At 69.8% G+C, this 227,881-nt stretch carries 206 protein-coding genes, 1 tRNA gene, 4 pseudogenes and 1 riboswitch (2 of these 212 only partly in view); of the genes and pseudogenes, 59 read left to right on the forward strand and 152 right to left on the reverse strand.

Going from position 1 to position 227,881, the window contains the following annotated elements:
• On the forward strand, positions 1-1,147 hold the 3' portion of the coding sequence (locus tag ACQHIV_RS13450) for a polysaccharide biosynthesis protein (RefSeq protein ID WP_427894189.1). It extends 62 nt beyond the left edge of the window; only the last 1,147 of its 1,209 coding nucleotides appear in the window; its start codon lies beyond the left edge, outside the window; its stop codon occupies positions 1,145-1,147.
• A gap of 1 nt (position 1,148) precedes the next feature.
• On the opposite strand, the gene ACQHIV_RS13455 is transcribed toward ACQHIV_RS13450, so the two are convergent.
• Genes ACQHIV_RS13455 through ACQHIV_RS13465 form a run of 3 tightly spaced genes read right to left on the reverse strand, consistent with a single transcriptional unit; the run spans position 1,149 to position 4,775 of the window.
• Positions 1,149-2,123, reverse strand: coding sequence for an ABC transporter permease (locus ACQHIV_RS13455; RefSeq protein WP_427894191.1), 975 nt, complete (start codon positions 2,121-2,123; stop codon positions 1,149-1,151).
• A 4-nt stretch (positions 2,124-2,127) separates the two neighbouring features.
• Positions 2,128-3,024 carry a carbohydrate ABC transporter permease gene (locus ACQHIV_RS13460; RefSeq protein ID WP_427894193.1) on the reverse strand — a complete coding sequence of 299 codons (897 nt, stop codon included), beginning with the start codon at positions 3,022-3,024 and terminating at the stop codon, positions 2,128-2,130.
• The gene (locus ACQHIV_RS13465) at positions 3,021-4,775 is read right to left on the reverse strand and encodes an extracellular solute-binding protein (RefSeq protein ID WP_427894195.1); all 1,755 of its coding nucleotides are present in this window, start codon (positions 4,773-4,775) and stop codon (positions 3,021-3,023) included. The genes ACQHIV_RS13460 and ACQHIV_RS13465 overlap by 4 nt, the downstream gene beginning before the upstream one ends.
• Positions 4,776-4,995: 220 nt before the next feature.
• On the opposite strand from ACQHIV_RS13465, the gene ACQHIV_RS13470 reads away from it, so the two are divergent.
• Positions 4,996-5,472 carry an NUDIX hydrolase gene (locus ACQHIV_RS13470; protein WP_427894197.1) on the forward strand — a complete coding sequence of 159 codons (477 nt, stop codon included), beginning with the start codon at positions 4,996-4,998 and terminating at the stop codon, positions 5,470-5,472.
• On the opposite strand, the gene polA is transcribed toward ACQHIV_RS13470, so the two are convergent.
• Positions 5,469-8,171, reverse strand: a complete 2,703-nt coding sequence (gene polA / locus ACQHIV_RS13475; protein ID WP_427896478.1) for a DNA polymerase I — start codon at positions 8,169-8,171, stop codon at positions 5,469-5,471. The two genes, ACQHIV_RS13470 and polA, sit on opposite strands and share 4 nt — an antisense overlap.
• Before the next feature lie 68 nt (positions 8,172-8,239).
• Between polA and ACQHIV_RS13480 the strand changes: the two genes are divergently transcribed.
• Entirely contained in the window at positions 8,240-8,659 is a 420-nt protein-coding gene (locus ACQHIV_RS13480; protein ID WP_427894199.1) for a hotdog fold thioesterase, read from the forward strand.
• Here ACQHIV_RS13480 and ACQHIV_RS13485 read toward each other — a convergent pair.
• Positions 8,622-9,212, reverse strand: a complete 591-nt coding sequence (locus tag ACQHIV_RS13485; RefSeq protein ID WP_427894200.1) for an N-acetyltransferase family protein — start codon at positions 9,210-9,212, stop codon at positions 8,622-8,624. The genes ACQHIV_RS13480 and ACQHIV_RS13485 overlap by 38 nt on opposite strands.
• 115 nt (positions 9,213-9,327) lie before the next feature.
• Here ACQHIV_RS13485 and ACQHIV_RS13490 point away from each other — a divergent pair, with 115 nt between their 5' ends.
• Positions 9,328-10,068, forward strand: coding sequence for a DUF554 domain-containing protein (locus ACQHIV_RS13490; RefSeq protein ID WP_427894202.1), 741 nt, complete (start codon positions 9,328-9,330; stop codon positions 10,066-10,068).
• A gap of 16 nt (positions 10,069-10,084) precedes the next feature.
• Here the strand turns inward: ACQHIV_RS13490 and ACQHIV_RS13495 are convergent, their stop codons facing one another.
• The 7 genes from ACQHIV_RS13495 to ACQHIV_RS13525 form a co-directional block, all read right to left on the reverse strand.
• Complete coding sequence (locus ACQHIV_RS13495; protein WP_427894204.1) at positions 10,085-10,801, reverse strand: ABC transporter ATP-binding protein; 717 nt, start codon at positions 10,799-10,801, stop codon at positions 10,085-10,087.
• Entirely contained in the window at positions 10,798-11,772 is a 975-nt protein-coding gene (locus tag ACQHIV_RS13500; protein WP_427894205.1) for an ABC transporter ATP-binding protein, read from the reverse strand. The genes ACQHIV_RS13495 and ACQHIV_RS13500 overlap by 4 nt, the downstream gene beginning before the upstream one ends.
• On the reverse strand, positions 11,769-13,484 hold the full coding sequence (locus ACQHIV_RS13505) for a branched-chain amino acid ABC transporter permease (protein ID WP_427894207.1): 1,716 nt from the start codon (positions 13,482-13,484) through the stop codon (positions 11,769-11,771). The genes ACQHIV_RS13500 and ACQHIV_RS13505 overlap by 4 nt, the downstream gene beginning before the upstream one ends.
• Positions 13,481-14,797, reverse strand: a complete 1,317-nt coding sequence (locus ACQHIV_RS13510) for a branched-chain amino acid ABC transporter permease (RefSeq protein WP_427894209.1) — start codon at positions 14,795-14,797, stop codon at positions 13,481-13,483. Before ACQHIV_RS13510 ends, ACQHIV_RS13505 begins: the two co-directional genes overlap by 4 nt.
• Positions 14,798-14,881: 84 nt before the next feature.
• Positions 14,882-16,111 (reverse strand): branched-chain amino acid ABC transporter substrate-binding protein, encoded by a 1,230-nt coding sequence (locus tag ACQHIV_RS13515; RefSeq protein WP_427894211.1) that lies wholly within the window; start codon positions 16,109-16,111, stop codon positions 14,882-14,884.
• A 349-nt stretch (positions 16,112-16,460) separates the two neighbouring features.
• Positions 16,461-17,063: an ANTAR domain-containing response regulator gene (locus tag ACQHIV_RS13520; RefSeq protein WP_427894212.1), complete on the reverse strand. Its 603-nt coding sequence runs from the start codon at positions 17,061-17,063 to the stop codon at positions 16,461-16,463.
• Positions 17,063-17,824, reverse strand: coding sequence for a helix-turn-helix domain-containing protein (locus ACQHIV_RS13525; RefSeq protein ID WP_427894214.1), 762 nt, complete (start codon positions 17,822-17,824; stop codon positions 17,063-17,065). The genes ACQHIV_RS13520 and ACQHIV_RS13525 overlap by 1 nt, the downstream gene beginning before the upstream one ends.
• Before the next feature lie 85 nt (positions 17,825-17,909).
• On the opposite strand from ACQHIV_RS13525, the gene ACQHIV_RS13530 reads away from it, so the two are divergent.
• Together ACQHIV_RS13530 and ACQHIV_RS13535 are read left to right on the forward strand one after the other, a co-directional pair.
• A tRNA-Leu gene (locus tag ACQHIV_RS13530) sits at positions 17,910-17,983 on the forward strand.
• A 36-nt stretch (positions 17,984-18,019) separates the two neighbouring features.
• Positions 18,020-18,769 (forward strand): transcriptional regulator, encoded by a 750-nt coding sequence (locus ACQHIV_RS13535; protein WP_427894216.1) that lies wholly within the window; start codon positions 18,020-18,022, stop codon positions 18,767-18,769.
• Positions 18,770-18,928: 159 nt separating this feature from the next.
• Here the strand turns inward: ACQHIV_RS13535 and pyk are convergent, their stop codons facing one another.
• The 4 genes from pyk to gltB form a co-directional block, all read right to left on the reverse strand.
• Positions 18,929-20,380 carry a pyruvate kinase gene (pyk, locus tag ACQHIV_RS13540; RefSeq protein ID WP_427894218.1) on the reverse strand — a complete coding sequence of 484 codons (1,452 nt, stop codon included), beginning with the start codon at positions 20,378-20,380 and terminating at the stop codon, positions 18,929-18,931.
• A 99-nt stretch (positions 20,381-20,479) separates the two neighbouring features.
• The gene (locus tag ACQHIV_RS13545; RefSeq protein WP_427894220.1) at positions 20,480-22,030 is read right to left on the reverse strand and encodes a metallophosphoesterase family protein; all 1,551 of its coding nucleotides are present in this window, start codon (positions 22,028-22,030) and stop codon (positions 20,480-20,482) included.
• A 74-nt stretch (positions 22,031-22,104) separates the two neighbouring features.
• Entirely contained in the window at positions 22,105-23,571 is a 1,467-nt protein-coding gene (locus ACQHIV_RS13550; protein WP_427894222.1) for a glutamate synthase subunit beta, read from the reverse strand.
• Positions 23,571-28,094, reverse strand: coding sequence for a glutamate synthase large subunit (gene gltB, locus ACQHIV_RS13555; RefSeq protein WP_427894224.1), 4,524 nt, complete (start codon positions 28,092-28,094; stop codon positions 23,571-23,573). Before gltB ends, ACQHIV_RS13550 begins: the two co-directional genes overlap by 1 nt.
• Before the next feature lie 241 nt (positions 28,095-28,335).
• On the opposite strand from gltB, the gene ACQHIV_RS13560 reads away from it, so the two are divergent.
• Positions 28,336-29,136 (forward strand): phosphotransferase family protein, encoded by an 801-nt coding sequence (locus ACQHIV_RS13560; protein WP_427894225.1) that lies wholly within the window; start codon positions 28,336-28,338, stop codon positions 29,134-29,136.
• Here the strand turns inward: ACQHIV_RS13560 and ACQHIV_RS13565 are convergent.
• Positions 29,073-29,570 carry a hypothetical protein gene (locus tag ACQHIV_RS13565; protein WP_427894226.1) on the reverse strand — a complete coding sequence of 166 codons (498 nt, stop codon included), beginning with the start codon at positions 29,568-29,570 and terminating at the stop codon, positions 29,073-29,075. The genes ACQHIV_RS13560 and ACQHIV_RS13565 overlap by 64 nt on opposite strands.
• A 208-nt stretch (positions 29,571-29,778) precedes the next feature.
• Here ACQHIV_RS13565 and ACQHIV_RS13570 point away from each other — a divergent pair, with 208 nt between their 5' ends.
• On the forward strand, positions 29,779-30,807 hold the full coding sequence (locus ACQHIV_RS13570; protein WP_427894228.1) for a 1-aminocyclopropane-1-carboxylate deaminase: 1,029 nt from the start codon (positions 29,779-29,781) through the stop codon (positions 30,805-30,807).
• Here ACQHIV_RS13570 and ACQHIV_RS13575 read toward each other — a convergent pair whose 3' ends face one another.
• The 13 genes from ACQHIV_RS13575 to hisI form a co-directional block, all read right to left on the reverse strand.
• On the reverse strand, positions 30,808-31,569 hold the full coding sequence (locus ACQHIV_RS13575) for a hypothetical protein (protein ID WP_427894229.1): 762 nt from the start codon (positions 31,567-31,569) through the stop codon (positions 30,808-30,810). It lies immediately after the preceding gene.
• A gap of 88 nt (positions 31,570-31,657) precedes the next feature.
• The gene (locus ACQHIV_RS13580) at positions 31,658-32,869 is read right to left on the reverse strand and encodes a hypothetical protein (RefSeq protein WP_427894230.1); all 1,212 of its coding nucleotides are present in this window, start codon (positions 32,867-32,869) and stop codon (positions 31,658-31,660) included.
• 72 nt (positions 32,870-32,941) lie between these two features.
• Positions 32,942-33,943: a prolipoprotein diacylglyceryl transferase gene (gene lgt, locus ACQHIV_RS13585; RefSeq protein ID WP_427894232.1), complete on the reverse strand. Its 1,002-nt coding sequence runs from the start codon at positions 33,941-33,943 to the stop codon at positions 32,942-32,944.
• A 51-nt stretch (positions 33,944-33,994) separates the two neighbouring features.
• Positions 33,995-34,693 carry a DsbA family protein gene (locus tag ACQHIV_RS13590; RefSeq protein ID WP_427894234.1) on the reverse strand — a complete coding sequence of 233 codons (699 nt, stop codon included), beginning with the start codon at positions 34,691-34,693 and terminating at the stop codon, positions 33,995-33,997.
• The gene (locus tag ACQHIV_RS13595; RefSeq protein WP_427894235.1) at positions 34,690-35,169 is read right to left on the reverse strand and encodes a MauE/DoxX family redox-associated membrane protein; all 480 of its coding nucleotides are present in this window, start codon (positions 35,167-35,169) and stop codon (positions 34,690-34,692) included. The genes ACQHIV_RS13590 and ACQHIV_RS13595 overlap by 4 nt, the downstream gene beginning before the upstream one ends.
• Positions 35,166-35,822 carry an SCO family protein gene (locus ACQHIV_RS13600; protein ID WP_427894237.1) on the reverse strand — a complete coding sequence of 219 codons (657 nt, stop codon included), beginning with the start codon at positions 35,820-35,822 and terminating at the stop codon, positions 35,166-35,168. The genes ACQHIV_RS13595 and ACQHIV_RS13600 overlap by 4 nt, the downstream gene beginning before the upstream one ends.
• A 7-nt stretch (positions 35,823-35,829) precedes the next feature.
• Complete coding sequence (gene trpA, locus ACQHIV_RS13605; protein WP_427894239.1) at positions 35,830-36,651, reverse strand: tryptophan synthase subunit alpha; 822 nt, start codon at positions 36,649-36,651, stop codon at positions 35,830-35,832.
• Entirely contained in the window at positions 36,648-37,856 is a 1,209-nt protein-coding gene (gene trpB, locus ACQHIV_RS13610) for a tryptophan synthase subunit beta (protein ID WP_427894241.1), read from the reverse strand. Before trpB ends, trpA begins: the two co-directional genes overlap by 4 nt.
• A 79-nt stretch (positions 37,857-37,935) precedes the next feature.
• A complete protein-coding gene (gene trpC, locus ACQHIV_RS13615) occupies positions 37,936-38,742 on the reverse strand; it encodes an indole-3-glycerol phosphate synthase TrpC (protein WP_427894243.1) in 807 nt (268 codons plus the stop codon).
• Positions 38,743-38,755: 13 nt separating this feature from the next.
• Positions 38,756-39,001, reverse strand: a complete 246-nt coding sequence (locus ACQHIV_RS13620) for an HGxxPAAW family protein (RefSeq protein WP_427894245.1) — start codon at positions 38,999-39,001, stop codon at positions 38,756-38,758.
• 68 nt (positions 39,002-39,069) lie between these two features.
• The gene (locus ACQHIV_RS13625) at positions 39,070-39,600 is read right to left on the reverse strand and encodes a Trp biosynthesis-associated membrane protein (RefSeq protein ID WP_427894247.1); all 531 of its coding nucleotides are present in this window, start codon (positions 39,598-39,600) and stop codon (positions 39,070-39,072) included.
• Positions 39,597-41,087 (reverse strand): anthranilate synthase component I, encoded by a 1,491-nt coding sequence (locus ACQHIV_RS13630; RefSeq protein WP_427894249.1) that lies wholly within the window; start codon positions 41,085-41,087, stop codon positions 39,597-39,599. The genes ACQHIV_RS13625 and ACQHIV_RS13630 overlap by 4 nt, the downstream gene beginning before the upstream one ends.
• Positions 41,084-41,413, reverse strand: coding sequence for a phosphoribosyl-AMP cyclohydrolase (gene hisI, locus ACQHIV_RS13635; protein WP_427894251.1), 330 nt, complete (start codon positions 41,411-41,413; stop codon positions 41,084-41,086). Before hisI ends, ACQHIV_RS13630 begins: the two co-directional genes overlap by 4 nt.
• 89 nt (positions 41,414-41,502) lie before the next feature.
• Here hisI and ACQHIV_RS13640 point away from each other — a divergent pair, with 89 nt between their 5' ends.
• Positions 41,503-42,618: a dipeptidase gene (locus ACQHIV_RS13640; RefSeq protein ID WP_427894252.1), complete on the forward strand. Its 1,116-nt coding sequence runs from the start codon at positions 41,503-41,505 to the stop codon at positions 42,616-42,618.
• Here ACQHIV_RS13640 and ACQHIV_RS13645 read toward each other — a convergent pair.
• Complete coding sequence (locus ACQHIV_RS13645; RefSeq protein WP_427894254.1) at positions 42,615-43,469, reverse strand: GNAT family N-acetyltransferase; 855 nt, start codon at positions 43,467-43,469, stop codon at positions 42,615-42,617. The two genes, ACQHIV_RS13640 and ACQHIV_RS13645, sit on opposite strands and share 4 nt — an antisense overlap.
• Before the next feature lie 90 nt (positions 43,470-43,559).
• Between ACQHIV_RS13645 and ACQHIV_RS13650 the strand changes: the two genes are divergently transcribed.
• Positions 43,560-43,868 (forward strand): Fe-S cluster assembly protein HesB, encoded by a 309-nt coding sequence (locus ACQHIV_RS13650; RefSeq protein WP_427894256.1) that lies wholly within the window; start codon positions 43,560-43,562, stop codon positions 43,866-43,868.
• An 87-nt stretch (positions 43,869-43,955) separates the two neighbouring features.
• Here ACQHIV_RS13650 and ACQHIV_RS13655 read toward each other — a convergent pair whose 3' ends face one another.
• Together ACQHIV_RS13655 and ACQHIV_RS13660 are read right to left on the reverse strand one after the other, a co-directional pair.
• Positions 43,956-45,764: an ABC transporter ATP-binding protein gene (locus ACQHIV_RS13655; protein ID WP_427894258.1), complete on the reverse strand. Its 1,809-nt coding sequence runs from the start codon at positions 45,762-45,764 to the stop codon at positions 43,956-43,958.
• Complete coding sequence (locus ACQHIV_RS13660; protein WP_427894260.1) at positions 45,761-47,590, reverse strand: ABC transporter ATP-binding protein; 1,830 nt, start codon at positions 47,588-47,590, stop codon at positions 45,761-45,763. The genes ACQHIV_RS13655 and ACQHIV_RS13660 overlap by 4 nt, the downstream gene beginning before the upstream one ends.
• A gap of 94 nt (positions 47,591-47,684) precedes the next feature.
• Between ACQHIV_RS13660 and ACQHIV_RS13665 the strand changes: the two genes are divergently transcribed.
• The gene (locus ACQHIV_RS13665; RefSeq protein WP_427894261.1) at positions 47,685-48,326 is read left to right on the forward strand and encodes a TIGR03085 family metal-binding protein; all 642 of its coding nucleotides are present in this window, start codon (positions 47,685-47,687) and stop codon (positions 48,324-48,326) included.
• Here the strand turns inward: ACQHIV_RS13665 and ACQHIV_RS13670 are convergent.
• The 4 genes from ACQHIV_RS13670 to ACQHIV_RS13685 are packed head-to-tail and all read right to left on the reverse strand — an operon-like array spanning position 48,312 to position 53,122.
• On the reverse strand, positions 48,312-48,905 hold the full coding sequence (locus tag ACQHIV_RS13670; protein ID WP_427894262.1) for a DedA family protein: 594 nt from the start codon (positions 48,903-48,905) through the stop codon (positions 48,312-48,314). The two genes, ACQHIV_RS13665 and ACQHIV_RS13670, sit on opposite strands and share 15 nt — an antisense overlap.
• On the reverse strand, positions 48,902-49,666 hold the full coding sequence (locus tag ACQHIV_RS13675; RefSeq protein WP_427894264.1) for an MBL fold metallo-hydrolase: 765 nt from the start codon (positions 49,664-49,666) through the stop codon (positions 48,902-48,904). The genes ACQHIV_RS13670 and ACQHIV_RS13675 overlap by 4 nt, the downstream gene beginning before the upstream one ends.
• Positions 49,667-51,766, reverse strand: a complete 2,100-nt coding sequence (locus ACQHIV_RS13680) for an alkaline phosphatase family protein (protein ID WP_427894266.1) — start codon at positions 51,764-51,766, stop codon at positions 49,667-49,669. It lies immediately after the preceding gene.
• A gap of 60 nt (positions 51,767-51,826) precedes the next feature.
• The gene (locus tag ACQHIV_RS13685) at positions 51,827-53,122 is read right to left on the reverse strand and encodes a family 43 glycosylhydrolase (protein ID WP_427894268.1); all 1,296 of its coding nucleotides are present in this window, start codon (positions 53,120-53,122) and stop codon (positions 51,827-51,829) included.
• Positions 53,123-53,301: 179 nt separating this feature from the next.
• Here ACQHIV_RS13685 and dacB point away from each other — a divergent pair, with 179 nt between their 5' ends.
• Genes dacB through ACQHIV_RS13710 form a run of 5 tightly spaced genes read left to right on the forward strand, consistent with a single transcriptional unit; the run spans position 53,302 to position 58,943 of the window.
• Complete coding sequence (gene dacB / locus ACQHIV_RS13690; RefSeq protein WP_427894270.1) at positions 53,302-54,837, forward strand: D-alanyl-D-alanine carboxypeptidase/D-alanyl-D-alanine endopeptidase; 1,536 nt, start codon at positions 53,302-53,304, stop codon at positions 54,835-54,837.
• A 41-nt stretch (positions 54,838-54,878) separates the two neighbouring features.
• Positions 54,879-55,829: a GNAT family N-acetyltransferase gene (locus ACQHIV_RS13695; RefSeq protein ID WP_427894272.1), complete on the forward strand. Its 951-nt coding sequence runs from the start codon at positions 54,879-54,881 to the stop codon at positions 55,827-55,829.
• The gene (locus ACQHIV_RS13700; RefSeq protein WP_427894274.1) at positions 55,826-57,082 is read left to right on the forward strand and encodes a GNAT family N-acetyltransferase; all 1,257 of its coding nucleotides are present in this window, start codon (positions 55,826-55,828) and stop codon (positions 57,080-57,082) included. The genes ACQHIV_RS13695 and ACQHIV_RS13700 overlap by 4 nt, the downstream gene beginning before the upstream one ends.
• Positions 57,083-57,099: 17 nt before the next feature.
• Positions 57,100-57,690 carry an ArsR/SmtB family transcription factor gene (locus tag ACQHIV_RS13705; RefSeq protein ID WP_427894276.1) on the forward strand — a complete coding sequence of 197 codons (591 nt, stop codon included), beginning with the start codon at positions 57,100-57,102 and terminating at the stop codon, positions 57,688-57,690.
• The gene (locus ACQHIV_RS13710; protein WP_427894278.1) at positions 57,690-58,943 is read left to right on the forward strand and encodes an MFS transporter; all 1,254 of its coding nucleotides are present in this window, start codon (positions 57,690-57,692) and stop codon (positions 58,941-58,943) included. The genes ACQHIV_RS13705 and ACQHIV_RS13710 overlap by 1 nt, the downstream gene beginning before the upstream one ends.
• On the opposite strand, the gene ACQHIV_RS13715 is transcribed toward ACQHIV_RS13710, so the two are convergent.
• The 12 genes from ACQHIV_RS13715 to priA all read right to left on the reverse strand — a co-directional run bounded on the left by ACQHIV_RS13715 (position 58,940) and on the right by priA (position 71,856).
• Positions 58,940-60,532, reverse strand: coding sequence for an MDR family MFS transporter (locus ACQHIV_RS13715; RefSeq protein ID WP_427894280.1), 1,593 nt, complete (start codon positions 60,530-60,532; stop codon positions 58,940-58,942). The two genes, ACQHIV_RS13710 and ACQHIV_RS13715, sit on opposite strands and share 4 nt — an antisense overlap.
• Complete coding sequence (locus ACQHIV_RS13720; protein ID WP_380195837.1) at positions 60,532-61,038, reverse strand: MarR family winged helix-turn-helix transcriptional regulator; 507 nt, start codon at positions 61,036-61,038, stop codon at positions 60,532-60,534. Before ACQHIV_RS13720 ends, ACQHIV_RS13715 begins: the two co-directional genes overlap by 1 nt.
• Positions 61,039-61,124: 86 nt before the next feature.
• A complete protein-coding gene (locus ACQHIV_RS13725; protein ID WP_427894281.1) occupies positions 61,125-61,580 on the reverse strand; it encodes a MarR family winged helix-turn-helix transcriptional regulator in 456 nt (151 codons plus the stop codon).
• Positions 61,577-62,338, reverse strand: a complete 762-nt coding sequence (hisF, locus tag ACQHIV_RS13730; protein WP_325037157.1) for an imidazole glycerol phosphate synthase subunit HisF — start codon at positions 62,336-62,338, stop codon at positions 61,577-61,579. The genes ACQHIV_RS13725 and hisF overlap by 4 nt, the downstream gene beginning before the upstream one ends.
• A 182-nt stretch (positions 62,339-62,520) precedes the next feature.
• Complete coding sequence (locus ACQHIV_RS13735; RefSeq protein ID WP_427894283.1) at positions 62,521-63,090, reverse strand: hypothetical protein; 570 nt, start codon at positions 63,088-63,090, stop codon at positions 62,521-62,523.
• Positions 63,091-63,144: 54 nt separating this feature from the next.
• Positions 63,145-63,681: a hypothetical protein gene (locus ACQHIV_RS13740; protein WP_427894285.1), complete on the reverse strand. Its 537-nt coding sequence runs from the start codon at positions 63,679-63,681 to the stop codon at positions 63,145-63,147.
• A gap of 626 nt (positions 63,682-64,307) precedes the next feature.
• On the reverse strand, positions 64,308-64,622 hold the full coding sequence (locus ACQHIV_RS13745; protein ID WP_427894287.1) for a hypothetical protein: 315 nt from the start codon (positions 64,620-64,622) through the stop codon (positions 64,308-64,310).
• Positions 64,623-65,091: 469 nt separating this feature from the next.
• Positions 65,092-66,024, reverse strand: a complete 933-nt coding sequence (locus ACQHIV_RS13750; protein WP_427894289.1) for a lysophospholipid acyltransferase family protein — start codon at positions 66,022-66,024, stop codon at positions 65,092-65,094.
• Entirely contained in the window at positions 66,024-67,586 is a 1,563-nt protein-coding gene (locus ACQHIV_RS13755; protein ID WP_427894290.1) for a lactate racemase domain-containing protein, read from the reverse strand. Before ACQHIV_RS13755 ends, ACQHIV_RS13750 begins: the two co-directional genes overlap by 1 nt.
• A 51-nt stretch (positions 67,587-67,637) precedes the next feature.
• Positions 67,638-68,837, reverse strand: coding sequence for a zinc-dependent alcohol dehydrogenase (locus ACQHIV_RS13760; RefSeq protein WP_427894292.1), 1,200 nt, complete (start codon positions 68,835-68,837; stop codon positions 67,638-67,640).
• Entirely contained in the window at positions 68,834-71,122 is a 2,289-nt protein-coding gene (locus ACQHIV_RS13765) for an HAD-IB family hydrolase (RefSeq protein ID WP_427894293.1), read from the reverse strand. The genes ACQHIV_RS13760 and ACQHIV_RS13765 overlap by 4 nt, the downstream gene beginning before the upstream one ends.
• Positions 71,119-71,856, reverse strand: coding sequence for a bifunctional 1-(5-phosphoribosyl)-5-((5-phosphoribosylamino)methylideneamino)imidazole-4-carboxamide isomerase/phosphoribosylanthranilate isomerase PriA (gene priA / locus ACQHIV_RS13770; protein ID WP_427894295.1), 738 nt, complete (start codon positions 71,854-71,856; stop codon positions 71,119-71,121). The genes ACQHIV_RS13765 and priA overlap by 4 nt, the downstream gene beginning before the upstream one ends.
• A 121-nt stretch (positions 71,857-71,977) precedes the next feature.
• Here priA and ACQHIV_RS13775 point away from each other — a divergent pair, with 121 nt between their 5' ends.
• Positions 71,978-73,156 (forward strand): cytochrome P450, encoded by a 1,179-nt coding sequence (locus tag ACQHIV_RS13775; RefSeq protein ID WP_427894297.1) that lies wholly within the window; start codon positions 71,978-71,980, stop codon positions 73,154-73,156.
• On the opposite strand, the gene ACQHIV_RS13780 is transcribed toward ACQHIV_RS13775, so the two are convergent.
• A complete protein-coding gene (locus tag ACQHIV_RS13780; protein WP_427894299.1) occupies positions 73,140-73,892 on the reverse strand; it encodes a class I SAM-dependent methyltransferase in 753 nt (250 codons plus the stop codon). The genes ACQHIV_RS13775 and ACQHIV_RS13780 overlap by 17 nt on opposite strands.
• Positions 73,893-73,912: 20 nt before the next feature.
• Positions 73,913-74,689 (reverse strand): sulfite exporter TauE/SafE family protein, encoded by a 777-nt coding sequence (locus ACQHIV_RS13785; RefSeq protein ID WP_427894301.1) that lies wholly within the window; start codon positions 74,687-74,689, stop codon positions 73,913-73,915.
• Positions 74,690-74,779: 90 nt separating this feature from the next.
• Here ACQHIV_RS13785 and ACQHIV_RS13790 point away from each other — a divergent pair, with 90 nt between their 5' ends.
• Together ACQHIV_RS13790 and ACQHIV_RS13795 are read left to right on the forward strand one after the other, a co-directional pair.
• A complete protein-coding gene (locus ACQHIV_RS13790; RefSeq protein WP_427894303.1) occupies positions 74,780-75,172 on the forward strand; it encodes a YciI family protein in 393 nt (130 codons plus the stop codon).
• Positions 75,169-76,380, forward strand: a complete 1,212-nt coding sequence (locus ACQHIV_RS13795; protein WP_427894305.1) for an RNA polymerase sigma factor — start codon at positions 75,169-75,171, stop codon at positions 76,378-76,380. The genes ACQHIV_RS13790 and ACQHIV_RS13795 overlap by 4 nt, the downstream gene beginning before the upstream one ends.
• Here the strand turns inward: ACQHIV_RS13795 and ACQHIV_RS13800 are convergent.
• The 8 genes from ACQHIV_RS13800 to ACQHIV_RS13835 form a co-directional block, all read right to left on the reverse strand.
• Entirely contained in the window at positions 76,344-77,726 is a 1,383-nt protein-coding gene (locus ACQHIV_RS13800; protein ID WP_427894307.1) for an FAD-binding oxidoreductase, read from the reverse strand. The two genes, ACQHIV_RS13795 and ACQHIV_RS13800, sit on opposite strands and share 37 nt — an antisense overlap.
• A 1,020-nt stretch (positions 77,727-78,746) precedes the next feature.
• On the reverse strand, positions 78,747-80,510 hold the full coding sequence (locus ACQHIV_RS13805; RefSeq protein WP_427894309.1) for a proline--tRNA ligase: 1,764 nt from the start codon (positions 80,508-80,510) through the stop codon (positions 78,747-78,749).
• Between the two features lie 89 nt (positions 80,511-80,599).
• Entirely contained in the window at positions 80,600-80,956 is a 357-nt protein-coding gene (locus ACQHIV_RS13810; RefSeq protein ID WP_427894311.1) for a DoxX family protein, read from the reverse strand.
• Positions 80,957-80,966: 10 nt separating this feature from the next.
• A complete protein-coding gene (locus ACQHIV_RS13815; RefSeq protein ID WP_427894313.1) occupies positions 80,967-81,791 on the reverse strand; it encodes a GNAT family N-acetyltransferase in 825 nt (274 codons plus the stop codon).
• A 49-nt stretch (positions 81,792-81,840) separates the two neighbouring features.
• Positions 81,841-83,100, reverse strand: a complete 1,260-nt coding sequence (locus ACQHIV_RS13820) for an MFS transporter (protein WP_427894315.1) — start codon at positions 83,098-83,100, stop codon at positions 81,841-81,843.
• An 18-nt stretch (positions 83,101-83,118) separates the two neighbouring features.
• Positions 83,119-83,595 carry an N-acetyltransferase family protein gene (locus tag ACQHIV_RS13825; protein ID WP_427894317.1) on the reverse strand — a complete coding sequence of 159 codons (477 nt, stop codon included), beginning with the start codon at positions 83,593-83,595 and terminating at the stop codon, positions 83,119-83,121.
• Positions 83,592-84,224 carry a VOC family protein gene (locus ACQHIV_RS13830; RefSeq protein ID WP_427894319.1) on the reverse strand — a complete coding sequence of 211 codons (633 nt, stop codon included), beginning with the start codon at positions 84,222-84,224 and terminating at the stop codon, positions 83,592-83,594. The genes ACQHIV_RS13825 and ACQHIV_RS13830 overlap by 4 nt, the downstream gene beginning before the upstream one ends.
• Positions 84,221-84,385 carry a CopG family transcriptional regulator gene (locus ACQHIV_RS13835; protein WP_380195802.1) on the reverse strand — a complete coding sequence of 55 codons (165 nt, stop codon included), beginning with the start codon at positions 84,383-84,385 and terminating at the stop codon, positions 84,221-84,223. Before ACQHIV_RS13835 ends, ACQHIV_RS13830 begins: the two co-directional genes overlap by 4 nt.
• Positions 84,386-84,437: 52 nt before the next feature.
• Here ACQHIV_RS13835 and ACQHIV_RS13840 point away from each other — a divergent pair, with 52 nt between their 5' ends.
• On the forward strand, positions 84,438-84,800 hold the full coding sequence (locus ACQHIV_RS13840) for a VOC family protein (protein ID WP_427894321.1): 363 nt from the start codon (positions 84,438-84,440) through the stop codon (positions 84,798-84,800).
• Between the two features lie 37 nt (positions 84,801-84,837).
• Positions 84,838-85,215 carry a nuclear transport factor 2 family protein gene (locus ACQHIV_RS13845; RefSeq protein ID WP_427894323.1) on the forward strand — a complete coding sequence of 126 codons (378 nt, stop codon included), beginning with the start codon at positions 84,838-84,840 and terminating at the stop codon, positions 85,213-85,215.
• Here the strand turns inward: ACQHIV_RS13845 and trxA are convergent.
• Both trxA and ACQHIV_RS13855 read right to left on the reverse strand, forming a co-directional pair.
• Positions 85,198-85,533 (reverse strand): thioredoxin, encoded by a 336-nt coding sequence (gene trxA / locus ACQHIV_RS13850; protein WP_427894325.1) that lies wholly within the window; start codon positions 85,531-85,533, stop codon positions 85,198-85,200. The genes ACQHIV_RS13845 and trxA overlap by 18 nt on opposite strands.
• Positions 85,530-85,895, reverse strand: coding sequence for a MerR family transcriptional regulator (locus ACQHIV_RS13855; RefSeq protein WP_427894327.1), 366 nt, complete (start codon positions 85,893-85,895; stop codon positions 85,530-85,532). Before ACQHIV_RS13855 ends, trxA begins: the two co-directional genes overlap by 4 nt.
• 77 nt (positions 85,896-85,972) lie before the next feature.
• Between ACQHIV_RS13855 and ACQHIV_RS13860 the strand changes: the two are divergent.
• Positions 85,973-86,320: pseudogene (locus tag ACQHIV_RS13860) on the forward strand (NUDIX domain-containing protein); the annotation flags it as partial.
• On the opposite strand, the gene ACQHIV_RS13865 reads toward ACQHIV_RS13860, so the two are convergent.
• The 6 genes from ACQHIV_RS13865 to ACQHIV_RS13890 form a co-directional block, all read right to left on the reverse strand.
• Positions 86,301-86,849, reverse strand: coding sequence for a nucleosidase (locus ACQHIV_RS13865; RefSeq protein WP_427894329.1), 549 nt, complete (start codon positions 86,847-86,849; stop codon positions 86,301-86,303). The pseudogene ACQHIV_RS13860 and the gene ACQHIV_RS13865 overlap by 20 nt on opposite strands.
• A gap of 148 nt (positions 86,850-86,997) precedes the next feature.
• Complete coding sequence (locus ACQHIV_RS13870) at positions 86,998-87,192, reverse strand: hypothetical protein (RefSeq protein WP_427894330.1); 195 nt, start codon at positions 87,190-87,192, stop codon at positions 86,998-87,000.
• An 18-nt stretch (positions 87,193-87,210) separates the two neighbouring features.
• On the reverse strand, positions 87,211-88,362 hold the full coding sequence (gene ispG, locus ACQHIV_RS13875) for a flavodoxin-dependent (E)-4-hydroxy-3-methylbut-2-enyl-diphosphate synthase (RefSeq protein WP_427894332.1): 1,152 nt from the start codon (positions 88,360-88,362) through the stop codon (positions 87,211-87,213).
• A 6-nt stretch (positions 88,363-88,368) separates the two neighbouring features.
• On the reverse strand, positions 88,369-89,676 hold the full coding sequence (locus tag ACQHIV_RS13880; protein ID WP_427894334.1) for a M50 family metallopeptidase: 1,308 nt from the start codon (positions 89,674-89,676) through the stop codon (positions 88,369-88,371).
• A complete protein-coding gene (gene dxr / locus ACQHIV_RS13885; RefSeq protein ID WP_427894336.1) occupies positions 89,673-90,884 on the reverse strand; it encodes a 1-deoxy-D-xylulose-5-phosphate reductoisomerase in 1,212 nt (403 codons plus the stop codon). The genes ACQHIV_RS13880 and dxr overlap by 4 nt, the downstream gene beginning before the upstream one ends.
• A 17-nt stretch (positions 90,885-90,901) precedes the next feature.
• Positions 90,902-91,735, reverse strand: coding sequence for an FHA domain-containing protein (locus ACQHIV_RS13890; RefSeq protein ID WP_427894338.1), 834 nt, complete (start codon positions 91,733-91,735; stop codon positions 90,902-90,904).
• 89 nt (positions 91,736-91,824) lie between these two features.
• On the opposite strand from ACQHIV_RS13890, the gene ACQHIV_RS13895 reads away from it, so the two are divergent.
• The 4 genes from ACQHIV_RS13895 to ACQHIV_RS13910 are packed head-to-tail and all read left to right on the forward strand — an operon-like array spanning position 91,825 to position 94,805.
• A complete protein-coding gene (locus tag ACQHIV_RS13895) occupies positions 91,825-92,517 on the forward strand; it encodes a type 1 glutamine amidotransferase (RefSeq protein ID WP_427894339.1) in 693 nt (230 codons plus the stop codon).
• A 21-nt stretch (positions 92,518-92,538) separates the two neighbouring features.
• Positions 92,539-93,114: a DUF1707 SHOCT-like domain-containing protein gene (locus ACQHIV_RS13900; protein ID WP_427894341.1), complete on the forward strand. Its 576-nt coding sequence runs from the start codon at positions 92,539-92,541 to the stop codon at positions 93,112-93,114.
• On the forward strand, positions 93,111-93,587 hold the full coding sequence (locus tag ACQHIV_RS13905) for an NUDIX domain-containing protein (protein ID WP_427894343.1): 477 nt from the start codon (positions 93,111-93,113) through the stop codon (positions 93,585-93,587). Before ACQHIV_RS13900 ends, ACQHIV_RS13905 begins: the two co-directional genes overlap by 4 nt.
• Positions 93,588-93,641: 54 nt before the next feature.
• On the forward strand, positions 93,642-94,805 hold the full coding sequence (locus tag ACQHIV_RS13910; RefSeq protein ID WP_427894345.1) for an acyl-CoA dehydrogenase family protein: 1,164 nt from the start codon (positions 93,642-93,644) through the stop codon (positions 94,803-94,805).
• A 3-nt stretch (positions 94,806-94,808) separates the two neighbouring features.
• Here ACQHIV_RS13910 and rny read toward each other — a convergent pair whose 3' ends face one another.
• The 6 genes from rny to recA all read right to left on the reverse strand — a co-directional run bounded on the left by rny (position 94,809) and on the right by recA (position 103,389).
• On the reverse strand, positions 94,809-96,449 hold the full coding sequence (gene rny, locus ACQHIV_RS13915) for a ribonuclease Y (protein WP_427894347.1): 1,641 nt from the start codon (positions 96,447-96,449) through the stop codon (positions 94,809-94,811).
• 877 nt (positions 96,450-97,326) lie between these two features.
• Positions 97,327-97,716 (reverse strand): antitoxin, encoded by a 390-nt coding sequence (locus ACQHIV_RS13920; protein ID WP_427894348.1) that lies wholly within the window; start codon positions 97,714-97,716, stop codon positions 97,327-97,329.
• Between the two features lie 682 nt (positions 97,717-98,398).
• A complete protein-coding gene (locus ACQHIV_RS13925) occupies positions 98,399-98,752 on the reverse strand; it encodes an MmcQ/YjbR family DNA-binding protein (RefSeq protein WP_427894350.1) in 354 nt (117 codons plus the stop codon).
• A 48-nt stretch (positions 98,753-98,800) separates the two neighbouring features.
• Positions 98,801-99,241, reverse strand: coding sequence for a GNAT family N-acetyltransferase (locus tag ACQHIV_RS13930; protein WP_427896480.1), 441 nt, complete (start codon positions 99,239-99,241; stop codon positions 98,801-98,803).
• A 943-nt stretch (positions 99,242-100,184) separates the two neighbouring features.
• Positions 100,185-100,706, reverse strand: a complete 522-nt coding sequence (locus ACQHIV_RS13935) for a regulatory protein RecX (protein WP_427894352.1) — start codon at positions 100,704-100,706, stop codon at positions 100,185-100,187.
• Between the two features lie 1,603 nt (positions 100,707-102,309).
• Positions 102,310-103,389 (reverse strand): recombinase RecA, encoded by a 1,080-nt coding sequence (recA, locus tag ACQHIV_RS13940; protein ID WP_427894354.1) that lies wholly within the window; start codon positions 103,387-103,389, stop codon positions 102,310-102,312.
• A gap of 252 nt (positions 103,390-103,641) precedes the next feature.
• Here recA and ACQHIV_RS13945 point away from each other — a divergent pair, with 252 nt between their 5' ends.
• The gene (locus tag ACQHIV_RS13945; protein ID WP_427894356.1) at positions 103,642-104,433 is read left to right on the forward strand and encodes a hypothetical protein; all 792 of its coding nucleotides are present in this window, start codon (positions 103,642-103,644) and stop codon (positions 104,431-104,433) included.
• Positions 104,434-104,472: 39 nt separating this feature from the next.
• Positions 104,473-105,033 (forward strand): GrpB family protein, encoded by a 561-nt coding sequence (locus ACQHIV_RS13950; RefSeq protein WP_427894358.1) that lies wholly within the window; start codon positions 104,473-104,475, stop codon positions 105,031-105,033.
• Positions 105,034-105,043: 10 nt separating this feature from the next.
• On the opposite strand, the gene ACQHIV_RS13955 is transcribed toward ACQHIV_RS13950, so the two are convergent.
• Complete coding sequence (locus tag ACQHIV_RS13955; protein ID WP_427894360.1) at positions 105,044-105,238, reverse strand: DUF3046 domain-containing protein; 195 nt, start codon at positions 105,236-105,238, stop codon at positions 105,044-105,046.
• Positions 105,235-106,374, reverse strand: a complete 1,140-nt coding sequence (locus ACQHIV_RS13960) for an LppM family (lipo)protein (RefSeq protein ID WP_427894364.1) — start codon at positions 106,372-106,374, stop codon at positions 105,235-105,237. The genes ACQHIV_RS13955 and ACQHIV_RS13960 overlap by 4 nt, the downstream gene beginning before the upstream one ends.
• A 121-nt stretch (positions 106,375-106,495) precedes the next feature.
• Here ACQHIV_RS13960 and ACQHIV_RS13965 point away from each other — a divergent pair, with 121 nt between their 5' ends.
• The 3 genes from ACQHIV_RS13965 (at position 106,496) to ACQHIV_RS13975 (ending at position 112,473) form a co-directional block, all read left to right on the forward strand.
• Positions 106,496-111,115, forward strand: coding sequence for an ATP-dependent helicase (locus ACQHIV_RS13965; RefSeq protein WP_427894366.1), 4,620 nt, complete (start codon positions 106,496-106,498; stop codon positions 111,113-111,115).
• Between the two features lie 4 nt (positions 111,116-111,119).
• Positions 111,120-111,905: an Fpg/Nei family DNA glycosylase gene (locus ACQHIV_RS13970; RefSeq protein WP_427894368.1), complete on the forward strand. Its 786-nt coding sequence runs from the start codon at positions 111,120-111,122 to the stop codon at positions 111,903-111,905.
• Positions 111,906-112,011: 106 nt separating this feature from the next.
• Entirely contained in the window at positions 112,012-112,473 is a 462-nt protein-coding gene (locus ACQHIV_RS13975) for a DUF4262 domain-containing protein (RefSeq protein ID WP_427894370.1), read from the forward strand.
• 8 nt (positions 112,474-112,481) lie between these two features.
• On the opposite strand, the gene ACQHIV_RS13980 is transcribed toward ACQHIV_RS13975, so the two are convergent.
• The gene (locus ACQHIV_RS13980; RefSeq protein ID WP_325042108.1) at positions 112,482-112,772 is read right to left on the reverse strand and encodes a helix-turn-helix transcriptional regulator; all 291 of its coding nucleotides are present in this window, start codon (positions 112,770-112,772) and stop codon (positions 112,482-112,484) included.
• Between the two features lie 163 nt (positions 112,773-112,935).
• Complete coding sequence (locus tag ACQHIV_RS13985; RefSeq protein ID WP_427894372.1) at positions 112,936-113,430, reverse strand: CinA family protein; 495 nt, start codon at positions 113,428-113,430, stop codon at positions 112,936-112,938.
• 157 nt (positions 113,431-113,587) lie between these two features.
• Between ACQHIV_RS13985 and ACQHIV_RS13990 the strand changes: the two genes are divergently transcribed.
• Positions 113,588-114,682 (forward strand): DUF2332 domain-containing protein, encoded by a 1,095-nt coding sequence (locus tag ACQHIV_RS13990; protein ID WP_427894374.1) that lies wholly within the window; start codon positions 113,588-113,590, stop codon positions 114,680-114,682.
• A 482-nt stretch (positions 114,683-115,164) separates the two neighbouring features.
• Here ACQHIV_RS13990 and pgsA read toward each other — a convergent pair whose 3' ends face one another.
• The 8 genes and pseudogenes from pgsA to ACQHIV_RS14030 form a co-directional block, all read right to left on the reverse strand.
• Positions 115,165-115,788: a CDP-diacylglycerol--glycerol-3-phosphate 3-phosphatidyltransferase gene (gene pgsA / locus ACQHIV_RS13995; RefSeq protein WP_427894376.1), complete on the reverse strand. Its 624-nt coding sequence runs from the start codon at positions 115,786-115,788 to the stop codon at positions 115,165-115,167.
• A complete protein-coding gene (locus tag ACQHIV_RS14000) occupies positions 115,785-117,638 on the reverse strand; it encodes a MiaB/RimO family radical SAM methylthiotransferase (protein WP_427894378.1) in 1,854 nt (617 codons plus the stop codon). The genes pgsA and ACQHIV_RS14000 overlap by 4 nt, the downstream gene beginning before the upstream one ends.
• A gap of 374 nt (positions 117,639-118,012) precedes the next feature.
• Entirely contained in the window at positions 118,013-118,768 is a 756-nt protein-coding gene (locus ACQHIV_RS14005; protein WP_427894380.1) for a helix-turn-helix domain-containing protein, read from the reverse strand.
• 109 nt (positions 118,769-118,877) lie between these two features.
• Positions 118,878-119,444, reverse strand: a complete 567-nt coding sequence (locus ACQHIV_RS14010; RefSeq protein WP_427894381.1) for a hypothetical protein — start codon at positions 119,442-119,444, stop codon at positions 118,878-118,880.
• A gap of 4 nt (positions 119,445-119,448) precedes the next feature.
• Complete coding sequence (locus ACQHIV_RS14015; RefSeq protein ID WP_427896482.1) at positions 119,449-121,869, reverse strand: DNA translocase FtsK 4TM domain-containing protein; 2,421 nt, start codon at positions 121,867-121,869, stop codon at positions 119,449-119,451.
• A gap of 271 nt (positions 121,870-122,140) precedes the next feature.
• Positions 122,141-122,922 (reverse strand): annotated as a pseudogene (locus ACQHIV_RS14020) (DUF4184 family protein).
• A gap of 9 nt (positions 122,923-122,931) precedes the next feature.
• A complete protein-coding gene (locus ACQHIV_RS14025) occupies positions 122,932-125,025 on the reverse strand; it encodes a DUF6351 family protein (RefSeq protein WP_427894383.1) in 2,094 nt (697 codons plus the stop codon).
• A 64-nt stretch (positions 125,026-125,089) separates the two neighbouring features.
• Positions 125,090-125,605, reverse strand: a complete 516-nt coding sequence (locus ACQHIV_RS14030; RefSeq protein WP_427894385.1) for a DinB family protein — start codon at positions 125,603-125,605, stop codon at positions 125,090-125,092.
• A gap of 96 nt (positions 125,606-125,701) precedes the next feature.
• Positions 125,702-125,815: riboswitch (SAM riboswitch) on the forward strand.
• 16 nt (positions 125,816-125,831) lie between these two features.
• On the opposite strand from ACQHIV_RS14030, the gene ACQHIV_RS14035 reads away from it, so the two are divergent.
• Complete coding sequence (locus ACQHIV_RS14035) at positions 125,832-127,196, forward strand: aminotransferase class V-fold PLP-dependent enzyme (protein ID WP_427894387.1); 1,365 nt, start codon at positions 125,832-125,834, stop codon at positions 127,194-127,196.
• A 10-nt stretch (positions 127,197-127,206) separates the two neighbouring features.
• On the opposite strand, the gene ACQHIV_RS14040 is transcribed toward ACQHIV_RS14035, so the two are convergent.
• The gene (locus ACQHIV_RS14040; protein ID WP_427894389.1) at positions 127,207-129,255 is read right to left on the reverse strand and encodes a prolyl oligopeptidase family serine peptidase; all 2,049 of its coding nucleotides are present in this window, start codon (positions 129,253-129,255) and stop codon (positions 127,207-127,209) included.
• Between the two features lie 37 nt (positions 129,256-129,292).
• Here ACQHIV_RS14040 and ACQHIV_RS14045 point away from each other — a divergent pair, with 37 nt between their 5' ends.
• Positions 129,293-131,080 (forward strand): LuxR C-terminal-related transcriptional regulator, encoded by a 1,788-nt coding sequence (locus tag ACQHIV_RS14045; protein ID WP_427894391.1) that lies wholly within the window; start codon positions 129,293-129,295, stop codon positions 131,078-131,080.
• Positions 131,081-131,143: 63 nt separating this feature from the next.
• Positions 131,144-131,755, forward strand: a complete 612-nt coding sequence (locus ACQHIV_RS14050; RefSeq protein ID WP_427894393.1) for a maleylpyruvate isomerase family mycothiol-dependent enzyme — start codon at positions 131,144-131,146, stop codon at positions 131,753-131,755.
• A gap of 75 nt (positions 131,756-131,830) precedes the next feature.
• Here ACQHIV_RS14050 and ACQHIV_RS14055 read toward each other — a convergent pair whose 3' ends face one another.
• Positions 131,831-133,351: an alkaline phosphatase D family protein gene (locus ACQHIV_RS14055; RefSeq protein WP_427894395.1), complete on the reverse strand. Its 1,521-nt coding sequence runs from the start codon at positions 133,349-133,351 to the stop codon at positions 131,831-131,833.
• A gap of 109 nt (positions 133,352-133,460) precedes the next feature.
• On the opposite strand from ACQHIV_RS14055, the gene ACQHIV_RS14060 reads away from it, so the two are divergent.
• Positions 133,461-134,504, forward strand: coding sequence for a fatty acid desaturase family protein (locus ACQHIV_RS14060; RefSeq protein WP_427894397.1), 1,044 nt, complete (start codon positions 133,461-133,463; stop codon positions 134,502-134,504).
• Between the two features lie 21 nt (positions 134,505-134,525).
• Positions 134,526-135,377 carry a hypothetical protein gene (locus ACQHIV_RS14065; RefSeq protein ID WP_427894399.1) on the forward strand — a complete coding sequence of 284 codons (852 nt, stop codon included), beginning with the start codon at positions 134,526-134,528 and terminating at the stop codon, positions 135,375-135,377.
• Here ACQHIV_RS14065 and ACQHIV_RS14070 read toward each other — a convergent pair.
• From ACQHIV_RS14070 to dapA, 3 genes are read right to left on the reverse strand one after another with little or no spacing between them, the layout of a single operon-like run.
• Positions 135,331-136,362, reverse strand: a complete 1,032-nt coding sequence (locus ACQHIV_RS14070; RefSeq protein WP_427894401.1) for a LacI family DNA-binding transcriptional regulator — start codon at positions 136,360-136,362, stop codon at positions 135,331-135,333. The two genes, ACQHIV_RS14065 and ACQHIV_RS14070, sit on opposite strands and share 47 nt — an antisense overlap.
• 35 nt (positions 136,363-136,397) lie before the next feature.
• The gene (locus ACQHIV_RS14075; protein ID WP_427894403.1) at positions 136,398-138,092 is read right to left on the reverse strand and encodes a ribonuclease J; all 1,695 of its coding nucleotides are present in this window, start codon (positions 138,090-138,092) and stop codon (positions 136,398-136,400) included.
• Entirely contained in the window at positions 138,089-139,003 is a 915-nt protein-coding gene (gene dapA / locus ACQHIV_RS14080) for a 4-hydroxy-tetrahydrodipicolinate synthase (RefSeq protein WP_427894405.1), read from the reverse strand. Before dapA ends, ACQHIV_RS14075 begins: the two co-directional genes overlap by 4 nt.
• A 229-nt stretch (positions 139,004-139,232) precedes the next feature.
• Here dapA and ACQHIV_RS14085 point away from each other — a divergent pair, with 229 nt between their 5' ends.
• Positions 139,233-139,739, forward strand: coding sequence for a hypothetical protein (locus ACQHIV_RS14085; RefSeq protein ID WP_427894407.1), 507 nt, complete (start codon positions 139,233-139,235; stop codon positions 139,737-139,739).
• On the opposite strand, the gene ACQHIV_RS14090 is transcribed toward ACQHIV_RS14085, so the two are convergent.
• Positions 139,730-140,533, reverse strand: coding sequence for a metal-dependent hydrolase (locus ACQHIV_RS14090; protein ID WP_427894409.1), 804 nt, complete (start codon positions 140,531-140,533; stop codon positions 139,730-139,732). The two genes, ACQHIV_RS14085 and ACQHIV_RS14090, sit on opposite strands and share 10 nt — an antisense overlap.
• 99 nt (positions 140,534-140,632) lie before the next feature.
• Between ACQHIV_RS14090 and argG the strand changes: the two genes are divergently transcribed.
• Together argG and ACQHIV_RS14100 are read left to right on the forward strand one after the other, a co-directional pair.
• Positions 140,633-142,066, forward strand: coding sequence for an argininosuccinate synthase (argG, locus tag ACQHIV_RS14095; protein ID WP_427894411.1), 1,434 nt, complete (start codon positions 140,633-140,635; stop codon positions 142,064-142,066).
• A gap of 69 nt (positions 142,067-142,135) precedes the next feature.
• A pseudogene (locus tag ACQHIV_RS14100) lies at positions 142,136-142,453 on the forward strand (DUF899 family protein); the annotation flags it as partial.
• Here ACQHIV_RS14100 and paaE read toward each other — a convergent pair.
• The 5 genes from paaE to paaA are packed head-to-tail and all read right to left on the reverse strand — an operon-like array spanning position 142,441 to position 145,922.
• Complete coding sequence (gene paaE, locus ACQHIV_RS14105; RefSeq protein ID WP_427894413.1) at positions 142,441-143,526, reverse strand: 1,2-phenylacetyl-CoA epoxidase subunit PaaE; 1,086 nt, start codon at positions 143,524-143,526, stop codon at positions 142,441-142,443. The pseudogene ACQHIV_RS14100 and the gene paaE sit on opposite strands and share 13 nt — an antisense overlap.
• Positions 143,526-144,011 (reverse strand): 1,2-phenylacetyl-CoA epoxidase subunit PaaD, encoded by a 486-nt coding sequence (gene paaD, locus ACQHIV_RS14110; RefSeq protein WP_427894415.1) that lies wholly within the window; start codon positions 144,009-144,011, stop codon positions 143,526-143,528. Before paaD ends, paaE begins: the two co-directional genes overlap by 1 nt.
• Positions 144,005-144,739, reverse strand: coding sequence for a 1,2-phenylacetyl-CoA epoxidase subunit PaaC (gene paaC, locus ACQHIV_RS14115; protein WP_427894417.1), 735 nt, complete (start codon positions 144,737-144,739; stop codon positions 144,005-144,007). The genes paaD and paaC overlap by 7 nt, the downstream gene beginning before the upstream one ends.
• Positions 144,736-145,014 (reverse strand): 1,2-phenylacetyl-CoA epoxidase subunit PaaB, encoded by a 279-nt coding sequence (paaB, locus tag ACQHIV_RS14120; protein WP_167213524.1) that lies wholly within the window; start codon positions 145,012-145,014, stop codon positions 144,736-144,738. The genes paaC and paaB overlap by 4 nt, the downstream gene beginning before the upstream one ends.
• A complete protein-coding gene (gene paaA, locus ACQHIV_RS14125) occupies positions 145,011-145,922 on the reverse strand; it encodes a 1,2-phenylacetyl-CoA epoxidase subunit PaaA (protein WP_427894419.1) in 912 nt (303 codons plus the stop codon). The genes paaB and paaA overlap by 4 nt, the downstream gene beginning before the upstream one ends.
• A gap of 165 nt (positions 145,923-146,087) precedes the next feature.
• Here paaA and ACQHIV_RS14130 point away from each other — a divergent pair, with 165 nt between their 5' ends.
• From ACQHIV_RS14130 to ACQHIV_RS14140, 3 genes are all read left to right on the forward strand, one after another.
• On the forward strand, positions 146,088-147,275 hold the full coding sequence (locus ACQHIV_RS14130) for a DUF418 domain-containing protein (protein ID WP_427894421.1): 1,188 nt from the start codon (positions 146,088-146,090) through the stop codon (positions 147,273-147,275).
• 18 nt (positions 147,276-147,293) lie between these two features.
• Entirely contained in the window at positions 147,294-147,896 is a 603-nt protein-coding gene (locus tag ACQHIV_RS14135) for an N-acetyltransferase family protein (protein ID WP_427894423.1), read from the forward strand.
• 61 nt (positions 147,897-147,957) lie between these two features.
• Positions 147,958-149,655, forward strand: a complete 1,698-nt coding sequence (locus tag ACQHIV_RS14140; RefSeq protein ID WP_427894425.1) for an alpha/beta hydrolase — start codon at positions 147,958-147,960, stop codon at positions 149,653-149,655.
• 354 nt (positions 149,656-150,009) lie between these two features.
• On the opposite strand, the gene ACQHIV_RS14145 is transcribed toward ACQHIV_RS14140, so the two are convergent.
• The 13 genes from ACQHIV_RS14145 to ACQHIV_RS14205 all read right to left on the reverse strand — a co-directional run bounded on the left by ACQHIV_RS14145 (position 150,010) and on the right by ACQHIV_RS14205 (position 167,320).
• Complete coding sequence (locus ACQHIV_RS14145) at positions 150,010-152,475, reverse strand: ATP-binding protein (RefSeq protein ID WP_427894427.1); 2,466 nt, start codon at positions 152,473-152,475, stop codon at positions 150,010-150,012.
• Between the two features lie 93 nt (positions 152,476-152,568).
• Entirely contained in the window at positions 152,569-153,012 is a 444-nt protein-coding gene (locus tag ACQHIV_RS14150; protein ID WP_427894429.1) for a hypothetical protein, read from the reverse strand.
• Between the two features lies 1 nt (position 153,013).
• Complete coding sequence (gene dapB, locus ACQHIV_RS14155; protein ID WP_427896484.1) at positions 153,014-153,760, reverse strand: 4-hydroxy-tetrahydrodipicolinate reductase; 747 nt, start codon at positions 153,758-153,760, stop codon at positions 153,014-153,016.
• Between the two features lie 39 nt (positions 153,761-153,799).
• Entirely contained in the window at positions 153,800-155,596 is a 1,797-nt protein-coding gene (locus ACQHIV_RS14160) for a hypothetical protein (RefSeq protein WP_427894431.1), read from the reverse strand.
• Between the two features lie 29 nt (positions 155,597-155,625).
• Complete coding sequence (locus tag ACQHIV_RS14165) at positions 155,626-156,630, reverse strand: ABC transporter ATP-binding protein (RefSeq protein WP_427894433.1); 1,005 nt, start codon at positions 156,628-156,630, stop codon at positions 155,626-155,628.
• Positions 156,627-157,628, reverse strand: a complete 1,002-nt coding sequence (locus tag ACQHIV_RS14170; RefSeq protein ID WP_427894435.1) for an ABC transporter ATP-binding protein — start codon at positions 157,626-157,628, stop codon at positions 156,627-156,629. Before ACQHIV_RS14170 ends, ACQHIV_RS14165 begins: the two co-directional genes overlap by 4 nt.
• A complete protein-coding gene (locus ACQHIV_RS14175; protein ID WP_427894437.1) occupies positions 157,625-158,524 on the reverse strand; it encodes an ABC transporter permease in 900 nt (299 codons plus the stop codon). Before ACQHIV_RS14175 ends, ACQHIV_RS14170 begins: the two co-directional genes overlap by 4 nt.
• Complete coding sequence (locus ACQHIV_RS14180; RefSeq protein ID WP_427894439.1) at positions 158,517-159,443, reverse strand: ABC transporter permease; 927 nt, start codon at positions 159,441-159,443, stop codon at positions 158,517-158,519. The genes ACQHIV_RS14175 and ACQHIV_RS14180 overlap by 8 nt, the downstream gene beginning before the upstream one ends.
• Positions 159,440-161,020, reverse strand: a complete 1,581-nt coding sequence (locus ACQHIV_RS14185; protein WP_427894441.1) for a peptide ABC transporter substrate-binding protein — start codon at positions 161,018-161,020, stop codon at positions 159,440-159,442. The genes ACQHIV_RS14180 and ACQHIV_RS14185 overlap by 4 nt, the downstream gene beginning before the upstream one ends.
• A gap of 283 nt (positions 161,021-161,303) precedes the next feature.
• The gene (locus ACQHIV_RS14190; protein WP_427894443.1) at positions 161,304-163,067 is read right to left on the reverse strand and encodes an ABC transporter ATP-binding protein; all 1,764 of its coding nucleotides are present in this window, start codon (positions 163,065-163,067) and stop codon (positions 161,304-161,306) included.
• Entirely contained in the window at positions 163,064-164,833 is a 1,770-nt protein-coding gene (locus tag ACQHIV_RS14195; RefSeq protein WP_427894445.1) for an ABC transporter ATP-binding protein, read from the reverse strand. The genes ACQHIV_RS14190 and ACQHIV_RS14195 overlap by 4 nt, the downstream gene beginning before the upstream one ends.
• 31 nt (positions 164,834-164,864) lie before the next feature.
• Entirely contained in the window at positions 164,865-166,553 is a 1,689-nt protein-coding gene (locus ACQHIV_RS14200; protein ID WP_427894447.1) for an ATP-binding cassette domain-containing protein, read from the reverse strand.
• A 149-nt stretch (positions 166,554-166,702) separates the two neighbouring features.
• Positions 166,703-167,320 (reverse strand): TetR/AcrR family transcriptional regulator, encoded by a 618-nt coding sequence (locus tag ACQHIV_RS14205; RefSeq protein ID WP_427894449.1) that lies wholly within the window; start codon positions 167,318-167,320, stop codon positions 166,703-166,705.
• A gap of 78 nt (positions 167,321-167,398) precedes the next feature.
• On the opposite strand from ACQHIV_RS14205, the gene ACQHIV_RS14210 reads away from it, so the two are divergent.
• Together ACQHIV_RS14210 and ACQHIV_RS14215 are read left to right on the forward strand one after the other, a co-directional pair.
• Positions 167,399-168,025: a hypothetical protein gene (locus ACQHIV_RS14210; protein WP_427894451.1), complete on the forward strand. Its 627-nt coding sequence runs from the start codon at positions 167,399-167,401 to the stop codon at positions 168,023-168,025.
• Positions 168,022-169,152: a cytochrome P450 gene (locus ACQHIV_RS14215; RefSeq protein WP_427894453.1), complete on the forward strand. Its 1,131-nt coding sequence runs from the start codon at positions 168,022-168,024 to the stop codon at positions 169,150-169,152. Before ACQHIV_RS14210 ends, ACQHIV_RS14215 begins: the two co-directional genes overlap by 4 nt.
• Here ACQHIV_RS14215 and ACQHIV_RS14220 read toward each other — a convergent pair.
• The 4 genes from ACQHIV_RS14220 to ACQHIV_RS14235 all read right to left on the reverse strand — a co-directional run bounded on the left by ACQHIV_RS14220 (position 169,142) and on the right by ACQHIV_RS14235 (position 174,293).
• The gene (locus ACQHIV_RS14220) at positions 169,142-170,455 is read right to left on the reverse strand and encodes a M16 family metallopeptidase (protein ID WP_427894454.1); all 1,314 of its coding nucleotides are present in this window, start codon (positions 170,453-170,455) and stop codon (positions 169,142-169,144) included. The genes ACQHIV_RS14215 and ACQHIV_RS14220 overlap by 11 nt on opposite strands.
• Positions 170,452-172,662 carry a polyribonucleotide nucleotidyltransferase gene (locus ACQHIV_RS14225; protein ID WP_427894456.1) on the reverse strand — a complete coding sequence of 737 codons (2,211 nt, stop codon included), beginning with the start codon at positions 172,660-172,662 and terminating at the stop codon, positions 170,452-170,454. The genes ACQHIV_RS14220 and ACQHIV_RS14225 overlap by 4 nt, the downstream gene beginning before the upstream one ends.
• Before the next feature lie 259 nt (positions 172,663-172,921).
• On the reverse strand, positions 172,922-173,194 hold the full coding sequence (gene rpsO / locus ACQHIV_RS14230) for a 30S ribosomal protein S15 (RefSeq protein WP_184833659.1): 273 nt from the start codon (positions 173,192-173,194) through the stop codon (positions 172,922-172,924).
• A gap of 130 nt (positions 173,195-173,324) precedes the next feature.
• The gene (locus ACQHIV_RS14235) at positions 173,325-174,293 is read right to left on the reverse strand and encodes a bifunctional riboflavin kinase/FAD synthetase (protein ID WP_427894457.1); all 969 of its coding nucleotides are present in this window, start codon (positions 174,291-174,293) and stop codon (positions 173,325-173,327) included.
• A gap of 117 nt (positions 174,294-174,410) precedes the next feature.
• Here ACQHIV_RS14235 and ACQHIV_RS14240 point away from each other — a divergent pair, with 117 nt between their 5' ends.
• Positions 174,411-175,418 (forward strand): SGNH/GDSL hydrolase family protein, encoded by a 1,008-nt coding sequence (locus ACQHIV_RS14240; RefSeq protein ID WP_427894459.1) that lies wholly within the window; start codon positions 174,411-174,413, stop codon positions 175,416-175,418.
• Between the two features lie 40 nt (positions 175,419-175,458).
• On the opposite strand, the gene ACQHIV_RS14245 is transcribed toward ACQHIV_RS14240, so the two are convergent.
• The 13 genes from ACQHIV_RS14245 to rimP all read right to left on the reverse strand — a co-directional run bounded on the left by ACQHIV_RS14245 (position 175,459) and on the right by rimP (position 188,601).
• On the reverse strand, positions 175,459-176,355 hold the full coding sequence (locus tag ACQHIV_RS14245; protein WP_427894461.1) for an NAD-dependent protein deacetylase: 897 nt from the start codon (positions 176,353-176,355) through the stop codon (positions 175,459-175,461).
• Between the two features lie 22 nt (positions 176,356-176,377).
• Positions 176,378-177,178, reverse strand: coding sequence for a carbohydrate ABC transporter permease (locus tag ACQHIV_RS14250; RefSeq protein WP_427894463.1), 801 nt, complete (start codon positions 177,176-177,178; stop codon positions 176,378-176,380).
• 10 nt (positions 177,179-177,188) lie between these two features.
• Positions 177,189-178,082 (reverse strand): carbohydrate ABC transporter permease, encoded by an 894-nt coding sequence (locus tag ACQHIV_RS14255; RefSeq protein ID WP_427894464.1) that lies wholly within the window; start codon positions 178,080-178,082, stop codon positions 177,189-177,191.
• Positions 178,082-179,425 (reverse strand): ABC transporter substrate-binding protein, encoded by a 1,344-nt coding sequence (locus ACQHIV_RS14260; protein ID WP_427894466.1) that lies wholly within the window; start codon positions 179,423-179,425, stop codon positions 178,082-178,084. The genes ACQHIV_RS14255 and ACQHIV_RS14260 overlap by 1 nt, the downstream gene beginning before the upstream one ends.
• Positions 179,426-179,461: 36 nt before the next feature.
• Positions 179,462-180,463, reverse strand: coding sequence for an acyltransferase domain-containing protein (locus ACQHIV_RS14265; RefSeq protein ID WP_427894468.1), 1,002 nt, complete (start codon positions 180,461-180,463; stop codon positions 179,462-179,464).
• A 117-nt stretch (positions 180,464-180,580) separates the two neighbouring features.
• Positions 180,581-180,946 (reverse strand): hypothetical protein, encoded by a 366-nt coding sequence (locus ACQHIV_RS14270; RefSeq protein ID WP_427894470.1) that lies wholly within the window; start codon positions 180,944-180,946, stop codon positions 180,581-180,583.
• 21 nt (positions 180,947-180,967) lie between these two features.
• Positions 180,968-181,831, reverse strand: a complete 864-nt coding sequence (locus ACQHIV_RS14275) for an LLM class flavin-dependent oxidoreductase (RefSeq protein WP_427894472.1) — start codon at positions 181,829-181,831, stop codon at positions 180,968-180,970.
• A gap of 34 nt (positions 181,832-181,865) precedes the next feature.
• A complete protein-coding gene (gene truB / locus ACQHIV_RS14280; RefSeq protein ID WP_427894473.1) occupies positions 181,866-182,756 on the reverse strand; it encodes a tRNA pseudouridine(55) synthase TruB in 891 nt (296 codons plus the stop codon).
• Positions 182,757-182,764: 8 nt separating this feature from the next.
• The gene (rbfA, locus tag ACQHIV_RS14285) at positions 182,765-183,202 is read right to left on the reverse strand and encodes a 30S ribosome-binding factor RbfA (RefSeq protein ID WP_380195692.1); all 438 of its coding nucleotides are present in this window, start codon (positions 183,200-183,202) and stop codon (positions 182,765-182,767) included.
• Between the two features lie 70 nt (positions 183,203-183,272).
• Complete coding sequence (gene infB, locus ACQHIV_RS14290) at positions 183,273-186,545, reverse strand: translation initiation factor IF-2 (RefSeq protein ID WP_427894475.1); 3,273 nt, start codon at positions 186,543-186,545, stop codon at positions 183,273-183,275.
• 201 nt (positions 186,546-186,746) lie between these two features.
• Entirely contained in the window at positions 186,747-187,031 is a 285-nt protein-coding gene (locus tag ACQHIV_RS14295) for a YlxR family protein (protein ID WP_427894477.1), read from the reverse strand.
• Positions 187,032-187,076: 45 nt separating this feature from the next.
• Positions 187,077-188,069: a transcription termination factor NusA gene (nusA, locus tag ACQHIV_RS14300; RefSeq protein WP_427894479.1), complete on the reverse strand. Its 993-nt coding sequence runs from the start codon at positions 188,067-188,069 to the stop codon at positions 187,077-187,079.
• A gap of 1 nt (position 188,070) precedes the next feature.
• Positions 188,071-188,601, reverse strand: coding sequence for a ribosome maturation factor RimP (gene rimP, locus ACQHIV_RS14305; protein ID WP_427894481.1), 531 nt, complete (start codon positions 188,599-188,601; stop codon positions 188,071-188,073).
• Positions 188,602-188,754: 153 nt separating this feature from the next.
• Between rimP and ACQHIV_RS14310 the strand changes: the two genes are divergently transcribed.
• A complete protein-coding gene (locus ACQHIV_RS14310; protein ID WP_427894483.1) occupies positions 188,755-189,312 on the forward strand; it encodes a cell division protein FtsK in 558 nt (185 codons plus the stop codon).
• On the forward strand, positions 189,309-189,722 hold the full coding sequence (locus tag ACQHIV_RS14315) for a ferritin-like domain-containing protein (RefSeq protein ID WP_427894485.1): 414 nt from the start codon (positions 189,309-189,311) through the stop codon (positions 189,720-189,722). The genes ACQHIV_RS14310 and ACQHIV_RS14315 overlap by 4 nt, the downstream gene beginning before the upstream one ends.
• Here ACQHIV_RS14315 and hisH read toward each other — a convergent pair.
• Genes hisH through hisD form a run of 4 tightly spaced genes read right to left on the reverse strand, consistent with a single transcriptional unit; the run spans position 189,719 to position 193,396 of the window.
• The gene (gene hisH / locus ACQHIV_RS14320) at positions 189,719-190,360 is read right to left on the reverse strand and encodes an imidazole glycerol phosphate synthase subunit HisH (protein ID WP_427894487.1); all 642 of its coding nucleotides are present in this window, start codon (positions 190,358-190,360) and stop codon (positions 189,719-189,721) included. The genes ACQHIV_RS14315 and hisH overlap by 4 nt on opposite strands.
• A complete protein-coding gene (gene hisB, locus ACQHIV_RS14325; RefSeq protein WP_427894488.1) occupies positions 190,357-190,956 on the reverse strand; it encodes an imidazoleglycerol-phosphate dehydratase HisB in 600 nt (199 codons plus the stop codon). The genes hisH and hisB overlap by 4 nt, the downstream gene beginning before the upstream one ends.
• A complete protein-coding gene (locus tag ACQHIV_RS14330; RefSeq protein ID WP_427894489.1) occupies positions 190,953-192,071 on the reverse strand; it encodes a histidinol-phosphate transaminase in 1,119 nt (372 codons plus the stop codon). Before ACQHIV_RS14330 ends, hisB begins: the two co-directional genes overlap by 4 nt.
• Complete coding sequence (gene hisD / locus ACQHIV_RS14335; protein WP_427894491.1) at positions 192,071-193,396, reverse strand: histidinol dehydrogenase; 1,326 nt, start codon at positions 193,394-193,396, stop codon at positions 192,071-192,073. Before hisD ends, ACQHIV_RS14330 begins: the two co-directional genes overlap by 1 nt.
• A 101-nt stretch (positions 193,397-193,497) precedes the next feature.
• Between hisD and ACQHIV_RS14340 the strand changes: the two genes are divergently transcribed.
• Entirely contained in the window at positions 193,498-194,169 is a 672-nt protein-coding gene (locus ACQHIV_RS14340) for an LON peptidase substrate-binding domain-containing protein (RefSeq protein ID WP_427894493.1), read from the forward strand.
• On the opposite strand, the gene ACQHIV_RS14345 is transcribed toward ACQHIV_RS14340, so the two are convergent.
• Positions 194,166-194,537, reverse strand: a complete 372-nt coding sequence (locus tag ACQHIV_RS14345) for a hypothetical protein (protein ID WP_427894495.1) — start codon at positions 194,535-194,537, stop codon at positions 194,166-194,168. The two genes, ACQHIV_RS14340 and ACQHIV_RS14345, sit on opposite strands and share 4 nt — an antisense overlap.
• Positions 194,538-194,640: 103 nt before the next feature.
• Here ACQHIV_RS14345 and ACQHIV_RS14350 point away from each other — a divergent pair, with 103 nt between their 5' ends.
• The 3 genes from ACQHIV_RS14350 to ACQHIV_RS14360 are packed head-to-tail and all read left to right on the forward strand — an operon-like array spanning position 194,641 to position 196,028.
• Positions 194,641-195,468, forward strand: a complete 828-nt coding sequence (locus ACQHIV_RS14350; protein ID WP_427894497.1) for an SDR family NAD(P)-dependent oxidoreductase — start codon at positions 194,641-194,643, stop codon at positions 195,466-195,468.
• Between the two features lie 24 nt (positions 195,469-195,492).
• A complete protein-coding gene (locus ACQHIV_RS14355; protein ID WP_427894499.1) occupies positions 195,493-195,726 on the forward strand; it encodes a ribbon-helix-helix domain-containing protein in 234 nt (77 codons plus the stop codon).
• Positions 195,726-196,028: a type II toxin-antitoxin system PemK/MazF family toxin gene (locus tag ACQHIV_RS14360; RefSeq protein ID WP_380195664.1), complete on the forward strand. Its 303-nt coding sequence runs from the start codon at positions 195,726-195,728 to the stop codon at positions 196,026-196,028. Before ACQHIV_RS14355 ends, ACQHIV_RS14360 begins: the two co-directional genes overlap by 1 nt.
• Here ACQHIV_RS14360 and ilvD read toward each other — a convergent pair.
• Positions 196,025-197,875: a dihydroxy-acid dehydratase gene (gene ilvD, locus ACQHIV_RS14365; RefSeq protein WP_427894501.1), complete on the reverse strand. Its 1,851-nt coding sequence runs from the start codon at positions 197,873-197,875 to the stop codon at positions 196,025-196,027. The two genes, ACQHIV_RS14360 and ilvD, sit on opposite strands and share 4 nt — an antisense overlap.
• Before the next feature lie 120 nt (positions 197,876-197,995).
• On the opposite strand from ilvD, the gene ACQHIV_RS14370 reads away from it, so the two are divergent.
• The 3 genes from ACQHIV_RS14370 (at position 197,996) to ACQHIV_RS14380 (ending at position 201,326) form a co-directional block, all read left to right on the forward strand.
• Positions 197,996-198,844: a helix-turn-helix domain-containing protein gene (locus ACQHIV_RS14370; protein WP_427894503.1), complete on the forward strand. Its 849-nt coding sequence runs from the start codon at positions 197,996-197,998 to the stop codon at positions 198,842-198,844.
• Positions 198,845-198,854: 10 nt separating this feature from the next.
• Complete coding sequence (gene recQ / locus ACQHIV_RS14375; RefSeq protein WP_427894505.1) at positions 198,855-200,690, forward strand: DNA helicase RecQ; 1,836 nt, start codon at positions 198,855-198,857, stop codon at positions 200,688-200,690.
• A 69-nt stretch (positions 200,691-200,759) separates the two neighbouring features.
• A complete protein-coding gene (locus ACQHIV_RS14380; RefSeq protein ID WP_427894507.1) occupies positions 200,760-201,326 on the forward strand; it encodes a dihydrofolate reductase family protein in 567 nt (188 codons plus the stop codon).
• Here the strand turns inward: ACQHIV_RS14380 and ACQHIV_RS14385 are convergent.
• From ACQHIV_RS14385 to dnaE, 5 genes are all read right to left on the reverse strand, one after another.
• Entirely contained in the window at positions 201,319-202,461 is a 1,143-nt protein-coding gene (locus ACQHIV_RS14385; RefSeq protein WP_427894509.1) for a serine hydrolase domain-containing protein, read from the reverse strand. The two genes, ACQHIV_RS14380 and ACQHIV_RS14385, sit on opposite strands and share 8 nt — an antisense overlap.
• Before the next feature lie 19 nt (positions 202,462-202,480).
• Positions 202,481-202,852: a VOC family protein gene (locus ACQHIV_RS14390; RefSeq protein ID WP_427894511.1), complete on the reverse strand. Its 372-nt coding sequence runs from the start codon at positions 202,850-202,852 to the stop codon at positions 202,481-202,483.
• Between the two features lie 120 nt (positions 202,853-202,972).
• Entirely contained in the window at positions 202,973-204,844 is a 1,872-nt protein-coding gene (locus ACQHIV_RS14395) for a DUF3352 domain-containing protein (protein WP_427894513.1), read from the reverse strand.
• 47 nt (positions 204,845-204,891) lie between these two features.
• Entirely contained in the window at positions 204,892-205,512 is a 621-nt protein-coding gene (locus ACQHIV_RS14400) for a hypothetical protein (RefSeq protein WP_427894515.1), read from the reverse strand.
• A 23-nt stretch (positions 205,513-205,535) separates the two neighbouring features.
• Positions 205,536-209,084, reverse strand: coding sequence for a DNA polymerase III subunit alpha (gene dnaE, locus ACQHIV_RS14405; protein ID WP_427894517.1), 3,549 nt, complete (start codon positions 209,082-209,084; stop codon positions 205,536-205,538).
• Positions 209,085-209,241: 157 nt separating this feature from the next.
• On the opposite strand from dnaE, the gene ACQHIV_RS14410 reads away from it, so the two are divergent.
• On the forward strand, positions 209,242-210,819 hold the full coding sequence (locus ACQHIV_RS14410; RefSeq protein WP_427894518.1) for an HD domain-containing phosphohydrolase: 1,578 nt from the start codon (positions 209,242-209,244) through the stop codon (positions 210,817-210,819).
• Here ACQHIV_RS14410 and ACQHIV_RS14415 read toward each other — a convergent pair.
• Positions 210,816-211,505, reverse strand: coding sequence for a DUF998 domain-containing protein (locus ACQHIV_RS14415; protein WP_427894520.1), 690 nt, complete (start codon positions 211,503-211,505; stop codon positions 210,816-210,818). The genes ACQHIV_RS14410 and ACQHIV_RS14415 overlap by 4 nt on opposite strands.
• 111 nt (positions 211,506-211,616) lie before the next feature.
• Here ACQHIV_RS14415 and ACQHIV_RS14420 point away from each other — a divergent pair, with 111 nt between their 5' ends.
• Positions 211,617-212,426: a class I SAM-dependent methyltransferase gene (locus ACQHIV_RS14420; RefSeq protein WP_427894522.1), complete on the forward strand. Its 810-nt coding sequence runs from the start codon at positions 211,617-211,619 to the stop codon at positions 212,424-212,426.
• On the opposite strand, the gene ACQHIV_RS14425 is transcribed toward ACQHIV_RS14420, so the two are convergent.
• The 4 genes from ACQHIV_RS14425 to ACQHIV_RS14440 all read right to left on the reverse strand — a co-directional run bounded on the left by ACQHIV_RS14425 (position 212,423) and on the right by ACQHIV_RS14440 (position 215,082).
• Positions 212,423-213,346 carry an RluA family pseudouridine synthase gene (locus ACQHIV_RS14425; protein WP_427894523.1) on the reverse strand — a complete coding sequence of 308 codons (924 nt, stop codon included), beginning with the start codon at positions 213,344-213,346 and terminating at the stop codon, positions 212,423-212,425. The genes ACQHIV_RS14420 and ACQHIV_RS14425 overlap by 4 nt on opposite strands.
• On the reverse strand, positions 213,343-213,912 hold the full coding sequence (gene lspA / locus ACQHIV_RS14430; RefSeq protein ID WP_427896486.1) for a signal peptidase II: 570 nt from the start codon (positions 213,910-213,912) through the stop codon (positions 213,343-213,345). Before lspA ends, ACQHIV_RS14425 begins: the two co-directional genes overlap by 4 nt.
• A gap of 23 nt (positions 213,913-213,935) precedes the next feature.
• Positions 213,936-214,391, reverse strand: coding sequence for a TraR/DksA family transcriptional regulator (locus ACQHIV_RS14435; protein WP_427894525.1), 456 nt, complete (start codon positions 214,389-214,391; stop codon positions 213,936-213,938).
• Between the two features lie 415 nt (positions 214,392-214,806).
• A complete protein-coding gene (locus ACQHIV_RS14440; protein WP_427894526.1) occupies positions 214,807-215,082 on the reverse strand; it encodes a DUF167 domain-containing protein in 276 nt (91 codons plus the stop codon).
• Between the two features lie 278 nt (positions 215,083-215,360).
• Between ACQHIV_RS14440 and ileS the strand changes: the two genes are divergently transcribed.
• Complete coding sequence (gene ileS, locus ACQHIV_RS14445) at positions 215,361-218,513, forward strand: isoleucine--tRNA ligase (protein WP_427894528.1); 3,153 nt, start codon at positions 215,361-215,363, stop codon at positions 218,511-218,513.
• 95 nt (positions 218,514-218,608) lie between these two features.
• Here the strand turns inward: ileS and ACQHIV_RS14450 are convergent, their stop codons facing one another.
• The 6 genes from ACQHIV_RS14450 to ACQHIV_RS14475 all read right to left on the reverse strand — a co-directional run bounded on the left by ACQHIV_RS14450 (position 218,609) and on the right by ACQHIV_RS14475 (position 222,844).
• A complete protein-coding gene (locus ACQHIV_RS14450; protein ID WP_209699510.1) occupies positions 218,609-219,364 on the reverse strand; it encodes a DivIVA domain-containing protein in 756 nt (251 codons plus the stop codon).
• Between the two features lie 133 nt (positions 219,365-219,497).
• Positions 219,498-219,803 carry a YggT family protein gene (locus tag ACQHIV_RS14455; protein ID WP_427894530.1) on the reverse strand — a complete coding sequence of 102 codons (306 nt, stop codon included), beginning with the start codon at positions 219,801-219,803 and terminating at the stop codon, positions 219,498-219,500.
• A gap of 50 nt (positions 219,804-219,853) precedes the next feature.
• Positions 219,854-220,408 (reverse strand): cell division protein SepF, encoded by a 555-nt coding sequence (locus ACQHIV_RS14460; protein WP_427894532.1) that lies wholly within the window; start codon positions 220,406-220,408, stop codon positions 219,854-219,856.
• Between the two features lie 70 nt (positions 220,409-220,478).
• The gene (locus ACQHIV_RS14465; RefSeq protein WP_427894534.1) at positions 220,479-221,189 is read right to left on the reverse strand and encodes a YggS family pyridoxal phosphate-dependent enzyme; all 711 of its coding nucleotides are present in this window, start codon (positions 221,187-221,189) and stop codon (positions 220,479-220,481) included.
• Positions 221,186-221,914 carry a peptidoglycan editing factor PgeF gene (pgeF, locus tag ACQHIV_RS14470; protein WP_427894536.1) on the reverse strand — a complete coding sequence of 243 codons (729 nt, stop codon included), beginning with the start codon at positions 221,912-221,914 and terminating at the stop codon, positions 221,186-221,188. The genes ACQHIV_RS14465 and pgeF overlap by 4 nt, the downstream gene beginning before the upstream one ends.
• 9 nt (positions 221,915-221,923) lie before the next feature.
• On the reverse strand, positions 221,924-222,844 hold the full coding sequence (locus ACQHIV_RS14475) for a S41 family peptidase (RefSeq protein ID WP_427894538.1): 921 nt from the start codon (positions 222,842-222,844) through the stop codon (positions 221,924-221,926).
• Between the two features lie 56 nt (positions 222,845-222,900).
• Here ACQHIV_RS14475 and ACQHIV_RS14480 point away from each other — a divergent pair, with 56 nt between their 5' ends.
• Positions 222,901-223,404: an ArsR/SmtB family transcription factor gene (locus ACQHIV_RS14480; protein ID WP_427894540.1), complete on the forward strand. Its 504-nt coding sequence runs from the start codon at positions 222,901-222,903 to the stop codon at positions 223,402-223,404.
• Between the two features lie 537 nt (positions 223,405-223,941).
• Here ACQHIV_RS14480 and ftsZ read toward each other — a convergent pair.
• From ftsZ to murG, 4 genes and pseudogenes are all read right to left on the reverse strand, one after another.
• Positions 223,942-224,961, reverse strand: a pseudogene (ftsZ, locus tag ACQHIV_RS14485) (cell division protein FtsZ); the annotation flags it as partial.
• Between the two features lie 149 nt (positions 224,962-225,110).
• The gene (locus ACQHIV_RS14490; protein ID WP_427894542.1) at positions 225,111-225,851 is read right to left on the reverse strand and encodes a cell division protein FtsQ/DivIB; all 741 of its coding nucleotides are present in this window, start codon (positions 225,849-225,851) and stop codon (positions 225,111-225,113) included.
• 18 nt (positions 225,852-225,869) lie between these two features.
• A complete protein-coding gene (murC, locus tag ACQHIV_RS14495) occupies positions 225,870-227,330 on the reverse strand; it encodes a UDP-N-acetylmuramate--L-alanine ligase (protein WP_427894544.1) in 1,461 nt (486 codons plus the stop codon).
• Positions 227,327-227,881: the 3' portion of an undecaprenyldiphospho-muramoylpentapeptide beta-N-acetylglucosaminyltransferase gene (gene murG / locus ACQHIV_RS14500; protein ID WP_427894546.1), read on the reverse strand. Its footprint extends 534 nt past the window's final position; only the last 555 of its 1,089 coding nucleotides appear in the window; its start codon lies beyond the right edge, outside the window; it ends in the stop codon at positions 227,327-227,329. The genes murC and murG overlap by 4 nt, the downstream gene beginning before the upstream one ends.

A 227,881-nucleotide genomic window follows, 5' to 3' on the forward strand; every position in this document is an offset into this window, starting at 1 on the left:
TGCGACGGTCGTCGCGGTCGCCATGGCGATCATGAACGTGGCGGCGTACGGCTTCACGCTGATCGGGTCCCGGCGGCTCGAGCAGGACCAGTTCGCGCTCGGCCTGCAGGCGACCGCCGCCCGGCAGCTCGCGACCCACTCCGGTGACGGCGCGGCGACGCTGGCCGACGCGATCCTGCGGGCGGGTCGCCGGTCGGCCGCCGGCCTGACCGTGCTCTGCCTGGTGCTGACGCCGGTGTTCATGTGGCTGCTGCACGTCGACTCGGTCGTCGCGATCCTGCTGCTCGCACCGACGCTCGGCGGCCTCACGCTGATGGGTTCGCAGCTCGGCATCCTCCAGGGCAGCCACCGCTGGACCGAGCTCGCCGCCGTCTACACCTCGGCGGGCATCGGCCGGCTGGTGCTCGGCGGCGGCGCGCTGTTCGTGCACCCGTCGCTCGACTGGGCGATGGCCGGTCTCGCCATCGGTGCCGCCGTACCCGCGGTCCTCGGGCAGTTCTTCCTGCGCCGGTCGACCGGCGCGACCGGCGAGCAGGTCAAGGAGGTACTGCGGGAGACCGTCCACGGCACCCACACCCTGCTCGCGTTCTTCGCGCTCGCGAACGCCGACATCCTGTTCGCCCGCGGACTGCTCGACACGAAGGACAGCGGGTACTACGCGGCCGGGCTGATCATCGCGAAGGCCTGCCTGTTCCTCCCGCAGTTCGTGATCGTGCTGGTGTTCCCGTCGCTCGCGAACTCCCCCGGCGACACGGTCCGGCTCCGGCGGGCGATCTTCGCGGTCGCCGGCCTCGGCGCGTGCGCGGTCGCCGGCACGCTGATCCTGCCCGGGATCGTGGTCGAGGTGATCGGCGGCAAGGAGAAGTACGCCCCGCTCGGCCCGTACACCTGGCTGTTCGCCGTCGCCGGTTCCGCGTACGCCGTACTCCAGCTCGTCGTGTACGCCGCGATCGCGCAGCAGGAGAAGCGCGCCGCGCTGGCGATCTGGCTCGGGCTCGTCGTCCTCGCGGTGGCCGCCGGCACCGTGCTCGGCACCGGCACCGCCACCGGCCTGACCGGGGTGAAGGTGCTGGCCGGCATGACCAGCACCTGCGCGCTCCTCCTGTCCGGCGCACTCGCCACCGGACTGCACCGGCAATCCAGCTAGCTCACCAAAGGCTGCTCCGCGCGAACCGGCGGGCGAAGGTGTTCGCCAGCACCAGCAGCACGAGACCGATCACCGACCGGAACAGCCCGATCGCGGTCGCGTAGCTGAACTGCGGCACCGCCGACGCCAGACCGATCTTGTAGACGTAGGTGTCGATCACCTCGGCCACGTCCAGGTTCAGGTTGTTCTGCATCAGCAGCACCTTCTCGAACCCGACCGACAGGATCCGGCCGATGTCGAGGATCAGCAGGATCACCGCGACCGGCACGATCGCCGGCAGGTCGATGTGCCACATCCGCCGCAGCCGGGACGCGCCGTCCACGATCGCCGCCTCGTGCAGCTCCGGCGGAACGCTGGTCAGCGCCGCGAGGTAGATGATCGCCGAGAAGCCCATCGTCTGCCACGCCCCGGACCACACGTACAGGTGCCGGAACAGCCCCGAATCGCCCATCAGGTCGACCGGTCCGAACCCGAACAGCCCGAGCAGCTGGTTCGTCACGCCGGTGTTCGGGTTGGTCAGCACGACCAGCAGACCGACCACGACCACGGTCGAGATGAAGTGCGGCGCGTACGTGATCAGCTGCGCCGCCCGGCTGAACCATTTCCTCCGGACCGCGTTCAGGCAGAGCGCGAGGACGATCGGCAACGGGAACGTCGCGACCAGCTCGTACACGTGCAGGAACACCGTGTTCCGGATCAGCCGCCAGAACTGGTACGACTCCACGAACCGCTCGAAGTACTTGAGCCCGACCCACGGGCTGCCCCAGATCCCGGACACCACGTTGTATTCCTTGAACGCGATGATCACGCCGTACATCGGCCAGTAGGCGAAGACCGCGAGCCAGATCAGCGGTACGGCGAGCATCGCGTACAGCTGCCAGTTCCGCCGGATCCGCAGCCCAAGTCCGACCGACGACTTCGCGGCCCGTTCCCGCTTGTGGGTGGCCGCCGCTCGTTCGGCATTCAGCGTCGTCATGCGCTCATCCCTTCAGGGAGCCGATCATGGCCCCCTTGACGAAATGCTTCTGGACGAACGGGTAGACCAGCAGCGGCGGGATCATCCCGATCACGATCAGCGAGTACTTCAGCTGCTGCTGCAGTTCCTTCAGCTGGATCAGCTTGCTGGTGTCCGGCATCTGCGACGGGTCGATCTTCGACTGGATCAGGATCTGCCGGAGGATCACCTGCAGCGGGAACAGGTGCTCGTTGGTGAGGTAGATCAGCGCGTTGAAGAACGAGTTCCACTGTCCGACCGCGTAGAACAGCAGGTTCACCGCGATGATCGGCTTGCTCAGCGGCAGCACGATCCGCCAGAAGAACCCGAAGTCGCTGCAGCCGTCGACCTTGCCGGCCTCCACCAGCTCCTCGGGGATCGTCACCATGAAGTACGTCCGGGTGATGATCACGTTCCAGACCGCGAGCGCGGCCGGCAGGATCATCGCCCACCGGGTGTTCAGCAGCCCGAGCTTGTCGACCACCAGGTACGTCGGGATCAGCCCGCCGCTGAACATCATCGTGAACACGAACGCCGCCATGATCAGGCCCTTGCCCGGCAGGCCCTTCCTGGACAGCGGGTACGCCGCGAGCAGCGTGAGGACCGTCGCCACCACGGCCCCGACGACCGCGTAGTACACGGAGTTGCCGAAGCCGCTGACGATGGACTTGTAGTCGAAGACCGCCTTGTACGCGTCCAGCGTGAAGCCGACCGGCCACAGCCACACCTCGCCCGCGGCGACCCTCTTGGTGTTGCTGACCGACGCGCTGACGACGTAGACGAGCGGGTAGAGGACGGCGACACAGAACAGCCCCAGCGCCGTGTAGATGCAGGCCGAGACGATCTTGTCCGAACGGGTGTCCTGGGTAGCGGTAGCGCTCATGAGTTGTACGTCTCGTAGGCGGCCTGCTGCAGGTCGAGGTACGGCTTCACGCCGATCTTCGCGACCCGGTCCTTGTAGTCGTTCCACGCACCGTCGTCGTTCGGGTCGAGCTGGCCGGTGACGAACCGGGCCATCGACTGCGACACCTCGTTCTTCAGGTTGGTCTTCAGCTCGGCCTCCTGCGCGGCCTGGTCCTGGTCGAGCGTCACCGGCGGGAACTGCATCTCCTGCGGCTGCTTGTACGGGAAGTAGCTCTCGACGGTCTGCTGGTACAGCGGCTGCTCGAACGTCAGGTCCTTCGGGTTCACCTTCTCGCCGAGCCGGAAGTCCTGGGACCGGTACATCGCGTTGTCCTGGCTCCAGCTCAGGTTCTTGCCGGTGTTCCAGGTCGCGTCGAACCCGTAGATCGCCTGCTTGCCGTTGATCCCCAGCTCGCCCTTCTTCGCCCACGCGAACTTCGGGCCGCCGTAGCCGCGCAGGATCGCCTCCAGCTCCATCTGGGCGTCCGCCCACATCACCATCAGCTCGGGCTTCGGGCACTTCTTCGTGATCACGAGCTTGGCCACGTCGACGCCGACACCCAGGTAGTTCCAGGCGGCGTACCGGACCTTGTTCGGGCCCTCGAGCGGCGGGATCGCCTGGTACTTGCGCCAGCGCGCGTTCGGGTCCTTCTGGTCGATGTCGACGAAGCCGCCCCAGTAGTACGACCGCGCGCCGCCGATGATCGGTTTGCCCGGGGAGTTCCCGTAGCGGTCCATCTGGTCCTGGTCGGCGGTGAACACGTCCTTGTTGATCAGGCCCTCGGCGTACAGGCCGTGCAGGTACTTGAGGCCCTCGCGCCACTCGTCCTTGTCGAACGTGACGTCGGCCTTGCCGTCGTTGACGACCAGCCACGGGTCACCGGGGTTGTAGAGGAACGCGTTCATGAAGTACGAGTCGAGCGCCGCGTCCTTGTACCCGGCGAACGGGATCGTCTTGCCGTTGCCGCCGAGGTCGGCCTTCTTGAACGCGCGCAGGACCTCGCGGAACTCGTCGGTGGTCTTCGGGACGTCCAGGCCGACCTGCTGCAGCCAGTCGGTGTTCAGGAACGTCCGGCCGTTGCTGGCCCGGCAGTGGTAGCAGTCGTTGATGCTCGGGAACGAGTAGATCTTCTTGTCCGGCGCCTGCACCAGCTTGCGGGTGTCCGGGTAGTCCTTCATCGCCTGCTGCAGGTTCAGCGCGTACGCGCCGATGTGCTGGCCGACGTCGGTGAACAGGCCCTGCTGGCCGTACAGGAACAGCTGCGAGCGGGTGAACTTCACGCCCATGAACGCGTCCGGGATGTCGCCGGCCGCGATCATCGCGTTCACCTTGGTCATGATGTCGTCGTCGGTCCCGCCGATCTGGTTCCACTCGATGTGGACGTTCGTCTTCTGCTCGAGCCACTTGGTGAAGGCGTTGGTCTTCCAGTCCCCGATCGTCACGTCCTGCGGTACGACGATCTTGAACGTCACCTTCTCGCTGGTCAGCGGCTTCAGCGCGCGGGCCACCGGGCCGACGTACCCCTCCGGGTACTGCACCGTGGCGAGCTTCGGGCCGAGCGTGACGCTCGGGACGACGTCACCCGCGCCGCCCGCGGCCGCGCTGCCGGCGGTGCCACCGCCGCTGCAGGCGCTGAGCAGGCCGCCGGCGGCCGTCGCCGCGGTGAGTCCGAGGGCGCCGGACAGCAGGGACCGGCGGCTGACTCCCGGGCGGGCGTGATCGTTCGACATGGTTCCTCCAAGGCGGCTGGGTCGGAACAAAAGACGAAATATCCAATAGGATCTCGGATCTTGCCCGGGAGAATGACATAGAAAGTGAGTTGACGGAAGAGGTCGCCGAGCACTGCCCGGGATCAGCCGGTCACTGTCAGCATCTTGCGGGTAAGCGTTTACTGCTTACCGTCCGGCACCCATATTTCTTGCGTCAATGAACCGGTTTAGGGTCGGGGCCATGCCGACACCGAAGTTCATCCTCGACCTGCGCGAGAAGATCGGGCACGACCTGCTCTGGCTGACCGGGCTGAGCGCGGTGGTGCTCAACGACGACCGCGAGGTGCTGCTGGTCCAGCGCGCCGACAACGGCCGCTGGAGCCTGATCGGCGGAATCCTGGAGCCGGGCGAGGAGCCCGCGGTCGCGGTCGTCCGCGAGATCCAGGAGGAGACCGCGGTCGAGGCGAAGGTCGACCGCCTGCTCAGCATCGAGGCCACTCCCCCGGCCGCCTACCCGAACGGCGACCGGGTCCAGTTCCTCGACCTCTGCTTCAGCTGCCGCCCGCTGGGCGGCCAGGCGCGGGTCAACGACGACGAGTCCACCGCCGTCGCCTGGTGGCCGCTCGACGCTCTCCCCGCCGAGCTCACCACCCGCGAACACCTCTGCATCCAGCGAGCCCTCTCCCCTACGGACCAGCCGGTGTACTTCACCTCTTAGTGGGCGGCCTCGTGCCAGGTGCGGCCGATGCCCACTGAGACGTCGAGAGGGACGGCCATGTCGACGGCGTGGCCCATGTCGTGGCGGACCAGTTCTTCGAGCGCGTCGCGTTCGCCGGGGGCGATCTCGAAGACCAGTTCGTCGTGGACCTGGAGGAGCATCCGGGACTTGAGGCCCGAGGAGCGCAGGGACGCGTCGACCTTGAGCATCGCCATCTTGATGACGTCCGCGGCCGAGCCCTGGATCGGGGCGTTCAGCGCCATCCGCTCGGCCATCTCGCGGCGCTGGCGGTTGTCGCTGGTCAGGTCCGGCAGGTAGCGCCGGCGGCCCAGGATGGTCTCGGTGTATCCGGTCTTGCCGGCGTCGATCACGATCGAGCGCAGGTAGTCCCGGACGCCGCCGAAGCCCTCGAAGTACTCGTCCATCAGGCCCTTGGCCTCGTCCACGCCGATCTTCAGCTGCTGACTCAGTCCGTACGCCGACAACCCGTACGCGAGGCCGTAGTTCATCGCCTTGATCTTCGCCCGCTGCTCCTGGGTGACGTCACCGGGCTCGACCGAGAACACCCGGGACGCGGTCACCGAGTGGAAGTCCATCCCGGAGTTGAACGCGTCGATCAGGCCCTGGTCTTGCGACACGTGCGCCATGATCCGCATCTCGATCTGGCTGTAGTCCGCCGACATCAGCGACTCGTTGCCCTCGCCGACCACGAACGCCTGCCGGATCCGGCGGCCCTCCTCGGTCCGGATCGGGATGTTCTGCAGGTTCGGCTCGGTGGAGCTCAGCCGGCCGGTCGCCGCGATGGTCTGGTTGAACGTCGTGTGGATCCGGCCGTCGCGCGGGCTGATCGTCTTCAGCAGGCCCTCGACCGTCTGCCGCAGCCGGGTCGCGTCCCGGTGCGCCAGCAGGTACGCCAGGAACGGGTGCTCGGTCTTCTCGAACAGCGCCTGCAACGAGTCCGCGTCCGTGGTGTACCCGGTCTTGGTGCGCTTGGTCTTCGGCATCTGCAGCTCGTCGAACAGCACCACCTGCAGCTGCTTCGGCGACCCGAGGTTGATCTCCTTGCCGATCACCTCGTACGCCGACGTCGCCGCCTCCCGCACTCCGGTCGCGAACCGCTCCTCGAGCTGCTCCAGGTACGGCCGGTCGACCGCGATCCCGTCCCGCTCCATCGCCGCGATCACCTGGATCAGCGGCAGCTCGACGTCCGCGAGCAGCGCCGTACCGGCCTGCTTCTCGAGCTCGGCGTCCAGCGTGTCGGCGAGGTCCGCGATCGCCCGGGCACGCAGCATCGTGTGGTCCGCGGCCGGGCCGCCCTCGACGTCGTCGAAGCTCAGCTGCCCGTTGTCGGCCTCCTCGTTGCGCAGCTCGCGCTTCAGGTACCGCACGGTCAGGTCGGCGAGGTCGTACGCGCGCTGGTCCGGGCGGACGAGGTACGCGCTCAGCTGGGTGTCGGAGCTCAGCCCGCCGAGCGTCCAGCCCCGCTCGAGGAACCCGAGCAGCGGTCCGTTCACGTCGTGCAGCGCCTTCGGCAGCGCCGGGTCCGCGAGCCAGGCCTTCCAGGCCTCCTCGTCGTCCGCGGTCAGCGCCTCCGGGTCGAACCAGGCCGCCGCGCCGGTGGTGTTCGCCAGCGCGAGCCCGGTGATCTGCCCGGTCCCGCCGCCCCAGCTGCCCTGCACCGCGACGCCGACCCGGTCGCCGCCGCTGACGTGCTCCTTCAGCCAGGCCGCCAGCTCGCCCGGCTTCAGCTGCACACCGTCCAGGTCGAAACCGTGGTCGACGGTCGCGTCGACCTCCTCGTGCTCGGCCACCAGCCGCTCGCGCAGCACCCGGAACTCCAGGCTGTCGAACAGCGTGTGCACCTTGTCCCGGTCCCAGGCGACCCGGGCCAGGTCGTCGACCGACACGTCGAGGGTCAGGTCGCGGACCAGCTCGTTGATCTGCCGGTTCCGGATCACGTCGGCGAGGTGCTCGCGCAGCGACTCGCCGGCCTTGCCCTTGATCTCGTTCACCCGGTCGATCAGGTCGTTCAGCGAGCCGAACTGGTTCAGCCACTTCGCGGCCGTCTTCGGGCCGACGCCCGGCACGCCGGGCAGGTTGTCGCTCTGCTCGCCCACCAGCGCCGCGAGGTCGGAGTACATCCGGGGGCCGACGCCGTACTTCTCCTCGATCGCGGCCGGGTCCATCCGGGCGATCTCGGAGACGCCGCGCTTCGGGTACAGCACGGTGATGTTCTCGTTGATCAGCTGGAACGCGTCCCGGTCGCCGCTGCTGATCAGCACCTCGAAACCCTGCTCGTCGGCCTGGGTCGCGAGCGTGGCGAGGATGTCGTCGGCCTCCCAGCCGTCGACCTCGGTGGTCGGGATCCGGAGCGCCTCCAGCACCTCCTTGACCAGCGAGATCTGGCCGCTGAACTCGTCCGGCGACTTCGACCGGCCGGCCTTGTACTCCGCGTACTGCTCGGTGCGGAAGGTCTTCCGGGACACGTCGAACGCGACGCAGATGTGGGTGGGCTGCTCGTCGCGGAGCATGTTGATCAGCATCGAGGTGAACCCGTACACCGCGTTGGTGTGCTGACCGGTGGTGGTGGAGAAGTTCTCCACCGGGAGCGCGTAGAACGCCCGGTACGCCAGCGAGTGCCCGTCCAGCAGCAAGATCCGCGGTCGCCCGGTGCCCGGGGTCGCGGGGTCCTTGGTCATGGTGTTCGTTTCTGGAGCCACACACCGACTCTAGTGGGTCCCACGGACAGTTCTGACACACTGCTGCAGTGACAGATGAATCGAACCTCGGACCGGGCATGAGCATGGAGGGCACGCTCCTCCAGACGATGGGAATCGTTGTCAGCGAGGCGACGCCCGACCGGGTGGTCGCCACGATGCCGGTCAAGGGCAACACGCAGCCGTACGGCCTGCTGCACGGCGGCGCGTCCTGCGTGCTCGCCGAGAGCCTCGGCTCGATCGGCTCGGCGCTGCACGCGGCGACGTACGGGAAGGTCGCGGTCGGCGTCGACATCAACGCCACCCACCACCGCGCGGTCCGCGACGGTGTCGTCACCGGCGTGGCGACGCCCGTCTACCTCGGCCGTACGACGACGTCGTACGAGGTGGTCATCACCGACGACCGGGACAAGCGGGTGTGTACGGCGCGGATCACTTGCCAGCTGATTCAGGCTCCACCCGGGAGCTGACCGCGCGGCGGGCGAACGCCGACCGCCGGGAGGAGAGCAGGGCGAGCAGGTTCGGGGCGTGCTCGGCGGCGAGCCGGCGGCGGACGGTCAAGGTGTTCGCGAACCGCAGTACGCCGGCCTGACCGAGACCGAGGCGGGCCAGGAACCGGTTCGCCTCGCGGGCGATCGCGGGCGCGACCACGGCCAGGTGCGCGCAGCTCTCGTACTCCGCCCACGCGACCGCCTCGGCGATCAGCGCCTTGCCGAGGCCGTGCCGGCGGGCCGCGTCGGTGACGTGCAGGTACTCGACGGTGACCGTGGTGTCGTCGTGCAGCGGGCTGATCGCGGTCCGGCGCAGGTACGCCATCCCGTGCACCTCGCCGTCCAGCTCGACCACCAGCAGCCGGCCGTCCGGGTCGTCGAGATGTTTGCCGACAGCAACCTCCGCGGCGGCGACCGACGGCGGCGCGGGCAACCGGGACGGCAGCCCGGCGGCGGTGCTGAGCTCGCGCCACAGCGTGACCAGGGCGTCCGCGTCCCCCGGCTGCGCGTCCCTCACCTCGACGGCTGCCACCACAGCGACCTCCCGGTCCGGTCCACCCCCGAGGTGAACAGACGGGCCGATACGCTCGTCTTCGCGCAACAGTAGGCCCTCGGGGGTCACCTGCAAAGTCGAGTTGGAGACCAGTTTGTTCATCGGAATCGGGACCGCCGTGAACGTCGCGACGGTGCTCGTCGGTTCGGTACTCGGCGTGCTCGTCGGCCACCGGCTCAGTCACCGGACCAGGGAACTGGTCACCGACGCGATCGGCCTGGTCACGCTGCTGATCGCGATCTCCTCGGCACTCACCGTCGGCGACAAGGCACTCAGCGACGCGGTCGGCAGCAGCGCCCCGGTGCTGATCGTGCTCGGCGCGATGCTGATCGGCGGCATCGCCGGCTCGCTGCTGCGGATCGAGCAGCGGCTGGAGGGCTTCGGCGCCTGGATGCAGCACCGGTTCGACCGCGGCGAGGGCGAGGGCAAGTTCGTCGAAGGGTTCGTGTCCGCGTCGATGGTGTTCTGCGTCGGCCCGCTGACGTTCCTCGGCGCGCTGTCCGACGGCCTCGGCCGTGGCGCGGACCAGCTGTTCCTGAAGGCGGTCCTCGACGGCTTCACCAGCATCGCCTTCGCGGCGTCCTTCGGCTGGGGCGTCGCTGCCTCCGCACTCGTCGTACTCGTGGTGCAGGGATCGATGACGGCAGTGGGAGCGGTACTGGGCGACGTACTGCCTGACGCACATGTCACCGCGCTCGGCGCCACCGGCGGCGTGATGCTCATCGGGGTGGCGCTCAGACTCCTGAAACTCAAGCAGGTAGCTGTCGCAGACCTGCTGCCCGCTCTGATCGTCGCGCCGCTGCTGGTCCAGTTGCTCGTCGTGATCCGCAACTGAACCAGCAGCGACAGCGTCAGTCCTCGCCCAGATAGGCCTTCCGGACCGAGTCGTTCACCAGCAGGTCGCGACCGGTGCCGGACAGCACGATCTTCCCGACCTCGAGCACGTACCCGAAGTCGGCGCGCTTCAGCGCCGCCTGGGCGTTCTGCTCGACCAGCAGGATCGTCGTACCCTGCTTCTGCAGCTCCGTCACGGTGGACATGATCCGCTTCATCATCAGCGGCGACAGGCCCATCGACGGCTCGTCCAGCATCAGCAGCTTCGGCCGGCTCATCATCGCCCGGCCCATCGCCAGCATCTGCTGCTCACCGCCCGAGAACGTCCCGGCCGGCTGCTTGCGCCGCTCCCCCAGGATCGGGAACAGGTCGTACGCCGCCTGCAGATCGGTGCGCACCCCCGCCGGATCCTTGCGGGAGAACGCGCCCAGCATCAGGTTCTCCTCGACCGAGAGCCGCGGGAAGATCCGCCGCCCCTCGGGCGAGTGCGCCAGACCGCGGGTGACGATGTCGTGCGCCGCCACGTGGTCGATCCGCTCGCCCTGGAACCAGACCTCGCCGGACGTCGGCCGGAGCAGGCCCGAGATCGTCTTCAGCGTGGTGGTCTTGCCGGCGCCGTTGGTGCCGATCAGCGACACCACCTGCCCCTGCTCCACGCTGAAGCTGATCTTCTTCACCGCGACGATCTTGCCGTAGGCAACTTCCAGGTCCTTGACCTCGAGCATGGCGGTCATGCCTGCTCCTTCCCTGGTACGTCGTCCTGCGGCCGGTCGTCCTCGTCGTCCTCGCCGGTGCCGATGTAGGCCTCGATCACCCGCGGGTCGGACTGCACCTCGTCGGGCGAGCCCTCGATCAGGGCCTGGCCCTGGACCAGACAGAGCACCCGGTCGCAGAGGTTGAAGATGAACCGCATGTCGTGCTCGATCACCACCACCGCGAGGCCGGCGTCCCGGATCTTGAAGATCAGGTCGCTGGCCTGCCGGGTCTCCTGCGGGTTCATACCGGCCGTCGGCTCGTCCAGCAGGATGAGCTTCGGGTCGGTGGCCAGCGCCCGGGCGATCTCGAGCCGGCGCTGGTCGCCGTACGGCATGTTCCGGGCCAGGTGCTCGGAAGACTTGCCCAGACCGACGAAGTCCAGCAGCTCCTGGGCCCGCAGCCGGGTGGCCGCCTCCTCGTGCCGGAACTTCGGCCCGTGGATCACCGACGTGAACGCGCCCGCGCTGGTCCGGCAGTACCGGCCGACCATCACGTTCTCCAGCGCGGTCATGTTCGCGAACAGCCGGATGTTCTGGAACGTCCGCGCCATCCCGGCCCGGACCACGGCCCGCGGCTTCGGTGGCAACGGCGCCAGTTCGCCCGGCTCGGGCGGCGTCAGCCCCGGGTTCTCCTGCAGCAGCGGCGTGTCCTTCATCCCGCCGCCGCGCCTCCGCTGCGGCAGGAAGAACATCGGCGCCCGCTTCCGCGCCGGCGAGCCGGCGAACCGGACCTGGCCGCTGGTCGGCTTGTAGAGGCCGGTCAGGCAGTTGAAGAACGTCGTCTTGCCGGCACCGTTCGGGCCGATCAGACCGACGATCTCGCCCTGCCGGACGCTCAGGCTGACGTCGTTCACGGCCAGCAGACCGCCGAACCGCATCGTCACACCGGTTGCCTCGAGCACCGTTTCGCCGGTCGCCGCCGGCCGGTCCACGTCCTGCACGGTGGTCATTTCGCCTCCCCGGTGACGAGTTGTTCTTCTTCGACCACGTCGGCCAGTTCCTCGTCCTCCTCGTGGAACTCCAACTGCCTTCGTCTGCTCGCGACCAGCCCCTCGGGCCGGAACCGCATCATCAGCACCAGCAGCGCACCGAACATCAGCAGCCGGTACTCGGAGAAGAACCGCAGCTTCTCCGGCAGCAGCTTCAGGATCGTCGCACCCAGCAACACGCCGGCGATCGTGCCCATACCGCCCAGCACGATCGCGGCCAGCAGGAACGCCGACTCGATGAACTGGTACTGGTCCGGGCTGACCGCGGCGTCCTGGTGGGCCTTGATGGTGCCGGCCAGACCGGCCAGGAAGGCCCCGACCGCGAACGCGAGCAGCTTCAGCCCGAAGACGTTCACGCCCATCGCCTCGGCGGCCTTCTCGTCCTCCCGGATCGCCACCCAGCCGCGGCCGATCCGGCTGTTGTTCAACCGGGCGAAGACCAGGATCACGAACCCGATCAGCACCAGCAACAGGAAGTAGTAGTTCGAGAACCGGCCCAGGTCGATCGGGCCCAAGGTGTGGCTGTCGCCGAAGTTGAAGCCGCCGATCTTCAGGTCCGGGATACCTGGTACGCCGTTCGGGCCGTTGGTCAGGTTCGGGCCGTTGTTGCCGTCCAGGTTGCCCATCGTGAACCGGAAGATCTCACCGAAGCCGAGCGTGACGATCGCCAGGTAGTCGCCGGAGACCCGCAGCGTCGGCGTACCGATGATGAGTCCCAGGATCATCGAGACACAGGCACCGAGCAGCACCACGACCAGGAACGGCGGCTTCCAGTGCACCGTCGCGAACGCCGACTGCGACAGCACCGCCGCCGTGTACGAACCGGCGCCGAGGAACGCGATGTACCCGAGGTCCAGCAGGCCGGCCAGGCCGACCACGATGTTCAGGCCCATCGCGGTGGCGCTGAAGATCAGCACCTGGTTCGCGATCGACATGTTCGCGTCCGACCCGTTCTGGGTGAACGGGAACAGGAACGCGACCACGAACGCGGCCAGCGTCAGCACCCGCTTGCGGCGCTGGGCGACGTGACCGATCCACGACAGCGCACCGCTGCGGAACAACGCCGTGGCGACCACGGCGATGAACACCAGGCAGAGGATGAACGACCAGGCGTCCTGCAGGCCGAGCGCGTACGCCGCGGCGTACAGGATCGAGCCCATCAGCACCGCGATCGCCAGGATCTCGAACCAGCCCGGCAGCCGGGCCTCGCTCATGTCCCGGAGTTGCCGCAACGGCAGCATCCAGGCCGCGGCCGCGAGCAGCAGCGCGCCGAGGAGCGACACGTACCCGCCCGGGTTCACGTTGATGAAACCGGCCGACTCGGTACCGATCGCGATCACGATCAGCACCATGTACAGAGCCAGACCGGTGCCGAGCATCCGCAACCCGAGGGTCGCGTCCAGCCAGGTGCCCAGCTTGGTCAGCGGGCCCTTCTCGGCCAGCAGCAGGACGAGCGACAGCACCGCGCCCAGGATCGCGAGGATCTGCAGGCCGCCCGGATTGAAGTTGAGCGACAGGTCGTTCAGGATCTGGCTGTCGTAGCTCCAGGACAGGAACGACCCGACAACCAGCAGCGCCACGCCGGCGATGCCCAGCGGCCACGCGATCGGCTTGCCCGGCTTCGAGACCGCGGCCCCGATCTCCTTGTCCTCAGGTGTCTTCACGTCGGTCATGCCCGGTCCACCACCCTCGCGCCGAGCAGGCCCTGCGGCCTGAACACCAGAACCAGAATCAGGATCACGAACGCCCAGACGTCCTTCCAGGTGCTACCGCCGAACTGGCCCGGGATGTACTGCGTGGCCATCGCCTCGACCACACCGAGTACGAGACCGCCGACAACCGCGCCGTACACGTTGCCGATACCGCCCAGAACCGCGGCGGTGAACGCCTTCAGGCCGGCCAGGAAGCCCATCCGGAAGTCGATGTTGTTGTTCTGCAGACCCTGCGAGACACCCGCGATCGCGGCGAGCACCGCGCCGAGGGCGAACGCGACCACGATGATCCGGTCCACGTTGATACCCATCAGCCGGGCCGTGTCCGGGTCCTGCGACACGGCCTGCATACCGCGGCCGAGCCGGGTCCGGTTGATGAAGAACCACAGCAGTACGGCGCAGACCGCGAGCGCCGCGACCGTGAAGATCGCCGACCGCTGGATCGTCACACCGCCGACCTGCAGCGCCTTGCCGGTCACCACGTCGAGCTGCGGGAACGGGATCCGCGCCTTCGCACTCGGCCACTCGACCTTCCGGAGCACCGTCTTGAACAGCACCCAGCCGGCCTCCGCGACGACCGCTGCCGCGGCGGCGCTCGCGGCCAGCGTCCGAACGTCGATGTGCACCTGCGCACGCTGCTTCGTGGCCAGGCCGAGGAGCACACCCACGCCGGTACCGACGATCGCACCGCCGACAATCGCCACCACGACATACAGCGCCGAGAGGTCCGTGCTGATCAGCAGGACTACGCCCCACAGCAGCACCGCACCGGCGCCCGCACCGATCAGCGGGGCCCGGTCGTACCACTTGGTGACCGGGTGGTTCAGATTCGCTCCGCTCTGCCGGACGCCGACGACATAGCCGACCCCGATCGCGAGCCCGGCGAACACCACCACGGTCCAGGCCGGGAGTTCGTAGAACAGCCGGATGAACTCCTGCAGGAACACGGAGATGCCGATCGCCGTGATCAGCGGTGCCAGACGTGGCGCGTTCCGCAGGGGACGGTACGCGATACGTTCCATCAGCACCGCGGTACTGACCGACGCGATCATCGCGCCGACGATCATCACCGGCAGGATCCACACGCTGGTCTGACCGTTGAAGAACAACAGGTACGTCGTCAGCGCGCCGAACGCGCCGATCATGAACACCTCGCCGTGAGCGAAGTTGATGAGCTGCACGATGCCGTACACGACGGTGTATCCGACCGCGATCAAGGCGTACAGCGAGCCCAAGGTCAACCCGTTGACGAGCTGCTGGAAGAACTGGTCCACGTCGACCTCCCATCTGCCTCGGTTGTGACATGCCAGGGGGGTGGGAGGATCACTCCCACCCCCGAGACATGAGGTCGACCCTGCTTACTTGTCCTCGAACGCCTTGGTCTCGACGGTGGCCCACTTGCCACCGGCAACCTTGTAGACGGTCAGCACCTTCGAGGTGGTGTCGCCGTACTGGTCGAAGGCCACCTTCCCGGTCACGCCGTCGAAGGAGACCTTGCTCATGGCATCGACCGTCGCCTGGCGCGCGGACTCGACGTCCTTGGCGTCCTTCAGCGACACCTTCAGGGCGTCGATGATCGCGTTCGCCGCGTCGTAGGAGTAGCCGCCGTACGCCGCGTACGGCTCCTTGAAGCCGGCCGCGTTGTAGTCCGAGACGAACTTCTTCGCCGAGTCCAGCGAGTCCACCGGCGCGCCGACCGAGGTGGCCAGGTCGTTGTCGCTGGTCTTACCGGCCAGGGTGATGTACTTCGGGTCGTAGATACCGTCGCCGCCCATCAGCGGGACGTTCAGGCCGGCGGCCTTCGCCTGCTGCGACAGCGGGCCGGCCTGCGGGTACTCGCCGCCGTAGTAGATCGCCTGCGGGTTCGACGGCTTGATCGCCGTCAGCGCCGCCTGGTAGTTCGAGTCGTCCGGGTTGATCGTCTGGGCCGCGGTGATCGTGCCGCCCAGCTTCTTGAACTCCTCGGTGAAGGTGCCGACCAGGCCCTGGCCGTACGCCTTCTTGTCGTGGATCGTGGCGACCTTGGTGATCTTCGCGGTCTCGTACAGGTACCGCGCCGCGAACGGGCCCTGGACCGCGTCCGTGGTGCAGGTCCGGAAGTACGTCGGGTACGGCCGCTTCGGGTCGGTCTGCCAGTTGGCGCCCTGGGTCAGGCCCGGGCCGGTGTTGGCCGGCGAGACCTGGACGATCTTCGCCGCGGCGAGAACCGGCTGGACCTGCTGGCTGACGCTGGTGTTCAGCGTGCCGACGACGCCGATCACGTCCTTGTCGCTGGAGAGCGCGGTAGCCGCGTTCTTACCGGGGTCCGGCTTGGCCTCGTCGTCCTTCGGCACGACCTCGAGCTTCCAGCCCGGGATCGCGTTGGAGTCGTTGGCCTGCTTCACAGCGAGTTCGACGGAGTGCTGGATACCCAGACCCAGGGCCGACAAGTCTCCGGACAGCGGCGCGATGACGCCGATCTTCGCGGTCTTGGTCGAGCCCCCGGAGCCCCCGCCAGAGTTGTTGCCACTGCGTGAACCGCAGGCAGTCAGGGCCAACGACGCAACGATCAGCGTCGCGCCGACCCGTACTACGGAACGCTGCTGCACTGTTCCTCCAATGTCTGGATAGTCCCAGCGAGACCGGGACTCTCGCGCATTTGCCGCGAGCATCCGCAGGTTAGACCCGGCGATGGTCCCAAGCGAACAGCGCACTGCCTGTGTTGTGAGGTCGTTACCCCGGTAAGCATCGTCTTATCACCTGGATACTGACCCCGCAGGTGTGGCAGTGACGTAGGGTCAGCAGGCGAACTACCTCGGTGAGATTCGGTACCCGTCAATCGGCCGGACCGCCACGGTTCGTCACGATTGCGCCGCCGGGTTCACCTCACGGTCACGACACGCCGGTATTGCAGGCGGATCACGGCCCGGTCATGCTCGCGCCGTCCACAGGTTGTCCTCAGGAGTCGCCGGCCTCGTTGACGACAAGTTCCGCGACCTGACGCATCGAGACCCGCTTGTCCATCGCTGTCTTCTGGATCCACCGGAACGAGTCCGGCTCCGACAGCCCGAACTTGGTCTGCAGGATCGACTTCGCCCGGTCCACCAGCTTCCGCGTCTCCAGCCGCTCGGCCAGGTCCGCGACCTCCCGCTCCAGCTCGGCGAGCTCGACGTACCGGGAGGCGGCGATCTCGATCGCGGGCAACAGGTCCGCCTTCGAGAACGGCTTCACCAGGTACGCCATCGCGCCCGCGTCCCGGGCCCGCTCGACCAGTTCCCGCTGCGAGAACGCGGTCAGCATCAGCACCGGCGCGATCCGCTCCCCCGCGATCTTCTCCGCCGCACTCAACCCGTCCAGCTTCGGCATCTTCACATCGAGGATCACCAGATCCGGCCGCTGCTCGATCGCCAGCCGGATCGCCTCCTCCCCGTCCCCCGCCTGCCCGACGACGTCATACCCCTCTTCCGCGAGCATCTCAGCCAGATCCATCCGAATCAGAGCCTCGTCCTCAGCGATCACCACACGCTTAGCAGTCACACCCGACACCTTATCGACCACCATCAGGACTTCGCCCCGACAAACCCGTCCAACACCGCCACACCTTCCTTCCGACTGACCGCCACCACGTTGGGCCGAGGCCGCCGCCACTTGATACCCAGCCGATCCAGCGCATCCGTCAGTATGTTGCGGATGTCCTCCGACTCGTTGGAGAACATGTAGTAGTACCGCTTCCCGTCCGGCTTACTCGCCCAGTTCATGAACCGGCACCCGTCGGACTGGAAGAGCCCGCGCAACAGCTGTTCGGGGTACTTGGCAACAATCTCCCGCTGCCAGTCCGCCAACTCGATCTTCCGCCGATGTTTCAGCCCCGGCCCATGCTGCGGGAACAGGCACGGCCAGTGCTTCCACCGAGCCTCCGTCCGCACGTAGCCGACGCCGCGACGCGGACACGGACTCGCGGTCGGCTTGACCAGCTTCATGGTCTCGAAGATCTCGCGATTGAGATCCGGGTACTTCTCGTCGTTGGCTATCTGCAGCGTGAACACGCCCCGCCGCGCCTTCGCGATGTGCCCGTCGCCGAGATACCACCCCAGCAACAACGCGTACGCCACCTCATCCAACTCGGCACCGTCACACCGCGGACACGGCGACAGCGGGTAACCGCCACCACGAACACGGCCTTCCTTCTGGTAGCGACGCCGCCACGTCCGAATCGTCCGCAGCGCCACCCCGTGGATCTCCGCGTTCACCCGATCAGGCACACCCTCGTCGGACATCCTCAGTGCGGACTCCACCGTCTCCCGCGACCTGAAGTGAGCCATGAGACATGATCACGCCGACCGCCGACAGTTTTCAGGTTGAGCAACCCGATGGGCTAGGATCGTCGAGCGCGCATCGAGCGCGAATGCCCTGGTAGCCCAATCGGCAGAGGCCGCGCTCTCAAACAGCGTCCAGTGTGGGTTCGAGTCCCACCCAGGGCACAGAAATCTGTCGGTGCCGCCCGCGAAACTCGGCTCATGTACGACGAGCGGACGCGGGCGGTCGCACTCGAAGCGATCGGCTCCGGCGAGAGTCTGAACTCGATCAGCAAGCGGCTCGGGATCAGCCGGGCGGCGCTGCGGGACTGGCGCGATCGCTCGGCTCGTCCGGAGCGGGTGAGCGAATGTCCGCGATGCGGCACAGGCTCGCTCGACGAACCGTCGTACGTGCATCTGCTGGGGCTGTATCTCGGGGATGGTTGCCTGTCGCGGCACCGCCGGGACGTGTACGCGCTGCGGGTCGCGTGCGATGACGTCTGCCCGCGGTTGATCGACGAGGCGGAGTACGTCATACGCGCCGTCCATCCGAGCCGCCCTGTGCACCGCGTGCAGGCGGTTGGCTGTACGTCGGTTGCCTCGTACTGGAAGCACTGGCCGTGCCTGTTCCCGCAGCACGCACCCGGCCGGAAACATCTGCGGAAGATCGAACTGGAGGGGTGGCAGCGGCAGATTGTTGCCCAGTACCCCGAGCTGTTCCTCCGCGGCCTCTTCAACTCCGACGGCTGCCGCGTCGCGAACTGGACGACGCGCACAGTCGCCGGCCACACCAAGCGCTACGACTACGCGCGCTACATGTTCTCGCACGAGTCCCCCGACATCATGCACCTCTGCCAACAGGCCCTCGACCTACTCCACATCCCCTGGCGAATGCCCCGCCCCAACGCCCTCTCCGTAGCCCGCCGTGAAGCCGTCGCCCGCCTGGACACCTTCATCGGCCCGAAGAACTAGACAAACCAAGGCGGCATTCAGCAAGCGTCCAGCAACGCACCGCCCCAGCCCATGTACGAGTCCCGGTTCTACGTGTGCCCCGGGGCTGTCGTGGAAGTGGTTGAGGCGGGCGGTCAGGTGACCGTCCGCCTCGAGTAGCACTTCTGTTGTCAGCTGTTCTTACGGGTTGGGGCTGCGGTAGGCCGGGGCGATTCCCTCGATGGCGTCGCCCATGCGGTGGACTCGGAGGGCGTTGGTGGAGCCGGGGATGCTGGGTGGGGAGCCGGCGACGATGACCACCAGGTCGCCCTTTTGGAGGATGCCGAGTTCGAGGAGGCGCTGGTCTACCTGGCGGACCATTTCGTCGGTGTGTTCGACGGTGGGGACGATGTGGGTGGTGATGCCCCAGACGACGCTCAGCCAGGAGCTGACCGACGGGACCGGGGTGAAGGCCAGCAGGGGGACCTCGGTGCGGTAGCGCGCGAGGCGGAGGGCCGTGTCACCGGACTGGGTGAACGCGATCAGGTACTTCGCGTCCAGCCGCTCGGCCACGTCGGCGGCCGCGCGGGCGATCACGCCGCCCTTGGTCTTCGGCTCCCACTCGATCTCCTGGACCCGGCCGAGGCCGTGTTCCTCGGTGGACTCCACGATCCGGGCCATCGTCTTCACGGTCTCGATCGGGAACCGGCCGACGCTGGTCTCGCCGGACAGCATCACCGCGTCGGCGCCGTCGAGTACGGCGTTGGCGACGTCGGAGGCCTCCGCCCGGGTCGGCCGCGGCGCGGAGATCATCGACTCGAGCATCTGCGTGGCGACGATGACCGGCTTCGCGTTCAGCCGGGCCTGGTCGATGATCAGCTTCTGGACCAGCGGGACCTCCTCGAGCGGGAGCTCCACGCCGAGGTCGCCGCGGGCGACCATGAACCCGTCGAAGGCCTCGACGATCTCGTCCAGGTTGGCGACCGCCTGCGGCTTCTCGATCTTGGCGACGACCGGGAGCCGCAGCCCCTCCTCGTCCATGATCTTGTGCACGAGCTGGATGTCGGCGGCGTCGCGCACGAACGACAGCGCGATCATGTCGGCCGGCAGGTGCAGCGCCCAGCGCAGGTCCTCGGCGTCCTTCTCGGACAGCGCGGGCACGCTCACCGACACGCCCGGCAGGTTGATGCCCTTGTGGTTGGAGACCGGTCCGCCGACGGTGACCCGGCAGATGACGTCGGTCTCGGTGACCTCCTCGGCGACCAGCGCGATCCGGCCGTCGTCGATCAGCAGCTGGTCACCGGGGTTCACGTCGCCCGGCAGGCCGTCGTACGTCGTCCCGCAGATGGTCTGGTCGCCCGGCACCTCCCGGGTGGTGATCGTGAAGCGCTCGCCGTAGGTCAGGGTGGCCTTGCCCTCGGCGAACTCGGCCAGCCGGATCTTCGGGCCCTGGAGGTCGACGAGGATGCCGACGTTGTTCCCGGTCTCCGCGGCGGCGGTGCGGATCCGTTGGTAGATCCGCTCGTGCTCGGCATGGGCACCGTGGCTCAGGTTGAGCCTGGCGACGTCCATACCGGCTTGGACGAGTTCCGTGATGCGCTCCGGGGCGGCCGTAGCCGGGCCGAGCGTACAAACGATCTTTGCGCGACGCACGTCACAAAACCCTACTCCTGCAAACCACTGCCCCCGCTGGTCCGCCCCCCTTACTGGACAGTTAACAACCGGGGAACTCCTCGCCGGATCGCTGAATCGTCAAGAGGACAAGGGGGTGTAGGCCCCGACGGTGATGTCGCCGGTGAGTTCGGCGGTGACCGTCTGGAGGCCGACCGGATTGCCCTTCAGGTACGTGATCAGGGTGACCTCACCCGGCCGCCGCAGCGTGTAGCCGAGGGCGAAGGCGTACGCCGCTCCCCCGGTCGTGCCGTTCGTGTACGTCGTGACCGGCCGCCCGTCGACGACCTTGGTCTCCGGCCCGACCTGGTGATGCAGGTGCCCCGACAGCAGCAGCGTCGCGCAGCCCCGGGACGCGGTGTCCGCGAACGACGACGGATCGTGGACGACGAAGGTGGAGATCCGCTTGTCCGACGGCTGGTCGCAGGCGACGTCGGCGAGCCGCTTGGACTGGTGGTCGACGGTCTCGTCGCCGGGCTGGTCCGCGCTGCCGAGCCCGGTCCTGGTCGGGTCGCTGTCGCCGAGGAACCGGATCCCGTCGACCTCGACCGGCTTGCTGTCCAGCACGGTGAAGCCGCTCTTGCGGTACGCCGCCTCGACGTGCCCGCCCGCGTCGTGGTTGCCGGCCACCGCGACCACCTTGAAGTCCTTGAAGTGCTGACGCAGCGAGTTGACGCTGAACATCTCCCACTCCTGCCCGGAGGAGGTGTCGTCGCCGGCGTCGATCAGCAGTTTCGCCCCGGCGGCCTTGGCGATCTCGGCCGCGACCGGGTCCATCCCGATGTTGTCGTGCCGGTCGTTGACCTGGATCGCGACCTTCTCGTCCTTGCCCGGCTGATGGATCTGGCCCTTGACGCCGTCGACCTTGTCCTTGAGCTGTCCGTAGAACTGGGTCGACCGCTGGTACGTCTCGACGGCGGTCCTGATCACCCCGACGCCGCCGGTGGTGGAGAACCCGGCGGCCACCTCGACCCCCTTGAGCTGGTCGTCCAGGTCGAGCTGCGGCAGCAGCTGCGCCAGCGAGACCCACTGGGTCGCCGGCGCCTCGACCCGGCGCATCCGGCCCGGCCCGAAGATCGACGCAATCGTGATCAGCATCGCGACCAGTACGACGATCGCCCGGTGCTCGACCCGCCGTTCGTGCCGGTGCACGAGGTGCCAGAGCTCGCGGCGGCGCCGTACGCCGATCATCGTCCACAGCGTGGCGACCAGTACGACGGCCAGGAACCCGGTGCCCGCTCCGGCGAGCGCGTCGTCGACCGCCATCTCCTGGACGGTCTGCTGGATCCGCGCGATCTCACCTTCGGGCTGGGCGGCGATCAGCGCGTCCCGGTTGATCAGGTCGGTGAGGTTCGCGGCGTCGGTCTCCTGGACGTCGATGTAGACGCCGATCCCGAGCGGGTCGCTGCTGGCGAGCCGGAACCGCGGCAGCACCGCGCCGAGGTCGACGGTCGCGTGCCCATCGAACGTCGGTGACACGACCGCCGCGTGCGCACCGATCGTGACCCGCTCGGAGTCGTTCACGAACGCGAACAGCCCGACCACGACCGAGGTCGCCACGAAGAGCACGCTCAACGCGGCCCAGGGCGCCATCGCCCGGAGCCGCGTCTTCGTCATCAGCCGCCTGACCACGGTCCCCAACCTACCGAGAAGCCCCACCCTGGGTCCGGCACACCGCGCCGGACACCGAGAGTGGTGCTGCGATCTCAGACTGCGAGCGGCCGGGCGGTCGGCGGGATCGGGGTCGGCAGCGTCGACGACCCGGTGAGGTGCGCGTCCACGCCGCCGGCGCAGGACCGGCCCTCGGCGATCGCCCACACGATCAGCGACTGGCCGCGGCCGGCGTCACCGCAGGCGAACACCCCCTCGACCGAGGTCTGGTACTGCTTGTCCCGCTTCACGTTGCCGCGCTCGTCGAGCTCGACACCGAGCTGCTCGAGGAAGCCCTCGCGCTCCGGCCCGAGGAAGCCCATCGCCAGCAGCACGAGCTGGGCCGGGATGGTCCGCTCGGTCCCTTCGACCGGCGCGAACCTGCCATCGGCGAACTTCACCTCGACCAGGTTCAGCGCGGACACGTTGCCGTCGGCATCGGCCTCGAAGTTCACCGTGGAGACGGCGTATACCCGGTCGCCGCCCTCCTCGTGCGCGGACGCGACCCGGTAGATCATCGGGTACGTCGGCCACGGCTGGTTGCCCGGGCGCTCCTCAGAGGGCCGCGGCATGATCTCCAGCTGGGTCACCGACCGGGCGCCCTGACGGTGCGCCGTACCGAGGCAGTCGGCGCCGGTGTCGCCGCCGCCGATGATCACCACGTCCTTGCCGGTAGCAACGATCTGGTCCTCGACCGGCTGCCCGAGCGCGACCCGGTTGGCCTGCGGCAGGTACTCCATCGCCTGGTGGATCCCGCCGTACTCGCGGCCCGGTACCGGCAGGTCGCGCGCGGCGGTGGAGCCGGTCGCGATCACGACCGCGTCGTACCGCTGCTTGAGCTGGGTCCCGGTGACGTCCACGCCGACGTTGACGCCGGAGCGGAAGACCGTGCCCTCCTCCTTCATCTGCTGGATCCGGCGGTCGACCTGTTCCTTCTCCATCTTGAACTCGGGGATGCCGTACCGCAGCAGGCCGCCGGGCTTGTCGGCCCGTTCGTACACCGCGACCGTGTGTCCCGCGCGGGTCAGCTGCTGGGCAGCGGCCAGGCCGGCCGGCCCGGAGCCGACGACCGCGATCGTCTTACCGGTCAGCCATTCGGGCGGCTGCGGCTTGACGTCGCCGGTCTCCCAGGCCTTGTCGATGATCGCGACCTCGACGTTCTTGATCGTCACCGGGTCCTGGTTGATGCCGAGCACGCAGGCGGTCTCGCACGGCGCCGGGCACAGCCGCCCGGTGAACTCCGGGAAGTTGTTGGTGGCGTGCAACCGCTCGATCGCCGACGACCAGTCGTCCCGCCAGACCAGATCGTTCCACTCCGGGATCAGGTTGCCCAGCGGGCAACCGTTGTGGCAGAACGGGATGCCGCAGTCCATGCAGCGGCCGGCCTGCTTGCTGATGATCGGCAGCAACGCCTTGCCGGGCCCGCCGGGGTAGACCTCTTTCCAGTCCTGCACCCGCTCGCCGACCGGCCGCCGGTCGGCGACCTCGCGGCCGGTGGTCAGGAATCCCTTGGGGTCAGCCATCAGATGGCCTCCATCATCGCTCGCGTGGTCGCGTCCTCGTCCAGCCCGTCGCGCTCGGCGGCCGCCTTGGCCGCCAGCACCCGGGCGTAGTCGCGCGGCATCACTGTGGTGAAACGCGGACCAGCGGCGGCCCAGTCGGCGAGCAGTTTCGCCGCCCGTTCCGAGCCGGTCTCCTCGTGGTGCCGCCGGACCAGGTCCTGCAGCAGCTCGGACTCCGCCGCGTCGGCCGGCCGCAGGTCGACCAGCTCCGGGTTGACCAGCGCGGGGTCCAGGTCGAGTACGTGGGCCACGCCGCCCGACATACCCGCCGCGAAGTTCCGGCCGACGGCGCCCAGTACGACGACACGTCCGCCGGTCATGTACTCGCAGGCGTGGTCGCCGACCGCTTCGACGACCGCGGTGGCGCCGGAGTTCCGGACGCAGAACCGCTGCCCGGCACCGCCGCTGATGAACAGTTCGCCGGACGTCGCGCCGTACGCGATCACGTTGCCGGCGATGATCTGGTCGGCGGCGTCGAACCGGGCCTTGCGGTCCGGCCGGATGACCACCCGGCCGCCGGACAGGCCCTTGCCGACGTAGTCGTTGGCGTCACCCTCGAGCCGCAGGGTGACCCCGCGCGGCACGAAGGCGGCGAACGAGTTGCCGGCCGACCCGGTGAAGGTCAGGTCGATCGTCCCGTCCGCGAGCCCGGCGGCCTGGTACCGCTTGGTGATCTCGTGGCCGAGCATCGTGCCGACGGTCCGGTTCACGTTCCGGATCGCGACCTGCGCCCGGACCGGTTCGCCGTTCTCGAGCGCGGGCCGGCAGATCCGGATCAGCTCGTTGTCGAGCGCCTTGTCCAGCCCGTGGTTCTGCTCGACGGTCTGGTGCAGCGCCGCACCCTCCGGCAGCGCCGGCACGTGCAGGATCGGCGACAGGTCGAGCCCGTCGGCCTTCCAGTGGTCGACCGCGCGCTCGACGTCCAGTACCTCGGCGTGCCCGATCGCCTCGTCCAGCGTCCGGAAGCCGAGCTCGGCCAGGTACTCGCGGACCTCCTCGGCGATGAACTCGAAGAAGTTCACCACGAACTCCGGCTTGCCGGAGAACCGCTCGCGCAGCACCGGGTTCTGCGTCGCGACACCGACCGGGCAGGTGTCCAGGTGGCAGACGCGCATCATGATGCAGCCCGACACGACCAGCGGAGCGGTCGCGAAACCGTACTCCTCGGCGCCGAGCAGCGCCGCGATCACGACGTCCCGCCCGGTCTTCAGCTGGCCGTCGGTCTGGACCACGATCCGGTCCCGCAACCCGTTCAGCAGCAGCGTCTGCTGGGTCTCGGCGAGGCCGAGCTCCCAGGGACCGCCCGCGTGCTTCAGCGAGGTCAGCGGCGCCGCGCCGGTGCCGCCGTCGTGGCCGGAGATCAGTACGACGTCCGCGTGCGCCTTGGAGACACCCGCGGCGATCGTGCCGACGCCGACCTCGGAGACCAGCTTCACGTGGATCCGCGCCCGCGGATTCGCGTTCTTCAGGTCGTGGATCAGCTGCGCCAGGTCCTCGATCGAGTAGATGTCGTGGTGCGGCGGCGGCGAGATCAGGCCGACGCCGGGCGTCGAGTGCCGGGTGTTCGCCACCCACGGGTACACCTTCGGGCCGGGCAGCTGCCCGCCCTCGCCGGGCTTCGCGCCCTGCGCCATCTTGATCTGGATGTCGTCGGAGTTCGTCAGGTACTCCGCGGTGACGCCGAAGCGCCCGGACGCGACCTGCTTGATCGAGCTCCGCCGGGCCGGGTCGTACAGCCGGTCGGCGTCCTCGCCGCCCTCACCGGTGTTCGACTTGCCGCCGAGCTGGTTCATCGCGATCGCCAGCGTGGTGTGCGCCTCGGCGCTGATCGAGCCGTAGCTCATCGCACCGGTGGAGAACCGCTTCACGATCGCGCTGACGGGCTCGACCTCGTCGATCGAGATCGGCGCGCGGCCGGAGTTGAACCCGAACAACCCGCGCAGCGTCATCAGCCGCTCGGACTGCTCGTTCACCCGGGACGTGTACTGCTTGAAGATGTCGTACCGCCCGGTGCGGGTGCTGTGCTGCAGCCGGAACACCGTGTCCGGGTCGAACAGGTGCGGCTCGCCCTCGCGGCGCCACTGGTACTCGCCGCCGATCTCGAGCTTGCGGTGCGCGGGCAGGATCCCGTCCGCCGGGTACGCGCGCAGGTGCCGACGGCGGACCTCCTCGGCGATCGTGTCCAGGCCGACGCCGCCGATCCGGGACGACGTACCGGTGAAGTAGATGTCGACCAGGAACGGGGACAGCCCGTTCGCCTCGAAGATCTGGGCACCCGTGTACGACGCGACGGTCGAGACACCCATCTTCGACATCACCTTGAGGACGCCCTTGCCGAGCGATTTCACCACGTTGCGGACCGCCTGCTCCGGCTCGATGCCGGGCAGGTAGGTGCCCTGGCGGCACAGGTCCTCGACGGACTCCAGCGCCAGGTACGGGTTGATCGCCGCGGCGCCGTACCCCATCAGGAGCGCGACGTGGTGGACCTCGCGGACGTCACCGGCCTCGACGACCAGGCCGACCTGGGTGCGGGTCTTCTCGCGGACCAGGTGGTGGTGGATCGCCGAGGTCAGCAGCAGCGACGGGATCGGCGCGCTGTCCGCGTTCGAGTGCCGGTCGGACAGCACCAGGATCCGGGCGCCGTCGGTGATCGCGGCGCTCGCCTCGGCGCACAGCTCGTCGAGCCGGGTGCGGAGCGCCTCGCCGCCGCCCTCCACGTCGTACACACCGCGCAGCACCGTGGTGGCCAGGCCGGGCATGTCGCCGTCGAGGTTGATGTGCCGGAGCTTGGCCAGCTCGTCGTTGGTGATCACCGGGAACGGGATCACCACCTGCCGGCAGGACGCCGGGCTCGGGTTGAGCAGGTTGGACTCCGGGCCGAGGCTGGACGACAGCGAGGTCACCAGCTCCTCGCGGATCGCGTCCAGCGGCGGGTTCGTGACCTGCGCGAACAGCTGCGCGAAGTAGTCGAACAGCAGCCGCGGCCGGTCGCTCAGCACCGCGATCGGGGTGTCGGTACCCATCGAGCCGATCGGCTCGGCACCGGACCTCGCCATCGGCGTGAGGATGACCCGCAGCTCCTCCTCGGTGTACCCGAACACCTGCTGGCGGCGGGTCACCGACGCGTGGCTGTGGACGACGTGCTCGCGCTCGTGCAGGTCCTCGAACCGGATCAGCCCGGCGTGCAGCCACTCGTCGTACGGGTGCTCGGCCGCGAGCGTGTTCTTCACCTCGGTGTCGGTGATGATCCGGTGTGCGTCGACGTCGACCAGGAAGATCCGGCCCGGCTCGAGCCGGCCCTTCTCGGTCACGGTCGCCGGGTCGATGTCGAGTACGCCGGCCTCGGACGCGAGGACGACGAGACCGTCGTCGGTGACCCAGTACCGCGAGGGCCGCAGGCCGTTGCGGTCCAGCACCGCGCCGACCTTCGTGCCGTCGGAGAAGACCACCGACGCCGGGCCGTCCCACGGCTCCATCAGCGTCGAGTGGAACTCGTAGAACGCTCGCCGCTTCGGGTCCATCGTGGCGGCGTTCTCCCACGCCTCCGGGATCATCATCAGCATCGCGTGCGGCAGCGAGCGGCCGCCGAGGTGCAGCAGTTCCAGGACCTCGTCGAAGGACGCGGAGTCGGACGCTTCCGGCGTACAGATCGGGAAGAGCTGCTCGAGGTCACCCGGGATCAGGTCGCTGGACAGCAGCGCCTCGCGGGCGCGCATCCAGTTCCGGTTGCCCTGGACGGTGTTGATCTCGCCGTTGTGGGCGATGTAGCGGTACGGGTGCGCCAGCGGCCAGGACGGGAACGTGTTCGTCGAGAACCGGCTGTGGACGACGCCGATCGCGGACGCCAGGTCCGGGTCGGTCAGCTCCGGGAAGAACTTGTCGAGCTGGTCGGTGGTCAGCATCCCCTTGTAGGTGATGGTCCGGCCGGACAGCGACGGGAAGTACGTCGCGGTCTCCTTCTCGGCGCGCTTGCGCAGCCGGAAGGCCATCCGCTCCAGCGCCAGGCCGAGCACGCGGCCCGCCTTCGCGGTCACGAACAGCTGCTTGAACGTCGGCATCACCGAACGCGCGGTCGCGCCGAGCAGGTCCGGCGTGGTCGGGATGTCCCGCCAGCCGACGACCGTCAGCTGCTCCTCCGCCGCCAGCTCCTCGATCCGGTCGACCGCCTTCGCGGCGTCGTCCGGGTCCGCGGGCAGGAACGCGATACCGGTCGCATAGCTGTGCGGCGCCGGCAACTCGAAGTCGCACGCCTTCCGGTAGAAGGCGTCCGGCACCTGGATCAGGATGCCGGCACCGTCGCCGGAGTCGGGCTCCGCACCGGACGCGCCACGGTGCTCGAGGTTCCGCAGGGCGGTCAATGCCTTGGCCACGATGTCGTGGCTCGGTTCACCGGTCAGGGTCGCGACGAAAGCGACACCACAAGCGTCGTGCTCGTGCCGTCCGTCGTACAGACCCTCGGCGGGAAATGGGGGGCGACCATACATCCAGGAGCTCCCGTCGTCCTACGGTCAAAAACAACTGGCCGCGGGACAACACTGGCCCAAGCCGGGTGTCCCGAGACTACCTCATGACGCCCGCCAAATGGACTTCCTGTCCACCGCGCAACGCCTTGATGACCCTCAGTAAGCAAGCGCTCACTAGTAGCCTCCTATCTTCCCAGGCGACCGCCCCCGCAACCACCCACGGCACCGGAAATTCACTTGCCGGGACTGATAGGCCGGGACCATGCCTTGGCAGCCCTCTCCCGACTGGCACCCACTCACGTCCGGCACCGGCCAGGCGACCGGTGGCGTGTGGCGGACGCCCGGTGGCGAGGTGGTGAAACGCCTGGTCAGGGGGGTGACCGACCCGCGCCATCATGCCTACTGGGAACGGCAGGCGCTGGTCGCCGAGTCGGGTGTTGTCGAGCGTACGGCGGGGGTCCGGGCGCCGGTCTGTACGGGCGTGGAGCGGGATGCGGACGGGATCACGCTGCGGATGGTTCGGGTCGCGCCGTACGACTGGGCTCCGGAGGCACTGGCTGAGGCTCTGGGGCGGTTCTCGGCGTGTTCCGTGGCCGAGCCCGAGTGGGGTGCTCGGGACGTACTCCGGGACCGTCTGCGGACCGTTGAGCGCCGCGGCGGGTGGGCCGCCCTGGGCGAGTTGTCGACACCGGCGATCGAGGCCTTGTGGGCACGCCGCGAGACCGCGCTGGAGGTGCTGGACGCCCTCCCCCGGGTGCCCACGCACGGTGACGCCCACCCGGCGAACCTCCGCGGCCGCGACGGCGACGACGTACTCGCCATCGACTGGGAACAGTTCGGTCTGGGCCCGGCCGGCTTCGACCTCGGCTACCTGCTGCTCGCGACTGACCTCCCGCTGGACGCACTTGCGGATGAGGCGCGCTGCGGTGCAGCGCTGGTGGCGGCGTACACCGGGGTCTCCCGGGCGGCCTGGGCGGTGGGGCGAGCGGGCGCCGGGGATCACGTGGAGCGGTTGGACAAGCTGGCGTCGATCGTGGACGAGGCCGTGAGCCACGCTTCGTAGAACGCTTGGTAGCTGGGGAACCGGGTCGTGGTGGCTTCGATCAGCACGTCGGCCACGGGTTGCGGCGGGTCAGGTAACAGGAGCTGACCGGCTCGAGCCATCACGTACGCGGTGGTGCGGGTGTCGATCGGCGCGCCGAGGACGTGCTGCTCCGGCGCCATGTAGCTGCTGGAGCCGAACATCCGGCCCATGGTGTTGCGGGTCGGACCGCGGTGATACAGGTCCAGGTCGAAGACCGTCAGGCGACGGGTCGGGAAGTCGTACAGCATCGACGAGTTGTAGAAGTCGCACTCGACCCAGCCGGCGGCGTCCAGTGCGGCGTGCAGGTCGTACAGGGCGTTGACGGCGGCGAGGATCTCCGCGGTGGGGAGCAGGTAACACCGGGTGTGGGACAGACTCCGCCAGTTCGATCGCGTTGCGGAGCAGAGCGACACGATCGGGGAAGTTCACGTACGCGTCGGTCGCGTCACCGGCGGTCTTCACGAAGTACCGGTCGGTGGCGGTCTGGACGCCGTACGAGATGTTGCCGGAGTCCTTCGGAGCGAAGCGGGCGAAGATGGTGCCTAGCTGGTCGAGGTACGTGGCCGGGAGGACTTCGATCGCACCTGGGAACACCCCGCCGACCCTAGTGGAGGAACACCAATGGCTCTCAGCGATTTTCCGCGGTACCCCCTGCTGTTCGGGCCCAGTCCGGTGCATCCGCTGGAGCGGCTGTCGGCGTACCTCGGGGGTGCGAAGGTGTGGGCGAAGCGGGAGGACTGCAACTCGGGGCTCGCGTACGGCGGGAACAAGACGCGGAAGCTGGAGTACCTCGTCCCGGACGCGCTCGCGCAGGGTGCCGACACGCTCGTGTCGATCGGCGGGTACCAGTCGAACCACACCCGTCAGGTCGCCGCGGTCGCGGCCAAGGTGGGGCTGAAGGCCGTGCTCGTGCAGGAGAACTGGGTCGACTGGCCGGACGCGCTGAACGACCGAGTCGGCAACATCCTGCTCAGCCGGATCATGGGCGCCGAGGTACGGCTCGACCCGGCCGGGTTCGGGATCGGGTTCAAGGACAGCTGGAAGCAGGCGCTCGCGGACGTCGAGGCGCGCGGCGGTACGCCGTACGCGATCCCAGCCGGCGCCTCCGACCACCGGCTCGGCGGGCTCGGGTTCGCTCAGTGGGCGTACGAAGTCCAGCAGCAGGAGCAGGAGCTCGGCGTCTTCTTCGACACGATCGTGGTCTGCTCGGTCACCGGCTCCACGCACGCCGGCATGATCGCCGGGTTCGCCGGCCAGGACCGCCCGCGCCGGGTGATCGGCATCGACGCGAGCGCCAAGCTCCAGGAGACCCGCGACCAGGTCGAACGGATCGCCCGCAACACCGCCGACCTGATCGGCCTCGGCCGCGACCTGCGCGCCGACGAGATCACGGTCCTGGACGGCTGGGCCGGCGACGAGTACGGCGTACCGGTGCAGTCGACGCTCGACGCGATCCGGCTGACCGGGCAGCTGGAGGGCATGATCATCGACCCGGTCTACGAGGGAAAGTCGATGGCGGGCCTGATCGACCTGATCCGCACCGGCGACATCCCACCCACCTCAACGGTCCTCTACGCCCACCTCGGCGGCCAACCCGCCCTGAACGCCTACAGCAGCCTCTTCACCCAGAGCCAACCGATCGCCGACTGATCACCAGCCGCCAGCGAAGAAGCCTTCCAGGCCGGGCAGCGGATGTGCCGCCGTGGTCGTGTTCGCCACCACGACCACGGCGAGTGTCAACGCCAGCACCGGCACGAAGAGGCCGTACCCGGCCAGCACTCCCCTCGTACGCCGTTCCGCCCGGGAGAATCGCCGCCACAACACAACGGCCAGTACGACGAGCCCCGCGACGACGATCGCGCCCTCGACAGCCATCACGGCGTGGAACAGCACGTAGTCACTGGTGATCATGTCGAGCGGTGGCGACTGCTGCCCCGCCGCCAATTGCTGCCTGACCTGCTGGAGGGTGCTGTCCAGCGGACCGGCCGGCGCTCCGAAGAGCATCGGCAGGAGCGAACCGAACGGCGCCGCCATGCCATGAATGTTGGCCATCACGGCGGCGAGCGACACGACCGCCAACGCCGTCGCCAGCACACCACCGGCCGCCAATCCTGCGGCCCTCCAACCGTGCGTCCGCGAAAACGCCCGCCAGATCGCTGCTCCGAGCATGATCAGAACAACCAGCAGCGCTGCGGCGAACAGCCCCTTGGCGAGGTGGTACCGAAACCAGTAGTCCACCACCCGCTGCATCCCGGGATCGAAGCTGCGGTCACCCGAGCCCCAGTAGGTGACGAACTCACTGCGAAAGGTATCGGCAAGGCGCTGCTCGCTCCGCAGGTCGTGGCTCGCCGCGTTGCTCGCCAACAGACGCGGACCGACGACAAACGCGACGATGAGCGCCGCAGCAAGCACGACAAGCCTCTTCATGCGCACAAACTAGGCGAACGGATCTCCACAGACCATCTCCACCAAGCGACGCCGGAGGTAGCGCCGGCGCTACTCACGCGGGCCGCAGGCGCTCCTCGGCGCAGACCTTGTGCATGGGACGACGGTCGTCGTCCAGCAGGTTCGTCAATCCGCCGCAGGCCCTGCAATGCCGGGGCTCATTGCTCCAGTGGGTTTGGTCGCTCCAGTCGAGCACCACCTGCTCGCGAGCGATGCGGAGATCGAGATCCGCTCTGACATGCGGGATCGCCACCGCCTCGCCGGCGTCGCGGATCTGCGTCGGCGCGGAGCGGAAGCCAGTCTCCTCGCCGTACCGGCAGATCCTGTCGAGCGGCCGCTCGCGCACCTCGGCCTCGGCTCGCTCCGGTATGGCTCGTTCGGTGTCCCCGGTTTGGTCCGCGGTGATCTCGTCGAATCTGTCGGCCTCTCGCCGAGGAGCCCAGAGATACCTCTCGCCCCTGGACCCGGCCACACGCGTGAGGTGCAAGGAGCGGTACTCGCCAGCGGCAGTCAACTCCACCAGTTTGTTGAGGTAGAGGTTCTTCGCAGCACGCCACTCGCCATGGTGCTTCCCGCAGCGACCACGCTTGGCAACCGGGCACGGCACGACCGAACGGCTGTCGCACCGCCAGATCTCCAGCCGGTTGACACCGCCGACGATCTCGAGCGGATCCCCGGCTGCGATCTCCCGCCACGGTGTCTGCTTGATCCGCGACCACGGTGCCCGGTTGATCAGGTCGGCCTTGTCCGATTTCGTCAACCACATCGAGGTCAGGCCGTCGCGCTTCGCGAGCTTTGTACGACGCTCTACCGCCTGGCGGCCGAGCTTCGACATCTGTGGCTCCCAGCCGATCCGGATGCCGTCGACACCGTTGACGATCACATCGGTCCGCCGCTTCCCGTCCCGCGATCTGGACTCCACATCGGCCGCGAACCCGGCTGCCTCGGCGGCCTTGCTGATCCGTTCCTTGAGCGCCTTGTGCTCGTCGCTCTCCGCAGGCGTGACCTCATGCCTGCCGGGGTTGCGATGCACCGCGACGAGGCTGCCCGAGCGCCGCTGGATGTACATGTAAGGCGACTTGCCCTTGGCCTCGGACTTGCACGGCACGCCGCGCGCACTCTGAACGCACTGCAAGAACTCGCGGTCCTGATCAGCGTTGTCCCCGTAGATCTCGCTACGCAGGTCTGGGAAGCCGGGCTGGCCAAGGTCAGGCAGGGTCAAGTTCAACTCGACCCCGTACCTGGTGCAGAACACGCTGCTGGCCATCTTTCGATGGTAACTGCGGGTGCGCAGCACATGACGCTCGATGAGTGTCGCCAGGGGCTAGGGCCGGCTCGGCTACTTCAGTCGCCCGCCGGTGTGATGGGTCGGGCCGGGGGTCTCCTCGGCAGCCGGTTCTGATGGAGAGGCTTCGTCCTGGGTGGGCGTGGTCGTTTGGTCGCCGTCCTCGTCCGTGGTCTCTGCCGTGGTTTCGGGGGTGGGGGTGCCGGCGGCGGGGCCGGTGGTGAGGTCTTCCTGGCCGGGGCGGAGGCGGGCGCTGAGGATGAAGGCGATGACGGCGAGGACGAACATGATCAGGGCGGTCCACACGTTCAGGCGGAGGCCGAAGATGTGGTTGACGGTGTCGATGCGCAGGTTTTCGATCCAGGCGCGGCCCGCGGTGTAGGCGGCGGCGTACAGGAAGAACGCGCGGCCGTGGCCCAGCTTGAAGCGGCGGTCGACGAGGAGGACCAGCGCGACCACACCCAGGTTCCAGATCGCCTCGTACAGGAACGTCGGGTGGAACGTCGCGAAGTCGGCGAAGCCCGGCGGGCGGTGATCGGGCGAGATCTCCAGGCCCCACGGCTTCGTGGTCGGGCGGCCGAAGAGTTCCTGGTTGAAGTAGTTGCCGAAGCGGCCGAAGATCTGCGCCAGCGCGATCCCGGGCGCCATCGCGTCCGCGACCGCCAGGAACGGCACCTTCGCGCGCCGGCAGGCGATCCAGGCGCCGAGCGCGCCGAACCCGACCGCGCCCCAGATGCCCAGCCCGCCGTGCCAGATCTTCAGCGCGTCGATCGGGTGCTTGCCGGGACCGAAGTACAGCTCGGCGTCGGTGATCACGTGGTAGATCCGCGCACCGACCAGGCCGAACGGGATCGCCCAGAACATGATGTCGGCGAGCACCGGCGCGGAGCCGCCGCGGGCGACCCAGCGGCGGCGGCCGAGCCAGTACCCGGCGAAGATGCCGGCCAGGATGCACAGCGCGTACGCGCGGATCGGCAGGCCGAGAACGTGCCAGACACCCTGGCTCGGGCTGGGGATGAACGCCGGAACCGTCACGGCAAGACTCAGACTAGACATGGCAAGTGGGAACGCTACTCGACCCGTCCGGGCACGGCCACAAACGCACGGTCACGATGCAGCCTCAGCCACGGCCTTCTGGAGGCCGTCGGCGGTCAACTGGTCGGTCGGGAGCTGCTTGCCGTTCAGGTACACGGTCGGCGTCCCGGTCACGCCGCGGTCGTCGGCGGCCTTCCCCACGGACTCCAGCCAGCTCGCGTACGCGGTGTCCTTCAGCGCCTGCTGGTACTTCGCGTCGTCGATGGCGAGCTGCTTGCCGAGCTCGAGCAACTGGTCCGTGGTCCACGACTTCGAGAAGTCGCCGTACAGCTCGTCGGCGAAGCTCAGCGCCTTGCCGTTCGCGGCGGCCGCGGCGAACGCGTTCGCCAGCCGCGGCGAGGCGTCCGGGTTCACGAACTGCAGCGGCCAGTACGTGAGCGTCGCCGTACCGTCCGCGACCAGCTTGTCGATCGTCGCGCCGCTCTCCTTCTCGAAGTCGGCGCAGTGCGGGCAGCGGAAGTCCAGGTACAGGTCGATGTTCACCTTCGCGCCGGCCTTGCCGACCATGACGCCCTTCCCGGACGTACCCGGGCCGGTGATGACGGCCGGCTCGACCCGGTCGGTCGTCGCCACCTCGACCTTGGAGTGACCGCGGTAGTACTGCACGCCGACCCCGGCGGCGAGCGCCAGCACCAGGACGACCGCCACGACGATGCCAGGTGAGATCCGGCGCTTCGGCTGCGGCGCCAGCGGATTCACGGGATTGCTCACGACGCGGTGACTCCTTGTGGGGTTTCGGACACGACAGCGAACTTGCTGGCGGGGTACAGCCACAGCCAGCCGGCCAGCACCAGGAGGCCGACGTCCCGCAGGATCTCCTGCAGGTACTTCGTTTCTCCGGGCGCGACCTGCCCGCCGCCGCCGAAACAGCCGCAGTCGATCGACAACCCGCGCGCCCAGGCCGACGCCACCGCGACAATGAACACGAGCAAGAAGACACCCGCGGCCACGGCGGAGGCGCGGACGCCGAAGCCGACGATCAGCAGCAGCCCGATCGCGATCTCGAGGAACGGCAGGCCCCAGCCGACCGGCTGCACCAGCGACGACGGCAGCAGTTCGTACGCGCGGACCGCCTGCGCCGCCGTCTCCGGGTCGGAGACCTTCATCGCGCCCGCGACCACCATCACGCCACCGAGCAGCAACCGCGCCCCCAGCGAGACCCACCCGAACCAGCCCCGCCGCTTCACTGGTTGTCCTCGACCAGCTTCCCGAAGTCGTGCGCCAGGTCGCCGATCGCGGCGTTCGACAGCCAGATCACGTTCGCCTTGTCGTTCTTCCCGAAGCCGATCACCTGCGCTCCGTGACCGACCTCGTACCCGCCGGACGGCAGCTTCTGCATGCCCTCGACCGGTACGCCGACCGCCTTCGCGATGTCCTTGATCGACGTCAGCGAACCGGTCAGCCCGACGAACGACGGGTCGAAGCGGTCCAGGTACTTCCGCATCACCGGGCCGGTGTCGCGGGCCGGGTCGGTGGTGATGAACAGCATCTGGATCTGGTCCTGCACCGGCTTGTCGAGCTTGGTCAGCGCGGACGCGACGTCGGCCATCACGGTCGGGCACACGTCCGGGCAGTTCGTGTACCCGAAGAACACCAGCGTGACCGGCTTCTTCGTCGACGTGACCAGGTTGAACGGGTCGCCGTTCGTGTCGGTCAAGGTGGCCGCGGGCATCGAGTACGGACGGTCCAGCGTGGCACCGCGCATCCCGTTCGGGTCCTGGCTGCTGCGGATGATCGCTCCGCCGGGGTTGTCCGCCTTCTGCTGATTGCCACTGCAGCCCGCGAGGGCGAGCAGAGCCACCGCCGCCAACAGCAGCGCGGCGTTCCTGGTTCGACTCACGGCTCTACTAACGATCGGCCGGTTTGCGAGGTTCCCGGCGGACCCCGGCGGACAGGTCCTCGGCGAGCGTCCGGACGGCGGCCGCGCCGCCGTCGCCGAGCGCCCGGACCAAAGCCGCACCGACGATCGCCGCGTCCGCGAACGCGGTCACGCCGGCCGCCTGGTCACCGTTGGAGATGCCGAGACCGACACCGACCGGCAGCCCGGTCGCCGCGTGCGTCCGGGCCACCAGCGGCGCCGCCAGCTCCGACGGCTTGTCCCGCGCACCGGTGACACCCATCACGGCGGTCGCGTACACGAATCCGCGGCAGGCCGCGGTGGTCATCGCGATCCGCTCGTCGGTCGACGACGGCGACACCAGGAACACCTTGTCCAGGTCGTGCTTGTCGGCCGCCGCGATCCACTCCGCGCCCTCGTCCGGGATCAGGTCGGGCGTGATCAGCCCCGCTCCCCCGACGCGGGCGAAGTCCGCCGCGAACCGGTCCACGCCGTACCGCTCGACCGGGTTCCAGTACGTCATCACGAGCACCGGTACGTCGGAGTACGCCGCCAGCTTCTCGACCGTGCTGAGCACGTCGCGGGTACGCAGACCGCCCGCGAGCGCGATCTCGGTGGCCCGCTGGATCGTGACGCCGTCCATCACCGGGTCGCTGTACGGCAGGCCCAGTTCGACCACGTCGGCGCCGCCGTCGACGAGCGCCTTCAGCCCGTCGAGCGCGCCGTCGTACGTCGGGTACCCGGCCGGCAGGTAGCCGATGAAGGCGCCGCGGCCCGCGTCGTTCGCCTTCCGGATCGCGGCTCCGGCCTTGCCCAGGGCAACCTCGCTCATTCCCCGGATCCCTTCTCGCCCAGCCCGAACCAGGTCGCGGCCGTGTCCATGTCCTTGTCGCCGCGGCCGGACAGGTTGACCAGGATGGTTGCCTCCGGCCCCAGCTCCTTCGCGATCTCGAGCGCGCCCGCGACCGCGTGCGCGGACTCGATCGCCGGGATGATGCCCTCGGTCCGGGACAGCAGCCGGAACGCGTCCATCGCCTCCGCGTCGGTGATCGGCCGGTACGACGCCCGCCCGGTCTCGGCCAGCCACGCGTGCTCCGGGCCGACGCCCGGGTAGTCCAGGCCCGCGGAGATCGAGTGCGACTCGATCGTCTGCCCGTCCTCGTCCTGCAGCAGGAAGGACCGCGCACCGTGCAGTACGCCGACCTGCCCGGCGGTGATCGTCGCCGCGTGCCGGCCGGTCTCGAACCCGTCGCCGCCCGGCTCGATGCCGTACAGCTTCACGGACTCGTCCGGGATGAACGCGGTGAACAGGCCGATCGCGTTCGACCCGCCGCCGACCGACGCGACCGCGGCGTCCGGGAGCGTGCCGGTCAGCGCGAGCGTCTGCTCGCGGGCCTCGTCGCCGATGCCGCGGACGAAGTCGCGCACCATCGCCGGGAACGGGTGCGAACCGGCCGCCGTACCGAGGATGTAGTGCGTCTTGTCGACGCTGGCGACCCAGTCGCGGAGCGCGTCGTTGATCGCGTCCTTGAGCGTCCGGCTGCCGGTCTTGACCGAGATCACCTCGGCGCCGAGCAGCCGCATCCGGGCCACGTTCAGCGCCTGCCGCTCGGTGTCGACCTCGCCCATGTAGACCACGCACTCGAGGCCGAGGTACGCGCAGGCGGTCGCGGTCGCGACGCCGTGCTGGCCGGCGCCGGTCTCGGCGATCACCCGCGGCTTGCCCATCCGCTTGGTCAGCAGCGCCTGGCCGATCGCGTTCCGGATCTTGTGCGCGCCGGTGTGGTTCAGGTCCTCGCGCTTCAGCAGGATCCGCGCACCGGCCACGTCCGACAGCCGGGTCGCGTCGTACAGCAGGCTCGGGGCGCCGATGTAGTCGCGCAGCATCCGCTCGAACTCACCGGTGAACTCCGGGTCGGCCATGGCCTCGCGCCAGGCCGTGGTGAGCTCGTCGAGCGGCGCGATCAGCGCCTCCGGCATGAACCTGCCGCCGAAACGGCCGAAGTGCCCGAACTGGTCGGGCAGCACAGTACTCATCCGACAAAACCTTCCAAGCCCGGCCCAGACGGCACGGGAGAGTTTCTTTCCCGGTGCCGTTTGGACCGGCCCGGATGTACTAGTGCCGCTGCTGGATGGCGGGGTGCGATCCGGCGGCGACGAGGTCGGCGACCGAGGCGCGGGGATCGCGGCCGGTCACCAGAGTCTCACCGACGAGGACGACATCGGCCCCGGCGCGCGCGAACTCGATTACATCATGCGGGCCGCGGACACCGGACTCGGCCACCCGGACCAGCTCGGTCGGGATCGTCGGCGCGACCCGGGCGAAGGTGTCCCGGTCGACCTCGAGGGTCTTCAGGTTCCGGTTGTTCACGCCGATGAGCTGGGCGCCGGCGTCCACCGCACGCCGGGTCTCCTCCTCGTCGTGCACCTCGACCAGCGGGCAGAGGCCGATCGACTGGGCCCGCTCGATCAGCGAGACCAGCGGCTCCTGCTCGAGCGCGGCCACGATCAGCAGCACCATGTCGGCGCCCGCCGCCCGGGCCTCCCAGAGCTGGTACGACGAGACCACGAAGTCCTTGCGCAGCACGGGCACGTCCACCCGGCCGCGGACCGCGCGCAGGTCGTCCAGGCTGCCGTTGAACCGGCGCTCTTCGGTCAGCACCGAAATCGCCGCGGCACCACCCTGCTCGTACTCCCCGGCCAGCGCGGCCGGGTCGGTGATCTCGGCCAGGTCGCCCTTGGACGGGCTGGACCGCTTCACCTCGGCGATCACCGCGATGCCGTCGCCGCGGAACACCGGCATCGGGTCCTTCGCGTCCGGCTTGCGCTGGGCCTCCAGCTTCAGGTCGTCCAGGCTGACCCGCGCCTGGCGCTCCGCGAGGTCCTCCCGGACCCCGGCGAGAATGTCGTCAAGCACAGTCATGTCCGTCCGCCCTTCAGAGGTGGCCGTCGGTCGGTACCCCGAAGCCGAGCAGCTGCAGCACCTTGCCGGCCAGCGCACCGATCACCGCGATGCCGACCGAGATCCAGAACAGCACCCAGTTCGGCCCGAGCACCATCGCGATGGCGCCGACCGTGAACGCGACCAGCACGATCGCCACCGCCGTCCACGCCGCGGGGCTGTTGCCGTGCAGATCGTGCGGAGCCTCCTCCTCGATCCGGTCGGCCCCTTGATTCGCCACCGTATTGTCCATAGTTGGCGCCACTCCTCCTCGTCGTCCCGTCCTATTGTGGCGGTAGCCCTCCGCGATCAGAGAGTCGGGTCCTCCCCGGCGTCGATCGCCTTCCACTGATCGGCCGGTGCGGCGGCCGGATCACGCTCGTACCGCTGCGTAGGCCGCCGCCATCGGCCCGCCGTCAGCACGGTCAGCAGCCCCGCCGCCAGCAGCGCGACCCCACCCACCAGTGCCAACCACGGCGCCGGCCCGGTGGACTGCGTGACCTGGTTCGCCAGTACGTCGCTGAGCTCGGGCCGCAGCCTGCTCAGTTCAGGGCCATCAGGGCGGACCGTCAAAGCGACGACGATCGCAGCTACTCCGAGCAGCACGACCAGAGCGCCCAGAACTCTTCGTAAGGCTGTGCCGGCGAGCTTGGTGACGACGATGGCGATCACGCCCGCGAGCGCGAGCGTGACGGGCGCCTTCGTGATCGTGTAGCCGCTGAGGTGGACGGCGAGGCGTCCGTTCCCCGGATCGGCCGACACCCACGTCAGGTAGCCCGACAGCCCGAGCAGCACGAGCGCCGCGACGGCGAGCAGGTCGACGATCCGCTGGAGTCTCATACTTCGCTGAACGTTCCCGCGACCGCGATCGCGTTCAGTACGGCGGCCGCCTTGGTCCGGCACTCCGCGTCCTCGGCGGCCGGGTCGGAGTCCGCGACGATCCCGGCCCCGGCCTGTACGTACGCCGTCCCGCCGCGGAGCACCGCGGTCCGGATCGCGATCGCGGTGTCCGCGTCGCCGGCGAAGTCCAGGTAGCCGACCACGCCGCCGTACACCCCGCGCCGGGTGACCTCGAGCTTGTCGATGATCTCCATCGCCCGCGGTTTCGGTGCCCCGGACAACGTTCCGGCCGGGAACGCCGCGGTCAGCGCGTCGAACGCCGTCCGGCCGGCCGCCAACTGCCCGGTAACGGTGGACTCGAGGTGCATCACGTGGCTGTACCGCCGGACGTCCATGAAGTCCACGACCTCGACGGTGCCCGGCGCGCAGACCCGGCCGACGTCGTTGCGGCCGAGGTCGACCAGCATCAGGTGCTCGGCGCGCTCCTTGGCGTCCGCGCGCAGCTCCTCCTCCAGCGCGTGGTCCTCCTCCGGGGTCGCGCCGCGGCGGCGGGTGCCGGCGATCGGGTGCAGGATCACCTTGTTCTCGGTGACCTTGACCAGGGCCTCCGGGCTGGAGCCGACGATGTCGAAGCCGTCCAGGCGGACCAGGTACATGTACGGGCTCGGGTTGGACCTTCTGAGCACCCGGTAGATGTCGAGAGCGCTCGCGGTGCTCTGCAGCTCGAACCGCTGCGAGACGACGATCTGGAACGCCTCGCCCGCGCGGATCTCCTCCTTGGCGTGCTCGACCGCCTGCCGGTACTCCGCGCTCGACCGCTGCCGGTGCGGGTCCGGCTCCGCCTGCCGGTCGGCGCGGACGACGTACGACGGGGTCGGCCGCGCCAGGTCCCGCTCCATCGCGTCCAGCCGGCGGACGGCGTCCGCGTAGGCCTCGTCGACGCGGTCGTCGGAGTCGTCCCAGTTGACCGCGTTCGCGATCAGCCAGATCTCACCGGTCTCGTGGTCGAGCGCGGCCAGGTCGGTCGCGAACAGGAACGTCAGCTCGGGCAGCCCGAGGTCGTCGGTCGTTGTGTCCGGCAACCGCTCCAGCCGGCGAACGGCGTCGTACCCGAGGAAGCCGACCATGCCGCCGGTGAGCGGCGGCAGGCCCGGCAGCCGCGGGGTGTGCAGGATCTCCAGCGTCTCCCGGAGCGCCCGCAGCGGGTCGCCGGTCTGCGGCAGGCCGACCGGCGGGTTGCCGGTCCACACGGCCTCGCCGTTCCGCTCGGTCAGCGTCGCGGCCGAGCGGACGCCGATGAACGAGTACCGCGACCAGACGCCGCCGTTCTCCGCGGACTCCAGCAGGAACGTGCCCTCGCGCTCGGCGGCCAGCTTGCCGTACACCCCGATCGGCGTCTCGGCGTCGGCCAGCAGCCGGCGGGTGACCGGGATGACCCGGCGGTCCTTCGCGTACTCGCGGAACGTCTCCAGCTCGGGGACCGTCACACCGCCACCTCGATCTCGCCGTGCTCGAAGCAGCTGCGGGTGCCGGTGTGGCAGGCCGGGCCTTCCTGGTCGACGAGCACCAGCAGGGTGTCCGCGTCGCAGTCGACGAGCACCTGCTTGACGTGCTGACGATGGCCGCTGGTCTCGCCCTTGACCCAGTACTGCTGCCTGCTGCGCGACCAGAAGGTACTGCGTCCGGTCGCCGCGGTACGGCGTACTGCCTCGGCGTTCATCCAGCCCACCATCAGGACCTCGCGCGTGTCGTACTGCTGCACCACCGCCGGGATCAGCCCGGCCGCGTCGAAGGTCAACTCGTCGATGTTCACCCGTCCATTGTCGCTGATCACAAGTCGGGGCCTGACAACGGTGTGCGCCGACGAACTCCGGCGCGTGGATTGCTGACAAGATGGCCGGCATGACGACGAGTGAGGCACGGGTTCAGGCGGCGCTGGCGGACCATCCGGTGATCGACGGGCACAACGACCTGCCGATCGCGTTCTACGAGTTGTGCGGGTACGACCTCGACGCGCACGACCTTGCCGGGTCCGTGCCGCAGCTCAACACCGACCTGCCGCGGCTGCGGACCGGGCACGTCGGCGGGCAGTTCTGGTCGCTGTGGGTGCCGCAGGACGAGCACGCCGTACGGCGGACCTTCGAGCAGCTGGACTTCGTCCGGCGACTGGTCGAGCGGTTCCCGGACGACCTCCAGCTGGCGGACACCGCCGACGACGTCGAGGCCGCGATCAAGGCCGGCCGGGTGGCGTCGCTGACGGGGATGGAGGGCGGCCACTCGATCGGCGAGTCCCTCGGCGTGCTGCGGGTGATGCGGTCGCTCGGCGTCCGGTACATGACGCTCACGCACAACGACAACGTGTCCTGGGCGGACTCCGCGACCGACGAACCGGTGCTCGGCGGGCTGAACGAGTTCGGCGAGCAGGTGGTCCGGGAGATGAACCGGATCGGGATGCTGGTCGACCTCTCGCACGTGTCCGCGGACACCATGCGGCACGCGCTCCGGGTGACCGGCGCGCCGGCGATCTTCAGCCACTCGTCGGCCCGGGCGGTCTGCGACGTCCCGCGGAACGCACCGGACGACGTACTGGAGACGCTGGCCGCGAACGACGGCGTCTGCATGGTGACGTTCGTGCCGATGTTCGTCTCGCAGGCGTACGCCGACTGGGTGCAGGACGCCCAGGCGAAGGCGAAGGAGGCGGGCCTGAACGTGTACGGACCGGAGCACCGCGCGCAGGTCGAGGAGCTGGTCGGCCGCCCGCGGCCGCAGGCCACGCTCGCGGACGTGGTCGCGCACGTCGAGCACGTCCGGGAGGTCGCCGGGATCGACCACATCGGCGTCGGCGGCGACTACGACGGCTGCCCGGACTTCCCGGTCGAGCTGCCGGACGTGGCGTCGTACCCGGTGCTGTTCACCGAGCTGGCCGACCGCGGCTGGAGCACCGAGGACCTCGGCAAGCTTGCCAGCGGCAACATTCTCCGCGTGCTCCGGGCCGCGGACGACGTGGCCACTGCCTAGGCTTCGCGGACCTGGGCGCGGATCTCCGCCAGCGGCTGGAGACCCGCGGCCTCGTAGGTCGCGACTGCGCCGACGTTGGTCGCGGGCGTGACCGTGTAGACGCTGGACGCGCCCAGGTCCTGCAACGCCTGGGCGCAGGCGAGCACCATCTTGGTGCCGTACCCGCGGCCGCGGTGCAGGTTGTGGCCGCCCATCGGCTCGATGTAGCCCGGGCGCCCGGCACCGGCCGACCACACGGTCGCGGCCGCCACCGACTCCCCGAGGTCGTTGCGCAGCACGAGACACCGCGCGTCCTCGTACGGCAGGCCGTCGGACATCGCGAACCAGCGCTCGTTCGTGAAGGTCGACCCGGCGAAGGACGCCCGCTGGACCCCGACCCGCTCGTGCGCCTCCTCCGCGCCGATCACATCGACGCGGGCGCCCGGGTCCGGCACCGGAGTGCTCAGGTCGCGGCGGACCGGGACCCACGGGGCGTCCGGGTTCCAGCCCTCCTTGAACAGCAGGTCCTGGACCATCGCGCCCATCGGCGTCTCGACGAACACCTTGCCCTCGACCAGCACCTCGGCCGCGTCCCCGGCGATCCGCCGCGCCAGCTCCTCGTCGCGCTGCAGTTCGGGGGCGATCGACATCCGCAGCCAGTCCGGCTCGTCGAGCATGCCGATCGCGACGATCTCGCCGTCCCGCCGCCAGATCCGGGTCGCCGCCGCGGTCCGCTCGATCCCGAACCGCCAGAACCACCCGAGATCCCCCGGGTGCAGCTGCAGCGGCACGTCCTCCCGGGTCCACTCCCGCAGCACCGCCACGACGCTGCCCAGCTCCTCGGTCCCCGCCGTACTCAACTCGATCGCCATCCCCCGATCACACACCATCGCCGCGACGTTTGTGATTCCGGGTTGCGGGCACGGGGCGGGAGCTATGACAACCGACGGATGGAGTGGGCTGTGCTGACCCTGACTGAGAACGCGACGCTGGTGATCAAGAGCATCACCGGGGTCGAGGGCGCGCCGGCGGGGGCCGGGGTGCGGATCTCGCAGGAGAACCCGGCGGATCCGGCGCTCGCGGTGACCACGACCGAGGCTCCGCAGCCGGGAGACCAGGTCGTCGAGGAGGCCGGTGCCCGGGTCTTCCTCGAGCAGAACGCCGCGAACGCCCTCGACGACAAGATCCTGGACGCGGCGGTGGACGACAAGGGTGGTGTCGAGTTCCTGCTGGTCCCCCAGCCGGGACCTGGAACCGCGCCGACGGCATGATCGCCGTACCGGAGAACGGGTAGTACTGACCGTCCTCGGCCGCCGGCGGCCCACGCTGAGCGTGACCAATGCCGCCGGCGGCGAGGACTACCCGTTCTTCGGTACGCCGCTGCTCTGCGCCACCCAGCTCTGATGCAACCGCGAGTAGACCCCGCCCGCGGAAACCAGCCGCGCATGCGGTCCGCGCTCCACGACGACGCCCTCGTCGAACACCAGGACCTCGTCGGCGGCCTCGGCCGTCGACAACCGGTGCGCGATCGTGACCGACGTACGGCCGGCCATCAGCCGCTCGAGCGCCGCGTTCACCCGGACCTCGGTACCGGGGTCGACCGCCGAGGTCGCCTCGTCCAGCACCAGCAGGTCCGGGTCGGCGATGTTCGCGCGGACCAGCGCGACCAGCTGCCGCTCCCCCGCGGACAGCGACTCGCCGCGTTGCCCGACCGGTGAGTCCAGCCCGTCCGGCAGCGACTCCAGCCAGTCCGTCAGCCCGAGCGACTCGAACGCGGCCAGCAGCTCCGCGTCGGTCACCTCCGGCCGCCCGAACCGCACGTTGTCGGCCAGCGACGCGTCGAACAGGTACCCGTCCTGCGGCACCATCACGACCCGCTCCCGCAGCGAGTCGAACGAGATCTCCCGCGCGTCCACCCCGTCCAGCCGGACCGCGCCGGAGGTCGGGTCCATCAGCCGGGTGAGGAGCTTCGCGAACGTCGTCTTGCCGGATCCGGTCTCGCCGACGACCGCGACCCGTCGCCGCGGCTCGATCCGGACGTCGACGTCCCGCAGCACCAGCTCGCCCTCCGGGTACGCGAAGTCGACGTCGGCGAACTCCACCGTGATCGGACCACGCGCCTGCCGAACGCCGTCCTCCCCCGGGTCCGCGACGTCGGCCGGCGTCGCGATCACGCCGAGCACCCGCCGCCAGCCGGCGAACGCACTCTGAGCGTCGGTCAGGACCTGCGTCGCGATCTGCACCGGGTCCGAGAACAGCGCGACCAGGAACATGAACGCGAGCAGCTCACCCAGCGTCGCCTGCTTGTCCACGCCCAGCAGCACGCCGACCGTCAGTACGCCGGCGTTCGCCAGCCCGGCGGCCAGACCGCCGATCGAGAACGTCACCCCGGTGATCGCCTGCGCCCGGGTCGCCGTCTTCCGGTAGTCCTCGATCGAGGCGTCGATCCGGTCCTGGGTGCGCTGCTCGATCGCGTACGAGCGGACCACCTGCGCGCCGACCACCGGCTCCGCGATCGCCGACAGCATCTCGCCGACCTTCGCCCGGACCACGCCGTACGCCGCAGACATCGCGCGCTGCAGGTACTTCAGGCTGCCGAACAGCGGGACGAAGCAGAGCAGCACGACCAGCGCGAGCTGCCAGGAGTAGAAGAACATCACGATCGTCGCGAGGAACATCTGCCCGAGGCTGACCAGGAAGATGAACCCGCCGAACTGCAGGAACTGCGACACCGTGTCGACGTCCGACGTGACCCGGCTGACCAGCGCGCCGCGGCGCTCGGTGCTCTGGGTCAGCACCGGCAGGTCGTGCACGTGCCGGAACGCCTTGATCCGCATCGTCGCGAGCCCGTGCTCGGAGTTGACCGCGAGCCGGACGGTGGTCAGGTACGACGCGCCCGCGGTGAGGATCACGCCGAGCGCGCACACCAGGCACATCCAGGCGACGTACGACATGTTCGGGCCGTTCGGCCCGGACAGGCCCTTGTCGATGGTCTGCTGGACGGCGATCGGTACGACGATCCGCCCGGCCGTCATGGTCAGCGCGAGAATCCCGGTCAGCCACCACCCACGCGCCAACTCCGGCGAGACCTTCAGGCCCTCCTTGAGGGTCTGCATCCCACCCGCGTTGTCGCCGTGGTCAAGACGACTCGCCTCTGCGGCACTCACGCCGACACCTCTTCTTCTTCCTCGCGCCGTTCGGCGTCCTTCTCGTACGCGTCCACCAGGTCCCGGTACGCCGGGGTCGACGCCTGCAGCTCGGTGTGCGAGCCGTGCGCCTGGATCCGGCCCTCGTCCAGGAACAGCACCTCGTCGGCGAGCGAGATCGTCGCCTTCCGGTACGCGATCACCAGCACGGTCGTCGCCGCCCCGGCGTCCTCCTGGACGGCGGACCGCAGGCCGGCCAGGATCCGGGCCTCGACCTGCGGGTCGACCGCGCTCGTCGCGTCGTCCAGGATCAGCAGCCGCGGCCGCCGGACCAGTGCGCGGGCGAGCGCGATCCGCTGCCGCTGCCCGCCGGACAGCGTCGTACCGCGCTCGCCGACCCTGGTGTCCAGGCCGTCGGCCAGCGCCTTCACGAAGCTGTCGCCCTGGGCGATCCGGAGCGCGTCCCAGACGTCGTCGTCGGTGTAGTCCGTTGTGTCACTGCCGAGCGTGATGTTGCCGCGGATCGTGTCGTCGAACAGGAACGCCGTCTGCGCGACCAGCGCGACCGATCCGGCCAGCTCGTCGCGGGCCAGCTCGCGCAGGTCGATGCCGTCGACCTTCACCGCGCCCTGCTCCGGGTCGACCAGCCGGGTCAGCAGCGTGGTCATCGTGGACTTCCCGGCCCCGGTCGGCCCGACGACCGCGACGGTCCTCCCGGGCTCGACGGTGAAGTCCACCCCGGCGAGTACGTCGCGCTCCGGGAGGTACCCGAACCGGACGCCGGCCACCTGCAGCCGGGCCGCCTTCGCCGACGTGAGCCGGGCCTCGCCGTACTCCATCCCGCCCTCCGCGGTCAGCACGCGCTGCACCCGGTCCCAGCCGACGACCGAGCGCGGGAGCTCGCCGAGCACCCAGCCGAGCGCCCGGATCGGGAACCCGATCAGCGTGAACAGGAACGCCACCTGGACCACGTCGCCCGCGTCCGCGCCACCCGAGCGGACCCGCCCGACGCCCACCAGGAGCACCGCGAGGACGCCGAGCCGGGGCAGGCCGTCGATCACCGGGTCGAACATGCCGCGGGCCTTGTTCACCGCGATGTTCGCGTCCCGGAGCGCGTACGTCGGGCCGCGGAAACGCTCGGTCTCGGCCGCCTCGCGGCCCAGCGTCTTCACCACCAGCGCGCCGTCGAAGGACTCGTGCGCCACCTCGGAGACGTCCGCGCGGAGCTGCTGCGCGCGGGTCGCGAGCGGCTGCAGGTACCGCTGGAAGATCACGTTCGCGACGAACACCAGCGGGAACACCAGGCAGCCGACCAGCGCCAGCCAGACGTCCGCGGCGAACATCGCGACGGTCGCGAACACCAGCATCGCGATCACACCGATCGCCATCGGCAGCGGCGCGATCACGAACCAGGTGGACTCCACGTCGGCGTTCGCGTTCGACAGCAACATGCCGGTGGAGTGCTGGTGGTGCCACTCGAGCGGCAGCTTCAGGTACTGCCGGGTGACCCGGCGGCGGTACGTCGCCTGCAGCCGGAACTGCATCACGCCCGCGCCGAGGCGGCGGCCGACGACGCCGATCGCGTTCAGGATCGCGATCCCGATGAACAGCGAGATCAGCGCCGCGATCGTGCCGCCGCTGACGTCGCCGCGCTCGAACGCCGGGCGGATCAGGTGGTCGGTGGACCAGCCGAGCGCCCAGCCGCCGGCCACGGTCATCCCGCCGTACAGCATGCTGGCGAGCACGGACAGCGCGAAGATGCCCGGCTCCTCCCAGATCGCCACGCGCAGCACGCCGAAACCTCTCCGGGTGACGCTGCCCTTGGCCGGGACTTTCGGGACAGGCAAAACAGGCTCCAGGGCAGTCAGGTGCATAGGTGGGACACAGGCATGACAACGATTGACATTCTGCCATTCCCCACCGACAACTACGATCGGATATGTGACCGACTACAGCCGGGTAGAACGACTCGCACTGTGTGATCTGTTCGACGACGTCGGGCCGGCCGCCGCGACGTTGTGCGAGGGCTGGGACGCCTACGACCTCGCGGTGCATCTCTACGTGCGGGAGGCCGATCCGATGGCCGGTCCGGGGCTGGTGATCTCCGCGTTCGCGGAGACGACCGAGCGCCGGATGAAGCGGGTGAAGGAGCGGTACGGCTTCGCCGACGTGGTCGGCAAGGTGCGGAACGGGCCGCCGCGGGCGTCGCTGTTCGCGGTGCCGAAGCTCGGCGGCCAGCTCAACACCTCGGAATACTTCATCCACCACGAGGACGTCCGGCGCGCCCAGCCGGGGTACGAGATCCGTACGCTGCCGGCCGACCAGCAGGACGGCCTGTGGAAGGGGCTCCGGCTGGCGGCGCGGTCGATGGCCCGCAGGTCGCCGACCGGACTGGTGCTCGCCCGGCCGGACGGTACGTCGGTGGTCGCCAAGCAGCCGACGTCGCTCGGCACCGTGACGGTGACCGGTGAGCCTGCGGAGCTCGTGCTGTTCTGCAGCGGGCGGCAGGCGGTGGCCGACGTACGACTGGACGGCGAGGCGGAGGCGGTGGAGCAGCTCCGGCACGCGTCATTCGGTCTTTGACGCGGCCTTCGACCGGCGGCGGGCGCGCTGGATCAGGCTGCTGACGACCGTGGTCAGGATGACCAGCACGATCGCCGCCAGCACGCCCTGCCACGGCTCGTCGAAGAGCGCGTAGCCGAGCAGGCCGATCGCCATGTAGACCGCGGCCCACAGCGACGAGGCGGCCAGGTCGACGATCGCGAACCGCTCCCAGCGGTACCCGGCGAGGCCCGCCGCGAGCAGCACCGGCACCCGGCCGCCAGGGATCAGCCGGGACGTGAGCAGGACGCCGATCTCGTGCTCGGCCAATCGGTCCCGCAGCGCGTCCAGCGAGGCGTTGTCCCGCAACCACCCGATCCGCTTCGCGAGCCGCTCACCGCCGAACCGGCAGCCCGCGTACACGATCAGGTCGCCGACGTACGCACCACCCGCACCGGCGATCAGGACGCCGACCAGTCCGATCGGGTGACTGTGCGAGGCCAGTACGGCGCCCGCCGACACCGCGGCCCCGGTCGGCAGCACGGGCAGCACCGCCCCGATCAGCACCGCCCCGGCCAACGCGAACAAGTACCACAGGTCAAAGGTGGCGTCCCCGTTCATGCGGGTACCTCAAGCGAACCGCCGGGTGTCAGGACCTCGACCTTCACTCCGGGGTCGACGTCGGTCATCGCGGTCTTGAACCTCTCCCCCGGTGGCAGGAACAGCTCCGGCTTGATCCAGTCGCAGCCGATCGGCCAGAACGTCCCGAAATGTACCGGTACCGCGGTCGCCGCGCCGACCCGCCGCACCGCCTCGGCCGCCCGGACCGGGTCCAGGTGCCCGGGGCCGAGCGACGGCCCCCAGCCGCCGACCGGTACCAGCGCGACGTCGACCGGCCCGGCCTCCGCCGCGAGACCGTCGTACAGGTCGGTGTCCCCGGCGAACCAGACACTCGGCGAGCTGTCGATCCGGTACCCGACCGCGGGCGCGGAGTACGACGACCACGGCAGCCGGCGGCCGTCGTGGTCGGCGGTGACCACGTCGATCTGCAGCGACCCGATCTTCAACTGGTTGCCGGGAGCAACCTCGATGCAGCGGTCCGAGTACAGCGGCCCGCTGTCGGCGTGGATCAGCTTCGCGGCACCGCGCGGCACGACCAGCGCGGCGTCCGGCGAGATGAACGGCAACGACGTCAGATGCAGGTGGTCGGCATGCAGATGCGACACCAGCACCGCGTCGCAGTCACCCGCCTCGGGCAGCGGCGCCGGCCCGCGGCGGCGCCGCAGATGCGCGATCCGCGCGGTCAGCACCGGATCCGTGAGCAGCCGCGTACCGCTCGCCTCGATCGTGCTGGTGGCATGACCCCACCAGGTGACGCGCATTCAGGCCTCTACCTTCGACTCGACCGGTTCCCGCTGGTCCTTGCGCTGCCCCAGCTTCTCCAGCCAGCCGATCAGCACCTCGTGGATCGCGTCCGAGCCTACGGGAGGCTCGCCGAGCACCCAGCGGCTCGGGTGCACCAGCACCGCCTCGGTCTGCCAGCCGCCGATCCCGCCGTGGCAGCCGACCAGTTCCTCGAACGCCGCCACCTCGTGGGTGTACTCGTCGAGCCGGCTGACCACGACGAGGTCCCCGTTGTGCGGCATCCCCGCCTGCCGGAGCATCGAGGCGGCGGCGAGTTCGCCGTACGGCGTCAACGGGTCCTCCCCCTCGACCCGCCCGGAGCGCAGTACGTGGACCCCGGCGGCGCCGATCGCGACCGGGCCCTCGGCGAGCGAGTCGACGACCACGAACCCGATCCCGGGATGCGTCGCGAGACCCGGGATCAGCTTCGGGTGCAGCAGCTCGATCTCCTCCAGCGGGACCCGGCCGGGGGTGGTCGCGAGGTAGATCAGCGCGAGGTTTCCGGACGCCGTGACGACCATCTGCTCGTCCGGGGCGACCGGCGGCTCGCAGTCCTTCGGGCCGAGCTCGACCTCGCCGGTCTTCACGTGCAGCGCCTTCCGGGTCACCGATCCGGCGACGCTGCGGCGCATCGTGAGCTCGGTGAGGAACGCGTTCACCTGGCCCCAGCCCTCCGACTTGCCGACCGCCTGGACCGGCTCCTTGGTGGTGTCGACCAGGTCGTCGACCACCTCGGCGAGGGTCCGCCCGTACCGCTGCAGGAACGTCGAGCCCTGGCTCTGGCCGTGGTCGGACAGGACGACGATCTCGTACGAGTGCGGCAGGATCTCGATGATCCGCCGGAGCGCGCCGAGCACCCGGTCCAGGCCCTCCAGCGTCTGCAGCGACTCGGCCCGGGTCGGCCCGGCGTGGTGCGCGACCTCGTCGTAGTCGACGAAGTCGCAGTAGACCACCGGCGTACCCTTCACCAGCTCGTCCGTGATCAGCGAGACGTTCAGGTCGCGGAGCAGGACGTTGGTGATCGCGCGCAGGAAGATGTACCCGCCGCCGCGCTTCACCCGCGGGACCAGGTGCCGGACGCGCTGTCGGCGGGCCTGGTGCAGTTCCTTGATCACCTCCGCCACGCACAGGATCAGGCCGCGCGCGGCCCCCTGCGGGCTGGAGAAGAACCGGATGTAGCCGCGGCTGCGGCTGGTCGGCAGGGCGGCCCGGCTGAAGACCAGCTCGCACTTCTCGGCGTCGCCGGACCAGTTGTTGCTGATACTGACGCCGCCGTCCGCGAGCAGCCCGCGCCCGGTCGACATCCGCTTCTCGATCTCCGCCGCGTCCCGGGCCCGGTTGGTGACCATCACCCGGCCGGTCTCCTTCTCGTACCACCGGAACGCCGGGATGTGCAGCGAGCCGCCGTGCAGGATGCCGGCCTGGCTGGCGGGCGTGGTCGCCGGTACGCCGGTGTGCCAGGTCTGCAGCGAGTGGTTGCCGTCCCGGATCCAGCCGCCGAGGTTCGGCAGGTTGCCGGCCAGCACCATCCAGTTCAGCAGCGGCGCGGACAGGCCGTCGATCTGGACGATCAGCATCCCGGTCTTCGGCGCGGGCTGGATCCGCCGGGCGCGGCGGTGCACGACCCGCATCACCTCGGCGACGTACGCGTCGTCGCTGCCCGCGTACGCGACCCAGCCGACGAAGGCGCTGATCGACGACATCACGATGGACACCAGCACCGGCGCCTCGACGCCGCCGTGCAGGTCGACGCCGGGGTCGACGGTGATCCCGAGGTACACCACCGCGAACTGCGACAGCAGGCCGCCGACGAGGACGCCGATCGACCCGATCAGGACCGCGATCCCGGCCAGGATCCAGCGCATCAGCACCGAGAACACCGCCAGCAGCACGACCAGCCGGAAGATCGGCAGCCGGCCGTCGCTGCTGATCTGGGGCAGCAGCCAGAATGTGATCGTCAGCGTGATCAGCGACGCGAGGCCGCCGTACAGCATGGCACCCAGGCCGCGTCCGGTACGGCGGAGATCCAGCCATACCGGACGTCGTCGCCGGGAGATCTGTTCTGGTGGTTTTGCCATGCTATAGACAGCCTGCTTCCCCGTAGTACTTGTGCACTACGAGACTACGGGGTCAGGCTCTTACTGCACTTCGAGGTAGTCGACCTCCGTGTACAAGTTGCCCTTGGTCAGCCGGATCGTGTTCCACCCGGCGTTCAGCGTGACCGGGACCGCACTCTCGTGCCAGTTGTCCCAGCCCGTCACGGGATAGCTGACCGAGCCCGCGTTGTTGCCGTTGACAACGAGCCCGTGGCTGGCGGTGGACGCCGAACCGTTGGCGTACCCGACGTACAGCGTGTAACTGCCCGCGACCGGCGCGAACACGGTGTTCTCCACCCACGAGTCCGCGTAGTCGATGTACGCGACCACCTTGCCGTCCGACGCGCCGGCCGCGTTCGACCGGACCGTGCAGTGATTGAGCGTCCCGCGCTCAGCTTCGTACCGGACCCGGCTGCCGCGGACCACCGGGTAGTCGTTCGCGTACCCGACGTCCGCGACGTACAGGTGCCGGCCACCGTTCACCCAGCCGTGCAGGAACACCTTGCCGCCGACGAAGTCCGCGCCGCCCGGCCCGCACACGTGGCTGTCGAACGTCGCGGTCGTCATCAACGGCCGGTACGCCGTGGTCCACGGACCGCCGAGGCTCTTCGACGTCGCGTACGACGTGAGGTAGTTGCAGTCGCTGTACCCGCCGCTCGAGAAGTACAGCACGTACTGCGAGCCGCGCTGCACCAGGTCGGGCGCCTCGATGATGCCGCTCGAGGTCAGCATCGCGGTGTTGCCGCCGACCAGCGTCTGGCCGTTGTTCGCGGTCTTGGTGAGCCAGAGCGTCGACGGCTGGCTGACCGCGTTGCCGTCGTTCTTCCAGACCAGGTAGCGGGTGCCGTCGTTCGCGACGAACGTGTTCGGGTCGATGGCGCCGCCGATGTCGAGCGGGCAGATCAGCGGGGCCGTACCGACGGGCTGGAACGGGCCGAGCGGACTGGTGGCGGTGGCGACGCCGATGCACTGCCGGCCGGACGCCTTGTGCCAGGCGGTGTAGGTGAGCGTATAAGTGCCGTCCGGGTTCGGGTAGACGTCCGGTGCCCAGGTGCGGCCGGGCTGGGCCCACGCGCTCGACGGGCCGCCGGGCATCGCGTCGCCGCGGATCGTCCACGGCCCGTCGGCGCTCGGCGCGGAGGTGACCGGGACGGTGCCGCGGCTGCCGTTGGTGGCGTACGCGTACCAGGTGCCGTTCTGCTCGAAGACGTCCGGGTCGGGGAAGTTCTCGCCGATGATCTCGCTCGGGAACACGGCCCCGGCGGCCGCGTGCGCTGGTACGGACAGGAACGTGGTCAGGCTCAGTGCGGCCACCAAGGCCGCCAGAAGTCGTCTCATGGGTGACTCCTCAGGTGGGGCGGATACCTGCGGATCCACTTTTACATCGATTCACCTGAAACACCACGCCTCAATCACTGGACCCTGAAGATTCCGGGGTGGAGACTCCCGCTAGTTGATTTCCGCCTGGATCAAGGGAGTATCTCGTGAGTCTTTTACCGAGAGTGTCGGGACGCGGGATGGTGGCCGCCGTGGCCGCGGTCGCCGCGGTCGGCGGCGGCTTCGTCGGGCAGTCGGCGGCGACGCCGGCCGCCGTGCAAGCGACCCCGCTGCAGCAACGGCTGGACGGCCTGCTGAACGACAGCCGGTACGACGGTTCGCAGGTCGCGCTCGTGGTCCGCGACGCGACCACCGGCGAGACCCTGTACGACAAGAACGGCGCCGAGCGGCTGCTGCCCGCGTCGAACACCAAGCTGTTCACCTCGACGGCCGCGATGCACACGCTCGGCCCGTCGTACCGCTTCCACACCGACGTCCTCGCCACCGCACCCGTCCGCGGTGGACAGCTGCTCGGTGACCTCTACCTCAAGGGGTACGGCGACCCGACCGCGCTGGAGTCGGACTACGCCGGCCTCGCCAAGCAGCTCAAGGCGGCCGGCGTCCGCCGCGTCTTCGGCGACCTGGTCGCGGACGACACGTACTTCGACCACGTCCGCCTCGGCGACACCTGGTCCTGGGACGACGAGCCGTACTACTACAGCGCCCAGATCTCCGCGCTGACGCTGGCGCCGAACACCGACTACGACTCTGGTACGGCGATCGTCGAGACCCGTCCGGGTGCCGCCGCGGGCGCTCCGGTGAAGCTCGACCTGCTGCCCGCGAACGGCGTACTCAAGCTGGTCAACACCGCGACCACCGGCGCGGCCGGCTCCGCGAACACGATCAGCGTCGACCGCGACCACGGCACGAACGTCGTCCGGATCACCGGGTCGATGCCGCTCGGGTCCGCGGTCGAGCAGGACTGGGTGACCGTCTGGGAGCCCGAGCTGTACGCCGCCGACGTGTTCCGCCGGGCGCTCGCGGCGCAGGGCATCACGGTCAGCGGCACGATCAAGAACGCGGCGACCCCGGCCGGCGCGGGACGCCTCGCCCGGGACGAGTCGATGACGGTCGGCGAGCTGATGACGCCGTTCCTCAAGCTCTCCAACAACATGCACGCCGAGACGCTGGTCAAGACGATGGGCGCGGTCGCGGAGGCCGACGGCAGCTGGCCGGCCGGGCTCGACGTGGTGACGAAGTACGCCAAGTCCCTCGGCGTCGACACCAGCCGGATCCGGCTGTCCGACGGCTCCGGCCTGTCCCGGAAAGTGAATGTCACCGCGGACTCGGTCACCGACGTTCTGATCGGTGCGCAGAAGGAGTCGTGGTGGAAGCAGTGGTACGACGCGCTGCCGATCGCGGGCAACCCGGACCGGTTCGTCGGCGGCACGCTGCGCAGCAGGATGCAGAACACCCCGGCCGCGAACAACCTGCACGGCAAGACCGGCTCGCTCACCGGGGTCACCGCGCTGTCCGGGTACGTCACGAACAAGGACGGCCGGAAGCTCGTGTTCTCGATGATCAGCAACAACTACCTGGTCAGCCCGCGCTCCATCGAGGACGCGGTCGGCGTCACGCTCGCGTCGTGGTCCGACCAGGCTCCCCCGCCGGCCGTCGTCGCGCCGTTCAAGGCCGCCTCGCCGGCGTGTGAGTCGGAGTGGGACAAGGCCTGCTAATCCGTTCGACAGGTGCGGCGGTCATTCACCACGATGGGCGAATGACCGCCGTACTGCCTGACAGGTACTCCGTGCGTCCACCGGCGAAGGAGGACGCGCGGGCGCTCCTCGAGTTGGTGTCCGACTACAACACCTCGGTCGTCGGCTTCGCCGACTACACCCTGCAGGACGCGGAGGACCAACTCACCGAGCCCGGCTTCGACCCCGGGACCGACGGCTGGCTGGTGTTCGACGGGGATCGCCTGATGGGGTACGCGGCGGTGTTCGGCAAGGGCGATCACCGCCAGCTCGACGCGGACGTGGTCACCACCGACGTCGCCGTGGAGGCCTATCTCCTCACGGAGGTCCTCACGCGGACGGCGGAGTTCGCTCGAAGCTACGGGCATTCGTCGGTCCAGCTCGACGCCGTCAACTACCGGGCCGACACCGCCCGGGCGGAACGCCTGGCCGGCTACGGCTTCGCTCCGGGGACAACGTTCCACCGGATGCGGATCGACCACCACGGCGCTGTTGATGCGCCGGAGGTTCCGGCGGGGGTTGTGGTTCGGCGGGGTGCTCCGGACGAGGCGAGCCGGCGGGCGGCGCATGCGGTCCTGAACGCTGCCTTCGACGGGCAGTTCGGGTTCACGCCGCGGCCGTTCGAGGAGTGGCAGGCGGCGCAGGAGAACCACTCGGCGTTCGACTGGTCGCAGCTGACGGTGCTGGAGGTGGACGGCGAGGCGGTCGCGATGCTGTCCGCGAACGACCAGTTCGTCGAGGACGAGGACTGCGGGTACGTCGGGCGGCTCGCCGTACTGGAGAAGGCGCGCGGGCAGGGCCTGGCGAAGTTCCTGCTGCGCGACCAGTTCGCGGTGGACGCGGCGAACGGGCGGGCCGGGACGATCCTGCACGTCGACACGAACAACCCGACACCGGCGCTCGGCGTGTACCTGTCCGTCGGGATGCGGGCCGTACTGGTGATGGAGGTCTTGCGGCGCGAGGTCGCGGCATGAGCCTGCCCGACGGGTACACCTGGCGGCCGATGCGGCTGGACGACGCGCCGCTGATCGCCGAGCGGTCCGCGGTCTACACGTCCGCGCTCCTGGGGTTCGCCAAACACAGCCCGGAAGACGTCGCCAACTACTTGCGCGACCCCGGGACGAATCCGGCCACCGACGGCTGGGTGGTCTTCGGCCCCGACGGTTTCGCCGGGTCGGCCACGGCGGTCCCGATCACCGGCGGCTCGCACCTCGTCGTCGACATCCTCAGCACCGAACCACCCGTCCTCAACTGGCTCCTCCAGAAGGCGGAAGAGCGCGCAACCGCAGCCTCCGCGCCCCCCGCCGCAACCCCCGCCGTCACCCCCGCCGCAACCCCCGCCGCCAGCCCCGCCGTCACCCCCGCCGCAACCCCCGCCGCCACGCCCGCCGCGACCCCCACCGTCACCCCCGCCGTCACCCCCGCCGCGACCCCCGCCGCGACCCCCGCCGTCACCCCCGCCGCCGCGCCCGCCGTCAGCCCCGCCGCCACGCCCGCCGCCACGCCCGCCGCGACCCCCGCCGCGACCCCCGCCGTCACCCCCGCCGCCGCGCCCGCCGTCAGCCTAGCCGCCACGCCCGCCGTCACCCCCGCCCTCACCCCCGCCGTCAGCGCCGCTGCCGGCCGCGGAGCGGCCGTGCTTCGGGTTGGGGCGATTCGACAGGATCAGCTGTTGCCGCATGTACTTGCCTCCCGGGGGTATGCGATCGGGACGTCGGTGCACCGGATGCGGATCACCTTCGACGGTCCGGTGGCGGAGCCCGCGGTGCCGGCCGGGATCGTCGTACGGCGGGGTGCTCCGGACGAGGCGAGCCGGCGGGCGGCGCACGCCGTACTGATGGAGGCGTTCGCGGAGCAGCCCGGGACGCTGCCGCGGCCGTACGACGAGTGGGTGGCGTCGCGGGAGAGCCGGTCGACGTTCGACTGGTCGCAGGTGACGGTCCTGGAACAGGCCGGGCAGGCGGTCGCGATGACCGAGTGCAACGACAACTTCGTCAGCACGGACAACTGCGGGTACGTCGGACGCCTGGCGGTCGTGTCCTCCGCCCGCGGGCGCGGGCTGGCCAAGTACCTGCTGTGGCACGCCTTCGCCGCCGACGCGGCCGCCGGCCGGACCGGCACGATCCTGCATGTCGACACCAGCAACCCGACCCCGGCCGTCGCCCTGTACACCGGCGTCGGCATGCGCCCGGACCTGATCAGCGACATCTGGACGCGGGAGATCTGAGAGATTACTCTCGAAACATGTCTCTCAGGAATCCGTACGGCGATTTCGAGATCACCGACCCGCAGGCGATGCGCGCGCTCGCGCATCCGGTCCGGCTGGCCGCGCTCAGCTACCTGCAGGGCAACAGCCCGGCGACGGCCACGCAGCTGTCCGAACACGTCGGCGCCTCCCCCTCGGTGACCAGCTGGCACCTGCGGCACCTGGCGCAGTTCGGGCTGGTGAAGGACGGTCCGCCGCCGAGCGGCTCGGACAAGCGGCAACGCTGGTGGTACGCCGCGTCCCGCGGGTTCCGGTACGAGATGCCGGACACCCCGGAAGGCGCCGAGGCCGGCCGGCTGCTGCGGGCCGAGGTCATGAACCAGGCCCTCGAGGCCGCGCAGAACTGGCTGGTCGACACCGAGCCGAACCTCGACCCGGAGTGGAGCCGGCGGGCCGGATCCGCGAACACACTGCTGGTCATCACCCCGGCCGAGGCGGACGCGATCGAGTCCGCGATCGAGGAACTGCTGGCGCCGTACGTCCGGCGCCGCGACGCCGGCGACCTGCCGCCGGACGCGCGGCCGGTCCGGCACCTGCGGATCTCCTTGCCCGAAGCAACGGATTCCTGATGAGGACGCTCGCCGCCACGAGCCTGTGGCGGGACCGGCGGTTCCGCCGGTTCTGGTCCGCGCAGGGCGTGTCCGAGTTCGGCGACCGGATCACCGAGCTGGCGCTGCCGCTGATCGCGGTGACGATGCTGGACGCCTCCCCCAGCCAGGTCGGTTTCCTGACCGCGGCGGTCTGGCTGCCGAACATCGCGTCGCTGTTCATCGGCACCTGGGTCGACCACCGCCGCGACAAACGCCCGCTGATGATCGCCGCCGACCTGACCCGGACGGTGCTGCTGCTGACGCTGCCGGTCGCCTACTGGCTCGGTTTCCTTGCCCTCGGCCACTTGTACGCGATCGCGGTCCTGGCCGGTACGGCGCATGTCGTGTTCAACACCGCGAACGCGTCGTTCTTCGTCCGGCTGGTGGATCGCGAGCAGTTCCTGGAGGCGAACAGCAAGCTGTCCGCGACCCGGTCGATCTCGTTCATGGGCGGGCCGGCCGTCGCCGGTCTGCTGGTGCAGTGGCTGAGCGCGCCGATCGCGATCGTCGTCGACGCGTTCACGTTCGTGTTCTCGGCGGTGCAGCTGAGCCGGCTGAAGATCGACCCAGGCCCTTCGGAGGAGTCCGGCGAGCCGATCCTGCGCCGGGCGGCGGCCGGGATGCGGTACGTGCTGAAGCATCCGTACATCAGCCGCAGCCTGGGCTGTGCCACCACGGTGAACTTCTTCAACCTGATGAGTACGGCGCTGCTGGTGCTGTTCGCGAGCCGCATCCTCGGGCTGTCCGCCGGGGTGATCGGCCTGGCGTTCGGCATCGGCGCGTCGGGCGGCCTGCTCGGCGCGGTCAGCGCCTCCCCGCTGAGTCGCCGGTTCGGCGCCGGGCCGGTGATCGCGTTCGGCGCGATCGTCTTCCCGACCTCGATCGCGATCGCCGCGCTGGCGAACGGCCCGCTGTGGGTGAAGGCGGTCGCGCTGGCGGCGGCCGAGTTCGTCGGGGCGTTCGCGGTCATGTGCTTCGACGTACCGCTGAACGCGTTGCAGGCCGTGGTCTGCCACGACCACATGCGCAGCCGGGTGGCAGGGGCGTTCAGCAGCATCAACTACGGCATCAGGCCGCTCGGCGCGGTCGCCGGCGGGTTCCTCGGCACCTGGATCGGTGTCCGCGAAACCCTCCTCGTCTCCGCCGCCGGCGGCCTGTTGTCCGTCGTCTGGCTGATCGGCTCCCCGATCATCCGCACCCGCGAACTGACCGGACTGGAGCCGCCCGGCTAGTCCTCGACCAGCTCCTCGACCGGGTCGGCCTTCGTGACCGTCTTGCGGAGCGGGACCTCCTTGATGAACACCACAGCGATCAGGCTGACCACCGCACAGGCGGCCGCGATCAGGAAGATCCGCCCGGTGGCGTCGCCGTACGCGTGCCGAACCAGGGCTGCCAGCTGCGGCGGCAGGTTCTTCACGTCGAGCAGGCTGGTGCTGCCGGAGCCGCCCTCCTGCAGTTTGCGCGCGGCCTCGGGCCCGTTCGGTCCGGCGAGGACACCGGCGACGATCAGGGTCTTGACCCGCGCGGCGAGCACCGCGCCGAGCGCCGAGACGCCGACCGCACCGCCGAGGCTGCGGAAGAACGCGACGGTCGCGGACGAGGCCCCGATCTGCGTGACGTCGACGGTGTTCTGTACCGCGAGCACCAGGTTCTGCATCGTCATACCCATGCCGAGGCCCATCGCCAGCATGCCGAGCCCGGTGTACCAGTACGGCGTGCTGTGGTCGATCGTGCCGAGGATCAGCAGGCCGACCAGCAGCAGGATGCCGCCGGACACCAGGTACCGCTTCCACTTGCCGTAGCGGGTGATCAGCTGCCCCGATCCGGCCGAGCCGACGAACGAGCCGAGCATCATCGGGATCGTCAGCAGACCGGCCTCGGTCGGGCTGTACCCGCGGGCGATCTGGAAGTACTGGCCGAGGAACAGCGCGCTGCCGAACATCGCGACACCGACCGACAGGCTGGCCACGATCGCCAGCGCGGTGGTGCGCTCCCGCACGACCTTCAGCGGGACGAGCGGCTCGGCGACCCGGTTCTCGACGAGTACGGCGAGGAAACCGGCCACGAGCGTGCCGCCGACGAACAGCGCGGACTCCCAGGACACCCAGGCGAAGTCCGTGCCGGCGAAGCTCACCCAGAGCAGCGGCAGGCTGGCCGCGATGCTGATCAGGATCGCACCGAGGTAGTCGATCTGCACCTTGCGCTTGAGCACCGGCAGGTGCAGGTACTTCTGCAGGATCACCAGGCTGACCACGGCGAGCGGGACGCAGACGTAGAAGCACCAGCGCCAGCCGAGCCACGAGGTGTCGACGATGACGCCGCCGATGAGCGGGCCGCTGACGGTCGCGACCGCCATCACCGCGCCCATGTAGCCGGAGTACCGACCCCGCGACCGGGGTGGGATCGCGGCGCCGATGATGGACTGGGCGAGCGCCATCAGACCACCCATCGCGAGACCCTGGAGGACCCGGGCACCGATCAGGAACGGCACGTTGTGGGACAGACCGGCCAGCGCAGACCCGATCACGAAGACCGAGATCGCGAGCTGGACCAGCAGCTTCTTGCTCACCAGGTCGGAGAGCTTGCCCCAGATCGGGGTGGACACCGTCGTGGCCAGCAGGCTTGCGGTGAGGACCCACGTGTACTGCGTCTGGGTGCCCTCGAGGTCCGCGATGATCGTCGGCAGCGCGTTGCTGACGATGGTCGAGCTCAGCATCGCCGTGAACAGCGCGGCGAGCAGGCCGATCAGGATCTCGAGGATCTCGCGGTGGGTGAGTTCCGGCGCAGCGGGCGTCTGCTGCCGGGTCTCGGTGACAGTCATTACTCTCCAGTCTTGGGGCTTTGCCTCACGAGTTTGTTGGCCTCGGTGATCGCGATCGCGACCCGCTGCATCGTTGCGGCGGCCGCTGTCATCGCGTCGTCGTCGAGGTCTGCCAACGCGGTTCTGAGTTGCCGGGTGTAGGCGGAGTACATGGCCTCCAGCCGGGCCTTGCCCTCGGCCGAGAGGCTGACCAGCCCGACCCGGGCATCGGCGGGATCCGGCCGACGGCTCACCAGTCCGTCGGCCTCCAGTGCGGTCAGCTGCCGGCTCACCACCGACGCGTCGACGCCGAGCTTGCCGGCGATCTCGCCGCCACGCTGCTCGCCGTCCTTCATCAGCACCTTCAGCACGCTCGCGTCGGATCGGCGCAGTCCGCCGTCGCCGCTGAGGTGCCGGTGCTCGATACAGCGCACGGCCCGGATCAGGGAACTGACCCCTTCGAGCAACTCCTGAGCCGCCGCATCCCGCTCTACCCCGGGGACAAGGGGTTGCTGAGCTAGTTGCATAACCCAACTATATACACAGATAGTTGGTTTCCACAACCATATGCGCAGGATGTGGACAAGTGGTTACTACCTGTGAGCCCGGCGCCTCAGCCGAGGTCGGTGTTCAGCCGGCCGAGGAGACGGCCGAGGTCGGCGAGGTCGGCCGGGTTCCAGCGGTCGAGGATCGCGCGGAACTCGGTCTGCCGCTGGGTGCGCATCGCCTCGTAGCGCTCGGCGCCGGAAGTGGTCAGCCGGAGCAGCCGGGCGCGGCCGTCGTCGGGGTCGCCGATGCGCTCGATCAGGCCGAGGTTCTCCAGCTGGGTGATGCCACGACTCACGGTGGACTTGTCGAGCCCGAGGACATGCGCCACGTCCGACGCGCGGACGCCCGTACTCGCGCCGAGCTCGATCTGGGAGATCAGCGCGTAGCCGGCCGCGTCCATGTCCGGGTGCACCCGCCGGGCCAGCCGCAGCGAGGCCGACCGGGACCGGCGGAACAGCGCGGACAGCTCCAGCTCGATCGCCGCGACCAGTTCCTCCGAGTGCTCCACCTTCGTACTCACCGAACCACGATCCCGGCGTCCCGGAGCGCCTGCTTCACGGCCGCGATCCGGAAGTCGCCGAAGTGGAACACGCTCGCCGCGAGGACCGCGTCCGCACCGGCCTGCACCGCCGGCGGGAAGTGCTCCGGCGCCCCCGCTCCCCCGCTGGCGATCAGCGGTACGTCGACCACCGCGCGGACGGCCTTGATCAGCTCCAGGTCGAACCCCTGCTTGGTGCCGTCGGCGTCCATCGAGTTCAGCAGGATCTCGCCCGCGCCGAGCTCGCACCCGCGCTGCGCCCACTCGATCGCGTCCAGCCCCGCGGACCGCCGCCCGCCGTGGGTCGTGACCTCGAACCCGCTCGGCTGCTCGGCGGACCGCCGTACGTCGAGCGACAGCACCAGCACCTGGTTGCCGAACCGGTGCGCGATCTCGCGGATCACCTCGGGGCGCGCGATCGCGCCGGTGTTGATCCCGACCTTGTCGGCACCCGCCCGGAGCAGCCGGTCCACGTCGGCCGCCTCGCGGACCCCGCCGCCGACGGTCAGCGGGATGAACACCTGCTCGGCGGTCCGGCGGACCACGTCGTACGTCGTCTCGCGGGAGCCCGACGAGGCGGTGATGTCGAGGAACGTGAGCTCGTCGGCGCCTTCGGCGTCGTACACCTGCGCCATCTCGACCGGGTCGCCCGCGTCGCGCAGGTCGGCGAAATTGACGCCCTTGACCACACGGCCGGCGTCGACGTCCAGACAGGGAATCACTCGTACGGCAAGGCTCACGCGGCCAAGCGTAGGGCATGTCTCCTGATCCCCCGCCGTAGCGAGGAGGTGCTCGGTGCGGTGCATCGGCGTGCGAGGGCGAAGGTCTCGATGCGGAGCATCGTGGCCTTTGCACCCGTGCGGCGAGGTGCCGTGCCGGGTGCCCCGCAGTAGGCGCGGGATCAGGAGACATGCCCTGACGGTCAGAACGAGACGATCAGGCCGAGTACCACGGCGAACGCGACGAGGCCGACGACGACCTCGGCGAGGATCGTCAGCTTGCTGCCGCCGACGCGCGGCGCGCCCGGGACCGGCGGCAGGCCGAACTGGTCGGTGACGCGCCGCGGCAGCCGGACCCCGCGGGCGAGGGCGGCGCGGAGCGCGTCGGTCAGTACCGGCTCGACCGCCGAGGGAACCGGGATCGTGATCGCGAGGTCGGTGATGTCGTCGTGGACGCTGATCCACACCGTGCCGCCCCTGGACCGGTCCCAGCGGACACCGGTGACACACGTCAGGTCCACGGACTGGCGGCCGATCAGGGTGCGGGCTTCGAGGTAGTGGCCGTTGAGCTGCGCGTTCGTTCCGACGTTCCCGATCACCTGAGCGATCACGATCAGGCCGACGACGGCGATCGCGAGGGCGACCGAGGTCACCCAGGACCGGCCGATCGCGGTGGCGAGGAGCGCCAGCGCCGCGGCGATGACCAGGACGAGCCCGACGGACAGGCCGAGGCGGGTCAGCCGCGGGATGCGGCGCGGGCGGGTGTCCTCCACGGCCGCACGGTATCGCCGCGGGGGGCTAGCGGCCGGGTGGTGCTGAGGACGCGCTCAGGATGACGCGATCAGGCCGAAGACGACGCCGAAGACCAGGATGCCGACGAGGACACCCGCGAGTACGGCGAGGTTGCTGCCGCCGTTGCGCGGGGCGCCTGGGACGGGTGGGAGGTTGAAGAGGTTGGTGATGCGCCGCGGGACCTGGACGCCGCGGGTTATCGCGTCGCTGAGTGCTTGGGTGATGGCTGGGCGGACCTGGTACGGGACCGGGATCTGGATCGATACGTCGGTGATGTCGTCGTGCAGCCGGATCCAGATCGCGCCGCCTCTGCTGCGTTCCCAGCGGGTCGCGGTGAGGCGCGCGAGGTCGACCGACTGGCGGCCGATGAGGGTGGCGACGTCGAGGTACGGTCCGTTGAGGCGTGGGTGCCATCCCAGGTTGCCGATCAGCAGCGAGATCGCGAGTAGGCCGATGGTCGTCACGATCAGGGCGATCGTGGTGAGGTGGGATTGGGTGCTCGCGCTCACTAGAAACGCCACCGTCACGGCGACCACCAGGGTCAGTCCGGCGGCAATCCCGTAACGCACCATTCGCGAGATCCGCCGGGGCCGCCGCTCATCCACCTCGGCAACGGTATCTGCGGGTGGGTTTACTCGGGTGTCGGCAACCGTGAACAGGCGGTGGTGTCTGGGAACAGGCAATAGCTTGTTCCGCGACACCGACACGCGGGCCTACATCCGGCGAGCGCGCCGCAAAGCGGCGCCGGGCTAGCGCACGAAGTGCCCAGCTAGCACTCGGACGTGCCACCAGCTTCAGGGGCGGGCCGGACAGCACGTGCCACAACGGGGGAAGACCTCCGCGCCCCACACCCCCAGCGGAGGACTGGCGCGACGCCAACCTCACCCGTCTGCTGCCACCCTCGCACCACGCCACCACCTTCAGGGGTGGGTGGGCGGGACAGCACCCCCACCACCGGCGAACACGTCCGCGCCCCACCTCCAGGGAGGGCGGGCGGGACACCAACCTCACCTGCCTGCCCCCACACCACGCCACCTTCAAGGGTGATCCTCGTCGACAGCAGCCCCCTCGACACCCCCGCCGTACTCGAGGAGCCCCCACCTGGACATCGCGAACGGCGCCGTCGTCGGCGGGTGACTTGAACACCCGGTGGGGTCGGGCGACAGGCAATAGCTTGTTCAGCGACCCCGCTGCTTGTTCAGCGGGTGATGCGGTCGACGCGGTGGCCGGTGTGGTCGAAGACGTGGATGCGGGTGGTGTCGACGGCCAGGTGGATGCGGGTGCCGCGTTGGAGTTCGGTGTCGACGGGGAGTTCGACGACGAGGTCGGCGCGGCGGTGGGTCGGGCCGTGCGGCTCGGGTTCGGGGAGGGGCGGCGCGGCGAGGCCGATCCGGGTGCGGAGGCGGGTGAGGAGCGTCGGTCCCGGGGCCGCGGCCGGGATCGCGTGCGCGGGAGTCGGCCGGCCGATCCGGTCAGGGTCGGCGACCTCGATGCCGCAGGACCGCACCCTCACAACGGGCGAACACATCCGCGCCCCAGACCCTCAGCGGGCGGCGGGCGGCGGGCGGCGGGCGGCGGGCGGCGGGCGGCGGGCGGGACACCAACCCACACGTGCCGGTCACCACCTCCGGGCGACACGACCTTCAAGGGCGGGCGGGTCACCAACCCCACGCCCGGCGAACAGCTCCGCGCCCAACACTCTCGCGGTGGGCGGGCGGGCGGGACACCAACCCACACCTGCCGGTCACCACCCCGCACCACACCACCTTCAAGGGCGGGTGGGCGGGACAGCACCCCACCACCGGCCAACACATCCCGCCCAACACGTTCGGGGAGGGTGGGCGGGACACCAACCTCACCTACCGGCCGCCACTCCCACACCACACCGCCTTCAAGGGCGGGTGGGCGGGACAGCACCCCCACCACCGGCCAACACATCCGCGCCCCACCACCCCTGGAGGGTGAGTGGGGCGCGGTTGGGCCTACTTCCAGGCTCGGCGGCGGTTGTCGGTGGATTTCATGGGGCGGGTGGATTCCCAGACTCGGCGCCAGCGGGCGGCGTCGGGGCCGGTTTGGGTGGGGGATGCGCCGAGGGCGGCGCGGCGGCGGGAGGCGTACCAGGTGGTGGATTCCTCGTCGAGGAGGGCTGATACGGCGGCGGCGATGCGGGGGGCGAAGTCGCGGGCGCTTTCGCCGGCGGCGGGCCGGAGCGGGTCGCCGTACCGGACGTGGACGGCGGGGCGGCCGGGGACGGGCCAGCCGCGGCCGCGGGGCATGGCGGCGAAGGAGCCTTTGATGCCGACGGGGATGATCGGTACGTCGTGTTCGACGGCGAGGTACGCCGCGCCCATCCGGAACCGCTGGACCCAGCCGTCGGGTGAGCGCGTCCCTTCGGGGAAGACGACGACGTTCCACCCGTCGGCGAGCAGGTCGCCGGGCGTGGAGCTCATCTTGCCGCCGCGTCGTTCGATCGGGAACGTGTTGAACACGATCGCCGACCCGGCGGCCCGCCACCAGGTGTCGAAGAAGTAGTCGGCGGCGGCGGCGAACGCCGTACGGCGACGCATCGCGTCCGGCAGCGACAGCAGCAGCAACGGGGTGTCGAGGTGCGACGAGTGGTTCGCGACGATGATCGCGGGGCCGTCGAGTTTGAGCAGCGAGTCGAGGCCGCTGACCTGCGGGCTGACCTCGAAGTTCAGCACCGCGTTGAGCGGGCCTTTCTGGATCAGGTCGCGGACCGCGATCGCGGCGGGCGTCCGGGCCCAGCGTGTCGGGAAGACCGAGGTCTCCTTGGGGATCACGTACGGCTCGGCGGTCCGCGGTACCTGCGGTCGCCGGCCCCAGCGCCATCCGCGCGCGACCTGACGTACGTCGCGCACGGTCTCGCGGCTGAACTTGACCAGGCTGGTACCCATCAGCGCACGTCCGCGAGCAGGTGCGGGGGGTTGTGCAGGTAGGTGATCGACGGCGACCGGCCGACCGAGTGGCTGACCATCTCGAGCGCGTCCTGCAGCGTCGACGCGGACCGGAAGCCCATCCGCTCGACCGTCTTGCGGTTCGCGCCGACCCAGACGATGTCGCCGCAGTGGTCGAGGGCGTGCGAGATCCAGTACCACATGTAGAACGGGTGTACGCCGTGATACGCGTACGACGTCCGGTACAGGTGGATGTACCACGGGTCCTCGGCGTACTGCTTCTCGAACTTCGCCTCGATCGTCGCCGGGTCGGTGCTCTCCGACAGCACCTCTTCGAAGAAGTCGACGTACGACGGGTGGTGCAGCTGGCTGAACTCGTAGTCGACCGGGTGGTACAGGATCACCGCGCCGTCCTTGCGGACAACGGGGTTCCCCCGGTACGAGTTGAAGTAGTAGCCGAGCCCCATGCAGGCGGCGAGGATCGGGTTCATCACCGAGTTCACGTTGTACGGGCCGATGAACGGCACGCCCATGATCGCGACGTCGGACTGCCCTTGGACCTCGACCATGTGCTGGCGGTGCACGTTCTCGAGCGTCTTGTCGTGCACCGGCTCGATCTTGCCGGCGTGCACGCCGGTGAGCCCGTAGTTGGATCGGGTGTCGGTGAAGATCTTGTGCCGCAGCTTGTTCGGTGCGGCGGCGAGCCCGCGCTTGGCGGCCAGGAACGACGCCTGGTCCTTGATCGACCATTCCCACTCGCGCTTCTGCAGGAACTCCAGCGGCCCGCCGAAGATGTCGTTGTTCAGCGTGGTCTCGATCTGGAACACCTTGACGTGCTGCGTGAGGATCTCGCCCATCCGCCAGGCGGAGTGGTGCATCTTGGACGCCTTGTGGTCCATGAACGACCGCGAGTGGATCATCGTGTGGCTGTTGTGGTGGTGCTTGAGCGACTTGTACGACGCCAGCCCGATGGACGTGGACTTGTGGCCACCGTCCATCGCCACCAGGTTCACGTTCACGTAGACGAGCAGGTCGGACTCGGCCGCCCGCTTGGAGATCTCGACGTCCTCGCCGTGCTTGGTCTGCCCGAGGTGGGTCAGGTTCGCGGAGTCCTCGGCGTCGAAGTTGTAGAGCTTGCCGTCGGGGTAGAACGACCGGAAGACGCGTTCGCCGACGATGTCGCGCAGCTCGTTCGGGGTGAGCCGGCGGTGCAGCGCGTTCGCGGAGATCAGCTCGACGTCGTCGACGCCGGCCTGCGCGGCGAGCTCGAGCACGGCCTCGATGATGCGCTGCCGGATGTCCGGCTTCTTCATCGGCGGCAGCGGGATCGAGATGTCGTCGAACGCGATCGTCAGTCGCATCCCGGCCCGCAGCAGCTCCGGCAGCGGCTCGGACTCGAGCGGGTTCAGCAGCGCGTTCTGGATCGCCTCGTCGACGTCCCGGACCGGCGGCAGCGCCTCCGGCGGGTACACCACCCGAGTGCCTTGCGGGAACCGCTCCAGCAGGAAGCCCTCACCGTTGTGCACGAGCAGCGGCGGTGTGCGGTCGTCAACCTCAAGCACAAAACCTGGCCGAGACATGTCAGAAACCCTCTCGTCGTACGTTCAGCGCCCTCATGAGGCCCTCACATCGAAAGCAACCTTGACCGTGCCGAGGCGGCCGGCCGAATGCGCGTGGTCCAGAGCCTCGCGCCAGCGGTACAGCGGGTAGCGGGCGCCGACGACGCCGTCCAGCGGGGCGCGCCCGGCGAGCTCCAGCGCGGTCTCGAACGCGGGCCGCCCGTTCGGCTCCTCGCGGGCGGACGCGTAGGTGCCGGCCAGGTCGAGCTCGCGGAACCAGACCGGGGACAGGTCGACGCCGGTCGACGGCATGCCGGACAGTACGACGCGGCCGCCGGCCTTGGTGACCCGCAGCACGGTGTCGATCGAGTCCTTGCTGCCGACGGCGTCGACGGCGACGTCGACGCCGCCGAGCAGGAACTCCTTGGCGCCGAGGTCGGGCTTGAGCCGGAACGCGCCGGTCGAGCGGCGGACCCCGCGGAACACCTCGTCGGGCGCGACGACGTCGCTGGCTCCGAAGGCCTGGGCGAGCTCGCGCTGCTTGGCATGCTTGGCGACGACGGTGATCCGGCCGGCCTGGGTCAGTTCGCGCAGTGCGAGCGTCGCGAACAGCCCGACCGCACCTGCACCACTCACCAACACCGACTGGCCCGGCTCCACCTTCGCCCGCAGCGCCGCGTGTACGGCGCCGGCGAGCGGCTCGACCAGCACTGCGCGCTCGTTGGTGAGTGCCTCAGGTACGGCGTACAGCTGGCTGCGGTGCGCGACGAGCATGTTCCCCCAGCCGCCGCCGGTGTCCTGGCAGAACCCGGTCTGCAGGCCTGGCTTCAGGTGGCCGACGGTGATCCGGTCGCACCGGTTGGTGTTGCCGGACGCGCAGCCCTCGCAGGGTTCGACGCCGCGGGTCGCGCAGGTCAGGACGCTGTCCATCACGACGCGGGTGCCCTTGGGCAGGTCCTCGCAGTCGTCGAGCAGTTCGCCGACGATCTCGTGGCCCGGGACGAACGGCATCGACACGACGGCGGAGAAGTACATCTTGGTGCTGCCGGTGACCATGCCGAGGTCGGAGCCGCAGATGCCGGACAGGATCGGGCGGATCCGCGCCCAGCCGTCCCGTTCGGCCTTCGGCTCGTTGATCGTGACCAGCCGCAGCGGCGCGGCCGGGCCCGTCAGGATGCCGGGGATCCGGCCGCCGACGGCCTTGGCCGCCAGGAACTTGGCCGGAGACCGGTACATCTCGAGAGCGAGCATCATCGGGCGTTCACCCCGGGCAACTCCAGACGGGACGTGGTGGACGGGGTCTTCCAGTCGACGATCTGCCAGCGCGCGGCCCGGGCGGCGCGGAACAGCGACACGTCCGGCGAGACCGCGACCGGGTTGCCGACCGTCGACAGCATCGGCAGGTCCGAGTGGCTGTCGGCGTAGGCGAAGGACTTGGACAGGTCGATCCCGGTCTGCCGCGCGTGGTGCTTGATCCACGCGGCCCGGGACTCGCCGACCAGCGGCGGTCCGGACAGGAACCCGGTGCAACGGCCGCGGTCGTCGACGGCCAGCTCGGCCGCGACGATCTCGTCGAACAGCGGCTCCAGCGGCCGGGTCAGCGGCCGGACGGCGCCGGTGATCAGGATCGTCTTGTGCCCGGCGGCGCGGTGTTCACGGATCCGCCGTACGGCGGCACCGCTGAGGCGCTCGAGGACGTGCTCGGCGAGGATCTCGTCGACGATCTGGTTCAGTTCCTCGAGGTCCGCGCCGGCGTACCGGCGGTAGATCGTGCGCAGGAACGTGCCGCGGTCCTTGCGTTCGGCGGCGATCAGCTTCGGCAGCTTCCGCAGCATGGCGCCGATCTCGTTGGCGCGCTGCGGCCCGTCGAGCTCGGGCAGCCGCATCCACAGGTAGGTCTCGATCACGTTCGAGGACAGCAGCGTGCCGTCCATGTCGAACGCCGCGATCACCTTCGACTCCGACGGCTCGACCTTCTTCAGGACGCCGGCGGACTCGGCGAGCGCCTTGTTCCGCTTCTTCCGGACGACGTCGAGGCGGCGCATCGACTCGGTGACGCTCGGGCAGTGCAGTTCCTGCAGGTAGTACTGCCAGTCGACGACCGAGGTGTCGCAGGCGAACTTCTCCTTGTCGTCGCCCTCGAGCGCGTTGTGCAGGGCAAGGACGTTGTCGTCGATGAACTGCAGCTCGGCCTGCGCGTACTCGGAGTACAGGTCCATGTAGCGGCGCAGGAAGTCCAGCCGGCGCTTCTGTACGTCGAGTTCGCGCGCGTACTTGCGGGTCCGCTCGCCGCGCGGGACCCGGGTGATCACCGCGTCGGCGATCTTGTGTGCCTTCTCGCCGTACCGCAGCATCGTCTCGACCGAGTCGCCGCCGGGGAACTTCCACACCGGCAGCCGGACCGCGCCGCGCTCGCCGAGGTCGAACGGGTGCTTGGAGAAGTACGCGCGGACACCGGCGTACAGCTGCTCGAAGGTGAGTGGGTTCCGGGCGCCGGAGCCGATGTGGTAGTACTCCGGCTTGTTCAGCTCGGGCTCGGTCGCCATCACCGCGCAGATCGCGCCGACCACGTGGTCGACCGGGATGATCTCGATCACCGAGTCCGGCGACGCCGGGAACTCCGGCAGCTCGCCGCGGCCGTACGCGAGGATCAGCGGCTCGGCCATCTTGAAGCCCTCGATCCAGCCCGGGTGCGGGCTCTGCACCGCGGACTCGATGATGGCCGGCCGGACGATCGAGGTCGGCAGCGTGCCGGAGAACTCCTCGACCACGCGCTCGCCGAGCGCCTTGGTGAACGTGTAGCAGTCGGTCCAGCCGAGGCTGCGGGCACGCTCGGTGCCGGTCTCGACGAGCCGCTTCGCGACCCACTCGATCCGGCGGCGTTCGGTGTCGGCCGCGGCGGTCAGGTGACCCGCGCGGCGGTGCAGCTTCTCGGACTCCTTGCGGAACTTCGCCAGCATCGGCGCGGACCGGGACTGCTCCTCGATCCGGGCCTTCATCGCCATCCCGGCCTCGGCCTCGGTGCGCCAGTCGACCAGGTGCTCGACCGGGGCCTCCGGGATCGCACCGCGCCGGCGGCCGGCGGTGTACGCGGTCGAGATGTGGACGTAATGAACCGGTCGCTCGGTTTCCACGATTCGCTCGAGCAGGCTCTTGGTGCCGAGCACGTTGGTCGTGAACGCCTCGTGGATCGGCGGGTCGAAGCTCACGTCGCCCGCGCAGTGCACGACGATGTCGAGATCCTTCGGCAGCTCCGGTACGTCGGACAGGTCGCCGTCGATGACGTGGATCCGGGCCGCGGACAGCGCCTCGGCGTCGGCGTACTCGGTGCCCTCGCCGTAGAACGGCTTGAAGATGTCCTTGCGGAGCAGCTGGGCCATCCGGTCGGTGCCGGTCAGCGAGCCCTTCGGGCGGATGATCGCGGCCACCGTGGTGCCCGGCAGCTCGCCGATGATCCGGTGCAGCAGCGCCTCACCGACGAAGCCGGTGACGCCGGTGACCAGGACCTTCTTGTCCCGGAGCTTGTCGGCCAGACTCACTTGTCGCCTCCACGCGTGAGCTCGAGTGCCTCGGTCAGGGTGAACGCGCCGGCGTACAGCGCCTTGCCGACGATGACGCCTTCGACGCCGTCCGGGACCAGCGTGCTCAGAGCCTTGAGATCGTCAAGGCTCGAGACACCGCCGGAGGCGATGATCGGCTTGTCGGTGCGCGCGCACAGGTCGCGGTACAGGTCCAGGTTCGGGCCCTGGAGCATGCCGTCCTTGGTGACGTCGGTGACGACGTACCGCTCGCAGCCGGCCGCTTCCAGCCGGGCGAGCACCTCGTACAGGTCGCCGCCTTCCTTGGTCCAGCCGCGGGCGGCCAGCGTCCGGCCGCGGACGTCCAGGCCGATCGCGACCCGGTCGCCGTACTGCTGGATGATCCGGTCGCACCACTCCGGGTCCTCGAGCGCCGCCGTACCGATGTTCACCCGGCGGGCACCGGTGGCCAGTGCGGCTTCGAGAGACTCGTCGTCGCGAATGCCGCCGGACAGCTCGACCTGTACGTCGAGCTTGCCGGTCACCTCGGCGAGCAGCTCACGGTTGGAGCCCCGGCCGAACGCCGCATCCAGGTCGACGAGGTGGATCCACTCCGCGCCGGCCTGCTGCCAGGCCAGCGCCGCCGCCAGCGGGTCGCCGTACGACGTCTCGCTGCCGGCCTCGCCCTGCACCAGCCGAACCGCCTGCCCGTCCGCCACATCGACGGCAGGCAGCAGCACCAAATGCTCAGACATGGCCCACACCCTAGAGGGCCTTGCTGAGAGATCCGTAACCCGGAGGCCTCCTGAGTCGTTTGAAATCGATCTGTCTCAGCAATACCAGTGGTGTCAATGGTATTACGCCTAGGCTGGTCCGGTGGTCACCTTGGAGCAGCTCGAAATCGACCCTCATCCCGCTCTCGCCGCGATCCGCCCGGTCGGCTGGATCGACGCGTTGAACAGCTGGTTGGTCACCGGCCGCTCGCTGGCCGTCCAGGTCCTTCGCGACCCGGAAACCTTCACCGTCGACGACCCCCGGTTCTCCACCGCGCAGGTGGTCGGCCCGTCGATGCTCTCCCTGGACGGCAACCCGCACAAAGCCCATCGGGGTCCGTTCGAGTCTCCCTTCGGGCTCGCCGAAACCCGCCGCCGCTTCGCGGCGCCGGTGGAGCAAACGGTGGCGGAGCTGATGACGGCGGTCCGCACCACCTCAGACCGCGACGCCGAGGTGGGCGACGGGACTGCGGGCAGGGAACGGGGCGTGCGACGTGGGGTCGCTGACCTGCGGACGGCGCTGGCGGGGCCGTTATCCGTCGCCGTGGTCGCCTACTCGTTGGGGCTCCCACCGGCCTCGGCGCCGACGGTCCTGGGGTGGTACTCGGCGATCTCGGACTCCGTGTCGGGGGTGTCCGCGGGACGGCCGCTGACCGAAGCGGGCGGTGCGGCGTTCGCGGAGCTGCACAAACACGTTGCCTCGGGCATCGACTCGGGCGACTCGCTGCTGGCGGCCGCGGCGCACGCCGGGCTCGGGGTCGACGAGGTGGTCGCGAACGCGGCCGTGCTGATGTTCGGCGGGATCGAGACCACCGAGGGGATGATCACCAACGCGCTCTGGCACCAGCTGACGAACCCTTCCCAGCTCGAGCTGGTCCTCGGCGACCCGACCCTCCTCGCGAACACCGTCGAGGAATCGCTCCGCCTCGAACCGGCCGCCGCGGTGGTCGACCGCTACGCGACCCGCGACGTCGAGCTGGCCGGGCGCGAGATCCGCCGTGGCGACATGGTCACCGTCTCGCTCGCCGGCGCCGGCCGCGACCCGGATGTGTTCGAGAACCCCGACGACTTCGACGTACGGCGTACAAATGCCCGCCGCCATCTCGCCTTCGCGAGCGGCCCGCACATCTGCCTCGGCATGCACCTGACCCGCCTGGAGACGCTGACCGCCCTCGAAGCCGTGCTCCGGCTCCCCGGCCTCCGCCTCGCGCCGGACTCGCCGCCGCCGCACGGCCTCGTCTTCCGCAAGCCGTCCGCGCTGAACGTCAGCTGGGACGCGTGAGCACGAGCATCGTCGCCTGGTGCACCGGCAGCACCCGATCCGGGTCCTGCTCCACGTCCGCCGCGAGCCGAGCGAACCCGGCCTCCATCTCGTCCTCCGGCAGCTTCTCGAACGTCGACAACGCCCGCAGACTCAACCGCTCGTACGTCGCCCGCACCGTCCGCGGGTCCTCCCCCGTGATCCGTACGACGTCCACGCCCGGCACCAGCCCCGCCTCGACGGCCAGCGCCCGCGCCTCGTCCACCGAGCAGTACATCGCCGCGTCGACCGCCCGCGCCGACGGGAAGTACCGGTACCAGAACAGGTCCGGCATCAGGTCCGAGAACTGCGTCCGTAGCAGCGCCACTCCCCCGGGCCGCAACACCCGGCGGACCTCCCGCAAGCCCTGCAGCGGGTCCGTCCAGTGGTGGAACGTGAGGAACATCAGCACCACGTCGACCGATGCCTCGGGCAACGGAATCGCCTCGGCACTGCCCTTCAGGTAGCTCACCCCGGACGCCGGCTCCGACGCCTCGCGCATCCGGTCCGCGGGCTCCACGCCGTACACCCGCCCGCCGAACTCGGCCGCCAGCCCCGGCGTGAACCGACCCGTACCGCTGCCCAGATCGAGCACGTCCAACGGCCGCCGGCCCGGCGCGTACGCCGCGAACGCCGCCGTCCAGCGGGCAACCTCCCCGGCCGAGATCCGCCGCCCCGCGACGTACACGCTGCTCATCCGCCCGTCGTAGTCGACCATGCCCGCCAACCTACCGCCGGTCAGGCGAAGAACACGTCGTACGCGAGTCGGAGGATCAGCGCGGAGACGACCACCAGGAAGATCACCCGGACGAAGCGGCTGCCGCGGGCGACCGCGGTGCGAGCGCCGAGCAGGCCGCCGAGCATGTTGGCGGCACCCATGATCAGGCCGAGGCCCCAGAGCGGAGCGCCGTGCAGGGCGAAGACCAGGATCGCGCCCAGGTTCGTGGCCACGTTGGCGATCTTCGCCTTCGCGCTGGCCTGCAGGAAGTTGTAGCCGAGCAGGCCGACCAGCGCGAAGATCAGGAACGACCCGGTGCCCGGCCCGACCGCGCCGTCGTAGAAGCCGATCAGTACGCCGACGCCGGCCGCGGCCAGGTAGTGGTCGCGGCCGTCGAAGCGCAGCGCCGTCCGGGCGCCGAGGGACGGCTTCATCGCGGTGTAGATCGCGACCACGACGAGCAGCACCAGCACGATCGGCTTGAACCAGGACATTGGGATCTTCGTCGCGACCAGCGCACCGGCCGCCGCGCCGACACCGGCCAGGATCGCCAACGGCAGCACCGTTCTACGGTCCGGACGCACCTTGACACCGAAGGTGACCGCACTGGTCGTCGTACCACACAGCGACGAGATCTTGTTGGTGGACAGGATCTGCGCGGGCGAGGCGTTCGGCAGGCCCAGCAGCATCGCCGGCAGTTGAAGCAGACCGCCACCACCCACGACCGCGTCGATCCACCCCGCGGCGAAGGCGGCGACCACCAGGAACAGCAACGTCAGCAAGGAAACCTCGGGCACAGGCGACCATGATCCGGTAAGGGCGTAGTACCGCTCAACCATTACACCGGCCGATGAGAGCTATGACACCCGATCCGGGAGAATGGCGGGGTGAAGTTCCTACTGCTGATCCACAACAACGCCGAGGCGCTCCAGGCTTACACCGAGCAGGAGCTGGTGGAGATGTCCGGCGGCCGCGAACACATCGCCGAGCTGGCCCGCACCCTGCTGGCGACCGGTGAACTCGTGTCGGTCCTCGGGCTCGAGGAACCCGGCCGGCCGGTCGAGAACGTCCAGCTCGTCGGCGGTACGCCGGTCGTGTCGGACCGGCCGCTGCTGGAGACCAAGGAGTACCTGGCCGGCGCGATGGTGCTGAACTGCGCCTCCCAGCAGCGGGCGCTGGAGATCGCGGCGCTGATCCCGCTCGCACGGTTCCGGCGGGTCGAGTTCCGGGAGATCCGGCTCGACCAGGACGACTTCCTCGCGGAGCTCAACGAGTCGTGACAGAGGTCGAGGCCGCGATCCGGGCTGCCGCGCCGCGGGCGCTGGCCGCGCTGGTCCGGCGGTACGACGCGTTCGACCAGTGCGAGGACGCCGTCCAGGAGGCGCTGCTGGAGGCGTTCGTGCGCTGGCGCGAGAACGGCGTACCCGAGCAGCCGATCGGGTGGCTGATCAGCGTCGCGACCCGGCGGATGATGGACGGCTGGCGGCGGGACAACGCGCGCCGGCAGCGGGAGCTGAACGACTTCCTGCGCGCGGCGGAACCCGACCCGGACGACTATCACGAGGACACCGACGACACCGTGCGGTTGCTCGTGCTCTGCTGTCATCCGGCGCTCAGCCCAGCCTCGCAGATCGCGCTCACGCTGCGCTCGGTCGGCGGTCTCACCACTGCGGAGGTCGCGGCCGCGTTGCTGGTCAGCGAGACGACCGTGGCGCAGCGGATCAGCCGGGCCAAGCGGCAGATCGCCGGCGCGCGCTTCGAACTGCCGACGGCCGAGGAGTACGACGTACGGCTCCGCGCCGTGCTGCAGGTGCTGTACCTGATCTTCAACGAAGGTCACACCGCCAGCGCGGGCGCGTCGTTGCAGCGGGTGGACCTCGCCGACGAGGCGCTCCGGATCACCCGGCTGCTGCACCGGTCGGCCGGCGGATCGGGTGAGGTCACCGGGCTGCTCGCGCTGATGATCCTCACCCACGCCCGCCGCGACGCCCGGACCGGCCCGGGCGGCAGCCTGATCCCGGCCGACCGGCAGGACCGCTCCCGCTGGTACGCCGACGAGATCGCCGAAGGCACGCACCTCGTCGAGGACGCGCTGCGCGCCGGCGCGGTCGGGCCGTACCAGTTGGAGGCGGCGATCGCCGCGGTGCACAGCGAGGCCGACTCGGTCGAGAGCACCGACTGGATCCAGATCGCCGGCCTGTACAAGCTCCTCGAACGCGTCGACCCGAGCCCGATGGTGACGCTCGGCGCGGCCGTCGCGGTCGCGATGACCGCGGGCCCGGACGCCGGGATCGCGATCGTCGAGCGGCTGGCCGACGACCGGTACCTCGGCGACCACCACCGCCGGCTGTCCGTCCTCGCGCACCTGCACGAGCTCGCGGGCAGGCCGGACCAGGCGCGCACCAACTACCTCGCGGCACTGGAGCGCACCCGGAACACGGCCGAACAGAACTACCTGCGCGAACGCATCGCCCACCTCATCAAGTGACGGCGGCCACCGGTCCACTCCGGCCGCGGCGGAACCGTCAGCGGGCTGCGGAACACGTGGCCCGGATCGATGGACTGCTTGAGCGCGGCCAGCCGCTTGCGGTGCGGCTCCGGGAAGCAGAGGTCGAGGTCGGCCTCGGTCGGGTCTGACAGGAAGTTCAGGTACGCGCCGTCGGGCTTCAGCGACCGCCACAACGCGTCGAAGTCCTTCGGCTGCTGCGTGCCCTGCTGCTCGGGCGATCCCATCAGCACCGAGTTGACCAGGAACCTCGCGTCCCGGTGCGCGAACGCCGTACCGTCCGCGGGCATCGCGCCGTACGCGCCGCCGAGCGCACGGATCTCGATCGCGAGGCCGGGGATCCTTGCGCGGGCCTCGAGCAGCTTCTGCCCCACGTCGTCCGACCAGGTGTTGTAGAAGCCGTTGCGGATCCGCGGGCGCCACTCCGGCGGCATCGCCATGTCGGCGAACACGTCGGCGTACGGCACCTCGGCGACCTTCTCGGTGATCAGCGAACCGAGGTGCCGCAACGGTTCGAGGACTGCTTGATCGGTCGCACACACCTGGATCGCGACCGGGACCTGCCGGTCGGCCATCATCGTCGGCGCCAGCTGCAGGCTCGCGGACAGCTCATCGGGTGCGTCAACCATGTACTCCGTCCACGCCCGGAGCACCTGCTCCGCCTGCGTCCACGGGTAGAGGAAGCTCCCGAAGTGCACGGTCGGCTGCCGTACGGCGGTGATGTCGTACGACGTGACCACGCCGAGACCGCCCGCGGCACCGCGGAGGCCCCAGAACAGTTCGGGCTCGGTGGCGGCGTCGACCCGGCGTACGGCGCCGTCGGCGGTCACCACCTCGGCCGCGACCACGTTGTCGATCGCCAGCCCGTGCCTGCGGACCATCCACCCGATGCCGCCGCCCGCCATCAACCCACCGACGCCGACGCCCGCGGTGTCACCCGACGAGATCGCCAGCCCCAGCTTGCCGAGCCGCTGCGCCACCTGTCCCCAGGTAGCGCCCGTGCCGACCCGTACGACCTCGTCCGGGAGCACCCGCACCTCGTCCATCGGCCGTACGTCGATCACCACGCCACCGTCGTTCGTCCCGAACCCGGCCGCGTGATGCCCTCCGCTACGCACCGCCACCGGCAGGTCCTGCCCCTCGGCGTACCGCAACGCCGCGACCACATCCGCCGCGTTGGCACACCGCACCACCACCCGCGGCCGCCCCGCCGCCATCATCACCCGCCCCGCGTCCGCATACCCCGCCTCCCCGTCGACGAGCACCTCTCCCAGCACAACCGCCCGCAGCTCACCGAGCCCCGCCTGGGCCAGCACAGTTTCCTTCATCACCAACTCCAATCCCAGACGCCCCCTCAGGCGCCTCCCCCCTGGATCGAAGCCAACCCCCGCCCCTCGACACACCTCGCAAGAAAATCCCATTCGAGCGAACAACCCCTCGAATTGGCGGTCCACCCCCTCCAACAAACAAACCCACCCCAACGGACATCCCCTCCGCCACCACCCCACCAACCAACGCACCTCCCACGCGGAACCCGCCCCACGTCAGAACACAACCCCCGCCCCAGCACGGCTCCCACACAAGACGCGACCCGCGCGAGGCGCGGAGCCGCACGCGCAGCCGACCCACACGGGCCTGTGGCACATGAACTCGCACGAGGTGTGGGCATGAACGCGCACGACGGTGCTGGACGTGGACTCGCACGGGGTGGGCAGCGTGAGCCCGCACGGGGTGTGCGGCGTGAACCCACACAAGGTGCGGGGCGTGAACCCACACTGGGGCGCGAGGAACGAACACGCGCGGTCGTGGGTCGCCAATCCGCACAGGGTCGTAGGCATGAACCCACACAGGATCGCGGGACACGGATCCGCACGGGACGTGGGGTGTGGGGCGCGCAGCACGGGACGTGGGGTGTGGGGCGCGCAGCGCGGGGTGTGGGGTGCGGGACGCGGCGTGCGGAACCCGGGGTGCGGGACCCGGGGTGCGGAACCCGGGGTGCGGGACCCGGGGTGCGGAACCCGGGGTGCGGGACCCGGGGTGCGGAACCCGGGGTGCGGGACCCGGGGTGCGGAACCCGGGGTGCGGGACCCGGGGTGCGGGACCCGGGGTGCGGGACCCGGGGTGCGGGACCCGGGGTGCGGGACCCGGGGTGCGGGACCCGAGGTGCGGAACCCGAGGTGCGGAACCCGAGGTGCGGAACCCGAGGTGCGGAACCCGAGGTGCGGAACCCGAGGTGCGGGACCCGAGGTGCGGGACCCGAGGTGCGGGACCCGAGGTGCGGGACCCGAGGTGCGGGACCCGGGGCGGCCCCGCTCCCTTGGGGGGAACGGGGCCGTGGGGTGATGGGGTTAGTTGCGGACTGTGGTGAGGAGGTGGTCTACGACTGCCGTGACGGGGACGTCGGTGCGGTTGCCGGTGCGGCGGTCCTTGATCTCGATGGTGCCTTCGGCGAGGCCCTTGCCGACCACGGCGATCGTGGGGACGCCGAGCAGTTCGGCGTCCTTGAACTTGACGCCTGGCGACACCTTCTCGCGGTCGTCGAACAGCACGGTGAGGCCGTGGGACTCCAGCTCGGCGGCGATCTCGGCCGCCTTGTCGAAGACCTCCTTGTCCTTGCCCGTGGCAACCAGGTGGACGTCGGCGGGCGCCAGTTCGCGGGGCCAGACCAGGCCGAGCTCGTCGTGGTTGCCCTCGGCGACCGCCGCCACCGCGCGGGTCACGCCCACGCCGTACGACCCCATCGTCACCGTGACGAGCTTGCCGTTCTGGTCGAGGACCTTCAGGTCGAGCGCGTCGGCGTACTTCCGCCCGAGCTGGAAGATGTGGCCCATCTCGATCCCGCGCGCGGTCTCCAGCGCACCCGAACCGTCGGGCGCCGGGTCGCCGTCGCGGACCTCGGCGGCCTGGATCGTGCCGTCCGCGGTGAAGTCCCGCCCGTGCACCAGGTTGATCACGTGGAAGCCGGACCGGTCCGCCCCGGTCACCCACGCGGAACCCTCACCGACCCGCGGGTCGAGCAGGTACCGGATGCCGGAGGTGTTGTCGGCGCCGAGCACACCGGGACCGATGTACCCCTTCGCGAGCGACGGGTACTTCTCGAAGTCCGCCTCCTCGAACGCCACCACCTCGGCCGGCTCCACCTGCGCGCCGAGCCGCTTCTCGTCGATCGCGCGGTCGCCGGGAACGCCGATCGCCAGCGGCTCGCGGGTGCCGTCGGGGTTGAGCAGCATCACGAGCACGTTCTTGAGCGTGTCCGCGGCGGCCCACTCGCGTCCGTCGGTGCGGGGGTGCTTCGCGTTCAGCGCGTCCACCAGCGTGTCGATGGTGGGCGTGTCCGGCGTGTCGACGACCTCGGCGGCCGGTACGGCGGACGCGTCGACCGGCGCCGTCTGCGGCACCACCACGGCCTCGACGTTCGCGGCGTACCCGCCCGGCGAGCGGACGAAGGTGTCCTCACCGTTCTCCGCGATCGCCAGGAACTCCTCGGACCGGGACCCGCCCATCGCGCCGGACATCGCCTGCACGATCACGTAGTCGAACCCGAGCCGGTCGAAGATCCTGATGTACGCCTTACGGTGCAGCTCGTACGACGCGGCGAGCCCGTCGTCGTCGACGTCGAACGAGTACGAGTCCTTCATCACGAACTCGCGCCCGCGCAGCACGCCGGCCCGCGGCCGCGCCTCGTCGCGGTACTTGTTCTGGATCTGGTAGATCGACAGCGGCAGGTCCTTGTACGACGAGTAGAGGTCCTTCACGACCAGCGTGAACATCTCCTCGTGCGTCGGGCCGAGCAGCATGTCCGCGCCCTTGCGGTCCTTCAGCCGGAACAGGTTCGGCCCGTACTCGGTCCAGCGGCCGGTCGCCTCGTAGGGCTCGCGGGGCAGCAGCGCCGGGAACACCAGCTCCTGCGCGCCGATCGCGTCCATCTCCTCGCGGACGATCCGCTCGACGTTGCGCAGCACCCGCAGGCCGAGCGGCAGCCAGGTGTAGATGCCGGGCGCCGTCCGGCGGATGTAGCCGGCGCGGACGAGCAGCTTGTGGCTCGGGACCTCCGCGTCCGCCGGGTCCTCGCGAAGGGTGCGGAGGAACAACGACGACATACGCAAAATCACGGGAGTCTCCAGGCGTGCAAAATCGGGAACCAAGGACAACAGAGAGAATATCGGTCCTGCGGTACTGCTCGGACCAGGTTATCCACAGGTCACTCGCGGGCGGCCTTCAGCGCCCACCGGATCAGCGGCAGCTGCAGCGGCAGCCGGGCGAAAGCGATCGTTCGAACCTTCGGCGAGGCGTGCCGCAGATCGGCGGCCATCTGGACGTTGGCCGGGAACACCGCGACCAGCAGCGCGGCACTCGCGAACCCGGCGAGCCGCCGCGTCCGCGGGTGCAGCAACCCGGCCGCGCACGCAAGCTCCGCCACTCCGGACGCATGCACGAGCTCTTTCTTCCGCGGCAGCACCTTAGGCACGATCGCCTCGAACGGCTCGGGTTTGACGAAATGCAGCGTCCCGACCACCCCGAACAGCACGGCCAGTCCCGTCGTACTCCGCGATGCCATGCGTGGGAGCTTAGAACAGGATGGTGGCGAAGGTTTCGATGGTGCGGAAGCCGACCCGTTCGTACGCCGCCCGCGCCGGCAGGTTGAAGGCGTTGACGTAGAGCGTCACCACCGGGGCGATCTGCCGGGCCAGCTCCACCACGGCGGCCATCCCGGGCGCGGCGAGCCCGCGGCCGCGGTACTCCGGGTCCACCCAGACGCCCTGGATCTGGCAGACGCCGGTGCCGACCGAGCCGACCTCGGCCTTGAACACCACCCGCCCGTCCTCGATCCGCGCGAACGCCCGCCCGGCGCGGATCAGCTCCGCGACCCGGGACCGGTAGAACGTCCCGTCCGGCCCGGTCTGCGGCGGTACGCCGACCTCCTCGGTGTACATCGCCACGCACGCCGGGTACAGGATCGGCAGCTCGACCGGCTCCACCGCGCGGACCAGCGGATCCGGCGCGATCGCCGGCGACCCCTCGATCACCATGAACGGCTGGTCGTCGCGCACCTCGCGGGCCGGGCCCCAGTGCGGCTCCAGGACCGTCCACAGCTGGTCGACCGCGCGGGCCGGCCCGAGGATCTGGAAGCAGTTCCGCCCACGCCGCAGCGCGTACGCCGCGAACGCCCGCAGCGCGGCGTCGTCCGCGCCGACCGGGACCATGTTCCCGCCGGCGTGACACAGCGCCTCGAGGGCACCCTTCTCGACGTACCCCCACACCTCGGCACCGCGCCGCGGATCGAGTCCGGACGCCTGCACGAGGCTGTCCACGAACACGTTCACCACCGGATCGCGGGCGATGACCGCGCGCGCCGCCGCGAGGTCGCGAGGACCGAGAACCCGTACGCCCACGCGCAGAACCTAGCGGATGATCAGCAAGTTCGTATGCAACGGGGCCGGGTCAAGCCACCCCGCGCTCGTGACCGGCGGCGATCCGGCGCAGCGGCGAGGTCCACGCGACGACCACGCCGGCGCACCCGGACAGGCCCATCAGCACCATCCCGGTGCGCGGCCCGAACGCGTTCCCGAGCAGGCCGCCGAGGACCGACCCGAGCGTCCAGCCGACACCCCAGGACAGCATCCGCCCGGCCGTGTTGACCCGGCCGAGCAGGTTCTCCGGGGTCACCTGCTGGCGGTACGAGACCGCGTTCACGAGCACGAGCACGTACGCCGATCCCCAGACGAGCAGGGCCAGCGCGGCCACGACCCAGTGCGGCGACAGCGGCGCGAGTACGCCGAGAAGCGCCGAGCCGGGGAGTGCGTAGAGCGTGATCGCCGCGGGCGATGTCCGTTTGAGCAGGCGCGGCAGGCTGAGCGCGGCGATCAGCCCGCCGATCCCCCACACGCCCCAGACCAGCCCGAACCGGAGTCCCGACGTACCGATGTGCAGAACGCGGTCGCACCACACCACGATCAGCGCCATGAAGCCGCCGCCCGCGAAGGACTGGATGCTGCCGACGATCGTCATCGTCCGGACGCCGGCGTGCCGGACCAGGTACCGGAGCCCGTCGCGGATGTCGTTCAGCACCACCCGCGGCCGCAGCGGCGGGCGGTCGTCGCGCGGCTCGGACATCGCCCGGACGATCCCGCGGACGGCGAACGCGGACGCCGCGAAGCTGATCGCGTCGAGCGTCAGCAGGCTGGCCGGGTCGAGGACGGCGAGCAGCAGGCCGGTGAGCGGCGGGACGAACAGCTCGATCAGGCTGGACGCCGTCCAGACCGCCGAGTTCGCCTGCGCGACCCGCGCGCGGCCGACCAGCACCGGCAGTGCGCCGAAGTTCGCGCCGTCGAAGAACGTGTAGACGGCCTGCACGGTGAACGCGACCACCAGCACGTGGACGACGGTCAGTACGCCGAGCAGGTGCGCGACCGGGACCGATCCGACGAGGACGGCGTTCACGCAGTCCGCCGTCACCATCACGCGGCGCCGGTTCCACCGGTCGGCGAGCGCGCCCGCGAACAGGCCGGCCAGCAGGTACGGCGCCGACTCGAGCGCGCTTACCACCGCGGTCAGGACCGTCGACCCGCTGAGGCGGTAGACCAGCACGGGCAGGGCGATCGCCGTCACCATCGAGCCGGTGACCGAGAGCGCGCGGGCCAGCCAGTACCGCCGGAAGTCCGGATCGTCGCGCAGCCGCTGAGGCGCCCCCGTCGCAGTCATGAGGGGCATCTTGCAACCTCAGGTGCGGTGGAGGTCAAGGCTCATCCACATCAGGTCGTCGCCGAGATCGCGGTCCGGTACCTGGCTCGGCTGCTCGAAGCCCTGGGAACGGTAGAAGCCGATCGCCTTCTCGTTCGTCACGAGGACGTCGAGCAGGAGTTCGGGCGTACCGTCCGGGAGAGCCGCGACCGCCGCGTCGAGGAGCGCCTTGCCGATCCCCTTCCCCTGGTGGCCGGGTACGACGTACAGCTTCCACATCACCCAGAACTCGTCCTGGCGGCCGAGCCCGGTCATGCCGACGAGGTCGTCGCCCTCCGCGGCGACCAGCGTGATGCCGTTCGCGATGCTCCGCTCGACGGCCTCGCGGGACCACCACCGGGCGAGTCCGTCGGCGATGAACTCGTCCGGGACGAGGCCGGCGTACGCGACCGGCCAGGTCTGCAGGCCGATCGCGCGGACCGCGTCGACGTCCTCGAGCTCCGCCCGGCGGATCATCCGTGCACCACGACGAGCTGCCCGTCCGGGTCGGTCAGCTCCAGACCGTCCTCGGTGCGGGTGCCCTCGACGCGACGCTGTACCTCGTCCAGGTCCTCCGTCGTCGACAGGTCGAGGCGTACGGCGAACTCGGCGCCCGGGCCGAACCGGACCGCCGCGTCCACGCCCGCAGCGCTCAGAAAGCTGCGCCAAGCGGGCTCATCCGCTCCGGACAGGTACGGCGTGACGGACAGCCGGTCGTCCGGGCGGGCGTCGTGGAGCTTGTAGCCGTACAGGTCCTCGGCGCGCTCGTCGATCCAGATCACCGCGCCGTCCGGACCGGTCACCGACAGCACCCGGCCGTACGCCTCGTCGAACACCGTCACGTCACCGAACCCGGCCTGCTCGAGCCGCTCGACCAGTTCGTCGAGCTTGTCCGCCTCGAACGTCAACGAGGTCTGCCCCGGCTGCCCACCGGTCGAACTCGACGCCGCGTCGTGGAGCGCGACCATGCCGCGCCCCGCCAGCATGTCCACCCACCCACCACGCTCCGACTCGATCCGCGGCCGCAACCCCAGCCCTTCGAGGAACGAGCGCATCGCCCCCACGTCGTCCGTGAACCGCAACGGCCTGATCGCCACGCCACTCATCCCCGGGCCTCCCCATGGTTGTCCAGATACTCCGCCAACGCCTGCTCCACCAACGCCGACAAACTCGCCCCGTCGTCAATCGCCTTGTGCTTCACCCGCCGCACCAGCCCGGGCGGCAGATACACGTTGAACTGCACCTTCTTGCCCGCCTCATCCGCCATGGCTATGTTGTTAGCATCCTAGACAGCTAACAGTCAACGAGGGAGACGCCGCATGAGCATCCGATTCGACCACCTGGGTCTGCTGACCGACAGCCGCGCGAAGAACCAGGACCTCGCCGACTTCTTCGCCGGCATCCTCGGCCTGGAGGTCTCGGGCAACGCGGGCGAGGGCTACGCGGAGGTCGCCGCCGGGGCGATGACGATCGCGTTGCACACCGGGGCGATGACCAGCTTCGGCCCGCTCGGCGGCACGCTCCTGCAGTTCAGCTGCGACGACGTACGCGCGGAGGTCGAGGCGATCCGCGCGCGGGGCGGGAAGATCGCGCTGGAGCCGATGGAGACGGACTGGGGTACTACGTCGGCGTATGTCGCGGGGCCGCACGGCGTACTGGTGGAGATCTACAAGTTCAACTAGGCCCGCGGTTGTCCTAGGGCTCCGCGAGAGTTGACGTATGTCAGTGAACGAGGAGCTCTCGGGGCTTGAGGAGTTGTTGTGGAAGGCGAACCGGGAAGGGGACGGGGCGTTCTACCAGCGGTATCTGCGGGACGACGCGATCGCGGTGAGCCGGTTCGGGATCATCGACAAGGCGACCGCCGTACCGGGGATCACCGCGAACCACAACCCGTACCTGAAGACGGTGCGCACCGGGGAGCGCGTGATCGTGGTGGACGAGCACACGGCGGTCGTCACGTACCACGTCGACGTCACGGTGCTTGTCGACGGCAACGAGGTGCAGGCGCCGTCGTACGCGAGCACTGTCTGGACGAAGGCTTCAGGTGAGTGGCTGGTCGCCTTCCACCAGCAGACGGCGTTATACGGCGGTCAGTAGCGCGTCGTCGAGTTCCTTCAGGAGCTTGTGCTTCGGACGGGCGCCGACGACGGACCAGATCAGCTCACCGCGATGGAACAGGGCGAGGGTGGGGAGCGCCATCACCCGGTAGTTCGCGGCGATCTGCGGATTCTCGTCGGAGTTGAGTTTCACCACGTTCAGCTTGTCGGCGCGCTCGTCGGCGATCTGCGCGAGCACCGGCGCGATCTGGTGGCACGGCGGGCACCACTGTGCCCAGAAGTCCACCAGCACAGGCTTTTCGGACCGCAGTACCTGGTCCCTGAAGGTCTTCTGGTCGACACTGCGAAGTTTGCTCATAGTTGTTTTCTCCAGCTCTCGGCATCGGACAGGAGGTCGGTCAGCCGCGCCCGAAGGTCGGTGAGCTCGGCGATCCGCCGGTCCACCTCCTCGATCCGGGTCCGGTACGCCGTCAGCGACGCCGGGCAGACGTCCGCGCGCGCGTTGCCGGCCCGCAGGCACTCGATGAACGGGTACGTCTGCTCGGCGGTCAGCCCGAGGCTCAGCAACGCCTTCACCTCACGCACCACGACCACGTCGTCGGTGTCGTACGCCCGGTACCCGTTGGCCTCCCGGCGCGGCTTGAGCAGCCCCTGCGACTCGTAGTACCGCACCGCCTTGACCGTCACACCGGCCTCGGCCGCCAGATCACTGATCCGCATCCCGCCTCCTTCACCCCACGCTAAACCTTGCCCCCAAGGTCAAGGTCAAGCCAGCATAATCCGATGTCGAGCCCGGCGAGTCGTTCGGGCAGGCGCTCCGCCGCGAGTTCCAGGAGGAATGCGGGTACGACGACGTACTGGTCGGCCCCGGGCTCGCGACCACCCGCGAGGAGGTCCCCGCCCGCGACGCGGAGTACGACGTCTTCGCGATGACGTCGCACTACCTCACCTGTTCCGGCGGCGAGCCCGGCCGGCCGCAGAACCTGGAGTCCTACGAGGCCGACCTCGAACTCACGCCCACCTGGGTCACGGTGGCTGATGCCCTGGCCGCCAACCAGCGGGTGCTGGCGGGTGGGGTCGGGGTGATGCGGTGGCTGGTGCGGGAGATTGCGGTGCTGGAGTGGCTCAGCGGGCGTGCTGGCTGACCCACTCCCCCAGCACCTTCGCGCTGGCGTCGACCAGCGCGGGCCAGTCGAGCGCGGCCTCGTCCGCCGAGTCGGAGACGTGCTTCACGACACGGACCGGTACGCCGTGGGCGCGGCACGCGTACACGACGCCGTACGCCTCCATGTCCACCAGTTGCGCCCGCTCCGCCAACCGCGCCCGTACGACGGGATCGGCCACGAACACGTCCCCCGACGCGAGGACCGTGCCGTCACCACCCTCGATCGGCAACTCGTCCTGCGGATCGAGCCCGATCGCCCGTACGGCGTCCGCGTTCACGTCGTGGTTGATCACCATGCTCGGCAGGAACAACCCCGACAACCCGTCCCGCAACGCCCCGGTGGTCCCCACATTCAGCACCACCAGATCCGTCGTGTCCCGCCCCGCCAACGCCCGACTCACCGCAACCGCCGCCGCAGTCTTCCCGACCCCGGTGATCACCACCGGAACCCCCGCCGGCACATACCGAGCCTCACCAGCAATCGCACTGACCACCAGATACTCACTCACGTCAGCAGGCTAGTGCCACTCCCTCACTCTTCTGCATTTCGACAGGACGTATGCGTCCGCTGCCAGCCGACCTGGGAACATCTAGGCGTACTCCGACCGACTGTGGACATGTACGTCCTGCCAAGCTGCACCCCGACCGGCTCCGTCGTCAGTCCGCACTCTCACGAGCGCGCTCGGCCAGCCGGCTCAGGTCCCGTCCGCGGCCGTACCTCCACGCTTCGGCCGAGCCGGTGAAATCCATTGATACCTGGTTGAACGTGGCTATCAGCGCCCGCGCGACATCCTCGGGCGTGCGCGCAGGCTCGTCAGCGTCAGCAAGTCCGGTGGGCATCTCGTCCATCACTCGCCAAGTGTTCCGCTGTCAGCTGACGCTGACGGTGGGCTCGCCGGGTTCGCCGGTGGCTTCCATCTCCTCGGCGATGCGCATGGCCTCTTCGATCAGGGTCTCGACGATCGCCGACTCGGGGACGGTCTTGATGACCTCGCCCTTGACGAAGATCTGGCCCTTGCCGTTGCCGGAGGCGACGCCGAGGTCGGCCTCGCGGGCCTCGCCGGGGCCGTTCACGACGCAGCCCATGACGGCGACCCGGAGCGGAACCTCCATGCCCTCGAGCCCGGCGGTCACCTGCTCGGCGAGCGTGTACACGTCCACCTGGGCGCGGCCGCAGGACGGGCAGGAGACGATCTCAAGTTTGCGCTCGCGCAGGTTCAGCGACTGCAGGATCTGCAGGCCGACCTTGACCTCCTCGACCGGCGGCGCGGACAGCGACACCCGGATCGTGTCGCCGATGCCCTTCGAGAGCAGCGCCCCGAACGCGACCGACGACTTGATCGTGCCCTGGAACGCCGGCCCGGCCTCGGTGACGCCGAGGTGCAGCGGCCAGTCGCCGCGCTCGGCGAGCTGCTCGTACGCCTGCACCATCACGACCGGGTCGTTGTGCTTGACCGAGATCTTGAAGTCGTGGAAGTCGTGCTCCTCGAACAGCGACGCCTCCCAGACGGCGGACTCGACCAGCGCCTCCGGCGTCGCCTTCCCGTACTTCTCCAGCAGCCGCTTGTCCAGCGAACCGGCGTTCACCCCGATCCGCAGCGACGTACCGTGGTCCTTCGCCGCCTGCGCGATCTCCTTGACCTGGTCGTCGAACTTGCGGATGTTGCCCGGGTTCACGCGGACGGCGGCGCAGCCGGCCTCGATCGCCGCGAACACGTACGACGGCTGGAAGTGGATGTCGGCGATCACCGGGATCTGCGAGTGCTGCGCGATCTCCTGCAGCGCGTCGGCGTCCTCCTGCCGCGGGCAGGCGACCCGGACGATGTCGCAGCCGGCCGCGGTCAGCTCGGCGATCTGCTGCAGCGTCTTGTTGACGTCGTTCGTCGGAGTGGTCGTCATCGACTGCACCGAGACCGGCGCGTCACCGCCGACCAGCACGCTGCCGACCTTGATCTGACGGGTCTTGCGGCGCGGCGCAAGGGTCGGGGGCGGCAACGCAGGCATGCCGAGGTTGATGCTCATGATTCCTTATCCGTTGAACAGCTTGATGGGGTTCACGATGTCGGCGATGACGAGCAGGACGCCCATCACCACGATCACACTGGCCGCGACGTACGCGATCGGCAGCAGCTTGGCCACGTCGACGTACCCGGGGTCCGGCCGGCCGAACAGCCTCGCCAGGCCGCGGCGGATGCCTTCCCAGATCGCGCCGACCATGTGCCCGCCGTCGAGCGGCAGCAGCGGGATGAAGTTGAACAGGGCGAGGAACAGGTTCAGCGAGGCGAGCAGCAGGATCAGGCTCGCGAACTTCGCGCCGACGTCGAGGTTGCTGGAGGCGATCTCGCCCGCGACCCGGCTGGCGCCGACGACGCTCATCGGGCTGTCCGCGTCCCGCTTGCCGCCGACGATCGACTTCGCGACGCCGACCAGCTTCTCCGGGAACCGGCCGAGGGCCTTCACCGTCGCGACCGTGTAGGTGCCCATCTGGTCGAAGGCGTAGCCGACGCTCTGCCGTTCGAGCTTGTTCACCGGGGAGACGCCGAGGAACCCGACCGAGACGTACTTGTCCGACGCCGGCGAGTCCAGCACCTGGTTGACGATCGTCTTGGTCTGCAGGGTGAGCTGCTGACCGTTGCGCTCGACAACGATCGTCGCGGGTTTGTCGGTGTTCGCCCGGATCAGCGGGGTGAGCTGGTCCCAGCTGCTGATCTGGGTGCCGTTGAACGAGAGGATCTTGTCCCCGACGTGGAACCCGGCGAGCTTCGCGGGCGACTCCTTGTCCCCGTCCTGGCACTTCCGGTCCGGCGTGGCCTGCTTGGCCGGGATCACGCAGTCGGTCACGGTGGAGATCGTGGTCTGCGGGACCCGGGCGCCGTACAGCGTGAACAGGCCGGTGAACAGTACGGCCGCGATCAGTACGTTGACCAGCGGCCCGGACGCCATCACGATCAGCTTCTTCCACCACACCTTCTGGTAGAACAGCCGGCCGTCGTCCTCGGGCGCGATCGTCTCGTACTCCGCCGTCCGCGCGTTCTCCACCATCGACTGGATCGCGCCGGTGTTGGCCTTGCGGACCTTGGTCGGGTCCTGGCCCTTCGCGGGCGGCATCATGCCGATGATCCGGACGAAGCCGCCGGCCGGGATCGCCTTGATGCCGTACTCCGTCTCACCGCGCTGCACCGACCACAGGGTGCGCCCGAAGCCGGCGAAGAACTGCGTGACCTTCATCCCGAACGCCTTCGCCGGGAGCATGTGGCCCAGCTCGTGCAGCGCCACGGAGATCAGCACCCCGAGCACGAACACCACGATGCCGAGGATGGTGAGAAGCACGCTCATGCCTGGTGGGTCTCCTGTACTCCGGTGATCTCACGGGCCCGCGTTCGGGCCCACGCGTCCGCCGCCAGCACGTCGTCGACGGACAGTTCCTCATACGAGGGTACGTCGTGACCGGTCACCACCCGGGCGACCGTGTCGACGATCCCGGTGAACGGCAGGAGGCCGTCCCGGAACGCCTGCACGCAGACCTCGTTCGCGGCGTTGAACACGGCCGGCGCCGTACCGCCCCGGGTCCCGGCCTCGCGGGCCAGCCCGACCGACGGGAACTCCGCGTCGTCGACCGGCTGGAACGTCCAGGTGCTCGCCTCGGCGAAGCTCCACGGCCGGGTCGCGTCCGGTATCCGGTCGGGCCAGCCGAGCGCGAGCGCGATCGGCACGGTCATCGTCGGGATCCCGACCTGCGCGATCGTGGCGCCGTCGGTGAACTCGACCATCGAGTGGATCGCCTGCTGCCGGTGGATCACGACGTCGATCCGGTCCATCGGGATGCCGAACAGCAGGTGCGCCTCGATCAGCTCCAGGCCCTTGTTGACCAGCGTCGCGGAGTTGATCGTGACGACCGGGCCCATCGCGAAGTTGGGGTGCTCGAGGGCCTGCTCGACCGTGACGTTCGCCAGCTCACTGCGCGGCCTGCCGAGAAACGGTCCACCGCTCGCGGTCAGCAGCAGCTTGCGTACTTCGTCCGGCGAACCGCCGCGCAGGCACTGGGCGATCGCGCTGTGCTCGGAGTCGACCGCGACGATCTGGCCGGGCTTCGCACGCCGGGTGACGATCGGCCCGCCGATCACCAGCGATTCCTTGTTGGCGAGCGCGAGCGTGTTCCCGGCGTCCAGCGCCGCCAGCGTCGCGTGCAGGCCGACCGATCCGTTGATCCCGTTGAGTACGACGTCACACGGCATCGCCGCGAGCTCACTCGACGCGTCCGGCCCGGTGAGGATCTTCGGGATCCGGAACTCGCCCTGCGCGTACCCCTTGCGCTGCGCCTCCGCGTAGAACGCCAGCTGCAAGTCCTGCGCGACCGTCGCCTTCGCGACCGCCACGACCTCGACGCCGAACTCGAGCGCCTGCTCCGCCAGCAACCCGACGTTGTCCCCGCCGGCGGACAACGCGAGCACGTGGAAGCGGTCCCGGTTCCGTCCGATCAGCTCGAGCGCCGTGGTACCGATCGAGCCGGTCGAGCCGAGGATGACGACGCTACGCGGGTTCACAGCGCCATTGTTCCAGGTCAGGACACCAGCAGGCGGAACGGGAGGCCCCCGAGCCGGATCTCGTCGCCATGACCCACCATTGCGGTCTGGATCGGTACGCCGTTCACTTGTGTGCCGTTGGTCGACCCGAGGTCCCGTAGCTCGTAACTGGTCGCGTCGATGCGCAACAGCTCCGCGTGGTGCCTGCTGATCTCCTGGCGGTCCAGGATGAGGTCACAGTCGGGCGCGCGGCCGATACGCACCAGGTCCAGCAGCGGTACGACGTCACCGGTCTGCGTGACCAGTGCGGGCTGCTGGCCGGTCTCCAGTGCCGCGGCGATCTCCGCGACGCCCGCGGTCCGGATAGACAGCGAGACAATCACGTCGTCGCCCTTGTCCACGTGCAGGTTGTGTTGAGCGCCGTACCCCTGCAAGAGGTCGCCGTACTCGTCAACAACCACAGCGGACACGTGGTAATACCCCGGCGGCAGCTGTGCGTACGCCGCAGCACCGAGCGACGTGGTCAGTATTGCCGCGTCGTACTCGCGGTGGCTGACGTCAGTGATTGTGATGAGCACCGGGTTGTTGGCTGTGAGGTGTGCTTCGGCGCCGGTGTCGCCCGGTGTGAACTCGACGGTGACCATCGGCGCCGGGCGGATCTCGTCCAGCCCGACGAGCCGCCCGATGACCGGCACGGTGCCGGTCGGGACGGAGAGCGGCACGTACTGGCCGTGCGAGCGCACCAGGATGTCCAACTGTGGGCGCGACCACCCGTTGCGGCGCGCAAGCAGGTACGCGCTCACCATGCCCTTGCCGAAGACGAAGGCCACGTCTCCGACAACGGCGCGCACGAATCCACTGACTGGCTCCATCGGCACCCCCAGTGCATCAGTATCCAGGAACAGCAACTCCGGTACGCCGGTCTCTGCGTGTCAGCTGGTGCCGCCGTACCGTTGCCCGGGTGACGACCGTGCTGATCATCGAGAACGACGCCGAGAGTGGACCCGGGCTGTTGCTCGACTGGATGGATGCCCGTGGCATCACCCCGGTCGTCGTCCGGGCGTGGGACGGCGAGCCGGTACCCGAATGCATCGACGGGCATGCGGCACTGGTCCTGCTCGGCGGCGGGATGCTGCCGGACGAGGACGATCGGTCGCCCTGGCTGCCGGCTGAACGTTCGCTGCTCCGTGACGCGCACGGGCGGGTTCCTGTGCTCGGCATCTGCCTCGGCGGGCAGATGCTGGCGCACGAGTTCGGCGGAGAGGTACGTGGTAAGTACGGGCTGCCGGAGAAGGGCGTGACGGCGCTGACGGTGCTCCCGGCCGCTGCTGACGACGTACTGCTGGCTGGGCTTCCTACTTCGGTGTGGGCCGTGGAGAGTCATCAGGACCAGATCACGCGGCTTCCGGAGGACGCGGTGCTGCTGATGTCGAGTGAGCGCTGCCCGAACCAGATGCTGCGGATCGGTCAGAGCTGGGGCGTGCAGTTCCATCCAGAGGTCACAGCTTCACGGGTACGCCGGTGGAGCCCGGAGCGGCTGCGTTCGCTGGGATTCGACCCCTCGCAGGTTGTGGCCGACGCCGACCGGTACGCGTCGGAGCTCGACGAGACGTGGTCGACCGTGGTGGGCCGATTCCTGTCCCTCGTCGGCTGATGCGGCGCTACCTTTGGGTGCATGAGTCTGGAGCAGCCGCCGCCCGGTCACCGGGCATCCGACAACGACCGTGAGCGTGCCGCCGCCGTGGTCCAGGAAGCGCACACCGACGGGCGGCTGGACTTCGAGGAACTGGACGAGCGGCTGACCCAGATCTACTCGGCCAAGACCCAGCTGGAGCTCCGCAACGCGACCGCCGATCTGGTGCCGGTTGCCCACGGCAGCTCCCAGGAGCTCACGCTGCGCGCCCGCCACAGCGCCCAGAAGCGCGAAGGCGCGTGGGTCGTTCCAGAGCGCCTGACCGCGATCGCGGAGCACTCGTCGGTCAAGCTCGACTTCACCGACGCCGTCGTCCACTGGTCCGACATCCACGTCGACGCCCAGGCCATCCACAGCTCGGTCGTGATGGTCATCCCCGAGGGCTGGAGCGTGGACATCGACCAGGTGGAGGCCAACCACAGCAGCGCCAAGAACCGCGCCGTAGCCCCCCGCGCCGGCGGCGTCCGCCTCCACGTCACCGGCAAGGCCCACCACGCCAGCGTCGTGGTCCGCCACGCCCGCAAACGCCACTGGTGGTGGCCCTGGTACCGCAAGTGAGCTACGAGGAGTCGTACGTCGGAAACCTCCGCAGTCAGGTCGGCACGCAACGCCTCATCACGCCAGGCCCGCGTGCTGTCATTCGTGACGACACGGGCGCCGTACTGCTCGTGCGGCGCTCCGACGACGACACCTGGGTGATGCCCGCCGGCGGGCTCGAGCTGGGCGAGTCGATCTGGGACGCACTGGTCCGCGAGGTGCGCGAGGAGACCGGCCTGGTGGTGGAGACAGCGACCCCGATCGCCATGTACACGGGTCCGCAGTACTGGTTCACCAACGCGTACGGCGGTGAGCACCAGATGTTCACTGTGGTGTTCCGGGTGGATCGCTGGAGCGGCTCGCTGCTCGCCAAGACCGACGAGACGCGCGACGCCCGGTTCTTCGCCCGCGACGAGCTGCCCGCGCTCCGGCCGGTGTACGAGGAGACACTCGCCGATCTGGACGCCTTCGACGGGACCCTGATCTTGAAGTAGGCGTGTGGCCTTCCACACGACCCCGGCGCCGGTTCCACCCGCTAGCGTGAGCACATGGGTGCTTCCTTGGATCTGGTGGACGTCGACTCGTTGCTGACGTCGGAAGAGGTCGACGTGCGGGCGGCGGCGCGGCGGTTTGCGGACGAGCGGTTGCGGCCGAACCTGCCCGAGTGGTTCGAGTCCGCCTCGATCCCGGCGCGGGAGCTGGCGAAGGAGCTCGGCGCGCTCGGCTTCCTCGGGATGCACCTGACCGGCTACGGCTGCGCCGGCCTCGGACCGGTCGCGTACGGGCTGGCCTGCCTGGAGATCGAGGCCGCCGATTCCGGCATGCGCTCGCTCGTCTCCGTGCAGGGCTCGCTCGCGATGTACGCGATCTGGAAGTACGGCAGCGACGACCAGAAGACCGAGTGGCTGCCCAGAATGTCCGCCGGCGAGGCGATCGGCTGCTTCGGCCTGACCGAACCCGACTTCGGCTCCAACCCGGCCGGCATGCGCACCAACGCCCGTCGTGACGGGGACGACTGGATTCTCAACGGCTCGAAGATGTGGATCACCAACGGTTCGGTCGCCGACGTCGCGGTCGTCTGGGCGCGGACCGACGACGGCGTCCGCGGCTTCGTCGTACCGACCTCCACGCCCGGCTTCTCCGCCCCCGAGATCAAGCAGAAGATGTCACTGCGCGCGTCCGTGACCTCCGAGCTGATCTTCGACGACGTACGGCTCCCGGCGTCCGCGATGTTGCCCGAGGCCCGCGGTCTGTCCGGCCCGCTCGGCTGCCTGAACGAGGCCCGGTTCGGCATCATCTTCGGCGCGATGGGCGCGGCCCGGGACTGTCTGGAGACCGCGATCGCGTACGCCGGCGAGCGGATCGTGTTCGACAAGCCGCTCACGGCGTACCAGCTGACCCAGGCGAAACTCGCCGACATGGCCGTCGAACTGAACAAGGGCATCCTGCTCGCCGTCCACCTCGGCCGCCTCAAGGAGAAGGGCACGCTGCGCCCCGAGCAGGTGTCGGTCGGCAAGCTGAACAACGTCCGCGAGGCCATCGCGATCGCCCGCGAATGCCGCACGATCCTGGCCGCGAACGGCATCAGCGGCGAGTACCCGATCATGCGGCACGCCAACAATCTCGAGTCCGTACTCACCTACGAGGGCACGTCCGAGGTCCACCAACTCGTCATCGGCCAGGCGCTGACCGGCGAGTCCGCGTTCCGCTGAGCCCTACTTCGCGACCTCGGTCGCCCGCGACTCGCGCACCACGGTGACGCGGATCTGACCGGGATACGTCAGCTCCTCCTCGACCTGCTTGGCGATGTCGCGGGCCATCACCTGGGCCGCGATGTCGTCGACGGCGTCCGGCAGCACCATCACCCGGATCTCCCGGCCGGCCTGCATCGCGAACACCTTCTCGACACCGTCGTGGTGCATCGCGATCTCCTCCAGCCGTTCGAGCCGCTGCACGTACGCCTCCAGCGACTCCCGCCGCGCACCGGGCCGCCCGCCGCTGACCGCGTCCGCCGCCTGCGTCAGCACCGCCTCGACGGTCCGTACCTCGACCTCGTTGTGGTGCGCCTCGATGCAGTGCACGACGTCGTCGTTCTCGCCGTACTTCTTCGCCAGCTCCGCACCGACGATCGCATGGCTGCCCTCGGACTCGTGCGTCAGCGCCTTCCCGATGTCGTGCAGGAACGCGCCGCGCTTGCACAGCTTCGGATCCAGCCCGAGCTCGGCCGCCATCATCCCGGCGATGTGCGCCGACTCGACCAGGTGCTTGAGGACGTTCTGCCCGTACGACGTCCGGTACCGCAGCAGGCCCATCGTCCGAACCAGCTCCGGGTGCAGGTCCGTGATGCCGACCTCGGCCATCGCGTCCTCGGCCGCCCGCTCGCACAGCTCGGCGACCTCGCCCTTGCTGCGTTCGTAGATCTCCTCGATCCGGCTCGGGTGGATCCGGCCGTCCAGCACCAGCGAATCCAGCGTCAGCCGCGCGGTCTCCCGCCGTACCGGGTCGAAGCACGACAGCAGCACCGCTTCGGGGGTGTCGTCGATGATCAGGTTCACGCCGGTGGTCTGTTCGAACGAGCGGATGTTGCGGCCCTCGCGGCCGATGATCCGGCCCTTCATGTCGTCGCTCGGCAGATGCACGACCGACACCACGGACTCGCTCGTCTGCTCCGACGCGAGCCGCTGCACCGCCCCGGTGATGATCTTGCGCGCCTTCGTCTCGCCCTCGTCCAGCGCCTGCCGCTCGATCTCGCGGACGGTGGCGTGCGCATGCCGCTTCGCCTCGTCCTCGATCGCCGCCACCAGCTCGGCCTTCGCCTGCTCGGCGGTCAGGTTCGCGACGCCTTCGAGGATCCGGCGGCGCTCGTCCTCCAGGTCCTTGATCTCCTGGCCGCGCCGCGACAGCTCGGCGAGCTGCGCGGTCAGCTCGGTCTGCCGTTCCTCGATCCCGCGGTGCTGCTCGTCGAGCCGCTCCTCGCGTTCGGTCAGCCGGTGGTCGCGGCGCTCCATCTCCAGGCGCTGCTCGCGCAGGTCGTCCCGGATCGACTGCGCCTCCGCCTCGGCCTCCCGCCGTACGTCGGACGCCCGCTGCTCCGCGTCCCGCCGTACCTCCGAGGCCCGGTCCTCCGCCGTACGCCGGACGTCCTCGGCGCGACGCTCCGCCGTCTCCGCGCGGGACCGCAGCACCGCCGCGTCCTCCTCGGCCTGCCGGCGTACCTGCTCGGCCGCGGCCTCGACCTCGTGATGGGCGGCGGCGGTGTCGACGGCCTTCCGGCGGGAGAGAGTGAGGCCGATCCAGGCCAGCAGTCCGGCGATCAGCAGTCCGATCAGGGCCAGGCCAACCGACATCGCGGTCATCGGCGTCTCCCCTCTCCGTCGAGTCCCGGCACGGGACTGTGGCCATCGGTCGAAGGGAATCCGCAGGTACGGCGGCATCGCGGGTACGGCGAACCGGCCGGTGCCGGCACCGGTGATTCGGATCGGCTGCGGGTACTCACGGTCCGCGGACCCCCGCCCGCCGACTCGCCCCGCTCTGTGTCGGGAAACTCCACTCGCCGACCCGGCCGGGCGTCACGAGCGGTACTGCCTATCCGACGGCACTCTTCGGCACCGTCGCCCTTCCTTCAGCTCCGGAGAGCGTGATTGCGTTCTCGTCCGGCCGGCCGTTTCACCGGCCCACCGTCTCATGTCCGCCACCGAACCGGTGGATTCATCCCTTCCTGATGCCGAGGCTAAGCGCGCCCTACCACCCGGTCAAGACGGACACTCACGCCCCACCCCTCGGATCTCCACACAAGGCCACCCGCGATCTGGTCCACTCCACCTACACCAACGCGACCCGCAACATCCGAACTCACGGGCCGCGCCCGCTTTCCCCCACCCACCACCCATGGCCGACGCCCAATCCAACCTCACCAGATCAGCCGCCACCCACGCCCCCTCAGCCTCGGCACCGTCAGCCTCGGCAACCTCAGCCTGCGCAGCTCAGCTCCGCGCCCTCAGCCTCGGCGAGCTCAACCTCCGCGGGTCAGCCTTCGCCAGCTCAGCCTCCGCTACCTCAGCCTCCGCTACCTCAGCCTCCGCTACCTCAGCCTCCGCTACCTCAGCCTCCGCCGCCTCAGCCCCGGCGACCTCAGCCTGCGCAGCCCCCGCCTTGGCAACCTCGGCCTGCGCGGCTCGGCCTCCCGCCGCCTTAGCCTCCGCCGCCTCAACCCGGCGGCTCAGCCGCCGCGGTCTAGGACGCCTTCGGACCCGTCGCGGATTCTGCGGTGCCCGCAGCCTCGGCGGCACCTGCGTCGTCAGCGGACTGCGCAGTACCTGCGGTCTCGGTCGGCTGGGCCCCACCCGCCGTCTCGGTGGGCTGAGTAGCGGCTTCGGCCGCCTCGGCGTTGGGCTCAGCTCCTGCCGGCGAGGCCTCCTCGGACGCCGACACGTCTTCGGAGTTCTGCTTGTCGACGAAGCTGCCGACCTTCTGCTGGACCGCGTCGACCTTGTCCGCGTATTTCCCGCCGGTCTGCTTGTCGATCAAGTCGCCGGCCTTCTCGACCCCGGCCTTGATCTTGTCCGGGTTCTGCTTGACGACATTCCGGAGCCAGTTCTTCGCCTGTTCCTGGAAATCGTTCATTGCACCCTCCGCGGTGTCTGGGGCGGATCGACGGAAAATCACAGCCTACGGACCAGCCCAAATACCGGCCCTACCTCGGATAACACACCGTCACGCCCCACCCGTCAACGCCCCTCGCCGCACCCCACTCCCCCAACCCCCATAACCCTCCGTAACCAGCCCCTCTCAAGACACCCCACCGGAGCACGTCAGTGCCCACCGCCCGCCCACCCAATCCGCCCCACCACACCCACTCCACCGCCCCACCATGCCCAACCCGATCGCCCCGCTATCCCCAAGCCGACCACCCAGCGATCCCCGCCCGATCACCCCACCCGGCCGGCCCGCCATGCCCACCACGTCGCGCCACCCGATCGCCCTATTCCCACCCGGGCACCCCGCCATGCCCACCCGGTAGCGCTCCCCGATCGCCCCCACGCCCACCCGGTCACCCCGCCATACCAATGCGAGCGCCCCGCCACGGCTACCCCGATCGCCCCACCTGGCCGCCCTCGGCATGCCCACCCGGTCGCCTCCTAATCGCCCCGCCATGCCACCCCATCGCCCTACCCGGTCACCGCCACGCGCCCGGGCTCCCGCACACGATCCACCCCGAGCCCGCCCACCACGCACCCGAGCGCCTCCGCCCGGCGACGACGCCACGCGACTCACCTGAACCCGGGCGCCCGGTGAACCCGAACGGCTAACTCCGCCCGAGATGAGCCTTCGCAACCTCCGCCGGCGCATGCACCAACCAGGCGTCGAGCAACGCCTCCTCCAGCACCCGCTCCGACACCTTGTCGAGCTGAACCAGCACCGCCGCATACCCGTTGAAATGCGGAATCGTGAAGAACCCGTCCCCCGCCCGCGCCGCGAGCACAGCTTCCTTCTCCGCCAGATCCTCAACCGTCAACGCCAAAATCGGCCCCGCCGGCGGCACCTCATCCCCGAACCGCTTCAAATCCGCCTTACTGAACGGCCGAACCCACGCATACGCCTTCCCCCCGACCTTCCACGTCTGCATCCCGTGCCGTTCCACCTCCACCGTCTCCGGCAACCCCGCAACCACCCGCTCAACATCCCCAAATCCCACCATCCCCCAAAACTACTCCCGCCCCACGCCCGTCCGCCCCCACAACCACGGCCCAACACACCGGCTAAATCCCGCCCGCACATAGAACTCGGCAGCCTCTTCCCCAACCGCCGAAACAAACACCACCTCAGCCCCAACCCCCGCCAGCCACCCCCGGCACTCGTCCAGCAAAGCAGTCCCAACCCCGGCTCCACGCCGCCCAGGCGCAACAACCAGTTCCTCGATGGTCCCGTACGGCTCACGCCCGTAATCCACGAACGTCCCGACCACCACTCCCACCACCGCATCACCAACAACAGCCACAAACGTCCGCGCCGCCTTCCGCACAACAGGCAACGTCACCCCATCAGCCCCCGCCCCATGCAACCCACCCAACACCCGCCGAATCCCCACCCGATCCCCCGCCTCCCCCGCACGCACAACAACCCCATCCCCACCTCGACCACCCACCACAACCTCCGTCCCGCACAAACCCCAAAGCGAACGTCCACCCAATACCCGCAATCAAAGCCACCACGCCGACCACCACCCGAAATCCTCCACAGCAACGACTGCCACACCCCAAGCCCGAGCCGGGTTGCCGGTCGATCCGACTGCCGATCAGACGGTCGATCAAGCGGACCGGTCAGTCGGGCGCATCAGTCGGGCAGGCGGTCAGGCGCTCAGGTAAGCCGACGAGCAGGCGGTGGCGCCGTCAGGCGAGTGGGCGGACAGTCAGCAATCGCGCAGGCGGGGAGGCGGGGAGGCGGGCGAGCGGTCAGGTACCGGTCCAGCTACACCACAGGCATTGGCGGCGGCCGGTCAGCCGAACGGCCAGTCGAACCAGCGGGCAGGCGAGCCGTGCGCTCGTGCCGTCAGGCGAGCGGGCAGTCGAGCGGGCGAGCCGTCGTACCTGTCCAAATCCACCCCACGCACCGGCGGCGGTCGGTCAGCCGAACGGACAGTCGAACAAGCGGGAAGGCGAGCCGTCAGGCCAGCACGCGGTCGCGCCGTCAATCGAGCGGCAGTCGGGCGGGCAGTCGTGCGGGGTGGCGTGCGGGGTGGCGTGCGGGGTGGCGTGCGGCCCGTCATACCGGTCCAAGTCCACCCAGGCGCCGGCGGCGATCGGTCAGCCGAGCGGTCAGTCGAGCAAGCGAGCCGTCAGGCCAGCGAGCAGGCGAGACGTCAAGCTGGCACGCGGGCGGGTCGTCACTCGGGCGGGTCGTCACGCGAGCGGGCGGGCGAGCATGCAAGCGCGCGAGCAGGCGGTCGCTTCGTCGGGCGAACGGGCGGATGGGTCGGCTGGCGGGCGGGCCCCGCCACGGTGACGCACCGCTCAACCGCGAGCACGGACGCAGACCGCGCAGCATGCTGCAAGCAAGGCGCGACGATTCCAGGCGGCGTATGCAGTCGGGTGCTACTCGGTTTCCAGTCCTGAGGAATCCAGCAGCGGGAACTCCTCGTGGCTCGCGTCGAGTTCTTGCTTCACGATGGTCATCGCCAAGCCGCCCGGATATCCCTTGCGGGCAAGCATTCCGAGTAGGCGTCGCATCGCCACCTGACGTTCGAGCGAACGCATCGACCGCAGCTTCCGGCGTACCAGCTCCCGCGCCGTCTGCTCTTCCTGATCGGGATCGAGCTCCTCGAGCGCGTCCCGTGTCAACTGATCGTCCACTCCACGCCGCCGAAGCTCCTGCGCCAGCGCACGTTTCCCCAACCCGCGCCCACGATGCCGAGACTCAACCCACGCGTTCGCGAACGCCGCATCGTCGATCAACCCGACCTCGACGAACCGATCCAGCACCTCGTCGGCCACCTCGTCCGGAATGTCCCGATCCGCCAGCACATCCGCCAACTCGGCCCGCGTCCGCGGCTGCCCCGTCAGCTTGTCCAGCAAGATCGTCCGAGCCACCGAATACGGATCAGCATTCTGATCCATCCCCGGATCCGCAGCCTCCGGCTCTTCATCTCCCCGCCGCCTCCGCGACCGTCCGAACCCCCCACCCACCGTCCGCCGGCGCCGAGTCCCCGCCCCACTCCCCGTCGAACCCGTCGAACCCGTCGAACCCGTCGAACCCGTCGAACCCGTCGAACCCGTCGAACCCGTCGAACCCGTCGAACCCGTCGAACCCGTCGAACCCGTCGAACCCGTCGAAGGACGGTCGCGTCGTGGGGTGCTCTGGTCAACAGGCGCCCGGCGCGCGGCTGGGTCACTCAAACTCTCGTCCTGCGCAACCTGCGACGCCTCGCCAGACCTCGAGGACGTCTCCGCACGAGTACGGCGCACTCCGCCGCGGCCGGGCGTGGTCGAACCCCGGCCAGCCACGACCTCATCACTCGAATCCCCCCACGGGTCAACCGCCGCGTCAGCGGGGGCCGGGCGTTTGAACTTCCCCCGATTCTTAAGGGTGTCGGGGGACTCGGCGCGACCGTCGGTCGATGGTTCGGGAGTATCCGCAAGTTCATCCGGGTCAGCCCACGGATCGAACGGGCTGGTGCCCGCGAGGTCGCCCTCGCGGGTCCTCGGCGACGACTCACGTTCGAACGACGGATCCGAGCGACCTGTCCCCCGGTCAACCGCCACGTTCGCGGGCTCAATGCGCGGACGGCCCTCAGAAGGCGAGGGCGTCCCGGACCCGTGCCTCGCCTCTGACTGATGCGTCGTACCTGGCTCAGGCTCGCGCGTGGTCTCGGACTCATGCGCCGTCGCGCGCTCGGGCTCGGGCGTCATCTCAGGTTGGCCTGTCGGCCCCCGCTCGGGCATTGGCGCAGGCTCGCGCGTGGTCCTGAGCTCGGGCTCGGGAGCACGGATGTCGAGAGGGGTGCTCTGGGAGCCGTCGGTGGCGTGCGGGGAGGTGTCGTCGGTGGCGGGTGTGAAAGGTTCGTCGTCGGCGAAGGCGCGGGCTTCGGCGAGGCGGTTGGCGGCTTGGGTTTTGAAGGTTCGGGTTGCTTGCTCGTCGTCGCCCCACGGATTGACCAGGTTCGAGGCTGGGCGCGGGGTACTGCGCCGGCCCGCCGGGCGGGTGGTCGGTGAGTCCTCGTGGGACGGCTCGGCGTTGGACTGGGGAGAGTCGTCCCGTTGACGCGGCTTGCGTCCGGTTCGGGACGGAACGGAGTCGTCTGCCGAGGGTTCGTCCCATGGGTCGACCGTGCCGACGGTGCGGCGGATGGAGCCTGGGCGTCGGCGCGTCGTACTCCAGTCGCTGTTCTCGAAGCCGTCGTTGTCGACCAGGGTCTCGTCCGCAGCGCGACTGCGCCCGCGCGAGCGGCCCCCTCGCCCACGACGGGGGGACGCTTCGGGTGGAGCGTCGTCGGGTTGCGTCGTACTGCGTTGTTCCGCGACCCGCCGGGACGAGGTGCGGCGGTACGACGTGTTCTCGGCGAGCTCACCCGTGGAGGGCGTCACCGCCCCCGACGCGCCTTGGGCCAGGAGTTTTCGGGCCAGGGCCAGGCGTTCTTCGTGGGGCAGGGACAGTGCCGCGGGGGCGGCGTCCTCGGCAGCTACGGGCTGCCGGGCGACGCCGCCGTCTGCGGAGGGCCGGTCAGAAGTCGACATCGACCTCGGCCGCGGCCTCTTCGGCCGGCTGGTCCAGGGTCGGACCGATGCCCATCTTCTCCTTGATCTTCTTCTCCAGCTCGTTCGCCAGGTCGGGGTTGTCGCGCAGGAAGTTCCGCGCGTTCTCCCGGCCCTGACCGAGCTGGTCGCTCTCGTACGTGAACCAGGCGCCGGCCTTGCGGACGAAGCCCTGCTCCACGCCGAGGTCGAGCAGGCTGCCCTCGCGGCTGATGCCCTGGCCGTAGATGATGTCGAACTCGGCCTGCTTGAACGGCGGGGCCACCTTGTTCTTCACGACCTTGACGCGGGTCCGGTTACCGACCACGTCGGTGCCGTCCTTGAGCGACTCGATCCGGCGCACGTCCAGCCGCACCGACGCGTAGAACTTCAGCGCGCGACCACCGGTCGTGGTCTCCGGCGAGCCGAACATGACGCCGATCTTCTCGCGCAGCTGGTTGATGAAGATCGCCGTCGTCCCGGTGCCGTTGACCGCACCGGTCATCTTCCGGAGCGCCTGGCTCATCAGTCGCGCCTGCAGACCGACGTGGCTGTCGCCCATCTCGCCCTCGATCTCGGCGCGCGGCACGAGTGCGGCCACCGAGTCGATCACGACGATGTCGATCGCGCCGGAGCGGACCAGCATGTCGGCGATCTCCAGGGCCTGCTCACCGGAGTCCGGCTGCGAGACCAGCAGGGCGTCGGTGTCGACACCGAGCTTCCGCGCGTACTCCGGGTCGAGAGCGTGCTCGGCGTCGATGAAGGCGGCGATACCGCCGGCCCGCTGCGCGTTCGCGACCGCGTGCAGGGCCACCGTCGTCTTACCGGAGGATTCCGGGCCGTAGATCTCGACGACCCGGCCGCGCGGTAGACCGCCGATCCCGAGCGCGATGTCGAGCGCGATCGAACCGGTCGGAATGATCGCGATCGGCGCCTTGCCCTGCTCGCCGAGGCGCATGACCGCACCCTTGCCACACTGCCGCTCGATCTGCGTCAGCGCGGTCGCCAGCGCCTTCTCGCGGTCGGCCGCCGCGCGCTCCGCACTCGTCGCGCTCGCTGCACTCGCCATGTGACTGCCACCTGACCCATCTGGTAATCCAGGGCTGCCGGCCGGCCGCCCGAAGGAACATTCGTTGTCGCCAGAGAAGGTATTCGTTGCCTCCGACAGTTTTCGTCGCCACTTCGAATCTGTGGACAAACTCGGCCGCCTCAGCACCTTCTGGGGACCAAAGTATCCCGAACACGTGTTCGAATCACAACTGACACGCCGAAGCCTGACCCAGCAGCCGTGCTGACCCACGGGATCTCTACTCTTGCGGGCGTGACAGACCGGCCCGACGTCCCCGATTCCGCGGTCGTCCTGGCGATCAGCCGGGTCGAGCTCGGGATCGACCACGTCCTCGACGCACTCCGTACCCAGGACCCGTTCGGCATCCGCAGCTACCTGACCGAGTACTCGGAGCAGGAGCAGCCGAACCTCGCCGAGAAGGGCCTGATCCTCGCGATCGACCGGCTGCTCCGGATGAAGGTCCCCGGGCACGAGGAGTGGCCGACCCTTCCGCTGGCCAAGCGCTGCGACTGGTGGGTCGAGCGCCTCGGCGGATTCGCCGCGATCGTCGCCGGACTCCCCCGGCTCAGCGGCGCTGCCGCGGACCGGCTGCCGATGAAGGACACCCTCGGCGCGGCCGTGCAGGCGATGGTGATCGGCGCGGTCTGCCGTGAGTACGGCGTCGAGGCGCATGCCGACCGTACGGCGGTCATCATCCGGGTGCTAACCGACCGCCCGATCACGCCGGACGAGGTGCTCAAGTACGACGACCCGGTGGTCGCGGGCGACGACGTCGCCGAGCAACTCGGGCTCGACGAGGTCTCGACGGACATGGGTTTGCGCAAGGGTGTCCGGCTGGTCTGGCGGCTCAGCAAGCTGTTCGGCGGGCTCAGCGACGTGTTCGAGGAGCGGCCGCGCGGCAGCCTCGGCGCCCGGTTCATCGGCAAGCTGCCCGGCGTCGGGGTCGTCGGCGGATTCTTCGACGAACGCAAGGGCATCCGGAAGGCTGCGTACGAGGCAGGCGACCTGCTGACCAACAGCACCTTCCGGGTCAAACCGCTTTGACCGCTGGGCGGCGCATCGCCGTACTGAGATGATCTCCGCATGACTCGGATCGTCATCGTGAGGCCGGACGAGACCTGGCCAGCTCAGTACCAGAAGACCGCCTACGTGATCGGCAGCGTGCTCGGCGAACTGGCGCAGAGGATCGACCACATCGGGTCCACCTCAGTGCCTGGCCTGCCTGCCAAGGACATCCTTGACATCCAGGTCACCGTCGCCACCGCAGAAGAGCTGGACGACGTGGCCGAGCGGATGGTCACTGCCGACTGGGAGCTTCGCCCGCCGCGGCGCGACCATCCGGTGCCGGGCTTGCCCACGGACCAGGGGCAGTGGGTGAAGCGCATGCTGGTCGAACCGATGTACCGGCGCCGGGTCAACCTGCACATCCGCGTGGCCGGCCGCGCAAACCAGCGTTATGCGCTCCTGTTCCGCGACTATCTGCGGGCACATCCGGAGACGGCTCGGGCGTACGGCGCGTTCAAGCAGCAAGCCTCGACGCTCGGGCTTGAGATCGGGGACTACACCGACCTCAAGGATCCGGTCTGCGATCTGGTCTATCTGCCGGCTGAAGACTGGGCCGCCCGCACCGGCTGGGCCGGCTAACGGGCAGGCGTCAGCGTTCGCTGGGCGGAAGGTTGAGGTGCGCCCACACGGCGCGCCAGACGAGCTTGGCGGCCTCACCGTCGTCCAGGGCCTCGACGACCGTACGGCCGCCGAGCTCCTGGACCACCTGGGTTTCTGCCCAGGTCCGTGCATAAGCGGGTCCGAGATGGTGATCCATCCGGGCCCAGAACTCAGTCAGTCTCATGCCTGCCCGTCGTTGTCCCTTGGCGGTCCCCAACCGCCCTGCTGCGGCGGCTGCTGACCGTACTGCTGGCCCTGCTGCGGACCTTGCGGCCGCGGCCCAGGCTGTTGCCCCTGCCCCGGCCGCTGACCCCAGCCACCAGGACCCTGCTGCTGTCCGGGCTGCGGGCCTTGCTGAGGCGGACCCCACTGCCCTGGACCCTGCTGCGGCTGCCCAGGGTACTGCGGCTGCTGGCCCGGCTGACCGCCGTACGGCGCCTGCCCGGGCTGGCCCTGCTGCGGCTGCCCCTGCTGAGGCTGACCCGGGTACTGCCCCGGCTGGCCACCGTACTGACCAGGCTGACCCTGCGGACCGCCGTACTGACCCGGCTGGCCCGGGTACTGCCCAGGGCCGGGTTGCCCGTACTGCTGCTGCCCCTGGTACTGCCCGGGACCGCCGTACTGCCCAGGCTGCCCCGGATACTGCCCAGGGAACTGCTGACCGTAGCCCTGCGGACCCTTGCCCTTACGGCCGCGCAGGATGAAGAACACCACCGCGGCGATCACCAGCAGCAGAACCACGATGATCAGGATCAGCGCCCAGGCCGGGAACCCGCCGCTGGCCTCGGAGGTCAACGAGATCTTCGACAGCTTCTCGACACTGTCGTACGTCGCCGTCCGACCGCTGATCTTGGCGCCGTCGTCGTGCTCGAGGATCTTGCCCGGCATGGTGATCTTGACGTTGATCTCCGGCTGGCTACCGGTCGACGGCAGGTTGCTGCCGATGTTGCCGCCGTTCACCGCCACCTTGACCTTGTCGCCGTCCTTGCTGAACGAGAGGCCGTCCTGGCTCGCGCCGCCCATCTTGGAGAACGGCACATTGGAGAAAGTGCAGTCCGAGCCGACGTACTTGCTGTCCTCGTAGGACTTGCAACTGACGCCCTCCGAGGCGGACGACTTGATGCTGCTCTCGATCTCCTGGCGGATCTTGTCCAGGGACTGGCCGCTGGACTGCAGCAGCTGCTTGTCGACGCCGATCTTCATCGAGCCCGACACCGTCTCGTTCGACCCGACCTTCAGGTCCCCGTCGACCTTGACGCACCCGGTCAACCCGACCAGGCAGGCCACGACCACGAGTGCTGCGCGTACGCGGTTCATCATGTCGCCGATCATTCCAGACGAGGGGGACAATCTGCGCACCGGACGGGAAGCGGCTGCTCACGGTCGGCGACGGAGGCCCGATCGGGCCGGCGGGTGAAAACTGTCGGCGGCACCCGGCAAGATGGTCGGCGTGAAGAAGACCAGCGCGTTGAGCCGGTTCTCGCCCGCGACCCGGGCGTGGTTCGGCGACGTCTTCGAGGCTGCCACCCCGGCCCAGCTCGAGGCGTGGGATGCCATCACGGCGGGCCGGGACGCGCTGGTGGTCGCCCCGACCGGTTCGGGCAAGACGCTGGCTGCTTTTCTCTGGGCGCTGGACCGGCTGGCCACGACTCCGCCGCCGGACGACCCGAAGCTGCGCTGCCGGGTGCTGTACGTGTCGCCGCTGAAGGCCCTCGCCGTCGACGTGGAGCGTAACCTGCGCGCGCCGCTGATCGGCATCCGCGAGACCGCCCGCCGGCTGGGTGAGGCACCGCTCGAGGTCGAGGTCGCCGTGCGGTCCGGGGATACGCCCGCGGCCGAGCGGCGGCGGTTCGCGACGCGGCCTTCCGACGTACTGATCACCACACCTGAGTCCTTGTTCCTCCTGCTCACGTCGCAAGGGCGCGAATCGCTGCGCGGGGTCGAGACGGTCATCGTCGACGAGGTACACGCGGTCGCCGGGACGAAACGCGGCGCGCATCTGGCGCTGACGCTCGAACGCCTCGACGAGTTGCTGCCGAAGCCGGCGCAGCGGATCGGTCTGTCCGCGACGGTGCGTCCGGTCGAGGAGGTCGCGCGGTTCCTGGGCGGCGAGCGCGCGGTCACGGTGGTGCAGCCGAAGTTCACGAAACAGTGGGAGCTGAGCGTCGTCGTTCCGGTCGAGGACATGGCCGAGCTGGCGGCGACCGAGGTGGAGACGTCCGGTTCGGCGGCCGGGCCGCAGCAGCATGCCTCGATCTGGCCGCATGTGGAGGAGCAGGTCTTCGACCTGATCAGCCGGCACAGCTCGACGATCGTCTTCGCGAACTCGCGCCGTCTCGCCGAGCGGCTGACCGCCCGGCTGAACGAGATAGCTGCCGAGCGGGCCGAGCTGGAGTTGCAGGAGCTGGGTTCGCCGGCTCAGCTGATGGCGCAGTCCGGTGGATCGCTCGCGGCGCCGCCGTTGATCGCACGCGCGCACCACGGCTCGGTCAGCAAGGAACAACGGGCGCTGATCGAGGCGGACCTGAAGTCCGGTCGGCTGCCGTGCGTTGTCGCCACCAGCAGCCTCGAGCTCGGCATCGACATGGGCGCGGTGGATCTGGTGATCCAGGTCGAGGCGCCGCCCTCGGTGGCGAGCGGTCTGCAGCGTGTCGGCCGCGCCGGTCACCAGGTCGGTGCGGTGTCCCGGGGCGTGCTCTTCCCGAAGTTCCGGGGCGATCTGATCGACACCGCGGTCGTCGTCCAGCGGATGCGCGACGGGCTGATCGAGAGCCTGCACATCCCGGCCAACCCGCTCGACGTGCTCGCCCAGCAGATCGTGTCGATCGTGTCCCTCGACGCGGTCGACGTGGACGAACTGTTTGCCCTGGTACGTCGCTGTGCCCCGTTCGCGACGCTGCCGAGGTCGGCGTACGACGGGGTTCTCGACATGCTCTCCGGCCGCTATCCGTCGGACGAGTTCGCGGAACTGCGGCCGCGCATCGTGTTCGACCGGGTGAGCGGCGAGATCTCGGGCCGGCCGGGCGCCCAGCGGCTCGCGGTGACGAGTGGCGGGACGATTCCGGACCGCGGCCTGTTCGGAGTGTTCCTGGTCGGTGAGTCGACCAACCACCGGGTGGGCGAGCTCGACGAGGAGATGGTGTACGAGTCGCGGGTGGGCGACGTCTTCACGCTCGGTGCGTCGAGCTGGCGGATCGAGGACATCACCCACGACCGGGTGCTGGTCTCCCCCGCACCGGGCCAGCCCGGACGGCTGCCGTTCTGGAAGGGCGACGCGGTCGGGCGTCCGGCCGAGCTGGGTGCCGCGACCGGTGCGTTCGTCCGCAAGATGGCGTCACTGCCGAGCGGGAAGGCGGTCGAGCGAGCGCGTGCCGCGGGCCTCGACGACTACGCCGCCAACAACCTCGTCTCGTACCTGGCCGAGCAGCGCGACGCGACCGGCCGGGTGCCGGACGATGTGACGATCGTGGTGGAGCGATTCCGCGACGAGCTCGGCGACTGGCGGGTCTGCGTGCATTCGCCGTACGGCGGTCAGGTGCACGGCCCGTGGGCGCTGGCGATCGCGGCACGGCTGCGCGATCGATACGGGATGGACGCGCAGTCGGTGTCGGGTGACGACGGCATCGTGCTGCGGCTGCCGGAGACGGACGAGGCGCCGCCAGGTGCGGAGCTGGTGCTGTTCGATCCGGCGGACATCGAGGACCTGGTGACCACGGAGGTCGGCGGGTCGGCGTTGTTCGCGGCCCGATTCCGGGAGTGCGCGGCGCGGGCGTTGCTGTTGCCGCGGCGCAATCCGGGACGGCGGTCACCGTTGTGGCAGCAGCGGCAACGGGCCTCGCAATTGTTGAGTGTGGCGAGCAAGTTCGGGTCGTTCCCGATCGTGCTCGAGACGCTGCGTGAGGTCCTGCAGGACGTGTACGACCTGCCCGCGTTGAAGGACCTGCTGACCGGGATCAGCGAGCGGCGGATCTCGGTCGTCGAGGTCGAGACACCCGAAGCGTCACCGTTCGCGAAGTCCTTGCTGTTCGGGTATGTGGGGGCGTTCATGTACGAGGGCGACAGTCCGCTCGCCGAGAAGCGTGCGGCCGCGCTCGCGCTGGACCAGAGTCTGCTGGCCGAGCTGCTCGGGCGGACCGAGCTCCGCGAACTGCTCGATGCGGAAGTAGTACTGCGCACCGAGGCCGAGCTGCAACGGCTGGCCGAGGATCGCCGGGCGCGGGACGCCGAGGGGCTGTTCGACGTACTGCGGATCGTGGGGCCGCTGTCGTTGTCGGAGGCTTCCCAGCGTTGCGTCGACGGATCGGACACGGAGACCTGGTTGACGTCGCTCGCGGCGGCGCGGCGTGTCGTCCGGGTGCGGATCGCGGGCGAACATCGGTGGGCAGTCGTCGAGGATGTCGCACGGCTGCGTGATGCCCTCGGCGTACCTTTGCCGCCGGGGGTCGCGGAGGCGCATGCGGAGCCGGTCGCCGATCCGTTGGGCGATCTGGTGTCGCGGTATGCGCGGACCCACGGGCCGTTCCGGGCGATCGATCTCGCGACGCATCTCGGGATCGGCGTCGCGGTGGTCAGCGAGGCACTGCGTCGCCTGGGCGCGGCCGGGCGGGTCGTCGAGGGCGAGTTCCTGCCGGGCGGAATCGCGCTCGAATGGTGCGACAGCGAGGTCCTTCGGCTGCTCCGGCGGCGTTCGCTCGCCGCGCTGCGGAAGGAGGTCGAGCCGGTCGATCCGTCCGCGCTCGCCCGTTTCCTGCCCGCATGGCAGGGCGTCACGAGCAGTCGCGGACGCGGGTACGACGTACTTCTCGGCGCGGTCGAGCAGCTCGCCGGTTGCGCCGTACCGGCCTCGGCGCTGGAGTCGATCGTGCTGCCTTCGCGGGTGCCGGGGTATCAGCCGTCGATGCTGGACGAGCTCACCGCGACCGGCGAGGTGGTGTGGGCCGGCTCGGGTTCGCTGCCCGGTACGGACGGGTGGGTGTCGCTGCATCTGGCGGACAACTGCGATCTCACGCTGCCGGATCCGGATCCTGCGTTCGAGTTGGGCGACACACACCAGGCGGTGCTGGACGCGTTGTCAGGTGGTGGCGCGTTCTTCTTCCGGCAGTTGAGCGACGTGATCGGGTCAGGTTCCGGTGTGGTCGACGACGAGACGCTGGTCAGCGTGCTCTGGGATCTCGTCTGGGCCGGTCATCTCACGAACGACACCCTGACTCCGGTCCGCTCACTCGTCAGCGGCGGCCGCGGCAGTCATCGAGCCCGCCGTACGACGCCCCGCGCCCGTCCCGGTCGTCCGATGCGTCCCGGGCGGCCGTCGATGCCCGCGCGCGGCGGTCCGCCGACGGCGGGTGGTCGGTGGTCGTTGCTTCCGGCCCGTAGTTCGGACGCGACCCGGCGGGCGCATGCCGCGGCCGAGACGCTGCTCGACCGGTACGGCATCGTCACGCGCGGATCAGTCATCACCGAGCGGACTCCTGGCGGCTTCGCGGCGGTGTACAAGGTGCTGAGCGCGTTCGAGGAGTCCGGGCGTTGCCGACGCGGGTACTTCGTCGCGGGGCTGGGCGCGGCGCAATTCGCGCTGCCCGGCGCGGTCGATCGGCTGCGAGCGCTCGCCGAACTTCCTGCCGCAGCGCCCGAACGGACAGCCGGGCCGCCAGGTCCACGTGGAGGTCGAAGCCGCAAGGACGACGAGCCGACCGTGCGTGCTGTCGTGCTGGCCGCGTCCGATCCTGCGAACCCGTACGGCGCCGCGCTGCCGTGGCCCGAGCGGGAGAACGCGGGCGGGCACCGTCCAGGCCGGAAAGCCGGCGCACTGGTCGTGATGGTCGACGGCCAACTGATCGTGTACGTCGAACGTGGCGGGCGGACGGTGCTGAGTTTCACAGAGGACTCCGATCTGCTGCAGCCCGCGGTCGACGCGCTGGCGCTGTCGATCCGGGACGGTCAACTGGGCAAGCTGAGCGTAGAGACCGCCGACGGAGAGCAGGTTCGGCACACTGCGTTCGGGGACGCGCTGGCCAAGGCCGGCTTCCACGCGACCCCGCGGGGTCTGCGGCTCCGGGCGTGACGAGATGCCTGAAGGAGACACCGTCTGGCGGGCGTGCACACGGCTGAACCAGTCCCTCGCCGGGCTGGAGCTCGTGCGTACCGATTTCCGGGTGCCGTCGTTGGCGACCACCGATCTGAGCGGGCGAACCGTGCTGGAGGTCGTTGCGCGCGGCAAGCACATTCTGATGCGGCTGTCCGGTGGACTGACGCTGCACAGCCATTTCCGGATGGACGGGAGCTGGCACTTGTACCGCCCCGGCGAGCGCTGGCGCGGCGGGCCGACGCACGAGATCCGCGCCGTGCTCGAGACGTCGAACTGGACCGCGGTCGGCTACCGGCTGCCTGTGCTCGACCTCGTCGCCACAGACAACGAGGACAGTGTCGTCGGGCATCTCGGTCCCGATCTGCTCTCGCCCTCGTTCGACCGGGCAGCGGCGATCGCCAACGTCGAGTCCGACCCCGGGCGGACGATCAGCGAGGCGCTGCTCGACCAGCGCAACCTCGCCGGAATCGGCAACTTCTACCGGACCGAGGTCTGCTTCCTGCTCGGTCTGCACCCGTGGCGCCCGGTCGCGGACGTCGACGTACCGGCCGCGGTCGACCTCAGCCGGAAGTTGCTGAAGGCCAACGTGCGGAACGGCGTCCAGGTGAGCACCGGAGTGGACCGTCCCGGTCAACGCACCTGGGTGTTCGAGCGCGCCGGCAAAGCCTGCCGCCGATGCGGTGCGACGATTCGCACCGGCAACCTGGGCGAGCCGACGCGCGAACGCGTCACCTATTGGTGCCCGGCCTGCCAGCCTGAGAGCTGATCCGCCCTCCCGGCGAAACTGCCCTGTGGACAACTCCCCCGCAGCGGCAGAACGCAGATACCTTCTCTGACGCATCGAACAAATGTTCGATCGAGAGGAGATGGCGATGTGCAACAGATGTGGTGACCTGACCGACGAGAGCTACTCGCGGTGGATCGAGGAGAACATCCAGACCTACGGCTGGACGATGACGTACATCTCCGGCGACGGTGGCCGGAACCCTGGTTTCGGGTACACGGTGGGGCTCAGTCAGTACCGGCATCCGGAGATCATCGTCTTCGAGAGCGAGCCCTGCTACGCGTTCCTCAGCCTCAAGCCACTCGCCTGGGCGGTGCTGGAAGGTACTGAGTTCGACGAGGGTGACGACCTGACGGCGTTCTTTCCGCCACCACAGACCGCCCAGTTACTGCGGTTCCCCGACTCCGAGCTGCATCTGCGCCTGGCCAACAGCATGTATCGCCGGCCCGGGCAACCGCCGGTGCCTGCACTCCAACTCGTGTGGCCGAGCCGTGTCACGTTGAGCCAGCCCGTCGCCGACGGGCGGACCCCCGACCGAGGTGTCCGATGAGCCGCGGATCAGGCGGCCGAGGCCACGACCTCCGGCTCGATCGCCGGGTGCGCCAGCACCAGCGCCTCTTCGCGGGCCAGATCCTCGCTGACCTCGGCGAAGACCATCGACAATGGCACGTCCAGTGCCGTGCAGATCGCCGCCAGCAGCTCGCTGGAGGCCTCCTTCTGGCCGCGCTCGACCTCCGACAGGTAGCCGAGGCTCACGCGGGCGTCGGCGGATACCTCGCGCAGAGTGCGCCCCTGGCGCAGCCGCTTACGCCGCAGCACGTCGCCCAGCAGGCCACGAACCAGCACCATGAGGTTTCTCCCTTCCGCCTGTCCGGCCGCGTCTACTCGCACGGTAGCTCGGCCGTAGGAACCAACGGTACCTGTTGCTGGGTCACTACCCCTCGCAATGTCCACCTTCGGTGCGCCGTGCAAGTCTGCCTTACCTGTCACCATGCTGGTCCTAACACCCCGTTCAGTCGAGTTCTTCCGCCACAACCGCTGCTCCCAGTTCCAGGACGGCCTGGACGCTCCCCTGCCGGACAGCTGACCGGTCCCCGGACAGCTGCAGCTTCCGCACCTGCACGGAGCGCGGTCCGGCAGCCGCGACGTATACCGTCCCCGCCTCGATCCCCGCCTGTGGGTCCGGTCCGGCCACACCGGTCGTGGCGAGGCCGTAGTCCGCCTCCAGACGCTCCCGCACACCGCTGGCCAAGGCGGCGGCTGTATCAGGGTGGACCGGCCCCACAGCGGCCAGCAGTTCGTCCGGCACACCAGCAAGCTTGGCTTTGAGATCGGTCGCGTAAACCACCACACCACCGCGGTACACAGCCGACACCCCCGGCACATCCGTCAGAACCGCACCGACCATCCCACCGGTCAACGACTCAGCCGTGGCCAGCGTCACGCCCCGCTCGAGCAACAGCTCCACCAACCGGCCGACCGCCGTCCCGATCCCGTCCGCAGCCACTCGCCCACCTCCACGTCGCAACCTGTACCCGTACTCAACACCAGGAGCTGATCACCGTGCATCACCGACGTTCGGCCGGGTCGACGTGACTAGACTCGCTGAAATGCCAGGGTCGAGTGGTGGGAAGGCACGGGCTCGCGGGCGAACACTCGCCGACGTGTACAGGCGGTTCGGTAAGACCGAGGGTGAGAAGGGCTCGCCGCTGTACGGGCGGATCGCGATCGCGCTGAGCGAGTCCGACGAAGCCCTGCGGGTGATCGAGGCCGGTCCAGCACGCCGTCGCCACCCGACGCTGGTCCTCGCTGCCTTGCACGACCTCGCGCTCGCGGGGCAGTCTCCGGCGCTAGCCGCTGCGCTCGAGGCCTCGAGCGCTTCCAAGCTCGCCGCCCCTGTCGCTCCCCACCGCGGCGTGGCGGGCGGTGATGGTGCGAGATCGGTGGCGGAGGTGGCAGTCGAGGTGATGGCGGAGACGGGGGAACTCGTCTTGGAGAGGGTGGCGGGGCGGAAGGTTCGGGGAGACGAAGGCGGACGGCACGCGGTGCTGTATCCGGCGGTTGCGGAGGTTGCGCGGCGGGTTGGCACGGGCGCGGTCGGGCTGGTCGATGTCGGGCGGGCGGCCGGGCTCAACCTGGTGGTGGATCAGGTTGGGATCTCGTACGGCAACGGGCCGGTGTTGGGGGCTGCGGATTCTGCGGCGCAGGTCTCGGCTTCGGTGGTTGGGGACGGGCTGCTGCCGTCGGCGCCCGTGCCGGAGGTGGTGGCTCGGGTTGCGGTTGGCGATGAACTGGTGGACGTGACGAACGCGGACGAGGCGCGGTGGTTGCGGGCTTGTCTGCCACCGGACCAGGTGGAGCGGTCGGCGCGACTGCAGGCGGAGGTGGCGTTGGCGGCGGCGGATCCGCCGGAGATGGTGCGGGGTGCGGTGGTCGACGTGCTACCGGAGGCGATCGCGCGGGTGCCGGACGGCGTACTGCCGGTGGTGATGACGACGTGGGTGCTGTCGAGTTTGGGGCTTGAGGAGCGGTTGCGGTTCCTGCAGCGGCTCGACGAGGCGGCGACACGACGACCGGTGGCATGGGTGTCGGTGGAGGGGGTCGGGGTGGCACCCGGGGTTCCCACGTACGGCGATCGGAAGGCTTCGGGGCACAGCATTCTCGGGGTGAGCGTGTTCAAGCATTCGTCGCTGCACGCGACCGGGGTGGGTCGGTGCTGGCTGCGGGGCGAGATGCTCGCTTGGTTCGCGGACGCCTAGTCCCCACTCCCCCGCCGACCACCCGCTTGCCGAGCGGTGCGTCCGAGCGGAGTGGGAGTTCCCGCGGCCAGCGACCGGTGGGAGCGACGTACACCAGCAGGTCCTGCGCGGTCTGTGGCGGCGGATCGGGCTTAGGCAGCCCGGTGGCTAGACGGCCGGCGGGCGAGCTCGGGCGGTGCATCGATCAGCAGACCAGTTGGGTCGCCCAGGCGGTGGGCCGATCAGTGGGCCAGTTGAGTCGCTCGGGCGGTGCATCCGTGGACCAGTTGGGTCGCTCGCCCGGTCGGGCGAGCAGCGGGCCGGTTGAGTCGCCCAGGCGGTGGCCGATCACCGGGCCAAGTGGATCCCCCGGCCGGTGGGACGAGCAGCGGGCGAGTTGGGTGGCTCTGGGGCGGAAGATCTGCGGGGCGAGTGTGCGGCCGGAGCGGGTGATTTGCAAGGGCAGCGCGGTGCAGGAGGTGTTCGGTGTGCCGCTTGGTGGGTTATGGGAGGGGGCGTTTGGCGGCGGCGCGGAGGTGGAGGGCTCGGGAGAGGTAGTCGATGCCGGTGGCGACGGTTACGAGGACGGCGGCGGTCATGATGGCGACGGCCGGCCAGTGGATGATGGCGAGGTGTTGCCACGGGAGGAGGTACAGGCCCAGGGCGATTGCCTGGAGGACGGTTTTGAGTTTGCCGCCTCGGCTCGCGGGCATGACGCCGTGGCGGATGACCCAGAAGCGGAGGGCCGTGACACCCCATTCGCGGACCATGACGAGGATGGTCACCCACCACGGGAGTTCGCCCAGGTATGAGAGGCCTAGGAAGGCAGCTCCGGTGAGGGCCTTGTCGGCGATCGGGTCGGCGATCTTGCCGAAGTTGGTGACCAGGTTCCAGCGGCGCGCGATGTCACCGTCGAAGCGGTCGGTGACGATCGCGACCACGAACGCCGCTGTCGCGAGCAAGCGGTCGCTCGTCGCGTGGCCGCCGTCGCGGAGCAGGAGCCAGACGAAGAGCGGGACCAGGACCAGCCGCAGAACGGTGAGCGCGTTCGGCACGTTCCAGGCGCTGGGCGCGTGGAGTTGTCCGCCGGCTGCGCGCGGCGCCGAGTTCGGAGGCGGGTTGGTCACGCGGTCAGGTTAACTGCCGGGCGGGTGTCTGGGGTGCTCACGAGTGCCGCGAACTCGGCGATCAGGTCGACGCCGTCGCTCGCCACCACCTTCGCGGACACCAGATCGCCCACCCGGATCCCCTCCGGCAGCCCGGTCACCGTCGTCACGCCGTCCACCTCGGGCCCCTGGTGCGCGGCGCGCCCCTCGGCTGTCCCGGAGAAGGTCGCGCTCTCCGCTGGTACGTGCTCAGTGGGGGTGTCGGTGGGGTCCAGGGACTCGATGATTACTTCGAGGGACTCACCGATGCGGGATTCGGCGCGGGCTGAGGTGAGGTCTTCGGCGAGGCGGGTGACGCGGTCGAGACGAGCGGCGATGGTGTCCTCGTCGAGTTTGCCGTCGTACGTCTCGGCCTCGGTGCCGTCCTCGTCGGAGTAGCCGAAGACGCCGATCGCGTCCAGGCCGGCGCGGGAGAGGAAGTCGCAGAGGACGTCGACGTCCTCCTCGGTCTCGCCGGGGAAGCCGACGATGACGTTGCTGCGGATGCCCGCGGTCGGGGCGGCGGCGCGGACCTGGGCGATCAGTTCGAGGAAGCGTTCGGCGTCGCCGAAGCGGCGCATCCGGCGCAGGAGCGGGCCGGAGGCGTGCTGGAACGACAGGTCGAAGTACGGGACGACGCCGGGGGTGGCGGTCATCGCGCTGATCAGGGTGGGGCGCATCTCGGCGGGCTGGAGGTACGAGACGCGGACCCGGGTGATGCCGGGGACCTTGGCGATCTCGGCGACCAGGGTTTCGAGGAGGCGGAGGTCGCCGAGGTCCTTGCCGTAGGAGGTGGAATTCTCCGAGACCAGGAACAGTTCGCTGACGCCGTTGTCGGCCAGCCACTCGGCTTCGCGGAGTACTTCGGCGGGGCGGCGGGACATGAAGGCGCCGCGGAACATCGGGATCGCGCAGAACGCGCAGCGCCGGTCGCAGCCGGAGGCGAGCTTCAGCGGCGCCATCGGTCCGCCGTCGAGGCGGCGGCGCATGACGCGCGGACCGCTGGCGGGGGCGGTGGCGAGGTCCGGGGCGTCGATCCTCAACTCCTCGGGAGCACCGGTGACGAAACGGCCCTTCAACTCGGACGGAGCCGACGAGCCGGCTGGGCGCAGGGCGTCAGGGATGTGGTCCCCCACGCCGGCTGTGCCGGCCCTCGCGGCGGCGGAGCCGGTCGAGCCCGCGGCGGAGCCGGTCGAGCCCGCGGCGGAGCCGGTCGAGTGCTCGATGGCGCCGGTGGAGTCCACGGCGGAGCCGGTCGCGCCTGCGGCGGCGTCGGTTGTGGAGGTCGTGGTCGCGGAAGTCGCGGAGCCGGTCGCGGAAGGGGCGGAGCCGGTTGTGGGGGTGGTGGCTGGATCGCCGTGGCCGGGGAGGGCTATGGAGGGGGCCTGGTGGCGGTCGGCGGGGGCTAGGGGGAGGAGTTTGCGGCGGTCGTGGGGGACGTGGGGTTGGTGTTTGGTGCCGGCGAGGATGGAGCGGAGGCGGTCGGAGATGTCGGTGTAGTCGTCGAAGCTGAGGACGGCGTCGGTTTCGGGGAGGGCTTCGGCGAGTTGTTCGCCGTAGCGCTCGGCGAGGCAGCCGACGGCTACTACCGCCTGGGTGCGGCCGGAGTCCTTGTAGTCGGCGGCGGCCAGGAGGGTGTCGACCGAGTCCTTCTTCGCGGCCTCGACGAAGCCGCAGGTGTTCACCACCACCGTGTCCGCCTCGGCGGCGTCGTCGACGAGACGGAAACCGCCGGCTTCGAGGCGGCCGGCCAACTCCTCGGAGTCGACATCGTTGCGGGCACAGCCCAGCGTGACCAGGGCGACGGTGGTGGGTGGCGTAGTCATCCCCACGAGTATGACGCGCCGTGCACGTCCGCACCTAACTCAGCCAGCCACCTCACACCCGCGGGCGGCGGCGCGTCCGGTGGACTCGACCAGCACCCGCTCAACCGCGGGCAGGCAGCGCGTCGGGTGAACTCGACTGGCACCCGCTCAACCGTGGGCGGGCGGCCCGGCGGGTGAACTCGACTGGCACCCGCTCAACCGCGGGCGGGTGGCGTGTCGGGTGAACGCACCCGTGCGGCGAGGTGCCGTGCCGGGTGCCCCGCAGTAGGCGGGGAATCACCAGACACTCGACCGGCACCCGCTCAACCGTGGGCGGGCAGCGCGTTGGGTGAACTGGACCAGGAGCCGCTCAACCGTGGGCGGGTGGCCGCGCTCGGGGGTCAGTTGGTTTTGGTTAGGGTGCCGTTGGGGTGGGCGGTGAACTTGGTGAGGGTGGTGGGGACGCGTTTGCCGTTGAGGACGACGATGAGGTTGCTCGGGTTGCCGACCTGGACGCGGATGTCGCCGGCGCTGGTGACGGACTGGGCGATGCCGGGGGTGAGTTTGCCCTGGAAGATCTTGCGGTCGGTTCGGTCGCGGACCGTGAGGTAGGTGCCGTCGTTCTTGGCCGTCATGGTCAGCTCGGTCCTGAGGACCGGCGGCTTCGGGGTATGCGGCTTCTTCGTCGGCTGCACGGTCGGCTGGGGCGTCGGCTTCGGGGTGGGTGTGGTGACGGTCGCCGAGGTGGTCGCGGTCTTGGAGGCGTTCGCCTCGATGTCGCTGGGCAGCGTGAACAGGCGCACCATCCCCCAGCCCATCAGGATCACCAGGATCGCGCCGACCACCAGGGCCCAGCGCGGTCGCGCCGGGCGCAGGGTCGGGCTCTTCACCACGGCGCGTTCCTCGCGGCGCGACTTCTCGTCCTCGGCGCCGTGTTCGGCGTCGAAGGTGGCGAGCAGCGGAGCGGGGTCGGCCTTCACCACCCGGGCGATCGCCCGGATGTGCCCGCGGGCGTAGAAGTTGCCGCCGCACCGGGAGAAGTCGTCGGCCTCCATGGCGATCAGCAACCCGGTTCTGATCCGGGTCGCGGCGCTCAGCTGCTCGATCGTCATGTCGGCCCGTTCGCGGGCCGCCGTGAGCTCGCTGCCGATGCTCACGTCCCCACCGTCCTCTCGTACTCCGCGCTACAGGTCATCGGCAAACGGACCGTCGACATCCCACTGAACAACATGTCAACGGCCTTGGTACGACGGGGTCACGGACGAGTCAGAGTTGTTCCCTCACCGGACACCTGGCGTCGGCCAGCATGTGCAGCGCCTGCACCACTTCCCCGTTCGACGGACGAGCCGTCAACCCGAACGGTATCGCGAGTGACGACCCGGTCAGACGGCGGTTCGCATCGGTTGTCTTGCGGGTCGAACTCGGCAGTGCGCCGAGGACCGGCCCGGGATCCTGCAGATGTACGGCGATCCGCCCGTCGTCGAGCGGATGCCGGCGCTGCAGCACCGTCACCTCTTCGATGTCCTCCCACCGGGTACCCACCCACTCGTTCCCGATGCGCAGCCGGATGCCGACGTCGTCGGCGACCAGCATGTCCCCGACCGTGAGCGCGCGGGTGCAGACGACGGCGAGGACGGCGAACGCCGCCGCCACGATCCAGCGCAGGATGCCGGTCGCGCTGGTCGAGCCGGAGGCCGCGAAACCCAGCGCCACCAGTGCGGCGCCGGCGGCGAGCCCGCCGTGCACCTTCTGGGAGGCGCGTACGGTGAACGGCGTCGGCCCGGGGTCCCCGTCGAATCGTTCCTGCCTGGGCAGTGCGCTCGCGGCGGTCACGGTCTCACTCTCCTCGGAGGGTGCTGATGAAGTCCTCTAGATCGTCGGGTTTGACCAGCACGTCCCTGGCCTTCGAACCTTCGCTGGGACCGACGACGCCGCGGCTCTCCAGGATGTCCATCAGCCGGCCGGCCTTGGCGAAACCGACGCGGAGCTTACGCTGCAGCATCGACGTGGAGCCGAACTGGGTGGAAACGATCAGCTCCGCGGCCTGCACCACCAGGTCGAGATCGTCGCCGATCTCGTCGTCCAGGTCCTTGCTCGGGCCCGGCGCCGCGGTGACGTCCTCGCGGTACGTCGGCTGCAGCTGCTCCTTGCAGTGCTCGACGACGACGTGGATCTCGTTCTCGGTCACCCACGCGCCCTGGATACGCATCGGCTTGCTCGCGCCCATCGGCAGGAACAGCCCGTCGCCCTGACCGACCAGCTTCTCCGCACCGGGCTGGTCGAGGATGACCCGGCTGTCGGCGAGCGACGAGGTCGCGAACGCCAGCCGGGACGGCACGTTCGCCTTGATCAGGCCGGTGACGACGTCCACCGACGGCCGCTGGGTTGCCAGCACCAGGTGGATACCGGCGGCCCGGGCCAGCTGGGTGATCCGGACGATCGAGTCCTCGACGTCGCGCGGCGCCACCATCATCAGGTCGGCGAGCTCGTCGACGATCACCAGCAGGTACGGGTACGGCGTGAGCACCCGCTCGGACCCGGGCGGCGGCTTCACCTTGCCGGCCCGGACCGCCTTGTTGAAGTCGTCGACGTGCCGGAACCCGAACGCGGCGAGGTCGTCGTACCGCATGTCCATCTCGCGGACGACCCACTGCAGCGCCTCGGCGGCCTTCTTGGCGTTGGTGATGATCGGCGTGATCAGGTGCGGGATGCCCTCGTAGTTGTTCAGCTCGACCCGCTTCGGGTCGACCAGGATCATCCGTACCTCGTCGGGCGTGGCGCGCATCAGGATCGAGGTGATCAGCGAGTTGATGAACGACGACTTGCCGGAGCCGGTGGCGCCGGCGACCAGCAGGTGCGGCATCTTCGCCATGTTCGCGACCACGAAGCCGCCCTCGACGTCCTTGCCCAGGCCGGCCACCATCGGGTGGTGGTCGTTGCGGGCGGTCGCCGAGCGGATCACGTCGCCGAGGCTGACGGTCTCCTTGTCGGTGTTCGGGATCTCGATGCCGATCGCGGACTTGCCCGGGATCGGGGACAGGATCCGGACGTCGGCCGAGGCGACCGCGTAGGCGATGTTCTTCGACAGCGCGGTGACCTTCTCGACCTTGACCGCGGAGCCGAGCTCGACCTCGTACCGGGTGACCGTCGGGCCGCGGGTGTAGCCGGTGACCTGGGCGTCGATGCCGAACTGGTCGAACACCTCGGTCAGCCGGTCGACGACCTGGTCGGACGCCTTGGTGCGGGCCTTGTGCACCGAGCCGGGCTTCAGCATCTGCCCGTCGGGCAGCGTGTAGGTGATGTCGCCGGACAGGCTGAGCTGCTCGACGCGCTGCGGCAGCGGGGTGTGCGGCGGCGGCTCCGGCGGCGGCGCGGGCTGCTTGCTCACCGCGGCCGGCGCCTCGAAGGCAGGCTCGGACGACGCCTCGGCCGCCTCGTCGACGTCGTACGCGTCTTCCTCGTCCTCGACAGGCTTGGTCTTGGTCTTGCGGCCGCGCTTCGGCTCGTCCTTCAGCACCGGCGAGTCGTACGGCCTGACCGTCGGGTCGTTGTCGTCCTCGAGCTCGGCCTTCGCGCGGCGCTGCTTGCGGGTCAGCCGGACGGTGTCGTCGGTCGGGGCGCCCTGCACGGACGGCGCGTCCGCGGGCAGCTCGGTCCGGCCCATCAGTACGTCGAACGCCGCGCGGAACCGCAGCGGGATCGCGTACACCGGCGTACCGGTGACGACCAGCGCGCCGAAGATCGACAGCAGCACCAGCAGCGGCGCGGCGACGTACTGGGTGAGCAGGTCGGACAGGAACGACGAGATGAAGTACCCGATCGCGCCGCCGGCGTCGCGCAGCGGGCCGTCGGCGGGGTTGTTCGGCCGGGGCAGGCCGTTGGCGATGTGGATCAGGCCGAGGACGCCGAGGCAGATCGCGGTCCAGCCGATCACCTGGCGGCCGGCCGGGCCGTTGCGGTCCGGGTGCCGCAGGGTGCGGACCGCGATCACGACCAGCATCAGCGGCAGGGCCCAGCCGAGCATGCCGATGCTGCCGCCGACGACCGTCCGTACGCCGTTGCCGACCGAGCCGGGCAGGTCCCACCAGATCGCGGCGGCGACGACCATCGCGAGGCCGATCAGGAACAGGCCGGCGCCGTCGCGGCGGTGCTCCGGCTCGAGGTCGCGGGCGCTGTGGCCGATCCCCCGCACCATGCTGCCGAGCAGGTGCGCGATGCCGATCCAGACCTTGACCACTCCACGACCGAGAGCGAGCATGGCGGCCGCGAACGGTCCTGGTCCGCTGTTCTTGGGCGTGCTGGTCCGCGCGGCGGAGGTACCACCGCGTTTCGCGCTCTGCCCACGCTTCTGGGCGCCTGACGGACGGGAGCGTCCACCAGCGGCCGAACGGGCCGAACTCGGCCGCTTGGCTGCTGACTTCTGCGCCCGCGCCGGGGAAGACGTGCGGGTCGCCATATTGATCAGGCTACCCCGACTACCCCACGAGTCCCACGTGTCACACGCCGATCACGCGGTCCCATCCGTAGCATCACGACGCACGTGCTGTACGGCGCAGCCGACCGAGGTGCCACCCGACGACGTACGAGCCGAGCCCGGCCAGCCCGCCGGACACGAGCCCGGACAGCACGGTCCGTACGACGGTCTCCCCCGCCAGGTCGCCGTCCACCCGGTTGAGCTCCACGACCGCACCCACAGCCGCGAACAGCACCAGCGCACCCAGGACCGCGTACCTGATCCACGCCTGGAGCTTGTCACGCTGCGTTGCCAACGGAGGGGTACGGCGGTACCAGCGGTACAGCCAGATCGCAAGGATCAGGCAGCCGCCGATCGTGGAGACGTACTGGAGGGTGCGGTTGATGTCGTCGAAAACATCCGGAAACCGGCGGACGAAGTACCCGTCGCCATGCGTGAGGAGTCCCAGACCACGTGGGTCAGCGCGCCGACGACGGCGGAAACGGCCGTCCAGAGCAGAACCATCGGCGACCGCAGGTGAAGCGGGCGGACCACCGGCAACCGGGCTGCCAGGGCAGGTGGCGCGAGGGCGACGAGCGGACGCTTCAGGAGCAGGTTGAAGACCAGGACGAGCAGCAACGCCAGCAGTGGGTCGAGCCAGAACGCCGACATGAACTTGTGCGTCAGCGTCAGCGTGAAGTTCCCGTTGATGTACTGCGTGGCGATCCGGTAGACCGCTCCGACGTACAGGAGGTCAGGTGCCACCGCACCGGCCACCAATGCCGACGCCACGAAGGGTCGCCGGACCAGCGGGAGGACAGCTGCGGGGTGGGCCAGAGTGAAGGGCACACCCCGCACCCTATTGGTTCAGAACGTCGGCCAACTGCCTGCCAGCGGCTGCTGCCCGACACCCGGCGCCGACCAGTTGCAGACACCGTTAGGGAACGTCTGCCGCAGCGCCTTCCACTGCACGGACGTCAGCTTGACCTTGTAGTCGGACTTGTTGAGCGGCTGCAGGCGGCACTTGATGATGTCGTTGGCAACGGATGCACCGGCCACCTGCCGCGGCGCCGGCCAGGCCGGGTAGAACGTGTTGCACCGCGTCGTGCCGATGCCGTCCACCTGTGTCTCGACGATCTTCTGGTTGGTGGGACTCCAGCATGCGTCGGTGAGCGCGCCGGGCTTGTTGCGCATCAGTTTCGCGTGCGGCGAGCCCGGGCCGTGGTCCGCGTCCACCGCGTCCATCCACTGATCGAGCGAGGCGAGCGCGTCGGTCAGCACCGGGTTCTTCGTACTGAACCCGCCCGGCGCGTCGCCCGCCTGGACGAGCATGACCTGGTTGCCGGCGTCACCGTTGGCCTTGCGCAACCGCTCCCGGAGCGAGAACGAGTGGAAGATCAGGTGGATGTCGCCGTTCGGCTGCTCGTCCCAGTACTGCCGGTAGTCGATGATCGGCGTACTGGCCAGTCCCCCGCCGCCGCTGATCAGCTGCCCGGTCCGGTACGCCGTATCGATCGCCTGCGGGTCCGCGACGGTCCTCGCCGGTACGAAGTTCGCGTCGGTGTCGAAGCCGCCGACCGTCTTGTTCAGGTCGAGGAACTGCGCGACCGAGATCTTGCCCGCGTTCAAGGCGTCCAGGCCGTACTGGATCCCGACGTTGTCCAGCGGCCTCCTGGCAGCGCCCGTGCGCGGATCCTTGCCCCAGATGTTGACCTGGTGGTCGTACACGTCGCAACGCGCGCCCCGGGGGTTCGTCACCGGGTCGTAGCGGTCCTCGACCGGTAGTTGCGCAGGGCAATAGACCCGCGGGTCGATCCGGCGGCCGGCGCCGGCCAGGTTGGCGATCGTGCCGACCTTGCCGAAGCCCGCGGCGGCCCGCTTCTGCTCGTCGGTCCAGCCGGTCGCGGACCGGAAGTAGTGATCGAGCAGCAACGCGTCGGTGATCGTGTGCAGGGTCGCGAACCCGACCTCCGGGAACACGCAGGACGCGACGATCCCGTCCAGCAGCCCCGGGTAGTCGTCGGCGATCTGGAACACCTGGTACGAGCCGCCGGAGCAGCCCCAGCCGATCGTCTGGCGGGGTACGCCGATCGTCTCCAGGATGTGTTCCCGCGTCATCGCCATGGTCTCGGCGGCGAGCACGCCGTTGCAGTTGATGCCGAAGACGTTCAGGCTCGACGACGCCACGGCGTACCCCTGCCCGAGCAGTACGTCGTCGTTGATGCCGCCGGTCCCGCTCCCCTGCTGGTACCACCCGCCGGGGCAGCCGCCGCCGAACGTGTAGACCAGCCGGCCGTTCCAGCCGCTCGGCGGCTTCACGACGCTCGGCTCACCGCCCGCGGGGTCGTTGAGTACGGCGTACTCGTAGATCGACCGGTTGATGACGCCGGTCTCGACCCGGACGATGTACGGCACCGTGCGGCCGTCCGAGGTGGTCGTGGTCGCGAGGTCGGCCGGCTTCGTCGACGGCAGCACCTTGAGCGAGCGGTCGGCCGTGGAGCGGTACAGGTAGTCGACGCGGGTCGGCACCGTGCAGTTCGCGTCGGACGGCGGGCCGAGCTTGACCTTCGCGAGCGTGACGAAGTCCGCCGTTCCGCAGACGTACGGCGTCTCGTGCGGACCGGCGAGGAGTGGTCCGCTGCGTGGATGGTTGGTGATCACGAGCCGCGACGAGGCGGCCGTGATCGTGTTGGATCCGTCGGTGAGGCCTTGGACGACGCCGATGAGGCGGTCCTGCTGGCGGGTGAACGCGCTACTGACGTCCTTCCCGTTCAGCCGGATCTCGAGGTCGTCCAGGTGCCGCCCGGTGATCCCGAGCAGCACGTTCCCGTCGCTCACCAGGTCGGCGCGCGGGGTGGACAGGACCTCGATCCGTACGTCGGCGGCCGCGCTGGCGGGGGTCACCAGGACGGCCGCGAACATCGCGGTCAGAAGGGCAACGAGGGCGGTCGGTCGCTTCATGTGATGAGTCGATCACAGCAGGTCCCGGGCCGGAAGAGCTCGTGGCAATCGGTTTCCAGCCACTTCAGGCCCCGGTCGTACCGTCCAGCTGCTCGCGGACCAGGTCGGCGTGCCCGCAGTGCCGCGCGTACTCCCCGATCAGGTGGATGTAGATCATCCGCAACGACGACTCGGTCCCGCCGAACGTGAACCGGTCGTCGAGCGAGCGCCCGGCAGCCGCCTCGTCCGACAGCTTCCACTCGGCGATCAGCCCGTCGTACGCCGCCTCCGCGTCAGCCGGGTCGATGCGCTCGAAGTCCGCGTCCTTGCCCAGCTCGGGCGCGAACAGCGGCTCGGCCGGCTCGTCGGCGAGGTGGATCCGGAACCAGATCCGCTCGACCTTGGTGAGGTGCCGGATCAGGCCGAGCAGCGAGAGGTTCGACGGCGGCGACGGCCGTTCGGCCAGCTGCTCCGCGGTCAGACCGGCGCATTTCATCAGCAGCGTGGAGCGGTAGAAGTCCAGATATCCTTGCAGCAGTTCGCGTTCCGGTGCCGTCAGCGAGCCGTCCGGCCGCTCGACCGCGGGGGCAGTCCAGGTCATCGCCATCCTCACGTCGTCCCACGATGTGTTCAGCCATCTCATCACATGAGATTCGCACTGGCGGAGTCCGTGTCCCGTTCGTTACCGTTCTCGGCAGGTCATGAGTGTCAGCGACAAGCCCCGGCTCGCTGGCCGGCAACCCTCCTCCGCGGTGGGGTGCCCCGGGTGAAGACCAGGCCGTGCGGATACCCCGTTCGGCAAGCGCGGACTTCCTGGGAGCAGATCCATGTCGATCCTGTCCATTCTCGAGCCGGCGAGCACCACCACCCCGCGGCCGGCCGGCAAGCGGCAGCTCACCGGCAACATCCCCGCGACCGTCGGCTCGGACCTGCTGGTCCCGCTGGCCGACGGCCGGGTCACCGACTACGCGAACTTCGACCACGGCGCGAGCGCCCCGTGTCTGGAGTCCGTGCGGGCCAGTGTCGAGGCGGCGCTGCCGTCGTACGCCTCGGTGCACCGCGGCAACGGGTACGCCTCCCGGATCACGACCCAGTGGTACGAGCGGGCCCGCGCCGAGGTGCACGCGTTCGTCGGCGCGCGCTCCACGGACCAGGTGATCTTCACCCGCCAGACCACCGACGCGCTGAACCTGCTCGCGAACGCCGTACCGCAGGACGCGACCGTGATCGTGTTCGAGTCCGAGCACCACGCCGCGCTGCTGCCCTGGCCCGCCGAGCGGACCGTCCGGCTCAAGGCCCCGGCCAGCCAGACCGAGGCCGTCGCGAACGTCGCCGACGCGCTCCGCGAGGCCCCCGAGGGACCGCGGCTGGTCGTCGTCACCGGCGCGTCGAACGTGACCGGCGAGATTTTCCCGATCGCCGAGATCGCCAAGGTGGCCAAGGCGCACGGAGCGCGGGTCTGCCTGGACGCGGCGCAGCTCGCCCCGCACCGCCCGGTCGACATCGCCGGCCTGGACGTCGACTGGGTCGCGCTGTCCGGCCACAAGCTCTACGCCCCGTACGGCGCCGGCGCGCTGATCGGCCGCTCCGACTGGCTCGACGCGGCCGACCCGTACCTGTACGGCGGCGGCGCGACCCACGCCGTCACCAGCGACACCGTTGTCTGGTCGACCGGCCCGGCACGGCACGAGGGCGGCTCCCCGAACGTCATCGGCGCCATCGCGCTGGCCAGCGCCTGCGCCGCGATCACCAAGCACCGCGACGCGATCGAGCAGCACGAGCGCAGCCTGCTGGCCCGGCTGCGCACCGGACTCGCCCAGCTCGACGGCGTCACGACGTACTCGATCTTCGGCGAGGACGCGGACCGGGTCGGCACCGTGTGCTTCACGGTCGAGGGTCTGACCTCGACGCTCGTGTCCGCGGCGTTGAGCGCCGAGTACGGCATCGGTGTCCGGGACGGGAAGTTCTGCGCGCACCCGCTCGTCGGTCACCTGCTCGCGAACAGCCCCGAGCACGGTACGGCGGTCCGCGCCAGCCTCGGCCTCGGGACGACCCGGGAGCACGTGGACCGGCTCGTCAACGCCGTACGGACACTGGTTACGACCGGCCCGCGCACGGAGTACACGGAGAGCGCCCACGGCTGTCAGCCCGCCGACGATCCCCGCGACCTCCACGCACCGCGGATCTGGTGACGCGGTCCTCCTACTGCTCAGGAGGTACGAGACCTACATGGTGAGCAGCGAACGCCAGTAGGTCCGCCCACTCCGACGCGACCATCGCGGCAGGTTTGCCGAAGCCATGGCCGGTGTTGACCTCCACCCGCGTCAAGACCGGCTGCGGACCAGCCTGCGCATGCTGCAGCGCGGCGATGAACTTGTGGCTGTGCAGCGGTACGACGCGGTCGTCGTGATCGCCCGTGACCACAAGCGTCGCCGGGTACGCCGTACCGTCGCTGACGCGATGCAACGGCGAGTAGGCCAGCAGGTCCTCGAACTGCTCCGGGTCACTGGGCAGCCCGTAGTCGGACGCCCAGGCCGCTCCCACTGTGAACAGGTGGAACCGCAGCATGTCCAGCACGCCCACGCCGGGCAGGGCGACCGCGAACAGGTCCGGCCGCTGCGTCATGACCGCGCCGACGAGCAGGCCGCCGTTGCTGCGGCCGTGGATCGCCAACTGGGACGGCGTGGTCACACCGGTGTCTCTTAGGTCCTCGGCGACCGCGATGAAGTCGTCGAACACGTTCTGCTTGTTCTTGAGCCGCCCTGCGTCGTGCCACTCGCTCCCGTACTCACCACCGCCACGCAGGTTCGCGATCACCAGCACACCCCCGGCCGCGAGCCATGCGGGCCAGCCCGGTCGGTAGTCGGCCTGGATCGGGATGCGGAACCCGCCGTACCCCCACATGAGGGTCGGCCGCGGCTCGTCGAAGCCCAGGTCGGAACGGCTGATCAAGAAGTACGGCACAGGCCCGTTGCGGCGGGTCACGGTGACCTCAGGCGGCGTGAAGCCGTCAGTACCGCGGACCAGCTCCGGGAGCGCGCGTACGTCGCCTGAACCGGTGGAAACGACGTACGACAGCGTGGGGTCGGTCGTTGTGGACAGACCGATGAACAGCTCGTCGTACTTCGGTCCCGCGTTGAAGCCGACCACTCCCCCACCAGGTACGTCGACAACGCGCGCGGCCGAACCGTCCAGCGCGTAGAGCGTCAGCACCGACTGGGCGTCGACCAAGGCCAGCGTGGCGAGCCCGTCCGCGGTAGGACGCACTGCCTGCAGGGTGGAGTCGCTCTCCGGGATGAGGTCCGTGAACGCGCCGGTCAGGTCCGACAGCACCACGCGGCCGCGGGGCGCGTCACGGTCGGTGCGCAGTACCAAGTGGTCGCCGGACATCCGGACGAACGCGATCTCGTCGGCGAACTCGTCCACGACCTTCACCGGCTCGCCCAGTCCGTCGCCGGTGATCGGGTACACCCACAGCCGGGTGCTGGGGTCCGTGCCCTCGGTGATGTGGACGACGAGGTACCTGTCGTCGTCGGACACCTCGGGCATCAGGAAGTACTGGTCGTGGCCCGGGAAGCTCAGCACCAGCTCGTCGTCCGACTGCGCCGTACCGACGCGGTGCAGCATCAGCCGCCCGCCGGCCAGCGAGGTGGTCTCCGTGCCCTCGCTCCGCCCGCTGGTCGGGTAGTGCAGATACAGGTACGCCGAGCTGTCCGGCAGCCAGGTCGCCTCGCTGAACTTGGCCTCCGACACCAGGTCGTCCACCGGCGCACCGGTGGCGATGTCGAGCAGCCGGAACGTCGTCCAGTCGCTGCCGCTCTCGTTGATGCCGTACGCGAAGTACTTGCCGTCCGGGCTGACCGTGAACGTCCCCAGCGAGTCGGTGCCGTCGGCGGACAGCGTGTTCGGGTCGATCAGCACCCGGCCGCCGGCCAGCAACTCGTCGAGCGACTCGGCCACGTAGATCACGTCCTGCGCCTGCGTGCCGTCGTTACGGCCGACGAAGTACCAGCCGGCCTTCTTCGCCGGTACGCCGGCCCGCGGGCGCGCAAGGATCGCGGCCATCGTGCGTTGGAACCACGGGCGCTCCGGGTAGCCCGACAGCTCGGCTTCGGTGTAGGTGTTCTGCCGAGTGACCCAGTCCTGGGTCTCAGGCGCGTCAGGGTCTTCCAGCCAGCGGTACGGGTCGGCAATCTGATGCCCGTGCAACGTCTCGACCACGTCGTCGCGGCGGCTCTCCGGGTAGCTCATGCTGACAACCTATGCAATCGCCGCTCACACTGCGAGTGTGATCAACGACCTGCTGGGAGCCGCCGCGGTGGTCGGCGAGCGGGTGCGTCTGGACGTACTCCGGCAGCTCGTCGACCTGCCTGCGGACGACTTCCTCGCCGCGGTCGACGCAGAGGTCCGGTCCGGCGCCTTGGTCCTCGCGCCGGAGTCCGGCGAGGCCTGGTTCCCCACCGAGGCAGTACGTCGTGAAGCCGAGGCCGGACTGCCCCTGGCAACCCGCGCGGACCTGTGCTGCCGGGCAGCACATGCCCTGGACGACGTACAGCACTGGTCGACAGCCGTTGGTGTCACGGCGGACCCAGCCAAACGCGCATGGCTCCAGCTGCGCTTGGCCAAAGCAGCCGTGCGGTCGGGTGACCTCAAGACAGCACACGAGGCCACCACAGCCGCTGTAGTGCGGGCCCGCGCGTCAGAGGATCTCGAACTGCTGGCCGAAGCAGCAGTGACGTTGGAGCCGATCGGACAGTCCACGTGGGACGGTGACATCCACCAGTGGTGCACCGAGGCGCTGGCCGGAGGCAGGACTGTCCGGCTACTGGCCAGGCAGAGCCAGGCCGCGACGTACCTGGGCCACTCGGCAGAGGCACTCGCAACCAGTCAAGAAGCCCTCCGAGCAGACCCCACCGACATCGAAGCCCTCACAGCACGCCAGCTCGCCACCAGCGGCCCAGACGACGTGCACGAACTCACGGACGCCGCAGACCGCATGATCTTCCTCGGTACGTCGACCGGCCGCGCCGAGGTCGAGCTCCGTGGCCGGCTCTGGCGGATCGACGCGCTCTGGTACTCCGGTGACCTGTCGGCGATCGCTGCCGAGACAGCCCGGCTCGACAGCTGCGCCGCCCGCCTCGACGAAGCCCATGGTCGCTGGCACGTGCTGATGACCCGTACGTCGCTCGCCCTGGCGCGGGCGGACTTCGACGATGCGGAGGCACTGCTCGACGAGGCGCTGCACGGCTTCCGGCAGATCGGCCACCCGGCCGCCCACGGTGCGGAGATCGCGACCAAGATGCTGCTCGGTCACCACCGTGGTCACACCGCCGAGCTGATCGCCCCGGACGCCTGGCGGTTCGGGACGGACGTGCGTTGGGACCTGGGCGCTCGGCTGCTCCGTGCGTTCGTGCTCGCCGACGCGGGACGGCTCGACGAGGCCGCCGCTGCGTACCGGCGGTGTGGCGGCCCAGATTCCTGGGCCCGGATGCGCGCGGCGGAACTGTTGCTGGAGGCAATCGCCGCGCGGGTCGCCGCCGCGGTCGGGGCGAGCGACGACGTACGCCGGCTGCGTTCCGCGCTGGAGCGCCGTCGTGGCCGGTACGTCGTCGGCGGCGCCGGCGGGACGAACTTCCTCGGCCCGGTCGAGCTGTCGCTCGGGATCTGCGCGGCCGCCCTGCAGGACTGGGACGCCGCCGTCGCGGACCTGGCCGAAGCCCGCCGGAGGTGCCGCGCGATCGGAGCGCCCGGGTTCGCGGTCGAGGCCGCCTGCCTGCTCGCCGAGGCGTACGAACAAGCCGGCGATCCGACACGGGCCCGAGCGCTGACCGCCGAGACGTTGCCGTTGGCAAGAGCTCTCGGTATGACGCCTTGGGTCGAGCGACTGAAACCCTCGAAGCTGAGCCGCCGCGAGGACGAGGTCGCGGGACTGGTCGCCGACGGGCTGAGCAACCGGGAGATCGCGACAGCGCTCGTCATCTCCGAGCGGACCGCGCAGAACCACGTCCAGCACATCCTCACCAAGCTCGGATTCGTCAACCGGGCCCAGATCGCCGCCTGGGTGAGCAGACAATGAGCAATTCGCACGATGCGCCGCACCGCCCGGCATGCGCTACCGTCCGAACAAGGAGGGGCCGAGATGAACGACGACGAACTCTGGGCCGCGATCGACGCGCAGCGGGTACGCACGGCCGACCTGCTCGCGATGCTGACGCCCGACGACTGGTCCCACCGCTCGCTCTGTGACGGCTGGACCGTCCGGGACGTCGCGGCCCACCTCACGCTGCAGCAGATGACCCTCGGCGGCGCACTCCGGCTGGCGCTCAAGTACCCGGGCAGCCTGAACCGGACGATCCAGGCCTCGAGCCACGGCAAGGCCGGGCAGCCGACCGAACAGCTGATCGCCGAGATCCGCGCGATGGTCGGCTCCCGCCGGCACAACCTCGGCGTCACGCCCCGCGAGACCCTGATCGACATCGTCGTACATGGCCAGGACATCGCCGTACCGATCGGCCGTTCGCTGCACGTACCGCCCGCGGTGGCCGCGACCGCCGCGACCCGGGTATGGGACAGCCGCGGGACCAGGTTGTCGAAGGTCTTCAAGCCGACGCCGTACGACGGCCACCGGCTGATCGCGGACGACGCCGACTGGAGCGTCGGCACCGGGCCGGAGGTCCGCGGCCCGGTCCTCGCACTGCTGCTCTGGATGACCGGGCGGACGGTCGTCGTACCCCAGCTCAGCGGGATCTGACGTCGTACTCACCGGCTCCGGTGGGCGGCATCCCGCACAGGCGCCGGAGCACGGTGAGTACGACGGGCCCGGGCTTCAGGCCGGATTGATGTCCTTGCTCCAGATCACCGTGCCGAACAGGTTCCGCAGCGACACCGAGAAGACGCCGGTGCGCGGGTCGATCCGGGTGTGGCCGAAGAACTGGTTCCCGCTGGCCGGCGACTGGCTCGGGAAGTCGGCCGCCTTGACGAAAACCGCCTCCGGGCCGAACGTCGGGTCGAGCTGGTTCGGGCCGAACGCGCCCGCGTTGATCGGCCCGGCCACGATCTCCCAGAACGGGTCGAAGTCGGTGAACGTCGCCCGCGCCGGGTCGTAGTGGTGCGCGGCCGCGTAGTGCACGTCCGCGGTCAGCCAGATCGCGTTCCGCACCTTCTTCTGCTTGAACTGGCTCAGCACCCAGGCGATCTCGAGCTCCCGGCCGCCCGGCGCACCCGGCAGACCGTTCGCGACCGCCTCGATCAGGTCGCCGTCCGGCACCAGCAGGCCGAGCGGCATGTCGCTGGCGATCACCTTCCAGGTCGCCCGCGACGCCGCCACCTCGCGGACCAGCCAGGCGGCCTGCTCGGCGCCGAGCATCGCGACCGGCCCGGCCGTCGACGGCACCGGGTTCGCGCCGCGGTACGTGCGCATGTCCAGGCAGAACACGTCGAGCAGCGGGCCGTAGCTCACCTTGCGGTAGATCCGGTCCCGGCCCGCGACGTGCTCCATCGGCAGGTACTCCAGGAACGCCTGCTTCGCCCGCGCCGCCAGTACGTCGACGCGCCGCTCGACGTACCGCGCGTCGTCGAGGATCTCACCCGGGTACCAGTTGTTCAGCGTCTCGTGGTCGTCCCACTGCGCGACCAGCGGTACGTCGGCGTACAGGCCGCGAACGTTGGCGTCCAGCAGGTTGTACTTGTAGCGGCCGCGGTACTCGGCCAGCGTCTCGGCGACCTTCGAGACCTCCTCGGTCACCACGTTCTTCCACACGGTGCCGTCGGCGACCTTCAGCTCGGCCTGGATCGGGCCGTCGGCGTAGATGTTGTCGCCGGAGTGCAGGAAGAAGTCCGGCCGCGTGTCGTGCATCGCCTTGTACGCGACCATCCCGCCGAGGTCGGGGTTGATGCCGTACCCCTGGCCGGCGGTGTCGCCGGTGAACACGAACGACACCGCCCGGTTGCGGCCCGGCGTGTGGAACGAGCCGTCGAGCGTCTCACCGATCCGGCCGTACGCGTCCTCGAACCCGATCCGGTAGTCGTACCGCTGCCCCGGGCGGAGGCCGCGCAACGGCAGCCGCGCGGTGAAGTCGTCTCCTCCGTCCGTCTTCGGCCCGCGCAGGCTGATCGCCCGGTCGAACCGGCCGTGACTGGTCAGCTCGACCATCAGCCGGCCGGGGCGGTCGGTGCGTGACCAGACGACGGCCGAGTTCGGCGTGACGTCGGCGCTGGCGATCCCGGAGGGCAGCGCGGCGCGGTCGCGGCGGACCAGATGGGGGGCTGCGGACGCCACACCCGGTACGGCGAGGGACGCGCCGGCGGCGGTGCCGGCGGCGAGGAGTTGGCGGCGGCTCAGTTTCATGACCCGAAGGTGCGCTCCAGGAGTGACCGCCAGGTGACACCCTGGCTAACTCGACGGCAAATCGCCCGGGAGTGCGGCCCGGGTTGGATCGCGGTGCCATGATGAGCCCGTGCCCGCGCAGCAGTACGTCAGCCTCTACACCGACCTCCTCCAGACCGTTCGGGACCTCGGTCTGTTCCGGCGGCGGCAGGGCTACTACGTGACCCGGATGAGTATCGTGCTCGGCGCGCTGCTCGTGATCGCCGCGGGGATGGTGCTGCTCGGGAACTCCTGGCACCAGCTCTGGCTCGCCGGCGCCCTCGCGCTCGTCCTGGTCCAGGTCGCGTTCCTCAGCCACGACAGCGCGCACCGGCAGATCTTCCAGTCGAACGCGCGCAACGACTGGACGGCACGCATCCTGTCCGGCGGCGTCCTCGGGATGAGCGTCGGCTGGTGGCGGACCAAGCACAACAAGCACCACGCGGCGCCGAACCAGGCCGACCGCGACCCCGACGTACAGCTCAAGGTGCTGGCGTTCACGCCGGAGGCCGTCGCCGGGCGCGGGCCGCTCGGCCGCTGGTTCGCCGAACGGCAGGGCTGGCTGTTCTTCCCGTTGCTCACGCTCGAGGGCGTCGGCCTGCACGCATCGAGCCTCAAGCACCTGCTGCGTCCTGGGGCGACCCGCGGCGACCGGATCGAGGCGGGTGTCGTCGCGGCCCGGATCTCGGCGTACGTCGCTGCCCTCTACCTGCTGCTGCCGGCCGGGAAGGCGACCGCGTTCCTCGGGCTGCAGCTCGCGGTGTTCGGGGTCTGCCTCGGTGCCGCGTTCGCCCCGAACCACAAGGGCATGCCGATCGTGCCGGCCGGGTCCAAGCTCGACTTCCTCCGCCGGCAGGTGCTGACGTCGCGGAACATCCGCGGCGGCGTGTTCACCGACCTCGCGATGGGCGGGCTGAACTACCAGATCGAGCACCACCTGTTCCCGAGCATGCCGCGGCCGACGCTGCGGCACGTGCGGCCGATCGTCCGGGAGTACTGCGAACTGCACGGGGTCTCGTACACCGAGGTCGGCCTGTTCACGTCGTACGGGATCGTCGTCCGGCACCTCAACGACGTCGGGCTGGGGGCTCGCGACCCGTTCCAGTGCCCGCTGGTGACGCAATACCGCAGGTAGCTGTGATCTAGTCTGGCGGGCATGATCTGGGGTCTGGCCGGCGCGTTGGCGGCGGCGGTTGCGTACGGCTTGGCGTCGGTCCTGCAGGCCTCGGCCGCGGACAGTTCACGGGACGCCAGCGCGGCGAACGTGGTCCTCAAGCCGCGGTTCGTGCTCGGGATGAGCCTCGACGCGGTCGGCTTCGGCGTACAGGTCGCGGCGCTGCAGGTGCTGCCGCTGTTCGTCGTCCAGTCGGCGCTGGCCGCCAGCCTCGCGGTCACCGCGGTGGCGGTGCGGGTCCTGGGCGTCCGGCTCGGGCGGCGGGAGTGGCTCGCGGTCGGCGGTGTGTGCGTCGGGCTCGGCCTGCTCGGGTTGTCGGCGGGCAGCGAGGGTACGCCGACTGTCGGGCACGGGTTCCGGATCGCCCTGGGCGTTGCGGTCGCGGTGCTCGCGCTGGCGTGGGTGCTGATCCGGTTGGCGCCGCGCCGGCTGCACGGCCCGGGACTCGGTCTGATCGCCGGTCTCGGCTTCGGCATCGTCGCGATCTCGGCGCGGATCATCCCCAGCCTGGCGCCGGTACATCTGATCACCGAGCCTGCCGCCTACACCGCGGTCGCGGGGGGTGCACTCGCGATGCTCTGCTACGCCTCAGCGCTGCAACGCGGCGGCGTCACCACCGCGACCGCCATGCTGGTCGTCGGCGAGACGGTCTTCCCCGCGCTCGTCGGGCTCTTGTTGCTGGGCGATCGCGCACGGCACGGGTACGCCGTCGCCGCCGGCTGCGGCTTCGTCCTCGCCGTCGCCGCGGCGCTGATGCTGGCGCGCTTCGGCGAGCCCGGGCAGGCGGTCAGCGCGCCGGCGGGATCTCCCCCGAGCCGCGAATCGTCAGCTTGACCGGCACCCGGACCGTCCGGCCCGGGCGGTGCGGCTCGGGCAGCCGCTCGGTCATCAGCTGGATCGCGGTCCGGGCCATCACGTCGGCCGACTGCGCGACCGCGGTCAGCCCGGGGCTGAGCAGGTCGCCGAGCTGCAGGTCGTCGAACGACACCAGCGCGACCCGGTCCCGCCGGCCCGCGAGACCCCGCAGTACCTCCGCGGTCGTCATGTTGTTTGCCGACAGCAACGCCGTCGCCGGATCGGCCCGGTCCAGCACCGCGGAGAGCGTGATGCCGATGCCCTCGGTGGTCGGCTCGGACAGGTGCACCAGGTCCTCGTCGACGCCGATCCCGTGCCGGGCCATCGCCGCCCGGTACGCGACCACCCGCTCGCGGGCGGTGAAGATCCGCTCGTCGTCACCGAGGTACGCGATCCGCCGGTGCCCCTGGCGGACCAGGTGGTCGATCGCCTGGTCGATCCCACCGGCGTTGTCGGCCAGTACGGCGTCCGCCTCGATCCCGTGCGCGGGCCGGTCGATCGTGACGACCGCCATCCCCGCGTCCACGTGCGGGGCGAGGTACTCCTGGGTCTCCCCGATCGGCGCCATGATCAGCGCGTCGGGGCGGCGGGCAACGAACTCCAGGCAGACGTCCCGCTCCCGTTCCGGGTCCTCGTCGGTCAGCCCGATCATCACCACCGAGCCGGACGAGCGCGCCCACAGCTCGACCGCGCGGCCGAGCGAGGCGAAGAACGGGTCGCCGATGTCGCGGATCACCACCGCGATCGTGCCGGTCTTGCCGCGGCGCAGCATCCGGGCCGACTCGTTCGGGGTGTAGTTGAGCTCCTTGATCGCCGCCTGCACCTTGGCGGTCAGCTCCGGGCTGACGTTGGGCTCCTCGTTCACCACCCGGGACACGGTCTTCAACGCGACCCCGGCCCGGGCGGCGACCTCCTTCATCGTGGGCCGGCGCTGGCCCGTCCCGTTCACCCCGCTGCCACTCATCGCCGGCCCACCTTCCTGTGCTCGCGCTGAGGGTACTAGCTTTCGACCACCACTGGAATGATCATCGGGCGGCGGCGGTGGGTGTCGCTGACCCACTTGCCGACCACCCGGCGGATCACCTGCTGCAGCTGGTACATGTCGTCGACGCCGCTGCCGATCGCCTTCTCGATCTCGGCCTCGATCCGCGGCTTCAGGTCGTCGAACACGGTGTCGTCCTCGGCGAACCCGCGGGCCTGGATCTCCGGCCCGGCGGTCAGCTTGCCGGTCACCGAGTCCATCACCGCGATCACCGAGATGAAGCCCTCGTCGCCGAGGATCCGGCGGTCCTTCAGCGAGGTCTCGGTGATGTCGCCGACGGTCGAGCCGTCCACGAACACGTACCCGCACTCGACCTTGCCGGCCACCACGGCCTTGCGGTCGATCAGGTCGACCACCACGCCGTCCTCGACCACGACCACGTTCTCCCGCGGTACGCCGGTCTGGACCGCGAGGTCCGCGTTGGCGTGCAGGTGCCGGACCTCGCCGTGCACCGGCATCACGTTGCGCGGCTTGACGATGTTGTAGCAGTACAGCAGCTCGCCCGCGCTCGCGTGCCCGGACACGTGCACCAGCGCGTTGCCCTTGTGGATCACGTTCGCGCCGTGCCGGATCAGCCCGTTGATCACCCGGTACACCGAGTTCTCGTTGCCGGGGATCAGCGAGGACGCCAGTACGACGGTGTCGCCCGGCTGCAGGTGGACGACGTTGTGGTCGTTCGCGGCGATCCGGGACAGCGCCGACATCGGCTCGCCCTGCGAACCGGTCGACACCAGCACCACCTGCTCCGGCGGGTAGTCGTCCAGCTCGCGCATGTCGATCAGCGTGTCGCCGGGCACGTTCAGGAAGCCCAGATCGCGGGCGACACCCATGTTCCGGACCATCGAACGGCCGACGTACGCGACCTTGCGCTTGTGCTTGACCGCGGCGTCCATCACTTGCTGCACGCGGTGCACGTGCGACGCGAAGCAGGCGACGATGATGCGCTGGTTCTTCGCCTTGGTGAAGACCCGGTCCAGCACCGGCGCGATGTCGCGCTCGTGGGTGGTGAAGCCGGGGACCTCGGAGTTCGTGGAGTCGACCATGAACAGGTCGACGCCCTCCTCGCCGAGCCGCGCGAACGCGCGCAGGTCGGTGATCCGGTTGTCCAGCGGCAACTGGTCCATCTTGAAGTCGCCGGTGTGCAGCACGACGCCGGCCGGCGTCTTGATCGCGACCGCCAGCGCGTCCGGGATCGAGTGGTTCACCGCGACGAACTCGCAGACGAACGGCCCGATCTGGAGCTTCTCGCCCTCGACCACGGTCTGCTGCGGCACGTTGCGGTGCCGGTGCTCCTTCAGCTTGCCCTCGAGCAGCGCGAGCGTGAGCTGCGACCCGACGACCGGGATGTCGCCCCGCTCACGCAGCAGGTAGGGCAACCCGCCGATGTGGTCCTCGTGGCCGTGCGTGAGGACCACCGCGACCACGTCGTCGAGCCGGTCCCGGATCGGCTCGAAGTCCGGCAGGATCAGGTCCACGCCAGGCTGGTTCTCGTCCGGGAACAGTACGCCGCAGTCCACGATCAGCAGCTTGCCGTCGTACTCGAACACGGTCATATTGCGGCCGACCTCGCCGAGGCCGCCGAGCGGGATGACCCGCAAAGCGCCCGGAGCGAGAGGTCCGGGCGCGTCGAGATCTGGATGGGGATGGCTCATGCAATCAGTCCTGCCGTCTTGAGATCGGTGGTGAGCCGGTCGAACTGCTCCGCCGTCGCCTCGACCAGCGGCAACCGGAGGGTCGCGTGCTCGATGACGCCGGCCAGCTTGAGCGCGGCCTTCACCATGATGGCGCCCTGGGTAATGGTCATGATCGTCTCGACGGCGGGCGCCAGCCGTCGATCAATTTCCTGTGCGGTGGCGAGGTCGCCGGCCACCACGGCGTCGATCAGCTGCCGGTACTCACGGCTCGCGACGTGGGCCACCACGCTCGCGATCCCGGCCTCGCCGATCGCCAGGGAGGCGAGATTCAGCTCGTCCGCACCGCAGTAGTAGATCAGATCGGTGTTCGCCAGCACCTTGGTGGTCCCGGCGAGGTCGCCCTTGGCGTCCTTCACCGCGACGATCCGCGGGTGCGCGGCGAGCTCGATCAGGGTCTCGCTCTTGATCTCCACGCCGGCGCGGGCCGGGATGTCGTACAGCATGTTCGGCAGGCCGGTGGCGTCGGCGACCGCGGTGAAGTGCGCGCGCAGCCCGGCCTGCGGAGGCTTGTTGTAGTACGGCGTGACGACCAGCAGCCCGTCGGCGCCCGCGGCCTCGGCCTGCTTGGCGCACTCGACGGTGTGGGCGGTGTCGTTGGTGCCGACACCGGCGACGAGCTTCGCCCGGTCGCCGACGGCCTCGCGGACCGCCTGGATGATCTGGACCTTCTCCTGGTCCGATGTGGTCGGCGCCTCGCCGGTGGTCCCGTTCAGCACCAGGGCGTCGTTGCCGCCGTCGACGAGGTACGTCGCGACCTTCTGGACGCCGGCCAGGTCGAGGGAGCCGTCGGGCCGGAACGGGGTGATCATCGCGGTCGTCAGGCGGCCGAAGGGCAGCGCCTGCGAGGGCGTGGTTACTGGCGAGGACATGAGCCTCAGATTACCGCTCCCGACCCCTGAAGAAATGGGTAGGCCTGGTGGCTGTCCGCTCGGGGGTCCGGGCAGCCACCAGGCTCACTCGTCCTATCGGGGCCACCCCGGTAGTCGTTACAGCTTCTGGCGAAAAAGTCCGGAAAAACTTCTGTGAATACTCTGTGTGAGTACATGAACGCGTTCCGTCGACGTTCTGGTGGCATTCAAGACCGGTACGCTCTTCCGCGTGTCGACACCTGCTACCGCTCCTGCCGCCCGGCAGAGCCTCACGATGGTCTGCGCCACGATGGGCGCCGCCATCCCGCTGATCACGATCGTCCTCTGGTTCGTCCTCGCCACCGACGGGATCGGGGGCTTCCCCGCCGTCTGGGCGCCGGTCGTCGTACTCGCGGTCGCGGGCGCGTCGTACGCGTTCTGCGAGCTGGTCGGGTTCCGGACGCTGCCGCTGGAGTACTCGAACCGGTCGGCCGCGGAGGTCGAGCGGGAGTCGTGGCAGCGGTTCACCGCGTCGACGTTCACCCGGTTCGCGGTGTGCGAGGGCGCCTTCCTGGTGTCGGTGGCGCTGGCGTTCGTCGTCCAGAGCTTCTGGGTGGTGCTGATCGGCGCGGTCGTCGCGCTGCCGCTGTTCTTCCTGGAGGCGTGGCCGGGCGAGCGGAACCAGCGCCGGTTCGCGACGGCGCTCGAGTCGCGGGGAATTCCGTCGTACCTGACCGGCGGCCGGCTTCAGGACTGACCGGCGAGCCAGACCGACGTCGCGTCGAAGAGGCGCTGCACGACCTGGATACCGCCGGGGAGGAGCAGTACGCCGCCGATCGTGAGGACCGGGACGATCACCGCGTGCTCGAACCAGTGGCCGGTGCTGAACCGGAACGGCTTCGGCAGGCGGAGCTCGTACCAGGTCTCGCCGCGGATCGGGAGCGGCCACAGCCACGGGCAGCCGGAACGGGTGAGGCTGTCGCCCAGGCAGTGGACGAACATGCCGACGGCTACCGCGGCGCCGATCCAGCCGCCGATCTGGGTGAGGCCTGCTTGTACGGCGTCCGCGGGGCCTGCTCCTACTACCGACCAGCCGGCGGCTGCCAGGACTGCGACGACGATCCAGTCGCCCAGGGCGTCGGCGGCTAGCACCAGGCCTGTGACGGCTACCGCCAGTACCGCCCACTTGCCGCGGTCGCCGAGAGTCGCTGCGAGAAAGCCGAGCAGCACGGCCGCTACGAGCGTGTGCGTCGCATGCCGGTGCTTGCCGGTGCCCTCCTCGTCACGCGGTCCCTTGGTGAGCTTGTAGAGGACACCGGAGAACGCGCGTACGGCGCCTGAGACCAGCCGCGTGACCGGACCCAGCAGCCGGGACGCACTGGCGCCCGGGTGATCCAGGTCGGGCAACAAGGCGTACCCAGCCGTGGCCGCCGCGAACGGCACCACCTCCGCCACCGTCGTCAACCCGACCAACGGCGCCACCGCCAACCCGGCACACCACCCCGACAAGGCATGCGACCGCCCCATCATCCCGCGCCTCACTCCCCTCACACTCCGGTCCATCCTCCCCCACAAACCCCACCAACCCCATCAGCCACGCAGAGCACCTCCGGCTTTGCATAATCATTCAGGGCGGTGCATACTCTTCCTGTGTCCAAGGTGCTTACTTCTTTGCCGGTCGGTGAGCGGGTCGGGATTGCCTTCTCGGGTGGTCTCGACACGTCGGTTGCGGTTGCGTGGATGCGGGACAAGGGAGCCGTCCCGTGCACGTACACGGCGGATATCGGGCAGTACGACGAGCCCGACATCGCCTCGGTGCCCGCGCGCGCCACGGCGTACGGCGCGGAGATCACGCGCCTGGTCGACTGCCGCGCGGCGCTCGTCGAGGAAGGGCTCGCGGCGCTCGCCTGCGGGGCGTTCCACATCCGCTCCGGCGGCCGGACGTACTTCAACACCACCCCGATCGGCCGGGCGGTGACCGGCACGCTGCTGGTCAAGGCGATGCTCGGCGACGACGTGCAGATCTGGGGCGACGGGTCGACGTTCAAGGGCAACGACATCGAGCGGTTCTACCGGTACGGCCTGCTCGCGAACCCGCAGCTGCGGATCTACAAGCCGTGGCTGGACGCGCAGTTCGTGCACGAGCTCGGCGGCCGGAAGGAGATGTCGGAGTGGCTGGTCGCGCACGGCCTGCCGTACCGCGACTCCACCGAGAAGGCGTACTCCACCGACGCGAACATCTGGGGCGCCACCCACGAGGCGAAGACCCTCGAGCACCTCGACACCGGGGTGGAGACCGTCGACCCGATCATGGGTGTGGCGCACTGGGACCCCGCGGTGGTGATCGAGACCGAGGACGTCACGATCGGCTTCGAGCAGGGCCGGCCGGTGACGATCAACGGCAAGGAGTTCGGTACGGCGGTCGACCTCGTCCTGGAGGCGAACGCGATCGGCGGCCGGCACGGGCTCGGCATGTCCGACCAGATCGAGAACCGGGTCATCGAGGCGAAGTCGCGCGGCATCTACGAGGCGCCGGGCATGGCGCTGCTGCACGCGGCGTACGAACGGCTGGTGAACGCGATCCACAACGAGGACACGCTCGCGAGCTACCACAACGAGGGACGCAAGCTCGGCCGGCTGATGTACGAAGGTCGTTGGCTCGACCCACAGTCGCTGATGCTCCGGGAGTCGCTCCAGCGGTGGGTCGGTACGGCGGTCACCGGCACGGTCACGCTCCGGCTCCGGCGGGGTGAGGACTACTCGATCCTCGACACCACCGGCCCGGCGCTGAGCTACCACCCGGACAAGCTGTCGATGGAGCGGATCGAGGACTCGGCGTTCGGCCCGGTCGACCGGATCGGCCAGCTGACCATGCGGAACCTGGACATCGCGGACTCGCGGGCGAAGCTGGAGCAGTACGCCGGCCTCGGCATGTTCGGCTCCGCCAACGCCGCCCTCGCCTCCTCCACCGACCTGATCGGCGAACTCCCCAAGGGCGGCGCCGAAGCCATCGCCTCCCGCGGCGAGGCCCCCGAGGAAGAGGCCCTCCTCGACCGCGCCGCAATGGAGTCAGGCACCGACTGACCGCACCGTACGGCTGTCCGAGCTGTTCGCCGATGGCAAGGACACCCTGTTCCTCTACAGCTTCATGTTCGACAACGGATCGCCTTCGCGGCCGTGACGAAGGCGCCGATCGAACGGTTCCACGCGCACGCACACACCCGCGGCTGGCGAAACATCCGGATGCTCTCGTCGGCCGGTACGACGTACAACCGGGACTACGGCGCCGAGTCGTCGAACGAGGAGCAGCGAGCAGCTGACGGCTCCACTCGACGGCGACCAAGGTCCACGTCACGTCGACTTCCTGTGGCCGCTCTGGGCAGTGCTCGACACCACGCCGGGCGGCCGCGGCGACTGGGGTCCCAGCCTCGCCTACCCGCCCGGTCCGGCGTGAGCCGTCAGGCGTCGTAGTCGAGCGTGACGGTGGGTGTGGTCGGGTGTGACTGACACGTGAGTACATAGCCGGCGCGGATCTCGTCCGGCTCCAGCGCCCAGTTGGTGTCCATGCGGACTTCGCCTTCGAGGACTTTGGCTCGGCAGGTGCCGCAGACGCCGCCCTTGCAGGCGAAGGGGGCGTCGGAGCGTACGGCGAGGGTTGCGTCGAGGACTGCCTTGGAGTGTTGGCCCAGTGGGAAGGTTGAGCGGCGGCCGTCGAGGATGACGGTGACCTGGGCCGCGTCCTCGTCGGTGACCGTTTCCTCGACCGGCGCCTGGGGGGCTTCGTCGCCGACGTGGAAGAGTTCGGCGTGGACGTGTTCGCGGGCTACACCCTCGGAGAGCAGCAGATCCTGGGCGCCGACGACCATCGCGTACGGGCCGCACAGGAACCACTCGTCGACGGAGTCCAGCGGCAGGATCGTCGCGAACATCCGCTGCAGCCGGTCGGTGTCGATCCGCCCGCTGAACAGCTCGACCTCGGTCGTCTCGCGGGACAGTACGTGGACGAGGTGGAAACGCTCGGCGTACCGGTCCTTCAGGTCGGCCAGCTCGTCGGAGAACATCACCGACCCGGCGGTGCGGTTGCCGTAGAGCAAGGTGACCCGGCTGGACGGTTCAACGGACAGGATCGTCGCCACGAGGGACAGTACGGGCGTGATCCCGCTGCCGGCCGCCACGAACGCGTAGTGCTTGGCGTTCGCGGCGTCGAGGGTGGTGCCGAACCGGCCGAGCGGCGTCATCACCTCGAGTTCGTCGCCGACCTTCAGCTCGCGCGCGGCGTACGCCGAGAACTCGCCGCCCGGGATCCGCTTGACGCCGATCTTCAGTACGCCGGAGCCGGCCGGTGAGCAGATCGAGTAGCTGCGGCGGACCTCCTCCCCGGTACGGCGGATCGTGAGGTGCTGGCCGGCGGTGAAGTCGTACTCGCCGGCGAGCTCCGGTGGTACGGCGAAGGTGATCGCGACCGCGTCGTCGGTGATGGGGTCGATCGCGGCGACCTTCAGGCTGTGGAAGGTGGCGCGGCGTCTCGGGGCGATGGTCGTCATCAGATCGCCTTGAAGTGGTCGAAGGGTTCTTTGCAGGTGTTGCAGCGCCACAGGCTCTTGCAGGAGGTGGAGGCGAAGCGGCTGAGCTCTGTCGTGTTCGGCGAGCCGCACAAAGGGCACCGAATGCTCAACTGCAGCAGGACCGGTGTGTTGGCCAAGGACCGAGATGAGTGGGCGGGTGGAGCGATGCCGTAATCGCGGAGCTTGGTTTTGCCGGAGTCTGTCATCCAGTCCGTTGTCCAGGCCGGCGACAGGACTGTTTCCACTCGGCCGTTGACGTGGAGGGACTGGAGGGTGAGTTCTACCTCGTGGCGGATGAGGTCCATCGCGGGGCAGCCGGAGTACGTGGGGGTGATCGTCACGACGACCTCGTCGCCGTCGTGGTGGAGGCCGCGGAGGACGCCCAGGTCGGCGATGGTGAGGACCGGGATCTCGGGGTCGGTCACCTCGCCGACGGCCTCGAGGATGGCGGCGTCGGTCACCATGTCGCACCTGGGTGGGACCGGGCGATGTGCTGGAGCTCCGCCAGCAGGTACCCCATATGTTCGGTATGACGTCCCTCGCGACCGCCGCTGTGCTGATACGACGACGAAGGCCGCTCGCAGGTCGACTCGTCGACGATTCCCAGAACTCGACGGTTCCACTCGTCCTGCAACCGCGCAGGGTCGACGGCGACGTCCAAGCGCTCCACGAGAGCGTCCGACTCGAACATCTCGCCGGTGTACGGCCACAACGCGTCCAACGCGTCCTGCATCCGGCGGTGGCTCTCGTCCGTGCCGTCGCCCAGCCGCAGCACCCACTGGGTCGCGTGGTCAACGTGGTACGCGGTCTCCTTCACCGCCTTCCCCGCCACCCCCGCCAGCGTCTCGTCGGCGCACGACCGCAGTTCGTCGTACAGCAGCTGCTGGTACGTCGCGAAGTACAGCAGCCGCGCCATCGCGAACGCGAAGTCCCCGTTCGGCAGCTCGCACAGCAGCAGGTTCCGGAACTCGCGCTCGTCCCGGAAGTACGCCAGCTCGTCCTCGGTGGACCCGGTCAGCGACCCGGCGTACTGCAGCAACGACCGCGCCTGCCCCAGCTGGTCCAGCCCGATGTTGCCGAGAGCAACGTCTTCCTCGAGCTGCGGCGCGGACGCGATCCACTCGCCGGTGCGCTGCGCCGCGATCAGCGCGTCGTCACCGAGCCGGAGGGCGTACCCGTACAGGTCGTTCACAGGTGCTCGACACCTTCCGGGACCTGGTAGAACGTCGGGTGCCGGTACACCTTGTCGCCGGCCGGGTCGAAGAACTCGTCCTTCTCGTCCGGCGAGGACGCGGTGATGTCGGACGCCCGCACCACCCAGATCGACACGCCCTCTTGCCGGCGTGTGTACACGTCACGCGCGTTGCGCAACGCCATCGTCGCGTCCGGCGCGTGCAGACTGCCGACATGGGTGTGCGACAACCCGCGGCGCGAGCGGACGAAGACCTCCCACAGTGGCTCGATCATGCGGCGCGAGCCTCCTTCTTGGCCGCATAGGCCGCGGCCGCCTCCCGCACCCAGGCCCCGTCCTCGTGCGCCTTCACCCGGCGCGAGAGCCGCTGCTGGTTGCACGGACCGTTGCCCTTGACAACTTCGTACAGCTCCGCATAGTCCGGCTCGGTGAACCGGTAGTGCCCGTCGGCGTACACCAGCCCGTCGTCCGGGATGCGGAGGCCGAGTACGTCGGCCTGCGGCACGGTCATGTCCACGAACCGCTGCCGCAGCTCGTCGTTGCTGTGCCGCTTGATCCCCCACGCCATCGACTGCTCCGAGTGCGTGGACGCCGAGTCCGGCGGGCCGAACATCATCAGCGACGGCCACCACCAGCGGTTCAGCGCGTCCTGCGCCATCGCCTTCTGCGCGTCGGTCCCGTTGCAGAGCGTGTGCAGGATCTCGAAGCCCTGCCGCTGGTGGAACGACTCCTCCTTGCAGACCCGCACCATCGCCCGCGCGTACGGACCGTACGAGCAGCGGCACAGCGGCACCTGGTTGACGATCGCGGCGCCGTCCACCAGCCAGCCGATCGCGCCGATGTCGGCCCAGGTCAGCGTCGGGTAGTTGAAGATGCTGGAGTACTTCTGCTTCCCGCTGTGCAGCAGGTCGAGCAGGTCCGCGCGGTCGACGCCGAGCGTTTCCGCGGCGGCGTACAGGTAGAGACCGTGGCCGGCCTCGTCCTGCACCTTGGCCATCAGGATCGCCTTGCGGCGCAGCGACGGCGCGCGGCTGATCCAGTTGCCCTCGGGCTGCATGCCGATGATCTCGGAGTGCGCGTGCTGCGCGATCTGCCGGATCAGGGTCTTGCGGTACCCCTCCGGCATCGCGTCCCGCGGCTCGATCCGGCCGTCGGCGTCGATGGTCGCCTGGAAGCTGTCCATGCCACCAGCATATGTGACACTTTTTGCCAGAATCAACAACAGGTGTCACAAAGGTGGTGCTGAACCCACCCCCGGGAGTGGGCTTGCCGTACTGGGGAGCCCGGTCGCGCGGACCCAGGATGGAGTCATCCGTTCAAGGGCTGCACAGTTTTCCCGGAGGACCCCGTGACCACCACCACTCTGAACCCGACGACCGACCACAGAGGCCCGGTCACCGGCCGCGAGCGCGCGCTCGCCCCGGACCTGATCCGCGGCGCGATGCTGCTGCTGATCGGCCTCGCCAACAGCGCGAACTTCGCCTTCGCCGGCCAGCCCGGCGTGGAGAGCACGCCGCACGGCTTCGAACGCATCCTGAACTTCCTCAAGCTGACCTTCGTGGACGCCCGCGCGTACCCGGTGTTCGCGGTGATGTTCGGCTACGGCCTGGTCCAGCTGGCCCGCCGGCAGCAGGCGTCCGGCGCCGGCAACTCCGTCGTACGCCGGATCCTCGTCAAACGGAACGCCTGGCTGATCGTCTTCGGCCTCGCCCACGCGACCTTGCTGTACTTCGGCGACTTCCTCGGCGCGTACGGCGTCGTCGGCATCATCTGCACGCTCTTCCTGCTGAACCGCGGCGACAAGTTCCACCGGATCGCGCTCGGCATCTGGGCGTTCATGGCCCTCGAGACACTGTTCGTCGCCGCCAAGGCCGCCGCCACCATCATCACCAGCTCCGGCCCCGCCCACGCGCTCACCAACTCCCCGAACCCGTCGCTGGCCGCCACGTCGTACGTCGGCAGCCTGGTCGACCGGCTGCACGAGTACCCGCTGCACGCGGCCAGCGTGATCCCCTTCATCGTCATCGTCTGGCTGGGTATCTGGGCCGCCCGCAAGCAACTGCTGGAGAACCCCACTGCCCACAAGACCCTGCTGACCCGGGTCGCTGTCGGCTGCCTCGGCATCACGTTCCTCGGTGGTCTCCCGCTCGCGCTGATCGGGGCCGGCTGGATGCACGTCGACCAGGCCGCGGTGGATTCGGCGAGCCTGCTGTCGCACGTGTCCGGCATGTTCGGCGGTCCGGGGTACGTCGCCCTGTTCGGTCTGATCGTGGCGCGGATCCGCAAGCAGTCGCTGCCGGTACGGGCGATCTCCGCGCTCGGTCAGCGGTCGCTGTCGGGGTACCTGTTCCAGTCGGTGTCGTGGATGATCCTGCTGGCCCCGTTCACGCTGGACCTGCGCTTCGGGAGCACGGCGTACACCGCGGCTCTGGTCGCGATCGGCGTCTGGATCATCTCGGTCGTCGCGGCGTACGCGATGAGCCGCCGGTCGTACCGCGGCCCGGCCGAGACCCTGCTGCGCCGGCTCGTGTACTGACTTGCGAGGATTGCGACCATGAGCGACTTCGGGGTTCCGGAACCCGCCAACCTCTCGGACCTGTCCGCTGCCGCGCCGATCGCCGAGACCAGCGTCCGGCTCGCGCTGCCCGCGGAAGCGAACGAGATCGGCGAGATCCAGGTGGCAGCCTGGCGCGCGTCGTACGCCGGGCTGCTGCCGGCCGACGTTCTCGCCGATCTCAACCCCGCGCAGTTCGCGGCCCAGTGGCGGGCCGCACTGCTCGCCCCGGGCGAGGCGCGGAACCGGGTCCTGGTCGCGCTGGCCGGCCGGACCCTGGTCGGCTTCGCGGCCGTCACCCCGTCCGACGACCCGGACGCCGACCAGCAGCACGACGCGCTGATCGCCGAACTGGCGGTCAACCCCGAGGCCACCCGCGCCGGCCACGGATCGCGGCTGCTGAACGCGGTCGTCGACACCGCCCGCGCCGACGGCTTCAACCGGGTGACCGCCTGGGTGAACTCGACCGACGACGTACTCCGCGCCTTCTACACCGAGGCTGGCTGGGCGCCGGACGGCGCGCACCGCGAGCTCGACCTGTACGGCGACGAGTCCGTGCGGATCAAGCAGATCCGGCTGCACACCGACCCCGGCACGGAGTAGCTCCGGCAGGCATGACAGATTGTCACGGACCGATTACGCGTGGCCATCTGTTGGAGTCTGCATGAAGTACCTCACCTTGGCCGTCGGCCTGGGGCTTTCCGCTGTTGCTGTTCTCGTCGTCCCGGGATCGGGGGCGACGGCGTCGATGAACGCGGCGACCGTCGTCGACCGGCCGCACCCGGTGGCGTCCAAGTACCTGAAGCAGAGACCCGCGTGGACCAAGTGCGGTGACGAAGAGCTCCGCACGTACTGCGCGAAGATCACCGTCCCGCGCGACTGGGCGAACCAGTACGCCGGCAACGACCTGCAGATCGCGGTCAGCAAGGTCGCGCCCGCGAAGGGCCGGCCGAGCCGCGTGGTGTTCGGCAACCCGGGTGGGCCGGGCGGCGCCGGGCTCGGGATGGCGCCGTACCTCGCGAGCCAGGCGCCGCTGGCCAAGGACTTCCTCGCGGTCGGCTTCGACCCGCGCGGCACCGGCGGCAGCTCGAACGTCAGCTGTGACGGCGCTCCCGGCTACACGATGGACGCCCGGGACCGCGATCCCGGCACCCGCCGGCTGATCACGGAAGCGTCGGAGCTGGCACAGCAGTACTGCGACAGCCAGTCGCGCGGCCTGATGCCGTACATCACGACCGCGCAGACCGTGCAGGACATGGACCTGATCCGGCAGCTGCTGGGTTTCGACAAGATGGACTACGTCGGATACTCCGGCGGCACTTGGCTCGGCGCTTACTACCAGACGTACTTCCCCGAGCACGTCGGCCGGTTCGTGCTCGACTCGAACACCGACTTCACCGGGACCTGGCTGGACACGTTCAGCGGTCAGCCGCAGGCGTTCGAGCGCCGCTTCCGCGAGGACTTCGCGCCGTGGGCGGCGAAGTACGACGCCGACCTGCACCTCGGGTCGTCACCCGGAGCGGTGATCCGGTTGTACGAACGGTTACGGCGAGCACTGAAGGCGACGCCGGCGACCGAGGAGTTCCTGGACGGCGCGGTCAAGATCACGTACGACGAGAACACTCTCGACCTGATGATCACCGGGGATTTGTACTCGAAGCTGGACTTCCATTCCCTGGCGTCGGATCTGCGCTTTCTGACCGACCTTTCCGCGGCCCAGGCAAAAGGCGGCCCGCGGGCCGCGCAACGGCAGGTCGACGCCCTTCCGGCGGCGCGTCAGCAGCAGCTCGTGCGGCGCGCGCACCGGGCACCGATCGGCCTGCGGATGGCCGGCGAGGTCGATTCCGAGGGTGCCACCTTCGCCGCGATCACCTGCAACGACACAGCTTGGCCACAGGGATCGGAGTACGGCGAACAGCTCGCCGCCCGGCTCGGTCCGCACTACCCGTTGGTCGGCTGGACGATGAACGAGAACCCGTGCTTCTCCTGGAAGCGCCCGAACCTGACGATGCCCACGCCGACCGGCAAAGGCTTGCCCACAACGCTGATGGTGCAGTCGGTGCACGACCCGGCGACGAACTACGGGCTCGCGGTCGCGGCGCACGAGCGGTACGCCGGATCGCGCCTGCTGACCGTCACCGGCGAGGGCGACCACGGCGTGTACGGCGGCGTGAACAAGTGCGCGGACCGGATCGTGAACACGTTCCTCACCACTGGCGTCGCGCCGGCCGCGGACGTGAGCTGCCAGGGCGAGGGGATCCCGGCGCCGGGGCCGGAGGTGCCGGGCGTGGATGCTGTCGATGGTGCTCCGTTACAAAAGATCGCCGGATTCACGAAAGCCGTTTCCGGATATCTTCGGTAGCGAGCGTTTGACATTCTCCGGAATTCGGCACCGGGTGGTCACGGTGCGCGAATTCCGGGGAATGACTTCGTTGTCAGGACATAGTTGTCAGGGCGATGTCAGGGTTGCGTCCCTGTGCGACGGAGCGTGATAACGGCAACCTGGAGTCAGCGCGGAGGACCGGGCGTCGACTGGGAGGGCTCGACGACGGCCTACACGCCGGACGTGGCTTCGGCCGGCTGTGCGGGTGGGGGGACTGCCGAGGGCCCTGAGGGGCTCGGACAGAACACAGCCGGCCGGGTCACGCATCTCCAGATCCCTCGCGGGGCACCGTCGATCCCCCAGGTCGTGGTGCCTCGCGAGGCTCCATCACGTTCAAAGCGTGTCTCGGGCCCGGTCCTGTGGTCGTGGACCCGGTGGGTAGCCGTCAGCTACTGCTGCCAAGGGGGCTGCTCGGCCGGCTGACCAGGCGGTGCGGAGGGTTCGGGGTTCGAGGGACGACTCGACGGCTGTGCGGGTGGCCTCGTAGTCGGGCTGTTCGATGCGGGGCACGGGGACCCGGATCACCTCCCGGACCTCGGCCGCGGCCCCGAGCAGGAACGCGGCGTACTCGCTCCGCCCACGATGCTGCGCGACCGCGGCCAGCTCCTCGAGCACACTGGCCGACCGCCACCGATCGCCCAGATCCCGGTGCTCCGCAAGGCTTTCGTCGAGCAGATGCACGGCCCGCTCGGTCAGCCCGCGCCGCCGCTCGACGATCCCGAGCTGGTTCAGCGACCACGCCACGCCCTCGCGGTACCCGAGCCGCTGCGACAGCGCCAAGCTCTCCTGCAGCAGCCCCTCCGCCTCGACGAGGTCCCCGCTGTACTGCGCGATCGTCCCGAGGCTGATCAACGACCAGGCCAGCCCCTCGCCGTCGCCGACAACCCGGAAGCTGTCCCGCGCCCGCCGGCACCGCCGCGCCCCGATCTCGAGATCGCCGCGCAGCCACGCCACGAACCCGAGGTGGTTGTGCGCCCACGCCATCCCGGCCCGATCGCCGAGGCTCTCGTACAGGTCGTAGCTCTCGCAGTGCAGGTCCTCGGCTGCAACGTAGTCCCCACGCTCCCGCGCCACTCCCCCGAGCCGCTGCAGCACCATCGCCGTACCGGCCTTGTCGCCGAGCTCTTTGTACTGCGTCAGCGCAGTCTGCAGCCGCGCCGTCGCCGCGTCGTACTCGCACCGCAGGAACGCCAGCGTCCCCGCTCCGAGGTTCGCCTTCGCCCGCGCCGCCTCAAGCCCAGGCGCATCGCCGAGGTCCAACGCCCGCTCCAACCACTGACTGCCCTCGGAGTAGTGACCACGGAGGCAGCAGAACAGCCACAGCCCACCGGCCAGCCGCAATGCCTCGGCGACGGAGTTGGTCCGCACCGCCCACGCCATCGCGGCCCGCAGGTTCGCCAGCTCGGCCTCTAGCCGATCCAGCCATTCCCCCTGCTCCGGTCCGCGCAGCCGGCTATCGGCTTCCTCGGCCAGGCTCAGGTAGTACCGCGCGTGTCGCTCGGCCGTCGCCTCCACACCGCCCGCCGCGTCCAGGTGATCGGCGGCGAACTCGCGGATCACCATGAGCATGTAGTACCGCGCGACCCCGCCGCGCCGAACCACCTTGATCAGCGACTTGTCCGCCAGCCGCCCGATCAGGTCGAGCGCCTCGACCCGCGTCCGTACGCCGGACAGCACCGCCGCCGTCGCGCCGAGCGTCCAGCCGCCCTTGAACACCGACAGCTGCGCGAACATCTCCCGCTCGGCCGGGGTGAGCAGCGCGTGACTCCACTCGATCGCGCCGTACATCGACTGCTGCCGCGGCGACAGCGTCCGCGACCCGCCGGCCAGGATCCCGAACGACGTCTCCAGTTCCGCCGCGAGCTCCTCGATCGTCATCACGGACGTCCGCGCCGCGGCCAGCTCGATCGCGAGCGGCATGCCTTCCAGGCGGCGGACGACGCGGGCGACCTGGTCGAGCTGCCCGGCCGGGTCGTACCCGCGGGCGGTCGCACGCTCGACGAACAGCCGGACCGCCTCGGACGACTCCAGGTGGTCCTCGTCGTACGGCAGGCTCAGCGACGGTACGACGTACACGCTCTCGCCGGACAGCCGGAGCAGTTCGCGGCTCGACACGAGGATCGACAGGTTCGGGCAGTGCTCGAGGAGCGTGCCGCACAGGTCCTCGACCGGCGCGAGTACGTGCGAGCAGTTGTCGAGGACGAGCAGGATCGCGCTGCGGCCGATCTGTTCGGCGATGTCGACGGCGAGCCGGCTCTGCAGACCGATCGCCTCGGCAACGGCCGGTACGACGGTCTCGGGATCGGTGAGCGGCGCGAGCGGTACCCAGCAGATGCCGTCCTGGAAGGCGTCGCCGACCTCTCCGGTGACAGCCTGCATGAGCCTGGTCTTGCCGACCCCGCCAGGCCCGGTCAGCGTCAGCAGGCGAGTGACGCGCTTGGTCAGCAAGCGGGTCGTCGTGGTCAGCTCGGTGCTGCGGCCAATCAGCTCACTGGTCGGCACCGGCGGCTGACGCAACGGCATCCGGGCCGTGTCCGCGTCCCGGCGGGCCGCGGCGGCGAACAGCAACCGGTCCTGGTCTCCCAGCCGCAAGGCGTCCGCGAGCAGCCGCAGCGTCTGCGCCCGCGGCGCACGGCGGCGCCCTCGCTCCAGTGCCGCGATCGCGTCGACGCTCAGACCGGCAAGCTCCGCCAGCCCCTCCTGCGACAGCCCGGCCTCCCGCCGATGCCGGCGCAGCAGGCCACCGAACCCGGCCCCCTGCACGTCGTCCGAGCCGCGGCGAGACCCTTCTGACGCCACAGGACGGCCCCACCCAGTCTCCGACCTCTACGTGGCGGCTGCCACGTACCCCCGAAAATAGCCCGATCTACACCGGGTTGCCAGGCATTCGTCTCAGCCTGCGGCGTCGTGCTGCCCAATTGCCTTCCGCATCGTCTCGCGCGCCCGCCGCCGATCGCCGGCCGCGTCGTACGCCGTGGACAGCCGGAACCACACCCGCCAGTCGTCCGGTGCCGCTTCTGCCTCGGCCCGGTACTGACCGAACGCCGCATCTGCGGCGGCCCGGTCGATCCGCCCGGACGGCCGCCGCGGCAGGTCGTCCACCGGCAGCCCGCCGGCCGCCTCCAGTTCGCGGGCGAGCACTTCGGTACGCCGCCCGAACTGGATCTCCCGCCACACCAGGTACGCGCCGAGCAACGGGATCACCAGGACGGCGATCCCGAGCACGATCGCGACCGGCTCATCGGTCCCGATCAGCAGGACGCCCCGCCAGCCGATCAGCGCGGCGTACACCACGAACACGACCGCCAGCGCGAACGCGGTCTGCTTGGCCTTCATCTCAGGACAGGTCCATGAAGTGCTCGAGGCCCACGGTCAGGCCCGGCGCGTCGCCGATCTTCCGGACACCGAGCAGTACGCCGGCCATGAACGACACCCGCGCCATCGAGTCGTGCCGGATCGTCAGCGTCTCGCCCTCGTCGCCGAACAGCACCTCCTGGTGCGCGATCAGCCCGCGCAGCCGGACGCCGTGCACCCGGATCCCCTCGACGTCCGCGCCGCGGGCACCGTCCAGCGCCGTCGTGGTCGCGTCCGGGATCGGCCCACAGCCGGCCTCGCGGCGCGCGTCCGCGACCAGCTCGGCGGTACGGCGCGCCGTACCGGACGGGGCGTCGACCTTGTCCGGGTGGTGCAGCTCGATGATCTCGACGGACTCGTAGTACCGCGCGGCCTGCGCGGCGAACCGCATCATCAGCACCGCGCCGATCGAGAAGTTCGGCGCGATCAGCACGCCGGTCGCCGGCGACTTCGCCAGCTGGTCGCGCAGCGTCGCGAGCCGGGCGTCGTCGAAGCCGGTGGTCCCAACGACCGCGTGGATGCCGTGCGCGATGCACCAGGCCAGGTTGTCCATCACGACCTCGGGCCGGGTGAAGTCGACCACGACCTCGGCACCCGCCGCGGTCAGCGCGTCCAGCGAGTCACCCTGGTCGAGCTGCGCGACCAGCTCGCAGTCGGCCGCCTCCTCCACCGCGAGGCACGTCTGAGCGCCCATCCTGCCCTTGGCCCCCAGCACACCGACCTTGATCATCCGCACCAGCCCTCCAGTCCTGTCGAGGCCTACAGGATCTCATCCACCCTTCGGCACCCAGACCTGCAGGTCCATCGTCTGTCGCGGCGGCGCCAGCTGCCGGTAGCCGGCGCGGAAATCCAGCCCGCACGACCGGAGCGCGGTGATGTCCTGGTCGGTGATCGCGCGGTTCAGGATGATCAGCGGCGCCGGGGACGGGCGCTTCGTCCGGCAGACCTCCTCGATGCCGGCCACGGTGCGCGCGCGTTCGGCCGGGGCGATCCACGCCTCGCCGAGCGGGCGGCCGTCGAGCATCAGCACCAGTCCGGCCATCTTGTCGAGCGCGAGCATCGGCCGGCCGGGCTTGAGGTACGGGCGGAGGTCCTCGGTGAGCCTGCTGTACCGCTGCTCGTTCTTGGGTGTCAGGTGCAGGCCCTTGAGCGCGGGCTGGGTCGCGGCCGCGGTCAGCTCCGACGTCGGCGGCGAGCGGTACGGGTACTTCGTCAGCCCCGTGAAGGCGATTGTCGTGGTCGCGAGCACTGAGCCCACAAGTACGACGCCGACGATCGCCCGGGTCGCGATCGGCGTCGCCCAGATCCCCGTAAGTACGGCGATCATCAGCGCTGCCCACGCAGCGAACGCGTTGAAGCCGATCACGTACAGCGGCGTGTTCGTGCCGAAGGCCTGCACAAGCGGGAGCAGGAGAAGCAGGACAAGAATCACCCAGGTCCTGACGTCCTCCCGGCACAGCCGCGAGCATTCCGTCACGCCGGTCCGCCACCCGATCACCGCACCGGCCGCCGCCACGACGGTGACGAGGACGGCGGCGAGCAGCGTCGAGGGGTACGTCGCCACGTGGGCCGTGCCGCCGAGCGCACCGCCGTACCCGATGATGCGCCAGGCCGAGACCGCGAGCCCGAGTACGGCGAGGGCGGCCGCGACGCGGCGGAGGACGCGCGGGCGGCCGACGACCGCGACGGCGGTGGCGACCAGCAGCAGGCCGTGGTACCAGAGGGTGTGGCCGAGGAGCGTGAGCCCGGTCGTCCAGTAGTGGTGCAGCAGCTCGGTCGGCGAGTACGACGTACCGGCGATGAACCGGTTGACGGTCAGGATCCCCGGCACGGCGACGTTCAGCCGGATCACGAACAGCTGCACGAACAGCGCCGCGACCGCGAGCCCGGCGAGCGCGAAAAGGATGCCGCGGGCAACGGCCCGCCACCCTTGCGCGGCCAGTACGACGATCGCGGCGACGACGATCAGCCCGATCAGCGCGACCGACGTCCACTTCGCCAGCACCATCGCGCCGATCACCAGCCCGGCGACGACCGGCACCCAGAACGGCACCGGCGTACCGCGGTCGACAGCGGTCGCCATCCACAGCACGCACGCGATCAGCAGCAGCGCACCGAGCAGGACGACGTCGTTGTACCCGGGCGACAACGGCAGCCAGGCGTAACACATCCCGCCGGCCGCGAGGATCACCGCCGTACCCGCCGCCTCGAACCACCGGGTCGGCGGCAGCGCCGGGCGTCGCCCGCGGAGCCATCGCATGAAGCTGTAGCCGAAGAGCAGATGTACGACGACCACCGTGCACAGCCGGAACACGCGGAGCCCCGGGATGCTGTACCCGAGGAGCTGGAAGACCGGGCCGTACAGGTACTGCACGCCGGTCAGCGCCAGCGGGTTCTGGTGCCACCAGCGGTACGAGAGCAGGTAGTAGCCCTCGTCGGTGATGTCGAAGCCCTTGCCCGCGGCCACCGCCGCCGCCACGATCCACCAGAGCGCCAACCCGGTCGCGACCGCGGTCACCCCGGCGAGCAGTACGAACCGTCTGCTTGCCCGGGAAACCATCTTCACGGCCGCAACCCTAGGCCATCACTCCTGAGCTATCTCGCAGCTACTCCCGCCGAGTACTCCGCTTGTGACTCCTCGGCGAAGTGGCAGGAGACCGTCTGGCCGGAGCTGAGTTCGCGGAGTTCCGGGACGTCGGTGCTGCATTTGTCGGCGGCGCGGAGGCAGCGGGTGTGGAAGCGGCAGCCGGACGGCGGGGAGACCGGTGACGGCGGGTCACCGGCCAGGACGATGCGTTGCCGGCCCTGGCGGGCGAGGCCGGGCTCGGCGGACAGCAGGGCCTGCGTGTACGGGTGCGCGGGGGCGTCGTACACCTGCTGGTGCTCGCCCAGCTCGGCGACCTTGCCGAGGTACATCACCGCGACCCGGTCGGAGACGTGCCGGACGACGGACAGGTCGTGCGCGACGAAGATGATGCTCAGGCCGAGCTCGCGCTGCAGCCGCATCAGCAGGTTCACCACCTGCGCCTGCACCGACAGGTCCAGCGCCGACACCGGCTCGTCGCACAGCAGTACGTCGGGATTGAGCGCGATCGCGCGGGCGATCCCGATCCGCTGCCGCTGGCCGCCGGAGAACTGGTGCGGGAACTTCGTCTCGTCCTCGGGCCGCAGCCCGACCAGCTCGAGCAGCTCCCGGACCCGGGCCCGGATGTCGACGCCCTTCGAGACGTCCGGGTGCACCTGCAACGGCTCGGCGACGATCTCGCCGACCCGCATCCGCGGGTTCAGGGCGGAGTACGGGTCCTGGAACACCACCTGGACGTTCCGCCGCCACTGCCGCAGCTCGCGGCCGCGGAGCTTGCTGACGTCGACGCCGCCGTACTCGATCCGGCCCTCGGTCGGCTTCTCCAGCGCCGCGAGCAGCCGGACCAGCGTCGACTTGCCGCAGCCCGACTCGCCGACGATGCCGAGCGACTCGCCCTTGCGCAGCGTCAGGTCGACGCCGTCCACCGCCCGCACGATGGTCTTCGTCCCGAAGCTCAACGCCGGGCTGATGTCGTAGTGCTTGACGACATTCGTTGCCACCAGCAACTCGTTCACACGGCCTCCTTCGCGGCGAGGGTCGTCCGCCGGATGCACGCCGCGTCACGCCCCGGCGCGACGGTGAGCAGCGGCGGTACGTCGAGCGCGCAGTCGTCGATCGCGATCGGACAACGGGGCCGGAACGCGCAGCCGGACGGGATCGCCAGCAGCGACGGCGGCGTACCGGGAATCGTCGGCAGTTCCTGGCCCTTGAGGTCGGCCGACGGCATCGACCCGAGCAGCCCCTCGGTGTACGGGTGCACGGGGTGTTCGAGCGCGGCCGACGTCGCGGCCCGCTCGACCACGTGGCCGGCGTACATCACCACCACGTTGTCGGCGACGTCGGAGACCACGCCGAGGTCGTGGGTGATCAGTACGACGCCCATGTCCCGTTCGGCCTGCAGCTCCGCGATCAGCTCCAGGATCTGCGCCTGGACGGTGACGTCGAGCGCCGTCGTCGGCTCGTCCGCGATCAGGACGTCGGGGTCGAGCGCGAGCGCCATCGCCAGCATCACGCGCTGCCGCATGCCGCCGGAGAACTCGTGCGGGTAGTCCCGGACCCGCTTTGCGGCGGCCGGGATCCGGACCCGGTCGAGCATCTCGGCGGCCTTCGCCATCGCGTCCCGCTTGGACATCCCGCGGTGCACGCGGTAGCACTCGGCGATCTGGGTGCCGACCGACTGCACCGGGTTCAGCGCGGACAGCGAGTCCTGGAACACCATCGTGATCCGGTTCCCGACGATCTTGCGGCGTTCCTTCGTCGTCATCGCGATCAGGTCCTCGCCGCGGTACTCCGCGGTGCCGGACACGATCCGGCCCGGCGGCATCTCGAGGATCCCGGTCAGCGCCTGGGTCGAGACGCTCTTGCCCGACCCGGACTCCCCCAGGATCGCCAGCGTCTCGCCGGCCCGCACCTGCCAGGACACCCCGTCCACGGCCCGGACCGGGCCTCGCGGCGTGTCGAACTCGACCGTCAGGTTGTCGACTTTCAGCAGTACTTCGCCAGTAGCAGTCATCGCAGCAACTTCGGGTCGAGGGCGTCCCGGATCGAGTCGCCGATGATCATGAACGAGATCGTCATCGTCGAGATGAAGATCGCCGGCCAGATGAACAGGTGCGGGGTGTCCCGGTACGACGCCGCGACGCCGAACTGCGAGCCCCACGAGATCGACGGCGGTTGCAGGCCGACACCGAGGAAGGTGAGCGCCGCCTCCAGGCCGACCATGCCGCCGATGCCGAGCGTGGTCATCGCCAGCAGCGGCGCCATCGAGTTCGGGAACACGTGTTTGCGCAGGATCCGCAGCGGCGGCACGCCGATCGACCGGGCCGCCAGCACGTACTCGCGGTTCCGCACCGAGAACACCGTGGCCCGCATCAACCGCATCCCGCCCGGCCAGCTGATCACCAGGATGACGCCGACGATGATCCAGATACTCCGGTCCTGGACGGAGTTCAGGATCACGATCAGCACCACGATGCCGGGGATCGAGAACAGTACGTCGGCGGTCCGCGAGATCAGCGCGTCCACCGCGCCCGGGAAGTACCCGGCCAGCAGCCCGAGGGTGCCGGCCAGCAGGAACGCCCCGAAGCTCGCGCAGATACTGACCAGGACCGACGGACGCGCGCCGTACACGACGTTCGCGAAGTAGTCGCAGCCCTGGATGTCGAACCCGAAGGGGTGCCCCGGACCACTGCCCTGGCGGCTCTTCGCGAGGTCGCAGAACCGTGGGTCCGCGGAGGTGAACAGCTTCGGCACCGCCGCCATCGCGAAGAACAGCAGGAGCAGCAGGCTGCAGACGATGAACTGCGGCTTGCGCAGCAGCGCCCGCAGCAGTTCGCGGTTCGACAGGGTCCGGCCGTCGCCGAGCTCCTGCGCCTCGGCGCCGACGGCCGCGGAGATCTGTTCAGACATTGCGCACCCTCGGGTCCAGGACGCCGTACAGCACGTCGACCAGCAGGTTGATCAGGATGAACGAGATGAACGCGAGCGTGCACAGCAGCACCACCACGCCGCCCTCCTTCAGCTTGACCGCCTGGAACATGAACTGGCCGAGCCCGGGCAGGTTGAAGATGCTCTCGGTGATGATCGCGCCGCCGAACAGGCCGGCCAGGTCGAGACCGATGAACGTGACCACGGGCAGCAGCGCGTTCGGCAGGATGTGCCGCCAGAGCACCCGCTGCTCGCCGAGGCCCTTGGCCCGCGCAGTCTTCACGAAGTCCGCGTTCACGGTCTCCACGATCGACGTTCGCATCAACCGGCCGAGCCCGGCGAAGCCGAGCACGCCGATCACCAGCGCGGGCAGCAGGTACGACCGTGGATAGCCCTCCAGTACGCCGGACACCGGGAACCACTTCAGCTCGACCGCGAACAGGTACTGGGCGGCGAAGTACGCCACCAGGCCCGGGATCGCGAGCAGCACGAGTGTTGCCAGCAGCAACGACCGGTCGACCCAGCCGTTCCGCTTGAAGCCCGCGTAGATCCCGAAGATCAGCCCGAGCACCCACTGGAACACCATGCTCATCGTGGCCAGCTTCAGCGTCACGGGGATCCGCAGCCGGAGCTGGTCGCCGATGTCGGCACCGGCGAACGTGGTGCCGAAGTGGCCGGTCAGGATGTCCTTCATGCTCAGCAGGTACTGCACGATGAACGGGTCGTCCAGGTGGTACTGCGCCCGTTTCGCGGCCAGTACCGCGGCCGGGATCGGCTTGTCGCCGGCCAGCTCACGCAGGGGGTCCCCGGGCATCGCGAACACGAGCGCGTAGACCCCCAGCGTGACGATCAGGCCGATCGGGATCGCCGCGAGGATGCGGCGGAGGACGAAACGGATCACTTGAAGGTCGCCCAGAGAGCCGAGACGCCGACGTACTTCGAGACTCGCGGCTGGATCTTCGCCGAGTGCAGGTACGCGTTCGACTTGGTGTACAGCGGGATCAGCGGCATGTCCTCGAGCGCGATGTCCTCGGCCTGCTGGTAGAGCTTGATGGCCTGCTCCGGGTCCGGCTGGGCATCGCCCTTGGCCAGTACGGCGTCCAGCGCCGGGTTCGAGTACCCGGCGAAGTTCGCGTCACCGTTGGACTTGAACATCGGGGTCAGGTAGTCCTCGATCGACGGGTAGTCGTGGCCCCAGCCGGAGAACCGCAGGCCGTCGAGCTTGCGGCTGTCGGCCAGCGCGCCGATCTCGGAGCTCTGCTTGCCGGTGTACTTCACCTGCAGGCCGAGGTTCTGCCGGAGCATGTTGCCGATCGCCTCGGCGAAGATCTGGCCGGTCGCCGACGAGGTGTTGTAGTTGATGTTCAGCACGCCGGGGAAGCCGCCGGCAGCGGCCAGGTCCGCCTTCGCCTTGCTCGCGTCGAAGTCGCAGTACTTGCAGGCGTTGTCGCGGTAGCCGGCCATGTCCGGCGCGACCAGGCCCTTGGCCGGCTCGGACAGCCCGACCAGGTCCGCGAACGCCTTCCGGTCGATCGCCTCCGAGATCGCGTGCCGCAGCTTCGGGTTCTTGAACCGGGCGTCCCAGGCCGGGATCACCAGGTAGTTCGCACCCGAGCTGATGCTGGTCACCCACTGGTCCGGTGCGTCGGTCTTGAAGCTCTTCACCTTGGTCGGCGGTACGTCGACGAAGTCCAGGTTGCCGGCCAGGAACTCGTTGTACGCCGTGTCGCCGTTCGCGATGAACTTGTACGTGATGTTGTCCGCCTGCGGGATCTGCGGGCCCTTGTAGCCGTCCCACTTGACGAGCTTGATGTCGTCACCGGCGTTCCAGGCGCCCGCCATCTTGAACGGGCCGTTGCCGATCGGCTTGCGCTTGTAGGCGTCCGGGTTCTTCCGGACCTCCTCCGGCAGCGGCGCGAGACCCAGGTACTGCAGGGTCAGGCCGAACTGCGAGAACGGGACCTTGAGCTTCACCGAGAAGGTCAGGTCGTCGATCTGCTTCAGGCCGCTGAGCGTCTTCACCGCGGTCGGCTTCGGCGTGGCGCCGTCCGGCGTCGGCGGGTTCAGCGCGTCGTACCCCTCGACCTTGGAGAAGAAGCCGTTGTTCTTCCAGCCGTTCGAGCCCTCGGCGGTCATGTTCCAGCTGTCCACGTAGTCCTTCGCGGTCAGCGGCTGGCCGTTCTGGAAGGTGTTGCCGGCCTTCAGCTTGATCGTCCAGGTCTGGCTGGTCTTGTCCGGCGTGACCGAGTCGGCCATCACGTTCTGCAGCTTGCCCGTTTCCGGATCGGTCTGCACCAGCGGAGCGAAGATCGCCATCGCGACCCCGATCCCCGGGCTGCCGTTGTCGTTCAGCGGGTTGATGTACTCCAGCGGGTCGGCGATGACCGCGATGGTCTCGCTCTTGGCGCCGGAGCCGCCTCCGCTGCTGCTCTTGCCGTCTCCACAGGAGGCGAGCACCAGCGCAAGGCCGAGTGCCACCCCCACAACCCCAGTCAGACGTCGCACGGTCAAACCAACTTCCTCGGCGGGAGGGCCGCTAGGCGGGCGGAACAAGCGTCATGGTGGCTGGTCGAAACTGCGCATGTCAACGTTGTCAGGCGCAAAGCGGCGGCGCGTAACGTGAGCGTTACTTTGCCAAGACCTCAGATGACCAGCCCTTCGTTGCGAAGCGAGGCCTCACTTAATCAGATCAGTGCGCCTGAGTCATCAGATGACAGGTCAGTTTGTGGCAAAACTCGCTCTTGCGCACAGCTGCGCATTATCAGCGGTAACCGGCCGCTTGCAGACTGTAAAGCTCGGCGTAGGTTCCACCGTCCGCCAGCAGTTCGGCGTGCGTGCCGCGCTCGGTCACGCGGCCGTTCTCGAGGACGACGATCAGGTCCGCGGACCGGACGGTCGAGAACCGGTGCGAGATCAGCACCGTGATCCGGCCGTCGGCACGACCCGCCCGGGCCTCGGCGGCCAGCCGGTCGAACAGGGCCGCCTCGGTCTGCGGGTCCAGCGACGCGCTCGGCTCGTCGAGGATCATCAGCAGTGGCGCCGGCCGGACGAGTGCCCGGGCGATGGCGAGCTTCTGCCACTGCCCGCCGGACAGCTCGACGCCGCCCGCCCACGACGTACCGAGCTGGGTCTCGGCGCCGTGCGGCAGCTCGTCGACGAAGGTCGCGTCCGCCTTGCCGAGTGCGACCCGGACGCGGTCCGGCGGCTCGTCCAGGCCGCCGACCCGGACCGCCTCCCCCACGGTCAGCTGGTACCTGACGAAGTCCTGGAAGCCGGCGCTGACCTTCTGCCGGTACTGCGTGAGGTCCAGCGCGGCGAGGTCGACGCCGTCGACGAGGACCTGGCCGGAGCGCGGGCGGTACATGCCGGTCAGGAGCTTGACCAGGGTCGACTTACCCGCGCCGTTCTCGCCGACGATCGCGATCGTCTGCCCGGCCGGCAGGAACAGGTCCGTACCGGGCAGCGCGAGCCGGTCCTCGCCGCCGTAGCCGAAGGTCACGTCCTTCAGCTCGATGCCGTGGCTGAGACGGTCCGGCGCCGGCGTCCGGCCTGGTCGGTACCGCGCCTGGTCCGCGAGCCAGAAGTAGTGCTCGGCCGACGTCCGGACGCGCAGTACGGAACCGGCCAGGTCGAGGATCCGGTTCGCGGCGCTGACCACGGCACCGGCGAGCGCGATCGCCAGCGCCACGTCGCCGGCGGTCACCCGTCCGGCGGCGGCCTCGCGGAGGACGATCAGCAGCGCCCCGGCGTACGCGATCGGGAACAGCGCCCAGCCGGCCACGCCGATCAGCACGGACCTGAAGAGGGCCGTGTGGGCGATCCGGTTCGCGTCGTCGGTCGCGCGGCCGTGCTCGCGGAGCAGCTCGTCGCCGAACGACGCGACGTGGATCTCCTGCGCCGAGGACGGGTCGACCGAGACCATGAACAGCTGCTGGGCGAGGCGGCGGCGCGGGGCGGCGTCCAGCTCGGACCGGCGCCGGACCTGCTCGGCGCGGCGGCTGAGCCAGAGCGCCGGCAGCGCGACCAGCGGGAGCAGCGCGAGGACGGGTTCGAGGTTCGCGAGCAGGATCGTGCTGATCACGAGTTGCGCGAGGACCAGCGGGGCGATGAACGGCAGTGTCACGCTGTCGCCGAGCTCGGACGCCTCGCGGCGCAGCGACTGCAGGCGGTCGAGGAAGTCGGGCCGCTCGAAGTGCTCGATCCGCGGCGCGCCCGCGGCCAGCCGCAGGACCCGCCGCTCGGACACGAACCCGGACCGCTCGCGCATCCGGATCGTCGCCCACCGGTAGCCGATCGGGGCGACCAGGACGAGGATCAGCGCGATCGCGACTCCCACACCGCCGGCCACGATCCGGTGCTGCTCGCCGGAGACCACGCCGTCGACCAGCGGGCGGACCGCGAGCGCGAACAGCAACGGGCTGACGAAGCTCGACATCGTGACGGCCGTGTAGAGCAGGAACAGGCCGGGGCCGATCTCCCAGCCGAGCCCGATCAGCAGCCGGGCCGTGGTGATCCACGACCTCATGCCGGCTCCCCGAAACGTGCGGCCTGCAGGCGGAACATCCGGGCATAGCTGCCGCCGAGCGCCAGCAGTTCGTCGTGCGAACCCTGCTCGATCACCCGGCCCTCGTCGAGGACCACGATCGACGACGCCTGCCGAACCGTCGAGAACCGGTGCGAGATGAGGATCGTCGACAATCCCGCGGTCAGCTCGAGGAAGCGCCGGTACAGCTCGGCTTCGGACCGTGCGTCGAGGTGCGCGGCGGGCTCGTCCAGGATCAGTACGGAAGCGCCTTGCTGTACGGCGTACAACGCTCGCGCCAGGCCCAGTCGCTGCCACTCGCCGCCGGAGAGCTCGACGCCGCCGTCGAACTCTGCCGAGAGGAGCGTGTCCCACCCGTTCGGCAGCGCGTCGACGACACTCGTCGCGCCGGCCCGTTCGACCGCCGCGTCCGGTACGCCGTCGGGGCGCCCGAAGCGGACGTTGTCGTACGCCGACATCGGAAGCCGGAGCGGCTGCTGGAAGACGACCGCGAGCCGCCGGCGCCAGTCGTCGAGGTCGAGGTCCGCGAGGTCGGCATCGTCGACGGTGATCGTGCCGTCGGTCGGCTCGTACAGACCGCAGAGCAGTTTGACCAGGCTGGTCTTGCCGGCGCCGTTCGCGCCGACGATCGCGAGCGACTCTCCAGCGGGGATCACGAGGTCGAGGTTGCGCAGCACCTGTCGCTCACTCGCGGGATAGGCGAATGACACGTGGTGGAAGGTGATCGCGCGGGCCGGCAGGTCGGTCGCCGGGGTGGTTCCGCGGCCGGTCGGGGTGGTGGCGAGCGCCCGGAGCGCTTCGTCGTACCGGCGGAGGGTGGCGAGGGCGAGTTCGGTCTGGAGGCCGGTCCAGGACGACTGCTGGATACCGCCGAGCGCGATCAGGAAGGTCTGCATGTACGTCGCGGTCGCGCCGGCGGACAGGTGTCCCGCGGTCGCCTCGCGGACCACGAGCACGATGCCGGTCAGTACGACGACGGCGAGCGCCGCGGTGGCGACGAGCGGGCGGCGGCCGGGACGGCTCAGCACGCGTTCCATCGTCTGCGTCCAGGTCTCACCGTGCCGCGCGACGACGTACTCGGCGAGACCGAACAGGCGGATCTCCTTCGCGGCCGGCGGGGTGGTGCCGAGATCGTCGAAGTAGCGCATCCGGCGGGCGGATTCGCTCGCACCGTAGTGGTGGCCGGCCTCGGTCCGGGAGGCGACCTTGTCCTCGTACGCCGCCCACACACCGGCGACCAGCAGCCCCGCGCCGAGCCACCAGTGGAAGCCGCCGAGGATGATGCCGGACGCAACAAGCACCACCCGCCCGGTCGCCAGCCCGCCGACGGTACTCGCCAACCGGCCCGGCCGCGCCCAGTCCGCCCGCAAGGTGTCCCGCCCGACCTCGACCAACTGCGCCGTCGCCGGATCCTCCAACTGCCGCACCCCACTCGGCGCCGACACCGCCCGCATCAGGTCGTGCTGCAGAGCCGCGTCGACCCGCTCCCCCAACGCAGTAGCCGCCGCCCGCTGCAAGGCCCCGGCCGTCCACTGCAACAACAAGCACACGGCCGCAACCGCAGCCCACACCAGGGCCCGCCCCGAATCACCGCGCACAACCCCGGCGACGACCTGCCCGATCGCGACCGCTGCTCCGACCGGCGCGGCAGCGGACAGCACGACCGTCGTCGCATTCACCACGCACAGCCCGCGCCCGGCCCGCCAGGCCACCCCGGCGAACCTCCGGATCCCAGAGTCGGACGGCATCTTCCCCACCTTTCCGCACGGACGGGCCAACCTACTCCTTCTGAGCGGCAAAGAGGCGTGCGAACCGGCCCTCTGGCTGGGCGATCAGCTGCTGGTAGGTCCCCTGCTGCACCACGCGCCCCTCGTCGACGACGTAGATGCGGTCCATCTCCCGGAGCGTCCACGCGCGATGGGAGACGACGATCGTGATCCGGGCGGCGCTCGTACGGCGAAGTTCGGCGAAGATGGCCTGCTCCGCCTCCGCGTCGATCGCGGACGTCGGTTCGTCGAGGATCCAGACGCCCGCGTCCCGCAGCCGGATCCGGGCGAGCGCCAACCGCTGCCACTGCCCGCCGGAGATCCCGGTCCCACCCCACTGCTGCCCGAGCTGCGTGTCCAACGGCAGGTCCGCCGCGAACGTACCGCCCAACGCCGTACGCACCTCGTGATCCGCGACCTCCGCGGGCGCGCCGAGCGCGACCGCGTCCCGGAGCGTGAACTCGAACCGCCCGAACTCCTGCACCAGCAGCCCGAAGTGCGCGAGCCGCTCCTCCTCGCCCATCCGCGCCGCGTCCACCCCGTCGATCAGCACCCGCCCGCCGGCCGGCCGCAGGCTGCCGACCAGCAGGTTGATCGCGGTCGACTTCCCCGCCCCGTTCACGCCGACCAGCGCCACCAGCTCACCCCGCCGCGCCTCGACGCAGACTCCGCGCAACGCCGGCTCCGCCGCACCCGAATACTCGAAACTAACGTTGTCCAAGGCAACAGAATCCACCCGCCGCACGACCGTACGCCGCCCCGCCGCCGGCACGCTACGCACGAACCGCCGGTAGATCGCCGCCTGCGGAGCGGCCGTCACGATGGTGCCGAACGCGTACCCGCACTGCCGGATCGCGTTCAGCCCGGAGATCGTCCCCGCCACTGCCGCGACCGCACCCGCGCTCGATCCGCCGGGCGCCAGCAGTGCCATCAGGGCCCCGCCGAACAGCACAACGGTCACGAGCGCGGCGCCCAGCTCGTACAACATCGCCGTACGGACCATCCCATCGAGCACCACGGTCGCAGCGGTCCGGCTGTCCGCGACCAGCCCGGCCACCTTCCACCCCGACCCGAGCACCGCCAGCTCGGTCCCGGGCCGCTGCTGGATCAGCTGCTCGGTCGCGTACGCCGCCTTCCGCTCGTGCTCCGCGACCCGCGGCCAACCCTTCGCCTCCATCCGCGAGATCAGCGTGAACGCGAGCACCGTCGGCACCAGCGCGGCAAGCACCAGCAGCCCGGACAGCACATTGATCGACGCGATCGCCACGCACAGTACGACGGCCGTCGCGGCCGCGCTGAGCACCTGCACCGGCTTCCCGGCCACGTCGCTCATCGGATGCGTCGCCGCCTGACTCGCCTCCAGGTCCCGCACCACCTCGGGCGTCGCGAGCCGGCTCGGACTCAGCCGGGCCGCGACCTCGGCGAGCTCGACCCGCAGCGCGAGCCGAAGCCGCAGCATCATCCGCTGGCCGACGGTGTTCGCCACCTGGGTCAGCGGATACATCGCGCCGACAACCACGGTCAGCCCGAGCAACGGAACCCAGCGATCACGACCCTCGACCAGGTCACGGATCAGCACCACCTGGGCGCCGGGCAGGATCGCCAGCAGCAGTTGGAGAACGGCGTACGTCGCCAGCCGTCCCGGGGTGATGCGGACGGCGTCGCCTAATGAGTCACGGACAGCACGAAACGCGTCGAGCACGATGAATCCCTTTGCACGCAGGCCGGAGCTGACACCGGGGACCCGGTCCAGCTCACGTCGGCCGCAAATTGCGTGCCATCCCAGCAAGCGGGCCCAGCCCGTGCGTCCAGGGATCCAGTGGCAGATCACGATGACGTGTCCGCTTCAACCTACCCCGGCGGGAGCAGCTGCGTCACCAGTGCGTCCGCGGTCCACTGCTCCCAGCGGTCGGCGGTCCAGCCGCGGCGGGCGGTCAGCAGGTGGTACAGCTCGGGGCTGAGCAGCGCGAGCGTGATGTCGGTGGCCATCGCCGCGTCGAGGCCGGCACGGAGCGCGGTCTTGGCGGCCAGCGCGGTCGCCATCCGCTCCATCACGACCGCGCGCTGGGCGTTGTTGGTCTCCCAGAGCTCGTGGATCTCCGAGTCGGCGGTCGCGGCGTGGGCGATCACCTGGAGCACCGGCGCGACGCGCTCGTACACCTCGCGGGCGAACCGGGCCTGTTCGTGCAGCTGCGCGACCGGATCGGGGTTGTCGAGGGCAGCGCGGACCTGCGGGCGCTCCAGGTTCGGCACCGGCTCGTCGTCGCCGGCGACCGCGATGTCCAGCAGTTCGGCCAGCAGCGCGCGCTTGGTCTTGAACGTGAAGTACAGCGTCTGCACGGCCATCCCGGCCTCGTCGGCGATCGCCTGCATCGAGGTCGCGGCGTACCCCCTGGCCACGAACAGCGTCTGCGCCGCCGCCCGCATCCGCTGCCGGTTCGCCTGGGTCTTGTCCGCACGTCGCGCCATGGTGGTGAGCATAGCAGTTGACTAGAGCGCGACTCTAGTGATTCGCTAGTTGGACACTCTAGTGAAAGCAGGTCGACCATGACCGACACCCTTCCCGCACCGAGCGGCCTGCGCGGGCAGTTGCGCAGTACTGCTCGGCTGACCGCGTTCGCCGGCGGTCCGCTCTTCTGGCTCGGCACCCTGCTGCATCCGGCCCGGGACGGCTGGAGCATCGCGGCGGTCGGCGAGCGCTACGGACTCACCCACGACCTGCAGGCGCTCGGCCTCGGGCTGCAGGTCGTCAGCCTCGCCAGCATGATTGCCCTCAGCAACCAGCGCCGCGAGCTGCGGTCCTGGTACGCCGCGATGGCCGGGACGCTGTTCTGGTTCGCGCTGATCGTCTTCGACGGCGCGCACAATCCGGTGCGGGCGGAGTACGCGCCGAGCATCGTGCACGAGCCCGCCGACCTGAACACCCCGGCCGCGCTGATCGTATTCCCCGCGTTGCTGATCTTCCCGCTGGGCTACGCGTGGCTGGGCCGGACGTTGAGCAGGCGCGGGCTGCGGCTCGCCGGCGTACTGCTCGGAGTCGGCGCGATCGCCTACACGCTTGGCGGTCTGTTCATCTTCACGTCCGGGCCTCGGTTCGGGCTGATCCAGCTCTTCGAGGTGGCCGGGGCGACGCTGTACGCGGTCGGCCACGTGATGCTGGGGCGGCGGGCATGAACGCGGCCGAGATTCTCCAGGACCTGCTGTCTCCGGCGGGCCGGGCCGACCCGTTCCCGCTGTACGCCGCCGCGCATCGGCTCGGTCCGCTGCTGCCGGTGACCGACGACATCCTGCTGGCGGTCGGGTACGCCGCCGTGAACGACGTACTGCGGAAGCCCGCGTTCGAGATCCCGGCCGAGCCGTCGAGCCGGCCGTCGCTGGACCTGATGCAGCGCTCGATCCTGCGCGCGAACCCGCCGGACCACGGGCGGATGCGGTCGCTGATCTCGCAGGTCTTCACGCCCCGCCGGGTCGCGGAACTCCGGCCCGCTGTCGAGGCCGCCGTCGACGGTCTGCTGGACGGGCTGCCGGACGAGGTGGACTTCATGGACCGGTTCGCGTTCCAGCTGCCGGTGTCGGTGATCTGCGAGTTGCTCGGCGTACCGCCCGGTGATCGGCACCGGTTCCGTCCGCTCGCGTCGGACCTGACGGCGGCGCTGGAGCTCACGGACACGGCAGACGACGCGGCCGATGCGGCCGCGGCTGAGCTCGGCGCGTACTTCGCCGGCCTGATTCAGGATCCGCCACCCGACGGACTGCTCGCCGCACTGGTCGCCGCCCGCGAGCGGCTGTCCGACGAGGAGCTGCTCGCGAACCTGATCCTGCTGCTGGTGGCCGGCTTCGAGACCACGACCGACCTGCTCGGAAACGGGCTCGCGCTCCACTTCCAGCACCCGGAACTGCCGATCGACGCGGCGTACGTCGAGGAGGTGTTGCGCTACGACTCCCCCGTGCAGGTCACCACCCGCGTCGCCCGCGCCGACACGGAGATCGCGGGTACGCCGGTCCCGGCCGGCAGCAATGTCGTCCTGCTGCTCGGCGCGGCGAACCGTGATCCCGAACGCTTCCCGGACCCCGACCGGTTCGACCCGCGGCGCCCGGGCAACAAGCCGCTGAGCTTCGGCGCCGGCGCCCACATCTGCCTCGGCAACACCCTCGCCCGCCTGGAGGCGGCCGTAGCCCTCCCCCGCCTCCTCGAGCGCTACCCGGCGATCAGCGCCGCCCAGCCCCCGACCCGCCGGGACCGCCTGGTCCTCCGCGGCTACCGAAACCTGCCGGTACAGCTACGGGAGATCACACGGTGAAGGCGGTGGTGTTCTCGTCGAAGGGGCCCATCACGGTCAGGGCGGGCGCGCCGGCGTATAGCTCGGCGGCCAGGTTCGTGACGTCGTCGAGGGTGACCGCGTCGATGCGGTGCAGGATCTCGTCGACGGTCGGGAGTTCGCCGTACACGAGCTCGGCCTTCGCGATCCGGGTCATCTTCGCGCCGGTGTCCTCCAGGCCCATCACGACCGAGCCGCGCATCTGGCCCTTGCCGCGGAGCAGCTCGTCCGGCGTGATGTTGCCGGCGGCAATCGCCTCGAGCTCGCCGCGGATCACGTCCAGCACCTCGGGCGCCTTCTTCGGCAGACAGCCCGCGTACACGCCGACCATGCCTGAGTCGGCGTACGCCGAGCCGAACGTGAACACCGAGTACGCCAGCCCGCGCTTCTCCCGCACCTCCTGGAACAGCCGCGACGACATCCCGCCGCCGACGATCCCGTGCAGTACGCCGGCCGTGTACCGCCGCTCGTCGCTGCGCACCAGCCCCGGCATCCCGAGCACCAGGTGCGCCTGCTCGACGTCGCGGTGGTGCACCCGCACCCCGCCGTACGTCGGCACCCGCCGGGTCGCGCCGCGCCGTACCGCGATCGGCTCGGCCTCGGCCGTCACCCAGTGCCGCTCGAACGCCTTGCGGACCAGGCGGACGACATCCGGGTGGTCGACGTTCCCGGCCACCGAGACGACGATGTTCGACGGCTTGTAGCGGCGGCGGTACCAGCCCACCACCTGCTGACGGGTCAGCCCGGCGACCGATTCCGGCGTACCGGTGATCGACCGGCCGAGCGGGGACTTGCCCCACAGTTGCTCGGCGAACAGGTCGTGGATGTGGTCCGACGTCTCGTCGGCGTGCATCGCGATCTCTTCGTCGATGACGTCCCGCTCACTCTCCACGTCGACGTCGGTGAGCGTCGCGGAGGTGATCATGTCGCAGATGACGTCGACCGCGAGCGGCAGGTCGGTGTCCAGCACCCGCGCGTAGTAGCAGGTGTACTCCTTGCCGGTGAAGGCGTTCATCTCGCCGCCGACCGCGTCGATCTCCGCGGAGATCTCCAGCGCGTCGCGACGCTCGGTGCCCTTGAACAGCAGGTGTTCGAGGAAGTGCGTCGCACCTGCCAGCTGGGCGGGCTCGTCACGGGAGCCGACGCCGACCCACAGGCCGAACGTGACCGAGCGGAAGCCCGGTACCGACTGGGAGAGAACCCGGAGCCCGGAGGGCAGGACGGTCCGTTTCACCGGACCGCCCGCCTCCGGGCTCAGGAGGGTGCTCGTGATTGCGCGAGTCACTCGGCGGCTGCAGCCTCGTCCTTCTTCTCTTCACCCTCGATGACCGGGATCAGCGAGAGCTTGCCGCGGTCGTCGATCTCGGCGATCTCGACCTGCAGCTTCTGGCCGACCGACAGCACGTCCTCGACCGCCTCGACCCGCTTGCCACCGGCCAGCGGACGCAGCTTCGAGATGTGCAGCAGGCCGTCCTTGCCCGGCAGCAGGCTGATGAACGCACCGAAGTTGGTCGTCTTCACGACCGTACCCAGGTAGCGCTCGCCCTTCTCCGGCATGGTCGGGTTCGCGATCGCGTTGATCGCGGCCCGGGCGGCCTCCGCCGACGGACCGTCGGTGGCGCCGATGTACACCGTGCCGTCGTCCTCGATCGAGATGTCGGCGCCGGTGTCCTCGGTGATCTGGTTGATCATCTTGCCCTTCGGGCCGATGACCTCGCCGATCTTGTCGACCGGGACCTTCACCGAGATGACCCGCGGCGCGAACTCGCTCATCTCACCCGGCGCGTCGATGGCCTTGGCCATCACGTCCAGGATCGTCAGGCGGGCGTCCTTGGCCTGGGTCAGCGCGCCGGCCAGCACGCTGGCCGGGATGCCGTCCAGCTTGGTGTCCAGCTGCAGGGCGGTGACGAAGTCCTTCGTACCGGCGACCTTGAAGTCCATGTCGCCGAACGCGTCCTCGGCGCCGAGGATGTCGGTCAGCGCGACGAACTCCTCCTTGCCGTCGACCTCACCGGAGATCAGGCCCATCGCGATACCGGCGACCGGAGCCTTCAGCGGGCAGCCGGCGTTCAGCAGCGCGAGGGTCGAGGCGCAGACCGAACCCATCGAGGTGGAGCCGTTCGAGCCGATCGCCTCGGAGACCTGGCGGATCGCGTACGGGAACTCCTCGCGGGACGGGAGCACCGGCACCAGCGCCCGCTCGGCCAGCGCGCCGTGACCGATCTCGCGGCGCTTCGGCGAACCCACCCGGCCGGTCTCACCGGTCGAGTACGGCGGGAAGTTGTAGTTGTGCATGTACCGCTTGCGGGTCTCCGGGGAGAGCGTGTCCAGCTGCTGCTCCATCCGGAGCATGTTCAGCGTGGTGACACCCAGGATCTGGGTCTCGCCGCGCTCGAACAGCGCCGAGCCGTGCACCCGCGGGAGCACGCCGATCTGCGCCTTCAGCGGCCGGATGTCGGTCAGCCCACGGCCGTCGATCCGGATCTTGTCCTTCAGCACGCGCTGCCGGACCAGCTTCTTGGTCAGCGAGCGGAAGGCCGCGGACAGCTCCTTCTCGCGCCCCTCGAAGTCGGCGGCGAGCTTGTCCACCGTGGCGGCCTTGACCGCGTCGGTGGCGTCGTCACGCTCGTGCTTGCCGGCGATGGTCAGCGCCTGCGCCAGCTCCTCGCTCGCGGCGGCCTCGACCGCGGCGAACGCGTCGTCGGCGTAGTCCGGGAACAGCGGGAACTCGCCGGTCGGCTTCGCGGCCCGAGCGGCCAGGTCGGCCTGCGCCTCGACCAGGGTCTTGATGAAGCCCTTGGAGGCCTCCAGACCCTCGGCCACGATCTCCTCGGTCGGCGCCTGGGTGCCGGCCGCGACGGCCTCGAAGGTGCCCGGGGTGGATTCCGCCTCGACCATCATGATCGCGACGTCGCCGGTCTCGGTGACCCGGCCCGCGACCACCATGTCGAAGACCGCGTCCTCGAGCTCGGTGTGGGTCGGGAACGCCACCCACTGGCCCTCGATCAGCGCGACGCGGACGCCGCCGATCGGGCCGGAGAACGGCAGGCCGGCCAGCTGGGTCGACATCGACGCGGCGTTGATCGCGAGCACGTCGTACAGCTTGTCCGGGTTGAGCGCCAGGACCGTGATGACGACCTGGATCTCGTTGCGCAGGCCGGACACGAACGACGGCCGCAGCGGACGGTCGATCAGCCGGCAGGTCAGGATGGCCTCTTCGGACGGCCGGCCCTCGCGGCGGAAGAACGAGCCGGGGATGCGCCCGGCGGCGTACATCCGCTCCTCGACGTCGACCGTCAACGGGAAGAAGTCGAACTGGTCCTTGGGCTTCTTGCTGGCCGTGGTGGCCGAGAGCACCATCGTGTCGCCGTCGAGGTAGGCGGCGGCGGAGCCGGCGGCCTGCTGGGCCAGGCGGCCCGTCTCGAAGCGGATGGTGCGGGTGCCGAAGCTGCCGTTGTCGATGACGGCCTCAGCGAAGTCGGCGCCGTCCATCGGCGCACTTGTGGATCCCGACACGGGATACCCCTCTCTCACAGTGTGACGACTGCGAGGCGCGAGCTTCCGGGGTGCCGGTCTTCGATCGAGGCCCGCGGATGATGATGGATCCGAAAGCCACTACCGAGGACCGGTCGTCCTCCCGCCACGCGCTTCGCGTCGCCTCGTACGTCTTTCTGTATTCAGTTTGATCCGCACCAGCGTGCGGATACGCCAGGAGCGGCCACCCGAGTCTCGGGGGCCGCTCCTCGCGACGTCATCGGCGGAGGCCGAGCCGCTCGATCAGGGACCGGTAGCGGTTGATGTCCTTCTTCGCCAGGTAGTTCAGCAGCCGGCGGCGCTGACCGACGAGCAGCAGCAGGCCACGACGGCTGTGGTGGTCGTGCTTGTGCTCCTTGAGGTGCTCGGTCAGGTGGCTGATCCGGTAGGTCAGCAGCGCGACCTGGACCTCGGGGGACCCGGTGTCGCCCTCGGTCAGGGCGTACTCGCCCATGATCTTCTTCTTCGTAGCAGCGTCAACAGCTGACACGTGGATCCTCTCGATTTCCGTTGCGCGGCGCACCGGGGCATTCTCCACCCGAGCACTCTCGATCCGCGGCCGTTCAGACGGCAGCAGCCAGCGTATCAGTCCGTGGACGGGCCGCCCTAATCAGCCCTGATCAGCCCTGTTCAGCCCGCAGCAGGCCACGGGCGCCGTCGACGTCGGCCTTCATCTGGACCAGCAGCTCGTCGATGCTGGCGAACCGGATCTGGGTGCCGCGCAGCCGGGCGACGAAGTCGATCGCGACCTTGGCGCCGTACAGCTCGAGGTCGTCGCGGTCCAGCACGTACGACTCCACCCGCCGGTCCAGGCCGTCGAACGTCGGGTTCGTGCCGACGCTGATCGCGGCCGGCAGCGGATCCGGGTACGCCGGGGCGCCGGGCGCGGGCGTGAGCACGGTCAGCCACCCCGCGTACACGCCGTCCTGCGGGACCGCGGCGCCCGGGTCGGCCGGGATGTTCGCGGTCGGGTATCCGAGCTCGCGGCCGCGCTTGTCACCCTCCACCACCACACCGGTCACCCGCAGCGGCCGGCCGAGCGCCTCCGCGGCCGCCTCCACGTCACCGTCGGCGAGCTTCTGCCGAACGTACGTCGACGACCAGGGCTGCTGGTCCCCCGCCAGGCCGAGCCCCTCGACCTGGAAGCCGTACCGCGTTCCCGCCTGGACGAGGGTGTCGACGTGGCCGGCGGCCTTGTGCCCGAAGCGGAAGTTCTCGCCGACGACAATCGCCTTCGCGTGCAGGGCGGTCACCAGCGTGCGCTCGATGAACTCCTCCGGCGACCAGTTCGACACGTCCTTGGTGAACGGCAGGATCAGTACTGCGTCCGCGCCGGCGGCACCGAGCAGCTCGGCGCGCTGCTCCGGGTCGCTGAGCGTCAGCGGCGCGTGGTCCGGCCGCAGCACCCGCATCGGGTGCGGGTCGAACGTCATCGCGACCACCGGCAGTCCGCCCAGCTCGGCGGCCCGCGCGCGGGCGTGCGCGAGCACCTCCTGGTGACCGCGGTGCACCCCGTCGAAGTTGCCGATCGTGACCACCGTCGGCCCGAGCTCCGGGCTCACCTGGTCCAATCCGTGCCAGACACGCATGGCAGCAGGATTCCATGCCCGGAGGCGATGGCCGCAAGCAGGTCACCGATCACCCCTTGTAATCGGGCCGTGACTCAACTTATCGTGGGCCGCGCACTCTTGAGCCTGGGAGGTCCTGTGAAGCTCCGCCGTCTGGTCGCGGCCTGCGCGGCACTCGCGCTGCTGGGCGGCCTGCCGGTCGCGCAAGCGGCCGCCGCGCCACGCTTCGAGCGGTACGTCGCGCTCGGCGACTCCTACACCGCCGCGCCGTTCGTCCCGCTGCCCGACGTCCTGTCGCTCGGCTGCTTCCGGTCGTACAACAACTACCCCAAGCAGCTTGCCGCGAAGCTGCACGTCCGGCACCTGACCGACGTGAGCTGCGGCGGCGCCGACACCACGAACATGACCCAGCCGCAGAGCACCCTGCTCGGGACCGCCGCGCCACAGTTCGACGCGCTGACGCCGGACACCGACCTGGTCACGGTCGGGATCGGCGGCAACGACTTCGGCGTCTTCGGCAGCATCATCGACACCTGCCCGGGGCTGCGCGCCTCGGACCCGACCGGAGCGCCGTGCAAGGCGCACTTCACGGTCAACGGCGTCGACACGCTGCGGCAGAAGATCGCCCAGACGCAGACCCGGATCGCGATCGTCGTCCAGGGCATCCGGGCCAGGTCGCCGAAGGCCGAGATCGTCCTGCTCGGCTACCCGAAGATCGCCCCGGAGCACGGGACGTGCCCGGCGAAGCTGCCGTTCGCGGACGGCGACTACACCTACCTGTACTCGATCGAGCAGGCGCTGAACACCGCCGTCTCGAACGCGGCCGCCGCCGGCGGAGCGACGTACGTCGACACCTTCGGGCCGTCGACCGGGCACGACGCCTGCGCTCCGGACGGGCAGGCGTGGATCCAGGGCAAGGACGTCAACCTCCTCCGCGCCTGGAACTACCACCCCCGGTACGAGGGCGAGGCCGGGATGGCTTCGCTGACGTACAAGACGCTGACCGGCCAGCCGGCCGTCATCACCGGTGCTGAGCAGGCCACCTGGTCCCGCCAGGCGACGGCGCTCGCCAAGCAGGCAGCTGTCTCACCCCAACAGGCCTATGTGGCCTCCCTGAACCGCGTACGGACCAGCGCGCAACGCTGACCCTTTCCAATCCGTACCGCGGACTCCGGGCCGGGCCACCTCACGCGTGGCTCGGCCCGGTGGTGTCTGTCAGCAGTTCGGTCAGCGCCTGCCCGAGCGGCAGATTCACCCGGTACGTCGCATACGGGTCGCCGCGGGTCAGGCCCTGGTTGATGATCAGCACCGGCGTACCGGCCTTGGCGGCGTGCCGGACGAAGCGGAACCCGGACATCACGGTCAGCGAGGAGCCGAGCACCAGGACGGCGTTCGCGGCGTCGATCAGGTCGTAGCAGCGCTGTACGCGGGACCGGGGCACGTTCTCGCCGAAGAACACCACGTCGGGTTTGAGTACGCCGCCGCAGACCGTGCACGGTACGACGGTGAACTCACCGACGACCTCGTCCGGCAGCTCGACGTCGCCGTCCGGGTTGATCCGGGTCGCCTCGGCCGTGAACGCCTGGTTCGCGGCCCGCAGCCGGCGGTCCAGGATCTCCCGGGGTGACGTCGTACCGCAGTCGAGGCAGATGATCCGGTCGAGGTTGCCGTGCAGCTCGATCACGTCGCGGGCACCGGCCGCCTGGTGCAGACCGTCGACGTTCTGGGTGATGATCCCGCTCAGGTTGCCGCGAGCCTGGAGCGCGGCGACCACGCGGTGGCCGTCGTTCGGGTGCGCGCGGGCGATCGTCCGCCAGCCGAGGTGGCTGCGCGCCCAGTACCGCTGCCTAGCCGCCTCGCTGCCGGTGAAGTCCCCGAACGTCATCGGCGTATGCGTCCGCAGACTCCCGGTCGCACCGCGATAATCGGGAATCCCGGACTCGGTCGACAGCCCCGCGCCACTCAGCACGACAACTCCCCCACCGGCAACAACCTCGGCAACCGGCCCGACATCCGTCGCCCCTGGCTGCAACGCCAGCACGTCGGGCCCCGGGGCCCACTCCAAGGTCGGACGAGAACGCACCGCTCCAGCGTACCGGCGGGTTCTAGGCCTTCACGGCGCCGGCGAGTACGCCACGGATGAAGTACCGCTGGAACACTACGAACAGCAGGGCCATCGGCAACAGGCTGAGCACCGCGACCGCCGTGATCCCGCCGATGTTCTGGGTGAACTGGGTGTTGGTGGTGGCGATGCCGACGGTCAGCGTCCGCATCTCATCGGACTGTGCGATCAGCAATGGCCACAGGAACGAGTTCCAGCTGCCGACGAATGTGAAGATCGCCAGCACCGCCATCGGCTGGTAGCACAGCGGCACGATGATGTTCCCGAAGATCCGCAGGTACGACGCCCCGTCGATCCGCGCCGCGTCCAGCAGCGTGTCCGGGATGCCGCGGATGAATTGGCGCAGCATGAACACCCCGAACGGACCAGCCAGCGCGGGCACGATCAGGCCGGAGTAGCTGTCGACCATGCCGAGCTTCGAGGCGATCAGGTACACCGGCACCAGCGTCGCGGAGAACGGCAGCATCATGGTCCCCAGCAACAGCCCGAACGACAGGTCCCGGCCCGGGAACCGCAGCTTGGCGTAGGCGAACGCCGCCAGCAGGTCGATCACGACGGTCAGCGCGGTGACCGCGAGCCCGACGACGACGCTGTTCAGGATGTACCGCGGTACCAGCGGATCCCCGAGCACCTGCCGATAGTTCAGGAGCGACCAGTGGCCGGGCGACACCGACAGGTCCAGGACCGTCGTCGAGGTCAGCGAGACCAGGACCACGATGATGATCGGCCCGGCGAAGACGACGCTCGCCAGTGTCGCGGCGAGGTGCATCGCGAGCTGTGTCACGGCTTTCGGCCTAGTCACCGGACTCGCCTCCCGTCTCGGTCCGGGCGACGAAGACCGCCGCGATGATCACCGTGACAAGGAGCAGAACGATGCTCATGGTGGCGGCGTACGCGACCGAACCGCCGTTGAAGGCGTTCTGGTAGACGTACCACATCGCGGTGTAGGTCTCCGTTCCCGGACCTCCGTGGGTCATCACGAACACCAGGTCGAAGACCTGCACCGCGCTGATCGTCACCAGCACGAGCACGACCTGCGCCACCGAGCGCACCAGCGGGATCCGGATGTGGACCAGCAGCTGCCACGTCGACGCGCCGTCGATCCGGCCGGCCTCGAGCAGGTCCTGCGGGATGTTGTTGAAGCCGGCCATGAAGATCAGCGAGTAGAACCCGCACGAACACCAGACCGTGATCAGCGACAGGAAGGCGATCGCCACCCCGCCGTCGGTCAGCCACGGAACCTGCAGCCCGAACAGCTTCCCGAGCAGCAAGGCCAACGGGCCTTGCTCCGGGTCGATCATCACCTTCCAGATCAAACCGGTCGCCACCACCGACAGCAGGGAGGGCAGATAGATCAGCGCCCGGTGTACCCGGATCCCGGGCAGGCCGGACGCCAGCAGCAGGCCGACCGCCATCGACACCAGCACGGTGACCGGAATCGTGATCACCATGAAGACCAGCGTGTTGAGCAGCGAATCCCGGAACAGCGTGTCGGTGAGCACCGTGCGGTAGTTGCCGAGGCCGTTCCAGCGCAGGCCGCTCAGCAGGCTGCCGCGCTGGAAGGTGAGCACGAACGTGTAGACGAACGGTACGGCGACGAACAGACCGAAGACCGCCGCCTTCAAGGCCAGGAACGGGCCGGCCGTGAGCAGGTCCCGGGAGCCGCGGGCCAGCCGCCGGACGGCCATCAGTTCGCTGCCGCGGCCATTTGCCTGACCTGCTTCGAAGCGTCCTGGATCATCGCGTCCAGGTCCTGCTTGCCGGCCACGTAGTCGTTGATCTTGCCCATCAGGTACTCCTGCGGCTGGTACTTGAGGATCCGGGTGATCCGGGTGTACTTGCCGAGCTTCTCCACCGCGTTCTGGAACTCGTTCATCCGCGGATCCGGCAGGTCGGTGTAGAAGTCCCCGCTCGCCGGGTGCACCGGCAGCGCGAGGATCAGCCGGGTGTACTTCTCCTGCTGCTCCGGCGACAGGATGTACTTCGCCAGCGCGTACGCGGCCTCCGGATGCTTGCTCTTGGCAGCGACCGCGATGTAGCCGCACGCTCCCACGATCACCTGCCGGCCGCTCGGCCCCTTCGGTGGCTCGAGGACCCGGACCCGCGCCTTCGGGAACGCCTTGGCCTGGTCCACGGTGAACCCGCCGACCCACTGCATCCCGGCCTTCCCGGCGAAGATCGCGTTGCCCCACTTGTTCTCGTCGGTGTACAGCCCCGGCGGGGTCGCGGCACCGGAGTCCACCATCGCCTTCATGTTCCGCAACGCCGCCCGGCCGTTGTCGTTGTCGAACCCGACGTCCTTGCCGTCCGCGGACACGTAGTCGCTGCCGAACGACCAGAAGTAGTGCCACAGGTAGTTGTCCTCGATCGCGGGTACCGGCGGCCAGTTCATTCCGTACGACGCGATGTGCTTGGCGTCGAACCCCGGCTCGCCGAGCTTGCGGCCCGCGGTGTCGATGGTCAGCGCCTTGGCGAACGGGATCATCTCGTCGTACGTCGTCGGCAGCGGCGGCTTGCCCGCCTGCTCCCAGATGTTCAGGTTCACGGTCAGCTGATGCGAGCCACCCGTCACGTACGGGATCGCCAGCAGCTCGCCGTTCGGTCCCTTGGCCGCGTCCAGCAGACTGCTGTTCACGCCGTCCAGGAACTTGTCGACGTCGTCCTTCGGCGCGATCTTGTGGAAGTCGGCGAGCACGCCGGTCTGCCGCCAGATGTTCATCCACGGCGCGATCTGGTACGTCACGTCCGGTGGATTGCCGCTGCTGAACGCCGCGGTCAGCTTGGTCTGCGAGTCCTCCCACGGGACGATCAAGGTCTTCGCGGAGTACTGCTTGTTCGCCGCCTGGAATCCGGCGGCGAGGTCCTTCAGGAACCCCTGCATCTGCTGCTGCGAGGCGTTCGGCTGCACCCAGTACGTCGCCGTGTTCCCGGACGCCTTCGAGCCGCCGCAGCCGCCGAGGGCAAGCCCGGCACCGGTCGCGCCGAGTGCCTGGAGGAACCTGCGGCGGTCGAGTTCGCTGGTACTGCTCATGTCGTACCCCCTTGTGCGCCGCCCGGACCGGACGGGTCAGAGCGGGAACCAGCCGGTGCGGAACCTCCATGGCCGGCCGGCGCGGATGTGGTCGATGACGGCGCGTTGGAGAGTTGTTGCGCGTGGCAACATGTCGAGTTCCGTCAGGGGGCGCTTGAAGAGGAACTCGACGACGGTGGCGCCGTCGTCCTTGTCCGCCTCGGGCAACAGCGTGAAGCGTTGCTGGAAACGGATGATGTTGCTGTCGGCCGCCAGGTACTGCGTCAGTTGCGGGTCGAGGACCCAGGAGACGCAGGTGGCGAAGCGGTACTGCTCGTCGGGGTAGTGCGTGCCGAAGAAGACGCGGGCGCGGTCCAGCGCGGCGTCGACGGACTCGGGAGTGAGCCGTCCTTCCGGGATGTGCAGCCCGAGGACGGGTTCGGCCGGCGCAGGACCGCCATCGGCCCGCGCGTCGAACCAGGAGCGTTGGCGTTCGAAGTGCAGGCGGTCGAGGGCGTAGATGGCGCCGCGGAAGTGGTGGGTCACCCAGTTCTGCGTGTGCAGGCCGCCTTCGCCGTACAGCTCGCGGCGGTTGGCCATCTGGGCGCCGAGGACCGCGAGGGCGGGCCAGGAGTCGGCGTCGGAGATGCCGCGGTCCGCGTGGTAGCGGCGTACGGCGGGAAGCGTGGCTAGGAACGCCCAGACGTAGAGGAAGCGCCCGACCGGTCCGGTCGCGGCGGGGAGGTCCGGCCAGGGTGGGAGCGGGCCGGTTGTCCCGAGCTGCTGGACGAGTTGGTGATGGCAGCGCTCCAGCAGCCACCACAGGTCGGGGTCACGCTCGGGGTCCGGGCGATTGGCAAGCGTGTCGCGCCGATCCTCGGCACCCAGCCCGAGCCGGGCGAGCACCTCGTCCTCGTCGGCGCCCGACGTCCATCGGGGCAGGTCGACCGGCTCGGGCGGTGGCCCGACCTCCGCGAGTACGCGCAGCTGCGCGCGGGCGTCGCCGGTCAGCCCCAGTCCGGCGACGAGCCGTGCCACCTCGGCATCGAATCCTGTCACGGTCACAGTCGACCTCCACCTTTCGAGATATCGAAGATAAAATCGCTATCTCGTACATGACAAGGTAGAGCCGAGTGCCCCGGACGGCAAGATCTCAGCAGTCGTCCGCCGCGAGGGCTAGCGGAACGAGTGCCACAGCCTGACACTCGCGAAGACCAGGCCGACCGCGAGGGCGCTGGTCACGGCCTGGCCGATCCGGGGCAGGGTTCCTACGTCGGGGTTGGAGATGTAGACGGCGTACCAGTTCGCGAGGGCGTCGGTCACCAGCACCGCGGAGCCGAGTGCGAGGCCGGCACGACGGCGGGTGGCGATCAGTACGGCGCTTGCGGCGTCCAGCGCGATCAGCGCGGTGAAGTAGCCGCCCAGCCAGACCGGGAAGTCGGCGTACGCGTTCAGCCCGTAGTTGATCAGGTCGTACGCGTGGACGGCGGTCCCGTACCCGAAGACCACCACCGCCCCGACGCGCACCGGTCCCTCCCGCACGCGCTCCAGCGTACGGCGCGATCAGCGGGCCCGGGGCGGACCGGCGCGTAAACGGCGCTCGGCGTTCTCACGAACAACCGCCTGGTCGAGCGAGGACCAGTCGGCGTCGATCCACCAGGTGGCGCCCGCCTCCGCCCACGGCCGGACCGTGTCGGCGGCGTCGGTGTCGTCGGCCCGGGTGACGCCCTCGGCGACCACGTCGTACCCGTCCATCGTCAACCCGTGCGCCGCTCGCTCCCGGCGGATCCACGCCACGCCCTCGGCCAGGTGCTCCGGGGTCAGCTCGCCCGGCTGCGCACCCGGCGGGACGATCGGCGCGTAGTTCGGCAGCCAGCCGTCCTGGAGCGCGGCCCGCCGCATCGACTTCGGTCGCGGCCACCCACCCGCGACCCAGATCGGGACGCCCGGCTGCTGCACCGGTGGCGGCGGTGCGGGCGGCACCAGGTCGGCGACCTTGCGGGCGCTGTAGTGCTTCCCGGAGAACTCGAACGCCTCGTCGCGCCACAGGTACGGCAGCATCTCGAGCGACTCGTCCATCAGCTCGGCGCGCACCTTGCGTCCTGGGTCCTCCTCGAACAGCCAGAACCGGTCCTCCCCCGTCACCCCGAGCCCGACGGACAGGATCACCCGCCCGTTGCTGAGGTTGTCGACGGTCGAGACCTGCCCGGCGACGTCCCAGGGTTTTCGGCGCGGCAGCGGCGTGAGCATGGTGCCCAGCCGGATCCGATCCGTCGTCATCGCGGCCGCGCCGAGCAGCACCCAGGCGTCGATCCCCCAGATCGACTCCCAGACGAAGAACCCGTCCCAGCCGTGCTCCTCCGCGATCGGGGCCAGCTCGGCCGCGTCACGCGCATCGCCGTACGCCATCACGAACCCGTACTTCATGCCGGCAGACGCTAGCGGGCCGCGCCGACAGTTTTCAGCCGACGAAGACCGCGGTGGGTCTCGCGACCGAGCCACGCGGCTCGTAGAGCGCCAGGAACGTGCCGTCCGGCGCGAACATCGCGGTCTGCCCGGCCGCCAGCTCCAGCCCCGGCAGCGGCCGCCCGGTACGGATCGCGGCCGTCTGCTCGTCGTCCGCGTCGTACCGCGGGAACGTCCCGGCAGCCACATCCGCGATCGGCAGCCAGTCGAACGACTCCGCCAGCGACTCCAGCGAATGTGCGACCGACAGGCCGAACGAGCCGACCCGGGTACGCCGGAGCGCCGTCAGGTGACCGCCGACGCCGAGCTCGGCGCCGAGGTCGCGGGCCAGCGCCCGGATGTACGTGCCGCTGGAGCAGTCCACCGACACGTCGACCGAGATCCCGCCGGCGTCCGGCCGGACGTCGAGGACGTCGTACCGGGAGATCGTCACGGCGCGGGCCTTCAGCTCGACCTCCTCGCCGGCCCGGACCCGGTCGTACGCGCGGCGGCCGTCGACCTTGATCGCGGACACCTTCGACGGGACCTGCGAGATCTCCCCGCGGAACCCGTCGACGGCCGCCGCGATCGCGTCGGCCGTCACCCCGTCCACCGGCGCGGTCGCGACCACCTCGCCCTCGGCGTCGTCGGTGGTCGTAGTCGCGCCGAGCCGGATCGTCGCGTCGTACGACTTGTCCGCCAGCTGCAGGTGCCCGAGCAGCCGGGTCGCGCGGTTGATCCCGACGATCAGCACACCGGTCGCCATCGGATCCAGCGTGCCGGCGTGCCCGACCTTGCGGGTGCCGGCCAGCTTGCGGATCCGGGCGACCACGGTGTGCGAGGTCAGGCCGCCCGGCTTGTCGACGACCACGATCCCGTCGGACGTGGCCGTGAAGTCGAGGCTCAACGCCGTACTCAGTCCTCGTCGTCGTCTTCGTCGTGCGGCCGCTTGTACGGGTCGGCGTCGCCGGCCGGCTTCGCGCCCGCGGCGGCCTTGGCCACCTCGGCGTCGGCCTCGCGGGCCTTGGCCAGCAGCTCCTCGATCTGCCCGGCGTTCTCCGGTACGGCGTCCAGGAAGAACGCCACGCTCGGCGTGTGCCGCAGGCCCAGCGCCTTGCCGACCTCGCTGCGGATCAGGCCCTTCGCCGACTCCAGCGCGGCGGCCGTGTTCGCCCGCGCCTGCTCGTCGCCGTACACCGTGTAGAAGACGCTGGCCTCGCGCAGGTCACCGGTCAGCCGGGCGTCGGTGACCGTGACGAACCCGAGCCGCGGGTCCTTCACCCGGCGCTCCAGCAGCTCCGCGACGAGCACCTGGATCCGGTCTGCCAGCTGCTTCGCCCTTGCTTCACCCATCAGGGCTCACTCCCTCATTCATGCGTAACGTCCGGAGAGACAGTGTCTCCCCGGACGTTACCTGGTGCTGTCAGCTACGCGGCTTCTCGCGCAGCTCGAACGCCTCGACGACGTCGCCGATCTTGATGTCGTTGAAGTTGTTGATGGTCAGACCGCACTCGAAGCCCTCGCGGACCTCGGACGCGTCGTCCTTGAACCTCTTCAGCGACGACAGCTCGGTGTTGTCGACGACCACGGCGCCGTCCCGGATCAACCGGACCTTGGCGTTCCGCTTGATCAGGCCGCTGGTCACCCAGCAACCGGCGATGTTGCCCACCTTCGAGGAGCGGAAGATCTCCCGGATCTCGGCCTGGCCGAGGGTGACCTCCTCGTAGATCGGCTTCAGCATGCCCTTCAGGGCCGCCTCGATGTCGTCGATCGCCGAGTAGATGACCGAGTAGTACCGGACATCCACGCCCTCGCGCTCGGCCAGGTCACCGGCCTTGCCCGCCGGCCGCACGTTGAAGCCGATGATGACGGCGTTCGACGCGATGGCCAGGTTGACGTCGTTCTCGTTGATCGCACCGACGCCGCGGTCGATGATCCGCAGGTTGACCTCGTCGCCGACCTCGATCCGGACCAGGGCGTCTTCCAGCGCCTCGACCGAACCGGACACGTCGCCCTTGAGGATCAGCAGCAGCTCCTGGCTCTCGCCCTTCTCCATCGAGGCCATGAAGTCCTCGAGGGTCCGGCGGGCGCGACGCTTGGCGTTCGCGGCCGCCCGGGCACGGGCCTCCCGCTTCTCGGCGATCTGCCGGGCGCGGCGGTCGTCCTCGACGACCAGGAACTTGTCGCCCGCACCTGGCACGGCGGTCAGACCGAGCACCAGGACCGGACGCGACGGAGTGGCCTCCTCGACCGGGTCGCCGTGCTCGTCGAGCATGGCCCGGACCCGGCCGTACGCCGGACCGACCACCATCGAGTCGCCGACCCGCAGCGTGCCGCGCTGCACCAGCACGGTCGCCACCGGACCACGGCCCTTGTCCAGGTTCGCCTCGATCGCGATGCCCTCGGCGTGCATCTTCGGGTTCGCCCGCAGGTCCAGCGCCGCGTCCGCGGTCAGTACGACGCCCTCGAGCAGGCCGTCGATGTTGATCCGGGACTTCGCGGAGACGTCGACGAACATCGTGTCGCCGCCGTACTCCTCGGGCACCAGGCCGTACTCGGTCAGCTGACCGCGCACCTTGGTCGGGTCCGCCGCCGGAACGTCGATCTTGTTCACCGCGACCACGATCGGGACACCCGCCGCCCGGGCGTGGTTCAGCGCCTCGATCGTCTGCGGCATCACGCCGTCGTCGGCCGCGACCACCAGGATCACGATGTCGGTGGCCTGCGCACCACGGGCACGCATGGCGGTGAACGCCTCGTGACCCGGGGTGTCGACGAAGGTGATCGCCCGCTCCTGGCCGTCCACCTCGGTGGTGACCTGGTACGCACCGATGTGCTGGGTGATGCCGCCGGCTTCCTTGGCCTGGACGTTCGCCATCCGGATCGCGTCCAGCAGCTTCGTCTTACCGTGGTCGACGTGACCCATCACGGTCACCACCGGCGGCCGCGGGGCCAGGTCGCTCTCGTCGCCCTCGTCGTTGCCGAAGTCGATGTCGAACGACTGCAGCAGCTCGCGGTCCTCGTCCTCCGGCGAGACGATCTGGACGTCGTAGTTCAGCTCGGTACCGAGCAGCTCGAGCGTCTCCTCGTTCACCGACTGGGTCGCGGTGACCATCTCACCGAGGTGGAACAGCACCTGGACCAGCGACGCCGGGTCGACTCCGACCTTCTCGGCGAAGTCCGTCAGCGAGGCACCACGAGGCAGCTTCACGACCTCGCCGTCACCGTGCTTGACGCGGACGCCGCCGACCGCCGGGGCCTGCATGTTGTCGAATTCCTGGCGCTTGGCGCGCTTCGACTTGCGGCCACGGCGCGCCGGACCACCCGGGCGCCCGAAGGCACCCTGTGTCCCGCCACGGCCCCGGTTGCCCGGACCCGGACGGCCACCGCCGCCACCGGGCGGGCCGCTCGGGCCGCCGCCACCGGGACGGAAGCCGCCACCGCCACCGCCGCCACCGCGCGGACCGGCACCCGGACCGCCGCCCGGACGGCCACCGCCGCCACCACGGCCGCCACCCGGACCACCGGAGCCGCCACCGGGGCGACCGGTGAAGGTACCGGCCGCGGACTTCGGCATCATCGCCGGGTTCGGGCGCGGGGCGCCCGGCACGCCGCCGGACGGACGCGGCCGGTCACCGGCGCCACCCTGGCCACCCGGACCGCCGGAGCGGCCCTGCGGCGGGCGCGGCGTCGCGCCGGCCGGGCTCGGGCCGCGGCGGTCGGAACCGCCACCACCCGGGCCGGGACGCGGTCCGCGGCCCATGCCCTGGGTCGAGCTGAACGGGTTGTTGCCCGGCCGCGGCGCACCACCCGGTGCACCACCCGGACGCGGCGCGCCGGGACGCGGGGCACCCGGCCGGGGCGCACCCGGACGCGGGCTGTCGGACCGTGCCGAACCGCCGGAACGCGTACCCTCGCCGCCCGGACGCGGCGCACCCGGACGCGGGCCGGAGCCCTGACCACCCGGACGCGGGGCCGAACCCGGCGTGGCCGGACGCGGGCCGGAACCCTGACCACCCGGACGCGGGGCCGAACCCGGCCGCGGAGCCGGGGTGCCCTCGGTACGGCGGGCCGCCGGCGCGGACGGAGCCGCGCTGTCGGCCGCCCTGGCCGCGGGTGCCTCGAAGGCAGGGGCCGCCGGAGCAGCCGGTGCCTCCGCGGGAGCAGCCGGTGCCGCGGCCGCCGGAGCGGTCTCGGCCGGGGCGGACTCCTGGCGCGGACCCGGCTTCGGACCCGGGCGCGGACCCGGGCGGGCGCCCGGGGCCGGTGCGGACGTCGCCGGCGCCTCGGCGGTCCGGTCGGCCGGAGCCGCGGAGCGTGCCTCAGCCGGTGCCGCCGTGTCTGCCTTCGCCGCGGGAGCGGCCGGGGCCGCCGGGGCAGGCGTGAGCGGCTCGGCGGCCGGCGCGGGGCGCTCGGCCGGAGCCTTCGGGGTGGCCGGCTGGGCCGGCCTCGGAGCCGCGGGGGCGACCGGTGCGGTCGCCTGGGGTGCGGCAGACGTGCTCGCGGCGGCCTTCTTGGCCGTGCGCTTCTTCGGCGGGTTCTTCTCGAACTCCTCCGCCAGCCGGCGTACGACTGGTGCCTCGATCGTCGAGGATGCCGATCGGACGAACTCGCCCATGTCGTTCAGTCTGGTCAGAACGACCTTGCTGGTAACTCCGAGCTCCTTCGCGAGCTCGTAGACCCGGACCTTTGCCACTACTCTCCCTCTGGTCCGAGCCTGGGGCGCGGACCGTTAGTTGACGTACGTGCTCATCGCTTTGCACTCATCGGTAGACACTCATCGAGTGGTCATGAGTCGATGACCCGCCTTCAAGTCGTCACGACGGCACGGTCTGAACCGTCGTGGGCAGCCCTGGCCGGGCTGCCATTGGTGTTCCTGCTTCTAAATCAACACTGTTTACATATCACGCTGCGCGACGTACTCCCGCAGCCCGGTCACGTCGAGCGGACCCTGGACCTTGAAGGCCCGTGGGAACGCCTTGCGCCGGACGGCGAGGTCGAAGCACTCGATCGCCGGGTGCAGGTGCGCCCCACGGCCGGGTGCCCGGCGATCGGGATCCGGAAGCACTTGTCCTCCGGAAGCCGTCATCCGCAGCAGGTCAGCCGGACCGGACCGCTTCCGGCACCCGATGCAGGTACGCTCCGCAGGCTTGCCTGGGCGCGCGGCTGCCGTCACTGTCACATGATCCTCAGGGTGTGGTTGCGACTCAGTCGACCGACCGAGAAACTAGTCTACCTTCTCGCCTTCCCGAGTCACATCGGTATCCGGCCGGATGTCGATCCGCCAGCCGGTGAGCCGGGCCGCGAGGCGGGCGTTCTGCCCTTCCTTGCCGATCGCGAGCGAGAGCTGGTAGTCGGGGACGACGACGCGGGCCGCACGGGCCGCGGCGTCCACCACCTCGACCGACGTAACCTGCGCCGGCGACAGCGCATTCCCGACGAACGTCGCCGGGTCGTCGCTGTGGTCGATGATGTCGATCTTCTCGCCGTGCAGCTCGTGCATGATGTTGCGCACCCGCTGCCCCATCGGCCCGATGCAGGCGCCCTTGCCGTTCACCGACGGGTTCAGCGTCCGGACGGCGATCTTCGTCCGGTGACCGGCCTCCCGCGCGATCGCGGTGATCTCGACCGTGCCGTCGGCGATCTCCGGGACCTCCAGCGCGAACAGCTTCTTCACCAGGTTCGGGTGTGTCCGGCTGACCGTGATCTGCGGGCCCTTGAAGCCCTTCCGGACGCCGACGACGTACACCCGCAGCCGGGAGCCGTGCTCGTACTGCTCCCCCGGCACCTGCTCGGGCGCCGGCAGCACGGCCTCGATCTTGCCCAGGTCGACCATCACGGACCGTGGGTCGCGGCCCTGCTGGACGACACCGGACACGATGTCGCCCTCCTTGCCGGAGAACTCGCCGTACCGGACCTCGTCCTCGGCGTCGCGGAGCCGCTGCAGGATGATCTGCTTGGCGGTGGTGGCCGCGATCCGGCCGAAGTCCGCCGGGGTGTCGTCGTACTCGCGGGCCACGGTGCCGTCCTCGGCGAGCTCCCGCGCGAAGACGGTCACGTGCCCGGTCCGCCGGTCGAGCTCGGCGCGGGCGTGCTGCTGCGCGCCCTCGGTGCGGTGGTACGCGACCAGCAGCGCCTGCTCGATCGCCTCCACGACCACGTCCAGGGAGATGTCCTTCTCCCGTTCCAGCGACCGCAGCACGGCCATGTCGATGTCCATGTCAGTTCTCCTCCACCGTGCCGTCGGCAGGTGATTCAGGTTCGTCGTTGCCGGCAGCCCGGTTGAACTCGATCTGGACCTTGGCCTTGGCCACGTCGGCATACGCGATGCTCTGCCGCGTGCCGTCGACGTCCAGTTCGGCCGCCTCGTCGGAGGCGGACTTGATCCGGCCGGTGAGCTTCTCGCCCGCGGCGAGCTCGACCTTGACCAGCCGGTCGAGGTTGCGCCGCCAGTGCCGGGGCAGGGTGAGCGGCCGGTCCACGCCGGGGCTGGAGACCTCCAGCGTGTACGCGCCCTCGCCCATGATGTCGTCGGCGTCGAGCGCCTTGGAGATCGCCCGGGTGACCTCGGCGACGTCGTCGAGGCTGATCCCGCCGTCGCGATCGACCAGCACGCGCAGCAACCGGCGGCGGCCCGCCGGCGTGATGTCGGCGGCCTCCAGGTCGCAGCCGAACTGCTCGACGACCGGCCGCAGGAAGTTCTCGAGGCTCGTGGTGTCCGTGTGACCCTTGTGGTCCGGCTTTCGGCTCACAGGTTGACCTGCCTCTCTCCAGTTGTGCACCCGTTGTGCTCGCGGCGGTCCGGCCGAGAGCAGTAGCCCACCCTATCCGCCCGGTGCCCGGATCGCGCTCATCGGGCCGTCCCCGGGCCGGGTCGTGGGCGTGTCACCAGGTATCGTTCCGACGTGCCTGAACGCCACCTGAGACGACGTACGGTCGTGGTGACCGCTGCCCTGGTTCCCGGCGCGGCCGCTCTGGCCGGCTGCAGGGACGACCCGGCCGCGTCCGGCACGCAGGGCACCAACGGAGCCGTGAACGGTACGACGTCACCCGGCCCGACCGCGGAGACGCCGACGGTCGACCCGGCTGCCGTCGCCGCACTCAGCGCCGCGGCGACCCAGGTGACTCAATTGTCCCAGCTCTACGCAACCGCGGCGCGGAAGTTCCCCGCGCTCCGGGCGCAGCTGGCGGCGGGCACGAAGTACCACGCCGGCCACCTGGCGAAACTCAAGGAAACCGCGGGGGTGACCGCCCAGCCCGCGAAGGCGGTCGCACCGGCCGCGTCGCAGGCCGCGGCGCTGTCGTCGATCGCCAAGCAGGAGAAGGCCGCGGCCACCGCGCACGTGGCATCCGCCGCGAAGCTGTCCGGCGCCCCGGCCAGGCTGCTCGCCGAGATTGCCGCGTCCGAGTCCCAGCTCAGCACGACCCTGGCCCCGGCCAAGAAGAAGGAAGCGGCATCGTGAACGAGACGGATGCCCTGCAGGCCGCGCTCGCCGGTGAGCATGCGGCGATGTACGGCGTCGGCGTGGCCGGCGGGAAGCTGAACGGAGCCCGCTTCACTGCCGCGACCGCCCTGTTCGGCGCGCACCGGGACAACCGCGACCACCTCAGCGCGCTGATCGTCGCCGCCGGCCAGACCCCGGTCGCGGCCGAGCCGGCGTACCAGCTCCCGCAGCCCGTCACGAACGCCGCGACCGCGACCGCGCTGATCCTGTCCGTCGAACGCCGGATCGCCGCCGTGTACGGCGACCTCGTCGAAGCCGCCGAGCAGGCACCGGTCCGGCTGTTCGCGATCGACGCACTGCAGACCGCGGCCGGGAACCAGCTGGCCTGGGGCGGCGCGCCGGTGGCGTTCCCCGGCGCGGTGTCCTAGAGCGAGCGGACCCAGTTCTCCAGCAGCGTCGCGCCGGCGTCGCCGGACTTCTCCGGGTGGAACTGGGTCGCCGTCAAGGGCCCGTTCTCGACCGCGGCGACGAACTTGTCCCCGCCGTACGTCGTCCAGGTCACCAGCGGGGCCACCGAGGCGCGGGCGTCGTCGAGCTCCCAGGTGCGGACGCCGTACGAGTGCACGAAGTAGAAGCGCTCCTTCTCCACCCCGTCGAACAGCGTCGTCCCGGACGGTACGTCGACCGTGTTCCAGCCCATGTGCGGCACCGGCTGGGCGTCCTCCGGCTGCAGGCGCTCGACCGTGCCGGGCCACTGCTCGCAGCCGTCGGTCTCGACCCCGTGCTCGATCCCGCGGGCGAACAGGATCTGCATGCCGACGCAGATCCCGAGCACTGGGCGGCCGCCCGTCAGCCGGCGATCGACCACGACATCGCCGCGGACCGCCTTCAGCCCGGTCATGCACGCCGCGAACGCGCCGACACCCGGCACCAGCAGACCGTCGGCGTTACTGGCCTCGTCGAAGTCCGCCGTCACCGTGACGTCGGCGCCGACGCGCTGCAGGGCACGCTCCCCCGACCGGATGTTGCCGCTGCCGTAGTCCAGAAGAACGACCTTCTTGCTCACAGAGCGCCCTTGGTGGACGGAATGCCCGGCTGCCGCGGGTCGTGCTCGGCGGCGGCCCGGAGCGCCCGCGCGAACGCCTTGAACTGCGCCTCGACGATGTGGTGTGGGTCGCGGCCGGACAGCACCCGGATGTGGACGCAGATCGCGGCGTTGAAGGCCAGCGTCTCGAACACGTGCTGGGTCAGCGAGCCGGCGTAGTCGCCGCCGATGATCGCGTACACCTGGCCCTCCGGCTCGCCGGTGTGCACGCAGTACGGCCGGCCGGACAGGTCGACCGTGCAGTGCACGAGCGCCTCGTCCAGCGGGACGGTCGCGTCACCGAACCGGCGGATGCCGCGCTTGTCGCCCAGCGCCTCCTTCAGGGCCTGGCCGATGCCGATCGCGGTGTCCTCGACGGTGTGGTGCGCGTCGATCTCCAGGTCGCCGACGGTGTTCACGTGCAGGTCGAGCAGCGCGTGCTTGGCCAGCGCGTTCAGCATGTGGTCGTAGAAGCCCACCCCCGTGGAGATGTCGGCCCGGCCGGTCCCGTCGAGGTCCAGCTCGACCAGAACCTTGGACTCGCTCGTTTCGCGGTCGATCCGCGCGCTGCGGGTCATGTTTGCCTTCCCGTGTCTGTCTTGAGGATGCGCTCCAGCGAGGCGCGGAACGCGGCCATCTCCTCGCCGGTGCCGATCGAGACCCGGAGCCAGCCGGCCGGCCCGGTCTCGCGGATCAGTACGCCGTCGTCGAGCAACGCCTGCCAGACCGCGTGCCGGTCCGCGAACGTGCCGAACAGCACGAAGTTCGCGTCCGAGTCGACCGCGCGGAGGCCCAGCGAACGCAGCCAGTCGACGGTCTCGTCGCGCTCGATCCGCAGCTGCTCGACCCGGCCGAGCAGCTCGCCGGAATGCCGCAGCGCCGCCCGGGCGGTGGCCTGCGTCACCGCGGACAGGTGGTACGGCAGCCGGACGATCCGCAGCGCGTCCACGAACTGCTTGCTCGCGGCAAGGTATCCGACCCGCCCGCCGGCCATCGCGAACGCCTTCGACATCGTCCGGGAGACGGCCAGGTTCGGGTACGACGGCAGCAACGACACCGCGCTGGGCGTCCCGGCCCGGCGGAACTCGGCGTACGCCTCGTCGACCACCACGACCGAGCCGAGCGCCGCGGCCTGCGCGACGATCGCCTCGGTGACGTCGATCGGCAGCGCCGTACCGGTCGGGTTGTTCGGCGAGGCGAGCAGCACGACCGACGGGCGGTGCCGGGAGATCGCGGCGATCGCCTTGCTCCGGTCGAGGGTGAAGTCCTCGGCGCGGCGGCCGGTGACCCAGGCGGTGTTCGTGTCCCGGGCGTACTCCGGATACATCGAGTACGTCGGCGCGAACGACAACGCCGTACGGCCCGGGCCGCCGAAGGCCTGCAGGATGTGCAGCATCACCTCGTTGGACCCGTTCGCCGCCCAGAGCTGCTCGGGCTCCAGTTGCGCGCCGGACTCCCGGGCCAGGTACGCCGCGAGATCCGCGCGGAGGCCGAGGAACTCGCGATCCGGGTAGCGGTTCATCCCGCGGGCCGCTTCCGCCACCGAGGCGGCGACGTCCTGGACGGTCTCCTCGCTCGGCGGGTACGGGTTCTCGTTGACGTTCAGCAGGATCGGTACGTCGAGCTGCGGGGCGCCGTACGGCTCGAAGCTCTTCAGCTCCTCGCGGATCGGCAGCCCGTCGAAGCGGCCCATCAGCGCTCCCCTGGGAACCGCGCCGATACGGCGGCGCCGTGCGCGGGAAGGTCCTCGGCGTGCGCGAGCGCGAGCACGTGACCGGAGACCTCGTGCAGCGCGTCGCGGGAGTAGTTGATGACGTGCACGGCCTTCAGGAAGCTGCGCACGGACAGGCCGGACGAGTGGCACGCGCAGCCCGCGGTCGGCAGCACGTGGTTCGAGCCTGCGCAGTAGTCGCCGAGTGACACCGGCGACCAGGCACCGACGAAGATCGCGCCGGCATTGGTGATCTGCCCGGCGCGCTCCTCGGCATCGACGGTCTGGATCTCGAGGTGCTCGGCGGCGTACGCGTCCACTACGGCCGTGCCCTGGTCCAGGTCGTCGACCAGAACGATCGCCGACTGCTGACCTTGGAGTGCTTCCGTGACACGGTCGGCGTGCTTGGTCTTCGCGACCTGCTGCGGCAGCTCGGCCTCGACCGCTGCCGCGAGAGTCTCGCTGGGCGTGACCAGCACGCTGGCGGCCATCGGGTCGTGCTCGGCCTGGCTGATCAGGTCCGCGGCGACGTGCGCCGGGTCCGCGGTGTCGTCCGCGAGGATCGCGATCTCGGTCGGCCCGGCCTCGGAGTCGATGCCGACCTCACCGAGCAGCGCGCGCTTGGCGGCGACCACGTAGATGTTGCCGGGACCGGTGATCAGGTTGACCTTCGGGCAGCCCTCGAAGCCGTACGCGAACCCGGCGATCGCCTGCGCGCCGCCCATCGCGTACACCTCCTCGATCCCGAGCAGCGCACACACCGCCAGCACCGTCGGGTGCGGCAGTCCGCCGAACTCCTTCTGTGGCGGGGACGCGACAGCCAGCGACGGCACGCCCGCCACCTGCGCCGGTACGACGTTCATCACGACGCTCGAGGCCAACGGCGCCCGCCCACCCGGCACGTACAACCCGACCCGCTGCACCGGCACGAACCGCTGCGTGACGCGACCGCCCGGCGCGGGCTCCGACGTGATGTCCGCGGTCAGCTCGTCCTCGCTGACCTCACGCACCCGCCGGATCGACTCCTCGAAGGCAGTCCGCACCTCCGGGTCGAGCTCCTCCAGCGCGGTCTTCAACGCCTCGGCCGGGACGCGCACGTCCTCGACCCGCACATGGTCGAACTTCTCGCCGTACTCCCGGATCGCCGCGAGTCCACGATGGCGGACGTCCAGGCAGATCGGACGGACGACGTCGAGGGCAGCCTCGACGTCGAACACAGCTCGGGGGACCAGGGCATTCACATCGGCGGAGAGTTCCAACACCTCTCCAGCCGCCACTCGGCCCCGCAGGTCGACGCGGCGAATCATGCCGTCAGTCTAGTGGTCGCCGCTCCCGCCGCCGACCGGCTATCCACAGGTCGGCCGGTCACGGCAGGTGAGCAGCGGGTTCGTCCACTAGGCTCGTTGGCATGGACTCCCGCCTGCCGTTGCTCACTGTCGACACGGTGATCTTTCCCGGGCTGGTGGTGGCGATTCCGGTGACCGACGTGCAGGGCCGGGCGGTGGTTCGCGACCTGGTCGAGAACGGCGGCGAGCTGGTCTGCGGGGCGCTCGCGGTGCGGGACGGGTACGAGCTCGGTGAGCGGGTGTTCCGGTCGCTGTACGGGACCGGGTGTGCGGCAACGATCTCCGAGGTCGCGGTGGACGCGGACGAGGACGGGCCGATCGAGGTGACGCTGACCGGCAACCGGCGGTTCAAGGTGTCGGAGCTGGACGGCAGCGGCGACTACCTGGTCGCGGACGTCGAGTGGCTGGACGACGAGCTCGGCGACGACCCGTTGGGGACGGCAACGATCGCGCTGGAGCGGTTCCGCAAGTACGCCGACGCGGTCAGCGAGATCAGCCGGCCCGGCCTGCACCTCGGCGAGCTGCCCGACAACCCGAGCACGCTGTCGTACCTGATGTCCGCCGCGATGAAGCTGATGACCCCCGACCGGCAGAAACTCCTCGAGGCCACCGACGCCACCACCCGCCTCGCCCAACTGGTCGGCCTCCTCGACAGCGAACTCGACGCCATCACCGCCATCCCCTCCCTCCCGGCCACCGACCTGATCGCCTGGTCGGCCCTCTCCCCCAACTAGACCCCCGTCGGGTACGCCGCCAGCCGCGCCGACTCCACCTCGAGCACCCGGCCGACCACCCCGTCCGGCGGCGGGCCGTACGTCTCCAGCAGCAGCACCGCACCGCCCACCGACAACGTCAGTACGCCGTCGTCGGCCAGCGCGATCACCCGTAACCGCGCGACCGCGGCGGGCGACCGGAAGAACCCGGGCTCGGCGTCCACGACCGCGATCTCGCTCCAGTGCAGCGTGTCGTCGATGTCCAGCTCGACGTCGACCGGCTCACCGAGCACCGGCGGCGCCGCACCCCGCCAGCCCATCACGGTCTCCCCTGGATCCGAGGTGAACTGGATCTGGTGGGTGGCGTGGGCAACGGGCAAGATGCGCATGAGGGCGAGCTTATGGCGGGAGTCGTTTCGGCCACCGTCCGACTGCGGGCAGGGAGGACGCTTCGGTTCTTCGGCTGGGGTGATCTGGGGAGGAGTCGGGGCGATGTACGTGTTGATCACCGGTGGGACGAACGGGATCGGGCTGGCGGGTGCGCGGCAGCTGGTCGGGCGGGGAGCGCGGGTCGGGCTGGTGGCGCGGGACCGGGACAAGGCCGAGCGGGTGGCGGCCGAGCTCGGCGAGGCGGACGTGTTCGAGGCGGACCTGACCTCGCAGGCGTCGATCCGGAAGATGATCGGCGACGTGACCGGGCGGGCGCCGGCGATCGACGTACTGGTCAACAACGCCGGCGCGATCTTCGGCACGCACCAGGTCTCGCCGGAGGGGATCGAGCTGACCTGGGCACTGAACGTGGTCGCGCCGTACCTGATCACCACCCAGCTCGCCACCCACCTCGCGCCGGGCGCCCGGGTGATCGGGACCGCGTCGGACGAGCACGAGAAGGCGAAGCGGATCGACTTCGGCGACCTCGGCGGCGAACGGTACTTCACCGGTCCGGCCCGGCTGGCGGGCGGTTCCCTGCGGCGGTACGGCGAGACCAAGCTGGCGCTTATCCTGCTGAGCGGCGAGCTGGCCCGGCGGCTGCCGACGATCCACACCTACACGTTCGAACCCGGGCTGGTCGCGACCGGGTTCAACACGAACAACGGCCGGCTGATGAAGCTGATGATGGCGATGACCAAACCGTTCGCGCGGACGCCGGAGCAGGGCGCCGCCACGCTCGTCTGGCTGGCCACGTCGCCGGACGTCGCGGACGAGACGGGCCTGTACTACTCCCGCGAACGCCGTACCGAGCCCTCCCCAGCGGCGCAGGACCGGGAGGCGGCCGAAGAGCTCTGGTCAACCCTCGTCGAGCAAACGCTACCGAAATGAATCCCATCCCGGTATGGTCGTGGTATGAGCAAACAGATCACCGTCCGGTTGCCGGATGACCTGGTCGACTTCATGGACGAGCTGGTCGCCACCGACAAGGCGACCAGCCGGGCGTCCGTGGTCGCCCGGGCGATGGAACGCGAACGCCGCCGGGAACTCGCGGCCCGCGACCTCGCCCTACTGAGCAGGCACGGCGACTACCCCGACCTCGAAGGCCTGGCCCCGGCGGCCGCCGGCACCGTACTCGAACTCGACTGATGCGTCCGCTGCACATCGCCCGGCTCGACAAACCGCGGCCGGTGGTGGTGCTGACCCGCGAACTCATCCGCCCGCGCTTGACCAACGTCACGGTCGCCCCGATCACCAGCACGATCCGCGGCCTGTCCACCGAGGTCCTGGTCGGGGTGGACAACGGCCTGGACCACGCCAGCGCGATCTCCTGCGACAACATCCAGACCATCCCGAAGTCACAGCTCGGCCGGCTGATCGGCTACCTGCACCCCGACCAGGAACCCGCCCTGGCCGAGGCCATCAACATCGCGTTCGACCTGGAGCTCTAACCGAGCTTCGAGATGTCCCGTACGGCGCCCTTGTCCGCGCTCGTCGCCATCGCGGCGTACGTCTTCAGCGCGCTCGACACCTTGCGGTCGCGGTTCTTCGGCACGTACACCCCGCCGAGGGCCGCCTCGCGGGTGGCCAGCTCCTCGTCGGACACGAGCAGCTCGATCGAGCGGTTCGGGATGTCGATCCGGATCCGGTCGCCGTCCTGGACCAGCGCGATCGTCCCGCCCGAGGCCGCCTCGGGCGAGGCGTGCCCGATCGACAGTCCCGACGTGCCGCCGGAGAACCGGCCGTCGGTGATCAGCGCGCAGACCTTGCCGAGGCCCCGGCCCTTCAGGTACGAGGTCGGGTACAGCATCTCCTGCATGCCAGGCCCGCCCTTCGGGCCCTCGTACCGGATCACGACCACGTCGCCGGGCTGGATCTGCTTGGTCAGGATCTTCTCGACGGCCTGCTCCTGCGACTCGCACACCACCGCGGGACCCTCGAACGTCCAGATCGACTCGTCGACGCCGGCCGTCTTCACGACACAGCCGTCGACGGCCAGGTTGCCCTTCAGTACGGCCAGACCGCCGTCCTTGGAGAACGCGTGCTCGCGGTCGCGGATGCAGCCGCCGGCCGCGTCGGTGTCCAGCGTCTCCCAGCGCTCCGACTGCGAGAACGCGGTCGCGGACCGCTTGCAGCCCGGCGCCGCGTGCCACAGCTCGACGGCCTCCGGCGACGGCGATCCGCCGCGCACGTCCCAGGTCTTCAGCCAGTCGTCGATCGAGTCGCTGTGCACGGTGTGCACGTTCTCGTTCAGCAGGCCGGCGCGGTGCAGCTCGCCGAGGATCGCGGGGATGCCGCCGGCCCGGTGCACGTCCTCCATGTAGTACGTGCCGCCGGGGGCGACGTTCGGCGCGACCTTCGCCAGGCACGGGACCCGGCGGGAGACCGCGTTGATGTCGTCCAGGTCGAACCCGACCTCGGCCTCCTGCGCGGCGGCCAGCAGGTGCAGGATCGTGTTCGTCGAGCCGCCCATCGCGATGTCCAGGGCCATCGCGTTGCCGAAGGCCTCCTTGGACGCGATGTTCCGCGGCAGCACCGTGGCGTCGTCGTTGTCGTAGTACCGCTTGGTGATCTCCACGACGGTCTGGCCGGCCTTCTCGTACAGCGCTTTCCGCGCAGTATGAGTGGCGAGAACGGAACCGTTGCCCGGCAGCGACAGGCCGATCGCCTCGGTCAGGCAGTTCATCGAGTTCGCGGTGAACATGCCGGAACAGGAGCCGCAGGTCGGGCAGGCGTTCTCCTCGATCCGCAGGATGTCGGCGTCGGAGACGTTCTCGTTGACGGCCTCGGACATCGCGTCGATCAGGTCGAGCTTGCGGACCGTCCCGTCGACCAGCGTCGCCCGGCCGGCCTCCATCGGGCCGCCGGAGACGAACACGGTCGGGATGTTCAGCCGGAGCGCGGCGTTCAGCATGCCGGGGGTGATCTTGTCGCAGTTCGAGATGCAGACCAGCGCGTCCGCGCAGTGCGCCTCGACCATGTACTCGACCGAGTCCGCGATCAGGTCCCGCGACGGCAGGCTGTAGAGCATGCCGCCGTGACCCATCGCGATCCCGTCGTCGACGGCGATCGTGTTGAACTCGCGGGCGATCCCGCCGGCGGCGTGGATCGCCTCGGACACGATCCGGCCGACCGGGGCCAGGTGCGTGTGGCCGGGGACGAACTCGGTGAAGCTGTTCGCCACCGCGATGATCGGCTTCCCGAAGTCCTCCCGGGCTACCCCCGAGGCCTGCATGAGCGCGCGGGCGCCCGCCATGTTGCGGCCGTGGGTGACAGTGCGGGACCTCAGAGCAGGCACGACGATCTCTCCTTAGGTGTACGTACCTTCCGATACTGCCACGCCCGTCCGGATGCCGGTACGCCGGTCCCGGATTCTGGAGCTGCGGATTCTGTCGGTGGCCCGTTCTAGCCTGCTTCCATGGGATACGCGACCCGCGCGGTGCACCCGGCGCTGCGGCCGTACGTCGGGGACGTGGTCGGCTACGCGTCCGACGCGCCGCCGCCGGAGGTGCACCGCGGGCTGCCGTCGCGCCATCTCACGATCGTGGTCACGCTCGACGAGCCGTTGGGCGTCTCGTGGCCGGGCGGCCGGCTGCAGAAGCACGACGCGCTGATCGGCGGGCTGCACTCGACCGCGGTCGTGATCGCCGGTACGGCGAGCCGCGCCGGCGTGCAGCTGTCCCTCACCCCCGCGGCGGCGCGGACGCTCCTCGGGGTGCCGCCCGGTGAGCTCGGGTCCGTGGTCCTGGATCTCGACGAGTTCCTCGGCCGGCGGGGTCGCGAGCTGACCGAGCAACTCCGCGAGGCACCGACGTGGAACGCGCGCTTCGACCTGCTCGAGGGCTTGCTGCTGCAACGGCTCGGACAGCGCCGGCCAGCGGAGGTCCGTCCCGAGCTCGGGTGGGCGTGGTCGCGGTTGTGCGAGTCGGCCGGCGCCATCGGCGTACAGGAGCTCGCGGCCGAGGTCGGGTGGAGCCGGCGGCATCTCACCGACTGCTTCACCACCGAGTTCGGGCTGGCGCCGAAGGTCGCGTCGCGGGTGCTGCGGTTCGAGCGCGCCACGGCGTACCTGCGTCGCCAGCCACGGACGCGGCTCGTCGACGTCGCGGCCGTCGCCGGGTTCGCCGACCAGTCGCACCTGACCCGCGAGTTCCAGTCGATCGCGGGCTGCTCGCCGCGGCAGTGGATGGCCGAGGAACTGCCGAACCTGCCGAGTAATCCACAGGCTGCGGCGATCGTGCCGACATCGGCCGCCGGGACTCACTAAACTCGCCGGGGTGAGCGACACGACCGAACTTCCCGATTCCGAAGCCCTTCAGGTCCTCCGGCGGGTGTTCGGGTACGACGCCTTCCGCGGCGAGCAGGCCGACATCATCGACACCGTGGTGGCCGGCGGCGACGCGCTGGTGCTGATGCCGACCGGCGGCGGCAAGTCGCTGTGCTACCAGATCCCGTCGCTGGTGCGGTCCGGGGTGGGCGTGGTGATCTCGCCGCTGATCGCGCTGATGCAGGACCAGGTCGACGCGCTGACGGCCCTCGGCGTCCGGGCGGGCTTCCTGAACTCCACGCAGGACTTCGAGCAGCGCCGCGAGGTGGAGCAGGCGTTCCTGGCCGGCGAGCTCGACCTGCTGTACCTGGCGCCGGAGCGGCTGCGTGTCGAGGGCACGGTGCGGCTGCTCGACCAGGGCAAGATCGCGCTGTTCGCGATCGACGAGGCGCACTGTGTGTCGCAGTGGGGCCACGACTTCCGGCCCGACTACCTGATGCTGTCCGAGCTGCACGAGCGCTGGCCCGACGTACCGCGGATCGCGCTGACCGCGACGGCGACCGAGGCCACCCACCAGGAGATCGCGACCCGGCTGAAGCTGGACGACGCGAAGCACTTCGTCGCGAGCTTCGACCGGCCGAACATCCAGTACCGGATCGTGCCGAAGGACAACCCGCAGCGGCAACTGCTCGACCTGCTCCGCACCGAGCACGCGGGCGACGCCGGCATCGTGTACTGCCTGTCCCGCAACAGCGTCGAGAAGACCGCGGCGTTCCTCACCCAGAACGGGATCGAGGCAGTGCCGTACCACGCCGGCCTGGACAGCCGGACCCGCGCGCAGAACCAGGCCCGCTTCCTGCGCGAGGACGGGCTCGTCGTGGTGGCGACGATCGCGTTCGGGATGGGCATCGACAAGCCGGACGTCCGGTTCGTCGCGCATCTCGACCTGCCGAAGTCGGTCGAGGGCTACTACCAGGAGACCGGGCGCGCGGGCCGCGACGGGCAGCCGTCGACGGCCTGGCTGGCGTACGGGCTGCAGGACGTCGTGCAGCAACGGAAGATGATCGACACGTCCGAGGGCGACCTCGCGCACCGGCGCCGGCTGGGCGCGCACCTGGACGCGATGCTCGCGCTGTGCGAGACCGTCGAGTGCCGCCGTTCGCAACTCCTGGCGTACTTCGGCCAGCAGGGCGACGCGTGCGGGAACTGCGACACCTGCCTGACACCGCCCGAGTCCTGGGACGGCACGATCGCGGCGCAGAAGCTGCTGTCGACGGTGTACCGGTTGCACCACGAGCGCGGGCAGAAGTTCGGCGCCGGGCAGCTGATCGACATCCTGCTCGGCAAGGAGACCGACAAGGTCCGGCAGTTCCGGCACGAGCAGCTCACCGTGTTCGGGATCGGCACCGAGCTGAAGGACACCGAGTGGCGGGGCGTGATCCGGCAGCTGCTCGCGTTGCGGCTGCTCGCGGTCGAGGGCGACTACGGCACGCTCGTGCTGACCGAGGACAGCGGCGAGGTGCTCGGTCGGCGGCGCGAGGTGATGATGCGCCGCGAGCCCGAGCGGCTCCGGTCGAAGTCCCGGTCCTCGTCCGGGTCGAAGAAGGCGGCCGTGGACCTGCCGCCGGAGGCCGCGCCGGTGTTCGAGCGGTTGCGCGCGTGGCGCGGCGCGGTCGCCAAGGAGCAGGGCGTCCCGGCGTACGTCATCTTCCACGACGCGACGCTGCGCCAGATCGCGACCGAGCTGCCGTCCTCGCTGACGGAGCTCGGCACGATCAGCGGTGTCGGCGAGAACAAGCTCGCCAAGTACGGCGACGGCGTACTGGAGGCACTCGCCGCGGAGTGATGTCGAAACCGGCGCCGGGTGTTCGACGCGTAGCCAGAGGGCGCGCCGCGCCCGGTCTGGAGGAGCATCATGTCCGCATCGGTGCTGTTGATGTCGATGTCCGTCGACGGGTACGTCGCAGGCCCGAACGACCGGCCGGGCAATCCTGGCGGTGACGAGTTCATGCGGCTGCACGAGTGGTACGTGCAGCCGGACGGGTCGGTCGGCCGTCCCGACGGCGAGCCCGGGTCGATCTGGGACGCGATGCACGCGACCGGCGCGGTCGTCGTCGGTCGGCGTACGGCCGAACAGGTCGACTACTACGGTGGCGAGCACCACGGCGTACCGCTGTTCGTGGTGAGCCACGACCCGCCGGCGGTGCCCTACGAGCGGGTGCATTTCGTCCGCGACATCGAGACCGCGATGGCGCGGGCCAAGGAAGCCGCGGGTGATCGCGATGTGCTGGTGCACGGTGCGATGACGGCGCGGACCGCGCTGGCGGCCGGGGTGCTCGACGAGCTGCAGCTGAGCCAGGTGCCGGTGCTGTTCGGTGCCGGCCTGCGACTGTTCGACGTACTGCCGCACCGGATCGAACTGGAGATCGCCCGCGTGATCGACACCCCGCAGGCCACCCACATCCGCTACCGGGTCAGGTGAGAAGGGGCTCGACGGCCTTGGCCAGCTCGGCCATCCGACGGTCGATACTCCGCCCGCCGTCGGCGAGGATCAGCGCGATCGAGACCCGCTTCGCGGGGACGACGACCAGCAGGCTGGTGTGGTCGGGCATGTCGCCGCGGTGCCCGTACGCATCGCCGAGGCCGAACTGGTCGGTGAAGAGCATCGTCCCGAGGCCGTACTCGAACTCGCCGTCGGTCATCTGGCTGACCAGGTCGGGCGGGATCACCCGACCGCCATACAGTTGGTAGCCCCAACGAGCGACGGTCGGCGCGTCGGCCGCCAGCCCGCCGGGGGCCGCGGCCAGGCTGGCGAAGGCACGGCACGGCAGGTACCCGTCCGGCGCGCCACACGCCGGGTCGTCGTCGACCGCCATGGGCGGCTGCGGCTTCTCCCCGTCCTGGAACGCCGCGTGCCGCAGTCCCGCCGGCGTGGCCAGGTCGCGGCGCAGTGCCGCGGCGAGCGGCAGCCCGGTGAGCTTCTCGATCAGCATGCCGAGCAGTACGTAGCTCGGATTGCTGTAGGCGTAGGCGTTTCCGGGCTCACCGAGCTGTCCGGCGGTCACGAAGTCCAGCGACTGCGCGAGCGTCCAGTGCTTCTCCGGTGCCGCCGCGACAGCTCGGTCGAGCCGGGCCAAGTCGCCCGGCCGATAGTCCGGTACGGCGGCCGTCATCGCCAGGTGCTCCCGGACGGTCGCGTAGTTCGCGGTCAGCCGGTGCGGGACGTACCGCGACAGCGGCAGCTCCAGGTTGGGGCTGCCCTTGCTCGCGAGCAGCAGCACCTCGGCGGCGATGAACGTCTTCGTGATGCTGGCGACGGCCATGCTCGTGTCGGCGCGCAACGGCGTACCGCGGCTGTCCGTGCCGGCGGCGCCCGACCAGATCCAGTGATCGGTGACGACCGCGGCCGTGGCCCCGCGCGAACCGGACGGACTGTCCGGGAACTCGACGATCTGCTCCAGCTCGTCCTGCAGCGCCTTCGCCTTACCCGGCGCGAGGACCTGCGTCCCCGGCGCCGGAAAGGCCGCAGGCGTGTCCGGCGCGGGTACCGGTACCTCTCCCCCACCAGAGCACCCCACCAACGCAATCACCAGGAGGGCGGTCGCGCTCCACCTCATCCTCCGATGATGGCACCGTTCAGACCTGCGAGATGTAGAGCCGGTTGCCGTCGGGGTCGCGGAGGCTGAACATCGGCGGCGTACCGGGCCATTCGAGGAGCTCGTCGGTGTCGACGCCCGCGTCGAGGAAGTGCTGGTGGGCGGCCTTCGCGTCCGGGCTGCCCATCCGGATGCCGGTGTCGACGCCGGCCGGGTTGCCTTCGCTCTCCGGGACCAGGGCGACGCTCGCGGCCGATCCTGCGGGGGCGACAACGAGCCAGCGACCGCCGAACTGCGGCAGCGGTACGTCGAGCTGGACCTCGAAGCCCAGCGTCTCGGTGTAGAACGCCAACGCCCGGTCCTGGTCGCGCACGGGTACGCCGACGGTCCGGATCTCGGTGATGTGGTTCATCGTGGTTCTCCTCGTGGTGTGAAGTGCTTTCACTCAGAGGTAGAAGCCGTCCCGGGCTTTTCGACATGCAAAGAGGCCCCGGACGCCAAAATCGTCCGGGGCCTCTTCGGGAACTACTGACTACTTGGCGACGACCCGCAGTGTGAACTCGCCCTCGCCGTCACCGGTGGAGCGGGACACGATGCCCGCCGACTTCAGCGCGGCCAGGTCCTTGTTGTCGGAGATCCGCGGGCTCAGCGAACCGAGGGCGGCGAAATCGACGTACCCGATCATCACCGCGTTCTTGGTGTCCGGCACCGCCTGCTTGAAGCCGTCCGTCGAGCCGAGGTCGCCGCCCTTCAGCACCTCGTCGGCGTACTCCTTGCTCGTCGCCGCCACCAGCGTGTCGCTGTCCTTCGCGGTCTCGATCGGGATGTTCGCCGACGACCGCTCCCGCAGCAGCGTGGTCAGCTTCTGCACCACCGGCTCGGCCTTCGACGGGTCGGTCTCCATCCGGATCGCGACCTTCGGGCCGTTCGCGGTGTCCTTGTCCATCGCGACCGCGAGGTTCTTGCCGGCCAGCGTCTTCAGGTCGTCCGGCAGCTTCAGGCCGGTCTCCTGGGTGATCTGGTCGATCATCGGCTGCAGGTTCGCGCCGCCGGACTTCTGCAGCTGCTGCCAGGCGGTGTCGATCAGCGACTCGCCGCCGGAGACCGCGATCGCGCCCGCGGTGGTGTTCGGCAGCTTGCTGATCAGGTCCCCGGCGTCGGCGGACCCGGCCTTGACGCTCTTGTCGCCGTGCCCGATGACCTTCAGCTCGACGTACGACGGGTCGAACCGCAGCGCCATCGCCACCGTGGCGTCACCGAGACCGGCCAGCTGGCTGGACTCGACTTTGCCGCTCATCGACGCGAGGGCCTTCACGTCCGCCCAGCCGGACAGGAAGCCCTGCTCGCCGAGCTTGTCGGTGTCCGCCTTGTACTTCGCGTTCTTGCTCAGCGGGTTGTCCTTGGCCGTGGCCACGGCCGCGTCGACAGTCGCCTGGTCCTCGCCGAGGATCATGTAGCCGTCGGTGAACGCCCGGCCCGGCTTCTTGTCCTCGTGCGCGAGCAGCTTGTCCATGCCCTTGGTCGCGGCGTCCTGGTCCTTCACCTGGACGGCGAGCACCGGGACCGGCGAGCTCTTGCCCTCGGCCGGCGGCAGCGCGGCAATCCCGGCTCGGTCGCCCAGCCACGGCTTGATGTCCTTGTCGTAGTCGACGTCGGCGAGGTCGCTGCCGGACGACTTCTTGATCTGCTCGAACAGCTTCTGCCGCAGGTCGTCCTGCTCACCCGTGAGCCCGAGGTTGTCCTTCACCGACGGGAACTTCATCATGAACCGGATCGCGTTGACCTTCTGGCCGGCCGACGGGTTCAGGTCGATGCGGGCGTACCCGACCGCGGTGCCGGGCAGTACGTCGGCCGGCTGCTTGCCGCCGCCACCGAGCTTGCCGTAGGCGAAGATGCCGCCGCCGGCGACCACCAGCACCATCGCGAGTGCCGCGACGATCGGGATCAGCTTGCCGCGCTTCTTCTTCGGCTCCGGCTGCCACTGCTGCGGGCCGCCGTACCCCGGTCCCTGCGGCGGCTGGCCGCCGATGTGCATCTGCTCGTACGACCCCTGCGCCGACTGCCCGTACTGCGAGGCACCCTGCTGCGCGTACTGCTGGCCGTACTGCGGACCACCCGGCTGCGGACCCCCGTGCTGCGGACCCCCGTGCTGCGGCCCGCCGTACTGCTGGCCACCCTGCTGAGGAGCACCGTGCTGCGGCGCACCCTGCTGGGGCGCACCGTACTGCGGACGCTGCTGCGGGCCGCCGTACTGCTGGCCCTGCTGCGGGTAACCCTGCGGGCCCGGCTGCTGCGGACCGGGACGGCCCTGCTGCGGCGGGACGTTCTGGCCCTGCGGCGGACCGTACTGCGGCTGCTGGCCGCCGGCACCTGGGTAGTTCGGTGGCTGGTTCTGGTCGGACATATGCTCCCTCGCTGGCTCCGGTGGCCTCACCGCCGGACCTGCAAAGGTTAGTGGACCGGCGGTGCAGGTTCTGACGCACCAGGTTGCGAAGTGGTTGCAACGGGCTCCGCGCGCCAGGTCGCGGCCGCGATCACCGCGCAGATCAGCGCCGCGCCGACCAGCCACGACACCAACGGTGTCCAGGTGTGCAGCTCCAGCGGCGCGTTCACCAGGTCGCCCACGTGCGCCGCCCGCAACCGCGGGTCGAGCGGGTCGTGCCCGAGCAGCATCCCGACCCCCCAGGACACACCGGAGCCGAGACAGGCGCCGAGCGCAACGATCGCCACCGACCACGGACCGTGGTTACGCAACCACCAGAACAACGCCCCGCCGAGCACCACCGCGACCACGAACCCGATCGCCGTGAACGTCCCGTCCGGCCCGAAGATCCGCGTCATCTGCTCCTCGCCGAGCTCCCCGCCCCGGTCGTCCACCGTGTACTGCGCCAACGGCGAGAACTGCTGCCAAGCCCACCCGGCCACCACCCCGGCCACCAGGAACACCACAACCGTCACCACCACAGCCTTGGCCCACGGCATCCGCGACTCCCCCACCGCCGCCCCACCCAACGACCCGACCGACGAAGGCGCCCCGTACGGCGCAGACTGAAACGACTCCGGTTGACTCACGACGCCAGTGTGACGCATAGCCGTCAACTGGCGAGGCAGGAGGGGCCCAGGAGGGCTTTGAGGTCGGCCATCAGGGAGGAGGTGGGGGTTACGCGGAAGCGGTCGCCGATGCGCATGACGGTGGTTTTCTGGCGGGCCTGGAGGCGGAGGTGGACCTCAGTCATGCCCGGGTGGGACTGGAGGATGTCGCGGAGCGAGTCGACGACCGGTGGGGTGCAGCGGTTCACCGGCATCGTCAGGACGACCGGGCCGCTGGGGCCTTCGGTCAGGTCCGGTACGACGACCTCGTCGCCGCTCAGCTCGACCCGGTCCTCGCGGCGGCGGATCCGGCCCTTCATCAGGATGATCGCGTCGTTGCTGAGCAGATGCGCGTGCAGCTGGTACGCCGAGGAGAACATCATCACCTCGATCGAACCTTCGAGGTCCTCGATCGTGACGATCGCGTAGATGTCGCCGCGCTTGTTCACCTTCCGCTGCACGCCGGTGACCAGGCCGCCGATCGTCACCCGGCTGCCGTCCGGACGGTCCTCGTCCGCGAGCAGCTGCCCGATCGTGCAGTCCGAGCCGTTGGTGAGCACGTGCTCGACACCGAACAGCGGGTGGTCGGACACGTACAGCCCCAGCATGTCGCGCTCGTGCGCCAGCTTGGTGGCCTTGTCCCACTCCTCGATCTCCGGGACGGTGACGGTGAGCCGGCTGTTGCCCTCGCCCTCGTCCGCGTCGTCGTCGCCCATCGAGAACAGGTCGAACTGGCCGTGCGCCTCGTTCCGCTTCAGGTCGATCGCCTCGTCGACGGCCTGCTCGTGCACCGCGACGACCGCGCGCCGTGCGTGCCCCATCGAGTCGAACGAGCCGGCCTTGGACAGCGACTCGATCACGCGCTTGTTGCAGACCGGCAGCGACACCTTGTCGATGAAGTCGACGAAGTCGGTGAACCGGCCCTTCTCCTCGCGGGCCGCGACGATCTCGGCAACCACGTTCACGCCGACGTTGCGGATCGCGGACAGCCCGAAGCGGATGTCCGTGCCGACCGGGGTGAAGTTCGAGTCGGACTCGTTGACGTCCGGCGGCAGCACCTTGATGCCCATCCGGCGGCACTCGTTCAGGTAGATCGCCATCTTGTCCTTGTCGTCCTTCACGGACGTCAGGACGGCGGCCATGTACTCGGCCGGGTAGTTCGCCTTCATGTACGCGGTCCAGTACGAGACCAGCCCGTACGCCGCGGAGTGCGCCTTGTTGAACGCGTAGTCGGAGAACGGCAGCAGGATGTCCCAGAGCGCCTTGATCGACGCCTCGGAGTACCCGTTCGCCTTCATGCCCTCGGAGAAGCCGACGTACTCCGCGTCCAGCACCTCGCGCTTCTTCTTGCCCATCGCGCGGCGGAGCAGGTCCGCCTTGCCGAGCGAGTAGCCGGCCAGGCGCTGGGCGATCTCCATCACCTGCTCCTGGTACACGATCAGGCCGTAGGTGATGCCGAGCACCGGCTCGAGCGCCTCGGCCAGCTCCGGGTGCGGGTAGCTGATCTCCTGCTGGCCGTTCTTCCGGAGCGCGTAGTTCGTGTGGCTGTTCGCCCCCATCGGGCCCGGCCGGTACAGCGCCGTACTCGCGGAGATGTCCTCGAAGTTGTCCGGCTTCATCAGCCGCAGCAGCGCCCGCATCGGGCCGCCGTCGAACTGGAAGACGCCGAGCGTGTCGCCGCGGGCGAGCAGGTCGTACGTCGGCTTGTCGTCGAGGTCCTTGCTGAGCTTGTCCAGGTCGATCTGGATCCCGTGCGCGGCCTCGATGTTCTTGACCGCGTCGTCCATGATCGTCAGGTTCCGCAGGCCCAGGAAGTCCATCTTGACCAGGCCGAGCGTCTCGCAGCTCGGGTAGTCGAACTGGGTGATGACCTGGCCGTCCTGATCGCGGCGCATGATCGGGATCAGCTCGATCAGCGGCTCGCTGGACATGATCACGCCGGCCGCGTGCACGCCCCACTGGCGCTTCAGGTTCTCCAGGCCGCGGGCGGTGTCGACGATCTTGCGGACGTCCTGGTCGCCTTCGTACAGCTGGCGGAACTCACCGGCCTCGGAGTACCGCTTGTGCTGCGGGTCGAAGATCCCGGACAGCGGCACGTCCTTGCCCATCACCGCGGGCGGCATCGCCTTGGTGATCCGGTCGCCCATCGCGAACGGGTAGTCCAGCACCCGGCCGGCGTCCTTGATCGCCTGCTTGGCCTTGATGGTTCCGTACGTGACGATCATCGCGACCCGGTCGTCGCCGTACTTCTCGGTGACGTACCGGATCACCTCGGGGCGGCGGCGGTCGTCGAAGTCGATGTCGAAGTCGGGCATCGACATCCGCTCCGGATTCAGGAAGCGCTCGAAGAACAGACCGTGCAGCAGCGGGTCGAGGTCGGTGATCTTCATCGCGTACGCGCACATCGAGCCCGCACCGGAACCACGGCCCGGGCCGACCCGGATCCCGTTCGCCTTGGCCCAGTTGATGAAGTCGGCGACCACCAGGAAGTACCCGGCGTAGCCCTTCGAGACGATGACCTCGATCTCGTAGTCGGTGCGCTTGCGGACGTCGTCCGGTACGCCGCCCGGGTACCGCTGGAGCAGGCCGGTCTCGACCTCGGAGACGAACCACGACTCCTCGTTGTGGCCCTCGGGGCAGGGGAAGCGCGGCATGAACCGGCCCTCGCCCTCGGTGAAGCCGACGTCGCACTGCTCCGCGATCAGCAGCGTGTTGTCACACGCCTCCGGGAACTCCTTCCAGACCTCGCGCATCTCCGCGGCGGTCTTCACGTAGAACTCGTTCGCGTCGAACTTGAACCGGTTCGGGTCCGAGAGCGTCGAGCCGGACTGGACGCACAGCAGCGCCGCGTGCGACGTGGAGTCCTCGGGCTTGGTGTAGTGCAGGTCGTTGGTCGCGACCAGCGGCAGGTTGAGGTCCTTGGCCAGCTTCAGCAGGTCCTTCTGGATGTCCCGCTCGATGCCGAGGCCGTGGTCCATCAGCTCGCAGTAGAAGTTCTCCTTGCCGAAGATGTCGCGGAACTCCGCGGCCGCGTCGACGGCCTCCTTGTACTGCCCGAGCCGCAGCCGGGTCTGCACCTCGCCGGACGGGCAGCCGGTGGTCGCGATCAGGCCCTGGCCGTAGGTGTTCAGCAGCTCGCGGTCCATCCGGGGCTTGAAGTAATACCCCTCGAGGCTGGCCAGCGAGCTCATCTTGAACAGGTTGTGCATGCCGGAGGTGTTCTTCGCCAGCAGCGTCATGTGCGTGTACGCACCGGAGCCGGAGACGTCGTCGCGGCCCGAGTTCGCGTCGCCCCACTTGACCCGTTTGCGCTCGGTCCGGTGGGTGTGCGGCGTCAGGTACGCCTCGACGCCGATGATCGGCTTGACGTCGTACTTCTTCGCGGTCTTCCAGAACTCGTAGGCGCCGAACACGAACCCGTGGTCGGTGGTCGCGATCGCCGGCTGCCCCATCTCCTGGGCGGTCTTGAACAACTCGTCGATCCGCGCCGCGCCGTCCAGCATCGAGTACTCGGTGTGCACATGAAGATGCACGAAACTGTCGCTGGACGCCATATCGACGCAGACCTCCCAGGGCACGATTCAGGTGGACCGGTACAGCCTATGCGGGCCCTCGGACAGTTCTGAATCGGCTCACCGGCGTGGGACGCTGCCGCCCGCTATCCGGTCAGCAACCGTAGGCGGCGGGCGGGGATCGGCGCACACTCGGGACATGGCGGGCGCGGAGGGAAGTGTCGGGATCGCCGAGCTGGTGGCGACCCTGTCGTACGCCGCCGACCTGGGACTGGGCCAGCCGATGGAGCACTGCCTGCGGCAGACCGTGATCGCGCTCCGGCTGGCCGACCTGGCAGGCGCCGCCGACACCGAGCGGGAGGCGACGTACTACCTCGGTCTGCTGATGAACGCCTACTGCCATGCCGACGCCGCGGAGCAGGCCCAGTGGTTCGGCGACGACATCTCCTTCAAGGGCGACAGCTACGAGATGCTCGCGATGAACACGGTGCAGACGGCCGCGTTCATCCTGAGCCGGCTCGGAGCGCACGGCAGCGCGCTGGCCCGGGTCAAGCGGCTCGCCGCGTTCCCGGTGACCGGCAGGCGAACGATCGAGTCGTGGCTCACCACCCACGCCACGCTCAGCTCGGAGTTCGCGGCGCGGATCGGGCTCGGTCCGGCAGCCGTGGGAGCACTCGGGCAGGCCTACGAGCAGTGGGACGGGAAGGGCGTCCCGATGCGTCTGCGGGGCACGGACATCAGTCTGCCGTCGCGGTGTGTCCAGTTCGCGGGCCCGATCGAGGTGATGGCCCGGCGGCACGGCGTACCGGCGGCGACCGAGACCGCACGCAAGCACTCCGGGTCGCTCTTCGATCCCGGCCTGGCCGACCTGTTCGTCCGGCGGGCGGACGAGGTGCTGTCCGGCCTGGACACGACGGACTGGAGCACAGTCCTCGATGCCGAGCCCCGGCTGGCGCGGCGCGTGTCGGGGGCCGAGCTCGACGAGGTCCTCGAGGCGATGGCCGATCTGGTCGACCTCAAGTCGCCGTACCACGCGGGTCACTCGCGTGGCGTGGCCAACCTCGCCGCCGAAGCGACGAGGCTCGCGGGCCTTCCGGACGCGGACCGGACGCGGCTGTACCGCGCCGGCCTGCTGCACGACCTCGGGCGGCTCGGAATCTCGAACGCGATCTGGGACAAACCCGGGCCGCTCACCGCCGTCGAACGCGACCGCGTGGACCTGCATCCCTACCTGACCGGCAAGATGCTGCTCGCCATCCCGGCGATCGCACCGAGCCGGACGATCGCCGAACGCCATCACGAGCGGCTCGACGGTTCGGGCTACCCCCGTGGCCTCACGGCCGCCTCGCTGACAGCGGCCGACCGGATCCTGGCCGCCGCGGACGCCTACCACGCGATGACCGAGCCGCGCCCGCACCGGGCACCCCTGACCGCCGACCAGGCCGCCGTCCAACTCCGCTCCGAGGTACGCGCGGGACGCCTCGACCCCGACGCGTCCGAGGCGGTACTGCGAGCCGCCGGCCACCGGGCCACCGCCCGCCGGGAAGGCCCCGCCGGGCTCACCGGCCGCGAGGTGGAGGTACTCACGCTGCTCGCCCGCGGCCGGCCGAACAAGCAGATCGCCCGGGAACTCGGCGTCACGCCCAAGACCGTGTCGAACCACATCGAGCACATCTACGCGAAACTCGGCGTGAGCAGCCGCGCCGCGGCGACCCTCTTCGCGACCGGACACGGCCTTGTCGGCAGCTTCGAGCCGGATCCGGTCCGCAGGACCTAGCGTCCGGCCATCAGCGTGGCCGTCCGGGGCGAGCGGCTGGTCAGACGGAGCACCCGCCAACCGAGGAAGGCGACGGCCGCCGTGATCACGACCGCGGCCACCCGTTGCGTCAGGCCTTGCACCGTCGTACCCGTGGTCGCGCCCGTGGCTGCCAGCAGGAGGATCGTCAAGATCCCGAACGCCCGGGTCGGCCCGGCCAGTTCACGCCAGCCGGCGACGCGGCGCATGGCTCGGGACAGCACGAAGGGTGCCGCGACGGTGGCCAGCGCCGAGATCACGAACGAGATCAGGTGCGCCTTGCCGTGCCACGACCCGAACGCGTCCGACGGCGTACATCCCGCGTCGGCGGCGCGGCAGTCGAGCTGGAAGAACGCGTCGCTCATCGTGTCGAGACCCGGCAGCGACAGCGCGACCAGCCAGGCGCCGGCGACACCCGCGCGGCCCGCGGATCGCAGGCTCGGGCTCAGGACGAGGAGCGCGAAGGCGATCGTGACGAAGCCCGCGATCCCGACGGTGAGCCGGTACGCCGTCGCATGCTGTGCGGTCAGTGCGCCGAGGTCGCTGATGTCGTGCCGCGCGGCCGAGTAGCCGCGGCCTTCCGTTGCGCCGAGGACCAGCCAGCCCCCGACGAACAGCAACTGTGCGGCGATCACGCCCGCCGCGAGGCTTCTCCGTACGTCGTTCATGCCGCCAGAGTCGTCGGCTGTACCGCTGCTGTCACGAGGTGTTCGCCTCATGTGCGGCCCAGCCGGACTTCCTACGTTGTGGGGACACGAACCAACCGGAAGGGAACGACCATGACGACCCAAGAACTACCGATGCTTGCCGAGCTGAAGCAGCACGCGCGGGCGAGCTGGGCTGCCGGTGACTTCCCCGCGGTGGCGAAGATGCAGCTGTGGGAGGTCGGTGAGCGACTCGTGCGCCGTGTCGGGATCGGACGCGGCGAAGACGTGCTGGACGTCGGCTGCGGCACCGGGAACGCAGCGCTGCGGGCAGCCGCGGCCGGCGGGAAGGTCGTCGGTGTGGACCTGACGCCCGAGCTGTTCCCGGCCGGCCAGGCGCTCGCCGCGGAGGCGGGAGTCGAGGTGGAGTGGGTCGAAGGAGATGCGGAGGAGCTGCCGTGGGCGGACGAGAGCTTCGACGTGGTTCTGTCGACGTTCGGTGTGATGTTCGCGCCCCGGCACGCGGTCGCCGCTCGCGAGCTGGTCCGGGTACTACGGCCCGGCGGCCGCTTCGGCTGCACGTGCTGGACGCCTGAGGGGCTCCAGGGGGCCTTCTTCCGGATGCTCGGGAGCTACGCGCCGCCGGCCCCGCCGTTCGCCCAGCCGCCGCTGCTGTGGGGCGACGAATCGCATGTCCGCGAACTGTTCGCCGGTACCGCGGTCACCCTTGAGTTCGCCCGCGAAACCGTGCCACTCGCACCGTTCGACTCGCCGGACGAGGCCGTCGACTGGATCGCGACGCGTTTCGGGCCGTTGATGATGCTGCGCGGCATGCTCGAGCAGCGCGGCGAGTGGGACGCGCTGCGCTCGAAGCTCGCCTCGATCTACGTCAGCGGAGCGCCCGCCGAGTACCTCGTCGTCCAGGGAAGGAAGGACGAGAGCTAGCCGTCGACGAGCAGGTCCAGGGCGTGGTCGAGGTCTTCGGGGTACTCCGAGGTGAACTCGACGTACTCGCCGGTGCCGGGGTGGGTGAAGCCGAGGCGCATCGCGTGCAGCCATTGGCGGGAGAGGCCCAGGCGTTCGGCGAGGATCGGGTCGGCGCCGTACGTCAGGTCGCCGCAGCACGGATGGCCGATCGCGGACATGTGGACGCGGATCTGGTGCGTGCGGCCCGTCTCGAGGGTGATCTCCAGGAGGGTCGCGTAGCGGAACGCCTCGAGGGTCTCGTAGTGCGTGACGCTCGGCTTGCCGCCGGCCACCACGCCGAACTTGTAGTCGTGGTGCGGATGCCGGTCGATCGGCGCGTCGACCGTACCGGTGAACGGGTCGGGATGGCCCTGGACGAGCGCGTGGTAAATCTTCTTCACCGTGCGCTCCTTGAAGGCGCGCTTGAGGACGGTGTAGGCGTACTCCGTCTTCGCTACCACCATCAGGCCCGACGTACCCACGTCGAGGCGGTGGACGATGCCCTTGCGTTCGGCGGCGCCGCTGGTGGAGATGCTGAAGCCCGCGCCGGCGAGGTGGCCGATCACAGTCGGGCCGGTCCAGCCGGGCGACGGGTGCGCGGCGACGCCGACGGGTTTGTCCACCACGACGATCTCGTCGTCGTCGTACACGATCCGCAGGTTGTCGACGGTCTCCGGTACGACGGTCACCTCGGACGGCGGCGGGGGGAGTTCGACGTCGAGCAGTACGCCGGCCGCGACCCGGGAGGACTTCGGCGCCGGGGAACCGTCGACGTGGACCAGGCCGGACTCGATCAGCTCGGCGGCCTTGGTGCGGGAGACGCCGAACAGCCGCGACAGTGCCGCGTCCAGCCGCTCCCCCGCGAGACCGTCGGGCACGATGACGGTTCTAGCGCTCACTTGCGCTGCTCCCGGGTGCCGTCCAGCTTGATGCCGCGGAGGGTCTGGATCACCAGCAGTACGGCGGCCGAGGTGACGGCCATGTCCGCGACGTTGAAGATCGCCCAGTGCGGGGTCTGCAGGAAGTCGACCACATGCCCGTGGAACGGCGACGGCTCGCGGAAGATCCGGTCCAGGATGTTGCCGACGGCGCCGCCGAACAGCAGCCCGAACGCGACCGACCAGCCGGCTGAGCCGAGCTTCCGGGAGAGGTAGACCACACCGACCGCAACGGCGATCTGGACCGCGCTGATGTACGGCGTGTACCCGGCGCCGAGGCTGAACGCGGCGCCGGAGTTCCGGATCAGGTTGAACTTCAGCAGACTGCCGATCACGTTCACCGGCTCCCCCGGCGTCAGATGAGCCAACGCGAGCGCCTTCGTCAACTGGTCCAGGAACAACACCACCAACCCCACCCCACCAAACACCACAGTCCACTTCCACGACCTCCCCCCGGCCGCGGGGGTGGACGACGGAGAACCGGCCGACGGGGAGTCGGCCGGTTCGGGGGTGGCTGCGTCCTCCACCTGAGGGGACGAGGTGGGGTCGTTCAGCGGCGTTCCTGGCGTTCTTTGCATGAGATACACAGTGTCGCACGCGGGAACGCCTGCAACCGACCCTTGCCGATCGCGTTCCCGCAGTTCTCGCAGACGCCGTACGTGCCGTCGTCGATGCGGTTCAGCGCGAACTCGATCTGGTTGAGCATGTCACGGGCGTTGTTCGCCAGCGTCAGCTCGTGGTAGCGCTCGAGGGTCGTCGAGCCGACGTCGGCCTGGTCGTTGCCGGCGCCGTCGCTGCCGTCCCGGAACAGACCCACGATCTCCTGCTCGGCCTCGCGGATCTCCTCCTTGAGGTGCTCGACCTCACCCTCCAGCTCCGAGCGCAGCTCGGCGAGCTCGGCGGCGGTCCACGGATCCTCGCCCGGCTTCACCTTGAAGCTCTCGGCCGTATGTGCTGCGGACTTCGCCGGCGCCGTCGCCGGGGTCCTGTTCTCGTTGGTCTTCATGGCCACCCTCTTCGTCTGAGCTTTCTTGGCAGGGGTCTTAGCCGCTGTGCTTTTCGCCGCGGTGGCCGGTGCCGGCTTCTTCACCGCGGAGGTCTTCTTGGCCGGCGAGGTCTTCACCGGGCTTTTCCGAGCCGCTGTCTTCTGAACCGGCTCTGCCTTCTTGGCGGCACTTTTCTTGGCCGCGGCCGTGCGTTGGGGGGCGGACTTCTTCCGTGCCGATGTAGCCATGGTCAGCTACCCCCTGCCTTCGTCGGAGACTGGAGCGGACTGGTCGCAAGACAGTAGGACACGTGTCCAGCACGTGCCAGCCCGACTCGCAGACCGTGGACATAAGGTAGTCGGTTCTTCAAGTCCGCTCGATGTTCCGCACATCACAAGCGTGTTGCAGACATCACTGTCCGTAACACTTCCCAGGTCAGCCCAGTAGTCGCTCGAGCCGTTCCCGGATGTCGTTCTCCTCCCCCTCCACCTCGACCAGCTTGTCCCTGCTGGTCGCACCACGCACCAGACGCACCGCGGACCGCCGTACGCCGAACTCGGCGGCGACCGCCGTCAGGACAGCCTTCGTCGCCTGTCCCTCCACTGCACGGGCCGCCACCGCAACCACCAGCGCCGGTCCGGACGGCCCGTCGTACCGGCCGCCGACCGCTGTCCTGGAAGCCCCCGGCTTGACCCGCAGCAGAATTCTCATACCGGAATTCTTACTGCACCAGTCTTTAACGATTCGTAGTCACCTGGTACGACGCCGTACACTGACAACCGCGAACCGCAAGGCAGTGATGGGGCCATCACCCCGGAGCCGCCGGAAGAACAGTCCGTAGGGACCTATTAGAACCGGCTGCGTCTCGTAAAGGAAGTGGGTGACCGCACTCAGGGTCACCAAGGAGGGTGGTACCGCGCGGTAGCCGGCTCGGTCCGGGTGCTTCGTCCCTCGTCCAGTACAGCAGGACGTGACGAAGGACGCACAACATGGCGGCAGCGCATTCCCCTGGCACCCCCTGGCGGCAGGTCCCCGCCCAGGTCGACTTCCCCGCGCTCGAGCGGGAGGTGCTCACCCTCTGGGACGAGCACGACACCTTCGCCAAGAGCCTCGAACAGTCCGCCGGCGGTACGCCGTGGACGTTCTACGAAGGCCCACCGACCGCGAACGGCATGCCCGGCACCCACCACATCGAGGCCCGCGTCTTCAAGGACGTGTTCCCGCGCTACCGGACCATGAAGGGCTTCTGGGTCGAGCGCAAGGCCGGCTGGGACTGCCACGGCCTCCCGGTCGAGGTCGCGGTGGAGAAGGAGCTCGGCTTCAACGGCAAGCCGGACATCGAGGCGTACGGGATCGCCGAGTTCAACGCGAAGTGCCGCGAGTCGGTGCTCCGGCACGTGGACGCGTTCAACGAGCTGACGGTCCGGATGGGCTACTGGGTCGACCTCGAGCACCCGTACAAGACGATGGACCCGGAGTACGTCCAGTCGGTCTGGTGGTCGCTGAAGCAGATCCACGAGAAGGGCCTGCTGGTCGAGGACTACCGGATCACGCCGTACTGCCCGCGCTGCGGCACCGGCCTGTCGGACCACGAGCTCGCTCAGGGGTACGAGACTGTCGTCGACCCGTCGGTCTACGTCCGCTTCCCGCTGACCTCGGGCCCACTGGCCGGTCAGGCGTCGCTGCTGGTCTGGACGACGACCCCGTGGACGCTGGTGTCCAACACGGCCGTCGCCGTACACCCGGACGTCGAGTACGTCGTGGCCACCGACGGCAACGAGTCGCTGGTGGTCGCCAAGCCGCTGCTGGACCGCCTCGGCGAGGGCTGGACGGTCACCGGTGAGTACGTCGGCCGCGACATGGAGCGCTGGACCTACCAGCGGCCGTTCGAGCTGGTGCCGTTCGACGAGCCCGCGCACTACGTCGTACTGGCGGAGTACGTGACCACCGAGGACGGTACCGGTCTGGTGCACCAGTCCCCCGCGTTCGGTGCGGACGACCTCGCGGTGGGCCGCGCGTACAACCTGCCGGTGGTGAACCCGGTGGACACGACCGGCCACTTCAACACCGACGTACCGCTGGTTGGTGGTCAGTTCTTCAAGAAGGCCGACGAGGACCTGGTCGCAGACCTCAAGACCCGCGGCCTGCTGTTCAAGCACGTCCCGTACGAGCACCCGTACCCGCACTGCTGGCGCTGCCACACCCCGGTCATGTACTACGCGCTCCCGTCCTGGTACATCCGGACCACCCAGGTCAAGGACGCGCTGCTGCGTGAGAACGAGCAGACCAACTGGTACCCGGAGTCGGTCAAGTGGGGCCGGTACGGCGACTGGCTGCGGAACAACATCGACTGGGCCGTCTCCCGCTCCCGCTACTGGGGTACGCCGCTGCCGATCTGGCGCTGCGCCGAGGACCACCAGGTCTGCGTCGGCTCGCTGGCCGAACTGGGCGAGCTGGCCGGCCGCGACCTGAGCGGCACCGACCCGCACCGGCCGTACGTCGACGACATCACGTTCGACTGCCCGACCTGCGGCGCCGAGGCGCACCGGGTTCCCGAGGTGATCGACGCCTGGTACGACTCGGGCTCGATGCCGTTCGCGCAGTGGGGCTACCCGTGGGCGGAGGGCTCGCAGGAGAAGTTCGCGCAGACCTACCCGGCGGACTTCATCTCCGAGGCGATCGACCAGACCCGCGGCTGGTTCTACACGCTGATGGCGATCGGCACGCTGGTCTTCGACGAGTCATCGTACCGGAACGTGGTCTGCCTCGGGCACATCCTGGCCGAGGACGGCCGGAAGATGTCGAAGCACCTCGGCAACATCCTCGAGCCGATCCCGCTGATGGACAACCACAGCGCGGACGCCGTGCGCTGGTTCATGGCCGCCTCCGGGTCGCCGTGGAAGGCGCGCGGCATCGGGCCGAACGTGCTGAACGAGATCACCCGGAAGGTGCTGATCACCTACTGGAACACGGTCGCGTTCCACGCGCTGTACGCGCGGCTCGCCGACTGGTCGCCTGCCGACGCGCCGGCGGTGCCGGAGCGGAGCGTGCTCGACCGGTGGCTGGTCAGCGAGACGCACCGGCTGGTGCGCGACACGGACGCGGCGTACGCGGACTTCGACACGCAGCGGCTCGGTTCGCTGATCAACTCGTTCGTCGACGTGCTCTCGAACTGGTACGTCCGGCGTTCGCGCCGCCGGTTCTGGGCCGGTGACACCGGCGCGCTGGCGACGCTGCACGAGACGCTCGAGGTGCTGACCCGGGTGCTGGCGCCGCTGATGCCGTTCGTCACCGAGCGGGTCTGGCAGGACGTGTTCCGCCCGGTCACGCCCGGCCTGGCGGAGTCCGTGCACCTGACGAGCTTCCCGGCGTACGACGAGACGCTGATCGACGACGTACTGGCGCAACACATGTCGATGGCCCGCCGGGTCGTCGAGCTCGGCCGGTCGGCCCGCGCCGAGGCAAAGGTGAAGACCCGGCAGCCGCTGGCCCGGGCGCTGGTCGGATCCGCCGCGATCGCGGACCTGTCCCCCGAGTTGCTCCAGGAGATCGCCGACGAGCTGAACGTCGGCACCGTCGCGCCGCTGTCGTCGGCCGGGGCGGACCTGGTCGAGTTCGCTGCCAAGGGCAACTTCCGGGAGCTCGGCAAGCGGTTCGCCAAGCAGACCCCGGTGGTCGCGGCGGCGATCGCGGCCGCGGACGCCGGTGCGCTGGCGGCCGCGCTGAAGGCGTCCGGTACGGCGACCGTCGTGGTCGACGGCGCGGACGTCGAGGTCAGCGCCGCCGAGGTGCTGGTGTCCGAGCGGCCGAAGGAAGGCTGGTCGGTGGTCAACGAGCAGGGCGAGACCGTTGCCCTCGACCTCGAGGTGACACCGGAGCTGAAGCGGGCCGGCCTGGCGCGTGAGGTGGTCCGCACGCTGCAGGAGGCCCGGAAGAACGCCGGGCTCGAGGTGTCGGACCGGATCAAGGTCTGGCTGACCTCGACCGACGCCGAACTGTCCGATGCCCTCGGCAAGCACGCCGACGAGATCGCCCGCGAGGTCCTCGCCGTCGAGCTGAACCAGTCGGCACCGTCGGAGTCCGACGCTGCCACCGGCACCGAAGAGAACCTGCAACTCACCTACTGGCTGACCAAGGCCTGACCGGCTGTCACTGCGGTGGGACCGTCAGTCAAACGGGTCCCGACATGCAGAAGAGGCGGTGCCGCCGGATAGCACCGCCTCTTCTCAGGAACTACTCAGACGCCGTGGCCGCCGTGGGCCTGGGCGCGGGCCTCGGGACGGAAACCGTTCCGCGGGCTCAGCGTGTCGTCGCCGTTGCCGAGCGCCTTGAGCTGCTCGGTGAAGTAGGTCTTCAGGCGGCTGCGGTACTCCCGCTCGTACGCGTGCAGGTCGTCGATGGTGCGCTCGAGCTGGCCCTTCTGCTTCTCCAGGGTGCCGAGCATCTGCGCGCGCCGCTCGGCGATCTCGCCGTCGAGCTTCTCGGCGCGGGCGCGGGCCTCACCGGTCATCCGGTCGGCCTTGCCGCGTGCCTCGTTCTCCAGCCGCTCCGCCTTGGCGCGGGCCTCGCCGATGATCTTGTCGGCGGTGTCCTTCGCCTCCTGGACCAGGTCGTCGGAGTGCTTGGTGGCCATCTCCAGCAGCCGCACGGCGGAGCTGGACGCGTCACCGACCGTGCCGGCCGCCGCGGCCGCCCCGGGAGCAGGTGCCACCACCGGCGGCTTCTCCTCGGGCTTCTCGACCACGACCGGGGGCTTCGGCTGCTGCACGACGGGCGGCAGCGCGGCGGTCTGGTCGACCGGCCGCTGCTGGTCCGCGCCTGCGCGCTGGGCCGCCGCGAGCTTGGCCCGCAGCTCCTCGTTCTCGGCGAGAAGTCGCTCGAGCTCGGCTTCCACCTCGTCGAGGAAGGAGTCGACCTCTGTGACGTCGTAGCCCTCCCGTAGTCGGACGGGCGTGAACTGCTTCGAGCGGACGTCATCCGGCGTCAGCGGCATCTTTCACCTCGTTTGTCTGTGTCTTGGCGGAGTCCCCGTGGTCTCGCCTTGGCGACTCAGTAGATCACGTTATCGCTTCGTTGTCTTAGAACGGAATCCGGGCTCTATCTACCCACTCCTCGCGGTCTCACCCTTACAACGATCGAAGGGCCGTGGAGTTGATGGCCATCGCCACCGAGACGATCACGAACAGCATCAACGCGGACAGATCGATCCGCACACCACCCGCCCCGATCGGCGGCAGGATCCGCCGCAACGGCTTCAGGAACGGGTCCGTGATCGAGTAGATCAGCTCGAACAGCAGCAGCAGCGGGCCCTTCGGGTGCCACTGCGGCGCGAACATCACGATCAGCCCGAGGACGAACCGCGCCACCAGCACCAGGAAGAAGGCGAGCAGCACCCAGTACAGAACGATGAGGACGAGCGCTAGAGCATTCATGTCGACAACGAGTGTAGAAGACGCCGGAAGTGGGATCGCGAACCAGAGCCTCAGCTCTGGTTGTAGAACCCGTCCGCGGCGATCTTCTCCTTCTCCTCGGCGGCGACCGTGACGTTCGGCGGGCAGACCAGGAACACCTTGGTGGTGATCCGCTCGATCGAGCCCCGGCAGCAGAAGATCAGCCCGGCGGCGAAGTCCACGAGCCGCTTCGCGTCGGAGTGATCCATCTCGGTCAGGTTCATGATGACGGGCGTGCCGTCGCGGAAGTGCTCACCGATGACGCGCGCCTCGTTGTAGCTGCGCGGGTGCACGGTGGTGATGCGGGCCAACTCGGTTACCTCCGGGGACGGCGCGACCCCGCGCCGGTCTGGGAACTTGCTGACCGTGGCACCGCTCGGCTCCGGTCGCTCCTCGCGGTGCTCCCGGGTCTCGCGGCTCTCCCGGCCGGCAGCCACCGGCACGGTTTCCTGGGAGTCCCCGTCGACTGCCTCGTCGAACTCTTCGTCGAACTCGTCGTCGTACGTGTCGTCATAACGGGCGTTGTAGCGCTCCCCGTCCTCGACCAAGCCGAGGTACACACCCATCTTGCGCAGTGCGCCGCTCATGGCCCCTCAGCACCTCGATCCGGTTCGACGACAACAGTGAGCAGGAAGCGAAACCCGCTCGATGTCGACACTAACCCAGTGGAGACCGCGTACCGAGTAATGCGCGCCCGAGCCGAACGTGTGTCGCACCCTGCTTGATCGCGGCCTCCAGATCACCGGTCATCCCGGCCGATATCCAGTCCGCACCGGGATGTTCGGAGCGTAGCCGCAACGCTACGTCGCGCAGTCCCGCAAAGGCTTTTTCAGGTTCCGCACCGAGCGGCGCGACGGCCATCACACCACCGAGCTCGAGCCCCTCGGCCGTGGCGATCGCCGCGGCGAGTTCCGGTACGTCGGCGGGCGCGACCCCGCCCCGGCTCGCTCCGGTCGCCGCGTCCGCGGACCCGTACGCCGCCAGGCTCACCTGGATCAGGCACCGCACCGGCTTCTGCTCGGCGACCGAGGCCTTCGACAGCGCGTCGACGAGCGACGACCGGTCGACCGAGTGCACGACCGACGCGTACCGCACCACCGAGCGTGACTTCTTCGACTGCAACTGCCCAACGAAGTGCCAGACCAGGTCCGGGCAGTCCGGCGCCTTCTCCTTCAGCTCCTGCTCGCGGTTCTCCCCGGCGTCGGTGACCCCGAGGTCCGCCAGCGCCCGTACGTCGCTGACTGGGAAGGTTTTGGTGATCGCGACGAGGGTCACCTCGTCCCGGGCCCTCCCGGCCGCCTGACAGGCCTTCTCGATCCGCTCCTGCACCTGCTCCAGGTTCGCCCGGAGCTCGTCGGCGCGGCTCACGCCGAGGCCAGCCTGATCAGGCCCGCCATCCGGCCACTCTCCGGACCTTCCCGGCGGTACGAGTACAGACTCTCGGACTCGATCGTGCAGGCGGTCGCGTCGACCACGTCGACGTCGAGCTCGGCCAGCTGCGCCCGGACGCCGGCCGCGACGTCGAGCGCCGGCGTCCCCCAGCTCGTCTCGGAGTACGACGCCGGCACCTGCGCGGCAACCTCGGCCCGCATCTCCTCGGGTACTTCGTAACACCGGCCGCAGGCGTACGGCCCGAGCACGGCGGTGATCCGGCCGGCGCCGAGCTCACGCATCGCGTCCACGGTCGCCGGGACGATGCCGACGTACATGCCCTTGCGGCCGGAGTGCGCGGCGCCGATCACGCCGTCGGCAGACAGCAGCACCGGCAGGCAGTCGGCGGCGCGGACCGCGAGGACGACGTCGGTGCGGGTGGTGACCAGGCCGTCCGCCTTCGGGGACGGGCTCAGCGGCAGCTCGTCCTCCGCACGGACGACGTGGACGTCGCGGCCGTGCACCTGATGGAGGACGACGACCTTCTCGACGGGTACGCCGAACTCGGTCGCGACCTGCCGGAAGTTCGCCCGTACGCCGTCGACGTCCGGGCCGGCCGCGGTGCCGAGGTTGAACTCGCCGTACGGCGGTTTGCTGGCGCCGCCGTACCGATCGGTGAACGCGACCCGGGCGGCGGAGAGAACCTCGTCGTAGCCGAACACGAGTGAAGATTACCCAGCCGCGACCCCGACGGCGTGCTCGGCCGCGCGGCGGTACGCCTCGTCGAACGCCCGCTCGGCCGGGACCTCGACGTCAGGAGCGACGCCCGTACCTTCCCAGTTCGTCCCGGAGACCTGGTTGACCGAGCGCGCCACCGGCACCGAGGCCTCGAGTTGTTCGTGCAGCTTGAAGCCGCGGCGCGGGTGCGCACCCCCGGCGGTCCGCTCCCCGACGACGACCCCGCGCTTGAACTGCTGCAGGTTGTACGCCAGTTCCTCACCGCCCGAGAACGTCGATGCACTGGTCAGCACCCAGATCGGCTTGCTGCCGTCGTACCGCGGACCCGGGACGTACGCCGGTGTCCAGAACTGGCGCGTCGTACCGTCGGCCCGCGTGACCAGGTCCTGCAGGTGGATCGGCTCGGCGGAGTCGAACAGGTAGCCGCAGACGAACGCGACCTGGTCGGGCGATCCGCCGAGGCAACGGCGCAGGTCGAGGATCAGCGCGTCGGTCGACGCCAGCAGCGACAGCGCGGCCGTGACCGCGGTGGCGGCGTGCTCGGGCGGATACAGCAGCGGCCGGATCTCGAGCAGTCCGATATTGCCGTCGAGCCGTTCGACGCGGGCCATGCCGCCGGCGTCGAGGGCGGCCCGGCGGCGCCAGTGCGCCTCCTCCGCCACCGGGTCGGTCTCGTCCGGCAGCCCGTCGCGACGGAACACGAGCCGCAGGTGCTTGTCGCGATTGCCCTGCTGGAGGTCGGCGGTGACGCGTTCGGCGAGTGCTTCCGGGGTGCGGAGTTCGTCGTACGCGCCGTCGCCGACCGCTGCCGCGAGCCGGGCCGCAACCTCGGTGCCGACCTCCGGGAAGACGTAGTGCTCGCCGACCAACGCACCCAGGCGGCCGAGGACGGACCTGATCTCTTCGGTTTCCATAGCAGGAGTAGAGCATCCGGATTGACAAAGCGTCAAGAAATCTCGACGCTTGATTCATGGCGGAGATCATCGATCACCTGGAGGTGTCGAGCGCCGCGCAGTTCAAGGCGCTCGGACATCCGTTGCGGCATCGGCTGCTGTTCGCGCTCGGGCAGGAGGCGGCGACGATCAGTCAGCTCGCGGCCGCGCTCGGGACGGCGAAGGGCAACGTGGCGCATCATCTGGGGGTGCTGCGCGATGCCGGGATGGTGCACGTGGCGGAGACCCGGCAGGTGCGGGGCGGGACCGAGCAGTACTACCGGCGGTCCGTGCGGCGGTTCGGGTTCACCGGTGAGGGCGCGCGGGCGAACAACACCGTCGCGCTGCAGGCGGTCGCGGCCGACCTGGAGACGGCCGACGGCGACCCGCTGTTCACGGTGCGGAACCTGCGATTGACGGCAGCCCAGGCCGAAGAACTCGGCGCGACCCTGAGCGAACTGGTCGACGGGTTAGGCGACGCCGGACCGGACGAGGCGCGGTACGGCGTCGTGGTGTCGGTGTACCGGCCGCGCCAGGCGTGAGCCCGGTTACTTGAGGAAGTCGGGGATGTCGAGGTCTTCCTCGGGCTCCTGCTTCTTCGGCTTCGGGGTCTGCGGGCTGTGCGGCGTGACGCCGCCCGTCGCGCTGCTCGGGCCGTTGGTCGGCCAGGAGTGCTGGGTCGACGGGGAGGCCGGGGTGTGCGGGGCGTTCCCGGACTGGACTGTGCGTACTCCGTCGCCTGCTTGCGGGCGGGCGGAGTTCGTCGTACCGGTGCGGGGCTCCGTCGGGGCCGGGACCGGGACGGTGTCGTCGGTCTGCGGGGTGGCCGAAGGTGCCGCCTGCGGCTGACCGGACTGCTGGCCCGGGACTGCTTGGTGGGAGGTCGCGCCCAGAGTGGAGTTGGCAGCCTGGTCGAAGCCGCCCTGACCAGCACCCGCCTGACCAGCACCCGCCTGACCAGCACCGGCCTGGCCTGCGCCCGGCCCGAAGCCGCCCTGACCCGCGCCAGGCTGGCCGAAGCCGCCCTGGTTGGCGGGTGGGGGTGGGGTCTGGGTCGGGTTGGAGACCGTCATCGGCTGCGAGTAGTTCTGGGTGGCCGGGCGGGAGGACTGCGGCCGGGCCTGGTTCATGGCCTGCTCGCGGCGCTTCGGCATGCCGCCGTCGAAGCCGGCCGCGATCACCGTGACCCGGACCTCGTCGCCGAGCGCGTCGTCGATCACCGCGCCGAAGATGATGTTCGCGTCCGAGTGCGCCGACTCCGACACCAGCTGCGCGGCCTCGTTGATCTCGAACAGCCCGAGGTCGGAGCCACCCGCGATCGACAGCAGCACGCCGTGCGCGCCCTCGATGCTTGCCTCCAGCAACGGAGACGAGATGGCCGCCTCGGCGGCCGCGACCGCGCGGTCCTCGCCGCGGGACGAGCCGATGCCCATCAGCGCGGAGCCGGCGTTCGACATGACCGCCTTGACGTCCGCGAAGTCCACGTTGATCAGACCCGGGGTGGTGATCAGGTCGGTGATGCCGGAGACGCCCTGCAGCAGCACCTGGTCGGCCTGCTTGAACGCGTCCAGCACGGACACGGCCCGGTCGGAGATCGTCAGCAGCCGGTCGTTCGGGATCACGATCAGCGTGTCGACCTCCTCGCGGAGGGTGCTGATGCCGTCCTCGGCCTGGGTCGCGCGGCGCTTGCCCTCGAAGGAGAACGGCCGGGTCACCACACCGATGGTCAGCGCGCCCAGCGACCGGGCGATCCGCGCCACCACGGGCGCGCCGCCGGTGCCGGTGCCGCCGCCCTCGCCGGCCGTGACGAAGACCATGTCGGCGCCCTTGAGCGCCTCCTCGATCTCCTCGGCGTGGTCCTCCGCGGCCTTCTGCCCGATCGCCGGGTTCGCCCCGGCGCCGAGGCCGCGGGTCTCCTCCCGGCCGATGTCGAGCTTGACGTCCGCGTCGCTCATCAGCAACGCCTGGGCGTCGGTGTTGATGGCGATGAACTCAACGCCCTTCAGACCGTGCTCGATCATCCGGTTGACGGCGTTCACGCCGCCTCCGCCGATGCCGACGACCTTGATGAGTGCCAGGTAGTTCTGCGGTGCCGCCACGTCCGCGCCTCTCGCCTCGTTCGTTTCCCGTTGTCCAGCGAAAAGACTGAACCTCAAGTGGATGCTTAGAGTTATGTCAACTTTAGATTACGCGGAACGCTACGGGACGCTTCCCGCCAAAGTCCACGCGCCTCGCCGCGAGATGCCGGTCACCGTTTTTCCCCTTTGGTGACAGGGAGATCGGGCGCCGAGACGTCGTACACCTTCGCGTCCCGCTTCATCAGCACGCTCAGTACCTCGGCCTTGCGCGCACTGTCATCGGAACTACCCCAAACGACCTTCACCCCGGAGCTGAGGTTCAGGGTGATCGAGTCCGGCGACGTCGCCGTGATCGATCCCACCTGGGTCCGCAGGGACTCCGGGAGCGCCGCCGAGACCGTCACCACCGAGTGCACGGTGACGTCCCGCCGGACACCGGTGACCCTCGCCTCCGGCAACCCGGCCGGCCGGTCCGGCACCGTCCGGTACGACGTACCCGTGGCGTCCACCAGCTCGTACCGCGAACCGTCGGTGACCACCACGACCGGGACCCGTTCGGTGACCACGATCACGATCTTCCGCGGCCACGCCCGGGTCACCTGCGCGTCCGCGACCGCCGGGATGGTGCGCACCCGGTCCGCGATCGCCCGCAGGTCGACCTTCGCCAGCGGGGTGCCGATCGGGGCCGCCGCGGTCTGCTCGATCGTTGCCACCGGCACCGTGTCGGCGCCGCTGATCCGGACCCCGGAGACCGCGAACACAGAGGAGAAGTAGAACAGCCAGACGATCACGCCGGCCAGCGCGACCAGCCCGCCGCCGATGGCCCAGGGCAACCAGCTACGCCTGCGCACCAGCCGTAGCCGGCGCGCGAACCGCTGCTCCGCCCGAGCGAGGTCAACGCTCTGGGTCATACAAGGAACCCCACCCTTTTACGAAACCACAGGGGTGACGGCCTCCGGCGCAGGCTCGCGGGTGAGGCTGCGTTCGGCCAGCAGACCAACGACTTCCGGCCCGATCAGCGTCACATCACCGGCCCCGAGCGTGACCACCAGGTCGCCCGGCTCGGCCAGGTCCGCGACCAGCCGCGGTACGGCGGACCAGGACGGCTCGAACCGGACCTGGTCCGGCTTCAGCGGCACGTGGTTCGCGATCAGCGCACCGGTGACGCCGGGCTCCGGGTCCTCGCGGGCCGCGAAGACGTCCATCACCACGACCTCGTCGGCCAGCGCCAGCGCCTCGGAGAACTCGGTCGCGAAGATCCGCGTCCGGCTGAACAGGTGCGGCTGGAAGCACGCGATCACGCGCCCCTCCCCCGCCACCTGACGGGCCGCGGTGAGGTCGACGGCCAGCTCGGTCGGGTGGTGCGCGTACGAGTCGAACACCCGGACGCCGTCCTCGAGCCCCTTGAACTCGAACCGCCGGCCGGTCCCGGTGAACGCGGCCAGCCCCTCGGCCAGGTCGGCCGCGGAGAACCCGAGCCCGAGGCCCGCGCTGAGGGCGGCGGACGCGTTCAGCGCGTTGTGCTTGCCGGCCTGCTGCAGGTTCACCACCGGCAGCTTGCGTCCGTGGTACACCGGCACGAACGACTGCGTGGCCCCGGTCGCCGTGAGCTCGGTCACGCGCAGGTCCGCGTCCTCGGACTCGCCGTACGTCCGGACGTCGATCCCGCGGTCGCGCGCGTACGACGCCAACTGCCGCGCGCCGGCGTCGTCCTGGCAGATCACCATGAACCCACCGGGCAGCACCCGGGCGCAGAACTCCTCGAACGCCTTCCGGTAACTGGCCTCGTCACCGTAGTTGTCCAGGTGGTCCGGCTCCACCGACGTGACGATCGACACCTCGGGCGAGTACGTCAGGAACGACCTGTCCGACTCGTCCGCCTCGGCGACGAACAGGTCGCCGTTGCCGTCGTGCGCGTTCGACCCGGACTCGTTGAGGTTCCCACCGATCGCGTACGACGGGTCGGCGCCGCAGTGCTGCAGCGCGACCGTGAGCATCGACGTGGTGGTGGTCTTGCCGTGCGTACCGGCGACCGCGATCGTCCGGCGGCCGACCATCACCGACGCCAGCGCGGCGGCCCGCGGCAGGATCGGGATGCCGGCCGCGCGGGCGGCGACCACCTCGGGGTTGGTCTCGCGGATCGCGGTGGAGACCACCACGGTGTCGACGGCGGCCACGTGCTCCGCCTCGTGCCCGACCCAGCAGGTCGCGCCGAGCGCCCGGAGCGCGGCGAGCACCTTGCCGTCCTTGGCGTCCGAGCCGGACACCTCGATCCCGCGGGACGCCATGATCCGGGCGATGCCGGACATGCCGGCGCCGCCGATGCCGACGAAGTGGACCCGGCCCAGCTTCTCGGCCGGCAGCAGGGTGTCAGGAGCGGTGACGATCACGACGCAGACCTCACCACATCGAGGATGATCCGCGCCAATCGGTCGTCGGCGTCGGTCCGGATGACACCGGTCGCGGCTGTGGACATGGCTGTCAGACGCTCGCGGTCGAGCAGAAGTTGCGGCACGTTCGCCCGCACCCAGTCGACAGTCAGCTCCGCGTTGTCGATCAGCACGCCGCCGCCGGCGTCGATGACCGGTTTCGCGTTCAGCCGCTGCTCACCGTTACCGATCGGCAGCGGAACGTAGATCGCCGGCAGGCCGACGCCGGACACCTCGGTCACGGTGTTCGCGCCCGAGCGGCAGACCACCAGGTCGGCGGCGGCGTACGCCAGGTCCATCCGGTCGACGTAGTTCAGTACGACGTACGGCAGCGGCCCGGTCCGCGGCACCTCGAGGGTGTTCTTCGGGCCGATCGCGTGCAGCACCTGGATGCCGGCCGCCTGCAGGTCCGCGGCGGCACCGGAGACGGACTCGTTGATCCGCTGCGCGCCCTGTGATCCACCGGTCACGAACAGCGTCGGCGCGTCCGGGTGCAGCCCGAAGAACTGCCG

The sequence above is a fragment of the Kribbella polygonati genome, from assembly GCF_050320105.1.
Classification (GTDB): domain Bacteria; phylum Actinomycetota; class Actinomycetes; order Propionibacteriales; family Kribbellaceae; genus Kribbella.

What these genes read in the sequence shown, in the direction of transcription:
- ACQHIV_RS13880 (WP_427894334.1), bottom strand. Translation starts at nt 89,676, where the DNA reads ATGAGCGTGCTTCTCACCATCCTCGGCATCGTGGTGTTCGTGCTCGGG.
- ACQHIV_RS14490 (WP_427894542.1), bottom strand. Translation starts at nt 225,851, where the DNA reads ATGACCCAGAGCGTTGACCTCGCTCGGGCGGAGCAGCGGTTCGCGCGC.
- ACQHIV_RS14065 (WP_427894399.1), top strand. Translation starts at nt 134,526, where the DNA reads ATGATCTGGGGTCTGGCCGGCGCGTTGGCGGCGGCGGTTGCGTACGGC.
- ACQHIV_RS13670 (WP_427894262.1), bottom strand. Translation starts at nt 48,905, where the DNA reads ATGAACGGGGACGCCACCTTTGACCTGTGGTACTTGTTCGCGTTGGCC.
- ACQHIV_RS13840 (WP_427894321.1), top strand. Translation starts at nt 84,438, where the DNA reads ATGAGCATCCGATTCGACCACCTGGGTCTGCTGACCGACAGCCGCGCG.
- ACQHIV_RS13680 (WP_427894266.1), bottom strand. Translation starts at nt 51,766, where the DNA reads ATGGCAAAACCACCAGAACAGATCTCCCGGCGACGACGTCCGGTATGG.
- ACQHIV_RS13700 (WP_427894274.1), top strand. Translation starts at nt 55,826, where the DNA reads ATGAGCCTGCCCGACGGGTACACCTGGCGGCCGATGCGGCTGGACGAC.
- dnaE (WP_427894517.1), bottom strand. Translation starts at nt 209,084, where the DNA reads ATGGCGTCCAGCGACAGTTTCGTGCATCTTCATGTGCACACCGAGTAC.
- ACQHIV_RS14330 (WP_427894489.1), bottom strand. Translation starts at nt 192,071, where the DNA reads ATGGGCCGCTTCGACGGGCTGCCGATCCGCGAGGAGCTGAAGAGCTTC.
- ACQHIV_RS13950 (WP_427894358.1), top strand. Translation starts at nt 104,473, where the DNA reads ATGACTCGGATCGTCATCGTGAGGCCGGACGAGACCTGGCCAGCTCAG.
- ACQHIV_RS14175 (WP_427894437.1), bottom strand. Translation starts at nt 158,524, where the DNA reads ATGTCTGAACAGATCTCCGCGGCCGTCGGCGCCGAGGCGCAGGAGCTC.
- ACQHIV_RS13835 (WP_380195802.1), bottom strand. Translation starts at nt 84,385, where the DNA reads ATGGCGGATGAGGCGGGCAAGAAGGTGCAGTTCAACGTGTATCTGCCG.
- dacB (WP_427894270.1), top strand. Translation starts at nt 53,302, where the DNA reads ATGGTGGCCGCCGTGGCCGCGGTCGCCGCGGTCGGCGGCGGCTTCGTC.
- ACQHIV_RS14395 (WP_427894513.1), bottom strand. Translation starts at nt 204,844, where the DNA reads ATGTCCGACCAGAACCAGCCACCGAACTACCCAGGTGCCGGCGGCCAG.
- ACQHIV_RS13825 (WP_427894317.1), bottom strand. Translation starts at nt 83,595, where the DNA reads ATGATCCGCCGGGCGGAGCTCGAGGACGTCGACGCGGTCCGCGCGATC.
- ACQHIV_RS13720 (WP_380195837.1), bottom strand. Translation starts at nt 61,038, where the DNA reads ATGCAACTAGCTCAGCAACCCCTTGTCCCCGGGGTAGAGCGGGATGCG.
- ACQHIV_RS13960 (WP_427894364.1), bottom strand. Translation starts at nt 106,374, where the DNA reads ATGATGAACCGCGTACGCGCAGCACTCGTGGTCGTGGCCTGCCTGGTC.
- ACQHIV_RS14035 (WP_427894387.1), top strand. Translation starts at nt 125,832, where the DNA reads ATGTCGATCCTGTCCATTCTCGAGCCGGCGAGCACCACCACCCCGCGG.
- ACQHIV_RS13460 (WP_427894193.1), bottom strand. Translation starts at nt 3,024, where the DNA reads ATGAGCGCTACCGCTACCCAGGACACCCGTTCGGACAAGATCGTCTCG.
- lgt (WP_427894232.1), bottom strand. Translation starts at nt 33,943, where the DNA reads ATGTCTAGTCTGAGTCTTGCCGTGACGGTTCCGGCGTTCATCCCCAGC.
- ACQHIV_RS13855 (WP_427894327.1), bottom strand. Translation starts at nt 85,895, where the DNA reads ATGCGGATCAGTGATCTGGCGGCCGAGGCCGGTGTGACGGTCAAGGCG.
- ACQHIV_RS14075 (WP_427894403.1), bottom strand. Translation starts at nt 138,092, where the DNA reads ATGAGCCATCCCCATCCAGATCTCGACGCGCCCGGACCTCTCGCTCCG.
- rbfA (WP_380195692.1), bottom strand. Translation starts at nt 183,202, where the DNA reads ATGGGTGAAGCAAGGGCGAAGCAGCTGGCAGACCGGATCCAGGTGCTC.
- ACQHIV_RS14070 (WP_427894401.1), bottom strand. Translation starts at nt 136,362, where the DNA reads ATGAGTGGCAGCGGGGTGAACGGGACGGGCCAGCGCCGGCCCACGATG.
- ACQHIV_RS13800 (WP_427894307.1), bottom strand. Translation starts at nt 77,726, where the DNA reads ATGAAGGAAACTGTGCTGGCCCAGGCGGGGCTCGGTGAGCTGCGGGCG.
- ACQHIV_RS13710 (WP_427894278.1), top strand. Translation starts at nt 57,690, where the DNA reads ATGAGGACGCTCGCCGCCACGAGCCTGTGGCGGGACCGGCGGTTCCGC.
- ACQHIV_RS14195 (WP_427894445.1), bottom strand. Translation starts at nt 164,833, where the DNA reads ATGCCGTCCGACTCTGGGATCCGGAGGTTCGCCGGGGTGGCCTGGCGG.
- trpC (WP_427894243.1), bottom strand. Translation starts at nt 38,742, where the DNA reads ATGACTGTGCTTGACGACATTCTCGCCGGGGTCCGGGAGGACCTCGCG.
- ACQHIV_RS14340 (WP_427894493.1), top strand. Translation starts at nt 193,498, where the DNA reads ATGGACTCCCGCCTGCCGTTGCTCACTGTCGACACGGTGATCTTTCCC.
- priA (WP_427894295.1), bottom strand. Translation starts at nt 71,856, where the DNA reads ATGTCTGAGCATTTGGTGCTGCTGCCTGCCGTCGATGTGGCGGACGGG.
- ACQHIV_RS14355 (WP_427894499.1), top strand. Translation starts at nt 195,493, where the DNA reads ATGAGCAAACAGATCACCGTCCGGTTGCCGGATGACCTGGTCGACTTC.
- dapB (WP_427896484.1), bottom strand. Translation starts at nt 153,760, where the DNA reads ATGATCAAGGTCGGTGTGCTGGGGGCCAAGGGCAGGATGGGCGCTCAG.
- ACQHIV_RS14015 (WP_427896482.1), bottom strand. Translation starts at nt 121,869, where the DNA reads ATGCTCGCTCTCGGTCGTGGAGTGGTCAAGGTCTGGATCGGCATCGCG.
- ACQHIV_RS14440 (WP_427894526.1), bottom strand. Translation starts at nt 215,082, where the DNA reads ATGAGAATTCTGCTGCGGGTCAAGCCGGGGGCTTCCAGGACAGCGGTC.
- ACQHIV_RS13935 (WP_427894352.1), bottom strand. Translation starts at nt 100,706, where the DNA reads ATGGATCAGAATGCTGATCCGTATTCGGTGGCTCGGACGATCTTGCTG.
- ACQHIV_RS13525 (WP_427894214.1), bottom strand. Translation starts at nt 17,824, where the DNA reads ATGGCTCACTTCAGGTCGCGGGAGACGGTGGAGTCCGCACTGAGGATG.
- trpB (WP_427894241.1), bottom strand. Translation starts at nt 37,856, where the DNA reads ATGAGTACTGTGCTGCCCGACCAGTTCGGGCACTTCGGCCGTTTCGGC.
- ACQHIV_RS14150 (WP_427894429.1), bottom strand. Translation starts at nt 153,012, where the DNA reads ATGAAGGCCAAGCAGACCGCGTTCGCGCTGGCGGTCGTGTTCGTGGTG.
- ACQHIV_RS14450 (WP_209699510.1), bottom strand. Translation starts at nt 219,364, where the DNA reads ATGCCGCTGACGCCGGATGACGTCCGCTCGAAGCAGTTCACGCCCGTC.
- paaB (WP_167213524.1), bottom strand. Translation starts at nt 145,014, where the DNA reads ATGATCGAGCCACTGTGGGAGGTCTTCGTCCGCTCGCGCCGCGGGTTG.
- ACQHIV_RS13455 (WP_427894191.1), bottom strand. Translation starts at nt 2,123, where the DNA reads ATGACGACGCTGAATGCCGAACGAGCGGCGGCCACCCACAAGCGGGAA.
- ACQHIV_RS14410 (WP_427894518.1), top strand. Translation starts at nt 209,242, where the DNA reads ATGGCGGGCGCGGAGGGAAGTGTCGGGATCGCCGAGCTGGTGGCGACC.
- ACQHIV_RS14255 (WP_427894464.1), bottom strand. Translation starts at nt 178,082, where the DNA reads ATGGCCGTCCGGCGGCTGGCCCGCGGCTCCCGGGACCTGCTCACGGCC.
- ACQHIV_RS14235 (WP_427894457.1), bottom strand. Translation starts at nt 174,293, where the DNA reads ATGCGTGTCTGGCACGGATTGGACCAGGTGAGCCCGGAGCTCGGGCCG.
- ACQHIV_RS14135 (WP_427894423.1), top strand. Translation starts at nt 147,294, where the DNA reads ATGAGCGACTTCGGGGTTCCGGAACCCGCCAACCTCTCGGACCTGTCC.
- ACQHIV_RS14275 (WP_427894472.1), bottom strand. Translation starts at nt 181,831, where the DNA reads ATGAAGTACGGGTTCGTGATGGCGTACGGCGATGCGCGTGACGCGGCC.
- recA (WP_427894354.1), bottom strand. Translation starts at nt 103,389, where the DNA reads ATGGCGAGTGCAGCGAGCGCGACGAGTGCGGAGCGCGCGGCGGCCGAC.
- nusA (WP_427894479.1), bottom strand. Translation starts at nt 188,069, where the DNA reads ATGGACATCGACATGGCCGTGCTGCGGTCGCTGGAACGGGAGAAGGAC.
- ileS (WP_427894528.1), top strand. Translation starts at nt 215,361, where the DNA reads ATGGCGGCAGCGCATTCCCCTGGCACCCCCTGGCGGCAGGTCCCCGCC.
- ACQHIV_RS13845 (WP_427894323.1), top strand. Translation starts at nt 84,838, where the DNA reads ATGTCAGTGAACGAGGAGCTCTCGGGGCTTGAGGAGTTGTTGTGGAAG.
- ACQHIV_RS14370 (WP_427894503.1), top strand. Translation starts at nt 197,996, where the DNA reads ATGGGATACGCGACCCGCGCGGTGCACCCGGCGCTGCGGCCGTACGTC.
- paaD (WP_427894415.1), bottom strand. Translation starts at nt 144,011, where the DNA reads ATGGTGACCGACGCCGCCATCCTCGAGGCCGTCGGCGAGGTGACCGAC.
- ACQHIV_RS13955 (WP_427894360.1), bottom strand. Translation starts at nt 105,238, where the DNA reads ATGAGACTGACTGAGTTCTGGGCCCGGATGGATCACCATCTCGGACCC.
- ACQHIV_RS14260 (WP_427894466.1), bottom strand. Translation starts at nt 179,425, where the DNA reads ATGAGCAGTACCAGCGAACTCGACCGCCGCAGGTTCCTCCAGGCACTC.
- ACQHIV_RS13470 (WP_427894197.1), top strand. Translation starts at nt 4,996, where the DNA reads ATGCCGACACCGAAGTTCATCCTCGACCTGCGCGAGAAGATCGGGCAC.
- ACQHIV_RS14030 (WP_427894385.1), bottom strand. Translation starts at nt 125,605, where the DNA reads ATGACCTGGACTGCCCCCGCGGTCGAGCGGCCGGACGGCTCGCTGACG.
- ACQHIV_RS13740 (WP_427894285.1), bottom strand. Translation starts at nt 63,681, where the DNA reads ATGGTGCGTTACGGGATTGCCGCCGGACTGACCCTGGTGGTCGCCGTG.
- ACQHIV_RS14210 (WP_427894451.1), top strand. Translation starts at nt 167,399, where the DNA reads ATGACCGACACCCTTCCCGCACCGAGCGGCCTGCGCGGGCAGTTGCGC.
- ACQHIV_RS13640 (WP_427894252.1), top strand. Translation starts at nt 41,503, where the DNA reads ATGACGACGAGTGAGGCACGGGTTCAGGCGGCGCTGGCGGACCATCCG.
- ACQHIV_RS14360 (WP_380195664.1), top strand. Translation starts at nt 195,726, where the DNA reads ATGCGTCCGCTGCACATCGCCCGGCTCGACAAACCGCGGCCGGTGGTG.
- paaA (WP_427894419.1), bottom strand. Translation starts at nt 145,922, where the DNA reads ATGGACAGCTTCCAGGCGACCATCGACGCCGACGGCCGGATCGAGCCG.
- ACQHIV_RS14225 (WP_427894456.1), bottom strand. Translation starts at nt 172,662, where the DNA reads ATGGACGGCGCCGACTTCGCTGAGGCCGTCATCGACAACGGCAGCTTC.
- ACQHIV_RS14170 (WP_427894435.1), bottom strand. Translation starts at nt 157,628, where the DNA reads ATGACTGCTACTGGCGAAGTACTGCTGAAAGTCGACAACCTGACGGTC.
- ACQHIV_RS13675 (WP_427894264.1), bottom strand. Translation starts at nt 49,666, where the DNA reads ATGCGCGTCACCTGGTGGGGTCATGCCACCAGCACGATCGAGGCGAGC.
- dapA (WP_427894405.1), bottom strand. Translation starts at nt 139,003, where the DNA reads ATGTCCTCGCCAGTAACCACGCCCTCGCAGGCGCTGCCCTTCGGCCGC.
- ACQHIV_RS14050 (WP_427894393.1), top strand. Translation starts at nt 131,144, where the DNA reads ATGAACGACGACGAACTCTGGGCCGCGATCGACGCGCAGCGGGTACGC.
- ACQHIV_RS13780 (WP_427894299.1), bottom strand. Translation starts at nt 73,892, where the DNA reads ATGGTCGACTACGACGGGCGGATGAGCAGCGTGTACGTCGCGGGGCGG.
- ACQHIV_RS13570 (WP_427894228.1), top strand. Translation starts at nt 29,779, where the DNA reads ATGGCTCTCAGCGATTTTCCGCGGTACCCCCTGCTGTTCGGGCCCAGT.
- ACQHIV_RS14345 (WP_427894495.1), bottom strand. Translation starts at nt 194,537, where the DNA reads ATGCGCATCTTGCCCGTTGCCCACGCCACCCACCAGATCCAGTTCACC.
- hisD (WP_427894491.1), bottom strand. Translation starts at nt 193,396, where the DNA reads ATGATTCGCCGCGTCGACCTGCGGGGCCGAGTGGCGGCTGGAGAGGTG.
- ACQHIV_RS13645 (WP_427894254.1), bottom strand. Translation starts at nt 43,469, where the DNA reads ATGGCGATCGAGTTGAGTACGGCGGGGACCGAGGAGCTGGGCAGCGTC.
- ACQHIV_RS13975 (WP_427894370.1), top strand. Translation starts at nt 112,012, where the DNA reads ATGTGCAACAGATGTGGTGACCTGACCGACGAGAGCTACTCGCGGTGG.
- ACQHIV_RS14040 (WP_427894389.1), bottom strand. Translation starts at nt 129,255, where the DNA reads ATGAGCTACCCGGAGAGCCGCCGCGACGACGTGGTCGAGACGTTGCAC.
- ACQHIV_RS14475 (WP_427894538.1), bottom strand. Translation starts at nt 222,844, where the DNA reads ATGGAAACCGAAGAGATCAGGTCCGTCCTCGGCCGCCTGGGTGCGTTG.
- trpA (WP_427894239.1), bottom strand. Translation starts at nt 36,651, where the DNA reads ATGAGCGAGGTTGCCCTGGGCAAGGCCGGAGCCGCGATCCGGAAGGCG.
- ACQHIV_RS14455 (WP_427894530.1), bottom strand. Translation starts at nt 219,803, where the DNA reads ATGAATGCTCTAGCGCTCGTCCTCATCGTTCTGTACTGGGTGCTGCTC.
- ACQHIV_RS13760 (WP_427894292.1), bottom strand. Translation starts at nt 68,837, where the DNA reads ATGATGCTCGCTCTCGAGATGTACCGGTCTCCGGCCAAGTTCCTGGCG.
- ACQHIV_RS13505 (WP_427894207.1), bottom strand. Translation starts at nt 13,484, where the DNA reads ATGACCGACGTGAAGACACCTGAGGACAAGGAGATCGGGGCCGCGGTC.
- ACQHIV_RS13820 (WP_427894315.1), bottom strand. Translation starts at nt 83,100, where the DNA reads ATGACTGCGACGGGGGCGCCTCAGCGGCTGCGCGACGATCCGGACTTC.
- ACQHIV_RS13535 (WP_427894216.1), top strand. Translation starts at nt 18,020, where the DNA reads ATGTACGACGAGCGGACGCGGGCGGTCGCACTCGAAGCGATCGGCTCC.
- ACQHIV_RS13980 (WP_325042108.1), bottom strand. Translation starts at nt 112,772, where the DNA reads ATGGTGCTGGTTCGTGGCCTGCTGGGCGACGTGCTGCGGCGTAAGCGG.
- paaE (WP_427894413.1), bottom strand. Translation starts at nt 143,526, where the DNA reads ATGACGACCATCGCCCCGAGACGCCGCGCCACCTTCCACAGCCTGAAG.
- ACQHIV_RS13580 (WP_427894230.1), bottom strand. Translation starts at nt 32,869, where the DNA reads ATGGCCAGCAGCGTGTTCTGCACCAGGTACGGGGTCGAGTTGAACTTG.
- ACQHIV_RS14350 (WP_427894497.1), top strand. Translation starts at nt 194,641, where the DNA reads ATGTACGTGTTGATCACCGGTGGGACGAACGGGATCGGGCTGGCGGGT.
- ACQHIV_RS13560 (WP_427894225.1), top strand. Translation starts at nt 28,336, where the DNA reads ATGCCTTGGCAGCCCTCTCCCGACTGGCACCCACTCACGTCCGGCACC.
- ACQHIV_RS14380 (WP_427894507.1), top strand. Translation starts at nt 200,760, where the DNA reads ATGTCCGCATCGGTGCTGTTGATGTCGATGTCCGTCGACGGGTACGTC.
- ACQHIV_RS14420 (WP_427894522.1), top strand. Translation starts at nt 211,617, where the DNA reads ATGACGACCCAAGAACTACCGATGCTTGCCGAGCTGAAGCAGCACGCG.
- ACQHIV_RS14415 (WP_427894520.1), bottom strand. Translation starts at nt 211,505, where the DNA reads ATGAACGACGTACGGAGAAGCCTCGCGGCGGGCGTGATCGCCGCACAG.
- ACQHIV_RS13750 (WP_427894289.1), bottom strand. Translation starts at nt 66,024, where the DNA reads ATGGGTACCAGCCTGGTCAAGTTCAGCCGCGAGACCGTGCGCGACGTA.
- ACQHIV_RS14055 (WP_427894395.1), bottom strand. Translation starts at nt 133,351, where the DNA reads ATGAAACTGAGCCGCCGCCAACTCCTCGCCGCCGGCACCGCCGCCGGC.
- ACQHIV_RS13705 (WP_427894276.1), top strand. Translation starts at nt 57,100, where the DNA reads ATGTCTCTCAGGAATCCGTACGGCGATTTCGAGATCACCGACCCGCAG.
- ACQHIV_RS13625 (WP_427894247.1), bottom strand. Translation starts at nt 39,600, where the DNA reads ATGAGACTCCAGCGGATCGTCGACCTGCTCGCCGTCGCGGCGCTCGTG.
- ACQHIV_RS13970 (WP_427894368.1), top strand. Translation starts at nt 111,120, where the DNA reads ATGCCTGAAGGAGACACCGTCTGGCGGGCGTGCACACGGCTGAACCAG.
- ACQHIV_RS14025 (WP_427894383.1), bottom strand. Translation starts at nt 125,025, where the DNA reads ATGAAGCGACCGACCGCCCTCGTTGCCCTTCTGACCGCGATGTTCGCG.
- ACQHIV_RS13495 (WP_427894204.1), bottom strand. Translation starts at nt 10,801, where the DNA reads ATGACCGCCATGCTCGAGGTCAAGGACCTGGAAGTTGCCTACGGCAAG.
- ACQHIV_RS13810 (WP_427894311.1), bottom strand. Translation starts at nt 80,956, where the DNA reads ATGGCATCGCGGAGTACGACGGGACTGGCCGTGCTGTTCGGGGTGGTC.
- ispG (WP_427894332.1), bottom strand. Translation starts at nt 88,362, where the DNA reads ATGAGCATCAACCTCGGCATGCCTGCGTTGCCGCCCCCGACCCTTGCG.
- rny (WP_427894347.1), bottom strand. Translation starts at nt 96,449, where the DNA reads ATGACCGCGATGTCGGTTGGCCTGGCCCTGATCGGACTGCTGATCGCC.
- ACQHIV_RS13715 (WP_427894280.1), bottom strand. Translation starts at nt 60,532, where the DNA reads ATGACTGTCACCGAGACCCGGCAGCAGACGCCCGCTGCGCCGGAACTC.
- ACQHIV_RS13830 (WP_427894319.1), bottom strand. Translation starts at nt 84,224, where the DNA reads ATGAGTGGCGTGGCGATCAGGCCGTTGCGGTTCACGGACGACGTGGGG.
- ACQHIV_RS13500 (WP_427894205.1), bottom strand. Translation starts at nt 11,772, where the DNA reads ATGACCACCGTGCAGGACGTGGACCGGCCGGCGGCGACCGGCGAAACG.
- ACQHIV_RS14480 (WP_427894540.1), top strand. Translation starts at nt 222,901, where the DNA reads ATGGCGGAGATCATCGATCACCTGGAGGTGTCGAGCGCCGCGCAGTTC.
- ACQHIV_RS14460 (WP_427894532.1), bottom strand. Translation starts at nt 220,408, where the DNA reads ATGAGCGGCGCACTGCGCAAGATGGGTGTGTACCTCGGCTTGGTCGAG.
- gltB (WP_427894224.1), bottom strand. Translation starts at nt 28,094, where the DNA reads ATGTATGGTCGCCCCCCATTTCCCGCCGAGGGTCTGTACGACGGACGG.
- ACQHIV_RS14205 (WP_427894449.1), bottom strand. Translation starts at nt 167,320, where the DNA reads ATGGCGCGACGTGCGGACAAGACCCAGGCGAACCGGCAGCGGATGCGG.
- ACQHIV_RS13465 (WP_427894195.1), bottom strand. Translation starts at nt 4,775, where the DNA reads ATGTCGAACGATCACGCCCGCCCGGGAGTCAGCCGCCGGTCCCTGCTG.
- ACQHIV_RS13890 (WP_427894338.1), bottom strand. Translation starts at nt 91,735, where the DNA reads ATGGAGCCAGTCAGTGGATTCGTGCGCGCCGTTGTCGGAGACGTGGCC.
- ACQHIV_RS13550 (WP_427894222.1), bottom strand. Translation starts at nt 23,571, where the DNA reads ATGGCTGACCCCAAGGGATTCCTGACCACCGGCCGCGAGGTCGCCGAC.
- ACQHIV_RS14215 (WP_427894453.1), top strand. Translation starts at nt 168,022, where the DNA reads ATGAACGCGGCCGAGATTCTCCAGGACCTGCTGTCTCCGGCGGGCCGG.
- ACQHIV_RS14140 (WP_427894425.1), top strand. Translation starts at nt 147,958, where the DNA reads ATGAAGTACCTCACCTTGGCCGTCGGCCTGGGGCTTTCCGCTGTTGCT.
- ACQHIV_RS13685 (WP_427894268.1), bottom strand. Translation starts at nt 53,122, where the DNA reads ATGAGACGACTTCTGGCGGCCTTGGTGGCCGCACTGAGCCTGACCACG.
- ACQHIV_RS13910 (WP_427894345.1), top strand. Translation starts at nt 93,642, where the DNA reads ATGGGTGCTTCCTTGGATCTGGTGGACGTCGACTCGTTGCTGACGTCG.
- hisB (WP_427894488.1), bottom strand. Translation starts at nt 190,956, where the DNA reads ATGACCCGCAGCGCGCGGATCGACCGCGAAACGAGCGAGTCCAAGGTT.
- trxA (WP_427894325.1), bottom strand. Translation starts at nt 85,533, where the DNA reads ATGAGCAAACTTCGCAGTGTCGACCAGAAGACCTTCAGGGACCAGGTA.
- ACQHIV_RS13520 (WP_427894212.1), bottom strand. Translation starts at nt 17,063, where the DNA reads ATGGTGGTCGATAAGGTGTCGGGTGTGACTGCTAAGCGTGTGGTGATC.
- ACQHIV_RS14435 (WP_427894525.1), bottom strand. Translation starts at nt 214,391, where the DNA reads ATGAAGACCAACGAGAACAGGACCCCGGCGACGGCGCCGGCGAAGTCC.
- ACQHIV_RS13695 (WP_427894272.1), top strand. Translation starts at nt 54,879, where the DNA reads ATGACCGCCGTACTGCCTGACAGGTACTCCGTGCGTCCACCGGCGAAG.
- polA (WP_427896478.1), bottom strand. Translation starts at nt 8,171, where the DNA reads ATGACCAAGGACCCCGCGACCCCGGGCACCGGGCGACCGCGGATCTTG.
- ACQHIV_RS14390 (WP_427894511.1), bottom strand. Translation starts at nt 202,852, where the DNA reads ATGAACCACATCACCGAGATCCGGACCGTCGGCGTACCCGTGCGCGAC.
- ACQHIV_RS13920 (WP_427894348.1), bottom strand. Translation starts at nt 97,716, where the DNA reads ATGAACGATTTCCAGGAACAGGCGAAGAACTGGCTCCGGAATGTCGTC.
- ACQHIV_RS14385 (WP_427894509.1), bottom strand. Translation starts at nt 202,461, where the DNA reads ATGAGGTGGAGCGCGACCGCCCTCCTGGTGATTGCGTTGGTGGGGTGC.
- ACQHIV_RS13900 (WP_427894341.1), top strand. Translation starts at nt 92,539, where the DNA reads ATGAGTCTGGAGCAGCCGCCGCCCGGTCACCGGGCATCCGACAACGAC.
- ACQHIV_RS13965 (WP_427894366.1), top strand. Translation starts at nt 106,496, where the DNA reads ATGGTCGGCGTGAAGAAGACCAGCGCGTTGAGCCGGTTCTCGCCCGCG.
- ACQHIV_RS14190 (WP_427894443.1), bottom strand. Translation starts at nt 163,067, where the DNA reads ATGAGGTCGTGGATCACCACGGCCCGGCTGCTGATCGGGCTCGGCTGG.